Source organism: Streptomyces saintjeani, from assembly GCF_055409605.1.
The window spans coordinates 4,802,680-5,023,433 of record NZ_CP189624.1; the positions used below are offsets into that span (position 1 = coordinate 4,802,680).

Genomic DNA, 220,754 nt, shown 5'->3' on the forward strand with positions numbered 1-220,754 from the left:
GCGATCTGGCGGCGGGCGCGTCCGCGACGACGACGTACTCCGTCACGGTCGACACCCCCGACACCGGGGACAAGAAACTGGTGAACTCCGTTACCGGGCCTGCCGGTTCGGTCTGCCAGCCCTGTACGACGACCAGCTCCGTACCCCAGCTCAAGCTGACCAAGACGTCCTCGCCGTCCAACCCGGCGGCCGGGCAGACGGTCACCTACACGGTCGTCGCGGAGAACACGGGTGCCGCCGCCTACACCGACGCGACCTGGTCGGACGACCTGTCCGAGCTGATCGACGACGGGACGTACGCGGACGACGCCTCGGCCTCTTCCGGTGACGTGAAGTACGCGGCGCCGAAGCTCACTTGGACCGGCGACCTCGCGGCCGGCGCTTCCGCGACCACCACCTACTCCGTCAAGCTCGCCAACCCGCTCGCCGGCGACAAGAAGCTGGTCAACAAGGTCGTCTCGACCACGGACACCAACTGCCCCACGGGGACGGCGAATTCCGCGTGCGGTGACCAATCGCCGGTGCTGGTCCGCGAGTTGACCATGAAGAAGACCTCGTCCAACACGGCACCCAAGCCCGGTGACAAGGTGACGTACACGGTCACGGTCACGAACACGGGGACGGCCGCCTACGACGGGGCCACCTGGTCGGACGACCTGAGCGGCGTCCTCGACGACGCGGCGTACGGCGGTGACGCGGCGGCTTCGACGGGCAGCGTCAACTACTCCGCACCGAAGCTCACCTGGACCGGCGACCTCGCGGCGGGCGCCTCCGCGACCACCACCTACACCATCACCCTCGACGACCCCGACACCGGCGACCAGACCCTCAAGAACACCCTGGTCTCGACCTCGCCGGGCGCCAACTGCGGTTCCGGTTCGACGGATTCGGCGTGCACGGCGGGCCCGTACGGCATCCCGTCGCTGACCCTCACCAAGACCGTCTCGCCGGGCACCCCCCTCCCCGGCGACACGATCACCTACACGGTCACCGTCCAGAACACGGGCACGGCCGCCTACACCGGCGCGACCTTCACGGACGACCTCTCCGACGTCCTGGACAGCGCGACGTGGCTCAACACCACGACGGCGACGGCCGGTTCGGTGGCGTACGCGTCCCCGAAGCTGACCTGGACGGGCACGGTGGCGGCGGGCGCGACCGAGACCGTCACCTACGTGCTGAAGCTCAACAACCCCAGGACCGGCAACGACACGATCCTCAACTCCGTCGAGGGACCGGCCGGTTCGAACTGCAAGAAGGGTTCGACCGACAACCGCTGCTCGGCCGCCATCGACGGCCTGCCCGAGCTGCACCTCACGAAGAAGTCCTCCCCGGCCAGCCCGGTCGCGGGCGGCAGGACGACGTACACGGTGACCGTCCAGAACACCGGCAGCGCGGCCTACCAGGGCGCGGTGTGGTCGGACGACCTGAGCGGGGTGCTGGACGACGCGGTGTACGACAACGACGCGGCGGCGTCTTCCGGTGCGGTGAACTACGCGGCGCCGAAGCTCACTTGGACCGGCGATCTCGCGGCGGGCGCCTCCGCGACCATCACCTACTCCGTCACCGTCAACTACCCGGTGAGCGGCGACGGCACCCTGAAGAACGCCCTCACCGGCCCCCAGGGCTCCAACTGCGAGGCGGGCTCCACGGACGCCGACTGCTCGACCTCGAACAGCGTCGGCGCCCTGCGGATCGCCAAGACGTACAGCCCCCAAGTCGCCCTCCCCGGCGGCAAGATGACGTACACGGTCACCGTCGAGAACACCGGCACCGGCACCTACCCGGACGCCACGTTCACCGACGACCTGACGGGCGTCCTGGACGACGCGGTGTACGGCGACGCCTCGGCGACGACCGGCAGCGTGACGTACGCCGCCCCGAAGCTGACCTGGACCGGTGACCTCGCTGCGCAGGCCAAGGCGACCATCACCTACACGGTCACCCTCAAGGACCCCGACACCGGCGACCAGCACCTCACCAACTCCGTTGTGGGCCCGCCCGGTTCGAACTGCGCGGTCGGCTCCACGGACCCGGCCTGCGCACCGCCCCCCGCCGGAATCCCCTCGCTGGAGATCGCCAAGACGGCCTCCACGAACCGTCCGACGCCGGGGACGACGGTCTCGTACACGGTGACCGTCACGAACACGGGCACGGCCACCTACGCGGGCGCCTCGTGGTCCGACGACCTGACCGGGGTCCTGGACGACGCGGCGTACGGCGACGACGCGGCGGCCTCGGCCGGTTCGGTGTCGTACGCGGCGCCGGTCGTGAAGTGGTCCGGCGACCTCGCGGCGGGCGCGTCGGTGACCGTCACCTACTCCGTCACCGTCGACAACCCGCTCAAGGGTGACGGCAAGCTGACGAACGCGGTCACCGGTCCGGCTGGCTCCAACTGCCAGGCGGGCAAGCGGGATCCGGCCTGCTCCACCGGTGACGAGCCCGGGGACGGCATCCCCCAGCTGAAGCTGAAGAAGACGGTCAGCTCGGGGACCGCGACGCCGGGCTCGAAGGTGACGTACAGGATCACCGCGCAGAACACCGGAACGGCCCTGTACACCGGGGCGAGTTGGTCCGACGACCTCAGCGCGCTGCTGTCCGACGCGGTGTACGGCGACGACGCGGTGGCCGGCGAGGGGTCGGTGTCCTATGCCGCGCCCGTGTTGACCTGGACCGGTGATGTGGCCGTCGGCGAGACCGTCACCACGACCTACTCGGTGACCCTCAACAACCCGACGACGTCGACCAACCCCTTGAAGAACACGGTCACTTCGACGTCCGACACCAACTGCCCCTCCGGTACTGCCAATTCGGACTGCTCCTCGACCCTCGGCGTCCCCCAGTTCTCCCTCACCAAGACCGCCTCGACGAACCACCCCCTCCCGGGCCAGGACGTCACGTACACGGTGACCGTCCAGAACACGGGGTCGGTCGAGTACACGGGCGCGGTCTGGTCCGACGACCTGACCGGTGTCCTCGACGACGCGGTGTACGGCGACGACGCCAACGCCTCGTCCGGCAAGGTGAGTTACGACTCGCCTCGGTTGAGCTGGACCGGTGACGTCCCCGTCGGCGGGACGGTCACCGTCACCTACACCGTCAAGGTGAAGTCCGACCCCGCCCAGCTCGGCGACGGCGTCCTCACCAACGCGATCACCTCGGCCTCACCGGGCAACAACTGCTCGGCCGCCGCCAACTCCGGTTGTTCCACGACCTCCAGTCCTGTTCCGACCCTGAAGTTCACCAAGTCGCGGACCACGCCCGTCGTGTTGCCGGGGGCGAAGGTCGAGTACAAGGTGACCGTCGAGAATCCGACGGCCTCCGACTACCCGGGAGCGTCCTGGAGCGACGACCTCAGCGGGGTGCTGGACGACGCGGTGTACGGGGGTGACGCGGCGGCCTCCTCCGGTTCGGTGTCGTACGCCGAGCCGGTGCTGAAGTGGAGCGGCGACGTTCCCGGCGGATCGACGGTCACCGTCACCTACTCGGTCACCGTCGATGCCATGGACCGGGGCGACGGCAAGCTCACGAACACGGTCGTCTCCGGGGTGCCCGGCACCAACTGCCCTGCCGGGTCCACGAATGCGGCCTGCTCCTCGGGCAGCGGCACCAGCGGCGTCGTACCGCGTCTGAAGATCGTGAAGAGCGTCGACGCTTCTGATGTGCTGCCGGGTGATCTGCTGAACTTCAAGGTCGTCGTCACGAACGACAGTGCCGCCGACTATCCCGGGGCGACGTTCACGGACCGGGTCGTGCGGGGGGCCGCGCTGCTCAACAAGCGGGCGGTGAAGGCGCCGAGCGCGGATTCGGGGACCCTTACGCCGGGTTCCGGGCTTGCGTACACGTGGGTCGGGGATGTCGCCGCGGGAGCCTCGGTGACCGTGACGTACACGTACATGGCCAACGCCGTGCCGACTGCCGGTGCCCGTAAGGTCGTCAACGAAGTGACCGACGCCAGCGCCAACACCTCGTGCTACGGCAACACCGCCGACGGTACGTATCCGCCGGGGTGCGGGGCGACGGTCGACACGCCTCAGTACGAGTGGGGTGAGGCGCCGGACTCGTACCGGACCTTGGCGTCCTCCGGTGGGCCGTACCACGCGATCGTGCCCGGTCTGTACCTCGGCAAGGGGTCGTTCCCGGACATCGACGGGCATCCCGGGAGTGCGCGGCTCGACGAGGGCGGGCGTGGTCCTCGGGTACTGCCTGCCGCGTACACCGGTGGTACGGGGTACTCCACCACCGTCGATCTCACCAACACGACCGGTACGGCCACGCTGCTCGCCGCCTGGCTCGACTACGACTTCAACGGGCGGTTCGACCAGGGGGAACGGATTCTCCGGACCATTCCCGCCGGGGCGCGGTCGACCGTGCTGGACTGGGCCGACGCCTCCTTCGCCAAGGCCGGTACTACGTACCTACGCCTGCGGTTGTACGGGGCTCAGGTGCCGGCCGGGCGTAGTCCCGACGTACCTCCGGGGGAGTCCCTCGTCCGGGTCGGTGGTCACCTGCGCACCGTGCCCGCCCAACGGGCCCTGCCCGCCGACCCCCAGCCGTACGGGTACGGCGGTGCCGGGCAGGTCGAGGACTTCCGGGTGCGGGCGAGCGCCGGGAAGCTGAACGTGCGGATCACGTCCGACAACGCGCATCCCCGGCCCGGGGACAAGGTGACGTACACGGTCACCGTGTGCAGTGCCACCGGGGCGCCGTACGCCGGGGCCACCGCCTCCGCCAGCCTGGCCCAGGTCCTCAAGTACGCGACGTACAACGGGGATGCCGCCGCCTCCAACGGGACTGTCCGGTACGGGAGTTCGGCCGTCAGCTGGACCGGGACCGCGCCGGGTGACTGCTCGCATCCCGTTCGGATCACCTTCTCCGTGACGTACGGGCGGGCGCATGTGCCGCCGGGGACCGTCGTGGACGTACCCGTCGTGGGCGGGCCCGGGGCCAGCAACTGCCCCGCCGGGTCTGCCGCCGCCGAGTGCAACGCGTCCGCCGTGTTCAGGGGGCACGGTCAACTGCCCGATACCGGGGGCGGGCGTGGGGTGTCGCCCGGGTGGGGAGTGGCCGCGGTCGTGTCGGTCGGTCTCGGGTTCCTGCTGTGTCTTGCCATGTGGATGCGGCGTCGGCGTGGATGGAGGGCCGGGCGATGAGGCGGGCGGTCACGGCGGCTCTGGCCGGGGCTCTGCTGGTCGGCGGCCTGGCGGTGGACGGGGCGGGCGCGCTGCCGGTTTCCCGGGTGGCGGCGTTCGGCGCGGAGCGTTCCGCCGGCGGGCCCGGTACGACCGTCCTGCTCATGGGCATCGACGAACGGACGCTTACACGTGAGGAGTTGAGGAAGTTCCACGCGAGCGGGGAGGCGTGTCACTGCACGGACACCCTCATGCTCGTCCACATCTCCGCCCGGCAGGACCGGGTCAGCGTCCTGAGCCTGCCCCGCGACTCCCTCGCGCGGATCCCCGCGCACCGGGACGCCGGGTCCGGGGAGTGGGTGCCCGATCATGACGCGAAGATCAACGCCGCGTTCCGGGAGGGCGGGGCGGCGTTGTCCGTCCGTACCGTCGAGGAGATGACCGGGGTGCCGGTGGACCGGTATCTCCAGGTCGACTTCCGGCGGTTCGTGGACTCCGTGAACGCGGTGGGCGGGGTCGATGTCTGTACGGCTCGGGGGATGAACGACCCCGGTACGAAACTGGAGCTGACGCCGGGGACCCATCGTCTCGACGGTGGGCGTTCTCTCCAGTACGTCCGCTCCCGCAAGTTCGACGGCGCCGCCGACATCGGTCGCGTCCAGCGCCAACAGCGGTTCCTGGTCGGTGTGTTGAGGCGGCTCCAGGCCAACCCCGTGGACATGCTCCGGCTCAGCCGTACGCTGCTCGGCCCCGTCACCGTCGACCAGGGCTTCAAGGACGCCGAGTTGGTGTCCCTGGCGCGGGTGCTGGTACGGCTCGCGCCGTCCGCCACCGAGTTCGCGACGGTTCCCATCGGGGGGTTCGAGGACGTCCCGGAGGTGGGGTCGACGCTGGTGTGGGACCGGGCGCGGGCGGACGAGGTGTTCGCCCGGCTGCGGGAGGACCGGGCGTTGACACCGGCTTCTTCTCTTCAACGGCCTTCTGAGGTGCCCGAGTTCGGGGCGTACGAGCCGGTGCGTGGGGAGACGATGGTGTGTGACTGAGGAAACGGGGGTTGTTGTGTGCGGCGGGGTTGTTGCTGGGATCGGCATCCGCGCCTTCATCCCCTGCGGGGGCGGAGTTCTGGACCGACCCTGATACGGTGCCGGCCCGCCAGGTGACCGCGTTCCGCGAGGCCGGTCGACTGGCCGACGCGGCCGACTACCGGACGTACATCGACTCCTTCGCGGAGGGCCTCGGCGACCGGGGTGCTTGGGTGATCCTGGAGCCGGACGCGATGCCCCAAGCGCTGGGCGGCTGCGAGGCGGCAAGCCTGAAGGAACGCCTGGGACTCCTCTCGTACGCGGTAGCCCGCCTCAAGTCCCACCCTCACACCCGGGTCTACCTGGACGCCGGCCACCCAGGCTGGATCACCGACTTGCCCTGGCCGGCAAACGCGTTGACCCAGGCGGGCCTGCCACGGGCGGACGGCTTCTCGCCGAACGTCTCCAACTTCCACACGACGCGGACGGTCCTGACGTACGCCCGCCGCCGGATGCGGACGCGTACCTGTGGATCAAGAGACCGGGGGAGTCGGACGGGGCGTGTCGGGGCGGGCCGGGGCGGGGGGAGTACGCGGTGGGGTTGGCGGGGTGAGGGGGAACAGCCCCGCACGCGCGGGGACCACAGGGCGCTGATGTGGGCGTGCGGGGAGCCGACGGGACCACCCCCGCACGCGCGGGGACCACACCATGTCGAGGCCGGGCGCTTGCTGCTGCCCGGGACCACCCCCGAACCTTCCGCGCCCCCGCAGGCCCCACCCCCTGCGAGCACCACGAGAAGCTGCCCCCACGAACGCCCGCCGCAGGCACCAGCTGACGTCCATGTACCTCGCGATCCTCCCCACGACAGCGACCGCATTGACCTGGGCACTCGCGAAGAGCGGCCCCCCACCCCGCTGACGCGACGAACTCCCCCATATCCAGCGCCCGTTCCGCTGTTGCCAACCCCCGCGCAGGACTACCGTTGACGCCCACGACAAAGGGGAAACGGCATGCTGGACGAGGCAACCCTGGCGCTGGCCGCGTCCGTGGGAGCGGCGGTCGCGCAGGCCGCAGGGACGGACGCGTGGACGACGTTCAGGGCACGGCTCGCAAGGACGTTGGGGCGGGGGGACGCGGAGCGGGAAGCGGCACAAGGGGAACGCCTCGACCGCACGGCGGACGACGTGACGGCAGGGAGGGGTGAAGGCGCGGACGCGGTCTGGCGTACGCGAACAGGCGACCTGCTGGAGGAACTGCCCCCGCCGGAGCGAGCCACGCTGGAAGCCCAACTGAAAGCCCTCGTACGAGAGTTCACCGGCACCCACGGACACCTCTTCCTCGGCGACGCCGCCATCCAGCACGGCAACGGCAACATCCAGGTGAACAGGTTCGGTCCGCGTCGGTGAAGCGGCGCGGAAAGAGCACCTTCCACGGCCCGGGAGCCGTACAGGAGGGCTCAGGCAACCTCCAGATCAACGTGCACGACAACCGCATGACCATCCTCGCGGTCTGCGTCGTCGGCATCGTCTTCGGCACGACCCTGGCGGTCGTACTGATGAGCGGCGGCTCCAGCGAGAAGGACACGGCGGCCAACACCCCCACGGAACCGACGCGTTCGGCTGCGGAGACCCGTACGGACACCGACCTCACCGGCCGCCTGGTGAACGACGGCAGCGGCCTCTGCCTCCGCGCCCCCGGCACAGCGTCCGGCCTCGTCCCCGTCCTCGCGACCTGCACGGCCACCCCCGACCGCACCTGGACCCTCCCCACCAGCCACGACAACAGCGAGGCCCGCTCCCTGCGCACCACCCACAGCGACCGCTGCCTCACCACCACCGGCACGGAGAACTCCGCCCCGGTCCCCCAACTCCCCTGCACCACAAGCCCGGACGCCCACTGGCAAGTCCTCTGGGGAACCGGCGACCGGGCGGGCCACTTCATGCTCCGCAACATGGCCAACGCGAAATGCCTGATGGCCCAGGGAGCCGACCCGAACAGCCCCACGGCCCAGATCTCCTGCGGAGAGCAGTACGACGACCAGTGGTGGCACGTCCCCCGGTGACCCGCCTCGCTACCCCTGTCCGCCCAACGCCGCATGCACGGCCCGAGCGACCCGCTCGATAGTGGCCACCCCGTATTTCATACTCGCGTTCCCCTGCGTGAGCACGGTAATGGTGTACGTCTGCCCACCCCCGACAAACACCCCACTGCTATGCACCCGCCACCCCAGACTGGCCCGCTGAAGCCACCCGTTCTTTATGTGCACCCGCACGGATCCAGGCGCCCCTTTGCTGGTCCCCCACCTCTGCGACTTCACCACCTTCCCCATCAATTCCAGCATGTACGACCGTGAGGTCACGTCCAGTACGTCGTTCTGCTGGACCAGCAGCTCCGTCAGCCTCTGCTGATCCCGCGCGGTGATCTGCGTCAGCCCCCAGTAACCGTACGGATTCGGCTCGGTCTGCGTCATCTTCGCCGCCTCCAGGAACCCCCGTACTCTCCGCACCCCGAGCTGATTCCACAACGTATTGGTCGCCGAATTCCCCGACCGGGTGATCATCGAGGCGGCCAGCTCCTTCTCCTCCTCGGTGAGCTCCCGCTCATTCCGCTGGGCGTCCCACAACAACGTCCCCAGCACCGTCACCTTCACCACGCTGGCCGCGTCGAACGCGTACGCACTCCGCAGCGCACACCACGTCCGGCTCCCCCGATCGTGCACCGCCACGGCGACCGTCCCCCGCCGCCCCTCCAACGCCTCCGCGATCCCGCTCCGCACCTTCGCCGCGAGCCCTTTCTTCCCCGACGTACAACTCACCCCGGCCACGGCCCCCGCCTCCCCGGCCCCGGCCAGCACCACCAGACACACGCACACGGCCTGTGCCCACCACACCCGCCCCCTCATTCAGGATCAGGATTCGGCGGCGGCCCGACCTCGGTGACCGGCGCGGGATCCCCGCTGGGCACCGGCACCACATACGGCACGTTCCGCGCGGTCCCGGGCTTCACGCCGTAAACAAAAACGGCGTCCTCCAACGCCAGCACACCCCACAACCGCCGAGCATCGGCAAGCCGCAGATTCACACACCCATGAGACCCCCCGGCGAACAGATCCCCATACGTCCCATGAAAAGCCTGCCCCCCGTCAAAGAACTGTGAATACGGCATAGGGGCCCCGTCGTAAAGACTGGAGTAATGATCCCGATCCCGCCAGTAAACCCGATGCCACCCCACCCGAGTCTCATATCCATCTCTCCCCGACCGAACGGGAACAGGCTTATAAACAACCCGCTTCCCGCTCTGCACCCACATCAACTGCCGCGTCAGATCCACACAAGCCACCCGATACTTCCGCACCGGACACTTCCCCCCGACATTAGGATTCCGGGCAGCCTCCACCACCAGCATCATCCGATAAGTCCCCAACCCGGCATACCCATCGGCCGGCGTGACCCCGTTCCTCCCCTGAAACCCCCGAATAGCCCGACAGTCCCCCACGGACTCCCACCCATCCACCACCAACCCCAAATGCCGCTCAAGCTGCCGCTGATAGGGCCCAGTGCCAGCAGCACAAGCAGCAGGCGCGGCCCCTGCCGGAGCCGCCACCACCCCGACAGCACACAACACCCCCACCACCCCGGACAGCCACCGTCCGCTCTGCCTCATCCAGCACCTCCTAGAACGCGGCCCCTACCGCATCCCTCCCACCCACCCCAAACCCCCACGCCGCAAGCCCCCGCTTTACCCCCGATCGGCGGAGGCCACCCCCGACGGGGCCCCAGCCGCCGCAACGGAGCGGAAGTCAGGGCCCGACGCCCGAGCCGCCCCTCACTCCTCCCGGCCCCTCGACACCCGCCGATAAGCCGCCCCTCACTCCTCCCAGCCCCCCGACACCCGCCGATAAGCCGCCCGCGCGTCCACCACCCGAGCCAGCGCCGTCCCCGCCAGCGCAGCCCCCAGCAGACACGCCAGCCACAGCGCGTCCCGCGACACCGCCCAGGTCAGGGTCCCGGCGGGCGGGATCGCGAAGCCGTTGAGGAAGAGCCAGCACAGGGCGGCCGTCCCCGGCGCGGCGGTGAAGCGGGCGCACAGGCCGAGGACCGCGGCGAGTGCGGACAGCGCGAGGAGAGCGAGGTGCGGGCGGTCCATGCCGACGGTCGTGTTGAGGACCCCGACCAGCAGGAGCGCTCCGGCGAAGGCGCCCGCCCAGACCAGGGGCGTGGCCACCGGTTGGGGCACGGGCCGTACGCCGCCCGTACCGAAGTCGCTCCACTCGACCATGCCGACGCTCCTCCTCCGTCCCGCCCTACGCCGCGCGGGACCCCCGGAATTCTCCCACCCGGTTCTCAGCTCAGCGGCCTGGACGGCCAGTTGAGCAACCTCGCCCCGATGACGGCGGTCTGGAGGGTATAGCGGTGCGCGGGGTCGGCGGGGTCGACGCCGGTGAGGGTGTGGATGCGTTCGAGGCGGTACGTCAACGCCCGTACGCTCAGCGAGAGTTCACGCGCGGCAGCGGCGGCGACGCACCCCGTGTCGAAGTACACGGTCAGCGTGTCCAGCAGCGGCTGCGCCCCGCCGCGCGCCTGTTCCAGCGCGGCCAGCGTGTGGTGGACGAGATCCATCAGCGCCTGCCGGTCGCGCGCGAGCACGGGGAAGACGAGGAGATCGGCGGCGCGCAGCAACGGGTCGTCGAACCCCATGCGCTGGGCGACGTCGAGGGCGTTCAGCGCCTCCTCGTAGGAGTGCCCGATGCCCACCGCCCCCGTACGCGTCCGCCCCACCGCGACCTGCCCGGCGCCACCGGTCACCGCGTGCACGAGCTTCGCGAAGTGGACGAGTACGTCCTCCTGGTCGCCCGGCGCGACGCACACCATCCGTCCGTCCTTGGTGGTGAACAGGATGCGCCGGTTCTCGAAGCGGGTGAACAACTCGGCGGCCACCTGCCGGGGTACGGAGTCGGACTCGTCGTACGCCTCCGGTCCCGCCGCCGCCGCGACCGCGTGCGCGCGGGACAGCCGGAGGCCGAACCGCTCGGAGCGGGCGGCGAGTTGGCCCGGGTCGCCGTGACCGGCGAGCAGGTCGTCGATGAACTCCCGCCGGGCGGCCTCCTCTTTGCGCACCACGAGCCGCTGGGCCCGCTCGTACCCGTCGGAGAACGCGTCGACGGCCTGTTCCAGGACACCGAGCACGTCGTCCAAGTCCGCGCCGACGGGCCGGTGTTCCCGCCCCGCGCTCAAGTACGCCCGCACGAGCGGTCGCCACGCCGCCCCGGCCTCCGCCGCGCGCGCCCCCAGCGCCCGCCGCGACTCCAACTCCCCGCGCGTCAGCCGCCGTCCGGTGCTCACCGCGTCCGCGAGAATCTCCGCGAACCCCTCGACGTACCCGGCCGTCCCCCCAGCCCCGTCCACGCCGTACGCCCCCTCCCTGATCGCCTGTTGCGTACGACGCTCGGCGGGGCCGTACGGATGCAGGGGGCCGTGCCCGGCGTGGCCGAGGTGGAGGGCCCGGGAGCCGTCGGGCCGGCGAGCGGTCTCGGCGCCGAGCGCGACGGCACCCGCCCCGGACGCCGCTCCCCGGACGCCGGTTCCGTTCCCGGGGGTCGCACCGGCCCTGGCCCCCGCCCCGGCCGTCGTCCGCCGCGCCCTCCGCTGAGCGTCCGCCCCGGCCGTCGTCCGCCGCGTCCCCGCCTCCGCGTCCGTCCCGCCCATCGTCGGCCTCCCCGCCCTCGTCGCCGTCCCGGTCGTCTCAGCCGCCCGCATGCGCCGCCTCCCTCTGCCGCGTACGCCCCACCGCCGCCGTCCTCGTGAGGCGCCGTGCCAGGGGTTCCGTCCAGCGGGCGGTGAGGGGGCCGAGGAGGACCAGGATCAGGACGTATGCCGTGGCCAGGGGGCCGATGCGGGGTTCCACCCCGACCGCGAGGCCCGCGATGACGATGGAGAACTCGCCGCGTGCGACGAGGACTCCACCGGCCCGCCAGCGTCCCGGGACGGAGATGCCCGCGCGGCGGGCGGCCCAGTAGCCGGTGGCGATCTTCGTACCGGTGGTGACCAGCGCGAGCGCGAGCGCGGGTACCAGGACCGGCGGGATCGCCGAGGGGTCCGTGTGCAGGCCGAAGAAGACGAAGAACACGGCGGCGAAGAGGTCCCGCAGCGGGGTGATGAGGTTGCCCGCGCCCTCCGCGACCTCCCCCGACAGCGCGATCCCCACGAGGAACGCCCCTACGGCGGCGGACACTTGGAGCTGCTGCGCGATCCCGGCGACCAGCAGCGTCAGGCCGAGGACGACGAGCAGCAGCAACTCGGCGCTGTCGGAGGCGACCGCGCGGCTGACGAGACGCCCGTGGCGCAGCGCGACGTACAGCACCGCCCCGACCGTACCCAGCGAGATCAGCAGCGTGAGCGCGCCGCCCGCGAGGCTGACGCCGGCCAGGACGGCCGTGAGGATCGGGAGGTAGACCGCCATCGCGAGGTCCTCAAGGACCAGGATTCCGAGCACGACCGGGGTCTCCCGGTTGCCGAGGCGGCGCAGTTCGCCGAGGACCTTCGCTATGACGCCGGACGACGAGATCCAGGTGACACCGGCGAGGGCGACCGCCGCGACGGGGCCCCAGCCGAGGAGCAGCGCCAGCGCGGCGCCGGGGGTCGCGTTGAGCACGAAGTCGACGGCGCCGGACGGGTATTGGGTCTTCAACGTGGTGACCAGGTCGGACGCGCTGTACTCCAGTCCCAGCATGAGCAGCAGCAGGATCACGCCGATCTCGGCGCCGGTCGCGATGAACCCCTCGCTCGCCTCCAGCGACAGCAACCCGCCCTGCCCGAAGGCGAGTCCGCCGAGCAGGTAGAGAGGGATCGGCGAGAACCCGATCCGCCCGGCGAGGCGTCCGAGCAGGCCCAGGGCGAGAATGATCGCCCCGAGTTCGATGAGCATGGCGGTCGTGTCGTGCACGGGCGTCTGACCTCCGTCGATTCGGTTCAGGTCGCGGGCGTCTGTGCCGACGCGGCGCCGCCCCGGGGGCGGGCGCGCGCGTCGTACGTACGTGAAGGTGATGGGGTGTTGTCGGCGGGCCCGGGGTCGGTACGCGGTGATCGGTACGTCGGGCCGGGGGCGGGCAGCGCTAGAGGCTGCGGCCGGTATCAGGAACGCCGTCGCGGGCGGCGTTGTCGACACGTACGGCACGGATGCCCTGGTACATGAGTACGCCCCCTCTCCCCGACGGTCGTAAGTATTCGGTAAAGAACTTTACCGTATCTCTCCTTGCCGCGCGGCAAGTTCAGCGCGGAAGGGTCAGCTTGCGCCTGCGCGGGCGGGCGGTCAGCTTGAACACGATCACGGCGCTGAGCAGGCATGATGCGAGAGTGAGGGAATCCGCGAACGATCTGCCGAACTGGTCCCGCAGGGGTTCGAGGAGCGGGACCATGACGACCACCCCGGCGACCCCCGCCACCACCCCGGCTCCCCAGAACCTGTGCCGCGCGAAGAACCACCGCATCAGCAGCAGCGTCACGGGGTAGGCGAGCATGCCGGTCTCGTCGCCGAACAGGCTCAGGATGCCGGCGGTCGCCGCGATGACGGCGAACCCACCGAGGGTGACGAGGGCGGCCTCGCCCCAGGACACCGGTTGCTGGTGGTCGCGCATGGATTCCCCCGCTTTCCGAGACGCTGCTCGACCACCGTAGTGGGGATGAACCACCTCTGAGGCTGGCAGAGTTGGGGTGATCGGCGTGGGTGCGTGGTCGGCGTGCCCGGGAACCGAGACGGAAGGCACCCCGTGAAGCGACTCGTCGCCAGGCTGTGGCGGCTCATCCGAGGATCCTGGCAGTGGCGGATCCTGTGGCTCGCCCACGCCAAGTTCATGGTCGGGGTGACGGGGGTCGTGCGGAACGACGCGGGACAGATACTCCTGCTCAAGCACCGGCTGTGGCACCCGAAACACCCCTGGGGCCTGCCCACCGGCTGCGCGAACAAGGGGGAGGAGTTCCCGCTGACCGTCGTGCGGGAGGTGAAGGAGGAGACCGGGCTGGACGTCGTACCGGGCCGCCTGCTGAAGCTGACCAGCGGCTACCGGCTCCGGGTGGAAGTGGCGTACGAGGCCCGGCACACCGGCGGCACGCTGAAGATCGACCCGTTCGAGATCCTGGAAGCCCGCTGGTTCGACCCGGACGAACTGCCGACGGCGATGCAGGACTCCCACCGGGAGCTGATCAGGAGCACGGAGCCGTCCGCGGGGAAGGCGTGACTCTGTGGAGAGCGGTTTCACGTGAAACATGGCGGGGCGCTGGGGTGGGGGACGGGGGTCAGGCGGGGAAGTGCCCCTCTTCTTCAAACAAGCGATACGCCCTGCCTGTGCCGTTCTCGGTGCCGCCCTGCTCGTCGTCTGCGCGGTGGCCGCCGCCGGGCTGCACGATCCTGTCCGGGCGCTCCAGGCGCAGGCAGGGCGGATGGGCGGTGGTCGTCGGCTGCGGGGTCGCCGGGCTGGTGCTCGTAGCGACGGCCCTGCTGATGCCGTCCCGGCGCCGGGTGCACCGGATGGCCTGGCTGAGCGCGTTCACCGCGCTGGTGTGCCTGAGGTCGACGGTGTTCGTGCGGGTGTGCGTCGGCGCGGACGAGTCCGTGACGGGTGTCCCCGGGACCGTCGTATCGGACACGCGGCAGACCTCACGCGTCCTGGACCGGCAGAAGATGGCCGGACGGGAGCGGATCCCCACCGGGTTGCTCATCGAGACGCTCCAGTTCAACGACACGTACAACGTCCGGCTCATCGAGGGGAGCTGGGATTTCGGTTATTCCGGCCTGAGTTGGTGCGGTAAGCCGCTATAGTCATGAGCCCAGCCGCTTCGTCGCAGCGGCTGCGGCCCTGCCGAACGGCCCGTGAGCGTTCGGTGATAACGGCCCGAAGGTGCTTCGCATCAACAAAGCGACCCAAACCGAAACGCTTTTCCGATCAGGCGTGCAGGTCACGGGACAAGCGCCGGAATGCGGGAATTCGTGGTAAAGAATCGCGCTCGGAAGAATGCGGTCCGTGAGCGGCGTCGGGCAACCGGCGAAGGTCACCAGGCCGCCGTCCGAGCCGTCGCGAAGTCTGCGTCAGGGCAACCGAAGTTGTACGTCTTCGACATCCCCGCGCCGGAACTGGGCGACAGTCAGCCGTGCTCCGGATGTGAAGGGCGCGGTAGCAAACAGGGAGAGCGCGAGATGGTGCGCGCCGAACACCTTGACCGCCCTGTGCTCCTGGACATCGTGTGTGGACTTTGCAGGGGCTGCGGTCGTTCAGAACGTGACCTCTGTGTGGGTGGAGTCCACGCTGGTGAAGCCTTCTCCCGGGGCGACGACTCGGCATACTCCTGCCAGTCGTGCGGAGGGCGCCGCTTCCGATACGTCGATTCCTCCGACACAGACATCTTCGGCAACATCATCTCGGTCTACCTGCGGCAGCCATGCGGGTGTGCGCGGGAGCTGATGCGTGAGGAGACGCTGAACATCGCGTCGGCTTATCCTTCGAGCTGACTGATGGCGCTGAAGTCGTAGGCGCGGCCTTCTCAAGCGCCGCACACTAGCCCACGCCCGTCAGCAGTCGGGCGTGGGCATCGGACTACCAGAGCCGAAGTGGACGGCTGGGGTACCGGTGGATCGGTGAAGCGATCCATTCGGCCTCGGCCGGTCATGAATCACCGGGATCTCCCATCGATGGTGCGGATCATCACGGTGAGGAGCGGCGACGCCGGGGACGGCTGGCTCTGGCCTATGTCTTCGTACCCCCAGGACTCATAGAGTGCGTGGACCTTTCCGTCTCCGGCGGCGGAGTTGACCATGAGCGTCACGTACGGCTCCTGGCGGGCGGTGAGGAGGGTGTCGTGGATGCGGAGTGCGGTTCCGGTGCCGCGCCAGGCGAGACGTACGCCGATCTCCTTCAGGGCCAGGGCTGGATGTTCGGTGTACTGCGCCGGTGGGGGTGGGGTGATGCGCTGCCAGTAGCGGTTGCCGTGCTCGATGGTGTTGCCGTAGGCGTAGCCGATCGGGTGGTCGCCGGCGTAGGCGAGGACAGCTGCGAAGCCTGGATCGGCGCCGTGTCGGTCCAGACGTTCTCCGAAGGCTGTGACTGCGTAGTTCGGTAGATGAAGAAGTGGAGCGCGTACATCGGCGTAGACGTCGAGAAGGTCACTGCGGATGGGGTCGAGCGTGGTGAATGTGTGCAGTTTGATATCAGATGTCGTTGCCATTGAGCCCATACCTTTCTTGATTCGGTCTGAGGCTGAGGGAAGTCCTGCCACCTTGGCAATCGACCTCAATCCCCTTGTGGGTACCAGGTTTTGAGGTATTACGATCAAGGCTTGGCATCGGGGTTGGGAATGCTCCAAGTGGCAGTGTGCGCAGTCCAGATCTGCACGTTGCTGTTGCCGGGTGCAGTTGCGCGCAACGCAGCCCCGAACTCCTGCAACATGCGGGAGACCCGCGCGTGTTGGGTGGCGGCGTCGGCGGGGACCGTCATCGCGGTGGACGTGGCGGCGTCGGCGTCGCCTTGCGCGAGTTGAGCGTGCGCGAGCCGCGTCGTGGTGATCGCCCGCGACCGGGCCATGTGGGGTCGCAGGGTGGACAGACTGCGGTGCGCATGGAACTCGGCCATCTGGTAGTCGCCCAGCGACAGATATGCCGACAGGGCCAGCGAGTCCAACTCGGCCTGGTCGTAGAAGGCGAGCAGCCAGACCGGCCGGTAAGCGTCCTGGGCGGCCCGGAGCATGGCGTCCTGGGACTGGTCCAGTACTCGGCGAGTGGCTCTGTGGTCCTGTGCCGTGCCGTGGATGGCAGCCTCTCGGGCCAGCCCGAGGGAGGCGAACATCGGATCTCGGCGCGTGACGTGCAGGTTCCGCGCCACATCGTTCGCCGCGAGCGCGTCGGCGGGGCGCCCCATGTGCCGGTACAACGTCCCCGCATGGCTCCAGATCCGGAACTTGATCGCCTGGTCGCCGGACATCTCCGCGAGGGTCTGTGCCTCGCGCATGTGCGCCTTCGCGTCCTCGTACCGGCGGCCGTCGATCGCGGCCCACATCGCGGAGGAGCGGAACGACGCAGCGCAGGCGTAGAGGTTGCTCCGTACGCGTTGGCTCGCGCTCCCCGCGTTCTGGAGGTTCAGCGCCTCGTCCGCGAGCGCGGCGGCGCGTTGTTCGATGCCGAGTTGGCCGCCGTGGCGGTGGTCGCTGGCGATGATCTCGGTAAAGCGTTGCTGGAGGCGGTCGACGTCGCTCATGCCGATACGGCGTGGTGACGCGGCGCCGGGCGTGGCTGCTGCGACGGCAGCCGCGATGCCGCCGACAAGGGTGCGACGTTTCATGTCGGGGTCCTCCTGTTGCGGTGAGGCTGGGACAGCCTGCTTCCGGCCACGTGGCACGAACCCTAAGGCGACGGCGGAAAGCCCCGTCACACTCTCAAGTGCCTTACGGGTTGCTGACTTGGGCCACTTGACTCGCCCCGCCTTCCAGTCCCGTACCGATGATCCGTCCAAGCCGCCGGGCCGCCCGGTGAGTTGCTCGACGGCCTTGTTCACCGCGTCGGCAAGGCGGTTGGAGCTGTAACCGTGTTCAGCCATCCACGCCTCAAGAACCACGTTGCGCGTGCAGTTCATGCACGCAAGGTAGCCCTCACAGGCACCGTCCGTCAGGCGACGGGGAGGTCAAATCGCCCTAGGCGATCCGGCGGTACGAGCCCCCGATTGCCCTAACCGTCGTACTCAAAAAGGGAGTTGTCTGTTCGTCACGCACCGCGACAACCCGAAGGCTCACCGCAATGACGAGTCTCAGTACGTCAGTTCAGGCCGCCTCCACCGGCTCCCCCGCCTACAGCCAGAGCTTCCCCTGCGAGCCGGCCACCGCGCAGGCGGCCCGCAAGCTCGTCCGGCAGGTCCTGGCCGTATGGCGCCTCGACCGCATGGCCGACCGCGCCGAACTGATCGTCACGGAGCTGATCGCGAACGCGACCCGGCACACCTCCTGCGCCGAGATCCGCCTCGTCATCAGACGGTCGGCCTCGGCGGGGGTGCGGTTCGGGATCGTGGACCGCGAGCCGTCGCGCCTGCCCGCCCTCGGCCGGGCCGATGACGACGACGAGTCGGGCCGTGGCCTGCGTCTCGTCGACTCGGTCGCCGACCGCTGGGGCTACGACCTGCACGGCTCGGGCAAGCGGCTCTGGGCCAAGGAGGTGTGGGCCGAGATCCACGACAACCACGAAGGAGCCGACGGCCATGGACCGTGACCCCCAGACCCCGGTCAACCAACAGCCCGCCATGGACTCGCTGTTCGGGATGACCCCGCCCGCCCCGGTTGCCGAATGCTCCGTGTGCGCCGAGTTCGTCGAACAGCGCAAAGCGGCGCGCGCCGTGTACGACGGCAGCAAGGAGACGGACGTCAACGTCCTGATGCGCCGTCACCAGCAGCAGGCGCACCCCGGGTGAGACGGCTGCCAGAGTTGAGCCGATCACCGAGGGCGCGCGGACCGGCGTACCCGAGAACCAAAGCGAAAGGCACCCCGTGAAGCGACTCGTAGCCCGCTTGTGGCGGCTCATCCGAGGCCCGTTGCAGTGGCGGATTCTGTGGTTCGCCCACGCCAAGTTCATGGTCGGCGTCACAGGGGTCGTACGGAACGAGGCGGGCCAAGTACTCCTGCTCAAGCACCGGATGTGGCCCCCCGAGCGTCCTTGGGGTCTCCCCACCGGGTACGCGATCAAGAGCGAGGAGTTCCCCCTGACCATCGTCCGGGAGGTGAAGGAGGAGACCGGACTGGACGTCGTACCGGGCCGCCTGCTGACCGTGACGAGCGGCTACCAGCTCCGGGTGGAAGTGGCCTACGAAGCCCTCCACGTCGGCGGCGGAACGCTGAAGATCGACAAATTCGAGATCCTGGAGGCTCAGTGGTTCGACCCGGACTCGCTGCCGGAGGGGATGCAGGACTCCCACCGGCAGCTCATCAGGAGCACCACTCCATCCTGACCCTGCTGGCTCCCAACGAAGGCGTCACGGGGGCGAAGACCGTGACCGCTCTGCTCGCTCTGCGCACGGACCCGTCCACCCTGACGATCCGGCACCCGAACCTCACCTTCCGCCCGGCACCCGAACGCCTGGCCCACTGGCGGGCGTCGGGTGTCCCCACGGACGTGTTCCACAGTGGGTACGAGACCATCCGCCACCGGTATACCGAACTGGGACTCTCCCAACTCCTTCCGCTGTCCAGGGTGTTGGTGGGGGCGAAGTCGGCCTCGGCGGGGACGTTCGGCGGCTTCCACCACCCCGACCAGGGCTACCGCCACCTCCAGATGGTGTCGGTCATCACGATGTACGGCCCCCTGGGAACCGCTCTTCCGCTCCACCCGGAACTCGCCCTCCTCGACCTGCTCCGCGCATACGCCCACGACTGCCTCCACTACGGCTCCCGCCGCCAGTACGTGGACATCGGCGGCCGACCGACACGCACCCAGTACGGCATCAACTTCCGCCGCACCAACGGCCGTTCGTACTCGTCGGCAGACCCGCAGGACACCCCCTGGACGCGGAACGTCGGCGTGGTGATGGAAGGCGCCTGCGACAGGGAAGCCCGCCGCCTCACCCACGAGACCGCGCGGAGCGCCGGGCTGTACGAGCCCGACGACCCCTTGGGACGGCTCGCGTTCCGCGACAGCACGGGGACGCTGACCCCCGAGGATGCGGACACCGCTCTCGACGCCGACGACGAGGCAGCCCGGTACGCCGATGCGCTGCACCGGTACGAGTCCGGGGTGAACCTCAAGTACGCCCAGTTCCTCACGGAGTTCGGGCTCGGGGAGGAAGGGGAACTGCACGGTCACCTGCTGCGCGCGATGATCAGCGGCGACGTACAGCGCCTGAGCACCTGGCTCGACGCCCGGCATGGGCCGGGTACGTTTCCCGGCATCTTCCTGTCGGACACGTACTTCGCACCGGATCAGTCCTGAGGCGAGAGCTAAGTGCCGTCCGCAGGTTCGACCACGTAGGACCCCCGGCTCGGCACGGTGTAGATGAGCCCCTGGTCCCGCAGCACAGTGAGAGCCGACCGCGCGGTGTTCCGGGCGACCCCGTACCGCTCGGTCAGCTCCTTCTCGGACGGCAGGGGCCGCCCCGGCGCGAGCTCGCCGCTCTTGATCTCCGCAGCCAGGTAGGCGGCGATCTGCCGGTACGGGGGCTCCGGGGCCCGGGGATCGATCTCACGCGCTGCCATGCACAGAAGCGTAGACAACCCACCACCCCGCGCACACAATCTAGCCAAAATTAAACATGCCTAGACCGACCTATACCGGTTGCTCTACTGTCGGGCACATGAAAGCGCCCCGAGCGGACCGGTCCTAAGCGGTCTACCCGGGGCTCGCCAAGACAGCTTGTAAGGAGCTGACCGACGTATGCGCGATGCTATCGCCCGTGCCCTGGCCTGGGCCCTCCTCATCCTCACCCCTCGCCACCGCCCCGGCCGCCACACCGCCACGTACCTCTCCGCCCGGCCCACCGCCCCCGGCCCCGCCCCCGTCAACCCCTGGTCCCGCCCCTGGACCAGCCCCACAAAAGAGGAAGCCGCCGCTCTCCTCCGCCAGCAGGAGACGGCCACCCTCGAACTCCACCTCCAACGCGAACGCCGCCTCGCCGCAGCCCTCGCCACGATGGGCATCGACCACCCCTACACCTACGACGGCGCTCACCCGGCGGAGGCGGGCGTATGAACCGCGACGCCCTGACCAGCGACCCTCCGGCCCCCTTCGGTGCCCACTGCTGCCGCTGCGACCGCTGGACCCTCGCCCCCGTCGCATGCCGCCACATCGAACGCGCCAGCGGCCCCGGCGTCACCCTCTACGCCTGCCCCGACTGCATCCTCGTGGTCGGCGTAGGCCCCACCTCCCACGACCCGGTCGACAACCAGATCCCGGCGCCCGAAGCCACGTAGTCCCGTTTCACGTGAAACATGGCGATGGGGCGGGCGACTTGATCATGTCGCCCGCCCCACCGTTCCGCCCGGCTCGGTCAGCCGTGCTTCTTCTGCTGGGCCTGGGCCTCGTCCTGCGCGGCCTCGGCCTCCTTCGCCTCGACCTCGGGATCGAGCCCGGTGTCGTCCACCGACTTCAACCCACCCGGCGCCGGAACCTCCGTCGCGGCCGGGGGTTCGACCAGCCAGTCCGGGTTGGCCTGCCGCTCCCACCAGCGCCAGACGGCGTACGTGCCCCCGGCGAGGACGCCGAAGACCGCGAGCCCCTTGACGGCACGCCCCGCACGGGCGCGGCGGCGGTTCGCGCGGACCAGGCGGTCGATCTGGGCCGGGGTCACCTGACCGCGCAGGGCGGCGAGGGCGGCGGCACCGCGAGAGGCCGCCTCGTCACGGACGGGCCCCGCCGCGGCCACCGCCTGTTCGAGGCGCGGACGCGAGTAGTCGGCGGCCTGACGCGAGTACTCCGCGGCCTGCCGCGCGGCGACCCGCGTACGGAGCGCCGCCTCGTGCGCCGCGTGGTCGACCTTCGGCGGGACATGGGTCCGCGCCTGTTCGAGGCGCGGCGCGAGGTGCGCGTCGTACTGGACCCGGGCCTGCTCGGCGGCCTGGGACACTTTCGGCGCGAGCCGTACCCGCGCCTCCTCGGCGGCCTGGGAGACCTTGGGCGCGAGCCGTACCCGCGCCTCCTGCGCGTAGTGCGCGGCCCTTTCCCTCGCCGTGTCGGCGTAGGGCGCCACCACTTCCGCGGCGTGCAGGACGCTGTCCTTCGCCGAGCCGGTCGCGGCGCGCACGCTGTCGATGCGGGTCACGGGTTCCTCCTCCTCGGTGGCGTACGTTCCATCGCTGTTCGTCGGCTGTCCACCCAATTGGGGATCATGCCTGTTCCGGTGGGATCGGGCCTGCGGGGGCGGGCATACGGGTGCCGATCGGGCATGCCGTCGACGATGCCACGGAACCGCTCCCCGCGCAGGAGGGCGCCGCGAGACGGGGAAAGGGCGGGCGTGCGAGGATCGGGGGGTTAAGAAGGCAGTCGACGAAAGGCATTTCCGTGGCCGACACCATCGCCACCCTCAAGACCAACCACGGCGACATCGTGATCAAGCTTTTCCCGGATCACGCCCCCAAGACGGTCGCGAACTTCGTCGAACTCGCCACCGGCGCGCGGGAGTGGGTGAACCCGACGACCGGCCAGAAGACCACGGACAAGCTGTACGACGGCACGGTCTTCCACCGCGTGATCGACGGCTTCATGATCCAGGGCGGCGACCCGCTGGGCAACGGCACCGGCGGCCCCGGCTACCGCTTCGCGGACGAGTTCCACCCCGAGCTGAAGTTCTCCAAGCCGTACCTGCTGGCCATGGCCAACGCCGGCCCGGGCACCAACGGCTCGCAGTTCTTCATCACCGTCGGCCCCACCCCGCACCTGAACAACCGCCACACCATCTTCGGTGAGGTCCTCCAGGGCGCCGAGGTCGTCGACGCGATCGCCAAGGTCGACACCGGCCGCAACGACCGTCCGAAGAACGACGTCGTCATCGAGAGCGTCGTCGTCACCCAGGGCTGAGCCCGCCCCCGGACCCTTCCGGGGAACCTTTGGCCCCGCTCGTCCGTGAAACAGGAGGAGCGGGGCAAAGCATTGTGTACGACCCACCCAAGACCCACCCGCGACGAGACACGACGAGCCAGGGGGACCAGTGGACCAGGCGCAAGGCGGCGGACGTCAGGAGGCTCCCGGCCTGCCCGGGTGTTACCGCCACCCCGACCGGGAGACCGGCGTGCGCTGCACCCGCTGCGAGCGGCCGATCTGCCCGGAGTGCATGGTCAGCGCGTCGGTGGGCTTCCAGTGCCCGGAGTGCGTGCGCAACGGCTCGGGTACGGGGCACGCGCCGGACGCGAACAGGCCGCGCACGATCGCCGGCGGCAGCATCGCCGAGGACCCCCGGCTGGTGACGAAGATCCTGCTCGGCATCTGCGCCGTCCTCTTCCTCGTCCAGCAGGTCAAGGGGAACGTCTTCACCGACCGGTTCGACCTGATCGGCCGGGCCTGGGTGCCCTACATCGACCCGACCGGATTCCAGGGCGTCGCCGAGGGCCAGTGGTACCGGCTGGTGACCTCAATGTTCCTGCACGGCAGTTACATCCACATCCTCTCCAACGGGCTGAGCCTGTGGTGGATCGGCGGCCCGCTGGAGGCGGCGCTCGGCCGGGCCCGGTACCTCGCGCTGTACTTCGTCTCCGGGCTGGCGGGCTCAGCCCTTACCTACCTGATCGCGGAGCCCCAAGCCGCCTCCCTCGGCGCCTCCGGCGCGATCTTCGGCGTCTTCGGCGCCATGGCCGTCCTCATGCGCCGCCAGCGCTACGACATGCGCCCCATGATCGCCATCTTGGTGATCAACCTCATCATCACGTTCGGCTGGAGCGGCATCGCCTGGCAGGCCCACGTCGGCGGTCTGGTCGCCGGTGTGATCATCGGCGCGGGCATGGTCTACGCGCCCCGCGAGAAGCGCACGATCGTCCAGTACGGCACCTGTGCACTGGTCCTCGCCGCAGTCGTGATCGTGACCCTCCTGAGAACCTCTCAGCTCACCTGAGCCCAGAGTTGTCCACAGTCTGTAGCGCACTCTGCGCACCCTGTGGAAGAACGGGTTCGCCCCCTGTCTCCGACCGGCGTTCTAGCAGGTCAGGCAGGGGGCGTACGCGTTTTCGAGGGGTTGTGGGTTCGTCGTACCGGCGTCAACGTCCTGGGAGTTATCCACAGATCGTCGTTCTTTTTCCCCACCGTGTGGACAACGAGCCCTGGCCTGTGGATAACTCCCCGAACAGCCCTGGGGAAAACTCCGGTACTAGGCCCCGGACCCCGTCACTTCCACTGCGTCGAGACACCGAACCCGGCGGCGATGAACCCGAACCCGACCACGATGTTCCAGTTCCCCAACGCGTCGAGGGGGAGGTCCCCGTCGGTCACGTAGAAGAGGACGATCCAGGCCAGCCCGATGAGGAACAGCGCGAGCATGACCGGTGCCACCCACCCCCGGCTGGTCAGCTTGATCGCGGTCGCCTGCTTCGCCGTGGGCGGCGTGTAGTCGGCCTTCTTACGGATGCGTGACTTCGGCACGAGGGTCTCTCCTGCTGGCAAGGGGGACACGGAGCGCTCCCCCGGGCGTCGGTTAGCGTAGTGCTTCCACGCCGCCGAAGGAGATAACGGTACGTTGAGCAATTCTGCCGACTCCCCCGGGACGGGTTCAACGGGTTCCGCCCCCGGTCGTACCGTTCGGGTCCGCCCGATGCGTCTCCTGACGGCCGGCGTCTTCGCTCTCGCGGGCCTGATCTTCTTCACCAGCTTCGACACCGCCAAGGGCACCGACATCCGTACGGACGCCTCGCTCCTCAAGCTCTCCGACCTCATCCAGCAGCGCAGCCGCAAGAACGGCGAGGTCGACGAGTCCAACGCGCGCCGCCGCGAGGAGGTCGAGAGACTCGCCGCGTCGGACGCCGGACGCTCCACCACCGAGGACCGGAAACTCGCCGCGCTGGAGCACAGCGCCGGCACCCAGGAGATCAAGGGCAAGGCCCTCACCGTCACCCTCAACGACGCCCCGCCGAACGCCACCGCGAAACTCCCCGGCTACCCCGCCCCCCAGCCCGACTACCTGGTCATCCACCAGCAGGACCTCCAGGCCGTCGTCAACGCGCTCTGGCAGGGCGGCGCCCAGGGCATCAAGGTGATGGACCAGCGCCTCATCTCCACCAGCGCCGTCCGCTGCGTCGGCAACACCCTGATCCTCCAGGGCCGCGTCTACTCGCCCCCGTACAAGATCCAGGCGGTCGGCGACCCCCGGAAGCTGAGGGACGCCCTCGCCGCGTCCAAGGCGATCCAGAACTACCGGGTGTACGTCGACGTCTACGGCCTCGGCTGGAAAGTCACCGACGACGGCACGGTGACGCTGCCCGGCTACTCGGGCACAGTGGATCTGCACTACGCCGAGCCTGTGGAGTAACCGGGGGGTCCCGTGTCCTTGCGGGGGTTCGTCAGGACCGTCAGCGAGCTGTGCGTGACCGTGGGCGCGGTGATCGTCCTCTTCGTGGTCTACGTCCTGTACTGGACCGGCGTCCGCGCCGACCACGACATGGCCGCGCAGATCGACGCGCTGGAGCACAGCTGGTCGAGCCCGGCGCCGGTCGCCTCGACACCCTCGTACCCCTACAAGAGCGCCAAGCCCTTCGCCGTCATGTACATCCCCCGGCTCGGTTTCACGTGGAACAAGCCCGTCCTCGAAGGGACCGCCGTCGGGACCCTGAAGAAGGGGCTCGGGCACTACGCGGACACCGCCGTTCTCGGGGGCGTCGGCAACTTCGCCGTCGCGGGGCACCGGCGGACGTACGGAGATCCGTTCAAGGACTTTCCCGAGCTGCGCCGGGGTGACGCGGTCGTGGTCGGCGACGGGACCACCTGGTTCACGTATCGGATCGACAAAGGGCCCTACAAAACCGTACCCACCGACGTTGAGGTGATCGCCCCTGTGCCACGTAAGTCGGGGTACACGGCGCCGGGCCGGTACCTCACGCTGACCACGTGCGATCCGGAGTGGGGCCACAGCCACCGGCTCGTCGTCTGGGCGCACCTGGACTCCACGACGCCTGTGGACGAAGGCAGGCCCCCGGCGCTGCGCCGTTAGTCTGGTGCGGTACGGCGTGAGTCTGGTGCCGTGGTACGACGGAAGGGACGGCATGTACGGCTGGATCTGGCGGCATCTGCCAGGCAATGCGTGGATCAAGGCACTGGTGTCGATCGTGCTGGTCCTCGCTGTCGTCTACGTCCTCTTCCAGTACGTCTTCCCGTGGGCCGAACCGCTGCTTCCCTTCAACGATGTGACGGTGGACAACCATTGACATCCTCCCCCAGCTGAAGCGGGGGATTTCTGGCTCAGGCTGCCTGCGGGAGCGGCGCTCCCGGAGGTCTTCCGCCATCAGCACCAGCCGGGTTGAGACCAGCCCGGACGAGCATCACGTGGGCGGAGTTCTTGTCCCTGGGGGACACGGCTCCGCACGCGGTGCACGTATAGGTTCGTTCGGAGAGGGGGAGTGCGTGCTTGGTTCTCGCACCGCACTCGGAGCAGTCCATCGTGGTGTGGGCCGGGTGCACGAGGTGCACGATACGGCCGTGTTTGCGGGCCATCTCGGTCAGCGCGGTCCTGGTCGCGCCGATCGCTGCGTCAGCGGCCTTGCGGGCCATCGTCGACTTCGCGAGGAACTTCGGCCTGAAGTCCTCGACGGCGAGCTGGTCGAAGTCACGCACGACCCTCTTCGCCCACTTGCGGCCGGTGTCCTGCCGCTGCCGGGCGACCTTCTTGTGGACCTTCGCCGCCGCGCGGGACGCCTTCCGGTAACCCTTCGACGCGGCTTTCCCGCGCGCGGGCTTCCGGCGGGCCATCTGCTTCTGGTACCGGGCGAGTTTCCGTGCGGCCGTCTTCCCGTGCTGGGCGTGTGGCAGGTCGTGCGCGTCGGAGGTGGTGGTGGCGGTCTCCTTGACGCCCCAGTCGATACCGATCGCCCGGCCCGTCGCGGGCAGCGGTTCGACAGCGGTCTTCACGACGAACGAGGCGTACCAGTGGCCGAGGCTGTCCCGGTACACCCGGACCGAGGTGGGGTCGGTGGGCAGGTCGCGGGACCACACCACGGTCAGGCTGATGCCGCCCGCGAGGTGCAGGCGGCCGTCCTTCAGCCGGAACCCGCGCCGGGTGTAGTTCATCGACGGCAGAGCGTCACGCTTGCGCTTGATCCGGGGCATCCCGGCGCGCTGCCGCATCGGCAGCCCCGCCTTGATGTCCTTCAACGCCTTGGCGCGGGACCTGCCGAAGTCACGGATGATCTGCTGCTGCGGCACCGAAGCACCTTCACGCAGCCACTCCATGGAGGTGCGGGCCTCGGTCAGCAGTTTGTCGAGCTGCGCCGGACCGCACGTCGCCTTCTCCGTAGTGTCCTTGTTCATGCCGTGGATCTTGCGGGACATGGCCACGCATTCGTTCCACACCCAACGGCAGCGCGCCCACTCGGCATTGAGTCCGGCGAGCGCGGTGGACGACACACGGAGGCGGTAGGTGTACCGGGCGTGCCCGGACTCCTCACTCGCCTGCTGTCGTGTCGTCATGCCACCATTCTGCCACTAGGATTGGAGTATGAATCATGAAGAAACCCGCATCACGCTCCGCCTGCCCACCGACCTCCACGCCTGGCTCACAGCACAGGCCAAGGCGAACCGACGGTCACTCAACTCCGAGATCCTCCACCGCGTCGAGGGCGACTACCGTGCCACCGCGGCAGGCGCTGAATCGCCCTGACGGCGATTCGGTTACCCCTATCCTGCTCCGCAGGAGTCCGATTCTCCCCCGCAAGCGGGAGGTGCCCCCACCCCGGCCTGAAGGCCGGGGCATCCTCGGAGGAACCCGGTGAGCGCGCGCATTCTCGTCGTCGACAACTACGACAGCTTCGTCTTCAACCTGGTCCAGTACCTGTACCAGCTGGGCGCCGAGTGCGAGGTCCTGCGCAACGACGAGGTCTCCACGGCCCACGCGCAGGACGGCTTCGACGGCGTCCTGCTGTCGCCCGGCCCGGGTACGCCCGAGGAGGCCGGCGTCTGTATCGACATGGTCCGGCGCTGCGCCGCGACCGGCGTCCCCGTCTTCGGCGTGTGCCTCGGCATGCAGTCCATGCAGGTCGCGTACGGCGGCGTCGTCGACCGCGCGCCCGAGCTGCTGCACGGCAAGACGTCCCTCGTCGAGCACGAGGGCCGCGGCGTCTTCACCGGCCTGCCCTCGCCGTTCACCGCGACCCGGTACCACTCGCTCGCCGCGCTGCCGCAGACCGTCCCCGCCGAGCTGGAGGTCACCGCGCGCACCCAGGACGGCATCATCATGGGCCTGCGCCACCGCGAACTCCCCGTCGAGGGCGTCCAGTTCCACCCCGAGTCCGTCCTCACCGAGCACGGCCACCTGATGCTCGCCAACTGGCTCGCCGAATGCGGCTACACGGACGCCGTCGCCAGATCCACCGGCCTCGCGCCGGTCGTGGGCAGGGCCACCGCGTGACCGCGCTGCGCCCGGAGCGCGAGGAGGCGTACGGGGCCGCTCCGTACGACTCCGGGGGGCCGTACGGCGGGGAGAGCTACGAGGCTGCCGGCGTTCCCGTCGCTCCCCTCGACGAAGAGACCGTCGCCCTGCGGATACCCGAGCAGCCCCACGGCGGTGAGCCCATATCCGCGTCTGCGGGGACGGCAGCCGCACCCGGCTCTCTCGCCCCCCTCGGGGGACGCGCGGCCCGCAGAAAGGCCGCCAAGGGCCGCCGCGGGCGTGTCGTCGCCGCACCGGCGGAGGAGTCCCGGCCGCTCGGCCAGGGCGCCCGCCCGCTGTCCCGCGTCGAGGCCCGCCGCCAGGCGAAGGCGCGCAAGCCCAGCCCCGCCGTCCTCGCCAGCCGCGCGCTCGGCGAGATGTTCATCACCACCGGCGTCCTCATGCTCCTGTTCGTCGGCTACCAGCTCTGGTGGACCAACGTCCGCGCGCACGCGCAGGCCGGCAGCGAGGCCGACCAGCTCCAGAAGGACTGGGCCAGCGGCAAGGGCGCTCCCGGCACGTTCTCCGCCGGGCAGGGGTTCGCCCTCCTCCACATCCCCAAGCTCGACGTCGTCGTCCCCATCGCCGAGGGCGTCAGCAACAAGAAGGTCCTCGACAAGGGGATGGTCGGGCACTACGGCGAAGGCACCCTCGCCACTCCGATGCCGGACGCCAAGACCGGGAACTTCGGACTCGCCGGGCACCGCAACACCCACGGCGAACCGTTCCGGTACATCAACCGTTTGCAGCCCGGTGACGCGATCGTCGTAGAGACCCAGGACGAGTACTACGTCTACAAGATGGCCTCGATGCTGCCGGTCACCTCGCCCAGCAATACCAGCGTTCTCAACGCCGTTCCGCCCGGTTCCGGCTTCACCCGGCCCGGCCGCTACATCACCCTCACGACCTGTACCCCGGAGTTCACCAGTAAGTACAGATTGATCGTCTGGGGCAAGATGGTCGAGGAACGGCCGCGCAGCAAGGGAAAGCCGGATGCGCTCGTCGAGTAGGGGCAGACAGACGTGACAGCGACGACCGACGGGACGACCACCCTGGACACCGGGTCCCCCGCGCCCCGCCGCAAGGGCGGACGCCTCGCCACCGCCGTGAGCGTCCTCGGCGAACTCCTCATCACCGCCGGTCTCGTCCTCGGGCTCTTCGTCGCGTACTCCCTCTGGTGGACCAACGTCATCGCCGACCGGGAGGCCGCGAAACAGGGCGACAAGGTCCGCGAGACCTGGTCCAGGCCGGCCGGGCCCGGCGCCCTCGACACGAAGGACGGCATCGGCTTCCTCCACGTCCCCGCGATGGACAACGGCGAGGTCCTGGTCGAGAAGGGCACGTCCTCCGACGTCCTGAACGAAGGCGTCGCCGGCTACTACACCGACCCCGTCCAGGCGACCCTTCCGGGCAGCGGCAAACAGGGCAACTTCACCCTCGCCGCCCACCGTGACGGCCACGGCGCCAAGTTCCACAACATCGACAAGCTGAAGAACGGCGACCCGATCGTCTTCGAGACGCGGGACACGTGGTTCATCTACAAGGTCTACTCCACCCTCCCCGAGACCTCGAAGTACAACGTCAAGGTCCTCTCCCAGATCCCGAAGGAGTCGGGGACGGAGAAGGCGGGGCACTACATCACGCTGACTACTTGTACGCCGGTGTATACGAGCCGGTATCGGTACGTGGTGTGGGGGGAGCTGGTGCGGACGGAGAAGGTGGATGGGAAGAGGACGCCGCCGAGGGAGTTGAGGTGAGGTCCTTAAAGGACCTCACCTCCTGTGGATAACTCGGCTGACTGAAGTCCTTCAAGGACTTCAGTCGTTCACACCGCGCTCATCACCCGCCGCAGCCTCGCCTTGTGCTGCCGGAGCCTCCTCTCCACGGCCTGCACATCCGCCCGTAGCGACACCAACTCCTTGCGGTGCTCTCCCGACGTCTCGATGAGCGCGTTGAACATAGGGACGACGGTCTTGCTGAGGATGTGGACGATGCGCTCGTCGATGCGGTCATCCACAGCCTGGAGGAAGGGGTCGGAGAGCCTGTGGACAGAGTTATCCACAGGCTGGGAACGGGCCATGTACTCCATGTCGAGGAGGTACACACGCACCTGACGTGCGGTTTCGCTGTCGCGGAGCAGCATGGCGACGTTGAGGACGGCTCGGCGGGAGAAGAGGGCGAGCGAGGCTGTGCGCGACCGGATCCCACTGACTTCCTTGAAGGAAGTCAGTTCTGTACCTGTCAGAACTCGGTAGCCGTTGGTTCCGAGTTCCTGTCGGTGGTCATGAACCAGAGAGGTGATGGCGGTCACCCCCACCCCGAAGTACGCCGCCACCATCGCCGTCGTCACATGCACCCCATCCGGCAGCAACGCCAGCACCTTGACCCGGTCCAACACCTCCGTCCGCTCCGCCACGCTCTCCCGCAGTGACTTGGACTCCAGCAGCACGGTTTCGTTGATCATGTCCTGCAAACGAGTGAACCGATCCGAAGACACGATCGACATACGAACGGATGAGCAACGAAAAACCCCGGCCCCCTCAGGACGAGGGAACCGGGGTTTTCACGGTGTGACCGGACGTCAGTCCTCCGTGCGGAACGCCGCCCCGTTGAGCCCGCCGAAGAAGCCGCCGCCGCCGTTGTTGCCCCCGTTGTTGTTACCGCCGTTGTCCTGGGCGAGCACGGTGACCGTCTGCCCCGGCTGGACCGTCTGCCCGGGACCGGGGTTGGAGTTGATCACGCGGGCGTTGTCGTCCTGGGACCCGATGACGTTGACCTGGAGCCCGAGGTTCGAGAGCGCCTGCTTGGCGTCCTTCAGCGACATGCTGGTCAGGTTGGACGGGATCTGGAGCTGAGCCTGGCCGACCTGGATGTTGATCGTGGTGTCCTTGTCCACCTGCTGACCGATCGACGGGTTGGTCGAGACGACCTTGCCGTTCTGGTTCTGGTCCTGGACCTGGACGTTGTTGCAGGACCCGGCCGTCAGGTTGTTCTGCTCGATCCGGGACTTGGCGTCCTCGCAGCTGAGCCCGGTGACGTCCGGAACGGTCTCCTTGGCCGCCGCCTTCGCGACGGTCAGCGTGATGGTCGACCCCTTCTCGACCTGATCGCCGAGCTTGGGGTCCTGCGCCAGAACCGTGCCCGCCGCCTCGGTGGACTCCTGCGTCACGGTCTTGACGTTGAACTCGTACCCGTCGCCCTCAAGCTTCTCCGTGGCCTTGTCCACGTCCTCGCCGAGAACACTGGGAACAGCCACCTTCGGCGCCCCGGTGGAGATGACGAGCTTGACCGTCGTCTGCTTGTCGACGGTCGCGCCCGCCGCCGGGTCCTGGGAACAGACCTTCCCGGTCTCGGCGTTCTCGCAGGGCTTTTTCTCGGCGACCGCGACCTGGAGATCGCCGTTGATGGCTGTCTGGCGCGCCTGTTGTTCCGTCTGCCCGACGAAGGACGGCACCGGGGTGGTGTCGTTCTTGGCCCCGTCACTCCCGTTCGTGACGTACCACCCGATGAGCACCGCCCCCACCAGCACCAGCACCGCGGCCAACGCCAGCACGATCGTCGACGTGTTCGACTTCTTCTGCTGACGCCGCCGGGCCGGCCGGTCGTCGTACCCGGCGAACCCCCCGTCATCGGGGTTCATCGGCGGCAACATGGTCGTCGCCCCCGAGTCGGACCGCAGCGCGGTGGTCGCCTGGTCGTCGCCGTAGCCGCCGTATCCGACCGCGCCGAACGCGGCGGTGGCCTGGACCGGCTGGCCGTCGAGGCACGCCTCGATGTCGGCGCGCATCTGGTCGGCGGACTGGTAGCGGTAGTTGGGGTCCTTGACGAGCGCCTTGAGGACGATCGCGTCCATCTCCGGGGTGATCTCCGGATCGAAGACGGACGGCGGCTGCGGCTCCTCGCGGACGTGCTGGTAGGCGACGGCGACGGGGGAGTCACCGACGAAGGGCGGTCGTACGGTGAGCAGCTCGTACAGCAGGCAGCCGGTGGAGTACAGGTCGGAGCGCGCGTCGACCTGCTCCCCCTTCGCCTGCTCCGGCGAGAGGTACTGAGCCGTGCCGATGACCGCGGAGGTCTGCGTCATCGTCATCCCGGAGTCGCCCATCGCGCGGGCGATGCCGAAGTCCATGACCTTGACCTGGCCGGTGCGCGTCAGCATGACGTTCGCCGGCTTGATGTCGCGGTGGACGATGCCGCTGCGGTGCGCGTACTCCAGTCCCTGGAGGATGCCGACGGTCATCTCCATCGAGCGCTCGGGCAGCAGCTTGCGCCCGGAGTGCAGGAGTTCGCGGAGCGTGGAGCCGTCGACGTACTCCATGACGATGTACGGGATCGAGACCCCGTCGAGGTAGTCCTCGCCCGTGTCGTAGACCGCCACGATCGCGGGATGGTTGAGCGAGGCGGCCGACTGGGCCTCCCGGCGGAACCTGGCCTGGAAGGAAGGGTCGCGCGCGAGGTCCACGCGCAGCGTCTTCACCGCCACGGTGCGGCCAAGGCGGGTGTCATGCGCGAGGTAGACCTCCGCCATGCCACCACGGCCGAGCACCTGGCCCAGCTCGTACCGGCCGCCGAGGCGACGCGGCTCTTCCATAGCTTGTTACCAGCCCTCTCCGTCGGTCCCGACCGGCACACACGCCCGGTCGGCGGCTGCCGTCCGGGGATACGCTACCCGGCTCGTTCTGTCTCACCTGGCCAAGCCCGTTACTCGATACAGGACCGGTATCGCAACGTGCACCGATGCGCGGATTACGTGAGCGGGGTCACTTCTTGTTGCCGATGACCGCCTGCATCACGGCCTTCGCCACCGGCGCGGCGAGACCGCCGCCGGTGATGTCCTCACGGACGGCGGAACCGTCCTCGACGACCACGGCCACGGCCACCGGCGAGGAGCCGTCGCCCAGCTTGGCGTAGGAGATGAACCAGGCGTACGGCTTCTCGCTGTTGTTCAGGCCGTGCTGCGCGGTACCGGTCTTGCCGCCGACGGTGATGCCGGGGATCTGCGCGTTCTTGCCGGTACCCGTCTTCACGACCGTCTCCATCATCTGCTGCACCTTCTGCGCGGTGGCGGAGGAGACGGCCTGGGAGAGCTCCTTGGGTTCGGTGGTCTCCAGGGTGTCGAGGTTGGGGGACTTGAGGGAGTCCACCATGTACGGCTTCATCAGCTTGCCGTCGTTGGCGATGGCCGCGGCGACCATGGCCATCTGGAGCGGGGTGGCCCGGGTGGAGCCCTGGCCGATGCCGTCGAGCGCGTTCTGCGGCCGGTTGTCCTCGGGGTAGACGGACTCGGCGGCGCGCACCGGGACGTCCAGCTTGCCCTCGTTGAAGCCGAACTTCGTGGCCTGCTCGATCATCTTCTTGTTGCCGACGTTGTCGGACATCTTCGCGAAGACGGTGTTGCAGGACACTTCGAGCGCGTACTCCAGGGTCGCGTTCTCGCAGTCGCCGTGCTCGTTGGTGAGGTCGGTCTTGGTCTGCGGCAGCTGGAACGGGTCCGGGGTGTCGGTCTTGTCGTCGATCCCGGAGACGATCCCGTTCTCCAGCGCGGCGGCGGCGGTGACGACCTTGAACGTCGACCCCGGCGGGTACGTCTCGCGCAGCGCCCGGTTCAGCATCGGGTCGTCGGGGTCGCTCTTCTTCTGTACGGCGTTCCACGCCTCGCCGTCGGCCTTGGACTGCCCGGCGAACTTCGAGGGGTCGTACGAGGGGGTCGAGACCAGCGCGAGGATCTTGCCGGTGGTCGGGTCGATCGCGGCGGCGGCGCCCTTCTTGCCGGCGAGACCCTCGTACGCGGCCTTCTGCGCGGCGGCGTTGAGGGTGGTGACGACGCTGCCGCCCGCGCGCTGCTTGCCGGTGAGCATGTCGAGGGTGTTGCGGAAGAAGAGGCGGTCGTCGGTGCCCGAGAGGATGCCGTCCTCCAGGTTCTCCAGGAAGTTGGAGCCGTACGCCTGCGACGAGAACCCGGTGACCGGCGCCCACATCGGGCCGTCCTTCCAGGTCCGCTTGTACTTGTAGTCCCCGGTGGTCTCCACCGAGCCGGTGATCGCCTTGCCGTTCACGATGATGTCGCCGCGCGGGATCGAGTACCGGGTGATCGGCACCCGCCGGTTCTTGTCGTCGGTGGCCAGCTCGTTCGCCTTGACGTACTGGAGCCAGTTCCCCCGCACCAGCAGGGCGAGGATCAGCAGACCGCAGAAGATCGCGACGCGGCGCAGGGGCTTGTTCATGAGGGTCGGACCACCTGGGTCATCTCGGCGTCGGGGTTCGAGGCGGGGGCCGGGGCCGGGCGGCGGGCCGTGTCGCTGATGCGGATGAGGATGCCGATGAGCGCCCAGTTGGCGATGACGGAGGACCCGCCGTACGCGAGGAACGGCATCGTCATACCGGTCAGCGGGATGAGGCCCATGACACCGCCGGCGACGACGAACACCTGGAGGGCGAACGCGCCGGACAGGCCGATGGCGAGGAGCTTGCCGAACGGGTCGCGCGCGGCGAGCGCCGTACGGATGCCGCGCTCCACGATCAGCCCGTACAGCAGGAGCAGGGCCATCAGGCCGGCCAGGCCCAGTTCCTCGCCGAAGGTGGCGAGGATGAAGTCGGAGTTCGCGGCGAACTTGATCAGCTCGGAGTGGCCCTGGCCCCAGCCGGTGCCGAGCGTGCCGCCGGAGCCGAACGCCCACAGCGCCTGCATGGCCTGCTCGGAGTGGCCGATGATGCCCTGCTGGGAGAGCTTGTACTCGCCCATCGGGTCGAGCCACGCCTGGACGCGCTGCTGGACGTGCGACTCGAAGCTCGCGACGCCGACCGCGCCGACCGAGGACATCAGCAGACCGAAGACGATCCAGCTGGTCCGCTCGGTGGCGACGTACAGCATGATCACGAACATGCCGAAGAACAGCAGGGACGTCCCCAGGTCGGTCTCGAAGACCAGGATGAGGATCGACAGGAACCAGACCACGAGGATCGGCCCGAGGTCACGCCCGCGCGGCAGGTAGAGACCGAGGAACCGGCGGCTGGCGAGCGCGAGAGCGTCCCGCTTCACCATCAGGTACCCGGCGAAGAAGATCGCGAGCACGATCTTCGCGAACTCCCCCGGCTGGATGGAGAACCCGGCGACCGAGATCCAGATCTTCGCGCCGTAGATGTTCTGCCCGAGCCCGGGGACCAGCGGCAGCAGCAGCAGGAAGATCGCGCCGGCCATCGAGATGTACGTGTAACGCTGGAGGACGCGGTGGTCCTTCAGGAAGATCAGGACGACGATGAAGAGCGCGATGCCCATCCCCGTGTACAGGAGCTGCCGGGGCGCCGCGTTGCCCGCCTGGTCGGCGTTCTGGAGGAACTTCGACTGGTCGAGCCGCCAGATCGCGACCAGCCCGAGCCCGTTGAGCAGCGTCGCCAGCGGCAGCAGCAGCGGGTCGGCGTACGGCGCGAACTTCCGTACGACGAGGTGTGCGACGCCGGCCAGCAGACCGAGTCCCAGGCCATAGCTGAGCAGCCCCGCGGGGACCTGCTCGTTGATGGCGAGGCCCACGTTGGCGTAGGCGAACACCGGGATGAGGACGGCGAACACCAGCAGTCCCAGCTCGGTGTTGCGTCTGCTCGGCGCGCCGATGGCACCGATCGTGGACGTGTGGTGCGTCGGTGTGTTGGTAGTACTGCTCATCGTGTGACGGGGCCTCTCACGGCTTGCCTCTTGCTTGCCTCACGGCTCGCTACTGCTTGCCGCACAGCGAGACGACCTGCTCCTCCTCCTGAGAGAGAGACGGCCCGGGGCTCGGGGTGGCCGACGGGCTGGCCGCCGGGGACGGGGACGCGTTCGGTCCCGGGCTCTGCGTACCCGCCGTGGCCGACGGGCCCGGCGACGGCTTGGACGCGGACGACGAGGATCCGGTTCCCGAACTCCCCTCCTGCGCCTGCTTCTTGCACGCGGACGCCTGGATCGACAGCTCGTCGAGTTTCTTCTGGGCGCCCTTCAGGCTGGACGCCGGGATCGTCTCCTCGACCTGCTTCTGCTGGTACTGCGGGAGGTACTTGAGTTCGATCTCGGGGTGGTCCTTCTCGACCTTCGAGAGCGAGACCCAGGCGAGGTCCTGGCTGATCCCCCGGTACAGCGCGAGGTGCTCGCCCTTGGCGGCGACGTAGTACTGCGTCTGCGTCCACCGCCAGCCGCCGTACAGACCGGCGCCGACGACCGCGAGGGCGAGCGCGCTGTAGAGCGAGACCTTGAGCCACTTACGGCTCTTGCGGGGCTTGACGAAGTCGTCCTCGGAGTAGTCGCCGAAGCCGTCGGTGGAGATGAAACCGGTCACGTCCCCCGATCCGGGGGGCCCGAACTCGCCGCCGCCGGGGTTCGCGCGGTGCCGTCCGAGGCTCGCGGCGCGTCCGGCCGGGGTCTGCATGATGCCGTTGTCGTGCGGCAGCTGGAGCTGGTTCTCGGCGACCGCGCCGACGACCACGGGGGTGTCGTACAGCTGGCTCGCGAGGGTGTCGCCGGTGTCGAGGTCGAGGACGTCCGCGACGATCACGGTGATGTTGTCGGGGCCGCCGCCGCGCAGGGCGAGCTGGATGAGCTCCTGGATGGTCTCGTGGGGCCCCTGGTAGCTGGCCAGGGTCTCTTCGAGGGTCTGGTGGGAGACGACGCCGGAGAGGCCGTCGGAGCAGATCAGATACCGGTCGCCCGCCCTGACCTCGCGGATCGAGAGGTCGGGTTCGACGTGTTCGGCGGAGCCGAGGGCGCGCATCAGCAGGGAGCGCTGGGGGTGGGTCGTCGCCTCCTCCTCGGTGATCCGGCCCTCGTCGACGAGGCGCTGCACCCAGGTGTGGTCCTGCGTGATCTGCGTGAGGACGCCGTCGCGCAGCAGGTAGGCGCGCGAGTCTCCGACGTGTACGAGGCCGAGGCGCTGGCCCGTCCACAGCAGAGCCGTCAGGGTCGTCCCCATGCCTTCGAGCTGGGGGTCCTCGTCGACCAGCGAGCGCAGCTGGTCGTTGGCGCGCTGGACGGCCGTGGCGAGGGAGGTGAGGACGTCCGAGCCGGGGATGTCCTCGTCGAGCGCGACGATCGTGGAGATCGCCTCGGAGGAGGCGACCTCGCCGGCGGCGGCGCCGCCCATGCCGTCCGCGATGGCGAGCAGGCGGGGGCCGGCGTATCCGGAGTCCTCGTTGCCCTCGCGGATCATGCCCTTGTGCGATCCGGCGGCGAAGCGCAGGGAGAGACTCATGCGCACCTCACCGGTCGGTTCGGCGTAAGGCCGGTCGTGTCGAGCCACACTGCCCACCCTCCGGTCGGGAGCTCGCTCCGCTCGCGCTCATTCATGATGCAGCACTACTTCCGCAGCTCGATGACGGTCTTGCCGATGCGGATCGGGGCGCCCAGCGGGATCGGTGTGGGGGTCGTCAGCCGCGTTCGGTCGAGGTACGTGCCGTTGGTGGAGTTGAGGTCCTCGACGATCCAGTTGCCGTCGCGGTCCGGGTAGATCCTGGCATGGCGGCTGGAGGCGTAGTCGTCGTCCAGCACGATCGTCGAGTCGTGCGCCCGGCCCAGGGTGATGGTCTGGCCCTGGAGGGCGACGGTCGTGCCGGTGAGGGTGCCCTCGGAGACGACCAGCTTGGTGGGTGCGTTACGGCCCCGGCGGCCCCCGGAGGCGGGCTGCTGGCGCTGCTGCGGGGGCGCGGCGGCGGCCTGCTGCTGCCGTCGTCCCTGTTGCGCGTTCTGGTCACCGCCCCGCCGGGAGCGCTGCGAGCCGCGCTGGGTGACGCGCGTACCGAACAGGTCGCTGCGGATGACCTGTACGGCCACGATCACGAACAGCCACAGTACGGCCAGGAAACCCAGCCGCATGACCGTCAGGGTCAGCTCTGACATTGCCCCCGCTTCACCCTTCGGCTTGCCTGTAGATAACGGTGGTGCTGCCCACGACGATCCGCGAGCCGTCGCGGAGCGTAGCGCGGGTGGTGTGCTGTCCGTCCACCACGATGCCGTTCGTGGACCCGAGGTCCTGGACGGTGGAGGGCGAACCGGTACGGATCTCGCAGTGCCGGCGCGAGACGCCCGGGTCGTCGATGCGCACGTCGGCGTCGGTGGAGCGGCCGAGGACCAGGGTCGCGCCGGAGATCTGGTGGCGGGCGCCGTTGATCTCGATCCAGTGCCGGGCGCGGGAACCGGGGGCGGGCGCACCGGCGAGGCCGCCGCCCTGTCCTGCCTGGCCCGCTTGTCCCGCGGTGGGCGGGTAGCCGTATCCGGGGCGCCCGGGCGGCGGGGAGGCGGGCATGGGGGGTGCGCCGTACGGAGCCGGGGCGGCCGGTCTGCCGGCCGCGGGGGCCTGCTGGTCGGTCGAGCCGGAGAGGGTGCGGCTGCGGACCCGGTACAGGCCCGTGTCCAGGTCGTCCGCCTTCTCCAGGTTGACCTTGATCGGCCCCATGAAGGTGTAGCGCTGCTGCTTCGCGTAGTCCCGCACCATCCCGGCCAGTTCGTCACCGAGCTGTCCGGAGTAGGGGCTGAGGCGCTCGTGGTCGGGCGTGCTCAGCTCGACGATGAAGTCGTTGGGGACGACGGTCCGGTCCCGGTTCCAGATCTGGGCGTTGTTGTCGCACTCGCGCTGGAGCGCTCCGGCGATCTCCACGGGCTGGACCTCGGACTTGAAGACCTTGGCGAAGGTGCCGTTGACCAGCCCTTCCAGGCGTTGTTCGAACTTCTTCAGAACTCCCATGGGGCACCTCCTCCGTCGTGACGGCTCGGTCGTTGTCGCTGCGGGCCGTGCTGTTCGAACGTCTCGTGCTGTTGCTCGTACTGCTTACTGATCGTATCCACGCGGCGGTGAAAGAGCCGGTTCCCCTTTCGCGCCGTGCTGCCGAGGATCGTAGAGGCGCTCACGGACCAGTGTCCCGCACCTGACTGTGCACCTGCTCCGGCTTCCCGGGAGACGGGGGAACACCGGTACGAGGTTGATACGTGTCACTCACCGGGGCGGGACGGTGGGTACCCCTGTGTGACAAGTGAGGTGAAGGGGCCGGATCCCCCGTGGTAATGTTTTCCACGTCGGAAGGGGCCAGCCCGCAGGGGCCGGAGCCCGGAAGACACACCCAATGCGCGGGTGGCGGAATAGGCAGACGCGCTGGATTCAGGTTCCAGTGCCCGAAAGGGCGTGGGGGTTCAACTCCCCCCTCGCGCACAGTGAGAAACCCCTCAGGTCATCGACCTGGGGGGTTTCTTCATGCGTTGGCTCCGGCTTGTGCGGTGTGATGTCCGTCCTGGTGTGAGGTGTCTCTCACCAGGGCGCGTACGAGATGGTCAGGGGGTCTGGCCCTCGTTGCGTGGGGTGCGGATCCACTCGTTGCCGCCCAGGGGGTAGTCCCAGATGTCCCGGCCGTCGTCGGCGCTCGTGCGGAACGGGGTGCCCTCGTTGTCGATGTGGACGGTGCCGGTGCGGGTGCCGCTCGACCACTTCAGGGTGAGGTCCCAGCGGACGTCGTGCGCGGTCGTCGTCGCGTTGATGTAGAAGACCTCCGGGTCCGATTCGCTGACCTTGTACGGGAAGCCGCGCTGGCCGCCCTTCACCGTCACCGCCGGGCTGCCCTGGTCCAGGTCGACCGCGAACGACTTCGTCTCCACGTTGCCGCCGCAGCCCGAGCCCATGCCGTACACGTTCCACGCGAGCGGGGCGTGCTTGGTCAGGATGCGGACGTTCAGGGACTCCAGGACGACCGTCTCGCGGCCCGTGCCCTGGAGCGTCAGGCCGATCATCTGCTGGTTCGCGGAGACCGCGCCGTTCGCCGCCGCCCAGCGGGGGGCGTCGGGTTCCGGTGCGGGCGGGCCCATCTGGGCGGGTTCGCTGTCCACGAGGAACTCCTGACTACAGGGGGACTCGTAGACGTACGGGCGGACGCCGACCGTCAGGGGGGTGCCGGTGGGTTCGGGGGCGGCTTGCGGGGCCGACGCCGAGGGGGCTGTCGTCGAGGAGGCCGTCGTCGAGGGGGACGTGGAGGGGCTCGGTGAGGGGGCGGGGGAGCGGGGTGCCGAGGGGGCGGTGGGGGTGGGGTTGGTGAGACCGGCCGCTTTCCCGTCCGGGGAGGCTTCGTCCGGGCGGTTCGCGACCAGGGCCGCGGCGGTGAGGGCGGTGACCAGCGCCGCTGCGGCGATGAGGGTGGCTTTGCGGGGGAGCCTGCGGGAGGGGGGCGGGCCTTCGAGGGTGTCGGGGGTTTCGGCGGGGGCGGCCGGAGTGGCGGGGGCTGTGGGGGTGGCGGGCCGCTTGGCCCAGCTCGGGGTGGTCTCGGGCGGCGGTGAGGTCTCGGGGCTCGGGGGCTTCGTGGCGGCCGGTGGCGTCGGCGCTGTCTCGCCGGGCGGCTCGACAGGGACGTACGGGTCCGTCGTCTCCTTCGTACGGCGTCTGCGCGCCGTGTCCGCGAGGATCCAGTGGCGGTGGAGGTCCACCAGCTCGTCGGGGGTCGCGCGGCAGGCTCGGGCGAGGCGTTCGACGGGGGCGTACTCGGGGGGTACGGCGGTGCCGTTGCAGTAGCGGTGGAGCGTCGACGTACTCATGTGGAGGCGCTTGGCGAGGGTGCCGTAGCTGAGTCCTGAACGGTCCTTGAGGGTGCGCAGCCGCGCCGCGAACTCCTCGATGTCGTCGGCCCCCACCGTCGCTGACACCTGTCGCTCCCTCTTCCCGTGTCCCGTTCGCGCGTTCCAGGCGGACCGCGTTCCCCCTGGTGGGAGTGTGTTTTTCCGTTCCGGCGTCCCCAACTGGGCGCTGGGCGTGGCAGTTGGGACGGATCACCCCACAAGCTCGGGTCATCCAAGCACCACACCGACCCGAACGACTAAGGGGCAGCTCAGCCATGTCCGGTTTCCGTACCTCCCGTACCCGTCGTGTCCGTCTCGTGAGCGCCGCGGCGGGCGTCGTGATGGCCGCGTTGTCGATGACCGCCTGCAAGGACGGGACGGGGGTCGATGTCACCGGGGCGCCGGTGCCGGCGTCCTCCTCGGACGCGCCGCCCGCTTCCGCTCCGGCTCAGGGTTCGACCTCTGGTGGGGCTTCGACGTCCGGTGGGTCCGCTTCGACGGGGGGTTCGTCGGGCGGCTCTTCGGCCGGTAAGGAATCCTCCGTTTCCGGCGGCACCTCCGGGGGTACGTCAGGTGGCTCCACCGGCAAGCCCTCCACCGCCAAGCCCTCCGCCGGGAAGTCCGCCTCGCCCGTCACCTGCGAGGGGTCCAACACCAAGACCGTCGCCGCGCCCGTCAACCGGCCCGTCAACCACATGCTGCTGACCGTCACCAACACCGGCGGCAAGCCCTGCTTCCTGTACTACTACCCGGCCGTCAGGTTCACCGGTGCGCAGTCCGTGCCGCCGGTCATCGAGGACTCGCAGCCGCAGGCCGTCGTCACGCTGGAACCGGGGCAGTCCGGGTACGCCGGGGTCGCGCTCTCGGCGACCGACGGCAGCGCCTCGGGCGGCCGTACGGTGAAGTCGCTGGCGGTGTACTTCTACGGCCGTGACCTGGACGGCGGCAGCGTCGGCACCGGCGCCAAACCGAAGCTGCCCGCCGGGGGCGTCTACATCGACGACTCCCTCAAGGTGACGTACTGGCAGCAGGACATGGCGGACGCCCTGATGTGGTGAACGGATCGCGCGGGTCGCTAAGTTGACCCGCATGGTTCAGGGGGCGGGCAGTGTGGCGCGGCGTCGGCACGCGGCGGAGAAGAAGCAGGCGGGGGTCGGGCGCTCGTCCGTCCTGATGGCGCTGGGGACGGTCGTGTCGCGGGCGACGGGGCTGATCCGGCAGGTGCTCCAGGCGGCGGCGCTCGGCACGGGGTTGCTGGCCAGCACGTACAACACGGCCAACACCGTGCCGACCAGCCTCTACACGCTGCTGATCGGGGGTGCGCTGAACGCGGTCCTCGTTCCTCAGCTGGTACGGGCGCGGGCCACCGACGCCGATGGCGGGCGCGCCTACGAGCAGCGGCTCGTCACCCTCGTCGTGACCGTCCTCGCGGTGGGTACGGCGGTGGCGGTCTGGGCGGCGCCGGAGATCGTGTCCATCTACATGCGGGACACTCCCTCGCATCACGCCGCCTTCGAACTGACCGTCACTTTCGCCCGGTTCCTGTTGCCGCAGATCTTTTTCTACGGGGTGTTCGGGATGTACGGGCAGGTCCTCAACGCGCGGGAGAAGTTCGGCGCGATGATGTGGACTCCGGTGCTCAACAATTTCGTGCTCATCGGGATGTTCGGGTGCTATCTCGGGTTCATGACCGCTCCCGAGCGGGTGCAGGACATCACGGATACGCAGGTGCGGTTGCTCGGGATCGGGACCACCGCCGGGATCGTCGTCCAGGCTCTCGCGCTGATTCCCTTCGCCCGGGCCGCCGGATTCCGGTTCCGGCCTCGGTTCGACTGGAAGGGGACGGGGCTCGGGGGGAGTGTTCACGCGGCCAAGTGGACCCTGTTGTTCGTTCTCGCCAATCAGGTCTCCCTGACTGTCGTCACGAATTATGCCAACGCCGCCGACAATGCTCTGCCGGACGGGGGTGTCGGGTATTCGGCCTACACCTACGCCCAGACCATCTGGATGCTGCCCCAGTCCATCGTGACCGTCTCGCTGGTGACCGCTCTGCTGCCCCGGATGAGCAAGGCGGTCGCCGAAGGGCGGCTCGGGGATCTTCGGGCCGATATCTCGCGGGCGTTGCGGGTGAGTGGGGTGGTGATCGTTCCAGCGGCTTTTCTGTTCCTGGCGCTCGGGCCGCAGATCGCGACGGTGATATTCGCACATGGCGCCGCCGACGCGGATTCCGTTCGGCCGTTGGGGCAGATGTTGCAGGCGTTCGGGCTGGGGTTGATCCCGTTCTCCGCGCAGTATTTGCTGCTCCGAGGTTTTTACGCCTTCGAGGACACCCGCACGCCGTTCTTCATGACGTGCTGGGTCGTCGCCGTGAATATCGCGCTGGCCGTCGCCTGTCATGCGCTGTTGCCGGCCCGGTGGGCCGTGGTGGGGATGGCCGGAGGTTACACGCTGTCCTATTTCGCCGGATTGCTGATTACTTCGAGGGTGCTGAGGAAGCGGGTCGGGGGGCGGTTGGATTCCGGGGAGGTGCGGCGGTCGTACACGAAGGTGGTCTTCGCGGCGGGGGTCGGGGCGGGGGCCGGGTGGTTGGTGGCCCGGGTGTGTGAATCGGCTCTGGGGGGCGGGGTGTTGGGGGCTGGGGGTGCGCTGGCTGCGGGGGTTGTGGTGCTGGGGGCGGTGTTTCTCGGGGTGGCCCGGGTGGTGGGGGTGGGGGAGTTGGGGAGGGTGCCGGGGTTCAAGTGATTCACGTGAGGGATGGGGCGCGGGTGGGTGACGGAGTTGTCCGCAAGTCGGGAGTTGTCCACAGGGCATGCCGGGTTTCGGGGGATGGCTGTACGGTCGGGGCGAGTTGATGATCGTGCGGTGGTGCACGGGGGAGGCGGTCGGTCGTGAGCGGGGTTCGGATTCCTCGGGTGGCGGGGTTCGCGGAGTGGAACGGGGACTCGGGCGAGGCGCCCAAGGAGGTCGGGAAGGGGCTGCGGCGGGCGGTGCCGAGGAGTGCGCACGCCGGGTTCGAGGTGGACGAGGCCCGTCCCGAGGTCGTCGCCGTCGTGGAGGAGTCGAACCGGGGCCGCATCGCCGGGCTGACGCCGATCAGGGTGGGGCGGATGGCGGCCTCGCCGTTCGCGTTCCTGCGCGGCTCCGCCGGACTCATGGCGTACGACCTGGCGCGCACGCCCGCGACGAGAATCCCGGCCCAGATCTGTGGCGACGCGCACGCCGCGAACTTCGGTCTGTACGGCGACGCCCGTGGACATCTGGTCATCGACCTCAACGACTTCGACGAGACGGTGATCGGCCCGTGGGAGTGGGACCTCAAGCGCCTCGCCGCGTCCCTCGTGCTCGCGGGCCGCGAGGCCGGTGCCGACGAGGACACGTGCCGTGAGGCCGCGCACGGCACGGTCGGTGCCTACCGGCGCACGATGCGGCTGCTGGCCAAGCTGCCCGTCCTCGACGCGTGGAACGCCATCGCCGACGAGGAGCTGGTCTCCCACAGCGACGCCCGCGATCTGGTGGGCACGCTGGAGAGGGTCTCGGAGAAGGCCCGCGCCAACACGAGCGGACGCTTCGCGGCGAAGTCGACGGAGCCCTCCGAGACCGGCGGACGCCGCTTCGTGGACGCGCCGCCCGTCCTGCGCCGCGTCCCGGACGAGGAGGCGTCGGCCGTGGTCGCCGCCCTGGAGTCCTACCTCACGACCCTCTCCGAGGACCGGCTCCCCCTGCTGGCCCGCCACTCGATCCACGACGTCGCGTTCCGCATCGTCGGCACGGGCAGCGTGGGCGCGCGCTCGTACGTGGTCCTCCTCCTCGACCACCGGGGCGAGCCCCTCATCCTCCAGGTGAAGGAGGCCCGCCCCTCCGTCCTGGTCCCCCACCTGGTGACCGCCGGTTTCCCCGTCGACCCCGTCGACCACGAGGGGCGCCGGGTCGTCCTCGGCCAGAAGCGCATGCAGGTGGTCAGCGACATCCTGCTCGGCTGGACCACGGTCTCCGGCCGCCCCTTCCAGGTACGCCAGTTCCGCAACCGCAAGGGCAGCGTCGACCCCGCCGCCCTCGCCCCCGACCAGCTCGACGACTACGCCCGCATGACCGGTGCGCTCCTGGCCCGAGCCCACACCCACAGCACCGACCCCCGCCTGATCGCCGGCTACTGCGGCAAGAGCGAGGAACTGGACGAGGCGATCGCGCGGTTCGCGGTGTCCTACGCGGACCGCACGGAGGCGGACCACGGGGCGCTGGTGACGGCGGTACGGGAGGGGAAGGTGGAGGCGGAGACGGGGGTGTGAGGGAGGGGTGAGCGGAGGTGGGGGGCGGGGTGGGGGTGCGGGCGAGGCGGCTCGCCTAACGGCCGTATCCCTGCCAGGACCCGTACGCGCCCGGCGTCCCCAGCGGAGCGATTACGCTGGGCGGGTGACGACCCCCGAAGCTGAAGCTGAGCCGGCGCGGCCCGAGGAGCGGCTCGCGCAGGCCGTGCGGGCCGCCGAGCAGGCGCTGATCGAGTTCGAGATCGCGGTGGAGACCTTCCGGGTGGAGGTCGACAACTTCTCCCGGCTGCATCACCAGAAGCTGGGGCCGATGTACGCCCGGCTCGACGAACTGGACGCGCAGATCGCGGAGGCGAGGGCCGCGCGGACCGGCGATCCGGAGGACGTACGGATCGCGGCGGAGGCGCGGGCCCGGGTGATGCCCATGCCCGGCGTCGAGGAGCTGTTCCACGGCTGGATGGACGGCGACGGCCTGTTCCCGGAGGCGGTGGCGATGCTGACGGAGCAGCCCGTACGCCCCCCGGAGCGCGTCCGCCCCAGCGACGAGGCCCGCAAGCTCTACCGCGACCTCGCCCGCAAGGCCCACCCCGACCTCGCCCAGGAGGACGCGGAGCGCCTGCGCCGCGAGGAGTTCATCACGCGGGTGAACGCCGCGTACGCCCGTGGCGACGAGGCGCTGCTCCGTGAGCTGTCCGAGGAGTGGGCCGCGGGCCCGGTCCCCCCGGAGCGCGAACCCGCTCCCGGCGATGTCCTCTACGCCCGCCTCGAATGGCTCGCCCAGCGCAAGGAGATGCTGGCCGCGCTCGCGAAGGAGCTGGAGGACAGTGCGATCGGCTCCATGCTGAAGCTGGCGCCGGACGACCCGGACCGGTTGCTGGAGGAGATCGCCGAACAGCTGCTGACGGACGTGGCGAACAGGGAGCGGGAACTGGCGGGGTTGCTGGGGTAGTGGTTCGGGTGCGGGTCGGTGGGTGGCTGGGGCAGGGGCGTCGGTGCTCGCCCGGGCCGGTGGGGTGCCGCTGCGCCCGCCTCGCCGTGACCGCCTCGCCGTGACCGTTTGTGGGCGTCGACGTGTGGGACCGGTGGTCGTAGGCCGGCCGGGGGCGTGGTTCGGGTAGCGTCGGGGCATGAGTTTCGGAGCTGGTGTGCCCACGGTCGAGGTCGCGGACCTCAAGGACGGCGACTTCCTGCTGGACGTCCGCGAGGACGACGAGTGGCAGGCGGGCCATGCCGCCGGTGCCCTGCACATTCCCATGAGCGACTTCGTGGCCCGCTACGGCGAGTTGACCGAGGCGGCCCCGCAGGACGCCCGCGTCAACGTCGTCTGCCGCTCGGGCGGACGCTCGGCCCAGGTCACGGCGTACCTGGTCCAGCAGGGCATCGACGCGGTCAACGTCATCGGCGGTATGCAGGCGTGGGAGTCCGAGGGCAGGCCGGTGGTACGCCCGTCGGGAGACCCGGGCACGGTGGTCTGAGCACGGCCGGGACACGGGGCGCCCGCACTGGCCGAAGTCCGGCGCGGGGCGCCCCTCGGCGGGGGAGGGTCTCTTCGGTCGGCGGGGCGCATCCGCCGACCGGCATGAAGCGGCATCCTCGTAGGCATCACCCCAACGCGTACGCCCCCAACAACTCCCCCAACGCCTCCTCGTACCCCCCCGCCGCCCCCAGCGACAGCTCAACCTGCTTCGCCCAAGCGTGATACCGGTGCAGCGAATAATCCGCATCGGCCCCGAACCCCCCATGCAGATGCTGAGCCGTCTGCACGACCCTCCGCACCCCCTCCGCCGCCCACACCTTCGCCACGGCCACATCCCCGGCGACCGGCAGCGCCCCCCGCGTGCCGGAGGCGATGCGCCAAGCGGCCTGCCAGAGGGTCGCCTCCATGGCGCGGAGGTCGATGTACCGGTCCGCGGCCTGCATGGCGACCGCCTGGAACGTGGCGATGGGATACCCGAACTGCTCCCGCCCGGCCGTGTACTCCGCGGTCATCCGCAACACCCGCTCCCCGAGGCCGGAGGCCACCGCACAGGTCCCCACCGCCAGCACCCCCCACAGCCACTCCCAAGCCCCCTCCCCCTCCACGACGTACTCCCCCGCGACCCGCACGGACTCCAGCCGCACCTCCCCCACCCGCTCCCCGGCGGTCGACACCTGCTCCCCGAGCACGACGTCCCCGGCCCGCACGACGGCCAGCACACTCCGCCCGTCCCCCACGTGCGCGGGTACGACGACGAGGTCCGCGTCGAACGCCCACGGCACCACCGTCTGCACCCCGTCGAGCACCCATCCCACCCCCTCCCGCCGCGCGGAGACCGCGAGTTCGGCCCCGTCGTGCCCCGTCCGCCCGTGCGCGGCGACGGTCAGCACCGTCTCCCCCCGCCCGGCCGACGCGAGCACCGCCTCCTTCAACTCGGCAGACCCGTACGTCTGGATCGCTGCGGATGCCGCGACGCTCTCCAGCAACGGCACCCGCGCGAGCACCTTGCCCGCCTCCCGCAGCACCAGACAGAGCGCGATCACGTCGAGCCCGGCCCCGCCGTACTCCTCGTCGAGCAGCAGGCTCAGCAGGTCCGCGTCCGCGAGCTTCGCCCACAGCTCCCGGTCGAACCCCTCGGCGACCGGCCGCCCTTGGGTCTTCGCCGGGGACGGCACCCCGTCGGGCGCCACCCCCGCGAACACCCCGCGCGCCGCCTCGGCCGCCGCCTGCTGCTCCTCGCTGAACGTGAAGTCCACGGCCTGGTCCTCCCGACGGGGTCACACTCGGATCTGACGGTCCGTCAAGATAGAACAGGTTCTAGAAGAAGGGAACGGCCGCACCCCCTCAACGCGCCCCGCCCCCTCAACGCGCCCCGCCCCCGAGAGACCGGCGCTCACCTGTCGAAGTCCACCTCCACCCCCTCCGTCACCGGATGCGACTGGCACGCCAGCACGTACCCCGCCTCCGTCTCCTCCGGCTCCAGCGCGAAGTTGCGGTCCATCCGCACCTCCCCGGAGACGAGGAACGCCCGGCAGGTCCCGCAGACGCCCCCCTTGCAGGCGTACGGCGCATCGGGCCGTACCCGCAGCACCGTCTCCAGCAGCGACTCCCCGTCCTGGACGGGCCAGGTCCCGGACCGGCCGTCCAACCGGGCCGTGAGCGTGCTGTGCGCGGGCGCGTCCGGCCGTGTCGGTGCGGGCGCGTCGGCCACGTGGAAGATCTCCTGGTGGACCCGCTCGCGAGGGACCCCCAGTCCACGGAGCGCCTCCTCCGCGCCGGTCACCAGCCCGAACGGCCCGCACAGGAACCACCCCGCCACCGCCCCCACCGGCAGCAGCGCCGGAAGCAGCGCGGTCAGCCGCTCCCGGTCCAGCCGCCCGGACGGCAGCCCCGCCTGCTGCTCCTCCCGCGACAGCGCCGTCACCAGCTGGAACCGGTCCGGGTAGCGGTCCTTGAGGTCGGCCACCTCCTCCAGGAACATCGTCGACGCCGCCGTACGGTCGCCGCGCACCAGGCAGAACCGGGCGGTCCGCTCCCGCGCGAGGAGCGTCGAGACGATCGACAGCACGGGCGTGATCCCGCTGCCCCCGACGACCGCCGCGTACAGCCCCGGCGCCGGTTCCAGCGTGAACCGTCCGGCCGGGGTCATCACCTCCACCTCGTCCCCGGCGGCGATCTCCTTGAGCGCGTACGTCGAGAACGCGCCCCCCTCCACCAGCCGCACCCCCACCCGCAACGTCCGCGGCCCCTCCGCACCCGGCGCCGGTGAACAGATCGAGTACGTACGCCGGATCTCCTCGCCGTCCACCCGCCGCCGCAGCGCCAGATGCTGGCCCGCCGCGTGCCGGTACGCCTCCCGCAGCCGAGGCGGCACCGCGAACGTCAGCGCCACGGAGTCGTCCGTCAGCGGCTCCACCTCGGTCACCCGGAGCGCGTGGAAGCGGGCCATCACAACTCCTTGAAGTGGTCGAAGGGTTCGAGGCAGGACCGGCACCGCCGCAGCGCCTTGCAGGCGGTGGACGAGAACCGGCTGAGCAACTCGGTGTCGGGGGAGCCGCAGTGGGGACAGGGGATGGGGGTGTCGCCCGCGCGCAGGGCTCCCGGCCCGGTGAATCCGGCCTCCGGCGAGTCGGCTGCGGGCGCCTGCGGCAGGCGCTCTTCCGAGGCCGCGCCAGCTGTCCCCGCCGCCGCTTCCCCGCGCGGCCTCTGGGCCGACGCTTTTGTGTGCCCGCCCGCGCCCGCTCCGCGCTCGATGAGGGTGGCGTGACCGGCCGGGTCCGCCGCCTGCCCGCCCGCACCCGCCCCGCGCGTCACCCCCAGACTCACCGGCACCGGCCCCGCACCGCCCCTCACCCGAGGCGGCGCGATCCCGAACTCCCTGAGTTTCCGGCGGCCTTCCTCCGTGATGTCGTCCGTCGACCACGCCGGAGCGAGGACCCGGCGGACGGTCACCTCGCGCATGCCCTCCGCCCGCAGGGCCCGTTCGATGTCGGCGGACATCGCCTCCACCGCCGGGCAGCCCGTGTACGTCGGCGTGAGGTCCACCTCGACCGCGCCCGGCCCCTGGACGTGCACCGCGCGGACCACGCCGAGTTCGCTCAGGGTCAGGACCGGCAGCTCGGGATCGAGCACAGAGCCGGCGACCGCGAGGAGCCTCTCCTCCAGGGCCGTCACCATGACGCCCCCGGGTGACTGCGGTGCAGGTGCTGCATCTCCGCGAGCATCCGGCCGAACGACTCCGTGTGCAGCCCCTGCCGACCGGCGCCCGCCCGCCACGCTCCGGTGCGCGGACCCTCCGGGACGGGGAGCCCGGCGCGGCCGAGGACCTCCTCGACCGAGGTCCGCCACGCCGACTCCAGCGGCCCCGGGTCGACGCCGAGGCCCTCCACCGGCTCGAACAGCTCGCCGGTGAACCGCCACAGCGCCTCGCACGCCGTGCGCATCCGCGCGTGGCTCTCCGCCGTGCCGTCGCCCAGGCGCAGCGTCCACTGCTCGGCGTGGTCGCGGTGGTACGCGGTCTCCTTGACGGCCTTCGCCGCGAGGCCGGTGAACTCGCCCTCCCCGCGCGCGAGTTCCTCGTACAGCAGGTGCTGGTACGTCGAGAAGTAGAGCTGGCGGGCGATGGTGTGCGCGAAGTCGCCGTTCGGCTGCTCCACGAGCTGGACGTTGCGGAAGGCGCGCTCCTCGCGCAGGTAGGCCAGCTCGTCCTCGTCGCCGACCAGCGAGAGGAGGACGCGGGCCTGGCCGAGGAGGTCCAGGGCGATGTTCGCCAGGGCGAGTTCCTCCTCCAGGACCGGGGCGTGGCCCATCCACTCGCCGAGGCGGTGGGAGAGGATCAGCGCGTCGTCGCCGAGGGCGAGCGCCGGTGCCGTACGCGTCGGCGTCACAGGTGCTTCACCCCCTCCGGGATCTCGTAGAACGTCGGGTGGCGGTACGGCTTGTCGGCGGACGGGTCGAAGAACGAGTCCTTCTCGTCGGGGGAGGAGGCGGTGATCTCGGTGGAGGGGACGACCCAGATGGAGACGCCCTCGCCCCGGCGGGTGTACAGGTCGCGGGCGTTGCGCAGGGCCAGTTCCGCGTCCGGGGCGTGGAGGCTGCCCGCGTGCGTGTGCGCGAGGCCGCGGCGGGAGCGGACGAAGACCTCCCAGAGGGGCCAGTCGGTGGTCATGCGCGGGCTCCTGTCTCACCGGTGTGCTTCGCGGCGTGGGCCGCCGCCGCTTCCCTCACCCAGGCGCCGTCCTCGTGGGCCTGCCTGCGCTTGGTGATGCGCTGCTCGTTGCACGGGCCGTTGCCCTTCAGGACCTCCTTGAACTCCGTCCAGTCGATCGGGCCGAAGTCGTGGTGGCCCCGCTCCTCGTTCCACCTCAGGTCCGGGTCCGGGAGGGTGAGGCCCAGGGACTCGGCCTGGGGGACGCAGATGTCCACGAAGCGCTGGCGCAGGTCGTCGTTCGAGTGGCGCTTGATCTTCCACGCCATCGACTGCGCGGAGTGCGCCGACTCGTCGTCCGGGGGGCCGAACATCATCAGGGACGGCCACCACCAGCGGTCCACCGCGTCCTGCGCCATCGCGTGTTGTTCGCTCGTGCCGTTGCTCAGCGCCAGCAGCAGTTCGTATCCCTGGCGCTGGTGGAACGACTCCTCCTTGCAGACGCGGACCATCGCGCGGGCGTACGGGCCGTACGAGCAGCGGCACAGGGGGACCTGGTTCGTGATCGCCGCGCCGTCCACCAGCCAGCCGATCGCCCCTACGTCCGCCCAGGTCAGGGTGGGGTAGTTGAAGATCGACGAGTATTTCTGGCGGCCCGTGTGGAGCTTGTCGAGCAGTTCGTCGCGGCTCGCGCCCAGCGTCTCCGCCGCGCTGTACAGGTACAGGCCGTGACCCGCCTCGTCCTGCACCTTCGCCATCAGGATCGCCTTGCGGCGCAGGGAGGGCGCCCGGGTGATCCAGTTCGCCTCCGGCTGCATGCCGATGATCTCCGAGTGCGCGTGCTGGGCGATCTGCCGCACGAGCGTCGCCCGGTACGCGTCCGGCATCCAGTCGCGCGGCTCGATACGGTCGTCCGCCGCCACGGCCGCGTCGAAGAGGCCCTGTCGGTCGCCGTCGTCCCCGGACCGCTCGTCCGGCGTTCGCCGATCCGCTGCTGCCGCTGTTGATGCCGCTGCTGTTGACGCCGCTGTCGCCATCCGATCCCCCTCACCCTCTCCCGACCGATCGTTCGGTCCGCCGATTTCCAGGATGAAACCCCCGCCAAGCCATGTCAACCGCTGTGGATAACCCCTGTGGACAACTCCCGGACCAGCCTCACCCGGCCCCGAAGGCTGCGCTCACCCCACCGTCTGAGTACCGTGCCGTGGAGCCGTCCCCCCGACGGCCACCCGACACCCAGACCTGAACCACCGGAAACGGGGCGCAATGAACACGCGTGACGACGCTTCGCGCGGGCCGCAGGAGGACCCGAAGCCGCACGCGCCCCGCGAGGGGGCGGACGGCACCGAGAGCGTCGGCTCGGCAGAGCGGCGCCACGAGGCACCGGGCGAACCCGCCCCGGACGCACCGGTTCACGAAGAGACGGACGACGCCGCACCGGACCCCGACGCGCGCGACCTGACATCGCCGGGCGCCGACACCTCGACCCCCGACACCGCAGCCGCCGTACCCCCCACCCGCCTGACCGCCCTCTCCCTCCGCGCCCAGATAGCCGTCGCCGGAGTCGTGGCCCTCGTCGCCGCCGTGGCCCTCGTGCACATCGGCATGGTCTTCCTGCACATCGCGCCCTCGAACACCGTCAGCAAGCAGCACGCGCGGGCGGTCGACGACTGGGTGTACCCGGAGTTCGAGCAGAACTGGAAGCTGTTCGCGCCGAACCCGTTGCAGCAGGACATCGCGGTGCAGGTGAGGGCGGAGGTGAGGTCGGGGGACGGGGGTTACCGGACGACGGGGTGGTTCGACCTGTCGGCGGCGGACGGCAGGGCGATCGACGGGAATCTGCTGCCCAGCCATACGCAGCAGAACGAACTGCGGCGGGCCTGGGACTTCTTCACCGGGACGCACGACAACGACAACCGTGCCGTCGGGATGCGGGGCGCGCTGTCGGAGGAGTATCTGCGGCGGATCGTCGTGATGAGGCTGGAGCGGGGAGGGACGGTCGCGGAAGGCGGCACCCTCGCGCGCGTACAGGTGAGGTCGCGTACGTCGAACGTCGCGCCCCCGAAGTGGAGTGACGAGAAAGTGTCGACGCAGCCGACGTTCAGGGTGCTGCCCTGGTGGCGGGTGCCCGCCGCAGAGGCGAACGGGGGAGTCAAGTGAACACGGTCGTCGCGAAGGGCCTCGCCCGGGTGACGGAGTCCGCGCTGGGCCCGTACCAGAGCGCGGTGATACGCATCGGCTTCAGCGCCACCTGGCTGCTGTTCCTGCTGCGCGAGATCCCCAACCGTACGGAGCTGTACGGCCCGGACGGCCCGTGGAGCTGGCAGCTGGGCCGCCGTCTGATCGACGTCAACGGCGCGTTCACGGTGCTGATGTGGTCGGACGCGCGCGCGTGGTTCGAGGTCGTGTACTTCCTGGCCCTCCTCTCGGCGGCGCTGCTCCTCGTCGGCTGGCACACGCGCGCGATGTCGGTCGTCTTCATGGTCGGCGTCCTGTCGCTCCAGAACCGCAGCGTCTTCATGGGCGACGGCGGCGACAACGTCCTGCACCTGATGTCGATCTACCTGGTGTTCACCCGGTGCGCGCGCGTGTGGTCGCTGGACGCGCGCAGGCAGAGCCGTACGGCGTCGGCGCACGCGCGCGGGGAGCACGTGCCCCGCGACCGGGTGGGCCCGGCCCTGTGGGTCGTCCTGGGCGGCACGCTGGCCGTCGCGACGGGCGCGGGATGGCTGACGGACGGCGAGTGGTTCGTCCCGGCGCTCCTGTGGGCCGCGTGGGCCGCGCAGGGCGTGTGGTGGTTCGCGGCGCGCCGTACGGGCGAGCTGCGGGCCCTGTGCGACATCACGGCGAACGTGCTGCACAACGGCGCGCTGATGGTCGTCATGGCGGAGGCGTGCCTGATCTACGCGACGGCGGGCTGGTACAAGATCCAGGGCTCGCGCTGGCAGGACGGTACGGCGGTGTACTACCCGCTCCAGCTCGACTCGTTCTCGCCGTGGCCGGCGCTCGCGGACGTCCTCGCGGCGAGCGGCACGCTGGTGATGATCGCGACGTACGGGACGGTCATCGCGCAGGTCGCGTTCCCGTTCACCCTGTTCAACCGGCGCGTCAAGAACGTCCTGCTGGCGATGATGATGATGGAGCACGCGGCGATCGCGGTCGTCCTGGGCCTGCCGTTCTTCTCGCTGGCGATGATCGCGACGGACGCGGTGTTCCTGCCGACGGCGTTCCTGCTGTGGGTCGGGGCGAAGGCGGCACGCGTGCGTGGAGGCACGGTCGTGTCGGGAACGGACGCCGAAAGGGACGTCGATGCGGACAGAAAAGTGCACGTAGGCTCGACCGCATGACCGACCTGGCCGCCTGGCACCGCCTCGCCGGTACCGCCGTACTCCTCGACGGCTTCCACGCCCTCAAGCACGCCCTGCGCTTCTCCGCGCAGGTCCCCCTCGCGGTGGCCACCGACCGGGCCGCGGCACTGGCCCTCGCGGACGACCTCGCGCCGGACGTCCGCGAGCCGCTCGCGGAGCTGCTGACGGAGGTCACCCCGGAGGAGTACCGCGCGCTGGTCCCCCGCCCCCACCCGACGGGCGTGGCGGCCCTGGCCGTACGGCGGCCTCGCGCGGCCAACCTGGCGGCGCTGGCGGCCCTCCCCCGCACGGCCCCCGTCGTGGTCCTCGACAACCCGCGCAACCTCGGCAACGCGGGCGCGGTGATCCGCCTGGCCGCCGGTTTCGGCGCGACCGGCGTGGTCACGACGGGCACGCTGGACCCCTGGCACCCCACGGTCGTCCGCGGCGGCGCCGGACTGCACTTCGCGACGGCGGTCGAGCACCTGGAGGCCGCCGACCTGCCCCCGGGCCCGGTGTTCGCGTTCGACGCGGAGGGCGACGACCTCCGGGGCGTGAAGCTCCCGGACGACGCCGTCCTCGCGTTCGGCTCGGAGCGCAGCGGCCTGTCCGCCGAACTGCGCGCCCGCACGGACCACTTGCTGTCCCTCCCGATGCGCCCCCAGGTGTCCAGCTACAACCTCGCCACGAGCGTGGCGATGACGCTGTACCACTGGAGCGCCGGTTAACCCTCCCTGCGGACCTCCACAACCCTGAACCGGTTCGCCACGAAGGCTCCGTCCGTGAGCGCCGCGTTGGCCGCCGGGTTGCCCCCCGAGCCGTGGAAGTCCGAGAACGCGGCCGTCTGGTTGACGTACACGCCCCCCGTGAGGTTCAGCGACAGCTGTGCGGCCTCCTCCAGGCACGTCTCCTCGACGGCCGTCTCCACGCCCGCGTCGGTCGTGTACGCGCCGACCGTCATCGCACCCTTCTCGCGGATCGTGCGCTTCAGGAGCGCGACCGCGTCGAGGGAGGAGTCGACGGCGACGGCGAAGGAGACGGGGCCGAAGCACTCACTGAGGTAGGCGGCCTCGGCGTCCGGCTTGGTGCCGTCGAGCTTGACGATCAGGGGCGTGCGGACGACCGCGTCGGGGAACTCGGGGTTGGCGACCGCGCGGGAGGCGAGCGCGACCTCGCCGAGGGCGGAGGCGGCCTCCAGACGGGCCTTCACGTCCGGGTTGACCAGCGCGCCCAGGAGGCCGTTCGCGCGGGCGTCGTCGCCCAGCAGGCCGTCCACCGCGCGCGCGAGGTCGGCCACGACGTCGTCGTACGACTTGAGGCCCTCGTCCGTGCCGATGCCGTCGCGGGGGATCAGCAGGTTCTGCGGGGTGGTGCACATCTGGCCGCTGTAGAGCGACAGGGAGAACGCCAGGTTGGCGAGCATCCCCTTGTAGTTCGCCGTGGAGTCGACGATCACCGTGTTGACGCCGGCCTTCTCGGTGTAGACCTGCGCCTGGCGGGCGTTGGCCTCCAGCCAGTCGCCGAACGCCGTCGAGCCCGTGTAGTCGATGATCCGGATCTCGGGGCGCGTCGCGAGGGTCTTCGCGATGCCCTCGCCGGGGCGCTCGGCGGCCAGTGCGACGAGGTTCGGGTCGAAGCCCGCCTCCGCGAGGACCTCGCGCGCGATGCGCACGGTCAGCGCGAGCGGGAGGACCGCGCGCGGGTGCGGCTTCACCAGGACCGCGTTGCCGGTCGCCAGGGACGCGAACAGGCCCGGGAAGCCGTTCCACGTCGGGAACGTGTTGCAGCCGATGACCAGGCCGATCCCGCGCGGGACGGGCGTGAACGCCTTGTGCAGCTCCAGCGGGTCGCGCTTGCCCTGCGGCTTGGACCACTCGGCCGTGCCGGGCGTGCGGACCTGCTCCGCGTACGCGTACGCCACCGCCTCCAGGCCCCGGTCCTGCGCGTGCGGGCCGCCCGCCTGGAACGCCATCATGAACGCCTGGCCGGAGGTGTGCATCACCGCGTGCGCGAACTCGTGCGACCGGTCCGAGATGCGCTTGAGGATCTCCAGCGAGACCACCGCGCGCACCTCCGCGCCCGCGTCCCGCCACGCCTTCTGGCCCGCCCGCATCGCGGGCAGCAGCACGTCCGCGTCCGCGTGCGGGTACGTGATGCCCAACTCCGGGCCGTACGGGGAGACCTCGGCGCCGACCCAGTCGTCCGTACCGGGCTGGTCCAGGTCGAAGCGGGTGTTCAGCAGGGCGTCGTACGCCGCCTTGCCCGCCGCGAGGTCCAGGCTGCCGTTCTCGCCGTACGCCTTGGGGTGCTCGGGGTGGGGGGACCAGTACGCGCGCGTGCGGATCGCTTCCAGCGCCTGGTCGAGGGTGGGACGGTGCCGGGCCAAGAGGTCGGCGGCGGTGAGTTCGGCGGCCATGCGGGACCAACTCCTGGGGTGGATGCGTCTGTGTGTCTGGGCAGGAACAGCCGGTCACCGCTAGAGTAACCGAACGATCGGTCGGGACAAGGGGTCCTGCTGCATCTGTGGAAAACCCCGTGCGGGAGGATCGCGCACATGACAGCTATCGACCTCAGCAGCCCCGTGGCCGTCGTCGGCGCCGGAACCATGGGCCAGGGCATCGCACAGGTCGCTCTGGTGGCCGGGCACCCCGTCAGGCTGCACGACACGGTGCCGGGCCGCGCGCGGGAGGCCGTCGACGCGATCGGCGTCCGCCTGGACCGGCTCGTCGAGAAGGACCGCCTCACCGCCGCCGACCGGGACGCCGCACGCGCGCGCCTCACGGCCGTGGAGAGCCTCGCCGGACTCGCGGACTGCGCGCTCGTCGTCGAAGCCGTCCTGGAGCGGCTCGACGTCAAGCAGGAGCTGCTGCGCGCGCTGGAGGACGTCGTCGCGGACGACTGTCTGCTCGCCACCAACACCTCGTCCCTGTCGGTCACCGCGATCGGCGGCGCGCTGCGCAACCCCGGCCGTTTCGTCGGCCTGCACTTCTTCAACCCCGCGCCGCTGCTGCCGCTCGTCGAGGTCGTCTCCGGGTTCGCCACCGACGTGTCGTCGGCCACGCGCGCGTACGAAACGGCCCGCGCGTGGGGGAAGAACCCGGTCGCCTGCGCGGACACGCCCGGGTTCATCGTCAACCGGATCGCGCGGCCCTTCTACGGCGAGGCGTTCGCCGTGTACGAGGCGCAGGGCGCCGATCCGGCGACCATCGACGCCGTCCTGCGCGAGTGCGGGGGTTTCCGGATGGGCGCCTTCGAACTCACCGACCTGATCGGGCAGGACGTCAACGAGTCGGTGACGCACTCCGTGTGGAAGGCGTTCTTCCAGGACGTCCGGTTCGCGCCGTCCCTCGCGCAGCGCCGTCTCGTCGAGGCGGGCCGTCTCGGCCGCAAGGCCGGTCACGGCTGGTACGACTACGGTGACGACGCCGAGCGTTCCGAGCCGCACACCGCCGAACCGGCCCAGGCGCCCGCCTACGTCGTCGCGGAGGGCGACCTGGGCCCCGCCGCCGACCTCCTCCCGCTGATCCGCGAGGCGGGCATCCAGGTCCGTGAGGACGAGGAGGACCACGGCACCCGGCTCGTCCTGCCCGGCGGCGGTCAGCTCGCGCTCGCCGACGGGCAGACCTCCGTCGAGTTCCGGGACGTCGTCTACTTCGACCTCGCGCTCGACTACCGCAAGGCCACCCGCATCGCCCTCTCCGCGTCCCAGGACACCTCCCCGCAGACCCTCTCCGAGGCGATCGGCCTCTTCCAGGCGCTCGGCAAGGACGTCAGCGTCCTCGGTGACGTCCCCGGGATGATCGTCGCCCGTACGGTCGCGCGGATCGTCGACCTCGCGCACGACGCGGTCGCCAAGGGCGTCGCGACCGAGGAGGACGTCGACACGGCGATGCGGCTCGGCGTCAACTACCCGCTGGGGCCCTTCGAATGGAGCCGCCGCCTCGGCCGCAACTGGGCGTACGCGCTCCTCGACGACCTCCACCTGCGCGATCCCTCCGGGCGGTACGCGCCCTCCCTCGCGCTCTACCGGCACGCGTACGCCTCCGACAAGCGGGAGGGGAGCACGTCATGACCACCGCCAAGCGGGACACGTACACGCCGGAGACGCTGCTGTCCGTCGCCGTCCGGGTCTTCAACGAGCGCGGGTACGACGGGACGTCCATGGAGCACCTCTCCAAGGCCGCCGGGATCTCCAAGTCGTCGATCTACCACCACGTCGCCGGGAAGGAGGAGCTGCTCCAGCGGGCCGTCAGCCGCGCGCTGGACGGCCTCTTCGCGATCCTCGACGAGGAGCCCGCGCGCGCGGGACGTGCGATCGACCGGCTTGAGCATGTCGTCCGCCGTATGGTCGTCGTTCTGATCACCGAGCTTCCGTATGTGACGCTTCTTCTCCGTGTTCGCGGTAACACGGACACCGAGCGCTGGGCCCTGGAACGCCGCCGCGAGTTCGACCACAGGGTCGCCGAGCTGCTCAGATCGGCATCCCTTGAGGGCGACGTCCGCGCCGACATCGACGTCCGCCTCGCCACCCGCCTCGTCTTCGGAATGATCAACTCCATCGTGGAGTGGTACCGGCCCGACAGCAGGGGGGCGGGGGAGCGGGAAGTGGTGGACGCGGTGACGCGGTTGGTGTTCGAGGGGTTGCGCGGGGGCGGGGCTACCGTTTGAGGTCGATCATGCGCACCGGCTGCCCCGTCGTAGGTCGACGGGGCCCGCGCTGCGATGCTCACCTTTGGCCGTGAGCTGTTCCTGGACCACCCGGGCCCGTCGAAAGACGCTGTCCGGCACCGGGGACCAGGTGAACTGGTTCAGCCGTTCCCCGATGATCTCGCGATCGGCCGAGGAGCGGGCCGAGTACTGGACCTCCAGCTCGGTGATGTCGCACAGGGCCACCAGCCCGGCACCGATGCGACGCTCCCACTCCTCGGTCGTCCGGCGAAGCAGCACCCCCGGTAGTCAGCGACGCTCAACGAGCGGCCCCGCCACGGTAGTTGCGCTTGCCGAGGAGGAACTCCGCATCGAGTGCGCCTTCCTCCGCCAGGTCCTGGAGCTCGTGCAGGGCGCGCAGGCGGCGGTTGCGCGCCACGATCTCGCGCAACGCGGTGTTGACCGTGTCGCGCTTGGTCGTGGTCCCCAGCTCCTTGGCGGCTGCTTCCAGTGCTTCGTCGTCGAGGTCGATGACAGTGCGGCTCACGAGGGCCCCTCCATGTACACGGCGTCGTATATCAATATGCACGCCTCGATGTATGTATCCGAGGGCTGATCGGTACTCGGCGGCCCGCCCGCGCGGGCGGAGGCGGACTGCTGCCACTGCGGGCGCCGGACCCTCGTACGGATCCCGTGCGCCCTGTGCCTGGCGGCGGGAGGTGTGCTCGACGCCGACTTCCTTCGGCCGCGGTCCCGAGCCTGCTCGTCGAGGAACTCGACCCCTGCCACCTCTCCCCGGTCATGCGTGCCACCGGCTGCCGCCTGCGCCACCACACCGACGAGGCCGAGGGCCGCACACTCCACGCTCTGCCCTGCCCGGCCCGTCCGCCGCCTGAGCAGCCCGCCGGAACCCCCGGGGCGGGTGAACCTGGACAAAGCCCGCCCCGGGCACCAGAACCCGCCGTGATACTGGCCGCCATGACACCCCCGCCCAGCCGGCCTCCGGCCCCGTTCTCCCGGATCAAGGTCCGCACCGGCGCTCTCGTCTTCTGCGGCGCCGACGTCGCCCTCATCCGCCGCGACCGCCCCGGCTCCGTCCGCTACACCCCGCCCGGCGGGAACGTCGAGGACGGCGAGGACTTCCGCGCAGCCCTCGCCCGCGAACTCGACGAGGAACTCGCCCTGGACATCGGCCAGGCCGAAGGCGGCGACCTCCTGTGGGTCGTCGACCAGCGCGTCACCCGCCCCGGACCGACCCCGCCGCCCCGCAAACTCCACCTGATCTACCGGCTCCACATCACCCCCGAGACCCGCGCCGGTCTCGCCGAGGAGGAACTCGACGAACAGCCCGACGGCACCCACGAGGTCGGCGTCATCGAATGGGTCGACTACCGAAAGACCGCCGACCTCCCGATCTTCCCGCCCATCGGCCCCGCCCTCGCAGCCCTCCCCGACCCCCGCGCCTCCGTCGGCGACGCCGCGCTCGACGCCGTCACCGACGACAACCACACCTGGCTGTAATGCGGAAGGGCCGGGGGCCGGGAACTGGTGCAAAGGTGCCTTGCCGCAGTTCGCGCAGTCGGCGCCGAGCAGAGAACTCGACGTCGAGCGCACCTCCCGCCGCCAGGTCTTCGAGGACGTCCTCCTGATCGCCGAGGTCGTCTCCGTCTCCGACCGTCACGGCATCCCGGTCTACCTGGTCGTGGACCCGTACGCCGGTGAGGTGGTCGTCCGCGCCCGTCCCACCGGCGACGGCTGCATCGCGGCGTACACGCACAAGTACGGCACCGGCAAGCTGCCGATCGAGCTGGCCGACGGGCGGACCTTCACTCTCGACCTGGACGAGTAACCCCGCCCCGACGCGGACTGACCGCTTCCCGGTTCACGCGCTCGTCCTGAACGAGGCGGCGTCGAAAGGTGCGTCGGGGTACGTGTACGGGTGGTCGACGCCCATCGTCGCGAGGGCTGCGGCTCGCCTGCGTTCCCATTGGAGCCGCAACTCCCAGGCGCTCAGCGCCAGTTGGTCGTTCTCGATCTGGAGGCGGAAGATCTCGGCGGCTTCTTCTTTGCTGATGCTGGTCCAGGGGCGGGACCAGGGGCTCGCGGGGATGACGGGCTCGGGGGCGGGAGCCTGTACTGCGAGGCACGGCTTGCGGCGGTGGCCTCGGGCCGGGAGGAGAAGGGAGAGCAGGGTACACAGGGACGCCGAAATGGCGCGCGCGATACAGTGGCGCACGGCGGCAGGGCCTTTCGCGAGAGCTGTCGTCACGGCCTCACCAGCGGAGTGTTGGTAGCACTCCGGGCCCTGGTGGGGCCTTTTTCATGTTGTTGCGTATTACGCTAGCACCAAGATTCGCTTTGCGATGCGAAAACCTCGGAATCTGCTGTGAGTTGAGGATCAAGCCAAGTCAAGGGGCTTCGCCCGCAACGAAGTTGGCTGAAAGATCGCTCGTGTGGTTGGCTAGGACATGCTTTCGCGCGTGCGAAGAAGTGTTCGCGCGCCACGCGCTGTGCGTCCCCCGAGCCGGCGCAACTTCAGCCCTCGGTCGAAGACCCAAGGAGACGAAAAGTGCGTATCGTTCGGCAAATCGCGGCAACGGCCGCTGCTTCCGCCGTGATCCTCGGCGGTGCCTTCCTCGCGGCCCCCGCCGCCTCGGCGGCCTCCCTCCCCTCCGCGTGCAACCTGATCGTCACGCAGACGAAGGAAGCCTCCACGTCCGTCAACCTCCGCAGCGGCCCGGGCACCAGCTACACGTCCCTCGGCATCCTCGCGACGGGGGTCGACTTCACCGAGTACTGCACGAAGGACTACGCCTGGAGCTACGGCAAGGTCACGAGCGGGGCGAACAAGGGGAAGCTGGGGTGGGTGAAGTACTCCCTCCTGAACCCTGTCGAGAGCTGATCGGCTCGCTGGACCGCGTACGAACTCCGGTGTGCCGAGGGTGACTTCGGCTGAGTCCGGCACGTTCATGTCGGCCGGGCTTCTCTCGCCCCGAGGCGAGAGAAGCCCGGCCGTTCGGCTGTGTGAGCGGTCTGCGTGGCGCGGAATACGCTGCGCGAATGACCGGGCTCTCCCTCATGGACGACGACCGAGGCTGCCTCCGGCTCGTCCTCGCCGTTCCCCTCGCCGCGCTCACCCTCGTCGCCGCGTACTTCTGCTGGACGGCCCTGACCATCAGCCCGTCCGGCACCTGGGACGACGACGCGTACGCCGGGATCGTCCTGTCGTGCGTCGTCGCCGTCGGGACTGCCGGAGCCGCCGGGGCGCTGTGGCTGGTGCCTTGGGTGCGGAGGGCCGTGCCGTGGTGGTGGCTCCTGCCGGTACTGCTGTCGGGCGTGGTCGCGGGCGTGCGCCGGCTCAGTGCTTGAGGTGGTTCACGAAGGCGGACCAGGTGGGGTTTGCGAAGAGGAGTGCGGGAGTGGTGGGGGCCTTGCTGTCGCGGACCGGGACAACGGCGGGGTAACCGTCGGCGACCTCAAGGCAGTTGTTGTCTCCCCGTCGCTGTAGCTCGACTCGCGCCAGGTGGCGGTGCTGAGGCCGGGGGTGTGGTTCGGAGCCGCCTCTCCCTCCTCGCCGACGACATCGAGGACACGCACCTCACGAACGGCAAGGAGGTGCTCGCGGACGACGACGCCGGGGAGGGCGCCGTACGGTTCGCGCTGGGCCGGGCCACGGAGTGCCTCGCGGACGTGCTGCTCGTCGCCGTGAGCAGGGGCGCGCGGATTTCGCCGGAGGTGCGAGTGCGGTAGGTCATTCTGCGCTCACGCAGCGTGTCGGTAGGGTGGGGCATATGCGTATCGGCCTCATCTCCTTCGGCCCCGCCGAGTTCACCGCGCTGCACGAGACGTGCGTGGAGGCGGGGCACGAACCCCTCGTGTACGCCTACTCCCGCTCGATGCGCCCGAGTTCGCCGACGGACGAGGGCGCGGTGGACGCGGTGGGACGGATCACCGCCGCGCTGCCCGCCGGGGTGGACCTGGTGTTGCCGGGGACCCCGGAGGGGTTGGGTGCGGCGCTGGCGGGGTACGCGCTCGATCTCGTCGTCTGTTACGGCTTCTCGTGGCGCCTGCCGAGGCCGGTGCTGGACATCCCCGCGTACGGCGTACTGAACATCCACTGCTCGCTGCTCCCCAAGTACCGTGGCCCGGCACCGGTGTTGTGGGCGATCCGCAACGGTGACCCGCACCTCGGCGTGACCGTCCATCGCATGGACGAGGACTTCGACACGGGCCCGGTGCTGGCCCAGCGGGACGGCATCCCGCTCGCGGACGACGTGACCCCACAGACCCTGTGGCCCGAACTGGCCCCGGTGATCCGCGAGTTGCTGGGAACGGCTCTGGAACGGGTACGGGAACCGGGCGCCCCGCAGCCCACGGACGGCGCCGGCTACGCGGGCCTGATGGAGCCGGAGTTCTCGGTCGTCGACGTGACGAAGACCGCGCGTGAAGTGCACGACCAGGTACGGACGTTCCACTTCATGGGCCCCCACCTCGGCCCCGTCGCCACGCTCGACGGCCACCCTGTGAAGATCCTCCGCACCAGCCTCACCCCGGCGGACGGCCCCCGCCTGGACTGCGCCGACGGACCCGTATGGATCACCGCATCGGAACCGGTGACGCCGGGGGACGACTGACCGGCGCCCCTTCAGCGTCGCGGCACCTTCCCCGGTGCACTCAGTCATCGTCGCCAAGGCACTCACCCCCGCGCAGAACCCTCGCCTCCTCCCTCGCCGCCCCCGCCGGTTCCTCCTCGCCGAGTGCCGCCAGCGCGTCCGCCAGGTGATCCAGCGCCCCCGCGAGCTGCCACCCCGCGTCCAGCCCCCGGAACGCCCCCACAGCCCGCCGATGCAGCCGCACCGCCTCCTCGTACCGCCCCAGTTCCCCGCACGCCTCCCCCGCCCCGTCCAACGCGGCGGCTTCCCGCCCGATGTCCCCCACCTTCCGCTGGACGCCCGCCGACTCGCGGAACAGCCGCAACGCCTCCGCCGGATTCCCCCGCGCCCGCTCGACCCGCGCCGCCTCCGCCAGCCAGTGCCCGCGCCACACCTGGTTGTCCTCGTCCCCGGCGATGACGAGGGCTTTCCGGATCGCGCGGCCGGCGGTCTCGGGGCCGCCGGACACGCGCCGGGCCCAGCTCAGCAGGAACAGGGCGTTGCCCTCGCCGAACCGGTCCTCCAGCTCGCGGAAGTCGGCCAGCGCCCGCTCGATGATCGCGGCGGCCTCCGCGCCCCGGCCCAGTTCGCACAGCGTCTCCGCGAGGTTGCTCCGCAACAGCGCGCTCCAGCGGCGGTCGCCGAGTTCGCCGAAGATCGCGGCACTGCGGGCGAAGTACGACCGGGCCGCGTCGAGCCGGCGGCGACGCAGCTCGATCAGCCCGAGCGCGTTGACGGAGACGGCCGTCCCCCGGAGGTCCCCGGCGCGCTCACGGACGGCGAGCGCCGCGCGGTGGCGCTCCTCGGCCTCGTCGAGCCGCAGCGCCTGGAAGGCGACCCGGCCGAGGTTCTCCAGCGACTCCGCCTCCCCGGCGGGTTCCCGCGCGCGTACGGCGCTGTCGAGGCCGATCCGGGCGGTCGTCTCCCAGTCGTCGAACGCGTTGTGGTGCATGTACACCGCGCGCAGGACCACCGCGAGCCGCCAGGCGACCTCCGGGAACCCGGCCTCGGCGGCGACCCGGACGGCGGCGACGAGGTTGGCGCTCTCCGCGCGGTACCAGTCGTACGCGGACCGGTGGCCGTCGAAGCGCGGGGCCGTCGCGGGCGCGGGCACGCGGTCGTCCAGGTCGTACCGGTCGTACGGTGCCATCGCGCACTGCGCGGCGTACGCGGTGTGCAGGTACCAGGCGAGGCAGCGACCGAGGATCTCGTCCGGCGCGGTCTCCTCCTGCCGGACCCGCTCGGCCGCGTACGCGCGCAGCAGGTCGTGGAAGCCGTAGCGGCCCGCCGGGCACCGTTCCAGCAGGTGCGCGCGGACGAGGGTGTCCAACTGCTCCTGTACGCGCGCGGGTTCGTCGTCAGCGAGGGCCGCCACCGCCGGGACGCCGAACTCGCTGCCCGGATGCAGGCCGAGCAGTCGGAACAGCCGGGCCGCCGGTGCGGGCAACGCCTGGTAGGACCACTCGAACACGCTGTGCATCGCGTCGGACCCCTCTCCCGCCTCCGTCGTCAGCAGGTTCCTGTCCCGCAGGTCGGCGATCAGTTCACGCAGCGGCATCGACGGACGGCCCGCCGCGCGCTCGGCCGCGATCCGCAGGGCCAGCGGCAGTCCCGCGCACAGGCGCGCCAGCGTCGCGAGGTCGCCGCGCCGGTCGCGGGTGCGGTAACCGGCCGTGGCCGCGCGCAGGAGTTCCACCGAGTCCGTCGCCGGGAACGCCGTGACCTCCAGGCGCAGGGCGCCCTCCCGGGCGACCAGGCCGGACAGGTCGTCCCGGCTCGTCACCACCGTGAGGCAGTCGGCGGTGGCCGGGAGCAGCGGGCGTACCTGCGCGCTGTCCGCCGCGTTGTCGAGGAGCATCAGCATGCGGCGGTTCGCCAGCAGGGAGCGGAACATCGTCTCCCTGCGCTCCTGTCCGGTCGACACCTGCGCGGCGGGAACGCCGAGGTCTTCGAGGAAACGGCCGAGGATCTCACCCGGCGACGCCGGGCACCCGGCCGTGTACCCGCGCAGGTCCGCGTACAACTCGCCGTCCGGGAAGTGCGCGCGGACGCTGTGCGACCAGTACAGGGCCAGCGACGTCTTGCCGACCCCGGCGGTGCCGGTGATCGCCGCTACGCGTACGGCGTGCGGTTCGCCGTCCGCCATCAGGACGTCCAGGCGGGACTGTTCCTCCGTCCGGTTCACGAAGTGGCGGACGACACCCCGGAGTTGGTGGGGCACCAGGGTGGGGGTGGGCAGGGGCTGATGCACGTGCACCCCGCCGTGGACGTCTCCCGCCTGGACGACGGTGTGCGCCGACGCCGAGCCCCCGAAGCGGTTGTCCGTGGTGTCGTTCACCGCCGAACCTCGTGGTGCGGGGGCGGGAGGGGGGCGACATGGCTGTCGAACCAGGGGGTGAGGGGGTCCCCGGTGTCGTACAGGGACTTGATGAACTGCCGGCAGTGGTCGACGAGGTGCGGGTCGGTGAACTTCCGCGCGGACTCCAGGACGCCCCGGTCGTCGTACACCGCCTCGTACATCACCTGCGCGCCGAGTGTGTAGATCTCCGGGAGCGGGCCCGTGTCCTCGAAAAGGGTCACCCGGTCCGCCGGGACGATTCGGGTCGGGCCGCCGCACTCCTCCCGGATGCGCAGGGCGTGCAGCTCCCACTGCATGTACGCGCTGAGGGGTTCTTCCACGATCCGGACGCGGCGGGCCGTGAAGCCGTGGTGGGCGATCCTGCGGTGGTACTCCGCCATGTCCGCGCGGCCCGCCTCCAGCAGCCGCAGCGCCTGCGCCCAGTCGCCCCGCTCGAACGCCTCCCAGCTGTCGTAGCCGGGCTCCCTGAACGTCTGCTGCCGCTCCAGCTTCCAGAAACCGGTGCCCGCGCTGTGCCAGAAGTTCTCCTCGAAGTCGGCGTAGTAGGCGCCCAGTTCCATGCGCTCGCCCTCAACGCCTTCGAGCGGGCTAGGCATCCGGGATGTCCTCCTTCGCCGCGAGGATCGTCGCCCTCGGGATCACGACCAGCCGCTCCCCGGGGTCGACACTGACGCCGTCCGGCAGCCTTCCCTCGTACGCCACCGTCAGGTCCGTCCCGATCACCGCCACGTCCCCGTTCTCCAGCTCCCACATGTCCGGGCAGCTCGCGTTCCCCGACGTCTGCCCCAACTCGTGCGAAGACTTGCCCAGCCGCCGGACGAACCCCGCCCCCGGATCGGCTTCCCACCTCTGGCCCATGTCCCCTCCCCAACTCCGAACGCAACGGGAATGTCACTCAGAGTAGTCGCCTGAGCGGAGATTGTCACCAGATTTATTTCGGCCGAGGAACGGGGGCGGGGTTCGGCCGAGGACGGGGACGAGGGTGAGTACGTGACCCTTACGCCTGCGGTTCGAGGTCCTCTTCCTCGAAGACCAGCAACGTGCGGCTGCTGAGCACCTCGGGGATGCCCTGGAGGCGGGTCAGGACCAGTTCCCGTAGGGCCCTGTTGTCCGGGGTGTGGACCAGCAGGAGGACGTCGAAGTCGCCGCCCACCAGGGCGATGTGGGAGGCGCCCGGGAGTTGGCGGAGTTGTTCTCGGACCGTGCGCCAGGAGTTCTGGACGATCTTCAGGGTGATGTACGCGCTGGTGCCCTGGCCGGCGCGTTCGTGGTCCACGCGCGCGCCGAAGCCTCGGATCACGCCGTCCTCGACGAGGCGGTTGATCCGCGCGTACGCGTTCGCGCGCGAGACGTGGACCCGTTCCGCCACCGAGCGGATCGAGGCGCGGCCGTCGGACTGGAGCATCCGCAGGATGTCGTGGTCGATCGCGTCCAGCGGACGCGCGGGCGGAACGGGGATTCCGGTTTCCGGGTTTTCGGCCATTTGTTCAGATGCCATGTCCCCCCGCCTCCCTACCATGGACGTACTGCGTCCATCACAGGCTGTGGAGAACCGTTTGTCCACAGCCTGAGGGCACCCGTAGCCAAACTGTGCCGACGACCGAACAATCGGTAGGTGAGGCGCCTCACACTCGACGCGCCTCCCGTAGCCGCTCCCACGAGGAGGTGCCGTCATGACGGTCATGGAGCAGCGAGGCGCGTACCGGCCCACACCGCCGCCCGCCTGGCAGCCCCGGATGGACCCCGCGCCCCTGCTGCCGGACGCGGAGCCGTACCGCGTCCTCGGCACGGACAAGCCGGTGGACCCGGAGCTGCTGCTGAGGCTGCACGCGCAGCTGGTGCGGGGACGGCGCTACAACGCGCAGGCGACCGCCCTGACGAAACAGGGACGGCTCGCCGTATACCCGTCCAGCACCGGGCAGGAGGCATGCGAGATCGCCGCCGCGCTCGCCATCGAGGACCGCGACTGGCTGTTCCCGAGCTACCGCGACACCCTCGCCGTCGTCGCACGCGGCGTGGACCCCGTCGAGGCGCTGACCCTCCTGCGCGGCGACTGGCACACCGGCTACGACCCGTACGCACACCGCGTGGCGCCGCTCTGCACGCCGCTCGCCACCCAGCTCCCGCACGCGGTCGGCCTCGCGCACGCGGCCCGGCTCAAGGGCGACGACGTCGTCGCGCTCGCGCTGGTCGGCGACGGCGGCACCAGCGAGGGCGACTTCCACGAGGCGCTGAACTTCGCCGCCGTCTGGCAGGCGCCGGTCGTCTTCCTCGTCCAGAACAACGGCTTCGCGATCTCCGTGCCGCTCGCCAAGCAGACCGCCGCGCCCTCGCTGGCCCACAAGGCCGTCGGGTACGGCATGCCGGGCCGCCTGGTCGACGGGAACGACGTCCTGGCCGTGCACGAGGTGCTGACCGACGCCGTACGGCACGCGCGCGAGGGCGGCGGGCCGACGCTGATCGAGGCCGTGACGTACCGCGTCGAGGCGCACACGAACGCGGACGACGCGACGCGCTACCGGGGCGACGCCGAGGTCCAGGCGTGGCGCGAGCACGACCCGATCGCGCTGGTGGAACGCGAACTCACCGCGCGCGGGCTGCTCGACGACGCGCACTCGCGGAAGGTCCACGACGACGCCGAGGAGATGGCCGCCGACCTGCGCGCACGCATGAACCAGGACGCCGCGCTCGACCCCGACGACCTGTTCGCGCACGTGTACGCCGCTCCCACGCCCCAACTGCGCGAACAGCAGGCCCTGTTGCACGCGGAGATGGAGGCCGGGGCATGACCACCGTCGCCGCCAAGCCCGCCACCTTCGCGCAGGCCCTCACCCGCGCCCTGCGCGACGCGATGGCCGCCGACCCCACCGTCCACGTCATGGGCGAGGACGTCGGCACCCTCGGCGGCGTCTTCCGCGTCACCGACGGCCTCGCGAAGGAGTTCGGCGAGGACCGCTGCACCGACACGCCCCTCGCGGAGGCCGGCATCCTCGGGACGGCCGTCGGGATGGCCATGTACGGGCTGCGGCCGGTCGTCGAGATGCAGTTCGACGCGTTCGCGTACCCGTCCTTCGAGCAGCTCGCCAGCCACGTCGCGAAGATGCGCAACCGCACGCGCGGGCGGATGCCCCTGCCGATCACCATCCGCGTCCCCTACGGCGGCGGCATCGGCGGCGTCGAGCACCACAGCGACTCCTCCGAGGCGTACTACGCGGCCACCCCCGGCCTGCACGTCGTCACCCCCGCGACCGTCGCCGACGCGTACGGCCTGCTGCGCGCCGCCATCGCCTCCGACGACCCCGTGGTCTTCCTGGAGCCGAAAAGGCTGTACTGGTCCAAGGACACCTGGAACCCTGAGGAGCCGTCGCACGTTGAACCGATCGGACGCGCGACGGTGCGGCGCTCGGGCGGGAGCGCCACGCTGATCACGTACGGGCCCTCGCTCCCCGTCTGCCTCGAAGCGGCGGAGGCGGCGAAGGCGGAGGGCTGGGACCTGGAGGTGGTCGATCTGCGCTCGCTGGTGCCGTTCGACGACGACACGGTCTGCGCGTCCGTACGGCGCACCGGGCGGGCGGTCGTCGTCCACGAGTCCGGCTCCTTCGGGGGGCCGGGGGGCGAGATCGCCGCGCGCGTGACGGAACGCTGCTTCCATCATCTGGAGGCGCCCGTCCTGCGCGTGGGCGGCTTCGACATCCCCTACCCGCCGCCGATGCTGGAACGGCACCACCTGCCCGGTGTCGACCGGATCCTCGACGCGGTCGCGCGTCTCCAGTGGGAGGCCGAGAGCTGATGGCACAGGTGTTGGAGTTCAAACTCCCCGACCTCGGCGAGGGCCTGACCGAGGCCCTCATCGTCACCTGGATGGTCCAGGTCGGCGACGTCGTCACCGTCGACCAGCCCGTCGTCGAGGTCGAGACGGCCAAGGCGATGGTGGAGGTGCCCTGCCCGTACGCGGGCGTCGTCACGGCCCGCTACGGCGAGGAGGGCACGGAACTCCCCGTCGGGGCGCCCCTGTTGACGGTCGCGGTGGGTCCGGCGGACGCGGTGGGTCCGGCGAGCGGAGTGGGCCGGGACGGGATGGGTGCGGCCGGCGCGGTGAGTGCCCCCGCCGCCGAGGGCTCCGGCAACGTCCTGGTGGGCTACGGCACGGCGGAGCCACCGGCGCGCAGGCGCAGGGTCCGGCCGCCGACCGGTGGTGTCGCGGGGCGGCAGGTTCCCGGCGGGCGCGGAGGGGCGGGCGGACGGGACACGGGCGGCGGGACCGAGGCGGGGCCCTCGGGGGCCACGCGGGCCGGTGACGGGCGCGGTGTCGCCGCGATCCGGGCCTCCGCCGAGGTCGGGGCGGCGGCCGTGGGTGCGGGGTCGTGGCACGGGCTGAACGGGGACGCGGGCGACGGGCCCGTACCCGTCATCTCGCCCCTCGTACGGCGGCTCGCGCGCCAAGGCGGCCTGGATCTGCGGGAGTTGACGGGCTCCGGGCCCGAGGGGCTGATCCTGCGGGCCGATGTGGAGGACGCGCTTCGGGTCGCGGCCGTGCAGGGGCGTACGGCGGCTGGTTCGCACGCCGATGCGTACGCCGGTGAGGGCCCCGTTCCCGTTTCCGGCGGGACCCGGATTCCCCTCAAGGGGCTTCGCGGGACTGTCGCCGACAAACTCACCCGGAGTCGGCGGGAGATTCCGGACGCGACCTGTTGGGTGGACGCGGACGCGACGGAGCTGATGCGGGCGCGGGCCGCGATGAACGGCGTGAGCGGGCCGGGCGTGCCGAAGATTTCGCTGCTCGCGCTGCTCGCGCGGATCTGTACGGCCGCGCTGGCCAAGTTCCCGGAGCTGAACTCGCGCGTGGACGCGGAGGCGAGGGAAGTCGTCCTGCTGGACGCCGTGCACCTCGGGTTCGCCGCGCAGACGCCCCGGGGGCTCGTCGTACCCGTCGTCCGGGACGCGCACGCGCGTAACGCCGAGGGGCTGTCGGCGGAATTCTCCCGGCTCACCGAGGCGGCTCGTACCGGTGGGCTGAAACCGGCCGAACTCAGCGGTGGGACCTTCACGTTGAACAACTACGGCGTGTTCGGGGTCGACGGTTCCACGCCGATCATCAACCATCCCGAGGCGGCGATGCTCGGTGTCGGGCGCATCGTCCCCAAGCCGTGGGTCCACGAGGGTGAACTCGCCGCGCGGCAGGTCGTCCAGCTGTCCCTCACCTTCGACCACCGCGTGTGTGACGGTGGCACGGCGGGCGGGTTCCTCCGGTACGTGGCGGACTGCGTCGAACAACCGGCGGTGCTGCTGCGCACGCTGTGACGGCGTGTTCCACGTGATCGGGGCGGCGCGCATACTCGGGGCATGACCTCGAACGCGCCCCCCTACGACGCGATCGTCCTCGCGGGCGGCGGCGCGAGGCGCCTCGGCGGCGCGGACAAGCCGGGCGTACGGGTGGGGGGACGGGCCCTGCTGGACCGGGTCCTCGGGGCGTGCGCGGACGCGGGGGTGACGGTGGTCGTGGCGGCCCCGCGCCCGACGTCCCACGCGGTCGCCTGGACCCGCGAGGACCCCCCGGGCGGGGGCCCGGTCGCGGCCCTCGACGCCGGGTTGCTCCGCACGAGCGCCGACCGGGTGGTACTCCTCTCCGCCGACCTGCCATTTTTGGCGCCGGGGACGGTACGGGGGTTGGTGGCGGTGCTGGGTGGTGGCCCGGAGCGTGGCGGTGGGGCCGTCGACGGTGTTCTCCTTGTCGACGCCGACGGTCGTGATCAGCCGCTCGTCGCCGCGTACCGTGTGGCCTCCCTCCGCCGTGAGCTGGACGCGCTGCGTGCCGAGCACGGGAGCCTCGTCGGGCTTCCCCTGCGTCGGCTGACCGCAGGACTCGAACTTGTCCGTGTCCCGGACCCCGTCGCGTCGTTCGACTGCGACACCTGGGACGACATCGCCGCCGCCCGGGCCCGGATCAGGGAGCATGAGCACGTGTTGGATGAATGGATCTCCGCAGTCAAGAACGAGCTGGGTATCGAGCTCGACGTCGATACGACGGTCCTGCTGGACCTCGCCCGCGACGCGGCGCACGGCGTGGCCCGACCGGCCGCTCCCCTGACGACGTTCCTCGTCGGGTACGCGGCGGGCCGTACGGACGGCAGCGCGGAGGCTGTCGCGGAGGCCGCCCGCAAGGCCGCTGCGCTGGCTCTGCGGTGGGCGGAGGAGGCGGAGGGCGCTGAGAGCAAGCCGGCGGACTCGGCATCGCCGAAGAACGACAGGCCCACAGACTCCGGCCCGGCCACAGGATGACCCGGCGCGGCACAGGTCTCGGCACGGACACGGGTCCGGACGTCGACAGCGGCACTGACACCGACGGCGGGGTCACCGGCTGGGGGTCAGGGACTGGCACGGACGACGCAGTCCCCTGCCGAGGGCCGGGCACCGGCACCGGTCTCGGCCAGGACGAGGACTTCGGCGTCGAGGAGGCGCTGGCGCTCGTGCGGAACTCCGGGAGCACCGGGGGCGCCGCGAGTCCCGGGGACGTCCGGAACACCGGAAGCCCCGGGAACGCGGAGAACTCCGCAAGCCCTGAGGGCGCCGGAAGCCCTGGACGTGCCGGAAGCTCTGGAGGGGCCGGGTGTGCGCGTGGTGCTGGAGACGCCGGGGGCGCCGGAAGCCCCGGACGTGCCGGACGCGCCGCAAACCCCGGACACGCCGGAAACCCTGAAGGGGCCGCGCACACGCGCAGCGCCGGAGATCCCGGGAGCGCCGGGAACCCGGGGCACACCAGAACCCCCGCCGCCGACCCGCACCCATCCGCCCCAACCCCCCCACTCACGAACAACGACGGCGACCCCTGGGACTCCCCCTTCCTCGAACCCGCCACCTCGACCGCCCGCCCTGGGGTCACCCCCGCCACCCCAACCCCCCACCACCCCACCCCCTGGCCCCAAGCCCGAGCCCTAGCCGCCCGCGCCGGCCGCAGCACCGCCGCTCGACGCCCCCCCCTCTCCGTCCCCCTCGACCAAGCCCTCGGTCTCCCCCTCGCCGCTCCCCTCTCCGCCCTCACCGACCTCCCCTCCTTCGACACCTCGGCGATGGACGGGTGGGCGGTCTCGGGGCCGGGGCCCTGGGTGGTTCGGGGGGAAGGGGTGCTGGCCGGGCAGGGCGGGGCGGAGCGGCTCGGTGACGGGGAAGCCGTGGGGATCGCGACAGGTGCGCGGATCCCGCAGGACACGACCGCCGTACTCCGCAGCGAGCACGGCCGGACCGACGACAAGGGACGGCTGCATCCGACGAGGGACGTCCAGCACGGACAGGACATCCGGCCCAGGGGGCAGGAGTGCCGTACGGGCGATCTGCTGCTGCCGGAGGGAGCCGTCGCGACCCCGGCCGTGCTAGGGCTCGCCGCCGCCGCCGGGTACGACACCCTCGCCGTCACCCCCCGCCCCCGCGCCGAAGTCCTGGTGCTCGGCGACGAGTTGCTGACGGAGGGGCGGCCCCACGAGGGGCTGATCCGGGACGCGCTGGGCCCGATGCTCCCGCCATGGCTGCGGGCGCTCGGCACGGAGGTCGTGGCCGTACGGCGGCTGGGCGACGACGCGGAGGCGTTGTACGAGGCCGTCACGTCGTCCGGCGCCGACCTGATCGTGACGACGGGCGGGACGGCGGGGGGACCCGTGGACCACGTCCACCCCATCCTCGCCAGAACCGGCGCCGAGCTGCTGGTCGACGGGGTGAAGGTCCGGCCGGGGCACCCCATGCTGCTGGCCCGCGTCAAGGAGGGCCAGCACCTCGTAGGGCTCCCCGGCAACCCCCTGGCCGCAGTCTCCGGGCTCCTCACCCTCGCGGAACCCCTCCTGCGAGCGCTGGCCACGCGCGGGGCCGTGGAGCCGTACGCGCTGCCGTTGAAGGAGACGGTGCAGGGACACCCGTACGACACGCGGTTGATCCCGGTCGTCGTACGGGGGGACCGGGCCGTACCGCTGCACTACAACGGACCGGCGATGCTGCGGGGGATCGCGGTGGCGGACGCGCTGGCGGTCGTACCGCCCGGCGGGATGCGGGCGGGGGGCGAGGTGGAGTTGCTGGACCTGCCGTGGGAGTGATGTTTCACGTGAAACAAGCGTTCGAGTGTTTCACGTGAAACACCCCGGGCCCGCAATCGGGTGTTTCACGTGAAACATGCCGCCCGCTACGCCGGTTCGACCACCGTCGCTCTGCTGACCGTGACCACCCGGTCCCCCCGCTCCAGCGTGGTGAGGCCGGGGTCCGCGTAGTCCAGCAGCTTCTTGCCCCGCACCACCGCGACGATCAGGTCCTCGCAGGTCCGGGGCGCCGCGCCGATCTCCTCGCGTGTGACCGGGCGTTCGACGATGTCCAGGCCGCTGCCGAGGGTCATCAGGTCCTCCAGCGTGTTCGCGACGACCGGGCTGACCATGGCGACGCCGAGGAGGCGGCCGGCGGAGCTGGAGCTCGTGATCACCGTGTCGGCGCCGCTCTGCTTCAGCAGGGGGACGTTCTCGTCCTCGCGGGCCGCGACGACGATCGTGGCGCGGCGGTTCAGCTGGCGGGCCGTGAGGGTGACCAGGGCCGTCGTGTCGTCGCGCTGGGGGCAGACGATGACCTGGGCCGCCGTGGGGACCTCGGCCTTCAGCAGCGTCTCCGAGCGCGTCGCGTCGCCGGTCACCGCGACGAGGCCGTCCTCCGCCGCCGTCATGACCGCCTTCTTCTGGACGTCCACGATCACGATCCTGTCCTTCGCGATGCCCTGTCCGACCAGCGTCTCCGCCGCGTGGCGGCCCTTCGTGCCGTAGCCGACGACCACGACGTGGTCGCGCAGGCGGGAGCGCCAGCGGTGGACGCGGACCTGTTGGCGCGTGCGCTCGGTCAGCACCTCCAGGGTCGTACCGACCAGGATGATCAGGAAGACGACGCGCAGCGGGGTGATGACGACGATGTTGATGAAGCGGGCCGTGTCGCTGACCGGGGTGACGTCGCCGTAGCCCGTTGTCGAGAGCGTGACCGTCGCGTAGTACGCGGAGTCCAGCAGGTCCACCGCGCCGTCGGAGTTGTCGTTGTAGCCGTCGCGGTCGATGTAGACCAGGAACGTCGTCAGCGCCAGCACGAACAGGGCCAGCATCAGGCGCCGGAGCACCTGCTGGAGCGGGGGGACCCCGCTGCGGGTCGGCATCGTCACCGCGCGGCTCGCCTCCGCGTCGTCGCGGTTGTCGGAGCGCGAGGGGTACCACAGCGTGCGGAACAGGGAGAGCCTGCTCAGCTTCCTCGGCTGGCGTGGGTGGTCCTTCATACGCGTGCCCCCCTGGGGTGGTGATCCGGTCGGTGGGCACCATGGTTCCTGGCGGCGGTGTGGACGTCACACCCGCCACACGCGATGCGTGTCCGCGTTTCGCCGAGCCTTCGGAGGCCCTCCTTGCGTGACCACACTGTCGTCGTCGGATTCGGTACGAAGGGACGTTCCGCGATTCGGACCGCCTGCGCGTCGGGGCTGCGCCGGGAGCAGGTCGTGGTGATCGATCCGAGCGCGAAAGTGATCGAGGCGGCCACCGCCGAGGGGTACGAGGGGGTCGTGGGGGACGCGACCCGCAGCGACGTCCTGCGGCGGGCCGAGATCCACAAGGCCGGGCGGATCATCATCGCGACGCAGCGGGACGACACGGCCGTCCTCGTCGCCCTCACCGCGCGCCAGCTCAACCAGGGGGCGATGATCGTCGCCGCCGTGCGGGAGGAGGAGAACGCGCCGCTGCTGCGGCAGTCCGGGGCCGACGAGGTCATCACCAGCGCCGGGGCCGCCGGTCGCCTGCTCGGGCTGTCCGTCCTCTCGCCCGCCGCCGGGGTCGTCATGGAGGGGCTGTTGCGGCAGGGGAGCGGGCTGGACATCGTCGAGCGGCCCGTCACCCGCGCCGAGACCGGGAAGACGCCCCGGGAGACCGAGGATCTCGTGGTGAGTGTCGTGCGGGGACATCGGGTGCTGGGGTACGACGATCCGGCGGTGGGGGTGCTGGAACTGACGGACCGGGTGGTGACGATCGTGCGTGCCGGGGGGTGAGGGGAGAGCCCGGGGCGTGCCGGGTGCGCGCCGCCGGGGCTCGGGGTGTGGTGGTGGATCTTTCGTGCTCCGGATCGACGCCGCCGGGGCCGGGGCTCGGGGTGTGGGGCCGGGCCGGCGCGTGCGGATGAGGAGTGTGGGGTGGGGTCGGCGCGTGCGGGCCCGGGGTGTGGGGTGGGGGGCTGCGTGTGTGGGGAGTAGCGTCGGGGGCATGCGTGCGATCACTGTTACGGAACCTGGTGGGCCCGAGGCGTTGGTCTGGGCGGACGTCGAGGACGCGGTGGCCGGGGAGGGGGAGGTGCTCGTCGAGGTCGTCGCCGGGGCCGTCAACCGGGCCGATCTGCTCCAGCGGCAGGGGTTCTACGACCCGCCGCCCGGCGCCTCCCCCTACCCCGGGCTCGAATGCTCCGGGCGGATCGTCGAGGTGGGGCCCGGGGTGAGCGGGTGGCATGTCGGGGACGAGGTGTGCGCGCTGCTCGCGGGCGGGGGGTACGCCGAGAAGGTCGCCGTTCCCGCCGGGCAGCTGCTGCCGGTCCCCAAGGGCGTCGACCTCGTCCGCGCCGCCGCGCTTCCCGAGGTCGCCTGCACCGTCTGGTCCAACGTCTTCATGATCTCCCACCTGCGGCCCGGCGAGACGCTGCTCGTCCATGGCGGGTCCAGCGGGATCGGGACCATGGCGATCCAGCTCGGGAAGGCGGTCGGGGCGAAGGTCGCGGTCACCGCGGGTACGCCGGAGAAGCTGCGCCGGTGCGCCGAACTGGGCGCCGACGTGCTGATCAACTATCGCGAGCAGGACTTCGTGGACGAGGTGCGGGCCGCGACGGGGGGTGCCGGGGCCGACGTCATCCTCGACAACATGGGCGCGAAGTACCTCGACCGCAACGTCCAGGCCCTCGCCGTCAACGGGCGGCTCGCGATCATCGGCATGCAGGGCGGGATCAAGGCGGAGCTGAACATCGGTACGTTGCTCGCCAAGCGGGCCGCGATCAGCGCGACGTCCCTCCGGGCTCGGCCGCTGGAGGAGAAGGCGGCGATCGTCGCGGCGGTTCGTGAGCATGTGTGGCCGCTGGTGTCCGAGGGGCACATCCAGCCGGTTGTGGACCGGGAGATCCCGATGGCGGAGGCGGCCGAGGCGCATCGGGTGGTGGAGGGGAGCGGGCATGTGGGGAAGGTGCTGCTGGTGGTGGGGGAGTAGGTAGAGGGGGCTGGTGTCGCGGGGTGGGTGCGGGTCTGTCGTGGCTGGTCGCGCCCACGTGGTGGTAGCCACCTGTCGAGTACAGCCCCGCGCCCCTGAGGTCGGTTGGGCTCGCGTGGCGGTAGCGGCGGGTCGAACGCGGCCCTGCGTCCTTGAGGGACGGTGCGGGTCAGCGGCGGCGGAGGCGTAGGCCCGCCATGGTCAGGGCCAGGCCCAGGCCGATCAGGACCAGGCCGGTGCCCAGGGGGAGGATCCGCAGCGTCGAGGTGGTGGTGTCCGCCCGGCGGAGGGTCTGGCGGGTGGGTTCCAGGGGGATGGGGGTGGTGAGCGGCGGGGTGGACGGGCTGGGTTTCGGGGGAGTGTTTTCCGCCGAGGCCGAGGCCGAGGCCGAGGCCGGTGCCGGTGCGGGGGGTCGGCCCGGGCGTTCGCGGCCTTCTCCCGGGCCGCTTCCGGCGCGGTCGGGGACGGGGTGGGCCGTGGGGGCGACGGGCGGGGGCAGGGCGCTCGCCGTATCGGCGCCGTACAGGAAGAGCACCGCGCACACCGCGAGGCATGCGGCGCGCAGCCCTCTCGGGGTACGCGTCGTGGCTCTGGCGCCGGTGGACTGGGCCGAGGTGTTCCCCCATGACGTGGCCCGGCCCTGCGCCGTACTCCTGACCGTCGTCGTTGCGGACGGGTTGCCTGCGTGTGCGGCTCGCTCGCTTGCCGCGCTCCCCGCTGTCGGCCGCGCCTGCCGCGCGGCCGGCTGTTTCGGCTTCGCCGATCCTGCGGCTGGCTGATCCGGCTCCACCCACACCCCTGTCGGCCGGCCCAACTCCGCCTGCCCTGCGGCTGGCCGTTCCGCTGCCCGCCCCGTTGTTCTCGGTGAGGGTGAGGGAGGGGGCTCCCTTCGGGCGGTGGGTGTCACGGGGGTGTCGTCCTCGCTGTGCGGAGTCGGGTGGGTGCGGTGCGTGGTGGGGTCAGGGTTGCACGGTGTGGAGGGGGCGGCATTTCGGGCCGTGTGGGGGTGGGGCCTGGTCGGAGGGGGTGGGCGGGTGGTGGAGTGGGTGGGTGCGAGAGAATGGCGGTATGGAGATGCCGAGGAACGAAAGGTCGCCGGAGAACGCCCAGAAGATCCTGGTCGTGGGCCAGGACGGCATGGCGCTCGGCGGAGTCGACATGGACGACGAGGGCCGGGAAGTTCCCGTGACCGAGATGGTCGAGCAGCCCGCGAAGGTCATGCGGATCGGGAGCATGATCAAGCAGTTGCTGGAGGAGGTGCGGGCGGCTCCTCTCGACGAGGCGAGCCGGGCGCGTCTCAAGGAGATCCACGCGAGTTCCGTGAAGGAGCTGGAGGACGGGCTCGCACCTGAGCTCGTCGAGGAGCTGGAGCGGCTGTCCCTGCCGTTCAACGAGGACTCCACGCCCAGCGACGCGGAACTCAGGATCGCCCAGGCCCAGCTCGTCGGCTGGCTCGAAGGGCTCTTCCACGGGATCCAGACGACCCTGTTCGCCCAGCAGATGGCCGCGCGGGCCCAGTTGGAGCAGATGCGCCGGGCACTTCCGCCGGGCGTGGGAGGCCACGAGGGCGGGGAAGAGGGACACCCGGGCGCCCGCACGGGTGGGCCGTACCTCTAAGTCGTACCTCCAAGCCGTAGCGCCAAGCCGTACGTCACCGGCGTACACAACAAGAACGCCCCGGACGTCAACCGTCCGGGGCGTCGTCGTACCGCTGCACGGCTCAGGACGGCGGGTTCCCCGTCGACACGTTGAGCTGGATCTCCGGCATGTTCTTCGGGTCGACGTCCGTGTCCGCCGCCGGAAACTGGTTCATGACCGTGCCCTCCCCGAACGTGTTCTCGTCCACGTTGACGATCTTGGGGCGCCAGCCGGCCGCCTGGAGGCACGCCTTGACCGAGTCGATGTTCTTGAACTTGAAGTTGGGGACGCGGATCTTGTCCGGGTCGTTGTAGGACTCCTCGGGCTCGGAGCACTCCGTGTCCTCGATGGTCTTGGACGTGTCGGGCCCCCGGTGCCCGGCGGCGGCCGACGGGGACGCCGTCACCTCCAGGATGCTGTCGTCGTCCTTCTTGCCGCCGCCCGCGTTGAGGGCGATGGCGACGAGGAGGGCGCTGACCGCGACGACGGCGACGACGACGGAGCCGACGACGAGGGGCCGGGTGCTGCGACGACCGCCGACGGGGACGGGCGCCGGCGTCGCGGGCCCGCCGTTCATCGGGTACGTCTGGGCGCCGTACGCGGGTGCCGGCGTGGCGAAGCCCTGCTGCGGATAGCCGTACGAAGGCGGCGGCGTCGCCCCGTACGGACCGGGCTGGGCCGCCCCGTACGGACCGGGTGCCGGCGTGCTGGGGCCCACCGGCGGGAACACCGCCGAACCCACCCCCTGCCCGCTGCTCGCGGGCTGCCCCGGCACGATGCTCGGCGGCGCAGCCTGGAAGGACGCGGCGACGCGCAGGCACTCGTCGCGCATGGCGACGGCGCTCGGGAACCGTTCGTTGGGGTTCTTCTTCAGCGCGCGGGCGATCAGCGCGTCGACGGCCGGCGGCAGCGCGCGGTTGATGGAGGAGGCGCGCGGCGGCTCCTCCTGGACGTGCGCGTAGGCGATGGCCAGCGGCGAGTCCGCGTCGAAGGGCAGCCGCCCGGTGACGAGCTGGAACAGCATGATGCCGACGGAGTAGAGGTCGGAGCGCGCGTCCACCGCGCGCCCGAGCGCCTGCTCCGGCGAGAGGTACTGCGGCGTCCCGACGACCATCCCGGTCTGCGTCATCGACGTCACCCCGGACTGCATGGCCCGCGCGATGCCGAAGTCCATGACCTTGACGACCCCGCGCTTGGTCATCATCACGTTGCCGGGCTTGATGTCGCGGTGGACGAGCCCCATCTCGTGGCTGATGTCGAGCGCCGCGAGGACGTCGGCGGTGATCTGGAGCGCCTTGTCGGCGGGCATCGCGCCGTGCCGCGTCACGTCGGTGTCGAGGACCGAGCCGAGCGGCTGGCCCTCGACGAACTCCATGACGATGTACGGCGTCGTCTCGCCGCCGCTGACGTCCTCGCCGGTGTCGAAGACGGAGACGATGTTGGTGTGGGTGAGCTTGGCCACGGCCTGCGCCTCGCGCCTGAACCGCTCCCGGAACGCCTCCTCCCGGCCGAGCTGGGAGTGCAGCGTCTTGACCGCGACCTGCCGGTCGAGGACGGAGTCGTAGGCGAGGTGGACGGAGGCCATGCCGCCCTCGCCGAGCAGCCCGCGTACCTGGTAGCGTCCGCCCGCGAGCGACTGCCCCGTGAACCGGCCGTCTGCGCCGTCGTGGCTCATTGTCTGCGCGTCCCCCATCAGGCCGTCGCCACCGCGTTCGTAGTGACCGAGACCATTGATCCCATGCGTCAATCTCGGCCAAGTCTGCCTCAGGCCCCTCACACGTCAAGCTCGGTGCCCGTTCCGTGACCGTACGCGAAAGAAGCACCGCACGAGCGTCACAGCCTCCGCATCGCCGGTACACGGAATGTGCACGAGCACACGTCCGGGCGGGCTCCTCACAGGGGCCTTCCCGGATCGGGGGCCCGGCGGGAGGCTGTAGCGTGGCCGACGGAGACCGTGACAACACCGCGCGCACCGCGGGCAGAAACGACGGCGAGGACTGATGGCACAGCAGCAGCGCTCTCAGGGCCCGTCCGACCCCGAGGCGACTGACGGCGGTATGTCGGACGCGCCGGAACAGTGGGGCAACGGCGGCCTGGTCGGTGACGGACGTTACCGGCTCACGCGCAGACTCGGCCGGGGCGGCATGGCGGAGGTGTTCGCCGCCGAGGACGTACGCCTCGGCCGGACCGTCGCCGTCAAGCTGCTGCGCTCCGACCTCGCCGAGGACCCGACGTCCAAGGCCCGCTTCACGCGCGAGGCCCAGTCGGTGGCCGGTCTGAACCACCACTCCATCGTCGCCGTGTACGACTCCGGCGAGGACGTGATGGCGAACGGCCAGGCCGTGCCGTACATCGTCATGGAGATCGTCGAGGGCCGCACGATCCGCGATCTGCTGCTGAACGCGGAGGCGCCCGGTCCCGAACAGGCGCTGATCATCGTCTCCGGGGTCCTCGAAGCGCTCGCGTATTCGCACCAGCACGGCATCGTGCACCGCGACATCAAGCCGGCGAACGTCATCATCACGCACAACGGCGCCGTCAAGGTCATGGACTTCGGCATCGCCCGCGCGCTGCACGGCGCGTCCACGACGATGACGCAGACCGGCATGGTCATGGGGACGCCTCAGTACCTCTCCCCCGAACAGGCGCTCGGAAAGGCCGTCGACCACCGCTCCGACCTGTACGCCACCGGCTGCATGCTGTACGAACTCCTCGCGCTGCGGCCCCCGTTCGTCGGCGAGACCCCGCTGTCGGTGGTCTACCAGCACGTCCAGGACATCCCCGTACCCCCCTCGCAGGCGTCCGGCGGCGCCTCCCCGCCGGAGCTCGACGGGCTCGCGATGCGCGCGCTCGCGAAGGAGCCGGACGACCGGTTCCAGACGGCCGAGGAGATGCGCGGGCTCGTCCAGTACGGCCTCCAGATGCTGTACGACCACGGCCCGCACACCGGCACCTGGAACACCGGCCCGGTCACCGCGCCGATCGCCGCGCACCCGGTCACCGGCGGCTACTCCAGCACGACGATGATGCCGCAGGGCGGCCACGGCGGCGCGACCTCGCAGATCCCGCAGCCGATCCTGCCCCAGGGGTACGGGTCCGGCGACGACGGCGGTTTCGAGGGCCACGGCAACCACGGCGGCGGGCGCGGGAAGCTGTGGATCCTCGCGGTGCTGGCGATCATCGCCATCGCCGCGGGCGTCGCCATCGCGCTCCAGAACACCGGCGGCAAGGGCGGCGGCACGGACACCACCCCGACGCCGACCGTCTCCTCCTCGACCAGCTCGGACTCCTCGTCCCCCTCGCCGAGCGAGACCGAGTCCGACGACTCCAGCGACTCGTCGACCGAGAACAGCACGACGTCCGGCGGGAGTGGGGACTACTCCGACCCGTCCACGCCCAAGCCGTCGCCGACGCCCTCGAAGACGCAGGAACAGAGCAGCGAGCCGACGCCTTCGGGCGACGACTCGCCGGAGCCGTCGTCGGACCCGGCCACCACCGGGGACACGTCGACGGGGACGACGAACCAGGGGAGCACGGGGACGTCGACCGGCACGAACAACGGGGGCACGTCCGACGGCGGGACGTCCAACGGGGGGACGTCGGAGGGCAGCACGACGGGGCTGGGCGGGCTGACGGGCGGCTGAGGAAGGGGGCGGCGGCGGGCGGGTGCCGGAAGGAGCGGCGGGCGGGTGCCTCAGTCCTCCGTGTGCACCGTCGCGTACTGCGGCGTGACCCACAGATAGACGGGGTCCGCCGGCGCCTCCCCCGCGAACAGCGCCCGCTCCTCCACCGTCGGCTCGGCCGTCTCGCACAGCCCGACGACCTGCACCGACCAGTGATCGGCCGCGCCGGTCCCGTACGCCACGACCTGGCCCGCGCACGCGCGCTGGTGGGCGCACAGCCGCAGGAGCAGCCGGTCCGCGACGACGGCGTGACGGGCGGTCGCGAGGAACGGCAGCGCGCGGACGCTGGCCGCGACCTGGCCGTGGTCGGCGTCGGCGAGGAGGTCGAGGGCGTGCCGGGTGTCGGCGGTGTACGGCATGACGTCCACTGTGGGCGCGGTCCCACGGGCGGCGACAGGGCCTGACGCCCCTGGGAAAGGGGACGTAAGTCCCGAGTAAGAGGGGTGAGCCCGGGCCCGGGGCGGGAGCGGGCCCCGGAAATGCCCTAGCCCTGCTGACCCACCTGCATCCGCGCCACGTACGCCGCCGCCTGCGACCTCCGCTGCATCCCCAGCTTCGCCAGCAGGCTCGACACGTAGTTCTTGATCGTCTTCTCCGCGAGGTGCAGCTCCTCGCCGATCTGCCGGTTGGTGAGGCCCTCGCCGATGAGGTGGAGGATGCGGCGCTCCTGGTCGGTGAGCCGCTCCAGGCGTTCGTCGCCCTTGGGGGCGCCCTCCCGCAGCCGCTCCAGCACGCGCGCGGTGGCGACGGGGTCGAGCAGGGACCTGCCCTCGGCGACGGCCCGTACGGCCGACAGCAGCTCGTCACCGCGGATCGCCTTCAGGACGTACCCGGACGCGCCCGCCATGATCGCGTCGAACAGGGCCTCGTCGTCCGCGAAAGAGGTCAGTATCAGACACTTGAGGGACGGGTCCTGGGAGCGGATCTCGCGGCACACCTCGACGCCGCTGCCGTCGGGAAGCCGCACGTCGAGGACGGCTACGTCGGGCCGCAGGGCCGGGATACGGGCGAGCGCCTCCGCCGCCGTACCCGCCTCGCCGATCACCTCGACGCCGTCCTCGACCGCGAGCAGCTCGCGCACGCCACGCCGTACGACTTCATGGTCATCGAGGAGAAAAACCCGGATTTCCGCCTTTTCGCGCACGAGATCAGTTTCACACACAACCCTTCCCGTGGCCGGGGAGCGCGGGATAACGTGCCGTTGCTCCGGCCTCCTGCGAGGCTGTGACCAGGGCCCTTCACGGCTTTGCCGAATTTACTTGGAAATCCGAGTAAAAACGCAGGTCAGAAGGGGTTTCACAGAAATGTGGAGCACTGGGTAACGTGAGCGCCCCAGGGCGCTCGCCGGAGCTCATGTCACGCCTGTTCCGGCCGAGTGGCACCCACCCCGTGCACGGGTGTCCGGAAACAGGTAGGCCGCACTGGACCCCGGCAACCCCGGGAGCCGGACCGACGGAGGAGCTACACGTGACCGTGGAGAGCACTGCCCCGCGCACACCGCGACGCGGCGGTGGAGGCAAGGCCGCAGCGACCCGCAAGGCAGCCGCCGCGAAGAAGAGCACCGAACCCGAACTCGTGCAGCTGCTGACCCCCGAGGGCAAGCGGGTCAAGAACGCCGAGTACGACAAGTACGTCGCCGACATCACCCCCGGACAACTCCGCGGCCTGTACCGCGACATGGTCCTCACCCGGCGTTTCGACGCCGAGGCGACCTCCCTCCAGCGTCAGGGCGAACTCGGCCTGTGGGCCTCGCTGCTGGGCCAAGAAGCCGCCCAGATCGGCTCCGGCCGCGCCCTGCGCGACGACGACTACGTCTTCCCGACCTACCGCGAGCACGGCGTCGCCTGGTGCCGGGGTGTCCCGCCGGAGAACCTGCTCGGCATGTTCCGGGGCGTCAACAACGGCGGCTGGGACCCGAGCAGCAACAACTTCCAGCTCTACACGATCGTCATCGGCTCCCAGACACTGCACGCGACCGGGTACGCGATGGGGGTCGCCAAGGACGGCGCGGACAGCGCGGTCATCGCGTACTTCGGGGACGGCGCGTCCAGCCAGGGGGACGTCGCGGAATCGTTCACCTTCTCCGCCGTCTACAACGCGCCCGTCGTGTTCTTCTGCCAGAACAACCAGTGGGCGATCTCGGAGCCGACCGAGAAGCAGACGCGGGTTCCGCTGTACCAGCGGGCCCAGGGGTACGGGTTCCCCGGGGTCCGGGTCGACGGCAACGACGTGCTCGCGTGTCTCGCGGTGACCAAGTGGGCGCTGGAGCGGGCGCGGAACGGGGAGGGGCCGACGCTGGTCGAGGCGTACACGTACCGGATGGGGGCGCATACGACGTCCGACGATCCGACGCGGTACCGGCTGGACGACGAGCGGGTGGCGTGGGAGGCGAAGGACCCGATTCTGCGGCTGCGGACGTATCTGGAGTCCCTGAAGGGGTCCGGTGTTTCCGGCTCAAACCACCCTGAAGAGGGATTTTTCGCGGAACTCGAAGCCGAGTCCGAGGCGTTGGGCAAACGAGTGCGCGAAGCGGTCCGGGGGATGCCGGACCCCGACCGGTTCGCGATCTTCGAGAACGCCTACGCGGACGGGCACTCGCTCGTCGACGAGGAGCGGGCTCAGTTCGCCGCCTACCAGGCGTCGTTCACCGATGTGGAGGGGGTCTGACATGGCAGTCGAGAAATTGGCAGTGGCCAAGGCGATCAACGAGTCGCTGCGCCGAGCCCTGGAGGAGGACCCCAAGGTCGTCATCATGGGCGAGGACGTCGGCAAGCTCGGCGGCGTCTTCCGCGTGACCGACGGCCTCCAGAAGGACTTCGGCGAGAGCCGTGTCATCGACACACCGCTCGCCGAGTCGGGCATCGTCGGTACGGCCATCGGGCTGGCCCTGCGCGGCTACCGCCCGGTCGTGGAGATCCAGTTCGACGGATTCGTCTTCCCGGCGTACGACCAGATCGTCACCCAGCTCGCGAAGATGCACGCGCGCTCGCTGGGCAAGGTCAAGCTCCCCGTCGTCGTCCGGATTCCCTACGGCGGCGGCATCGGCGCGGTCGAGCACCACTCCGAGTCGCCCGAGGCGCTCTTCGCGCACGTCGCCGGGCTGAAGGTCGTCTCGCCGTCCAACTCGGCGGACGCGTACTGGATGATGCAGCAGGCCATCCACAGCGACGACCCGGTGATCTTCTTCGAGCCGAAGCGGCGGTACTGGGACCGGTCCGAGGTGGACACGGAGGCGATTCCGGGGCCGCTGCACAAGGCCGTCCGCGTGCGCGAGGGGTCCGACCTCACGCTGGTCGCGTACGGGCCGATGGTGAAGGTCTGCCTGGAGGCCGCCGACGCCGCCGCCGAGGAGGGCAAGTCCCTGGAGGTCCTCGACCTGCGCTCGGTCTCGCCGCTCGACTTCGACGCGATCCAGACGTCCGTCGAGAAGACCCGGCGACTCGTCGTCGTCCACGAGGCGCCCGTCTTCTTCGGCTCCGGCGCGGAGATCGCGGCGCGGATCACCGAACGGTGCTTCTACCACCTGGAGGCGCCTGTGCTGCGGGTCGGTGGCTATCACACCCCCTATCCGCCGGCCCGCCTCGAAGAGGAGTACCTGCCGGGCCTTGACCGGGTGCTCGACACCGTCGACCGTGCCCTGGCGTACTGAGGAGAGGGACGTGACGACGATGACCGAATCCGCGGTACGCGAATTCAAGATGCCGGACGTGGGCGAGGGGCTCACGGAGGCGGAGATCCTCAAGTGGTACGTCCAGCCGGGGGACGTGGTCTCCGACGGGCAGGTGGTGTGCGAGGTCGAGACGGCGAAGGCGGCTGTGGAGCTGCCGATTCCGTACGACGGGGTGGTGCGAGAGCTGCGGTTCGCCGAGGGGGCGACGGTGGATGTGGGGGTGGCGATCATCTCGGTGGAGGTGGGGGGTGCTGCTGAGGGGGGCGCTTCCGAGACGGTTGTTTCTGAGGCGGTTGTTTCCGAGGTGCCGGCTCAGGCGTCCGCGTCCGCCGCGGAGGAGTCGAAGCCCGAGGGGCGTCAGCCTGTGCTCGTCGGGTACGGGGTGGCGGCGTCGTCCACGAAGCGGCGGCCCCGCAAGGGGGTCGCGGAGGTGCCCACCGCTGCCGCGCCCGCTGTGCAGGCGGAGTTGAACGGGCATGGGTACGTGGCACCGGCGCCGGTTGTCGAGGAGCGTACGGAGTCTGCTGGGCGTACGGAGCCTGCTGAGCGTGCCGAGCGGCCGTTGGCCAAGCCTCCGGTGCGGAAGCTCGCGAAGGATCTCGGCGTGGATCTGGCGACGGTGACGCCGACAGGGCCCGACGGGGTCGTCACGCGGGAGGACGTGCACAAGGCGGCGGCGCCTGCCGTTCTTGAGGTGCCCGCGCCGTCGGTGACCCCCGCCGTACCGGCGTACGACACCACCCGCGAGACCCGTATCCCCGTCAAGGGCGTCCGCAAGGCGACCGCGGCGGCGATGGTCGGCTCCGCCTTCACCGCGCCGCACGTCACGGAGTTCGTGACGGTCGACGTCACCCGGACCCTGAAGCTGGTCGAGGAGCTGAAGCGGGACAAGGACCTCGCGGGCCTGCGGGTCAACCCCCTGCTCCTGATCGCCAAGGCGCTCCTGGTAGCGATCAAGCGCAACCCCGAGATCAACGCGTCCTGGGACGAGGCGGCGCAGGAGATCGTCCTCAAGCACTACGTCAACCTCGGCATCGCCGCCGCCACGCCGCGCGGCCTGATCGTCCCGAACATCAAGGACGCGCAGGAGAAGACGCTGCCGGAACTGGCGCAGGCGTTGGGTGAGTTGGTGTTGACGGCCCGCGACGGCAAAACCTCCCCGGCGGCGATGCAGGGCGGCACGGTGACCATCACCAACGTCGGCGTCTTCGGCATCGACACGGGCACGCCGATCCTCAACCCCGGCGAGTCCGCGATCCTGGCGATCGGAGCCATCAAGCTCCAGCCGTGGGTCCACAAGGGCAAGGTGAAGCCCCGCCAGGTGACGACCCTCGCGCTGTCCTTCGATCACCGGTTGGTGGACGGGGAGTTGGGGTCGAAGGTGCTGGCCGACATCGCGGCGATCCTGGAACAGCCGAAGAAGCTGATCACTTGGGCGTGAGGCGCTGCGGGTTGGGATAAGTTGAACGCCGAAGGGACGGCCGCAAGTTCGGATTGCGACCGTCCCTTCGTGTTTACCGGGTGGGTCAGTTGAGGACGTACACCGGTGCTCCGTCCTCCGTCGCGCCCCTGGAGCGGATGCAGGCGTGCGTGCGCAGGAGCCGCAGGCACTCGTTGACGCGGTGCACGGTCAACCCCGTACGCGCCGCCAGCGACTCCAGCGGCTGCCGCAGCTCACCTTCCTTCACAAGGACCGGCGCGATGACGACCGCCAGCGTCCAGACGTCCTCCGTCACGGAGAGTCGCCGACGCCAGTCCGCGAGGACGGATTCCGTGGTCGGGTGCGGGGCGCTGGGGGAGGCGAGGGCCAGGGTGTCGAAGCGGGTCGCGATGCGGCTCATGGCGTCGGCGATGCTCTGCTGAGCGCTCAGACTCTCCCGCTGCATCGCCAGCATCTGCCTTTGCAGGGACAGTGACTCCTGCTGTGCGGTCGCAAGTTCCTCGTCGATGCGGAGGTTGTGCTCTTCGAGGCGGACGATGGCGTCGGCGACCTGGTCGGGCATGGCGTAGACGACGGGGGCGCCGGAGGTGGCGGGCTGGACCTCGGCCTTCCGGAGGGAGTACGAACCCTCCTGCTGGACGGTCGCGATGACTTCCGCCGCCCACTGCTTGAAGGGGGCGCAGGCGGGTTTGGTGCAGGCGTTGACGAGGAGGACGAGACCTTGGAGAGAGATGAGATTCAGGTCTCGGCGCCACCTCCTACCTGCGGGAATGCTGAGACCATGACTTCCAGTCACGGTCTCGAGAATGTCTCGGTGTTCTTCCGGGACATGGTCCAGGAGAGCCTTCTTCGGCGTGGTGTATCCGAGTTCTGTGCACACATCCACCGCCGGAAACCAATGCGTCCCGTCCGGCATCGTGAGCCGCCGGACCCGGGCCCCTGTCGCCGCGTACACGAAGTCGCTGATGTCGATGGCGTCTTGCCGCTTGCAGGGTTCATTCACGCGAACCACCTCCGTTACGGAACGTAAGGCGGAGGGATTCGCATATGCCATCGGAACTAATGATGTTCACTCGTTCGAGTGGTTTGACCCTGAAGTGCTTGCGGTGTTGGTGAGTTCAGGGCAGAGGCGCCGGTTGCGGGGCCAGCGGCAGGGGGCGGCCCCATACCCGGTGCGCCGCGTTCAACACCGCGTCCGTCAGACGCGTGCTCGCGTGCCGGAGGCGCGGGCGGGGGTGCGCGGCGGCTTGGCCCTGGGTGCGGATGCGGGTGTCGTGGGGGATGTGGACGACCGCTGCGGCGCGGTCGGTCGCGGCCGTGAGGGTCGTGCGGAGTGGGGCGGGGAGGCGGCCGTCCGCCGTGCCGACCAGGGCGATGACCGTCCGGGCCAGCGGGAGGGCCTCCGCGTCCAGGGTTTTCGTCGCCTGGATCAGGGAGTGGATGCCGTCCGCTGTCGCCGGGGCGCACAACACCGGGATCGCGTACGGAAGTTCGTACCAGTCGCGGGTCAGCGCCCGGGTTCCCGTGTGGCGGGCCGTGAGGAGGTCGTGGGACAGGGGGTGGGGGGTGTCCGCGACCACCGCCTGCCAGCCGCCGATCGCCGCCAACTGGTACCAGGCCGTGGGGAGTTGGGGGAGGTCGAGGAGGGGTGGGGCGTGCCAGGCGCGGGTGTCGGAGAGGATGTGCGGGCCGGGTTCCTCCACGGCGCACGCCTGGCGTACCGCCGTACGCGTCAGGGGCTGGTCCGGGGGCAACACCGCGAGCCCCGTTGCCCGTTGGGGCGCGAGGTGCGGTGGCCACGACGACGCCAGCCTCGGTGCGAGGTCCAGCAGCACCGTGTCCGCGACCCCGGCCAGCCCCTTCGCGAGCAGGTGCGCCACCGTCGTACGGCCGCTGCCGCCCGTCGCGGCGAGGACCGGGACGAGCAGGCGGGAGCCGACCGGGAGGTGCGGTACCGCGACCGGTGCCGTGCCCATCGTCCCCCCTCGCCGTACGTCTTCGACGTGCGACTTTACGCCGACCCGCAGGTGGATCCGGCGGGGATCGTGTGAAAGTGCGAGCGGTACGGTTCGCGCAGCAGTACGAACCAGTGATGAACTCGCCGTACGAGGGAGCCATGTCCGAGCCGCAGTACCGCCCCTGGGGGACGGTGACCCCCGAGTTCTGGTCCGTGTCCACGCCGCCGGGGCTCTCCGCCGAGACCCTCCGCGCGCGGCTCGTCAAAGTCGCCGAGGTCGCGCAGTCGGGGCAGCCCGCCGACGCGGCCGTCCTCGCGGAGAAACTCGACCAGGACGTGACGCGGGAGTACGGGGGGTTCCACCTCTACACCGCCCAAGTCCGGGAGGTGCGGGGGTACTTGGCGACCCTCACCGGCGACCACTCGACCGGGCTCGCCTGGTATCTGCACGGCGCGCAGCTCCGGGCGACGATCCAGGGGGCCGACCATCCTGACGTCGCGGCGGCGTCCCGGCGGGCGTTCAGCCTGTGGCGGGCGATTCCGTCCGACAATCTCGAACGGCCGCATCTGGGGGCGGAGTTGCTACGGGTGACGACGGAACTTCACGGTGAGGAGGCGGCGGTGGTGCGGCGGACTCGGGAGTGTCTGTACGAGTTGGTGTTGCCGAAGTCGTAGGGGCTGGCGGTGGACGCCGGAGCGGAGCGGTCAAATACTGTTCTGTATGCCCGAGTTGATGACGGAAGACGCTGTTCGTGACCTTGCGAGGTCGGTCGCCGAGGCGCGTTCGGTGGGACACGTGGAGGTCTCCGCCGTCCATGTCCTCCTGAGCATCGCGCGCCACCGGAGTACCGCGCGCAACTTGCTGGACGCGGCTGGCGCGGACCATGAGACCGTCCGCACGGCCCTGCTCGCCCGGCGGCCCGGGCGCGCGGGTGGCCGCCGGGTTCGTGAGCTTCCGTGGTCGAGCGGGATGGAGAGGATTCTCCAGCTGTCGCAGAGCCTCACCGAGAAGTACTTCAGCTCAACTCACTTGCTCGCACTGATCCTTGACCACGACGAGGAGTGCGCCGTCCTGCTGGAAGGGTGCGGGGTGCGGACGGCTGTGCTGCGGACGGCGGTCGCGGCGGAACTCGGCTGACCGTGCCGCTCAGCGTCCTGCCGGGAGGTCCAACTCCGCCCACACCGTCTTCCCGACGGTCAGGGGCTCGACTGCCCAACGGCTGGCGAGGCGTTGGACGATGAGCAGACCCCGGCCGGTCGTCGCGTCGGGGACCGGGGTGCGGTGTTCCGGCAGGGCCTCGCCCTTGGGGTCGGTGACCGCGATGCGCAGGGACTTGGTGGTGAGGGACGTCTCTACGCGGTAGAGGCGGCCGGGGAGTCGGCCGTGCAGGATCGCGTTCGTGCACAACTCGCTGGTGATCAGGGCGGCGTTGAGGGCGAGGTGGGGGTGGCCCCAGGTGGTGAGGAGGGTGGTGATGTGGCGGCGGGCGAGGGGGATGGTGCGGGGGGTGGGGGTGTAGGTGATGGAGTCGAAGTGGCGGGGCGTGGGGATGGGGCAGGAGTCGTTCACGGCGGACCTCCTTGTACGAAGTCGCCTCCGGCGGGCTGGGACGCATGGGAGATTTGGCCCAACCTGTTGCGCCAGGTGGCTGATTGAGCACTGAAGGTAGCGTTGTTCCAGACGACCCCGCAAGCAGTCCCGGGGAAATATCTCCCGGTTCCCTCTTGTGGGGTACGCTGCGCGCGGCTGCTGACCAGGAGGAGACGAGAGTGACGACAGGGCGGGCTTCCACCGTGCTGGCACGGAAGTTGGGCGGTGAGCTGCTGCGGTTGCGGGAGGCGGCCGGCCTCACCCAGCCCCAGGCTGCGGGGGTGTTGTCGGCGACCGCCGCGAAGGTGGCGAAGATGGAGCGGGGGTGGGTCCCGATCCGGGAGCCGGACGTCCGCGCGCTGTGCAAGCTGTACGGGGTGGAGGACGAGGCCGTTGTGGGGCGGCTGCTGGCGATTGCGAAGGCGGATCGGGAGCGGCGTAAGGCGAAGGGGTGGTGGAATCAGTACCCGTTGCTACCGGCGATGGCTGAGTACGTCGCCTTGGAGGACATGGCGACCAACATCCGCACCTGGCAAGGCGCCATTGTGCCGGGGTTGTTGCAAACGCCCGACTACGCGCAGGCCATTGCCGTGGGCGCTGGAAACTGGGAGGACCCCAGCCAGATCGGTGCCTTTGTCGAGGCGCGTATCGCGCGGCAGGTTCGGCTCGGCGGTGACAGCCCGTTGGAGTTGTGGGCCGTGGTGCACGAGGCCACTCTTCGCCAACTCGTCGGTGGCCGACAGGTGATGCGGGAGCAGTTGGGGCACTTGCTCGACATGGTCGAGCGACCCAACGTGAGGTTGCAGGTGCTCCCCTACCTCGCGGGCTCGCATCCGGGCATGACCAGTGCATTCACCATCGTGTCGTTCGCCGAACCAGGTGCCCTGGACGTGGTCTACGCGGATACCACATGGTCGACTGTCTGGTTGGAGAGCGATACTGATGCTGACCAGCACAACAGGCTCTTCGACCGGATCGCACGGGTGAGCCTCGCCCAGGAGACCTCGGTCAGGCTGATCGATGGGATCATGAAGGAGATGTAGCGAGCGTGCCCGCTTTTGAGTTCGTCAAGTCCAGCTACAGCGGCGGTGAAGCTCACCAGGAGTGCGTAGAGGTCGCCCGCAACATCCCCGGCACCATCGCCGTACGCGACTCGAAGAACCCCACCGGTCCCCTCCTCCACCTCACCCCCTCCACCTGGACCTCCCTCCTCAAGGCGTTTTCAGTCAAGTAATGAGACGGCAAAGTCCCTCCAGTACGGAAAACGTGCAGGTCCGCGCCTCCTTTCCCGCCCCGATGCGCCTCCCCTGGCCAATTCCGTGATGGTCAAGTGATCGTCTTCTCGGTAATGTTCGGACCTGCCCGGCGTCCCGTCAGTCGAGACGCCGCGTGACCAATTAATCGGGGGGAAAGAAGTCCGGGGAGCCTTTCGGTTCCACGCCTGTTCAGGTTGCCCGTCGGGGCTTCCTCCCCCTTGCGACGACGCAAGGGAAGACGAATGAATCGCAACGCTTTACGGACGGCCGCCGTTTCCGCGGTCGCCGCTCTCACGCTCGGCGCCGGCGCCGGACTCGCCTCGGCGTCCACCACTTCCGTGGCCACGCCGCAGTCCGTCTCCGCACCCGCCGCCGCGGACCGGGCCGCAGCCCAGCACGCCGCCCGCACACTCCTGGGCAGCCCGCTCGCAGGCCAGTTGACGTCCGCCGAGCGCGCCGAGCTCAGCCAGATCGCCGACGGCAAGGTCGCCGCCGCGAGCAAGTGGTCGGCCATCCGCGCGGCGTTCAGCAAGGTCAGCGGCTTCGGCAGGGCCATCGCGGGCAAGTACAGCGACTTCAAGAAGTGGTACGACGACCTCCCCCTGCTGGTGCGGCTGCCGCTCGCGGCCGTCTCGCCCGGCCTGACCCTGCTTGAGATCTACAACGCCCTGCGCTGATCCACAAGGGTGGCCGGGACGGCCCGGCCACCCTTCCCGCAGAACGGAGCACCGGATGACCGGCACCACCTCCGACACCGCTCGCGGCGCGGGGGAGAGCAGTTGGGTTCTTCCTCTGCTGGCCCTCGTCCCCGCTGCGGCTCTCGGATTCTTCACAGACCTTTCCGCACCCTGGCTCGCACTTTCCTGGGTGTCCGTCGCATTGTCCGTGATATTGCTGGCGGCCGGTTGGGTGACAGCGTTCCGGCACGGGATGCGAGGCGCTTCCGCGTGGGGGATCTGCGTATTCGCGCACGCCGTGATCCTGTTGCAAGTGATAGCCGTAGTCCGGAACTGATCCGGGAATGCGGCAAGGCAATCGGGGGGAAGAAGCCCGCGAGTGGCAACCCTTCGGTTTCCACGCCTGTTCGGGCCGCCGAAGCCTGGCTTCCTCCCCCTTGCGATAACGCAGGGAGACCCTACATGAACCCCCGCTCCACGAATACGGAGCACGGTGACGTTCTCGTCGAGGCGGCGGGCCTCGGCCGGTCCTTCGGTACCAAACGCGTCGTGGACGGAGTCGACCTCACCCTCCACGCGGGCGAGGTGACCGGATTCGTGGGCGCCAACGGAGCCGGCAAGTCCACGACGATCCAGCTGATGCTGGGCCTGCTGCGAGGAGAGGGCCGTACCCGTTACCTCGGCCGCCCCCTGTACAGGTGGGGCGCGCCGGGCACGGTCGTCGGCGCCGTACTCGGCGGTGTCGCCGGACACGGCGGGCACCGGGTACGTACCCATCTGCGGACGGTCGCCGCCGGATCCGCGGCGAGCGACCGCCGTGTCGACGCGTGCCTCGCGGAGGTCGGCCTCTCCGAGGCGGCCCGGCTGCGGCTGGCCGAACTCTCCCTCGGCATGGCCCAGCGCGTGGCCATCGCACAGGCGCTGCTGGGCGATCCGCCCGTCCTCGTCCTCGACGAACCGGCCAACGGCCTCGACCCGCACTCCATCCGCTGGCTGCGGCAGTTCCTGCGCGCCGAGGCCGACCGGGGGAGGGCCGTACTGGTCTCCAGTCATCTCCTGGGCGAGATGGAGCAGTTGGCGGACCGGGTCGTCGTCCTCTCCCGTGGCCGGGTCGTTGCCACCGCGCCGATGACGGAGCTGCTAGATCGCGCCGCCGGCCGGCGCGTGGTGAGCGTGGAGTGCCCGGAGTTGGACCGGCTCGCCGAACTGGTCGACACGAGCGGGGGACAACTCACTCCCACGAACGGCCGGAACGCGACCGTCACCGGCCTGGACCGGGTCCGGATCGGCACCCTTGCCGCCGAGCACGGGCTGCCGCTGTACTGGCTGCACGAGGCCGGACCGTCGCTGGAGGAGTTCTATCTGGGCATCGCGGAAGAGGAGTTCAGGATCTCGTGAGTACCGTGCAGACGGACCCCGTCGTCGGTGTGCCCGTTCCTGAAGTCGTCTCCCCCACCGAGGCTTTGCGCCGTGCGTGCCGGTACGAGTGGCGTCACCTCGCGGGGTTGCGCTCGACATGGGTTCTGCTCGGCGTCGTCGGGGTGCTGAGCCTGCTGACCGGGTTGGCCGTCCTGGTCGACGCCGACGCGGAACGACCCCTCGGTTCCGCCTTCCTCGTGGACGCCGTCACCTGGTCCCCGCTGGCCACCCAGATCCCGCTGCTCGCCTTCTTCCTCCTCGTCCTCGGCACCGGCCCGGTCTCCACCGACCTGGTGCGCGGCGGCGCCCGCACGACCTGGCTCGCCGTGGGCGGACGGGCCACCGCCTACGCCGCGAAGTCCCTGGTCGGCTTCACCGTCGCGGCGGGCGTGGCAGCCGGGAGCGCCGTACTCGGCTCCTTGTCCACGGCGGTCGTCCTCGCCGCCGTCGACGCTCCACCGGCCGACTGGTCCGGCGTACCCGTACCGGTGCTGCGCTTCATGCTGTGGGCGGGGTGCTGGGCGCTGCTCTGCTCGGCGGCGGTGTCCCTGCTGCGCAGCCGGATCGTGCCCGTCCTGGTGCTGTGCCTGTGGCCGCTGATCCTGGAGCGGCTGGCGGGCGGGGCTCTCGGGTTCCTGCCGGGGTTCGACGGGGCCGGCGGCCGGCTGCCGTTCGCGGCGGGCCGGGCCATGCTCACCGATGCCTCGGCGTTCCCCGCCGACGACCGGTCCTTCGCGCAGACCCTGATCGGCTCCGACCTCACGACCGGGGCGGCGACGCTGGTGTTCTGCCTGTACACGGCCGTGATCGCGGGGGCGGGGTGCTGGGCGTACTGCCGTCGGGACGCGAAGAGCGGCTGAGACGCGCGGCGATCTCGATGACATGCGGGACCACCTTGACGGCCAGGTCGTACGGATGGACGCGATCGTCGATCGGATCGAGGCCGAGTGGCGTGGGCCCGCAGGGACCGCGTACCGGGACTTCCACCGCGCCGCCGCCGAGGGCACCGTACGCATTCGCGAAGTCGTGAAGCCGCGCGCCGGGCCCCGTCCACGGCGGTGGTCGTGGACAGGGCGGCTCTCGCGGCTACCGCTTCGGCGGGAGCGGGGTGTGGTGGATCGCGACGCTTCCCGTGCCGACGGTGAGCAGGCAGTGGGGGCAGGCGTACCGGACGGGGCCGGGGAAGGGGAGTTCGACGGCCGCGCGGGTCCAGCGTCCGCAGTGACAGCAGACGGCCCACAGCGAGCCGGGCGGGTCCGAGGTCAGGGCGTCGCGGTTCATGTGCGGTTCCTGAAGTCCTCGGCGGTGAAGGGGGCGCCGGGGAACGTGTACGGGTAGTCGATGCCCAACGTCGCGTACGCCGCCGCGAGTTGGCGTTCCTGCTGGAGTTCGTACTCGGCCGGGTCCTGGAGCGCGCGTGCGCGTTCGGCGAGGGTCTGCCGTACGGCGTCCGCTTCGGCCTGGAGGCGGAAGAACTCCGCGGCCTCTTCCTTCGTGGGCCCGGTCCAGGGACGCGACCACGGGCTGACGTACGGCTGCGGGGGTGTGGGGGCCGCTACTTGCTTGCGGCGCCGCCCCTTGGCGGGGAGGGCGAGGGTGAGGAGGATGCGGAAGCACGCGAAAATGGCGCGCGCGATAGCATGGCGCATGGCGACAGGTTCCTTAGAAGTGGTTGTCGTCACGGCCCCGTCAGCGGAGTGTTGATCGCACTCCGAGCGCTGATGGGGCCACTTTTTGTTGTGGTGCAGGCACGCTAGCACCAACATCGGCTCCAGTGCACGCCGTTGCAGCAAACTCCCGATACCCCGTCAGGAACTGTCGGGTATTCGGGGACCTGTTCGGCGGAGGGGCATCGGCGGCCGGGGGCCGGAACGCTACCCACGAAGTGCCATATCGAACTATGGTGAATGTATGGCTAGCAAGAAGGTGACGATCACCCTCGATGAATCCCTGGTCGAAGCCCTGGCGGGCGCGGCGGAGGAAGAGGGCATCCCCCTCTCCCGGCTCGTCGCCAGTGCCGTGGAGCGAGAGCTGAGGCTGAGGGCCGGTCGCGCGGTGATCCAGGAGTGGCAGGCGGAGAACGGCGCCTTCACCCTGGAGGAACTCGCCGCCGCGCGTGCCGAGATGGCCGCGGCGGATGCCGAGTACCTCGGCAGTGCGGGAGCCCCGGCCGCGTGAACATCCCCTATCTGTACGACGCCGGCGCGCTGATCGCCATCGACAACGGCGACCGGCGCATGTGGGCCCGCCACAGCCTGGCCCTCGAAGACGGCCGGGACATCCACGTACCCTCCGTCGTCGTCAGCCAGGCGTGGCGTGACTCCCGGCGCAAAGTGCGGCTCGGCAAGTTCCTCGCCGGGTGCCAGGTCGTCCCCGTGGGCCTCGAAACCGCCAAGGCGGCGGGGATCCTGTGCGGCAAGGCCGGTACCGCCGACATCGTCGACGCCACGGTCGTCGTCATGGCGTCCGGTCTCGGCGCCGTCGTCTGGACCTCCGACCCGGACGACATCCGCGCGCTCGTCGATGCCCAGGACACCAAGCCCGCCCTCGTCGTCCGTACGGTCTGAAACGCCGAGGGGGCCCACCGCAACCCGCGCGGTGGGCCCCCTCGTGCATGACCTACTTCAGGTTCGCGAACCCGTAGTTGAGCAGCTTCGTCGCGTCCTGCGCGCGGACCGTCGCGTTGGTCGACGCGAGGACCGTGCCGACCATGGTCTTGCCGTTACGCGTCGCCGCGAAGACGAGGCAGTACTTCGCCTCCGGACCCGACCCCGTCTTGACCCCGATCGTGCCGCTGTAGCTGGACAGCAGCGTGTTCGTGTTGGTCCACGCGGCCATCTTCCGGCTGGTGCCGGTCTTCGTGACCGTCGTGGCCGTGTACGACTTGGTCTTCACGATCGCCCGGAAGTTCGCGTCCTTGAGCGCGTTCTTCGCGAGGGTCGACAGGTCCCGCGCGGTCGACTTGTTGTTGCCGTTGCCGATGCCGTCGAACGAGTCGAACTTGGTGTTCTTCATGCCGAAGGTCTTCGCCTTGGCGTTCATCTTGGAGATGAAGTTCTTGACGCGCGCGTCACGGGTGGATCCCGTGCCGTACTTGTCGGCCAGCGCGTAGGCGGCGTCGCAGCCGGACGGCAGCATCAGCCCGTACAGCAGCTGACGGACGGTCACCTTGTCGCCCACGATCAGCTTCGCGGACGACGCGTTGTTCTTGACGATGTAGTCGCTGTAGGCCATCTGGATCGTGACCTTGTCGTTCAGGTTCAGCTTCGGCTGAGACAGGACGACGGCGGCGGTCATGACCTTCGTGGTCGAGCCGGTGGACATCTGCTTGTCCGCGAGCTTCCCGAACGCCTTGCCGGTCGCGTTGTTCATGACGAAACCGGTCTGCGCCGCGATGGTGGGCGCGGTGACGGCCTGCGCGGGAGCCGCGGCGAGGGCGCCGGTCGCGAGCATCGCGACGGCCGTCGCGGTGACGGCGGCGGCTCTGCGGACCGGCTTGCCCTTGAGTGCGGTTATCAACTGAAATACCCCGATTACGTTGAAATGCCCCTGATTGCGGCCAGGTTGGGTGGGGGGAAGAGCAGTGGCCGCACACCTGTGACACGTACCTAGCACAGAAAGTTGTGCGTCTGCTTCCGGGAATTTTGAATCTCTTGAGGAAGATGGGATTTCCGGACAAGATCACCGTCCGCATGGTGAAACGGTTCCCCTCTTGCGTACGTGTTGTATCTATCCTGTCCGCATGCCGTCAGCCCCACCCGCGCCCGCCATCAAGCAACCCGCCGCCGAACGCGTCTACGCCCACGTCAAACAGGGCGTCCTGGACCGCCGCTTCGAGGGCGGCACCCTCCTCACCGAAGGCGAACTCGCCGACGCCGTAGGGGTTTCGCGGACCCCGGTCAGGGAAGCGCTGCTGCGCCTGGAGGTCGAGGGCCTGATCAGGCTGTATCCGAAGAAGGGCGCGCTGGTCCTGCCGGTCTCCGCGCAGGAGATCGCCGACGTCGTCGAGACCCGGCTCCTGATCGAGAAGCACGCCGTACGCAAGGCGGTCCCCGCGCCCGCGGCCCTGATCGCGCGGCTCGCGGAGCTGCTGGAGCGGCAGAAGGAGGAGGCGGGGCGCGGCGATCTGGCCGCCGCGGCCGTCACCGACCGGTGCTTCCACGCCGAGATCGTCCGCAGCGGCGGCAACGAGATTCTTACCCGGCTCTACGACCAACTCCGCGACCGGCAGCTGCGGATGGGCGTCGCGATCATGCACTCCCACCCCGACCGGATCGCCAAGTCCCTCGTCGAGCACGAGCAGATCCTCGACGCGCTGCGGTCCGGCGACGCCGAGGCCGCCGTATCCATCGTCTGCCGCCACGTCGACTGGTTCGCGCACCTCGCCCGGGGCGATGTCCGGTGAGGAACTCCACTCTCCCGGGTGACCCGCCCGGCGGGCGCCGCGCTGTCGTCATGTGGTCCATCGGAGTGTCGGTCTACTTCGTCGCGGTCATCTTCCGTACGTCGCTGGGGGTCGCCGGCCTCGACGCCGCCGACCGCTTCCACGTCGGCGCCTCCGCGCTGTCGACGTTCTCGATCCTCCAGCTCCTCGTGTACGCCGGGATGCAGATACCGGTCGGCCTGCTCGTCGACCGGCTCGGTACGAAACGGGTGCTGACCATCGGCGTCGTGCTGTTCACGGCGGGACAGCTCGGGTTCGCGCTGTCGCCGACGTACGGCACCGCCCTCGCGTCGCGCGCGCTGCTCGGCTGCGGCGACGCCATGACCTTCATCTCCGTCCTGCGGCTCGGCAGCCGCTGGTTCCCCGCGCGGCGCGGCCCGATGGTCGCGCAGCTCGCCGGGCTCGCGGGGGTCGCCGGGAACCTGGTGTCCACGCTGGTCATCGCCCGGCTCCTGCACGGCGTCGGCTGGACCGCCGCGTTCGCGGGCAGCGCCGGGCTCGGGATCGTCGTCCTCGTGCCGCTGGTGCTGTTCCTGAAGGACCGTCCGGACGGGTACGAGCCCGGTCCGATGCCGCATCAGGGCGCCGCGTACGTCCGCCGCCAGATCGCCACCGCCTGGCGCGAGCCGGGGACGCGGCTGGGGATGTGGGTGCACTTCACGACCCAGTTCCCGGCGATGGTCTTCCTGCTGCTGTGGGGGATGCCGTTCCTGGTCCAGGGCCAGGGGCTGACGCGCGGTGCGGCGGGCGGGCTGCTGACCCTCGTCGTCCTGTCGAACATGGTCTTCGGCGTGGTGTACGGCCAGCTCATCGCCCGGCACCACGAGGCGCGCCTCCCGCTGGCGCTCGGGACCGTGACGGCTACGGCCGTGGCGTGGGCCCTCGCGATCGGCTACCCCGGCGACCACGCGCCGACCTGGGTGCTCGTCCTGCTCTGCGTCGTCCTCGGCGCCTGCGGACCGGCGTCCATGATCGGCTTCGACTTCGCGCGCCCCGCGAACCCGCCCGAGCGGCAGGGCACCGCCTCCGGCATCACCAACATCGGCGGCTTCACGGCGTCGATGACCACTTTGTTCGCGATCGGCGTCCTGCTCGACGCGACCGACGACAACTACGGGATCGCGTTCTCGTTCGTTTTCGTTCTCCAGGCGATCGGAATCGGTCAGGTGCTGCGGCTGCGGAAGCGGGCGGCGCGGCGGGAGCGGGAGCGGTTGGTGGCGTCCCGGGTGGAGACGGTGCACGTTCCGGCGTAGGCCGGGTACGGGGCCGGCGGTGCGAAGAGGCCGGCGTGGGCGGCGGTGTACGGGGCCGGCGCGGGCGTTCATATGACCGCCCGCCTTGGCCTCCGTACCCGCTACGGCGTGACCGTGAAGTTTCTGAGGATCGCCGCCGTCAGCTCCGGATCGCCCTCCGCCTTGACGCGGTCGGCGACGGTGTCCACGGTGACGCGTCCACAGGCCAGCCGGACGTACGTCTCCCAGTCGAGGACGAAGGAGGCGGCGGGGCCCAGCGCGGGGACCGTCTCCAGGGTGCCCCTGCCCTGCATGTCGACGCGGATCGTGCGCAGGAACTCGACCGGGCCGGTGATGTCGAAGACGATCGCCGAGCTGCGGGGGGCGTTCGACTTCTCGGCGACGATCGCGGGGAGCGCGTCGAGGAGGACGTCACGGGCGATGTGCGCACCGGGGGAGTCGAGGTTGCCGGGGCGGTTGAGGGCCGCGCGGAGGTCCTGTTCATGGACCCAGACGTTGAACGCGTGGGAGCGCATGGACGCTTCGAGGGTCAGCTCCGTGCCCAGCGGGCCGCGGACCTTCGCCGCGGGGTCGCGGTTCTCGTTCCGCAGCTGGCGGTTGCGGCGGATGATCGTGTACTCCAGCTCCGACGTCATCTCCGGGGAGGTGTGGTGACGGCGGACGTCCACCTGGACCTCCATGTACCGCTGGAGGTCGGTCGTCAGGTGGAAGAGGTCGCGGGGGAGGGAGTGGATCGGGCGCGGGTCGCCGTACATCTCGCAGTCCAGGCCGATGACGTGCGAGACGACGTCCCTCACCGACCAGCCGGGGCACGGCGTACGGAGGTTCCAGTCCGCCTCCACCAGCGGCTCCACCAGCTCGGTTATCGCTTCTATGGAGTGCGTCCAGGCGTCGGCGTAGGGCTGGAGGGTGGGATGCAGACTCACGGAACGGGACCCCTCGGCGGTCGGTACACGGGCGGCGGTCGGTGGCGGCGTTGCCAGCGGGAGGTTTGTCGGCTGCTGTCGGGTGGCGTCTTAGCACGCTAAGTTACGCTGCTGTGGTCGCCCCCGGCAGTGCTTTCGTGTGACGATCGTAGGCCGATGTGGACTGCTCGAATGCCAGGACGGTGGTAGTGTGCGCGCCTCGTTGATCCAAGTCGCCGTGGACGAGGGCGAATCGGTCGAAGACCGGCGGGTGCGGGTCGCCGCTCTCGTACGTGCGTGCAGTGACTCCGATCTCGTCGTCCTTCCTGAACTGTGGACCACCGGGGCGTTCGCGTACGAGCTGTTCGGGGCCGAGTCCGAGGAGCTGCGGGGCGCGACGTACGACGTGATGGCCAAGGCCGCCGCCGATGCGGGGGTCTGGCTGCACGCCGGGTCGATTCCCGAGCGGGGGTCCGATGGGGCTCTCTACAACACCTCCCTCTTTTTCTCACCGAGCGGTGACCTCGCCGCGACCTACCGCAAGATCCATCGGTTCGGCTTCGACCAGGGCGAGGCCGTGTTGATGGGCGCGGGGCGCGAACTCGTGACCGTCCGTCTGCCTGACACCGTCGTGGGTCTTGCCACCTGCTACGACCTCCGGTTCCCCGAGTTGTTCCGCGGTCTCGTCGACGCGGGCGCCGAGACCCTGGTGCTGTCGGCGGGCTGGCCGGAGCGCCGCCGGTCCCACTGGACGCTGCTGGCTCAGGCGCGGGCTGTCGAGAACCAGGCGTTCGTCCTTGCTTGTGGAACGGCCGGGACGCATGCCGGGGTTCCCCAGGCGGGTCACTCGATCGTGGTAGATCCGTGGGGGGTCGTGGTGGGGGAGGCGGGCCACGGTGAGGAGGTCCTCACCGTGGAGTTCGAGCCGGGGCGGGTGGGGGAGACGCGGGAGGTGTTTCCGGCGTTGAAGGACCGGATGCTGGGGCTGGCTACGCCGGAGCGGTGAGGCGTGGGCCGGCCGGCCGGGGTCTGTGGCGCCGGGTCGGCTGAGGATCAGCCGTCCTCGCGCTCCTTCTCCGCCAGGTGGATCACGCACACCGTCACCGCGATCAGCAGCGCCGGGTCCGCGTCCTCGCGGACGACGTCCACGCCGTACGTCTCGCGCACGTGCAGCCAGCGCCGGGAGATCACCGCGAGCAGCTCACCGTCGTACTCGACGGCGAACTCCCGGTCCATGATCTTGCCGCTGACGTCGAGGTCGGTGCCGTCGACGAGGGACACGCGGTAGTGGTTGCGCAGCAGGGACAGGCGCTTGCGGCGGACGGTCGCCAGCGGCTCACCCTCCCGCTCGATCACCATCGTGTCGCGCAGGGCGAACATCTTCTGGTGGATGTCGATCAGGACGCGCCCGCGCGTGTCCTTCAGCTCGAACGTGTCCCGCAGCCGCATCGCCTTGCCGTCGACCAGGAACACCTTCTGGCCTCGGTCGTCCTCGATCCAGTAGTCCTCGCCGAAGCCGAGGAGCCGGTCGCGTACCAGGAATCTCATGCCGGTACGGCTTCCCCGCCGCCGGGTCCGAAACGCCGCCTGTACGCCGACGGGCTCAGTCCGGTCGCGTGCCGTACGCGTGCGCGGAGGTTCGCCGCCGTCCCCAGGCCCGCGCGCGCGGCGACGACGTCCAGCCGTTCCTCGCCGCGCTCGATCAGCCGGCACGCGAGCGCGACACGTTCGCCGGTGAGCCAGGCGAGGGGCGTCGTGCCGAGCTGGGCGCGGAAACGGCGGTGGAGGGTCGCGGGGGAGACGGAGGCGCGGGTGGCGAGGTCGGCGACCGTCAGGGGGGTGCCGAGGCGCTCCTGGGCCCACTCCAGGAGCGGGGCGAGGGATTCGTCGGGGACGTGCGGGAGGGGACGTTCGACGAACTGGCGCTGGCCGCCGTCGCGGTTGGCGGCGAACACGAGACGCCGGGACACCGCGTTGGCGATCTCCACGCCGTGGTCCCGCCGTACGACGTGCAGGCCGAGGTCCAGCGCGGAGGCGCTGCCGGAGGCGGTGAGGATGTCGCCGTCGTCGACGAACAGGACGTCCGGTTCGAGCCGTACGCGCGGGAAGCGTGCCCGGAACGACTCCTGCCACATCCAGTGGCACGCGGCGCGTCTGCCGTCCAGGAGACCCGCCTCGGCGATCGTGAACGCGCCCGAGCAGAAGCCGACCAGCCGCGCTCCTCGCGCGTGCGCGCGCCGGATCACGTCGAGGACCGTACGCGTGCGCGGGACGAGCGCGTCGGGGCGGTTCGGGACGATCAGCGTGTCCGCGTCCTCGGCGGCCTCCAGGCCGGCCACTCCGGTGAGCGTGAAGAAGCCGTCGCGCATACGCGTGTGCGGGTCGGCCGCGCAGAGGGCGAAGTCGTACAGCTCGCGGCCGAGTTCGGGGCGGCGCAGGCCGAAGATCTCGATCGCGCAGCTCATCTCGAAGGGGTTGGAGTTGTCGTCGACGATCAGGACGACGCGGTGCGGTCGGGGCGGCTGGGTCGGCAGGGTCGGTGGCTTCGGCTGCGAGGATCCTTGCGGCATGTGCGATTCCTAGCACTCGTGAGGGGCGGCCGGCCAGGGCGAGCATGATCGGCATGAGCACTCAGCCGATCTCCCTAGCCGCCGCCCTCGCCTCCTTCGACCAGCAGTGGAGTCCTCGCATCGTCACGTCGGTCAACGACTACGACGTACGCGTCACCCACGTCGAGGGAGAGCACCTCTGGCACACGCACGACCACACCGACGAGTTCTTCCTGGTGATCGAGGGGGAGCTGCACATCTCCCTGCGGGAGCCCGCGGGTGAGCGGACCGTCGTCCTGGAGAAAGGTTCCGTCTTCACCGTCCCGCGCGGGGTGGAGCACAAGCCGTACGCGCCCGTCCCGACCGACATCCTGCTCCTCGAACCGACCGGCACGTCGACCGTCGGGGACCGGCACGAGGAGGTCCCGGACCACGTGGACGCGACGAGGGGGCACGCGCTGTCGTGACTGTCAGTGGCCGGTGGCACCCTTGAGAGCATGAGCGACACCACTCCGCGCCGCGTGCGCGTCCGGGCCCCCGAGCTGGTCGGCAAGGGCGGCTGGCTGAACACGGGCGACCGCCAGTACACCCTGTCCGACCTGCGCGGGCGCATTGTGATTCTCGACTTCTGGACGTTCTGCTGCATCAACTGCCTGCACGTCCTGGACGAGTTGCGCGAGCTGGAGGAGAAGCACGCGGACACGGTCGTCGTGATCGGCGTGCACTCCCCGAAGTTCGTGCACGAGGCGGAGCACCAGGCGGTCGTGGACGCGGTGGAGCGGTACGGCGTGGAGCACCCGGTGCTGGACGACCCGGAGCTGGCGACGTGGAAGCAGTACGCGGTGCGCGCGTGGCCGACGCTGGTGGTGATCGACCCGGAGGGGTACGTCGTCGCGCAGCACGGGGGCGAGGGGCATGTGCACGCGATCGAGCGCCTGGTGACCGAGCTGGAGGCCGAGCACGGCGCGAAGGGCACGCTGCGGCGCGGGGACGGCCCGTACGTCGCGCCCGAGCCCGAGCCGACGGCCCTGCGCTTCCCCGGCAAGGCGCTCCTCCTGCCGTCCGGGAACTTCCTGGTCAGCGACACGACCCGGCATCAGCTCGTGGAGCTGGCGGAGGACGGCGAGATCGTCGTACGCCGGATCGGCACCGGCGCGCGCGGGTTCGCGGACGGGACCGCCGAGGCGGCCTTCAGCGAGCCGCAGGGGCTCGCGCTGCTGGACGACGGGGCGGTGGTCGTCGCCGACACCGTCAACCACGCGCTGCGCCGCGTCGACCTCGCGACCGGGGCCGTCACGACGCTCGCCGGGACCGGTCGGCAGTGGTGGCAGGGGTCGCCCACCTCGGGGCCCGCGCGCGAGATCGACCTCTCCTCGCCGTGGGACGTCGCGCTCTTCGGGGGCAAGGTGTGGATCGCCATGGCGGGCGTGCACCAGCTGTGGGCGTACGACCCGGTCGCGGGGACCGTCGCCGTCGCGGCCGGAACGACCAACGAGGGGCTCGTGGACGGGCCCGGCGCGCAGGCGTGGTTCGCGCAGCCGTCGGGGCTCGCGGCGACGGGTGATCGGCTGTGGCTGGCCGATTCCGAAACGTCCGCCCTCAGGTGGGTCGATCCGGACGGAAACGTTCACACGGCGGTCGGAACCGGTCTCTTCGACTTCGGTCACCGGGACGGCGCCGCCGGTCAGGCGCTGCTCCAGCATCCGCTGGGGGTGACGGCCCTCCCCGACGGCTCGGTGGCGATCAGCGACACGTACAACCACGCGCTGCGCCGGTACGACCCGGCGACCGGTGAGGTGACGACCCTCGCGACGGATCTGCGCGAGCCGTCCGACGCGGTGCTGGTCGGGGACGACCTGGTCGTCGTCGAGTCGGCCCGGCACCGGCTCACGCGGCTGCGGCTGCCCGAGGAGGCGGTGCGGGTCGAGGCGGTCGCGCATCGCACGCAGCGCGCGGCGACGGAGGTGTCCGCCGGGAAGCTCCAGCTGGACGTCGTGTTCCAGGCACCGGCGGGGCAGAAGCTGGACACGCGGTACGGGCCTTCGACGCGACTGCTGGTGTCGGCCACTCCGCCGGAGCTGCTGCTGGCGGGGGAGGGGGCGGGGACGGATCTCTCGCGGGTGCTGGAGTTGAATCCGGCGGTCGCGGAGGGGGTGTTGCACGTCTCGGCGATGGCGGCTTCGTGCGACGACGCCCCCGAGATCGAGTACCCGGCGTGCCATGTGCACCAGCAGGACTGGGGTGTGCCGGTCCGCCTCACCGAGGGCGGGGCGGACCGGTTGCCGCTGGTGCTCGCGGGGATGGACCAGTAGCTCTGCGGGGGTAGGCCGCGAGAGGTGGCTCCCAGGTCTGACGGGGGTAGGCGGCAGGCCCGCGCCGAGACGCCCTACCCCGGCAGACGTCTGCCGTGCGCTCCGCGGCCATGTGCCCGATGGGCCCGGACGATCGTCCCGAGGCGCCCGGTCACCTCGCCGCGGTGTTCCGCTTCGCGCGCGCCGGGTCCGTGTCCTGTGCCCGCAGCGGCAGCACCAACACCCCCGCGAGCGCGGTGAGTCCGGCGCACACCCAGAAGACCTGCGTGTACCCCGTCCACGTCGCGACCGTCCCGACCGCGAGGCCGCCCAGGAACATGCCCGCCTTGAACGCGCTGGAGTACAGCGCCGACGCGGTGCCGAAGCGGCCCGGCAGACTGTCCTGGAGCATCACGACCGGGATGTTCAACGCCACTGCCGCCCAAGCCGCGTTGAGGGGCTGGAGCGCCAGCAGCGCCGCCCGGCTGGTGCCGGCGACCGGCAGCAGCGCGAAGAACGCCGTCGCGCAGACCGTCGCCGCGATCAACAGGCGCCGCTTGCCGAGGCGTTCCGCCCAGACACCGACCATCACCATCAGGGGTATCTCGATCGCCGCGCTCACACCGAGCAGCAGACCCGCGAACTGGCCGCTCATACCGAGGCCGTCGGTGATGTGGAGCGGCAGGTTGATCTGGTACATCGCGTTCGCGCCGAGCAGCAGGACGACCGAGCCCAGCACCAGCAGCGTGCGCGGGCCGACACCGGCGAACATGCCGCGCAGGCCCGGGGGCCGGTCGTCCGGCGCCGCCGTCTCCGTGGCGCGCGGGTACGGCAGACCCCAGCGGCACAGCACCGCCGCGACCAGCGAGAGGCACGCCGTCGCCGCGTACAGCACCGCGAACGACCACTGCGCGACGATCCAGAACGCGAGCGGCGGCCCGATCACCCAGGCGAGCGAGGTCACCGAGCGCAGGAAGCCATTGAAGAACGGCGCGTCCACGCCTCGGTCGTCCGCCAACTCTCGTGTGTACGCGAAGAGTTGCCCGAAGCAGGCGCCTCCGAGGCCGAACAGGACCATGCCGGTGACCAGCAGCAGCGCGTAGTCCCGCAGGAACGTGTAACAGAGCGCGCCGGACGCGTTGAGCAACGCGGTCAGCACAAGGATCGCGCGCCGGTCCTTGAGCCGATCGGAAACGGCCCCGACGACAACGTCCGTACCGATCTCCGCGATCGACCGCGCCGCGAAGAACAGCCCGACCATGAGGGGCGTGGCGGCGACCGCCTCCGTGAGGAACAGGCTGGCGGTGGGAACGAGAAACGCCCCCGCGACGCCGACCGCACCGGTGGCGGCGATCAGACTCCGTACGGCCGGATCGGCGACGAGCCACCATCGTCCCCCCTTGGCGGTACGGGCGTTCACGTGGGGTTCCCGGTGGGGGTGGCGCTCACGTGGGGCTCCCGGCGGGGGTACGGGTGTTCATGTGGGGCTCCCGGTGCGGGTGTTGGCTGGGGTGCGGGCGCTCGCAGGGGGTTCCCGGCGGGGGTACGGGGGTTCACGCAGGACTCCCGGCGGGGGTGCCGTCGGTGAGGTTGACGCCGTGTGGGCTACGGGAGTTGGCGGTCGGGGGTGTCTCGTCGGCGGGGGCGGTGTCGTCGTGAGCGCTGCGCACACTCCCCGTCGCCTCCGCGTCCCCCACCACCAACTCCCCCTGCCGGTAAGGCAACCAAGCCACCGGCGCACCCCCTTCAGCTCCCTCTCCGCCGGCAGCGACGCGAGGATCCGGTGCTGTACGGCACCCGGACCGAACCGTTCGTCGTGCGCGACCGGTGTCGAACTCGGCTTACCAGTGCGGAGGTTGGCCGGGCCGACCCGGATCGACACCAGCGTCCAGCAGTTACGGAAGCGCACCGCTCCCCGGCGCGGGGAGACCACCGTCGGGGAGCCGGGGCCACCACAACTCGCCGTCGGCGACGAGGACGGCACCGAGAAACCCGAAGTGCTCGGGCCCGGGAGCCGCCCCGGGAAGCTGCCGGGAACCCACAGGACCGGAGAGCCGAGCTGACCCGGAACTGCCAGGCTTGGCGGGGGAGTTGGAGGGGGTGGTGGGGGTGTTGCCGGAGTTGATGGGGGCGCCAGGAAAGGTGCCGGAGTCGATGGGAGTGCCGGGGGTGTTGCCGAAGCCGGCGGGAACGCCGAGAAAGCCGCCGGAGTCGCCGGAAACGCCGGAAAAGCTACCAGACCCTCGAAACCCCCAGGGAACACGCCACGTTTGCCCCGGCTCGACCGGCTCGACCGGCTCGACCGGCTCGACCGGCTCGACCGGCTCGACCGGCTCGACCGGCTCGACCGGCTCGACCGGCTCGACCGGCTCGACCGGCTCGACCGGCTCGCGCCGACGATCCCAACGCCGACCAAGACCCGCACCCCCGACAGACCCCCGGCGAGTCGGCCGAAACCCCGGTCGACCCGAGTGCCGTCGGTGACGAACCCGAGCCCGATGCCAGCCTCGTACAGCACCTCGACGACCGTCCCGACGGCCCGCTGCGGCAGCTCTTCTCCCCCACCGACGAGGATCACCACGCGGGCACCGGATCCAGCCAGTCCGCGCGCGAGCCTCGGGACGCGGCCCGACCCGACCCGGCCGCAGTACGGCACCCACGTGCTGACGCACCCGGGCCACCCGGGACCACACACGGCCGTCGGGCCGAGACCGACCACGAGAGGCGACGAAAGCCGTTGCCCCAGGGCCCGGCAGAGCCCGCCTGCCAGGACAGGATCGCGCTCCACGAAGCGAGTTCCGGGTACCGACCCGGGCAGAACGCGATTGCGGTCAGGCATACGTGCGGTCACTTTCCCGACCCCGGTGGGGAATCGAGTGATTCGAGGGCCGTCATGGGAGCGCTCCCATGACCTTCCCGGGCACGCCCCGACCCTGTCAACCGGTTGCCCCGAACCCCGCGGGCGGGCATGCGTGATTGGCCGGAAAACTACGCCGCTTGACAGGTATGAGGGATTGAGCAAGCCTGCTTGGGAGCGCTCCCACAAGGGGATGCGTACGTCGTGTGCGGTACGACCTCAGAGTGACGGACGCCTTGAGCGGAAGGCGCCGTACGCCGTACGTCGTGCCGTCGCAGGGAGGCGGAACGGATGACCGCTACGAGCACGGAGCCCGTGGGGAGCGAGGCGGTGCGAGGGCTGCCGGCCGACTTCGTCTGGGGGGCGGCCACGGCCGCGTACCAGATCGAGGGGGCCGTCGCGGAGGACGGACGCTCGCCGTCCGTCTGGGACACCTTCAGCCACACGCCGGGCAAGGTGGCCGGGGGCGACACCGGCGACGTGGCCTGCGACCACTACCACCGGATGCCCGAGGACGTCGGACTGCTGTCCCAACTCGGCCTGGACGCCTACCGGTTCTCCATGGCCTGGCCGCGCGTCCAGCCCGGTGGCACGGGCCCGGTCAACGCGCGTGGAATCGCCTTCTACGACCGTCTGGTGGACGAACTCCTGGCCAGGGACATCACCCCCTGGGCCACCCTGTACCACTGGGACCTGCCGCAGGCGCTGGAGGACGCCGGCGGCTGGCCGGAGCGCGACACCGCCCACCGGTTCGCCGAGTACGCGGGACTCGCGGCGGACGCGCTGGGCGACCGCGTGAAGCACTGGATCACTCTCAACGAGCCTTTCTGCTCAGCCATGTTGGGCTACTACTTCGGCAACCACGCGCCGGGCAGGCAGAGTTTCCCGGACTTCACGAAGGCGGCCCACCACCTGCTGCTGGGCCACGGGCTGGCGGTCCAGCGAATCCGCGAGGCCGTGCCGGACTCCCAAGTCGGCATCACCCTCAACCCGTTGGTCGCCCACCCCGCCTCCGACGCACCCGAGGACATCGAGGCGGCGCGGCGCGCGGACGCGATCGGCGCGCGGATCTACCTGGACCCGGTGCTGCTCGGCCGCTACCCGGCCGACCTGCTCACGGACCTGGCCAAGCAGGACGCACAACTCCCGGTCCAGGACGGCGACTTGAAGACCATCGCGCAGCCGCTGGACTTCCTGGGGGTGAACTACTACTTCCGGGACGTGGTCCGGGCGACCGACGAGCCGCACGGCTACGAGGGTGTTCCGCAGACCCACCGGCCCTCGACCGCGATGCCCTGGGAGATCTACCCGGAAGGCATGACGGCCCTCCTCACCCGGCTCAGCCGCGAGTACCCCGCGCTGCCGCTCTACATCACCGAGAACGGCGCCGCCTTCGACGACAGCCACTCCCCTGTCGACGCGACGGGCCGGATCCAGGACACCGACCGCACCGCGTACCTCGCCGACCACCTCGCCGCGATCGGCCTCGCGCGGGCGGCCGGGGCGGACGTACGGGGGTACTTCTGCTGGTCGCTGATGGACAACTTCGAGTGGGCCTACGGGTACGAGAAGCGGTTCGGCCTGGTGCACGTCGACTACGAGACGCAGGTGCGCACGCCGAAGGCGAGCGCGCTGTGGTTCCGTGACGCGGCGCGGACCTGCCGGGAGCAGTGAGCGGGGTACTAGTACGTGAGGGGTAGTCCCCGGGTATGTCGTACCCCGGAGCTACCCCTCAGGTAGTCCCTCTCAAGAGCTACCTCTCCAGCGGGACTCAGCCCTCCAGGAACGCCGTCAGCGAGTTCGCCAGCAGGAACGGGTCGTCCACGCCGCACATTTCCCGCGCGCTGTGCATGGAGAGGATCGCCGCCCCGATGTCGACGGTCCGGATACCGTGCCGCGCGGCGGTGATCGGCCCGATCGTCGTCCCGCACGGCATCGAGTTGTTGGACACGAACGACTGGAACGGCACGCCCGCCTTCTCGCAGGCCGCGGCGAACACCGCGCGGCCCGAACCGTCCGTCGCGTAGCGGTTGTTGACGTTCACCTTGAGGATCGGGCCGCCGTTGATCCGGGGGTGGTGCGTCGGGTCGTGCCGCTCCGCGTAGTTGGGGTGCACGGCGTGCCCCGTGTCGGAGGACAGGCACACGGTCCCGGCGAACGCCCGCGCCCGGTCCTCGTACGACCCGCCGCGCGCGAACACCGAGCGTTCCAGGACCCCGCCGAGCAGCGGCCCGTCCGCGCCGGTGTCGGACTGCGAGCCGTTCTCCTCGTGGTCGAACGCCACGAACACGGGGATGTACGGGAGTTCGTCGCCGACGTGGGTCGCGACGGCGGCCAGCGCGGCGGTCGCCGCGTGCACCGACAGGAGGTTGTCCATCCGTGGCCCGGCGAGGAACTCCTCGTCGCGGCCGAGGTAGGCCGGCGGCTCGACGGAGTGCGTCATCAGGTCCCAGCCGGTCACCTCGCCCGGCGCGAGCCCTGCCTCCTCCTCCAGGAACGCGATCAAGTCCCCTTCGTGCGCGTCCCCGAGCCCCCACACCGGCTGCAAGTGCCGCTGCTTGTCCAGCTTCAGGCCCTCGGCGCTGACCGATCGGTCGAGGTGGATGGCGAGTTGGGGGACGCGCAGCAGCGGTCTGCCGACGTTCACCAGGCGGGAGGAGCCGTCGCGCAGGGTGAGGCGGCCGGCGATGCCGAGGTCGCGGTCGAGCCAGGAGTTGAGCAGCGGGCCGCCGTAGATCTCCACGGCGACCTGGCGCCAGCCGTGCGCGCCGGTGTCCGGGAGGGGCTTGACGCGGAGGTTCGGCGAGTCGGTGTGGGCGCCGACGATCCGGAACGGCGTATGTGCCTGGGCGCCCTCGGGGACGTACCAGGCGACGATCGCGCCGCCGCGCAGCACGTACACGCCTCCCGTGGTGCCGTCCCACGCCTCCGTCTCGGTGAGCTGCCGGAAACCGGCCTTCTCCAACCGGTCCGCTGCGGTGGCCACGGCGTGGTACGGCGTCGGGCTGGCCGTGAGAAATGACTTGAGATCGTCGGTGTGGCCGCGGTCGAAGCGGGCGGGTTGGGTCATGGGGTTCACCTTAACGACGCGTGGAGGGCCGGTGGTGTCCGGTGGTCGGGAGGGCTGGGGAGGGCCGGGTACGGGGGAGGGCCCGCTTCCCGCCGTGGGGAAACGAGCCCTCCGCCCGGTACTACCCGGGGAGTACCCAGGTATTAGAACGCGGCCTCGTCCAGCTCCATGAGGTCCAGCTCCACCCCGGAGGCGACCTTGCGGGCCAGCGTGACACCGGGCAGGACGTTCGCGGCGAAGAACTTCGCGGCGGCGATCTTGCCGGTGTAGAACGGTTTGTCCTTCGCGGAGGCCGTCTCCAGCTTCTCGGCGGCGACCGCGGCGCCCTTGAGCAGCAGGTATCCGACGATCACGTCACCGGACGCGAGTAGCAGTCGGGTCGTGTTGAGGCCGACCTTGTAGATGTTCTTGACGTCCTGCTCGGTGGCCGCGAGGTCGGTCAGCATCAGGCCGACGATGGCCTCCAGTTCGACGGCCGCCTTCGCCAAGTGCTCCCGCGCGCCCGAGAGCTGCTCGCCGCCCGTGCCCAGCGCGAGGAACTTCTTGATGTCCTCGGCGACGCCGTTCAGCGCGGCGCCCTGGTTGCGGACGATCTTGCGGAAGAAGAAGTCCTGGCCCTGGATCGCGGTCGTGCCCTCGTAGAGGGTGTCGATCTTCGCGTCCCGGATGTACTGCTCGATCGGGTACTCCTGGAGGAACCCGGAGCCGCCGAAGGTCTGGAGCGACTGCGCGAGCTGCTCGTACCCCTTCTCCGAGCCGTAGCCCTTGACGATCGGCAGGAGCAGGTCGTTCAGCGCGTGCTCGGCCTTCGCGTCCTCGCCGTTCGCCTCCTTGAGCGCGATGGCGTCCTGGACGGAGGCGGTGTAGAGGACCAGGGCCCTCATACCCTCGGCGTACGCCTTCTGAGTGATGAGCGAGCGTCGTACGTCGGGGTGATGCGTGATGGTGACCTTCGGTGCGGCCTTGTCGCCGAACGCCGCGAGGTCGGTGCCCTGGACGCGCTCCTTGGCGTACTCCAGGGCGTTGAGGTAGCCGGTGGAGAGGGTGGAGATCGCCTTCGTGCCGACCATCATGCGGGCGAACTCGATGATGCGGAACATCTGGCGGATGCCGTCGTGCTTGTCGCCGATCAGCCAGCCCTTGGCGGGGTGGCGGTCGCCGAACGTCATCTCGCAGGTGTTGGACGCCTTGAGGCCCATCTTGTGCTCGACGTTCGTGGCGTACACGCCGTTGCGCTCGCCCAGCTCGCCGGTCTCGGAGTCGAAGTGATACTTGGGGACCAGGAACAGGGACAGTCCCTTGGTACCGGGTCCGGCACCCTCGGGGCGCGCGAGGACGTAGTGGAGGATGTTCTCCTCCATGTCGTGCTCACCCGAGGTGATGAACCGCTTCACACCCTCGATGTGCCAGGAGCCGTCCTCCTGCTGTACCGCCTTGGTACGACCCGCGCCGACGTCCGAACCGGCGTCCGGCTCGGTCAGCACCATGGTGGAGCCCCAGGTCTTCTCGACCGCGATCCGCGCCCAGTTCTTCTGTTCCTCGGTGCCCTCGTCGAAGAGGATGCGCGCGAACGCCGGGCCGGAGGAGTACATCCACACGGCCGGGTTCGCGCCGAGGATCAGCTCCGCGTACGCCCAGATCAGGGACGGCGGCGCGGTCGTCCCGCCGATCTCCTCCGGCAGGCCGAGCCGCCAGTACTCGGAGTCCATGAACGCCTTGTACGACTTCTTGAAGGAGGGCGTGACCGGCGCGGTGTTGGTCTCGGGGTCGAAGACCGGAGGGTTGCGGTCGGCGTCCGCGAAGGACTCGGCCAGCTCGTTCTCCGACAGCCGCGTCAGCTCCGACAGGACGCTCTTCGCGGTGTCCGTGTCCATCTCCTCGAACGGGCCCGTGCCGTACAGCTTGTCGCGGCCCAGGACTTCGAAAAGGTTGAACTCGATGTCGCGGAGGTTCGACTTGTAGTGCCCCATGGTGATGGCTCCGTCAAGAGATCGGCGAGGCACTGTGTTCCTCGCGCTTTGGTTTCACGTACCAGCTAGTAGCTACGATGATGCTACCCGTCGGTAATAAGTGGCAACCCCGATCCGGTCAACTGTGACTGGTCACACCGCGACGATCAGCGTGGCCGTGTACCCGGCCGACGGACTCCCCGCCATCGCCGCCATCTGACGGTCGTACCCGTCCCGGAAGACCATGTCGCTCTCCAGGGTGAGACGGGCCAGGTTGGGGACGCTGCCGCCGTACCCCTCCGTCGCGTACACCGTGTCGCAGACGTCCTTCGGGAAGGCCAGTTGCGAGGTGTTCGTGATCGCGGTCGCCGCGGTCGCGTCCGCGAGGGAGCCGTACACCTCGAAGTGGATGTGCGGCCAGCGCCCCGGGTAGCACCCCGGAAAGACGCTGGTGAAGGTGACCTGCCCCTTCTCGTCCGTCTCCTGCACCCCTCTCAGGTAGTTCTCGTCCGTCACACCCTCGGTGTACAGGGAGTAGTCCCCGGCCCGGTCGGCCTGCCAGAGGTAGACGGCCGCCCCCTTCTTGGGGGTACTACACCCTGAGTCCGAGTCGACGACGGTCAGAGTGACCTTGAGGGGTACGCCCTCAGCGGTACCCCCCGCCGAGTTCCCGAAGCTCTTCCTGATGTCGCTGCGCACGACACCGCTCTCCTTGAGCACGTTCACCCCGTTCGACCCGTCCCCCGGATAGGGCCCGGCGGTCTCCTCGGGGATCACGGCGCACTCGGCGGAATCGGCTGTGCCGCCTGATGCCGGGCTCCCGGGCGAGGTCGACGAACCTGCCGCCGCTGCCGGGGCATCCTCCCCCTCGGCACTGCACCCCACGAGAGGCACCAGCCCCACCCCCGCCACCAGCCGGATCATCCGCCGCCGGGCGAGCACGGGAAGGTCGTACGACAGCCCCCGGTCGTGCTCGTGAACCTCCTCGCCGGCGTGGTGGTGGCGGTCGTCGTCGCGTCGCTGCATGGCCGTCCCTCTGCTGGTGCGTTGTCTGCCCAGTCAGACGCTATGAGCGAGAGGCCATGTCAGGCCAGGCCAGGGGCTGTCGATCGGCTGTCGGTTTCCACGTGGCTCCGGAGAGGGGCGCGGCCGACCCTGGACGGGGCCCACGCAAAGGCCGCCCGAGCCCCAGCCCCTCCCCGACTCTCGATAGGCTGGAGCCATGTACGGATACGGCCAGCCCATGGGTGACGGTGCCGCCCAGCAGCAGTACGCGCCGCCGCAGCAGCCCGGTGGGTACGGTCAGCAGCCGCCCCTCTATCCGGAACCGTCGCCTCCGTCGCTGTCCGACGCGGTGCGGGCGTTCACCACGGGGCAGATGGCCGCCGAGGACTTCCAGCAGATCTTCGCTACGTCGAAGGTGTACTGCCCGCGCGGCGACACCCCCGGCTTCCTCGCCCTGCACAACACCCAGCAGCCGGTCATCCCCATGTTCAGCTCGCTCAAGGAGCTGCGCCGCTACGCCGGCAAGGAGTCCAAGTACTTCGTCATCACCGGCGCCGAGGTCATCGACCTGCTCCCCACGGGGTACGGCTTCGTCCTCGACATGGAGGGCGAGCACCGCATGGTGTTCGACGCGAAGGCGGTCGAGCAGATGGTGGAGTTCGCGATGCGCAGGATGTACGGCTGAGGATCGCTCCGCAGGGGTACGGGTCTGACATACCCGTACCCCTCAGGTAGGGGCCCTCCAAACGGGGCCCCCGTACCCGTACCCCTCAGGTGGTAGACGTCCGTCGGCCGCCCCGCCGCCCCGTACCGCCGCCGGCACCCCGGCCACCCCTGCCGCCACCGGCACCAGCACCGGCCCCCGTACCCGTAGCACCCGAGCCCGCCGCACCCCCGGCCCGCCGCCCGGCCCCGGCCCCCCGCCCACCGGACGCCGCAGCACCCGAGGACGCCGCGCTCGCCGACGACGTACCGCCCCTGCCCCGGCCCCCACGCCCCTCGCTCTTGCCCGGCGCCCCGGCCGAGGCCGAGGTCGATGCCGAGCCTCCCCCGCCCCCGCCACCCCGGCGCCGACGCCGGGACGACCCCCCGGACCCGGACCCCGTACCCGTACCCCGCGGCGCAGCCACCGGCTGCGGCACCTCGATGGTCACCGCGACCCCCGACGGCTCACGGGCCCCCGTGATCGTGGACAGCTCGGGGTCCGTCGAGACGATCCGGGACGTCCGCGGCCGGATCCCCGCGTCCGACATCAGCCGCGTGACCTCCCGCTTCTGCTCCGGCAGGACCAGCGTGACGACGGTCCCGGAACCGCCCGCGCGCGCGGTGCGGCCACCCCGGTGGACGTAGTCCTTGTGGTCGGTCGGCGGATCGACGTTGACGACGAGGTCGAGGTCGTCGACGTGTATGCCCCGCGCCGCCACGTTCGTCGCGACGAGCGCCGTGATCTGCCCGGTCTTGAACTGGTCGAGGGTGCGGTTGCGCTGCGGCTGCGAGCGCCCCCCGTGCAGCGCGGCGGCCCGCACCCCCACCGCGAGGAGCCGCTTCGCGAGCCGGTCGGCGGAGCGCTTCGTGTCGAGGAAGAGGATGACGCGCCCGTCCCGCGCGGCGATCCGCGTGGTGACGGCCTTCTTGTCGGTCTCGTCCGCGAGGTGCAGGACGTGGTGCTCCATCGTCGTCACCGCGCCCGCCGACGGGTCGACGGAGTGCGTCACCGGGTCGGTCAGGAAGCGCTGGACCAGCCGGTCGATGTTCTGGTCGAGGGTGGCCGAGAACAGCATCCGCTGCCCGTCGGGCCGTACCTTCTGGATCAGCTTGGTGATCTGCGGCAGGAACCCCATGTCGGTCATCTGGTCGGCCTCGTCGAGGACCGTGATCCGTACGTCGTCCAGGACGCAGTCCCCGCGCTCGACGAGGTCGTTGAGGCGCCCGGGGCTCGCGACGACCACCTCGACGCCGCGCCGCAGCGTGTCGGCCTGCCGGGTGATGGACAGACCCCCTACCACGGTAGCCATACGCAGGTTGACGGCCGTCGCGTACGGCGACAGCGCGTCGGTGACCTGCTGGGCCAGCTCCCTCGTAGGTACTAGTACCAGCGCGAGGGGCGACTTCGGCTGGGCGCGCAGTCCCGCCGTACGCGCGAGGACCGCGAGGCCGAACGCGAGGGTCTTGCCGGAGCCGGTGCGGCCACGGCCGAGCAGGTCGCGTCCCGCGAGGGAGTTCGGCAGCGTGGCGGCCTGGATCGGGAAGGGCGTGGTGACGCCCTGCGCGGTCAGCGTCTTCAGCAGCCCGGCCGGCATGTCCAGGTCGGCGAAGTCCGCGACGGGCGGCAGCGCCGGCGTCGTACTCTCCGGCAACCGGAACTCGCGCGGAGCGGACGGCGCGGCGGACGACCGCGAGGAGCCGGACGGCGAGGGCGACGAGGCACGCCGGTTCGGCCTCTGGGGTCTGCGGGACATACGGGGTCCACCTTCCTGGAAACAGTCATGGCTTCCCGGAAGCGGTCTTCCTGGAAACAGCGCAAACCGGGGCCCGCACCAGACGGTGCGAACCCCGGCGAGCTTGTGTTACGTCCGGCAACTAGGCGGGGACGATGTTCTCCGCCTGCGGACCCTTCTGGCCCTGCGTGACGTCGAAGGACACGCGCTGGCCCTCCTGGAGCTCACGGAAGCCCTGGGTCGCGATGTTCGAGTAGTGGGCGAAGACGTCGGGGCCGCCGCCGTCCTGCTCGATGAAGCCGAAGCCCTTTTCAGAGTTGAACCACTTGACGGTTCCCTGTGCCATGACGATCTCCTTCAGGTAGAGCAGAGGCCCCATCCGGAGATGCCCGGAAAACAAATAATGCGCCCGAAGGATGCAATCCCGTCAGGCGCACATAAGTCCATGGGTACCGCAACTGCAACACAGGAACCGTAACACAGCCTGCGCGCGATACACGATCATTTTTTGCCAACGAAGTACGGCCCCGGGGGCCTCGGGAATGCCCGTCGCGCGCCCGCTGTTCCGGGGACTGGCAGGAAGTTCACCGTTCAACTAAAATCGTCGTACGACGTCGTGTCGTACGCCGTCCGAGGAGGAACCGACATGCCCGCAGTGACCGTCGAGAACCCGTTGACGCTCCCCCGTGTCACCGCGCCGGCCGATGCCGTCGCGCGCCCCGTGCTCGCCGTCACGACCGCGCCGAGCGGTTACGAGGGTGAGGGATTCCCGGTGCGCCGGGCGTTCGCGGGGATCGACTACCGGCGTCTCGATCCGTTCATCATGATGGACCAGATGGGTGAGGTGGAGTACGCGCCGGGCGAGCCGAAGGGCACGCCCTGGCACCCGCACCGCGGCTTCGAGACCGTCACCTACATCATCGACGGGATCTTCGACCACCAGGACAGCCAGGGCGGCGGCGGGACCATCACCAACGGCGACACCCAGTGGATGACGGCCGGTTCCGGTCTCCTGCACATCGAGGCGCCGCCGGAGTCCCTCGTCCTGTCCGGCGGCCTCTTCCACGGCGTCCAGCTCTGGGTCAACCTCCCCGCGAGGGACAAGATGATGGCTCCCAGGTATCAGGACATCCGCGGCGGCAATGTGCAGCTCCTGACCACCCCCGACGGCGGCGCGCTGCTCCGCGTCATCGCGGGCGAGCTGGACGGCCACGAGGGTCCCGGCGTCACGCACACGCCGATCACGATGATCCACGCGACCGTCTCCCCCGGCGCCGAGCTGACCCTCCCCTGGCGGGAGGACTTCAACGGCCTCGCGTACGTCCTCGCGGGGCGCGGCTCCGTCGGCACGGACCGCCGTCCGATCCGGCTGGGGCAGACCGCGGTCTTCGGTACGGGGTCCTCGCTGACGGTCCGTGCGGACGAGCGGCAGGACTCCAACACCCCTGACCTGGAAGTGGTGTTGCTGGGCGGCCGTCCCATCCGTGAGCCCATGGCCCACTACGGACCGTTCGTCATGAACACCAAGGCCGAACTCCAGCAGGCGTTCGAGGACTTCCAGAAGGGGCGGCTGGGGTCGATCCCGGCGGTGCACGGGATGTCCGAGGGCGGGCTGTAGGGCTCCGGAGGCGGGGTGGACGAGGGCCGTGGCTCTCAGGTCGTACGGGTACTACAGCCGCATCCCGAGGCCGCCGGGCCGGTGCAGCAGTCGTCACCGGCGGCGCCGGGCTCCGCGCTCCCGCCCAGCGTGTCGGCGTCGGCCTTGACCACGTACACCTCCCACGGCTCCTCGCCGGGGCCGTGCACCCACACCTTGTCCTGCACGGCGTAGCAGCACGAGGTGTCGTTCTCCTCGAACGTGGCGAGACCGGCCTCCTTGAGGCGGCCGGTCGCGGCGCCGACCTGTGCGGTGGACCCGACCTCGACACCGAGGTGGTCCAGGCGGGTCGCCTCGCCGGGACCGCCTTCGATCAGTACGAGCTTGAGGGGCGGCTCGGCGATCGCGAAGTTGGCGTACCCCGCGCGCCGCTTGGCGGGTTCGGTGCCGAAGAGCTTCGTGTAGAAGGTGATCGACGCTTCGAGGTCGCTGACGCGTAGGGCGAGCTGGACGCGGGACATGGAACGGCTCCCATCTGCTTGCATTGATGTTCTTCGATGCAAGCTTGCGCCTTGTATAGAAGGACGTCAATATAGAGGGATGTCGAAGCAGGAACTTGTGGTGCTCGGGCAGGACTGCTGTACGGGGCTGACGGCCGCGCCTCTGGACGACGTGCAGGCGGCCGACCTGGCCAGGACCTTCAAGGCACTCGGCGACCCGGTCCGGCTGCGCCTGCTGTCGATGATCGCCTCCCGGTCCGGCGGCGAGGTCTGCGTGTGCGACCTGACCCCGGCCTTCGACCTGTCGCAGCCGACGATCTCCCACCACCTGAAGCTGCTGCGGCAGGCGGGGCTGATCGACTGCGAGCGGCGGGGGACGTGGGTGTACTACTGGGTCCTTCCCGGGGTGCTGGACCGGCTCGCCGCGTTCCTGACCACCGAGGCGGCCACGTGAACGTGCCGCTCGGACGCCGGGCTCTCGCCGAAGCGGTCGGGTCGGCGGCCCTCGTCGCGGTGGTGGTCGGCTCGGGCATCCAGGCGACGGAGCTGACCGACGACGCCGGGGTCCAGCTGCTGGCGAACTCGCTGGCCACGGTGTTCGGGCTGGGGGTGCTCATCATGCTGTTCGGGCCGGTCTCCGGTGCGCACTTCAACCCTGTGGTGACGCTCGCGGTCTGGTTCACCGGCCGGCGTAGTCCTGGAGGGCTACCTCTGAGGTATGCGGCTGTGTACGTCCCGGCGCAGGTGGCCGGTGCGGTCGGGGGCGCTGTGCTGGCCGACGCGATGTTCGGGGAGCCGCTGGTGCGGTGGTCCACCCATGACCGTTCCGCCGGTCATCTGCTGCTCGGCGAAGTGGTCGCGACGGCCGGGCTGGTCCTGCTGGTCCTCGGGCTTGCGCGGACCGGGCGCGCGCACTTCGGTCCCGTCGCCGTGGCGTCGTACATCGGCGCGGCGTACTGGTTCACGTCCTCGACGTCGTTCGCCAATCCGGCGGTGACCGTCGGCCGGGCCTTCACGGACACGTTCGCCGGGATCGCGCCCGCTTCGGTCGGGCCGTTCGTCGTGGCTCAGGTCGTCGGTGCGGCTGTCGGTGCCGGGCTGGTGGCTGCTGTGTTCGCGCGGCCTGTGGCGGAACGGGGCGGTGCTGTCGGCACGGACGTCGGAGGCGTTGTGGGCGTCGCGGATGTCACGGGCGCCTCGGAAGCCTCGTACGCCTCGGACGGCGAACCCGAACTCACCACACCCTGAACAGACTTGACCGGAAAGGCACCCGCCATGACCACCCCGTCCGTCCTGTTCGTCTGCGTCCACAACGCCGGGCGCTCGCAGATGGCCGCCGCCTTCCTCACTCACCTCGCGGGCGACCGCGTCCAGGTGCGCTCCGCCGGTTCCGCCCCCGCCGGCACGGTGAACCCCGCTGTGGTGGAGGCGCTGGCGGAGGTGGGCATCGACATCTCGGCCGAGGTCCCCAAAGTGCTCACGGTGGAAGCCGTCCAGGCATCGGACGTCGTCATCACGATGGGGTGCGGCGACACCTGCCCGGTCTTCCCCGGCAAGCGCTACCTCGACTGGCGACTCCCCGACCCGGCCGGACAGGGAGTGGACGCCGTACGCCCGATCCGCGACGAGATCGAGAAGCGGGTGCGCGGCTTGATCGCCGAGATCGCTTCGGGGGTCTGAGGTACGTACGCCGTCTCACTCCTACGGAGGGACAGGCGCAGTCGGTGGCGGTGGAGCCGTAGTACCGGTGGCTCCCGAGTACTACGACGCGCCGGCGCCTCGCAGCCCGCCCCGCTCATCCCGCCTCGAACAGCTCGAACCAGATGCTCTTCCCCTCCCCCCTCGGATCCACCCCCCACCCGTCCGCGAGGAGATCCATCAGCACCAACCCCCGCCCGGACGACGCCAGTTCGCCGGGACGGCGTTTGTGGGGGAGGTCGTCGCTCGTGTCGGTGACCTCTACGTGGAGGCGTCGGGTGCCCGGGGGGCCGGTGATTTCCGCCAGGAGGAGCGCGTCCGCGTCGGTGTGGACGAGGACGTTCGTGAGGAGCTCGGACAACAGGAGGACCGCGGAGTCCTGTTGGTCGGGGGAGGGCCAGTCGTGGAGGAGCGCGCGCAGCTGGTGGCGGGCCTCGGCGACCCGTTCGGGTTCGGACTGGGCGATCGTCAGGAGCGTACGGCGGGGGAGCGTGCGTACGGCGGGGCCTGCGGGGGTGCGGGAGAGGAGCAGGAGGGCGATGTCGTCCTCGCGGCGGTCGGCGAGGGGGCCGATCGTGTGGTGGGAGGAGGGGCCGAGGACCGTCTGGACCAGCGCGTCGGCCAGTCCTTCCAGTGTCCCCGGGTACGACTCCAGGGTCTCCCTGATCCGCTTCCACCCCGTGTCCAGGTCGTGCCCGCCGGTCTCCAGCAACCCGTCCGTGCACAGCATCAGCGTCTCGCCGGGGTCCAGGGTGAGCCGGGACGTGGGGTAGTCGCTGTCCGGGTCGATCCCGAGAGGGAGGCCGCCCGCCGTGGAGCGGAGCAGGACCGTGCCGTCGGACATGCGGACCGCCGGGTCGAGGTGGCCCGCCCGGGCCGTCTCCAGGACGCCGGTCTCCGGGTCGACCTCGACGTAGAAGCAGGTCGCGAAGCGCGGGGAGTCGTCCGTATGGGTGAGGCCGTAGAAGAAACGGGACGCGCGGGAGAGGACCGCGTCGGGCCGGTGCCCCTCGGAGGCGTAGGCCCTGAGAGCTATCCGCAGCTGGCCCATGAGACCCGCGGCGCGTACGTCGTGGCCCTGGACGTCCCCGATGACCAGCGCGAACCCGCCGCGCGGCAGCGGGATCATGTCGTACCAGTCACCCCCTACCTGAAGGCCACCCCCGGTCGGGATGTAGCGCGCGGCCAGGGTCATGCCGGGTATCTCGCCCAGCGTCGGCAGCATCGAGCGCTGGAGGCCGTCGGTCAGTTCGCGCTGGGTCTCGGCGGCTCCCGCCCTGCTCAGGGCCTGTGCCAGCATGCGGGCGACGGTCGTCAGGACCGAGCGCTCGTCCGGAGTGAAGGCGACGGGGTAGGTGAACGCGGCCATCCACGCGCCCATCGTCCGCCCGGCGACGGTCAGCGGCAGGAAGGCCCAGGACCGGCGGCCGAAGTGGGCCGCGAGGGGCCAGGTGAGGGGGTAGCGCTCCTGGTACTTCTCGGGGGAGGAGAGGTACACCGCGCGCCCCGTACGTACTACCTCCGCAGCGGGATAGTCCGTCCGCACCGAAAGGTGCGTGAAGGGCGCCTCCTCGCCGGGCTGCTGCCCGTGGTGCCCGATCACCGTCAGCCGGTCGCCCTCCACCCCGAAGACGGCCAGCCCGTCCGGGGTGAACCCCGGCATCGACAGCCCGGCTGCTACCCGTAGTACTTCAGAGGTAGACCGCGCCTCCGCCAGCGCGCGTCCGGCGTCCAGCAGGAACGCCTCCCGCGAGCGCCGCCAGTCCCCGGTCACCGCACGCCGCCCCGCCGGGGTGCCCGGCGCCGGTTCGGTCACCTCCTGGAGGGTGCCGATCAGCTCGTACGCGCGCTTCACCGGATCGAACGACGGCTTCGAGCGGCTGCGTACGACCCGGACGACCCGCCCCTGGTCGTCCATGATCCGGATCCGGACCTCCGCGAGCGTCCGCTCGGCGACGGCGAGCTGGATGACGCCGGTGATCTCGTTCCAGTCGACGGGGTGCAGCCGGGCCCGGGTCCGGGCCTCGGTGAGAACCGTTTCTTCGGCGGGCAGCCCGAGCAGCCGGGCCGCCTCGGCGTCGAGGGTGACGAGGCCGGACGCCGTGGACCAGTGCCAGACGCCGGTCGAGAGAGCGGCGAGGACCTGCTCCACCGCGGGCAGGGGCTCACCAGTGCGCATTGCCCTACTTTAAGAAGATTTTCGGCCGGGACGCCAGTGTTGTCGTACGACCGCCGTCCTCCCGCCGTTATCCGGAGGGGCGGTTTCAAGGCGGCCGGTACCCTTGAGGCGACCGAGGATCGCAACACGCGTGACCGAAATCCACGTAAGGACGATGAACGAAGATGCATCGGTACAGGTCCCACACCTGCGGCCAGCTCCGCGCCTCTGACGTCGGCACCGACGTCCGGCTGAGCGGCTGGCTGCACAATCGGCGCGACCTGGGCGGCATCCTCTTCATCGATCTGCGCGACCACTACGGCATCACGCAGCTCGTCGCCCGGCCCGGCACCCCCGCGTACGACGCCCTCGACAAGGTCAGCAAGGAGTCGACCGTCCGCGTCGACGGCCGCGTTGTTTCACGTGGAACAGAGAACGTGAACGCCGACCTCCCCACCGGTGAGATCGAGGTCGAGGTCGCCGAGGTCGAACTCCTCGGCGCCGCCCAGCCGCTCCCCTTCACCATCAACGCCGAGGACGGCGTCAACGAGGAGCGCCGCCTGGAGTACCGCTTCCTCGACCTGCGCCGCGAGCGCATGCACCGCAACATCATGCTGCGTACGGCCGTGATCTCGGCGATCCGGCACAAGATGGTCGCCCTCGGGTTCAACGAGATGGCCACCCCGATCCTCACCGCGACCTCCCCCGAGGGCGCGCGCGACTTCGTGGTCCCCTCCCGGCTGCACGCGGGCCGCTTCTACGCGCTCCCGCAGGCGCCGCAGCAGTTCAAGCAGCTGCTGATGATCTCCGGGTTCGACCGGTATTTCCAGATCGCGCCGTGTTTCCGCGACGAGGACGCCCGCGCCGACCGCTCGCCCGGCGAGTTCTACCAGCTCGACGTCGAGATGAGCTTCGTCGAGCAGGAGGACGTCTTCCAGCCGATCGAGAAGCTCATGACCGAGTTGTTCACCGAGTTCGGCGGCGGCCGGGAGGTCACCTCGCCGTTCCCGCGCATCCCGTTCCGCGAGTCGATGCTCAAGTACGGCTCCGACAAGCCGGACCTGCGCGCCCAGCTCGAACTCGTCGACATCACCGACATCTTCGAGGGCTCCGAGTTCAAGGCGTTCGCCGGGAAGCACGTGCGCGCGCTGCCGGTGCCGGAGGTCTCCGCCCAGCCGCGGAAGTTCTTCGACCAGCTCGGCGAGTACGCGATCGCGCAGGGCGCGAAGGGGCTCGCCTGGGTGCGCGTCGGTGAGGACGGCTCGCTGTCCGGCCCGATCGCGAAGTTCCTCACCGAGGAGAACGTCGCCGAGCTGACCAAGCGGCTCTCGCTCGCCGCCGGGCACGCCGTGTTCTTCGGCGCCGGTGAGTTCGACGAGGTCTCCAAGATCATGGGCGCGGTCCGCGTCGAGGCCGCCAAGCGTGCCGGGCACTTCGAGGAGAACGTCTTCCGGTTCTGCTGGATCGTCGACTTCCCGATGTACGAGAAGGACGAGGAGACCGGCAAGATCGACTTCTCGCACAACCCGTTCTCCATGCCGCAGGGCGGGATGGGCGCGCTGGAGAACCAGGACCCGCTGGACATCCTGGCCTGGCAGTACGACATCGTCTGCAACGGCGTCGAGCTGTCGTCGGGCGCTATCCGCAACCACGAGCCCGACATCATGCTGAAGGCGTTCAACATCGCCGGGTACGACGCCGAGACCGTCGAGCGCGAGTTCGCCGGCATGCTGCGCGCGCTGCGCTTCGGCGCCCCGCCGCACGGTGGCATCGCCCCCGGTGTCGACCGCATCGTCATGCTGCTGGCCGACGAGCCCAACATCCGCGAGACCATCGCCTTCCCGCTCAACGGCAACGCCCAGGACCTGATGATGGGCGCGCCGACGGAGCTGGAGGAGTCGCGGCTGCGGGAGCTGCACCTGAACATCAGGAAGCCGCAGCCGAAGTAGTAACCGGGTAGTACCTGAGTAGGGGGCCGGAGACCGTGATGGTCTTCGGCCCCCTACTCGTTGCCCTCTTCGGCCTCGGGGCGTTGCTTTCCGGCCGTTCCGGCTTTCTCAGGTACGCACAGCCGGAGCCCATGGTGGTGACAGGCTTCTTACCTACCTTCCTTGCCATGACGGGAAACGAGAGCACCGAGAACACCCAAGGCCCCAGGCACAAAAGGAACTTGACGCGCCGTAAGGTCGTCGTCGCGGGTGGCGCAGCCGTCGCCGCGGTCGGGGGCGCGAGCGTGCTGGCGATGAGCGCGAGCGCCGGCGAGCCGGGCAAGGGGACGGGCGCGGGCACGGGCGCGAACGGCAAGAAGGTCACCGCGTCGGCCTCCGGCTCCGCCGGGACGGTCTGCTACAAGCTCACCTCGGAGACCACCGAGGGCCCCTACTACATCGACGCCGACAAGCTCCGCCAGGACATCACCGAGGACAAGGCGGGCATCCCGCTGACCCTCCAGCTCAAGGTGATCGACTCCGAGACCTGCAAGCCGGTCCCGAACGCGGCGGTCGACGTCTGGCACTGCGACGCGCTCGGGCTGTACTCCGGGTACGAGTCGTTCTCGCAGGGCGGCGGGGGCGGTACTCCGCCGACCGACGCGCCGAGCGGGACTCCTACGGACGTCCCCAGCGGCACCCCGACGGGTGAGCCCCCGTCCGGCGGCGGCGGTGGCGGCGGGCACGAGGAGCCGACCAGCGACACCCGCTACCTGAGGGGTACGTGGCGTACGGACCGGAACGGCAACGTCACCTTCAGGACCGTCTTCCCCGGCTGGTACCAGGGCCGCTGCGTCCACATCCACACCAAGGTGCACGTCAACGGCGAGTGGACCGACGCCGGGTACGAGGGCGGCACCACCTGTCACACCGGCCAGCTCTTCTTCGACGAGGACACGGTGGTTCTGACGGAGGCCGTCGAGCCGTACTCCACGAGTACGACGACCCGGACCACCCTCACGGAGGACACCATCTACGACCAGAGCGGCACGACCGGCGGCCTGCTCAAGCTGAAGTACGACAAGAACGCCATCGCCAGGGGCGTCGTCGCCTCCCTCACGATGGGGGTCGACCCGGACACGACGAACGAGGGCACCGGCTGACCGGCGCGGCGACCTGATCGACGTACGGACCGTGAGTACGTCGGCCCCTTTCGCGCGGCGGTGCGGAAGGGGCCGTAGGGGTCGTGTTCCCGGCTTCGATGCGGAGCCGAACTCGCTTTCTGGTGAGGCTTGTTGACTGAGCGTCATGAAGCTGGACGGCCTCCCGGCCTACGATGGCGCGGTGAAGTACGTGATGGTGCCGGGTGGTTGGCAGGGCGGGTGGGCGTTCGACGCCGTGGCCGACGAGTTGCGGCGGGACGGCCACCAGGTCGAGGCCGTGACGCTGGCGGGGCTGGAGCCGGACGGCCCGCTCGACGTGGACCGGCCGCCGAACCTCGACGCCCACATCGCCCAGGTCGCCGAGACCGTCGGCCGCGGCGACGGGACGCCCGTCGCACTGTGTGGGCACAGCTACGGCGGGATGGTGATCGCCGGAGTCGCGGACCGGCTCGGCGACCGGCTCGGCCAGGTCGTCTACATCGACGCGTACGTCCCGGCCGACGGGGACTCGTGCTGGTCCCTGACCAGCGACAGTTTCCGGGAACTGTTCATCGCCGGCGTCCGTGCCGACGGCCGATGGGTCGCCGTCCCCGAAGGGCTCGACCCCCGCGCACGGCCCCACCCGCTGCCGAGCCTCGTCCAGGCGGTCAGGCTGGGGGACAGGCCGCGCGGCGGGACGTACATCAGTGGTGGCGCCTGGCCGGGCAGCCCGTTCACGGATCTGACCGAACGGCTGCGGGGCGAGCCGGGCTGGCGGGTGCACGAGATCCCTGTCGGCCACAACATCGCGCGCCGCGACCCCCGGAGCCTCGCGGCTGTGCTGCGCGCGCTGGCGGTCGGCTCTGTCTGACGTACTCGGGGAGGGAGGGGGCGGCATGTCCGCGTGGCCCGGGGCGGGGCGGGGCGGGGCGGGGCGGGGCGGGTGAGGTGAGGTGAGGTTTCTCTGGAGGTGCCGGAGGCAGCTGTGAGGGCCGTGTGGAAAAAGTTCGGTCGTGCGGCAACCTTCCTTCACCCGGCGACCACTGACGGGTCGTAAGCAGCAGCGCACCCGCTGCACAGCAGACCCGTAAGGACTTCCTTCGTGGCAACTTCCTCTCACCGCCGGTCCGTTCGCAAGCGCCGCACCCTCATGGTGTCCGCCGCAGTCGTGGCCGCCGGGGTCGGGGCCGGGGTGTTCGTGCTGAACGCGAACGCCGGGGCGGCGGACCTGTACCACCAGACGCTGGCCGCGAAGGACGGCTGGGCGTCGTACGGGAGCGGGACCACGGGCGGGGCGAAGGCCGACGCCGCGCACACGTTCACCGTCTCCACCCGCGCGCAGCTCGTGAAGGCGCTGGGGTCGGCGGCGGACAAGACGCCCCGGATCATCAAGATCAAGGGCACCATCGACGCGAACACGAACGACGCGGGCAAGAAGCTCACCTGCGCGGAGTACGCCTCAGGTACGGGGTACTCGCTGGCGTCGTACCTGAAGGCGTACGACCCCTCCACCTACGGGCGTAAGAAGCTGCCGTCCGGTACGCAGGAGAAGGCGCGGGCCGCGGCGCAGGTCAAGCAGGCCAAGAACATCGTGTTCAAGGTCCCCGCGAACACGACGATCGTGGGCGTGCCGGGGTCCAGGGCCGGGATCACCGGGGGGAGCCTCCAGATCCAGAACGTCGACAACGTCGTCGTCCGCAACCTGACGCTGTCGGCGACCGAGGACTGCTTCCCGCAGTGGGACCCCACCGACGGCAGCACCGGCAACTGGAACAGCCAGTACGACTCGGTGACCCTCCGCGGTGCCACCCACGTATGGGCGGACCACAACACGTTCACCGACGCGCCGCACTTCGACGGGGTCAACCCCAAGTACTACGGGCGGGAGTACCAGATCCACGACGGGGCGCTCGACATCACCAAGGGCTCCGACCTCGTCACCGTCTCCCGCAACGTCTTCACCTGCCACGACAAGACGATGCTCATCGGGGCCAGCGACACCGACAGCACCGGGAAGCTGCGGGTCTCCATCCACCACAACGTGTGGAAGGGGGTCGTCCAGCGGGCGCCCCTCGCGCGCCTCGGGCAGGTGCACATCTACAACAACTACTACGACATCACCACGCTGAACGGCTACACCCCGCAGTACAGCATCAACGCGCGCGCCAAGGCGCAGGTCGTCGCCGAGAACAACTACTGGAAGGTCCCGGCGGGCACCAAGCTCTCCAAGCTTCTCTCCAGCGACGGCACCGGCTCGGTCAAGAGCACCGGCAACCTCGTCAACGGCGCGTCCACGGACCTGGTGTCGCTCTACAACGCGGCGGCGTCCAAGGACGTGAAGGCGACGGTGAACTGGACCCCGACGCTGACGGCGGGCCTCGAATCCACCGCCAAGAACCTCCCCGCGGCCCTCACCTCCACGACCGGCGCGGACACCCTCAAGTAGTCCCCGTGTAGTACCTCGGAGCCACCGGCCGGAGTCTCCTCCAGCAGCGGACATCCCGTCCCGCCCCTGGAGACGCCGGCTCCGGCCGGTCGCGCGGCCACCGGGTGGAGGGACACGGAGGCCGCGCAACGAAGCCGGCCGACCGGCCCGGGTGTTCTCCCGGGCCGGTCGGCCGGCTCTCGTACGTAGCTCCGGAGTATTACGCCGGCTGCCCGCCGAACCGCTCCTTGTACGTCTCCAGGTCCTCGTCCGTCAGCTTCGCGAACAGGACCGGCGGGACGGTGAAGGGGGTACCGGCCGGGACGGCGGTGAGGGACTTCGCCGCGTCCGGGGTGATCCAGGCCGCCGTGTCGTCGGTGAGGGCGAAGGACTCGCGCATCGTCTTCGACGTCGCCGGGATGAAGGGTTCCGAGACCACCGAGTACAGGTGGATGAGGTTCATCGCCGTACGGAGGGTCAGCGCCGCGCCCTCGGGGCTGGTCTTGATCTCCAGCCAGGGCGCCTTCTCCTCCAGGTAGGAGTTGCCGGCCGACCACAGGGCGCGCAGCGCGGACGCGGCCTTGCGGAACTGGAGCGCGTCCATGTGCTCCTCGTACTCCGCGAGCAGCCGGGCGATCTCCTCGCCGAGCCGCGCCTCGGGCTCGCCCGCCTCGCCGCCCGCCGGGACCTCGTCGCCGAACCGCTTCTTCGAGAAGGACAGGACGCGGTTGACGAAGTTGCCGAGCGTGTCGGCGAGATCCTTGTTCACGGTCGCCGTGAAGTGCTCCCAGGTGAACGAGGAGTCGTCCGACTCGGGCGCGTTGGCGATGAGGAAGTACCGCCAGTAGTCGGCGGGGAGGATGCTGAGCGCCTGGTCGGTGAAGACCCCGCGCTTCTGGGAAGTCGAGAACTTCCCGCCGTAGTACGTCAGCCAGTTGAAGGACTTGACGTAGTCGACCATCTTCCACGGTTCACGGACGCCGAGTTCGGTCGCCGGGAACATCACCGTGTGGAAGGGGACGTTGTCCTTCGCCATGAACTCCGTGTAGCGGACGGTGTCCTGGGACTCGTACCACCACGACTTCCAGTCCCGGTTCGCCGGGTCCGCGTCGGACCACTCCTTCGTCGCCGCGATGTACTCGATCGGCGCGTCGAACCAGACGTAGAACACCTTGCCGTCGGCGGCGAGTTCGGGCCAGGTGTCCGCCGGGACGGGCACGCCCCAGTCGAGGTCGCGGGTGATCGCGCGGTCGTGCAGACCCTCGGTGAGCCACTTGCGGGCGATCGACGAGGAGAGGTGCGGCCACTCCTCCTCGTGCGCCGCGACCCACTCCTCGACCTCGCGCTGGAGCTTCGACTGGAGGAGGAACAGGTGCTTGGTCTCCCGGACTTCGAGGTCCGTCGAGCCGGAGATCGCGCTGCGCGGGTCGATCAGGTCGGTCGGGTCGAGGACGCGCGTGCAGTTCTCGCACTGGTCGCCGCGCGCCTTGTCGTACCCGCAGTGCGGGCAGGTGCCCTCGACGTACCGGTCCGGGAGGAAGCGGCCGTCCGCCGGGGAGTAGACCTGGCGGATCGCGCGCTCCTCGATGAAACCGTTCTCGTTCAGTTTCCGCGCGAAGTGCTGGGTGATCTCGACGTTCTGCTCGCTGGAGCTGCGGCCGAAGTAGTCGAAGGCGAGCGCGAAGCCGTCGTACACGGCCCTCTGCGCGTCGTGGGCCTGCGCGCAGAACTCGTCGACCGGCAGGCCCCGCTCCTTCGCGGCGAGTTCGGCGGGGGTGCCGTGCTCGTCCGTCGCGCAGATGTAGAGGACGTCGTGGCCGCGCTGGCGCAGGTAGCGGGAGTAGACGTCCGCCGGGAGCATGGACCCCACCATGTTGCCCAGGTGCTTGATTCCGTTGATGTACGGAAGGGCGCTGGTGATGAGGTGTCGAGCCATCGGGGGCTGCTCCCAGGTCGGTTTTGGTTCTCAGGATTCTTGAAATCGTAGCCGACGTGTGTATGCCGCCCGCGCCCCCTTTTTTCCCGGGGGAGCGCGGACGGCATACCGGAGTACTACGGGTATGACGGGGCTACGGGTATTACGGGCGCCAGTTCTTCAGGACGCCCTCGTACAGCTCGTCGTCCGTGAGTCCCTTGGGGGTAGGACCCGCGTGGAAGAAGGACGTGTTGTCCGTCTTCAGCTTGCGGAGGTAGTCGAACGCCTTGTTCTCGTGCTCGCCGAACGCGACGAACGAGAAGAAGAGGCGGGGGTGGGTCTTCGCCGCCTCCGTCAGGGACTGCGTCGCCGGGGTCTTCGCGTCCGGGGCGCCGTCCGTCTGGAAAACCACCAGCGCCGGGGCGTCCGGGTCCGCCGACGAGCCGAGGTGCTTCGTGATCGCCTCGACCGCCGCGTGGTACGTCGTACGGCCCATGCGGCCCAGGCCCGCGTGCACGTCGTCCACCCTCGTGCTCGCGTCCTCGTCGGCCAGCGCGAGGTCCGTGGTCCCGTCGACCTCGGTCGAGAAGAACACGACGTGCACGGTCGGGTCGGCCGGCGAGAGGTGCGCGGCCAGCGCGAGCGTCTGATCGGCGAGGGCCTGCGCGGAGCCGTCCTTGTAGAAGGGGCGCATCGACGCGGAGCGGTCGAGGACGAGGTAGGTGGTGGCTCGGGCGGTGGTGAGGCCCAGGTGGGCGAGGGTCAGGGCGGCGGAGATATGGGCGGTGGTGAGGTGTGGGGGGATGGTGGGGGTGGCGGCAGGGGTGGGGGTGGCGGGTTCGAGGTCGGGGGCCGGGGAGGGGGTGGGCTCGGCGTCGGTGGCCGGTTCGGCGGGGGCGTCGGCCTCGGTGGCGGGCTCTTCGGGGGTGGGTTCGGGGGCGGCTTCGGCGAGGGCTGGGGCCGGGGAGGTGGCTTCGGCTTCGGCGGCCGGTTCCTCGGTGGGCTCGGGGGCGGCTTCGGCGGAGGCGGGGGCCTCTGCTTCGGGGGCCTCGGCTGCTTCGGGGGCCTCGGTGGCGGGCTCGGGGGTGAGGGGGTCGGTCTCGGGAGTTACGCCGTCGGTGGGTTCCGGTGTCGCTTCGGGGGTGGGGGTCGGCTCGGGGGCCGGGGTTTCGGCGGCGGTCTCGGTGGGAGCGGCCTCGGGGGCTTCTGGCTCTGAGGTAGGGGAGGGCTCGGCCTTGGCGGCTTCTGGCTCCGGGGTAGGAGCGGGCTCGGCCTCGGTGGCGGCTGCCTCGGAGGTGTCAGGGGTCTGAGCCTCGGCGGGGTCTACCTCGGAGGTAGCGGGGGCCTCGGCCTCGGGGGTCTCTGCCTCGGGTGCGGTGGCCGTCTCCTCGGCGGGGGTGGCCTGGTCCGCTGCCTCGGAGGTCTCAGCCGTGGGCTCGGTCGAGGGCGCTTCGGGCTCTGCCTCGGCGACCGGGGTCTCGGGGGTGCCGTCGGACGCGGGGGTCGACGGTTCCGGCTGGGCCTCGGGGGCGGTGGGCTCGGGGGTGGAGGCGTCCGCGGCGAGGGCCGGGGAGGTGGAGGGCTCGGCGTCGGTGGCCGGTTCGGCCGGGGTGTCGGCCTCGGCTGCGGGCTCCTCGGCTGCGGGCTCCTCGGGGGCGGTCGTGGGGAGTACCGGTACTACGGGGGGTGCCGGGATCTCCGTGGGGGAGGGCTCGGCCTCCGCCGCCGGTTCCGGCGTCGACTCGGTGGCCGGCGCTTCCGTGGGTTCCGCCGATTCGGGCTCGGCCTTCTCCTGGGCCTGCGCCGCGTCCACGACCTCCGCTTCGGCGGAGGGCTCCTTGGTGGCGGGCTCCTCGGGGACCGGCGCTTCGGCGGCCTCGGCCTCGGCTTCTGCGGCGGCCGGCGTCTCGACGGACCCGGTCTCAGCTTCGGCCTCCGGCGCCTCCGTGACCTCGGCCGCAGGCACCTCGTCCGCCTCGGCCTTCTCGGGGACCTCCACGCCCCCTACGACAGAGGTAGTACCGGCGGTGGCCTCCTCCGATACCTCAGCGGTACCCGTAGTACCCGTAGCTCCCACGACCGACTCGGCCTCAGCCGGAGCCTCGACGTCAGCGTCGGTATCGGTTCCGGCCTCGGTCTCCACCTTGGCCTCGGCCGCAACGGCAGCCTCCGCACCGGCCGCAACCTCCGCCGTCTCAATCTCGCCCTCGGCCGCCCCCTCCGGGGACCGCGTCGGTGCCGGCACCTTCACGTTGTCGAAAGCCGCCGAGACCAGATCGTGCTCGGACGAGTCGGACTGGCGAGGCTCGGGGACGGGTGAAGGAGCGGCGGCCGGTGAAGGAGCGGGCGTCGGCGCGGGGGCCTCGGCCGGGCTCTGCGCCGCAGGCTCCTGCTGGGAAGGGACCTGGTCCGCACCCTCTGCTTCGGCGGCACGCTCCTTGCGTGACCTGCCGAACGCGTTTCGCAGGAGAGTGAGAATACCCATGTGCGCAACCCTTCGCGTGAGTTGAAGCCCGTCAATCCCTGGCCAGGACGGACACGTAAGGTTAGCGGCCCCACATGGCGATCATGGGCAGGGGTGAGCGGGACAAGGCGCCGGGTGTCAAACACCCGCCACCGACCGGCGACAACATAAACCGGCCAACTCCGCATCTCCACAAGGGTGTTCACCGGAGAGCCCGACAACACCCCGCGAGTCCCCCACCCGTTCATCAGTCGTTCACTCACCAGCCCCGCTCCCGCACGGAGGCCCCCCTAGCGTCACGCTGACACCAAGGGCACGCAAGGGGAGAGCAAAGTGCGCAAGCTGCTGCCGATCATCACCACGCAGACCGGTTCCCATCCGGGCGGCCGATCCGCCATGACCTGTCGTTTCCGGTGTGGTGACGCCTGCTTCCACGAGGTGCCCAACACCAGCGACAACGCGTACGTCGGCGACGTGATCGCCGGTGCGCTCAGCCGCCGCGCGATGGTGCGGGCCGCCGCCGTGGTCACCGTCGCCGCAGCGGCGGGCGCGGCCACGGTCACGAACGCGCCGTCGGCCGACGCCTCAACCCTGGCGGCTAAACCGGTAGTACCCGGGAGCTACGGCCAACCGTCCGAGCAGGCCGCCCGGGGCCTTAGGTACGGCGCCGTCGCCCCCAACCTCACCGACGCGGTCGTCATACCCGAGGGCTACGAGCAGAACGTCGTCGTCCGCTGGGGCGAGCCCATCGTGAAGGGCGCCCCCGCGTTCGACCCGGAGAACCAGACGGCCGCCGCGCAGGCGGGCCAGTTCGGGTACAACAACGACTTCCTCGCCCTCCTCCCCCTGCCGGGCGAGTGCGACCGCCAACTCCTCGTCGCCAACCACGAGTACACCGACGAGATCCTCATGTTCCGCGGCTACGACCCGGCGAACCCGACGCGTCAGCAGGTCGAGGTCGCCTGGGCCGCGCACGGCCTCGCCGCCGTCGTCGTCCAGGAGGACCGCAGGACCGGCAAGCTCACCGCCGTACCCCGTCACCACCTCAACCGGCGCGTCACCGCGACCACCGAGTTCCGGCTGACCGGGCCCGCCGCCGGGTCCGACCTGCTGAAGACCTCCGCCGACCCGACCGGCCGCAAGGTGTACGGGACGCTGAACAACTGCTCCGGAGGTACGACACCCTGGGGTACGACACTGCACGGCGAGGAGAACTTCAACCAGTACTTCGCGAACTCCTCGCGCGCGACCGACAAGCGGTACGGCATCGGCACCGGCGCCACCGAGCGCAAGTGGGAACGCTTCGACAAGCGGTTCGACGTCGCGCAGGAGCCCAACGAGGTCCACCGGTTCGGGTACGTCGTCGAGTTCGACCCGTACGACCCCTCCTCCACGCCGCGCAAGCACACCGCGCTCGGCCGCTTCAAGCACGAGGCCGCGACCGTCCGGCTCACCGCCGACGGGCGCCCGGTGATCTACTCCGGGGACGACGAACGCTTCGACTACTTCTACAAGTTCGTCGGCAGCAAGAAGATGAAGCGGGGTTCGTCGCGGGCCGTGCGCGAGCACAACCTCTCGCTGCTCGACGAAGGCACCCTGTACGTCGCGAAGTTGACCGGTGACTCGCCCGCGATCGAGATCGACGGGACCGGAAAGCTGCCCGCCGACGGGGAGTTCGACGGCAGCGGCGAGTGGATCCCGCTCGCGACGGCGACCGCGAAGGGCGCCGTCTCGCACGTCGAGGGCATGACCGCCGAGGAGGTGTTCGTCTTCACGCGGCTCGCCGGGGACAAGGCCGGCGCGACGAAGATGGACCGGCCCGAGGACATCGAACCTTCCCCGGTCACGGGCAAGGTGTACGTCGCGCTCACCAACAACTCGAACCGCGGCGTCGGTTCGAACGCGAAGGCGGACGAAGCGAACCCGCGCAACGCCAACAAGCACGGCCACGTACTGGAGTTGACCGAGCACCGGGGCCGTCCCGAGTCGCTGAAGTTCGGCTGGTCGCTGTTCCTCGTCGCGGGCGACCCGAACGACCCGAACACCTACTTCGCCGGATTCCCCAAGTCCGCCGTCAGCCCCATCTCCTGCCCGGACAACGTCGCCTTCGACCCGCACGGCAACCTGTGGATCTCCACCGACGGCAACCAACTCGGCTCCCACGACGGCCTGTTCGGCGTCGCGACCAAGGGTCCGCGCCGGGGTGAGCTGAAGCAGTTCCTCACGGTGCCGACCGGCGCGGAGACCTGTGGCCCGCTCGTCCAGGACCGCCGCGTCCTCGTCTCCGTCCAGCACCCCGGCGAGATCGACGGCGCCTCGGTCGAGAAGCCGGCCTCCACCTGGCCCGACGGCCCCGGCAAGATCGTCCGCCCCTCGGTCGTCTCGGTCTGGCGCAAGGACGGCCGCGACATCGGCGTCTAACTGTCTTGTGCGTGACCGGCCTTGTCCCATCCGGCCGCGAACGCCCAGGTGACCCCTGTCCCCGCCGAGAACCGCAGCATCCCGGCGGGGGCGCTCTGGTGCACCGGAACCTCGTTCATGAACGGCGTCACTTTTCCCTTTTCGCACGGAACGGAGAAAGTGGCGCCACCGGGTACCACATCGATGACGAGCCGCCCCACGCCTTCGCACTCGAAGGCGACGGCGAGTGTGCCGCCCGCGCGCATGCCACCGGGGAGCGGGTACTCCGCGTTGCCGGTCCGCGCGGTCGCTCTGGCCACGGCCGTAATACCCCCCAACTCGGGTATCCCCACCACAGCCGCGTGCCCGGCAGCGGCAGGCTTCACGGCCGCCGCCGGGCTCGCCGCCGGCCGTTCCGCGGGCTGCGAGGCGCCTCCCGCGCTGCAACCGGCGAGCGTCAACGCGGCCACCGAGGCGGCCGTCCCCCATACCTTCGTCCTGGTCATGATGCGAACATTCGTTCCCTACTCCTGGCCTGGTCAAGTGGGTCTGAGCAACCTCAGAGCTAGGGAAACCGCCTCGCTCACCCCGCAGGGGTACTACTACGGTCGTCACTCATGAGTACTACGACCCCCACCACCACCCTCTGGCGTCCCACCGGTCCCGAGGAACTCGCGTTGGTCGAGGCGAGCGGGTGGACGGCGTGGCCGCCTCGGCGGGTGGAGCAGCCGATCTTCTATCCCGTACTCAATGAGGACTACGCCGTGCGGATCGCGCGGGACTGGAACGTACCCGCGTGCGGGGTGGGATACGTGACCCGGTTCGAGGTGGAGAGCGCGTTCTTGGCGCGGTATCCCGTGCGGCAGGCTGGTGGGGAGACCATTCTGGAGCTGTGGGTGCCCGCGGAGGAGCTGGATGAGTTCAACGAGCACATCGTCGGACGCATCGAGGTCGTCCGGGAGTTCCGCTGACCCGGCCGTACGGCCCTGGAGGAGGACGGTCGGCGCCTGGTGCGCGGGCCTGGTGCTGGCCGGGGTGAGCGTGGTCGTCGGCTGCCGGGTCGCGGACGTCGACGCGGTCACTCCGGTGCCCCAACTCCTCGCGTTCCTCCCGTGGTTGCTCGCCCCCGCGACCGCCTCCGCCCTCCTCTCCCTCCTTGTCCGCTGGTGGCCGGGGCTGCTCTGGTCCGCCGTCGTCCTCGGCACGCTGGCCTGGTTCCTCCAGCCGTACGGCACCGCTCGCGAACCCGGCGGCCCGGTCGCCGCCCGCCTGAAGGTGCTGACCTCCAACGCCGAGTTCGGCTGGGCCACCGACGCCCTGCTGAGGGCCGTACGCCGGGAGAGCCCCGACATCGTCTTCGTCCAGGAGTGCGAGTACGGCTGCCAGGCCACCCTGCGCCGCGAACTCACCGCCCCCTACCCGTACCGCCAGGCCATCGAGGGTGATACCTCGGTAGGGTCGGTCATCCTCAGCCGCTACCCCCTCACCCCGGCCGCGGCGATCCCCGCCGAGATGGGCATGCCGGGCGCGGTGGCCGACGTCGACGGGACCGCCGTACGCCTCCAGCTCGCCCACCCGAAACCGCCACTGCCCGGTCAAGTTGGCTTGTGGAAGCGGGAGCTGGGCCGTATCCAGGCGTGGGCCGCCCGGCAGACCGGACCCGTGATACTCGCGGGGGACTTCAACGCCTCCCAGGACCACGCAGCCTTCCGCCGCATCCTCGGCACGGGCCTCCACGACGTCGCCCGCCTCACCGGAAAGAGCCACGAGCCGAGCTGGCCCTCAAGTACTACCCCCACGTTCGGCGCCCAGATCGACCACGTCCTGCTGAGCGACGACTTCTCGGCGTCCCACGCCCGTTTCCTCGACCTGCCGGGTACGGATCACCGCGCACTGCTCGTGGACATCACCCTGCACCGGCGGGGCTGAACCGCATACGGGGGTGCCGGGCTCTGTGCGGGGGAGAGGCCGAACTCTGCGAGGGGGCCGCCTGTACGGCCGAAGTTGATCCCTGTGCGGCGACGGGTCCTCTACGGATGCCGCTGATCCCGGTCCGGCGACGAGTCCCGCGCGGACGCCGCTGCTCTTCGGCGGGATGGTGGTCCCCGGTCCTGCTCCCCCAACCTCGCGCCCTCACACCCGTGCCCGCACCACCTGCGTCACCCACGTAGCTCCCGCGACCGCCAGCCCCCCGGCCAGCAGCAGCCACGACGCCGTGCGCAAGGTCTCGGTCAACGCGTCGTACACGGCTGCCGCGGCGAGCCGGTGGGCCGGGTCGGTGAGGCCGTCGAGGGTGAGGTAGCGGGCGATCACGACCGCGAGGCCGAGCAGTGCGCCGCCGAGTGCCGTACCGAGGGCGGTCGCCGTCAGGGCCCGGCGGCGGCACACGGCGACCGTGATACCGGCCCCGCCGAACAGCACGGCCGCGACGGGCAGCCAGAACCCGGCGACGTCCAGCACGTGATACCCCCGGCGTAGGGCGTCCAGATTCTGCCGGGGCAGCAGGGTCACCGGGGCCGACGTGAACGAGGCGTGTCCGAGGGGGAGTTGACGCCCGGAAGTGGTCCCCGGCCGCACACCACCGGCCTCGCGAGCCGCCGCCCCACCGACTGCCTCCTGCGCTGGAGCTACGCCGACTGCCTCACGCCCGGGCGCTACGCCGACCGCTTCCCTCGCCGGTGCTACGTCAGCCGCCTCTAGTTCGCGTGCCCCACCGACCGCCCCCCGCCCCGTCACCCCGACAACCACCCCCCGCCCTGGTTCCTCCAACGCCCGCAGCACCGCCGCGTACGCCTCCCGGTTCCCCTCGTCCCACGCCGCGCGATACGCGGACGTCGCGGTGAACCGGTGTACCTCGTCCTCGACGACCCGCCGTGGCACGCCCGGCGCGTCCCGGGCCACGCCCTCCACGATGGTGCGCCGTACCGCCGCGTCCGTGGCCAGCGGCGCGAGCGCCCGGACGTACCGCTCCTGGTCCCGCAGGTCGTACGACGCCCAGGCCGCGAGGGCCGCGAGGGGGACGAGGAGGCAGGCGAGGGCGACGAGCGCGGCGGAGACGGCCGTACGGGTACTACGGGTATGACGGGTACTACGAGGGCTACGGGTACTACGGGTCACGCTGGTAAGGGCCACGCCTCCAGGCAAGGGGGTACCTGAGGGGTACGCCAGCGGGTTGCCGCCATGTGGGTGCGAGGCCCCGGCCTCCCCACCCCCCGTACCGGTCCTCCACCCCCTCCCCCCTCCGGTGGAGGGTTCACCCGAACGGGTGTTTCCTGGTGCTGGGGGGAAACGGGGACGTTCAGGGGAGAAGGAGGCCGAATCATGCGCAGTACTCCGGTCCTGCGGACCCTGGCCGCGGCCCTGCTCACCGGTGGCACGCTGGCCGTGGCCGCGGCGGGCACCCACGCGGCGGCAGCGCCATCGACCACGCCGGCGACCACCTCACCCGCCTTCGCGGAGGGACGCGGCGGCGGTCACGGCGGAGGCGGCGGCCCGATCTGGGGCACCGTCGTCTCGGGCACAGAACTCAACGTACGGTCGTCGCCCACCACGAACTCGGGCGTCGTCACCGCGCTCTCCCCCGGCAGCCAGGACCGCGTGCAGTGCATGGTCCAGGGGCAGAGCGTCAACGGGAACCCCTACTGGTACTGGCTCGTCGGCGCCCAGGGCTGGGCCAGCGCCGCGTTCGTGAACACCGGCGGCGCCTGGGTGCCGACCTGCTCCGACCCCTGTCCCCAGTGGAAGAACGGGAACTGGAGCAACTGGGACAACCCCTACGGCTGGAACAACTCCTACGACCCCTACGCCACCTCGTGGAGCGCCGCGGGCTCCGGCTCGTGGAGCGCCTCGGGCTCATGGAGCTGGAGTTCGGCCGGGTCCTCGGGCTGGTGGTGAGCGGATGACGTGACCGTGACAGGACCGGGCCCCGGCGGGTGGACGACCACCTCGCCGGGGCCCGGCCCTGTCGGCCTCAGGTACTACCCGGTTACGACCGGGGCGCTACCTCAGCGGACGCGATGTCCCTCCCCGTCCTCGTGGGTGTAGTACCGGTAGAAGAGGACGACGAAGACGCCCGCCGCGACCCCGAGGGACATCATCACGGAGCGCCAGATCGTCGCGCCGGTCTGGCTGTAGGCGAAGCCGAAGGCGCAGCCCGCGAAGGACGCCCACAGCACGGCGTGCACCTCGCGCTCCAGGCGCGGGGCCAGGGCGCGCACCGCGACGTACGCCGCCACGAGGGCGAAGGCGCTGACGAAGCCGAGCAGCAGGTTCCAGCCGGTGATCGGGCCGCCCGAGCGGCGGACGGCCGCCACCCAGTACCCGTACACGAGTCCTAGTACCACCGGACCCGCCCAGGCCGCGATCCGGTGGGTACGGGCGCTGAAGACGTGGTTCGCATCATGTGGTGCGGGTGCCGCGTGAGCCATCTGGAGTACTCCTCTCCGGGTATCCCCCACCCCCTGACCTCCAGAGCACACCCAGGGAGTGACGCTGGCAAGTCGGTCTCCGTGGGGATGCGGACGACAACGCCGCGTGGTTCTGTCGGCCCATGCGGCTCGGGCTCTTCGGCGTACGGGGGCGCAGGGTGACCTGGCTGGTGCCGGCGCTGCTGCTGACCGGGATCACGCTGCTGGACGTGGGGACCGACGTGCGGTTCCACATCGAGTCGTTCTGCGTGTTCGTCGTCGCGATCGCGGCGGTGCTGTGCGGGGTGCGGACGACCGCGCTGTTCGCCGTGCTGTCGCTCGCCGCGTTCGTCCTCACCGAGCTGCGCGAGCCGGACCGGTACAAGGCGGGGAGCGTCGACCTGGTGCTCGTCGCCGTCGGCGGGGGCCTGTCCGTCCTGGCGTGCGCGGCGCGGCTGCGGGCCGAGCGGCGCATGGTGCGCATGACGGACGTCGCCGACACCACCCGGCGTACGGTGCTGCGCCCGCTGCCCGCCGACTGGGGCGGGCTGCGGCACGCCGAGGTGTACCTCGCCGCCGACGCGGACGCCCGGGTGGGCGGCGACTTCTACGACATCCAGCCCGGCCCGCATGGGACCCGGGTACTGGTGGGGGACGTCCAGGGCAAGGGTCTCGCCGCCGTCGAGGCAGCGGCGGCGCTGCTCGGGACGTTCCGGGAGGCCGGGTACCACGAGGCCGACCTCGGGGTGGTGGCCGCACGGCTGGAGACGCGGATGCTGCGGCACCGGGGGCACGCGGCGGCGGTCGGGCGCGACGAGGGCGACCGGTTCGCCACCGCCGTACTTCTCGGGTATCCCCCCAAAGGAGCGGTCGGGGGTGTGGCGGTCGTCGAGGTGGTGGTGTTCGGGCACGAGCCGCCCCTGGCGGTGGGTACCGGAGGGGTACGGGTACTGGTGGGGGACGAGGCCGGGAGCGAGCTGCCGCTCGGGCTGGGGGAGCTGGAGGTATCAGGGGACCAGGGGGACCTGAGAGGTACCCCTGAGGTACTACGGGTCGAGGTCGGCGCGGAGGAGACCGTCCTCCTCGTGACGGACGGAGTGACCGAGGCACGGGACGCGCAGGGGCGGTTCTATCCCCTGCTGGAAGAGCTGACCCAGGCCCTGACCAGGGACGCAGGGCTCGCGGACCCGGACCGGCTGGTGGCGTTCGTACGGGAAGGCGCGCTGCGGCACAGCGAGGGAAGACCGGGGGACGACACGACGGTCTTCGCCGTACGGATGGTCCCCGAGGGGTGAGCGGGGGCCGGTGGGGGTACGGGGGTTTGCCCTTCCGGGGCTCCCCATCGGGGTCGTAGCGGCTACGGTGCTGACGTAAGTGATCCATCAGGGGGAGGGACCCATGCCCGGAACCGTGCTGCTGCTGGCGGCTTCGCCCGTCGGCAAGGGGCGCCTGGTGGATGCCGCGTCCGTGCTGCCGGTGCTGGCCGCGGTGCCGCCCGCCGTGCTGGCCGGCACCGACACCGCCAACGTCGTCGAACTCGCCGACCCGCTGGAGCCGCAGGCCGTCCTGACCCGGCTGCGGGCCGCCGCCGCGTCACCGGGACCGCTCACCCTCTTCGTCGCCGGCCAGCTCCAGCTCGACCGCCGCCAGCGCCTGCCGCACCTCGCACTCGCCCGCACCACCCCCGCGACCGTCCGCTACACCGGGTTCCCCTGGCACTGGTTCCGCGAGGAACTGCGCCTGCGCGCCCCGGGTACCACCACGGTCCTCCTCGACCTCCACGCCGACGCCGACACCTGGGAGTGGCTCCGCGACAACCCCCTCGGCTGCGGTCCCGACGTCGCCGTCCACGGCCGGGTCGTCCCGCCCGGCGGACGGCGGGGTACGGGGACACCGGCGTACATGAAGGCCGTGGGGACGATCCTGCGCAGCGGAGGCCGACCGGGCATCGAGCAGCTGCACGGGGCCGCGCTGGCACGAGTACGGGGTGACGGTGAGAGCGCGGATCTGGTGATCGGGCCGGGTACGGGGTGGGGGGCCGGTGCGGCTGGTACGTACGGCGCGAGTACTACGGGTATGACGGGTACGGGTACGACGGGCCCCCGAGCCCACGGCGAACCTCACCCCGCTGCCCCGGTCGTAGTACCCCCACCCCCGAAGGGCGCCCCCCGCATCCCGTCGCAGTCTCCTGCGCACCCGCTCACTCCGCCTACCTCTCAGGGGGTACCCGGGGATGCGGTCGGCTCTCGGGAGGTGCCTGGGGGTGCGGCTGGTCCTCAGGGGGTACCCGGGGATGCGGTCCGCCCTCGGGAGGTACCTGGGTATGCGGCTGGCCCTCGGGAGGCACCCCGGGGCGCGGCTGGTCCTCACGAGGTACCCGGGGGCGCGGCCAGCCCCCATGACGTACCCGGCGGCACCCCCGCCGACGACCCGCACGCCGCCATCACCGCGGCCGTGCAGGGCGGGCGGCACGGCGACGCCGACGTGCTCGCGGCCCGGCAGGAGGAGACCGCCGTGGAGACGTACGGCCCCGGCTCGGACGAGGCGCTGCACTGGGCCGAGGTGCGCGCCGACCTCGCGATGCTCGCGGGGGACGCGGAGCGCAGCTGCCGTACGTGGCTGTCGGTGGCGTCGCTCAGGCTGGCCGCCGGGCAGCCGGTGGACGCGCCCGCGGTCGAGGCGGCCGTGGACCGGGCGCACCACCAGTGGGGCCGTATCGACGCGCTGATCCCGGCGCGTGAGCTGGCTCCCGCGCTCACGGCGCTGCGTACCCGGGTCCCGGGGCGCAGGGAAGGCGCGCTGGACCACATCCGGCAGCAGCTCAGCCACCTGGAGAGCGAGGCGCGGGCGACTCCGGCGGGGCGCTGAGGGAACGGTCACCGGGCTGTTCGTGGGGCGGCACCGAGGGCCGGGTCGGGTGCCCGTGGCCCAGGGGCTGGTGCGCCTGTAGTCGCCGGGGTGCGCCCCCGTAACCCCCGCCTCCGCAGCTACCGGCCCGCCGTCCCCGTACCCCCTGAGTAGTCCCCGCGTACTCCCCACCCCCAACCGTGTTCGGACCGCCCCCGCCGGAACCGCCCCGCAGGCGTACCCCGCTACCCCCTCGGTATCACCCGGACAGCCCCACCCCACGGGCCCCCGTCACCCCGTCCTGCTATCCACGGAAGGAGGGGGGCGTTGCACCGCTGGTCCGAGCTTCGGGAAATCGAACGAAGGATGTGCCGCCCATGGCCACCACCACGCTCGCCATCAACTTCACCCAGGGACTGAACGACGCCTGGTCCAAGGTCGCGCAGTTCGTGCCGAAACTCGTCGGCTTCCTGATCATCCTCGCCATCGGCTGGTTCGTGTCGAAGATGATCGCCCGGGTCCTCGACCGCGTGCTGCGCAAGGTCGGTTCGGAGCGGCTCGCGGACCGGGCGGGGGCGGACCGGTTCCTGCGCGACTCGAAGTACGACATGACCGGGATCGTCTGCAAGATCGTCTACTACGCGCTGATGCTGATCACGCTCCAGCTCGCGCTCGGCGTCTTCGGCACCAACCCGGTCAGCACGATGATCAACAACATCGTCGGCTGGCTGCCGCGCGGCATCGTCGCGGTCGTCCTCGTGGTCGTCGCGATGGCCATCGCCAACGCGGTGCGCGCGATCGTCGGCAGCGCGCTGTCCTCGATGTCGTACGGCCGTACGCTCGCGACGGTCGTGTGGGCCTGCATCCTCGCGCTCGGCGTGATCGCCGCGCTCGGCCAGGCGGGCATCGCGACGACGGTCACCCAGCCGGTGCTGTACGCGGCGCTCGCGGCCGGCGCCGGAATTCTGATCGTCGGTGTCGGCGGCGGGCTGATCGGTCCGATGCGCCAGCGGATGGAGCGGCTCCTGACGACCGCCGAGCGCGAGACGACGCGGGCCCGCGACAGCGTCACCGCGTACCAGGCCGGCCGGCAGGACGCGATGAGCAACCAGCCGGTGCGGGAGCGCACCGACCAGGACATGTAGGCCGCGGGAGGGCCGGCTCGTACCTGAGTACTACACGGGTAGTACCGGCACGGTCCGGCCCTCGGCGCTGTGCTCAGCCGGCGCCGTACGGGTCGAAGGCGATCCCGCTCGGCTTGCCCTTGTTCAGGGTGTCGTTGAACTTGCTGTCCTGGAGGGGGAAGTTGGCGTTGCCCCAGTCGGAGTTGTTCATGATGGTCTGGAGGTTCTTCGCCGGGTCCTTGCTCGCCGGGTAGTGGTCCCAGCTCACCAGCGCCGGGTGGTCCCAGCCGCCGTCGGGCCAAGCCTCCGCCGTTTCACCGGACTTGGCGAAGCGGAAGGCGTGGGTGGAGGCGCCGTCCTTGTGGTAGACGATCTTCGCGTGGACGCCGTCCATCGGCGCCTGGTCGACGGGGATCGTGTTGAACCCGCCGTGCCGCGAGGCGGAGATGTACGACGGCTGCGCCGCGCCCTGCTTCACCCAGACCACCACGCACTCCCAGTCGTGGCGGTGGCCGAGCCCCGAGATGCCGGTCGGGTCGGCCTGGTCCTTCTCGAAGTACAGGGTGTAGATGATCCCGCACCACCCGTTGTTGCACTTGGCGCGCGCGTAGGTGTTCGCGTTGCCGAGGTGGTCCGTGCGGCAGCCGCCGCCGATCGAACCGCTCGGGTTCAGGCCGCCGTTGAGGTTCCCCCACAGGTCGATCGCCGCCGCCGGGAGGCAGCCGTCCGAGTCGTAGTCGAAGTACGGCTGGAAGGTTCTCTGGAACGACGTCGAACTCTCGGGCAGATTCGACAGGTTGGGGGCGGCCGAGGCCGTTCCGGCGGTGAGGCCGACGGCGAGGGACGTGGTGGCCGCGGCGACGAACGCGGCCTTGGCGAGACGCTTGTACTCCTGGAACACGTGCGGGTCTCCATGTGCTCGGGGGTGGTTCAGCGATGCTGAAGTGACCCTGACAGCACAGAAGTTGAGAGTACAAGCGCTTTCTGTGAACTGATCCTTACATGTTTTCCACAACCAGGTCGTGCTGGTGGATCAGCCAAGTGATCGCGGTCAGCCGGCACACCGCGTAGTCGTGGCCCACCGGTTCGCGCCAGTCGAGCTCGTCGAGGGCGTCCAGGAAACCCAGGGCGTAGTCCGCGAGGTCCTCGCGGTGCGGCGGGCGGGGGATCAGGCCCGCGTGGTTCGCCGCCAGCCGGTCGCGCAGCTCCGCGACGTGCTGGTCGACCTCGGCCACGAAACCGGGCTCGAACGCGAACTCCGCGAAGCGCGGGGCGTACGAGCTGCTGATTCGGGCCAGAGAGGACATTTCTCCACGGTAAGGGTGTAGACGGCTAATACCGGAGGGTTAGACGGCGTGATTCCCGCCACCCGGCTCACGCCGTACGCCGGCCCGGCTCCGCTCGCGGCCCGCTTCTCAGCGACCGCCCAACTCATCCGCGGTCTGTGCGGCGGGGCGCTCCTGGCCGGTCCCCGTATGCCCCGTGGTCGACGCGAGGACCAGGGCGGTCACGGCGATCAGGGCGGCGGCGAGGCCGCGGGTGATGGTGGTGGTTCGGGGCACGGAGGACCTCACAGGAGGTGGTGGCCACAGCGGGGCGGAGGCGCGCTGTACAACGTGCGTGTTCGGGGTGTCACGCCGTGTTCGGGGTGTCGACCAACCTAGGGGTGTACGGGTATGAGGGCAAGGGGGTCACGAGGGAGTTGTGCAAGCGGTTTCTGTACGAGATATGAAGGGCTTACCCGTACGGGGGTGTGCGTGCGGACGCGTTGGCAGATCGGCGCCGCCACAGCTCGCCCTCCGGGGAATCCGGGGCGGCGCGCCGGCTCGGGCACAGGCGGACGAGTACGGCGATGGCGACGGCTACGTTCACGACGGCGAAGCCGACCCACACCCCGGTCAACTCCTCGGCCACGCCCCCAGGTTGGCCTGGCTGCCGGCTCGCCCAGCCCTCGCGCTCCTCCTCTGCCCGCCCCCGGCCCTGGGGAGTTGCAGCGCCGGACGGGAAGCGGCGGCCCGTGTGGCCCAGGGCGTGGGCACGTTTTCCGCGCTGCCCGCCGGAGGCCCCGTCGAGCGGACGGTCACCGGAACGTGGGTTCCCGAAGGGGAGTTGGGCTCGGACGAGGCGTGGCCACCGGTGCCGGCGGCCGACGCCGTCGTACGGATCGCCCAGCCGAAGGACCCGTGCGAGAAGCCGTAACAGCCTTTCTCCGTACCGCTGTTCGCCGGACGGGGACTCCAACCTCGCCGGAAACACCGCCGAGTTCAGGAATCCCACGCCGCCCCTACACCTGCACCCGCCCCTGCCTGCGCACGTCCGCCAGCCGCAGCGCGCCGAGCTGTACGCCGATCTGGGTCGCCTCGTTCGCGACGTCGCCCATGCCGCCGTTCGTCAGGGTGTACGCGTCGTCGCCCGCGCGGACGGCGGCGACGTCGAGGGTGAGGGTGGAGGGCTCGCCGTCCTCGTTGTGGCTCGTGAGAGTGACATGGAGACCCTGTCGTACGTCCCCCACCTCAGGTAGGGGTGCCTCGGTCACCATGACGTCCTGGACGGCCTTCTTCGGCGAGGTCGCGGTGAAGCGGGCGCACACCTGGGGGATCGTCTTCAGCCAGGCCAGCGCGCGGTCCACCTCCGCGACGGGGCGCTGGGCGGTCACCTGGAAGCGGAGCTGCGCGTCGGTGTCGGCGTCGTCGAGACCGACGGCGGCGCGGGCGGGGGCGCCGAGCAGTTCGTCGGCGTACAGGGCGTCGAGGAAGCGGGCGCACTCCGGGGCCGTACTGGTCGCCTTCAGCACCCCGTCCCGCCAGGTCGCCGCGCCCCGGGTCGTCGTCCAGGGGGCGCCCAGGTCGGCGACGGTGAGCAGGGCGGCCCGTGCCTGCTCCTCGCTCAGCACGCCCGGCGCCTTCGGACTCGCCTGCGGGGACGGGGACTTGGCGATGGTCGGCGTGGGCTGCGGGGCGACCGCCGGATGTTCGAGACCGAGCGCCGCGCACCCCGCCATCGCCCCCGCACACACCAACGCCACGCTCACACCCAGGGCTCGACGCACCGCACCCGCCTCCTGACGCAGGGACACCTGCTCCCACGCCAGCACCCCGCCCGAGGACCGGCCACCGTGGCGGTCCGTCCGGGGGACGAGGTTCCTGCGGGTGGGTGTGCGGGGGTAGTACCTAGCCCTCCAGCGCCTCCAGGTACAGCTTCACGTACCGGTCCACGTCAACCTCCAGAGCTACGTCCACCAGTACCCCTCCGCGGCCCTGGCCGTGGACCTCCGCCTCGCCGGGGCGCGGGCGTCGGTCGACGACCGTCTGGCCCCGGGTCGGTCCGGGGGCGAGGGAGACCTCGACCGGGAGGAGCGCCGTGGTGAGGCCCCCGGGGTCGGCGACCGCGCAGACCGCGCCCGCGTCGCCGAGGCAGCCGGTGGGGCTGGGGTCGCCGCTGGTGTCGGGGTCGCGGTGGGCCAGCAGGTCACCCGTCAGACGTAGTACCGGGTCCCCGCTCGCCCGCAGCCGGGCGATGTCGTCCCCGGGGACCAGGACCTGCCGGAAGACGTCCAGCCCGTACATCGTGAGAGGGACCCCGGCGCTCAGCAGGACGGCCGCCGCCTCCGGGTCGTGCCAGACGTTGAACTCCGAGACGGGGGTGGCGTTCCCGACCTCCACCGCGCCGCCCATGAAGACGATCCGCTCGATGTTCGCGGTGACCTCGGGGTACGTCCGCAGCAGCAGCGCGATGTTGGTGAACGGGGCCGTCGGGACCAGCGTCACCTTGCGCGGCGACGCGAGGATCTCGCGCCGCAGGAGGGAGACGGCGTCCAGCTCCACAGGGGTACGGGTAGGGGGTGCGAGACCGAGGTCGCCCATGCCGTCCACGCCGTGCACGTGGTGCGCCGAGCGCGCCGGTTCGATCAGCGGGCGCTCCGCTCCCCGGGCGACGGGGATGTCCGGCGCGCCCGCCAGCTCCAGCACGGTCAGGGTGTTGCGGACGACGCCGTCCACATCCGTGTTCCCGGCGACGCAGCTCACCGCCCGCAGGTCGATCGCCGGGTGCCGGACGGCGAACAGCAGGGCCAGGGCGTCGTCGACACCGGTGTCCACGTCCATGATCACGGGGGTGGGCTGGATGGTCACGGGACCTCTTCCGGGTGGCGGTCGTGTCGGGTGGCTGTGCTGCCGAGCCTAGGCGGTGTCGATCAACCTCACAGGGCGGTTTCTCGCACACCCGGAGGCGTACCCCGCAGGTACAGCCCGGAGGCGTACCCCGCAGGTACGGCCCCGAGCGCACCCCCTCACTCCCACAGCCCGGTCCCCCGCGCCGCCACCCGCCCCCCGATCCGCCGCACCAGCTCCGCCGGCTCCACCTCCCCGACCTGCCGCCCGTCCCGCAGCCGTACGGCGGCCCGCCCGGCCGACGCCTCCCGCTCGCCGATCACCGCCTGGTACGGCACCAGCCGGGCCGCCCGGATCCTGGCCCCCAGGGTCCCCTGGTCCGGCCCGGCGTACACGACCCTGATACCTGAGGACTCCGCCTCACGTACTAGCTCCAGGGAGTGAGCCTCCTGTGCCTCGGAGACCGGGAGCACCGCGAGCTGGACCGGCGCGAGCCAGACGGGGAAGGCGCCCTTGTGCTGTTCGATCAGGTGGGCCACCGCCCGCTCGACGCTGCCGACGATGCTGCGGTGGACCATCACCGGCCGGTGCTTCGCGCCGTCGGCGCCGATGTAGGTGAGCCCGAACCGCTCGGGCTGGTGGAAGTCGATCTGCACGGTCGACAGGGTCGCCTCGCGCCCCGCGGGGTCGGTGATCTGTACGTCGATCTTCGGGCCGTAGAACGCGGCCTCGCCCTCCGCCTCCTCGTACGCGATCCCGTCAAGCGCCTTCCGCAGCAACGCGGTTGCCCTGCTCCACAGCTCGGGACCGGCGACGTACTTGCCGCCCTCGCCGGGCAGCGACAGCCGGTAGCGGGACGCCTCGATGCCGAGGTCGTCGTACGCGCGGCGGATCAGGCGCAGCGCCGACGCCGCCTCGTCCACGGCCTGGTCGAGGGTGCAGAAGACATGCGCGTCGTTCAGCTGGATCGCGCGGACCCGGGTCAGGCCGCCGAGGACGCCGGACAGCTCGGAGCGGTACATGCCACCCAACTCGGCGATTCTGAGCGGGAGTTCGCGGTAGCTGCGGGCGCGGGAGCGGTAGATCAGGGCGTGGTGGGGGCACAGGCTCGGACGCAGGACGACGTCCTCGGAGCCGAGCCGCATCGGGGGGAACATGTCGTCGCTGTAGTGGTCCCAGTGGCCCGAGATCTCGTACAGCTCCCGTTTGCCGAGGACCGGCGAGTACACGTGCCGGTATCCGGCCCCGACCTCCAACTTCCGTACGTACTCCTCCAGTTCGTGGCGTACGACCGCCCCGTCCGGGAGCCAGTACGGCAGGCCGGCGCCGATCAGGGGGTCGGTGTCGAAGAGGTCGAGTTCACGGCCGAGGCGGCGGTGGTCGTCGTACGCGGCGGCGTTCTTGTGGGGGTCCATCGGAGGGTCTCCTCGCTGGTGGAGAGGTGAGCGACCCCACGCGAAAGCCCCGGGGCACTCGCCCCGGGGCTTCGTCGATCAGCTCAGCTGTCAGCGCGCCGGGACCTGGTCCGGCGTCGTCGTGGAGGACGAACAGGCGCGCTTCATACGGTGACGCTAGCGCGCGAACGCGCCGCGTCGCCAGTGGTTTTACGGGTACTACGGGTATGACGCGGGTCACGGCACCCGAGCGCCGTAGCCCCCAGGTACTACACGGGTACTACCCCCCTCACGACTGCGCGCCCCGCCGACGCCGCGTCGCCACCACGACCGCCGCGCCGCCCGCGACGAGCGCCGCCGCACCGCCGATGAGCACGCCCGTGTTGCCGTTCGCACCGGTCTCGGCGAGGTTCCCGCCGCCGCCGTTGGGCGTGGGGGCGGCCGGGGGAGTGCTCTGGGAGGCGGAGGCGGAGGCGGAGGCGGACGGGGTGGGCGACTCGGAGGACCCGCCGTCGCCCGGCGGCGTGGACGACGGCTCCGAGGCGGACGGGGACGGCGAGGTCGAGGACGGCGGAGTCTCCGTGCCGCCGGATGGCGGGGTGGAGGCCGGGGGCTGCTCGGCGGGCGGGGTGGCCGGCGGCGTCGAGGCCGGCGGCTGCTCGGCGACGGTGCAGTCCTTCGTACCGCCGTTCCAGGCCGCGATCAGCTTGTCCTTGATGACCAGGCGGTCCGGGCCCTTCGGCAACTCACCATGTTCGAAGCCGTCGTTGGCGTCTTTCCTGCCGTCGAACTTGACCGCGCCCCGGTAGAGGTCGACCTGCGCGAAGCAGCCCGCGTTCGGGACGGCGAGGTCGAGCGTGTCCTTCTGGCCCTTCTTCACCGTGACGGTGTCGAAGTCGACGAAGACCTGCTCGCCGGAGGTGTTGAAGGTCGCGCCGTGCGCGAGGTACGAGGAGAGGGAGACCGTGCAGGTGCCGCCCGCGCCGAGCACGGTGACGTGGACCTTCCCGTCGCCGGAGGGCTTGAGGTTCTGGTCGTCGACCTTCACGGAGTCGAAGAAGGTGTTTCCGTCGAGCGAGAACTGGCAGCGGTCGGCCTCGGTCTTCTCGCCCGCGCCGGTGCCGGGCCGGTACTGGCCGCCGTTGTTCCACCCGTGCCCGCCGCCGGTGGTCGCCCACGCGCCGGACGCGGCGGCGACGGAGGCGGCGCACAGGGCGAGCGACGCGACGCCCGTCCCCAGCAGGCGGCGCGCGGTGACACTTCTCGCTATGGACATGCGTATCCCATCTCGGCGCATCGATCTGACGGCACATCAAGTCAGTCGGAGCCAGGGGTGGTCGGTCGGATCACGTGGCTGGTCCCGCACAACCGCCGGGCTGTGGCGGCCGTATGGACCAGGAGGAACACCCGGCGCACGGATCGGTGCGCCAGGGGTGTGGGAGACATCGTGATCTTCGCGTGGGAACGCTGTCAACTTGCGTATGGCCAGAGCGAGTTGACTAGCCGTCAGCCGCCGTTGTTGTTACCGCCGTTGTTGTTCCCGTTGTTCCCGCCCGCGTTCGGCGCCGACGTGACGCCCGCGCTGGCACCGGCGATCTTGTCGATGTCGACCGGCGTCGAGGTCGAGGTCGGCGGCGGGGTGAGGACGAGCACCTGCCCGCCGGGGACGCCGGGCGGCGGCGTCAGGTCGGACTTGGGCAGCTTGGGCGGTGTGGTCTGCTGGAACAGGGACTGGTCGATGTCGACGAGACCCGTCTGCTCCATCACCGTGATGTGGTCGAGGACCGTGTCGTTGGCCTGGTCGGCCAGCGCGCGCACCAGCGTGTTCTTGGTGGTCGAGCGGATCTTCGCGACGGTGTTGAAGATCGAACCGTGCGTGATGCGCAGGATGTTGGCGAAGTCCCGGTCGAACTGGTCGCCCTTGGTGTCGGACGTCAACTGGCTGACGAAGCCAACCTGTTGGGGACTGGCCACGTTCGGCAGGGTGACGTTGAGCATCGGCGCGATCTTGCGGCACGTCTCGTCGAGGGCGGCGTGGCCGTCGATGAGGTGCTGACTCGCCACGATGACACCCTGGCTGGTGCCCTTCTGTACGCCGAGCTGGCCCACCGGGTACTCCCACAGGCCGGCCGCGCGCACCTTCACCACGAAGTCGCGGTCGCCCTCGGTGAGGGGGCCCCACTGGGTGTTGGCGATGATCCTGTCGTTGGAGGCGGATGCTGTCTCGACACCCAGCATCGATGGGTAGACGAGTGCGGCGAGGGTCATGCTCAGGGCGCCGCCCACGAAGAGAGTGCCCATCGCGTTGCGTGAAAAGCGCACCGTGTCTCCTGCCCGGTCGGGGAGCCCGCCGCGCGAGGGCGGCGGGATCGGACGTACAGGAGTACGGACGGAATCGGCTGATGACTCACCCGGGTGGCAAAAAGTTTCTTGGGCGGGGTTTGGGCAAAGTGCGGGCGAGCGCTTGCTTACCCCGGTCTTACATTCGCCGCATGCCCCCACAACCACGCGCGCCGCAGCTGCCCGTACTGCCCTACCGGAAGCCGACCAAGGGCCGGGACTACTGGGTGATCGACGACGTCATACCTGAGGTGGACGCCGTACGGGAACGGTGTCTCGCCCACGACGACTGGGTCAGGGGGTACCCGTACACCTCCGAGACCTGGCCGGGGCTGCGGGCCATGCCGGGGCTCCAGCCCGGTGAACTCGCCCGTGTGGAACGGCTGGTGATGCGGGCGACCGGGGCGAAGAAGCTGTGGGTGCAGGAGGCGCCCGGCGGGGGCACCCTCAACCACAACTGCGTGCAGGTCGTCGGGGAGGGCGAGAGCGAGCCCCGGCCGCACACCGACTCGCGGTCGCTGTGCCGGTACGCCGCCGTCCTGTACCTCAACCCCGTAGCTCCCAAGGACTGCGGCACCGCCTTCTACCGGCAGTCCCTGTCCGGTGGCCGGCTCGGCGGCAACGTCGTCCAGTCCCCCCACAACAACCTCGTCGATGCCCTCGGCACCCGCTTCGTCGCCCCCGACGCCTTCGAGGAGGACGTACGCGTCCCCCACAAGTACAACCGCCTCCTCCTCTACAACGCCAACCTCGTGCACAGCGCGACGGGTTACTGCGGGACGACCCTGGAGGACAAGCGCATGACGGCGGTCTTCTTCTGGATGGCCTGAGCGGCCCGCAGGAAAGACCGCCCCCGTACCCGGCCGCCCCTCCACCCCCCAACACCCCACCTCTCCCTCCCCTTTCACCCCTCGCGCACGTTTTCGATCCCCGTCCCCAGGCCGAGTGATACCTACGCCTCCGCGCGCCATTCACGCTCGGCAGCAGTGTGCTTACGCTGTGATGGTGACAGGGTGGCGACCGGCGCGAACACGGGGGACAGATGGGATTCGGCTTCGGACAGCGGCGTGGCGGTCAACTGCCGGTCGAACTCACGAGCTTCGTCGGCAGGTCGGAGGAACTCGCGCTGCTGCGCGACGCGTTGGGCCGCGCCAGGCTGGTGACACTGGTCGGCCCCGGCGGCGTCGGCAAGAGCCGTACGGCGCTGCGCGCGGCCGGCGTCTCGGCGGCGCGGTTCGCCGACGGCGTCCGCCTGGTCGAGCTGTCGGCCCTGCACGACCCGGAGTTGGTGCCCGCCACCCTGGCCGGCGTCCTCGAACTGCCGGAGCAGCCCGGCATGAGCCCGCTGGACGCGGTCGTCGAACACCTCCGCGACCGCCGCATCCTGCTCGTCCTCGACACCTGCGAACACCTCGTCGACGCCTGCGCGATGCTCTGCGACATCCTCCTGCGCGAGGCCCCGAGCCTCAGCGTGCTGGCGACCAGCCGTCAGCCGCTGGACGTACCCGGTGAGTACTGCGTCCCCATCACCCCGCTGGGCAGGCAGGACGCGGTCGACCTGTTCGTGCAGCGCGCGGCGGCGGTGAATGGCGGCGTGCTCCTCGACGAGGGCGACCGCGAGCGCACCCTCGCCCTCGTCGACCGCCTCGACGGCATGCCGCTCGCCCTCGAACTCGCCGCCGTACGCCTGCGCGCGGTCCCCCTCGCGGAGCTGGTCGCACGGCTCGACCAGCGCTTCGAGGTGCTGACCGGAGGCCGCCGTACGTCCCTGACGCGCCACCAGACGCTCCGTACGGCCATCGACTGGTCGTACGACCTGTGCACCCCGCACGAACGCCTGCTGTGGGCCCGACTCTCCGTGTTCGCCGGGTCGTTCGAGCTGACGTCGGCCGAACAGGTCTGCGGCGACGGCGAGTTGCCGCCCGGCGAGGTCGTGGAGGCCCTGATCGGCCTCGTGGACAAGTCCGTCGTGCAGCGCATCGGCGAGGACGGCGGACGCTACCGCCTCCTCGACACGATCCGCGAGTACGGCGCCGGACGCCTCACCGCCGCCGACCAACAGGCCGTGAAACAACGGCACTTCGCGTACTACGAACGTCTCGTGGGCCGGTTCTGGGACGAGTTCCTCAGCCCCGCGCAGGTCGCCCTGCACCGCGCCGTCCGCGAGAACATCGCCGACGTCCGGGCCGCCCTGGAGTACGGCTGCGCGGTGCAGGGCCGGGGCGTGGAGGCGCTGTGGCTGGCGGCGCGGCTCGGGCCGTACTGGCGGGCGGCCGGCACCCTCTCCGAGGGCCACCACTGGATCGACAAGGGCCTCGGACTCACCCCGCAGGACTGCCCCGAGCGCGCCTGGGGCCTGCTGATGACCGGCATCTTCGGGGTGTGGGCGGGTGACCTGGAGACCTCCCTCGACCGCTTCCCCCAGGCGTACGACGTGGCCCGCAGGTGCGGAGCGGAGCGGGTGGTCCTCTCGGCCGAGGGATACCTGGGAGCCATGACCGCGTTCGGCGGCTCCGTCGAGCAGGGGCTCGCCGAGGTGGAGGTCGCGCGGCGGCGCATCCTCGACTCCGGGGACGGCCTCGCGATCGGCGTCATCCACTACGAAGCCGCCCTGCTGCGGGCCGTGTTCGGGGACACCAAGGGCGCGCTGGAGCTGTGCGAGACAGGTATGACATACCTCGACGGGCGCGGGGAGCGGCAGCTGTACGCCTCGACCGTCGTGACGAAGGGGCTCATCCTCCACCTCGCGGGGGAGCACACCGAGGCCGTCGCGTGCTTCCGGCTCGGCCTGGACGCCGCCGCCGAGATAGGGGAGATCCTGGTCGCCGCGCTCACCTGCCTCGGCCTGTCCTGGCACGCCGAGCAGCACCAACGTTACGTCCGCGCCTGCTGGTTGATGGGGTACGCCGAACACGCCCGGCGCCTCGGCGGCGACCCCGTCACGCTCCTGCCGCGCCTGCTGGAGGAGCGGGAGGCCGTCCAGAAGTCGGTGCGGGCCGCCCTCGGGAGCGAGGCGTTCGAGCGCTGGCGGGAGATCGGGGCGCGGATGTCGGGGCGCGAGGTGCTGGAGGCGGTCCGCGCGGACGCCGACGTACCCGTCCCCGACGGTCCCCCCGCCGACCGTCGTACCCCCCCTACCCGTCATACCCCCGACGGCCACCGCTCCCTGGACACCCTCACCCGCCGCGAGCGAGAGGTCGCCGCCCTGGTCGCCCAGGGGCTGTCCAACCGGGAGATCGCCGAACGCCTCGTCATCTCCAAACGGACCGTCGACGCGCACGTCGAGCACATCCTGGCGAAACTCGGCATCACGTCCAGGACGGAGATCCCGACGACCGTCGGACCCTGAGAGCTGAGGGCTACGGGTATGACGCCGCCCGCCCGGTAGGGGTACGTACGCATACGGCAATCCGCCCGGACCGGCGGCTAGGTGTACGGATCTTCCCGCGCCGGACTGCGCCCGCCCCCTCCGGTACGGGAGCCTGGTCGTGCCGCCCAGGGGAACGGGAGGCGCCGGGGCCGACAGGCTGGACCCCCACGGCCACTGTCATGGCATGGCATCCGGCACCCACCTCCCCTCGGCGGCGACAAGCGGGGCTGCCCCTGGTCGGCGGGGCAGCCCCACCCCGGCGCCGCCCGGCGGGAGCACACCGGCCTCCCGCTCGGCGGCGCCGGGGCAACTCGGCTACTTCTTGCGGAACTTGGCCGTCAGGGTGTGGTTGCGGCCGTCCGTGAAGCTGACGATCGCCTCGCCGCCGGGGCTGCCCGCGTACGGCTTCCCGTCGAGCAACCACCCTGCGAGGACATGGTCCTTGGCGGGTTTCGCCGTGACGATCGCGGTGTCTCCGGCGGCGTACCCGCCGGCGCGGGACGCCGTGAGCGTGCCGTGGCCGTGCGGGCAGAGTTCCAGGACGTACTTCTGCCGGGCGAAGACCGCCTCCAGACCCTGGTCCGTCTCGCCGACCTGGACGCCGACGCGCGACATGTCACCCGCGTACGAGCCGCTGCTCAGCTTCCACCCGGCGAAGCTCCAGCCGGCCTCGGGGACGGCCTCGTACAGCAACTCGGTGCCCACGGTGGGGTCTTCGGCGGCGAGGGACTTCTTCGTCGGCTTCGCCTTGACCGTCCCGCTGCCGGTCGACTTCGTCGTCACCTTCGCCGTGGGCGTCGTGCCCTTCTTGAACACCGCTTGCAGCGTACGGTCGTTGGCGGTCGTGATCGCGAACCGGGTTGCCTTGGACGTCTGTTGCTTTCCGTCGAGCGTCCAGTGGTCGAACACGTACCCCTTGGCGGGGGTCGCGGTGAAGTAGACGGTCGCGTTGTGCGCGTACGGGCCCGGCGTCTCGGGGGTGACCGTGCCGGAGGCGGCGGGGGAGACGGACGTCGTGACGCCGCACAACGAGTCGTCCGTGACGGCCTTGCGGTACGCCGCGACCGCCTTGCCGTTGGTGCCGAGGACGGCCGCCGAGTCCGCCGAGTCGGTCTGCGTAATCGGCTTGCCGAGCGCCAACCCCCGGTAGTTCTGGCGAGAGTTGGAGAACCGGTTGACCCGCCCGCAGGCGCCCTTCGTCGCCGTGCGGCAGCTCGATTCGTACGCCATCAGCGTCGAGAACTCGCCCTTCGCGGGGAAGTAGCCGCTCGCCCCGTTGTCCGGCTGCGCCGGGTCGGTCGTCCAGTCGTGGTTGGAGCCGAGGTTGTGGCCGACCTCGTGGCCGAAGGAGTAACTCGCGATCGCGGACTGGGCGACGACCGTGTACGTCCACTCCGACCAGGACGGCCCCGGCGGCGCGGGGATGTACCCGATGCCGCCCGCCGCCTTGCCTCCGGCGATGACGCTGACCTGGTCCGCGCCGTACTTGTCGCGCAGCGCGGGCAGCGTGTCGGCGACCCCGTCGCCCTTCTTCGCGAATGCGGCCAGCGAGGCGCTGGAGACCGTGTCGTACGCCGCCGGCACGTCGACCGGCGTCGTGAACACCAGCCGCAGCCGGACCTTGATGCCGCTCGCCGCGAACGCCTCGTTGGCCAGCGAGACCCCCTTCACGACCTGCGCGCGGATCTGGGCCTCGCCGCCCGCCTCGGCCTTGGCCTTCGGGGTGTAGGCGACCAGCGTGTCCACGGTCGCGATGCCCGCGCCGCCCTTGCAGTTCGCCTTGGGCGCCTTGCGGGCCCGAACTCCCCTTCCTGGCGCGGGGTTTGCGACGCGGGGCGGGACGGCGTGGGTCTCGTGCTCGTCGACCAGGGGCGTTGTCTCGGAGATCAGGACCTTCCCGGGGCCGGTCGTGCTGATGTCGAACAGAGCGCCGCCCAGGGCGAATTGGGCGCCGAGGTACTCGTTGCCCGGCTTGGCGTCGCAGCCGCCGGCCAGGGTGACGAGTACCGTCTGGTCGGTGGTGCCGGGGACCTCGCCGTGCCAGACGAGGTTCCCGTCGACCGTCTCGCGGCCGGTCTCCACGGCCTTCACGAGGACGTCGTCGAAGAGCGGGAAGCGGACCTCGCGGTCCGGCTGCGGCGGCTCGCAGATCGGCGCGAGGCCGCTGTCGCGGACGGTGCCGGTGCGCTGGCGCACGGCGGTGCCGGGGGTGGATGTGGCGCCGGAGGTACGACGGGTACGGGGCTCGCCGGAGGTACTACGGGTACTACGGGTCTCGGGAGTGAAGACGTCCGCCGGGTCGGGGACCGGCCCAGCCGCCGTATCCGCCGCAGCCGCCGTAGCTCCGAAGACGGAGGAGACCTGAGAGGTACGTCCCTGGGCGGAGGCCGGCGTGAGGCCCGCCCCGCCGAGGGCCACGGCGCCCAGAGCCGCGCAGGCCGCCCAGCGGCGGGCCCGTACCCCGGAGGTATCAGGTCGTACCCCGGAGGTACCGGGTCTGAGTCGGATCTGGCGGATGGTCATGCGCTGCCTTCCTGATCGTCCCCCGGACGCTGTCCCGCTCCCTCCCCCGGAGGTGTGACCGGTCCTGCGGGCGCCCTGCGCGCACGGTTCCCCGGAATCACCCGTGAGTGATCGTCGCGTTCACCCGTCAGGCCGGGGGAAATCGCGCACCCGTGCGGCTCAGCCTCCGGAGTGGCGGAGCGGGTGCGCGGGGAACGGACTCGAACATCGCCGTATGCGTACAAAACGACGGCTCGCCGTCCTCGGGTCGCTCTCCTGTTCGGCCCTGATGATGACGGGCCCCGCCTTCGCCGAGGCCGCCGCCTGCACCGCGCCCCAGGGCAACTGGACCGGCTTCCAGCTGGACGGCGCCCACACCAGCGTCAGCGCGCAGTGGAAGGTCCCGACCGCCGACTGCACGACCGCGACCGGCAACCCCGACGGACTCACCGACGAGTGGATCGGCTTCGGCAGCGGCGACAGCTGGCAGGACCCGCTCAACCAGATCGGCACCAGCGTGGAGTGCACCGCCGGCAAGGCGTCGTACTACGCCTGGTGGGAGCAGTTCCCGGCGAGCTACGTCTACGCCAAGCGCGCGGTCGGCCCCGGAGACGTCGTCCAGGCGAGCATCAAGACGGTCAAGAACTCGCAGGACTACGAGATGACGATCAAGAACGTCACCCGCGACTGGTGGCAGACGGTCCACGTCACCGGGCCGCCCACCGGCACGCAGGTCGAGGTCGTCACCGAGATCCACGACTGGGGCGCGGCCGTCACCAACGGCGTCCGCTACGACAACGTCCTCGTCGACGGGAAGCCGTTCACGAACTTCTCCAAGGCGTACTACCTGTACTCCGCCCAGTTCGGCGGCGTCTGCGTCGACACGACGACCAGCGGTACGAGCACGCTGCTGACGCCGACGAAGAAGACCCAGCTGCGAGCGGTGGCCCGGGACGCGGTGATCCACCCGGGCTGACCCCCTACCGGAGAGGTACCCGGGTAGACCCCGGGGAGTACGCCCCGCGCCGTCCTCGCGCGGGGCGTACTCCTGGAGAGCTACCGCACTACCCGTACCGACTTCCGCTTCAGCCACGGCAGCGGCGGCACCGCCGACCCCAGGTACGGGGTGATCCGCACCTCGAAGTGCAGATGCGGCCCGGTCACGTTGCCGGACGCCCCCGACAGCCCGATGCGCTGCCCGGCGGCCACCCACTGCCCCTTGCGGACGTCGATGCGCGAGAGGTGGGCGTACTGCGTGAAGTAGCCGTCCCGGTGGCGGACCAGGATCTGGTTGCCGAAGCCGTCACCGCAGGTGGTGACGCGGACCTCGCCCGCGCCGACCGCGTACACGGGCGTACCGGTGCCCACCGCGAAGTCCTGCCCGGTGTGCCGGTTCTGCCAGCGGCTGCCCTGCGCGGCGTACCCGGCGGAGAGCCAGTAGCCACGGGCCGGTGCCGTCCACCCGGAGACCGCGCGCGGCGCGGCCGTCGTCCGTCCCCGGGGGCAACTCGCGCCCTTCCCCGAGGGGTTGACCGCGACCGGGTCGCCGAGGGCGCGCTCGTGCGCCCGCAGCATGTCCCACAACCGGTTGCGGAGCGTCGTACGACGGCGCTCGGCGGCCCGGATCCGCTTCGGTGCCGCGTCCGCCCGGCGCAGCGAACCGACCTGGGCGCGCGCCCGTTCGTGCTCCTGGACGAGGCGTGCGGCGCGGTCGCGGAAGGGCTCGCCGGCTCCGGCGGGCGCGGCGGTGAGGGCGACCAGCAGGACCGCTCCGATCGCGGCGCCGAGGCGGTGGGTACGCGTGCGCTGTTTTCGTAGCATTGTCGGATCATCTAGGCCGGATGGAGTCCCTGAGAGGTACGACAGACGGGTTGCCCGGCCGTTCCCCCGGATGGCGTCATACCCGTGACCCAAGCGGGCGTGATCATCGGAATGTCGGGCCCGGGCGGCGTACGGCCCGTGCTGGCATGACCCCGTGCCCGTACGGAAAGGACCCCTCACCGTGACCTCTGGTCTGCGCCTGTCCCGGATCGCCCTCGTCCCGGCCGCCGTCTGCCTCGCCCTGCTCCAGCCGGTCACCGCGGCGGTCGCCGACGGCCCTGCCGAAGAGGGCGCGGCCGAGAAGAAGGCGGCGCCCCCGATGTCCATCGAGATCTCGGACGGCGTGGACAAGGCGGCGAGCGGCGACAAGCTCGCCTACCGGATCATCGTCCACAACCAGGGCGGCGAGGCCCTCGGCAACCTCCGTATCGAGCAGCGCGCCCCCGAGACCGCGGGCCGCCCCGAGGCGTCCGAGGGCGGCCAGGTCGGCAAGAACGGCGTCATCACCTGGACCGCCGACGTCAAGGCCGGGACGAAGGCCGAGTTCACCTCCCGCATCGAACTCGGCAGGACGGACCAGAAGGCCCTGCGCGCGGCCAGCACCGCCTGCGCCTTCCTCGACGGCGCCAAGGCCCCCACGGTCTGCGCCAGCGACCTCGACACCCTCCCCGGCGGCGCGGCCGGCCCCGAGGGCACCACCGCCGGGAAGAAGACCGGCGGCATCGGTACGACGCAACTCGCCCTCGGCGGCGCGGCGGTGGCGGGCATCGCGGCGCTGTCCTTCGTGGCGGTACGGCGGCGGCGCGCCAACGCGAGCTGACACCGGGCGAGGTGACGAACCGTCATTTCGTGCGGCCCCTCCCTAATACGCGCTCTCCCGAATGCGGCCCTCTCCCGAATGCACCCCCCTCCCGAGTCGCCCGAACAGGCGTACTCCGGAGGGGGTTCACTTCTTGCTCATCAACGCCCGGTACGCAGCAGACGACTTGGGATTCGACCGGCACCGCCACACCCCGTGCGGACAGTAGTCGCTGATCGTCTGGTACAGCGGCTTCTGCCGGGCCATCCACGTCAACATGCCCCGCACGTAAGCCGAGTTGTCGCCGTTCTTGTAGAGCCCCCACTCCGGGAACGCGATCGGCTTGCGGTGCGCGCGGGCGAAGCGGGCGTGTTCCCTGAGCCCGTACGGCTCGTCGAGCTGTGCCGTGAACGACATGCCGCGCGGCGAGTCGTAGGCGTCCATGCCGATGACGTCCACGTGCCGGTCGCCGGGGTAGCAGCGGGTCCAAGGGATCGCGTCCCGGCCCCTGTTGGGGGTGAACTCGAACCGGAACCGCTGCCCGGGCACCGACCGCATCGCGTTCACGATCCGCACCCAGTACTTCTTCCACGCCGCCGGGTCCGGGCCGCAACGGTGCGTGTACGTAATGCCGTTCATCTCCCAGCCGAGCACGAGCACCGTGTCGCGCAGGCCGAGGGAGACGAGCCGGCGGGCCAGCGCGCGGAAGTGCGCGTCGTACAACCCCCGTGCCCCCCTGCGGAGTTCGGCACGGACCGTCGCGTCGGGGAGGTGGGCCTCGTTGCGTTCCAGGAGCGGCACGTTGAGGACGAACAGGCGGTCCTTGCGGGCCGCCCGCCACTGCGCCCAGTGCGCCAAGTACTCGGGCGCGCCTTCGATGTTGCTCCAGCGGTCGCCCGGCAGGTAGGCGTGGCCGACGGTCGGGGTCGAGCGGCCCAGCCATGTGCCGAGCCCGGCGATGCGGGCGATGCCGTCGCTGCCGTAGCCGACGTACGCGCCGAACTTCACCGAGCGCGGGGACGGCGGACCCGACAGCGCCGGGCGCGCGTCCGCGCCGTACGGCAGCGGCACGCAGGACGAGCCCGCGAACAGCAGCAGGGCCAGCAGCGGGAGGAAGAGGACACGCACACGAGACGACACAGCGTGCCATCATCGCCGCGCACACCCCCGCGCGCCCCCCAACTCGCCCTCGGACCACTCGTACCGGGGATTTTCTGTCGTACGTCTCTCCGTATCCCTACGGCGTTCCGCGGCCCCCCGCAGCCGCTTACGACGCCGGCGCGCGCGTCAGGTACACGTCCACGGCGTCCTCGTGGTCCAAGACGAAGCCGTGCCGTTCGTAGAGGCGGCGGGCGGGGCTGCCCTGGAGGACGTTGAGGCGGACCGTGCGCGTCGTGCGGGCCAGGGTCTCGCGCAGGACGCCGCCGCCGATGCCCCTGCCGTGCAGGTCGGGGGCCAGGTAGAAGTGCTCCAGCCAGTCGCCCTCGGGCGCCCGGCGCAGGGCCACGCAGCCGACCGTGACGCCGTCCACCTCGATGATCCGGGTGTGACCCGGGTCGTACGCGTCCCGCAGGCGCTGGCGTACCCGGTGCTTGTCGTACCGGCCCAGGCGCTCCAGGTCCGGGCGCATCGCCGTCGCCCTGATGTCGAGCAGGGGTTCGAGGTCGGCGGGGGTGGCCGGGCGGGTGGTCCACTTTTCGGTCATGGCGAAAATCGTACGAGAGTGGCTCTTGTGGGGGAGGGTATTACTGGGGCGCTGACGTGGGCATCTCCGGGACGTCCGGGGTCTCCGGAGGGGGGACCGGGGCGCCCGGGAGGGTCAGCCTCGCCATCGTGCCGCCGCCGTGGGCCCGGGTCAGGGTGACCTCGCCGCCCGCCTGCTGGACCGTGCGGGCCACGATCGACAGGCCCAGTCCCGAGCCCGGGAGTGCGCGGGCCGACGGGGAGCGCCAGAAGCGGTCGAAGACGTGCGGGAGTTCGTCCTCCGCGATGCCGGGGCCGTGGTCCCGTACGGTCAACGTGCCGTTCGTCAGGGCGACTTCGACCGTCCCGCCCTCGGGGCTGAACTTCACCGCGTTGTCGAGGATGTTGACCACCGCGCGCTCCAGCGCCGCCGGTTCCGCTCGCGTGTACCAGGGTTCCAGGGTCGCCGTGATCGTCAGCTCCGGGCCCCTCAGGCGGGCTCGGCGCAGGGCGTGTTCCACGGTGTCCTCCAGCGCGACCACCTGGACACGCTCACCCCGCTGCCCCTCCGACCTCGACAGCTCCTGCAAGTCCCCGATCAGCGACGCCAGTTCGGTCATCTGCGCCTTCACGGACGCGAGCAGCGCCTTGCGGTCCGCCTCCGGGATGGGGCGGCCCGTCTCCTCGCTGCGGGTGAGGAGTTCGATGTTCGTGCGGAGGGAGGTGAGGGGGGTACGCAGCTCGTGACCGGCGTCGGCGATCAACTGCTGCTGCAACTCACGGGAGTTGGCGAGGGAGGCGGTCATCGAGTTGAACGACCGTGACAGCCGGGCGACTTCGTCCTCGGCGTCCTCCTCGACGGGGATGCGGATGTTCAAGTCCTCGGTGCGGGCCACGTGTTCGACGGCTTCGGTGAGTCTGTCGATGGGGCGCAGACCGGCACGGGCGACAGCGAGGCCGGCGGCCCCGGCGCCGAGCACTCCGATGCCGGACACCAGAAGGAGGATGAGCATCAGCTCGTTGAGGGTCTTCTGGGTGTTCTTCAGAGGGAGGGCCACGAGGAGGGCGGCACTGAAAGTCGTGTCGGTGGAAGGGTCGGTGACCGTGAAACCGGGGAGCGCGAGGACTCGTACGTCGTTGCCTCCGCCGTCGGTGCTGTTGTGGATGACGCCGTCGCCGCCCTTCGCGATGACGTTCCGGTCGGTCTGGGTGACCTTGACCGCGCCGAGGGAGTACGGCAGTACACAGGTCTTGCCGTTCGCCACGACCACTTGGAAGTAGGTGTTCGGAAGGCCCAGACGGAAGTCCTGCGAGACCTTGGTCGTGCAGTTGTTGACCGCGCTCTCGGCCTGGTCCTGGAGCCGAGGGCTGGTCAGCGCCTTGCGCAAGTCGTTGTCGACCTGCTCGTACAACTTCCCCTGCACAAGGAACCAGCACGTCACCGAAACCGCCGCCACCGCGAACGCCACCGCCGCCGCGACCAGCATCGACAGCCTGGCCCGGATCGGCAGCGTCCGGAACCAGTGGGCGACCTTGCTCATTCCGCCCCGCCCTGGCGCAGGACGTACCCCACACCCCGGACCGTGTGGACGAGGCGAGGCTCGCCCCCCGCCTCGGTCTTCCGGCGCAAGTACATGACGTACACATCAAGGGAGTTGGACGACGGCTCGAAGTCGAACCCCCACACGGCCTTGAGGATCTGCTCGCGCGTGAGGACCTGGCGCGGATGCGCCATGAACATCTCCAGCAGCGTGAACTCGGTCCGGGTCAGCTCGACTTGGCGCCCCGCACGGGTGACCTCCCGGGTCGCGAGGTCCATCCGGAGGTCCGCGAACGTGAGCGCCTCGTCCTCCTCGACCGGGCCGGAGGCCGGCGCGTAGGAGCTGCGGCGCAGCAACGCCCGTACCCGCGCGAAGAGTTCGTCGAGTTCGAACGGCTTGACGAGGTAGTCGTCCGCGCCCGCGTCGAGTCCGGTGACGCGGTCACCGACGGTGTCGCGGGCGGTCAGCATGAGGATCGGTGTCGTGTCGCCCGCGCCACGGATGCGGCGCGCCGCGGTGAGCCCGTCCATGCGGGGCATCTGGATGTCGAGGACGACGAGGTCGGGACGGTAGGCCGACGCCTTCTCCAGCGCGTCGGCGCCGTCCACGGCGACCTCGGTGTCGTACCCCTCGAAGGCCAGGCTGCGCTGGAGCGCTTCACGCACGGCCGGCTCGTCGTCGACGATCAGGATGCGCTGGATGTCACGGTCGCCTTCGGCGGGGCTCATGGGCTCGGTTTCCTCGGGTGCGGTGGGGGTGCGGCAAGGGCTATCAGCCTCGCATGTTTCCCCGGGAGCGCGGGTCTGTGACGGACTCAGGCCGCGGCGCGACGGCGGTTGCGCAGGGCCCGGCGTGCGGCGGTCGTGCGGAGCGGGGCGACCTCGGGAGCGCGGCCCGTGCGGGCCGGTTCGTGGAGGGCGGCGGCGATCGAGAGGGCGAGGGCCGTGTCGGCGGCGCCGGCGTCGGTGGTGGTGTGGGTGACCTGCTGAATCATGTCGTAACCCCTTACTGAGAGTTTCTAGCTGTCCGATCCGCCCGCCCGCAGCGTCGCCAGGTCCGCCTTCACCGTGTTGACCGGGATCGCGAACCCGAGGCCGACGCTGCCCGCGTCCGAGGAGCTGGACGAACTGGCCGAGTACATCGCGGAGTTGATGCCGATGATGTTGCCGTTCATGTCGATGAGCGCGCCGCCGGAGTTGCCGGGGTTGAGGGAGGCGTCCGTCTGGAGGGCCTTGTACGTGGTCGTCGAGTTCCCGGTGTCGCCGTTGAACTGCTGCCCGCCGAACTCGAACGGCCAGCCCCCGCCCTGCTGTTGCTGCTGCTGGCCCTGGCTCTCGTCGGTGGAGACGGTGACGTCACGGTTGAGCGCGGAGACGATCCCGCTGGTGACCGTGCCGGTGAGCCCCTCGGGGGAGCCGATCGCGATGACCGAGTCGCCGACGTCGACGGCGGAGGAGTCGCCGAGGGACGCGGTCTTGAGGCCGGACGCACCCTCCAGCTTGATCAGCGCGAGGTCCTTCTTGCTGTCGGTGCCGACGACCTTCGCGGTGTACGTCTTGCCGTCGCTCGTGGAGACCTTGATCTGGGTGGCGCCGGCGATGACGTGGTTGTTGGTGACGATCTCGCCGTCGCTCGTGATGATGACGCCGGAACCGGTCGAACTCCCGTTGTTCAGCGCCGCCTTGATCTCGACGATGCTCGGGCTGACGGCCGCCGCGATCGCCGCGACGTCCCCCTTCTTGCTGGACGGCACGACGCTGGTCGTGGTGGCCGCGACCGTGTCGTCCTTGTGGGTGAGCTCCTGTATGCCGTAGGCGGTACCGCCGCCGATCGCCGCCGCGACGATCGCGACCGCCGCGAGGAGGGCGAGCGGGCCACGGGTACGGCGCTTCTGCTGCGCGTGGACGGCGGTCGTCTGACCGGGAGCCTCCGCCTGCGCGGCGTACCCCGGCTGGTGCGGCGGCGGGGGCGGCCACTCCGGGTTCACCGGCGAGGAGTTCACCGGCGAGGAGTGCACCGGCGTGGGTTCGGCAGGCGTGGAGCCGTACTGCTGCGCGCCCTGGTACGGGTTCTGCTGGTTCTCGTACTCGCCGTCGCGGCGGAAGCTCTCGGTCATGGGAAGAAGCTTCGTCCCCGACCATGAGAGCTGCCTGAGCGCTCGCTGAGAACGCCCCGAGAAGGTCGTTCGCCCTGCGTAAAGGCGTACGAGGGCGAATTGCCCGGCCTCTCAGGGAGCTCTCAGAAACCGCCCCGGGCCTGAAGGAGCGCCCGTCATACCTGAGAGGTAGGTACCTACTACGGGCACCCGCACGACCGCCGGACCACCAGCCGCGACTCGAACACCTTCACCCGCTCCCGCCGCGACCCCGCCACCCGCAGCCCGTCGTCCAGCACGAGGTCCACGGCCATCCGCGCCATCCCCGGCCGGTCGGAGGCGACCGTCGTCATCGGCGGGTCCGCCAGCGCCGCCTCCTTGATGTCGTCGAAGCCGATGACCGCCAGCTCACCGGGTACGTCGATCCGCAGCTCGCGCGCGGCGCGCAGGACGCCGATCGCCTGGTCGTCGGTGGAGCAGAAGACGGCCGGGGGACGCTGGGGCCCGGCGAGGATGCCGAGGGCGACGCGATACGCGTCGTACCGGTTGTAGGGGGCCTCGAAGAGCCGTCCCTCGGTGGAGAGGCCGGCCTCGGCCATGGCCTGGCGCCAGCCCTCCACGTGGTCGGAGACGGGGTCGCCTACCGCCGGGGTATCAGCCGTACCCCCGATACATGCGACGTACGGGTATCCGTGGCCCAGGAGGTGGGCCACGGCGGACCGCGCGCCCGTGAGGTCGTCGAGTACTACGGCGACGTCGTCGATGGCCTCGGGCCGCTCGTGCAGGAGTACGACGCGGGCGTCCCACGCCTCGATCTCGGCGGCGGCGAGGTCGTTGAGGGCGTGCGAGACGAGGATGAGACCGGAGACCCGCATCCCGAGGAAGGCCCGCAGGTAGTGGACCTCGCGCTCGGCGACGTAGTCCGAATTGCCTACGAGGACCATCTTCCCGCGCTCGGACGCGGCCTGTTCCACCGCGTGCGCCATCTCCGCGAAGAACGGCTGGCGCGCGTCGGGGACGATCAGACCTATGAGGTCGGTGCGGCGGGACGCCATCGCCTGCGCGACGCGGTCGGGCCGGTACCCCAGCTCCTTGATCGCCGCGAGGACACGCTCGCGCGTGGCCGGGGCGACCGGCCGTGGTCCGTTGTTGATGACGTAGCTCACCACGGCGGTGGAGGTCCCCGCCAAACGTGCTACGTCATCCCTCGTCACCTTGGCCACGGCGCGGAGTCTACGCGGATCAACCCCTCCCGGGCAGGGCGTGGCAGAGGTGACCGCACGGTAACCGCGCCCCGTCCGAGCAGGGCCTATACCTCGGCGGACGCCGGGATGGCCGACTCGTCCGTCTCCTCCGCCTTTGCCGGGGCGGACTCGGCCTTCGGGGCCTCGGCGACGCGCTCCGCCTTCTCGGGCGTAACGAATCGATAACCCACGTTCCGGACGGTCCCGATCAGCGACTCGTGCTCCGGGCCGAGCTTCGCGCGCAGGCGTCGTACGTGGACGTCAACCGTGCGCGTACCCCCGAAGTAGTCGTACCCCCATACCTCCTGGAGCAGCTGCGCGCGCGTGAAGACGCGGCCCGGGTGCTGGGCGAGGTACTTGAGGAGCTCGAACTCCTTGAAGGTGAGGTCGAGGACGCGGCCCTTGAGCTTCGCGCTGTACGTCGCCTCGTCGACCGACAGATCGCCGTTGCGGATCTCCATCGGGGAGTCGTCGTTGACGATCTGCTGGCGGCCCATCGCGAGCCGCAGGCGCGCCTCGACCTCCGCCGGGCCGGCCGTGTCGAGCAGGACGTCGTCGATGCCCCAGTCGGCGGTGACGGCGGCGAGGCCGCCCTCGGTGACGACCAGGACGAGCGGACAGCCGGGGCCGGTCGAGCGCAGCAGCTGGCAGAGGCTGCGGACCTGGGGGAGGTCGCGGCGGCCGTCGACGAGGATGACGTCGGCGCCCGGGGTGTCGACGAGCGCGGGGCCCTCCGCCGGCGCCACCCGCACGTTGTGCAGGAGCAGGCCGAGAGCGGGGAGCACCTCCGTCGACGGCTGGAGGGCATTGGTCAGGAGCAGCAGAGAACTCATACGTCCGGTTCCTCCTCGGTCCCTGCGAGGACATGTGCGGCGCGGTGGATGCGCTGTACACCCGCGGTTTCCCGCTTCGTATACAACCCTTCCGAAAGCACAAAAGGACCCGGGGGCTTCGCTGCCCGAGTCCTCTGCCCAGCAGAATAGCCGACATGAGCGACAGTCCGGCAGGTCATGTGGCACGTTCCACCGTACGTCCGAATGGCGAGACGGCCAGACGCGTACCTATGCGGACGTTTCTGCCTACCGCCGATGGAGTGGTGATCGATTCCGTATACGATCCTCCGCTCGCTGTATACGAAACGAGCGCCCCCGGGGACGAAGAAAACGACACTTTCGATCAACCTCGTGATCACTTCGTGTTCGTGATCGCCCACGGATTCACGGGGGCGGCGGACCGTCCGCACGTGCGGCGGGTGGTGGCGGCGTTGCGACGATACGGTGCCGTCGTCACGTTCTCCTTCCGGGGCCACGGCGCCTCCGGCGGGCGGTCCACCGTCGGGGACCGCGAGGTGCTCGATCTGGCCGCCGCCGTCGACTGGGCGCGTGGCCTCGGGCACGCGCGCGTGGTGACCGTCGGGTTCTCCATGGGCGGCTCCGTCGTCATACGGCACGCCGCGCTGTACCCCGGGGACGCGGACGCCGTCGTCTCCGTCAGCGCGCCCGCGCGGTGGTACTACCGGGGCACCGCGCCCATGCGGCGGCTGCACTGGCTCGTGACGCGCCCCTCAGGACGCCTCGTCGGCCGCTACGGCTTCGGCACGCGCATCCACCACCAGGAGTGGAACCCCGTCCCGCTGTCGCCCGTCGAGGCCGCCGCGAAGCTCGCGCCGACGCCGCTGCTCGTCGTCCACGGCGACGCGGACGGGTACTTCCCCCTCGACCACCCCCGCAGCCTCGCCGAGGCCGCCCCGGGGCACGCGGAACTCTGGCTGGAACCCGGCATGGGGCACGCCGAGCACGCCGCGAGCGAGGACCTGCTCGCGCGCATCGCGCACTGGGGTGTCAGTCGGGCGGGCTAGCCTTTGACGTCCGGATACCGATCGCCCACCGCTGTTTCGAGGAACGGATGCCAAAGGTCACCGTGCGCTACTGGGCCGCCGCGAAGGCTGCCGCCGGCGTCGCCGAGGAGGCGTACGACGCGGCGGCCCTCGCCGACGCCCTCGCGGGCGTGCGCGAGCGACACCCCGGGGAACTCGTACGTGTCCTGGCGCGATGCTCCTTCCTCGTCGACGGTGACCCCGTCGGCACGCGCGCGCATGAGACGGTACGGCTGGCCGAGGGCGCCACGGTCGAGGTGCTCCCGCCGTTCGCAGGAGGATGAGTCACCGATGACCGACCAGCAGGGTCCCTACGACCCGTACGCGACGCAGTGGCCGCAGCAGGGCGCTCCGAACCACGACCCCATGGACAACACCCAGCAGTGGCAGGGCGAGACCTGGGAGACCACGGTCCAGCCGTCCGTGCCCCCGCAGACGGGTTCCCAGCCGTCGTACGGCGGCTACGCGCCCGAGGCCGCGCCGTCCCCGTACGGCTGGCAGCAACCGGCACAGGGCGCGCCCGCGCAGGGAGGCGAGGGGTTCCCGTCTCCCGGCACGCAGGGCCCGTACGCGGGTGCGGACGCGTCCGCGCGGGTCGGTGGGGCGTACGGGGCCGCCGACGCGCCCGCGCGGGGCGCCGGTCCGTACGCCGCCGACGCATCCGCCGGTCCGTACGCGCCCGCAGGGCGCCCCGACGCGTCCTCCGGAGGGTTCGCGGCGCAGGGGCCGTACGCGCAGGCCGGGCCGTACGCGCCTGCCGGACAGGGCGTCGCGCCGGCCGACCGGTTCACGCCCGCCGAGCAGGGTGCGCCCTCCTTCGGTGCGCCGGTGGGGCAGTTCGCGGGTGACGGGCAGGCCGTCGCACCGTCCGCGCCCGCCGGTCCCGAGCAGTCCGCCCCCGGCTACGGCCCCGCCACCCTCGCCGGCAACGCGCGCATCACCGACGCGCAGCGGGCCCGCCTGGAGGGGCGTTCGCCGGTCATCGAGCCCGGCATGCAGCCGGCCGCGCTGACGGCCCTGCTGGGGCTCCTGCTGGCCGGTACGGCGCCTCTCGGGGTGTACGGGCTCCTGGTCCCCCTCGTCGCGCTCCAGGGCGTCACAGCGGCGGGCTGGTTCCGTCTGAACGGCATGTGGCCCGCCCGGCAGGGCATCGCGCTGGCGTTCCTGGGCGCGCTGGTCGCCGACGTGGTCCTGCTGGCCGCCGGCAAGGAGCACGCCCCCGCCGCGATCCTCGGCACCCTCGGCGTCTGGGTCCTCCTCTGCCTGATCCTCCAGCTCCGCTCCCACGCGGACCCCGACGAGCGCATGTACGGCCTGATGGCCACGGTCGCGAGCAGCGCACTGGCGATCGTCGCGACGGGCTACCTGGGCGCGGACTCGGACGCGACGTCGGTGGGCGCCGCAGCGGTCGCCGTCGCGATCCTCGCGCGCGCGTTGCCGCTCCCGACCCCGGCGTCGGTGGTGGTCTCCCTCCTGGCGGCGGCCGGCGCGGGCATCGCGGTGGGCGGCATGACGGACGTGGGCACAGCGGGCGCCCTGGTGGGCGCGGGCGCGGCGGCCTGCGCCCTGATCGGCCACCGGGTGGCGAGCTACGACTACCCGTCGCGGTTCGTGCACTTCACGGCGGGCGTGGCCCTCCCGCTCGCGCTGGCGGCTCCGGCGGTGTACGTCCTGGGCCGGGCGCTGGGATAGCCGTACGCGCGCGGGGGCGCCCACTGTCACAACCCCTCGACAGTCTCCGGGCCACCCTTGCCCAGAGGGTTACCTTGGGTGGCCGTAAGGACCAGGGGTCTCATAAGGCCCCGGTCGGCACTCACTGGGGGATCCACAGCAATGCGCGGCCTTCGCATACTTCTGATCGTTGTCGTCGTCCTGGGCGGGCTGTTCGTGCTCGCCGACCGGCTGGCGGTGAACTTCGCCGAGGGCGAGGCCGCCGACAAGCTGAAGACGACCGAGGGGCTCGCGGCGACGCCGGACGTGTCCATCAAGGGGTTCCCGTTCCTCACGCAGGCGCTCGGCGGACAGCTCGACGACGTCGAGGTCGGCATCAAGCAGTACGACGCGGCGACGGGCACCAGCAGCGGCAGCATCCGCATCGACGACCTCAAGGCCAGCATGAAGGGCGTCGACTTCGACTCCAGCTTCAGTTCGGCGACGGCGACGTCCGCGACGGGCACCGCGAGCATCTCGTACGCGGAACTGCTGAAGGCCGCGAAGTCGGAGCCGACGCGGGTCATGGAGGGCGTGCAGGCCGAGGTCGTGGGCCTGTCGGACGGCGGCAACGGCAAGATCAAGGTCGCCGTCGAGGCGACGGTGCTCGGCACGAAGCTGCCCCAGCCGGTGTACGTCCTCAGCTCGGTGACCGTCGACGGCGACACCGTCCGCGTGCACGCCGACGACCTGCCCAGCTTCGGCGGTGTGGACGCCCCCGAGAACGAGGCCCGCAAGATCACCGACTTCGAGCAGAAGATCGAGAACCTGCCGGGCGGCATCAAGCTCGACAAGGTGACCCCGGCGCAGAGCGGCGTGGAGATCACGGTGAAGGGTTCGAACGTACGACTCGCGGGGTAGGGGACTACGCGGTCCCGTCCGAGGGGCGAGACGGGGGTGTCCGTACCGTAGATGCGGGACCCCTCGGGGGTTAGACGGGTAGTACCCAGGTACCCCCTGGAGTGTGATCGGTCTCGGAATCCGGACGATCGCGTCTCGCCATGCGACACACCGGTGACAGCATGCCCGATCCGTCCCTACGATCGAGTCCATGAAGCGTCAGGCGGATCTCACGAAGCGGCGGGCAGTCGACCTGTGCCGCGTCGCCGCCATGCTCTGTAACGCTTCCTGAAACTCGCCGGCCCTTTTTCTGGGCATCGCGCGCCCCTCCCGTTCACGTGAACGACAACTGGCGCGCCCGCAACCGCACTTCGCACACCCCCGCCGCAACTGCCCCGGAGGAGAACGAGCATGAGCCGCAGCGACGTCCTGGTCGACGCAGACTGGGTCGAGGCCAATCTCGACAACGCCGACATCGCGATCGTCGAGGTCGACGAGGACACGGCCGCGTACGAGAAGAACCACATCCGTAACGCGATCCGGATCGACTGGACGAAGGACCTCCAGGACCCGGTCCGCCGCGACTTCGTCGACCAGGAGGGCTTCGAGAAGCTCCTGTCCGCGAAGGGCATCGCCAACGACACGCTGGTGATCCTGTACGGCGGCAACAACAACTGGTTCGCGTCGTACGCCTACTGGTACTTCAAGCTGTACGGCCACGAGAACGTGAAGCTGCTCGACGGTGGCCGCAAGAAGTGGGAGCTGGACGCGCGCGAGCTGGTCGAGGAGGTCCCCGTCCGGACCGCCACCGACTACAAGGCGAAGCCGCAGAACACGGCGATCCGCGCCTACCGTGACGACGTCGTCGCCGCGATCGGCTCGCAGAACCTGGTCGACGTGCGCTCGCCCGACGAGTTCTCCGGCAAGCTGCTCGCCCCCGCGCACCTGCCGCAGGAGCAGTCGCAGCGTCCGGGCCACGTCCCGTCCGCGCGCAACATCCCGTGGTCGAAGAACGCGAACGACGACGGCACCTTCAAGTCGGACGACGAGCTGAAGGAGCTGTACGCCGAGGAGCAGGTCGACCTCGCTAAGGACACGATCGCGTACTGCCGGATCGGTGAGCGCTCCGCGCTGACCTGGTTCGTCCTGCACGAGCTGCTCGGTGTCGAGAACGTCAAGAACTACGACGGTTCCTGGACCGAGTACGGCAGCCTCGTCGGCGTCCCGATCGAGCTCGGCGCCAACAAGTAGCTCTCAGGTAGTCCCGACCTAGTACTGGAGAAGCAGCATGTGTGGAGCGAAGGCCGGCGGCCCCGACGCCTCGACGATCAAGCCCGGTGAGACCACGATCCAGGGCCAGGTGACGCGTGACGGTGAGCCGGTGACCGGTTACGTCCGTCTCCTGGACTCGACCGGCGAGTTCACGGCGGAGGTCCCCACCTCGGCCACGGGCCAGTTCCGCTTCTACGCGGCCGAAGGCACCTGGACCGTCCGCGCCCTCGTCCCCGGCGCCACGGCCGACCGCACGGTCGTCGCCCAGCAGGGCGGCCTGGCGGAGGTCGCGATCGCGGTCTGAGCAGGATCGTACGCCGAGCGGAGGGCCGTAACCCTTGGGGGGTACGGCCCTTCACTCATTCCTCGGTACCTGTGGGCGGGCTGCCGGGAACGGTGTTGTGATCACTTTCATGAACGTGACACTCGCAGCCGTTACGGCGGTGGCTGCCGTGTTGATGCCGAGTACCGCCACTGCCGCTCCGATGTCTGCACCACTTCCATGGGACAAGCGGATCAAATGCCAGACGGACGATCCGGAGGGCAGACATGTCGTGACCCGGTACGGGAACTCCTTGCTGGGCTGGCACCACTTCACCGGCCGTCACAACACCAAGAAGTGCTCCACCCTGTACGCGGCCTTGAACGGACGTGTGGACCGGGACGATCACCATGGCCATCTGGAGTACGACGCTGTCGCGTTCGAGACGGGAGTCGCGAGACCGCGGCAGGTGAAGGTCACTGTCGTCGTGCAGTAGACACGCAAGACCACGAACGACGACTACGATGCCGGCAGGGGCCAGAAGATCGGCGTCATCACGGCGTACTGTCACAACCAGCAGGGAAACAAGTGTCCAGCGTGGGCCAAGCTGTGAACCCACCTGAGCCGGACGTCGAGCAAGCGGCTGCCGAATGGCTGCTCGATCTTGTTCGGCAGTTCGTCGCCACGCATGTTTCCTGGAAACCGCTGCTCATCGGCGGGGTGATCACCGGTGACGACCGTGTGCGCCTTTACCTCCGTTCGCCTGAACGGGACCGTACGTACGGGGTGGACCTGTTGGCCGGGAGTGCGGGGCCGGGGCTGCTCGGGGCCTTGGTCTCGCCCGGGTTTCTGGCGAACGAGCAGGCGCAGCGGCCGTCCGACGATCCGCACTGCGATGTGATCGTGGACTGCACGGACTACTGATGCCCGGGGGGTGCCCCGCACCTCGACCAGCACAGGTGGGTCGGTCCTGAGTACTCCTACAGGGCTACGCTGGAGGTATGTACGCACGGCGGCGGCACGTGTACTTCGCCATGATGGGGAGCTGTATCGGGCTCTTCGTGCTGGCGTGGGGAGTCGTGCGGATCTGGTCGATGCCCGTCGCTGTGGGGATGTGCGTGGTGGCCATGGTCATCCCGCCGCTCGCGGCGATCGTGGCGAACCGGCGGGGTCCCGAGGACCGGTGGTGGGACGACCCGTCGGGCGACCCCAAGTCCGACGAGTGGTGGGACGAACTGGACGGCAAGAAGCGACCCCGGTAGCTCTCAGGTAGTACGGCTGACCGTGACCAGGAGAGGCGCGTCGGCGCCGAGGCGCGCGGCGAGGTCGGCGAGGGTCTCACCGAGCCAGCCGACGGCGTCGTACGACCAGGCGGCGAGGTCGCCGTGGAGGGTCAGGGTGTGACGGGGTGGACCGCCCCAGAAGGTGTCGTCGAAGGGTGGCTCCGGAGAGGTACCTCCCGAGGAGTACGACCGGAGAGTGAAGACGTCCTGCTCCAGCCCGGCGAGGTGACGCGGCAGCTCCTCGATCACCTCGTCCCGCCCGCTGCCGACGACCACCTCCACCGGCGTCCGCGCTGCCGGATCACCCGCCCGGAACCACTCCCGCGTCAGCATCGAGGGCACCGCCGCGTACGCGGGCCGCGAGGCGACGTCGATCGACCCGAGCGGAAGCAGAAGCTGGACGACGGAGACGTCCGCCGTCCCGATCCGCTCCGCCACACTCCCGGCACACCCCAGAAACGGCCGCACCGGCAACGGCCGCTCCCCGCTCACCACAGCCGCCCCGACCTGGAACCAGGCGATCAACTCCGGGTCTCCGGCGGCACGATGCGGATGCCCGGAACCGGCGTCGTTCATCCCCCACAGCGTGTCCAGCCACCCCATGGAGAGCGAGCGTTGGTGGAAGAGCTGGTAGGGGTCGTTCTCGGGGTCGTGCCAAGGGTGTTGGGCCTGTTCGCCGTAGAGCGCGGCGAACAGGGTTCCCGTGGTCGGCGCCATGGCCTCGGGCAACGCGGCCGGACACGGCTCAGCGCTTCTCTCCGTCACGCGGTACCTCCGTCTTCACCTCGAACGACCAGGCTAGAGGGAGGGTCTGCGAACGGCTGTACCTCTGGAGGGTGGGTCGCTCCGGTAGGCGTTACTTCCAGGTCGGCATCATGAACTCCGGGTAGCGGGAGCCTGCCGATCCGTGCGGGAGGATTTCGTCGATGCGGGTCAAGTCGGCGGTGGTGAGGGTGAGTTCGGCCGAGGCGACGTTTTCCGCCAGGCGGGTGGGGGTGCGGGTGCCCGGGATGGGGACGATGTCCTCGCCCTGTGACAGGAGCCAGGTCAGGGCGAGTTGGGGTGCTGTGGCTCCCTTCGAGGCGGCCAGGGTCGTCAACTCCCTTATCGCGTGCAGGTTCTGTTCGTAGTTGCCCGGCTGCCAGCGTTCGTCCCAGCGGCGCATGTCGTCCTCGGCGTACTCGGCGGCCGGCTTGACCGCACCGGTGAGGAAGCCGCGCCCCAAGGGGGAGTACGGGACGAAGCCGATCCCCAACTCGCGCAGGAGCGGCAGGATTTCGGCCTCCACCGCGCGCTCGAAGACGGAGTACTCGGTCTGGAGCACCGAGACCGGGTGTACGGCGTGGGCGCGGCGGATCGTGTCCGGGCCCGCCTCGCTGAGGCCGAAGAAGCGGACCTTGCCCTCGGTGATCAGCTCGCCGACCGTGCCGGCGACGTCCTCGATCGGGACGTCGGGGTCGACGCGGTGCTGGTAGAGGACGTCGATGTGGTCGGTGCCGAGGTGGCGGAGGCTCTCCTCGGTGACCTTGCGGATGTGCTCGGGGCGGCTGTCGAGGCGGCTCAGGTCGGAGAGGTCGGAGAGGTCGAAGCCGAACTTCGTCGCGAGGAGGACCTCGTCGCGGAAGGAGGCGACCGCGCGGCCGAGGAGCTGCTCGTTGCTCCCCGTACCCAAGCCGTACAGCTCGGCGGTGTCGAAGAGCGTAACTCCGAGGTCGTATGCCCGATGGATGGTGGCGATGCCGCTCTGCTCGTCCCCGGTGCCGTAGGCCATGGTCATACCCATCGTCCCGAGACCGATCGCGCCGGCCGTCAGACCCTGGGTGCCGAGGGTGCGCAGGGGAAGTTTCGAGGTGTTCTCTGCCATGCCCTCGACGCTACGGAGCGGGGAGCCCGGCGGCATGGGGCAGCAGTCTCATAAACTTGCCTGATCCTCTCAGCCCTCTCAGCCAAGGGATCGCGTCGTGCTCGACCGTCTCGCCGCCGCTATCGGACGTCACCTCGTAGTACCCGGGGGTGACACCGCAGTCCCCCACCTCATGCTCGCCGGGGTCGATGAGGCGTGGAAGTCCTATGACCTCCTCTACGAACCCATGATCTGCTTCGTCGTCGAGGGCGCGAAGAGAGTCACGTCCGGGGACGTCAGCGCGGTCGTGGGCCCCGGCGAGCTGCTGCTCACGCCGCTGCACCTCCCGGCCGTCGTCGACCTGGTGAAGGTGCCGTACCGGTCCGCCGTCCTGCGGCTCGACGCGGGCACGGTCACCGAGCTGCTCATGGAACTTGAGAGCTACGGGGACTACGAGGACTACGCGGAGTACGCCCGCTCCGCCCCGCAGGGGATCGTCAGTACGGCGCTCACCCCCGCCCTCGCGGACGCCGTGACCCGCTGGGTGGAGTTGCTCGATACCCCCGAGGACATCGGCCCCCTCGCCGCGCGCACGGAGAGCGAGATCCTGTACCGGCTGCTGCGCACCGACCTCGGTCCCCTGCTGCGGGAGGCGTTCCTCACGGACTCGGCGACCTCCCGGGTCCGGGTCGCCGCGCGGTGGATCATGGAGCGGTACGACCAGCCGCTGAGCGTCGAGGAGATCTCGGCGGTCGCGCACATGAGCGCCGCCGGGCTGCACCGGCACTTCAAGGCGGTCACGGGTCTGACGCCCCTGAAGTACCAGAAGCGGCTGCGGATGCAGGAGGCGCGGCGACGGCTGGTGAGCGAGGGGGAGTCGGCCGCGCAGGTCGCGCACGCGGTGGGGTACTCCAGCGCTACCCAGTTCAACCGGGAGTACCGGGCCGAGTACGGCTTGCCCCCGGGACAGGACGCGGCACGGCTGAGGGCGGAGCCGGGGGTGTACCCCGCCCCCGGCCGCGTCACCCCCTGAGTCACCCCAGGGGAGTCACCGGGTACATCTCAGGTACTAGCGCCCTGTCGATTCAGCTGCCCTGCCCCGCGCTGCCGATCGGGCCGATCTCGACCGGGGTGCCGCCGCCCTCGGTGACGGGGAGGGAGGCGGCGCCCGGCCAGGCGAGGGAGACGGTGCGGGTGTCGTTCGGCGGGGTGACGAGGAGGCCGGTGATGCGGACACCGGAGCCGCCGGAGTCGTTGGCCGGGTAGAAGACCGGGAAGAAGACCTCCGCGCCGCTCTTGAGGGTCGCGGCGGCGGTCGGCTGGCCGCTGCGCTTCGCGGAGATCGTGCCGGAGCTGGTCTTCAGGTCGACGCCCGCGTAACCCGAGATCGTGCAGGACTTGCCGCTCTTGTTCTTCAGCGTGACGACGACCGTGCGCGTGCTGTCGCCTTCGATCGTGTTGTCGGATGCCGTGATCGTCAGCGAGTCGGTGCCACAACGGCCGCTCTTGGAAGCGGAGTTGGAGCCGGTACCGCCGGTGGTGGAGCCGCTCGAACCCGAACCGCCGTTTGTCGCCGACGCGTCGGAGCCCGAGCCGGTACCGCCGGTGGCAGACCCGGCCGTACCCGAACCTCCGGTCGTCGAACCGGCCGTACCCGAACCACCCGTCGTGGCAGCGGAGTTGGAAGCAGACGGCGACGGGTCGCTCTTGGCCGTGCTGTCACTGGAGCCGCACGCGGTCAGAGACAGACCGGCGGCGACGGCAATGGCGGCGATGGTGAGCTTCTGAACGCGCATCGTGTTTCTTCCCCAACTTCGGTACGGGCGTGCCGCTTACGACTGTGATGAGTGGTCCCGGCGGCTCCGTGTTCCGCTCAACTCACCCTTAAGACACGCCCGTTACACGCTCAATACACGAGCGCCTGCACCCCGTCCCCGAGCGCCTCCTGCACGAACACCTGTGCCCCGGCGATCCGGACCCCCTCGATCACGTCCTTCTCCGTGATGTCCCGGCGCGCCGCGCACTGCGTGCACAGCGTGACCTGGCCGGCGGACAGGATCGTGTCGAGGAGGTCCGGGAGGGGGGCCGCGTGGGGGAGTTCGAACTCCGCCGCCCTGCCCGGCAGCGCGAACCACGCGGACTCGCCGGTGAGCCACAGCGACACCTCCACCCCGCTCGCCACCGCCACCGAGGCCACGGTGAAGGCCTGCGAGCAGCGTTCGGGGGCATCAGTGCCCGCGGTCACCTTGATAACCAGCTTCTTGGACATGCCGTGCAGCGTAGTGCGGCCTACGTCGCCGTCGCCGCGATCACCGCGACCAGCGTGGCGACGCTCAGCGCCGTGAGAACGCCGCTCCAGAAGGCGTCCTCGCTCATCAGCCGCCTGAGTCTGCGCCGCACCCGGCGCCCACGGGGCACCGTTCTCTGCGGCAACACACTCTCTACGGTGGTGAGTTGGCCCGGCGGCGTCCACGGCAACGCGGGCGGGGGAACCGCGTACGCCGGGTACACCTCCTCGATCTGACCGGGGTGAGGGCGGGGGATCACGCGGGGTGCGCCTGCTCGTGATGACGCCTCATCAGGACCCGCGCGTCCACCTCCGCGCTCAGGTCCTTCTCGTCGCTGGCGGTGTGCGCGAGCTGCACCAACTCCGCGCAGCTCGCGCAGTTCGGGTGCGGCTGCGGGACCTTCGTGATGTCCACCGTCGGCTCCAACAGCGGGTACCTGCGGGCCGCTTGAACGTTCACCGCCTTCACGCCGGCGCCGATGCGCTCGCTGTCGGTGGGGGGCCGGAGGGTGTCGGGGTCGGCCTGCCACTCGATGCCGCCGCCGACGGGGCGGAGCATCGCGTACTTGCCGTCGCGGGCCTGGAACTCCCCCACCTTGTCGGTCGTGGGGTCGTAGAGGAGGGTTCCGGGTTCCATGGGTTTACATCCTTTCGCCCAACATCTATACGGAATGCGGCTGTTGTACTACTCTGCGCATTCGTGGGTAGTACGAGGATGACCCCAGTGGGGACGCCTCCGCACCCCGGACAGGCGCAAAGGCAACGCGGAATATTTCATGGGCAGTGGGAGGGTGAGCGGGCGATGCCAGCCAGGAGGGCGATCACGGGGCGGAGCGGAGGGCCGAGGGAGCGGTTCGCGCAGGAGCTGAAGAAGGCGCGGCTCCAAAAGGGTGTCCCGTTAAGGAAGTTGGCGGAGGATCTGGGCTGGAGCGAGTCGCTGCTAAGCAGGATGGAGAACGGCATCCTGCTCGGCGGGCCGGACGTGGTCGAGGCGCTCGACGTCTACTACGGGACTGGGGACAAGCTGCTGATCCTGTGGGAGTTGGCGGTTGCCGACAAGAAGCAGTTCAAGCTGAAGTACCGGCCGTACATGGAGTTGGAGGAGAAGGCGGTAGCTCTGTGGCAGTACTCCCCGACCACGATCCCCGGACTGCTTCAGAGCGCCGAGTATGCGAGGGCGGCGCTCATGGCCGGTGGTTACGAGGGAGAGGAGTTGGAGCGGCAGATCGAAGCGCGACTCGGCCGCCAGCGAGCGCTGTTCGACCCGGAGAACCCCATGCCGTTCCGGTCGATCATGTCGGAGGCCGCGCTGCGTAATCCGCTGCGTGATCCACGGGAGTGGCGCAAGCAGTTGGAGTTCCTGCTGGAGGTGTCGGAGCTGCCCAACGCCAACATTCAAGTGTTGCCGTTCGGCACGGGACTGCATCGTCTGGTCAACACCGACATGATGTTCCTGGAGCTGCCGGACGGGAAGATCGTCGCCTACGGTGAGAGCGACGTACAGAGTGAACTGTTCGAGGAAACCAGCAGGGTTGCGGACCTTAACCGCACTTATGATGCCCTACGTGACTTGGCGTACAGCCCCGCCGAGACACGACAGTTCATCATGCGTCTGCTGGAGGAATTGCCGTGCGATCCATCGACTTGAGCAGCGTCTCGTGGCGCAAGAGCAGCTACAGCAACACCGATGGCGGCAACTGCCTCGAAGTCTCCGACGACTTGCTCAGTACAGCCGCGTGGCGCAAGAGCAGCTACAGCAACAACGACGGCGGCCAGTGCCTCGAAGTCTCCGACAGCATCCCCTCCCTCGTCCCCGTCCGCGACAGCAAGGACCCCTCCGCCGGCTCCCTCCTCTTCGCCGCCGACTCCTGGGCCGCCTTCCTCGTCGGTATCAAGTCTTGACTGCTCCCTTTCCTCACGGAAGGGGATTCCTGGCTCAGGCCGCCTCCGGGAGCGGCGCTCCCGGAGGTCTCACACCCTCGGCACCAGCCGGGGCCAGACCAGCCCGGACGAGCATCACGCGGGCGGAGTTCTTGTCCCTGGGAGAGGAAACTCCGCACGCGGTGCAGGTGTAGGTACGTTCCGACAGCGGAAGTGCGTGCTTGGTTCTCGCTCCGCACGACGCGCAGTCCATCGTGGTGTGCGCGGGGTTGACGAGATGGATGTCCCTCCCGTGCTTGCGTCCCATCTCCAGCAGCGCCGACTTGGTGGCACCGATGGCTGCGTCAGCGGCCTTCCTGGCCATGGTCGTCTTCGCGAGGAACTTCGGGCGGAAGTCCTCGACAGCGACGGCGTCATGATCGCGTACGACGCGCTTGGCCCACTTGCGGGCCGTATCCTGCCGCTGCCTGGCGATCTTCCGGTACGTCTTCGCTCGTAGCCTCTTGGCCTCGCGGTACCCCTTGGAGGCCGGCTGTCCTTCGGCGGGTTTGCGGCGGGCCATCATCCGGTCGTACCTCGCCAGTTTCACCCGCGCTTTTCCTCCGTGCTGTGGATGAGGAAGGTCGTAGGCGTCCGAGGTGGTGGTCGCGGTCTCCTCCACACCCCAGTCCACCCCGATCACGGCACCCGTTTCGGGGAAGGGCCGGACCTCGGCGGGTACGACGAACGAGCAGTACCAGTGACCCAAGGCGTCCTGGTACACACGCACGCTGGACGGGACGGCGGGAAGGTCCCTGGACCACACCACGGTCAGTGCGATGTTCCCGGCGAGGTGAAGGCGTCCGTCCTTCAGACGGAACCCACGCCGGGTGTAGTTCAAGGTAGGTAGGGCGTCGCGCTTCTTCCTGTGCCGGGGCATCCCGGCCCGGCGATGTGGGGGTAGCCGGTCCTTGATGTCCTTCATCGCCTTCGCGCGGGACTTGCCGAAGTCCCTGATGGTCTGCTGCTGAGCGATGGCCGAACCTTCGGCCAGCCACGGGGTACGGGCGCGGGCCTCGGTCAGCATCCTGTCCAGCTTCGAGGGACCACATGTCTCGCTCTCGGCATAGGCCTTCTTCGACCGTGCCACGCACTCGTTCCAGACCCAACGGCACCGACCCCATTCCGCCGTGAGCGCGCTACTGGCGGTCGACGACACACGCAGCCGGTAGGTGTACCGGGCGTACCTGGCGTCCTTCGGATGCCTGTTAGGCGTCGTCATGACGTCAAATCTATGTCGTTCACCCATACTTCAGCAACTACATTGGCGTTATGGATGAAGAGAAACGCATCACCGTTCGGCTCCCCGTCGAACTTCACGACCGCCTTGCCGCACAGGCGAAGCGAGACCACAGGTCGGTCAACGGCGAGATCGTCCATCTTCTGGAAGCCGCGCTCGCCGATCTGCCGCCGGGTGCCGGGGGGCTCCGGTGAACGGTCGAAGGGTGTGGCCCCCAGAGCCTTCCGCTGGCCCGATGAGTGGCCCGGACCCCGGCGGCGTAAGCTGGGGTCCGGCCTTGTGTACCTGAATCGCGCCTCTAGGAGCACCCCGTGCTTGAAGTCTTCTTCGAAGCTCTCCTCGTCCTGGTCTGCGTCGGCGTGCTCGCGTTCGCCGGGCTGACCGTGAAGAAGCTGTACCAGGGCCAGCGCTGACCCCGTCCGACCAGGAAGCCTGATGATCGAGATTCCGTCCGACCTGCACAAGGACCTCCTCCCGCTGACGTTCCTCCTCGGCCAGTGGGCCGGCGCGGGCGTGCACGAATTCCCCGGCTCGGAGAAGTGCAACTTCGGCCAGGAGGTGTCCTTCACCCAGGACGGCCGTGACTTCCTGGAGTACACCTCTCATACCTGGGTACTGGACAACGACGGCAACAAGGTCCGCCCCCTGGAGTCCGAGCACGGCTTCTGGCGCATCGACGCGGACCGCAAGGTCGAGGTCACGATGGTCCGTGACGACGGCGTCGTGGAGATCTGGTACGGCGAGCTGGCGGCCAAGCAGCCCCAGATCGACCTGGTCACGGACGCCGTAGCCCGTACGGGTGCCTCCCAGCCGTACACCGGTGGTAAGAGGCTGTACGGCTACGTCAAGAGCGACCTCATGTGGGTCGGCGAGAAGCAGACTCCCGACGTAGAACTCCGGCCGTACATGTCCGCGCACCTCAAGAAGGTCGTCACCCCGGAGGACGTGGCCCGCTGGGCCAGGGCCCTCCCGGAGGACATGCCGGATGACGGGATCGCTTTCTTCAAGTAGTCCTAGACTCTCCAGTGTGGTGAGCACCGACTGGAAGAGCGACCTCAGGCAGCGTGGGTATCGGCTGACGCCGCAGCGGCAGCTTGTGTTGGAAGCCGTGGACACGCTGGAGCATGCGACCCCCGACGACATCCTCGTGGAAGTGAGGAAGACGGCGTCGGGGGTCAACATTTCCACGGTCTACCGGACGCTGGAGCTGTTGGAAGAGTTGGGGCTGGTCAGCCATGCGCATCTCGGGCACGGCGCGCCGACCTACCACCTCGCCGACCGGCACCATCATCTGCATCTCGTGTGCCGGGACTGCGACCGCGTGATCGAGGCGGACGTCGAGGTCGCGGCGGTCTTCACGGACGCGCTGCGGGAGCGGTTCGGGTTCGAGACCGACATGAAGCACTTCGCGATCTTCGGGCGGTGCGAGGAGTGTTCGGCGAAGGAGAGGGAGTAGCGGGCCGCGCGGCGAAGGGGCGGGAGCCCCGCCGGGTTCCGGGAGCCGCGTCGTAGGGTTGGGACCATGAAGAGTCCCTTGCTGTCCTTGCCGGGTGCGGTGTCCGCGGAGGGTGTGGACGACGGTGTCGCCGCCCACTACGGAGAGCTGTTCCGGGAGCAACGGGCGCTCGCCGACGGGCGGGGGTTCGTCGACCTGTCGCACCGGGGCGTCGTCGCCGTCACCGGGGACGACCGGCTGGCCTGGCTGCACCTGCTGCTCACCCAGCATGTGAGCGACCTCGCCGCGGGCGTCGCCACCGAGTCGCTGATCCTCTCCGCGAACGGGCACATCGAGCACGCGCTGTACCTCGTCGACGACGGGGCGACCGTGTGGGCGCACGTCGAGCCCGGGTCGCAGGAGGCGCTGATCGAGTACCTGGAGTCCATGAAGTTCTTCTACCGGGTCGAGGTCGAGGACCGGACCGGTGACTTCGCCGTCGTCCATCTGCCGGCCGGGTCCGTGGCCGAGGTGCCCGGGTCCGTCGTGGTGCGGGAGACGCCGTACGGGCGTGATCTTTTCCTGCCTCGCGCGGAGCTGGAAGAGTTCGCTGGTCGGGTGGGGGACGCCGCCGGGCTCCTCGCGTACGAGGCGCTGCGTGTCGAGCAGCACCGGCCCCGGGTCGGGTTCGAGACCGATCACCGGACCATCCCGCACGAGCTGGGGTGGATCGGGACCGCCGTCCACCTCCAGAAGGGGTGCTACCGGGGGCAGGAGACGGTGGCCCGCGTCCAGAACCTCGGCAAGCCGCCCCGGCGGCTCGTCTTCCTCCATCTCGACGGCAGCGAGGTGCAGTTGCCGGGGCACGGGGCGGAGGTCCGGGTCGCCGCCGAGGGGGCTGACGGGCGGAAGATCGGGTTCGTGACGACCGCCGCCCGGCATCATGAACTCGGGCCCATCGCACTGGCGTTGGTGAAGCGGAACGTGCCGGTGGATGCGGAGTTGGTGGTGGGGGAGAAGACGGCTGCGGCTCAAGAGGTCGTCGTAGAGCCTTAGTTGTCCTCGCGGGGGGATTCCACCGTGATCTTTGCCGAGGTGGTGCCGAAGAAGGTGCTGCCGCGGAAGTCGATGTGGTCGCCGCTGTCCGCGACGCTCGTGGAGCGTGACGGCGGTGGGGTCAGCTTGCGGAGTACGGCCGCTGCCGCCCCCGCCGCCCGGTCCGCGGCGTGCGACTGGGCGGCCCTGGGGTCCTCGGGCTTCTTGGCGGTGTCCGCCGCGTCGCTGATGCCGCGCATCGTGAGCGTCTCGACCCCGGTGGTCAGATGAGCCGTGTGCGCCATGCCCGCGCCCTCCATCTCGACGGCGAGCGCGTCGTTGTAGTGGCGCCTCAACTGGGCCGGCAGAGAGGTGTGTTCGTCGTTCAGGGTGATCTCGCCGGCCGCCACCGCGCCGAAGTGGACACCTGGCTCGCCGCGCAGGGCGAACCGCGCGGCCTGCTCCAGCCGGTACGAGGAGTCCCACGACTGAGGGCGCGCGTAGAAGCCCTCGGGCGTCTGGGCGCCGCCCTGGAAGGCGTAGATCCGGGTGGCGACCACGAGATCGCCGACCTCCACCGTGTCCTTGAGGCCGCCCGCGATACCGACGAACAGGAGTGCGTCGGGGCGGAGTTGGCGCACGACATCCTCGACGACGATCGCGGCAGGGGTGTGCCAGGAACTGACGTCCGCCAGCGCCACCTGCCAGACGCTGTCCGGCAGGTCACCCACTTCGACGGGGAGCGCGGTGCCGATCATCCGCTCCCCCAGGCCGGTGAGGAGTGACCGTACGGCCTGATACTCCAGGGGTAGTCCGGTGATGATCGCCACCAGGGGTTGCCTGTCCGGCACTTGACCACCTCGCCCGTATGCCGTCGTCCGCGTCCGTGCGACGGGGTCCGACCTCCAACACTCTAGTGTCGCCACACCGTGCAGATACTCGTATCGAACTGCGGAATCCGGCGGACCGGGTGCAGCGCCGGGAGGCGTGGTACTACCGTGGGCGGCATCCGCGGTACGGGGGACAGCATGGAGTCGGCCCTTCAGGCGCTGCTGAGCGCGCTGACCGACGGGGCGGCGGGCCCGGTCGGCCAGGACCTGGCGCGGAAGCTGGCCGAGTTCCTCGCCCCGGGCGAGCGCGGAGCCGTACCGCAGCCCCTGCGCGACCGGTTGGGGCAGTTGCTGACCAACAGCCCCGACACCGCACGCGCGTTGGGTGCGGCCATGGAGAAACTCCGGCCCGGGAGCGCCGCGTTGGTGGGCGGGGACCACATCGACTTCGACGGGCTCTTCCTCGGCGACGTGACCGGCGCCGTACTGAACATCCACCTCCCGCCGATGCCCGCCGAGCCCGATCCGCTCGCCGTCGGTTCCCTGCCGCCCGCGACGCCGAGCTTCACCGGGCGCAAGAGGCTGCTCAGACAACTGGACGACTTCCTGCGCCCTGCCCCCGGGCCGCCGCAGCCCGGCACGGTCACGGCGGCGGTGCTGGCCGGTATGGCGGGCGTCGGGAAGACCGCGCTCGCCACCGAGGCGGCGCACGCGGCCAAGGACAAGGGGTGGTTCCCCGGCGGCTTCCTCTTCATCGACCTGCACGGCCACGACCACGCGACCGTCGCCGCCGAACAAGCGCTCGGCACCCTGCTCGAAGACCTCGGCACACCGGCCGAGCACCTCACCACCCAGGAACAGCGGGTCAAGCACTACCGCAGCCAACTGGACCACTGGCCCGACCGGGTGCTGATCTTCGCGGACAACGCCGCCTCCCCCGGACAGGTCCGGCCGCTGCTCCCCGCCGACTCCCGCCACCGCATCCTGATCACCTCGCGCACCGCGATCCCCCAACTCGGCGCCCATCACCTGTCGTTGGGACAGCTCTCGCCGAAGGTGGCGGTCGCCCTGCTGGACCAGGCGCTGCGGCTCGCCAACGGGACGGACCTCCGGATCACCGACGAGGCGGACGCTGCGCTCGAACTCGCCGCCCTCTGCGGGTACTTGCCGCTGGCCCTCCAGATCGCCGCCGCGCAACTCGTCTGGGACCCGCACAAGCCCGTGGCCGAGGCGGTGGACGAACTGCGCGACCAGAGCACGCTGTTGGACTTCCTCGACGACGGTGAGCGCAGCGTACGGGCCGCCTTCGAGCTGTCGTACCAGCGGCTTGACGCCGAACAGGCCCGGCTTTTGCGGCTGCTGGCCGAGGCGCCGGGACCGGAGGCGGGTGTCGGCATACTCGCGGCGCTGCTCGGGGGCGCGCCGCGGGCGGGCGTGCTCGCCGCGCTGGAGCGGGCGTATCTGGTCGACCGCAGCAGCAGTCGTACGGAGTGGCGACTGCACGATCTGGTACGGGTGTTCGCCACGCAGGTGTCGGACGACGACCCTTCCTGTGCCGTGGAGCGGGGGGATGCGCGGGAGCGGGTCCTCCAGCACTATCTGGGCCGGGCCGACGAGGCCGACGACCATCTTCGGGGAATCACCCGGGAGTTGGGCTGTTTCGCGGATCTCGACGAGGCTCTCGGCTGGCTCGACAAGGAGCGGCTCGGGCTGCTGGCCGCCGTCGAGTGGGGTGAGGCGGACCGGTACACCGCTCGCGCGCTCGACCTCGCCCTCTGCCTCACCGAATACCTGCGCCGACGTGGGCTGTTGGAAGAGGTCCTGGCCGTCAGCCGGCTGGCGCGGGAGTTCGCCTCGCGTCTCGGAGACCAGCTGCGGGAGGCGACCGCCTGGCAGAACGTCGGTGACGCGCTGGCGAGTTCACGGCCGGACGAGGCCGTCGAGGCGTTCGCGCGGGCCTGTGAGCTCCACCGGGACCGGGGGGACCGGGCGGGCGAGGCCGAGCAGTGGAACAACAGGGCGATCACCGAGGCGTTGCGGGGTGAACTCGACGCGGCCAACGATGCGTTCAGGCGGGCGCTCACTCTGCGCAGGGAGGTGAGGGACCTGCACGGCGAGGCGATGGTGTGGAACAACCTGGCCGTCGTGCTGCGGGAGTCGGAGCGCGAGGCGGAGGCGTTCGACGCGTTCGCCGAAGCGGGGAGGCTGCTGGAGGAGCTTGGGGACCGGGATCGGGCCTCGGAGACGTACCAGAACCTCGGCAGGGCTCTGGCGGCGGCGGGGCGGGACGGGGAGGCGGCGGAGGCGTTCGCTCGGGGGCGGGAGGTCGCGCGGTCGTAGCGGGGTGCGGGCGGGGCTTGAGAACGGCGGGGGTGGGCCTTGGAACGCCGTCTCGGAACGGCCGTTCGCCAGGTCGCTCGGCGGGCCTTCCGGCAGGAGTAGGTACCTACATCTCCAGTAGCACCGTGAACGGGCCGTCGTTCGTGAGGGATACCCGCATCTGGGCTCCGAAGCGGCCCGTCGTCACCGTCGCACCCAGCGCACGCAGTTCCGATACGACGGCCTCGACGAGGGGTTCGGCGATATCGCCCGGGGCCGCCGCGTTCCACGTGGGGCGGCGCCCCTTGCGCGCGTCGCCGTACAGCGTGAACTGGCTGATCACCAGCAGCGGGGCGTTGATGTCACTGCACGACCTCTCGTCCGCCAGCATGCGGATCGACCAGAGTTTCCTGGCCAGTTGGGCCGCCTTCTCCTTCGTGTCCTCGTGGGTCACGCCCACCAGGACACACAGGCCCTCGCCCTCGAACCCGCCGACCGTCTCGCCCTCGACGACCACGCTCGCGCCGTCCGCTCTCTGCACCACTGCTCGCATGGACCCATGATGCCGGGTGGCTCCCGGGGCTACGCCGGGTGGTGGCTCCACGGTCGTACGGGTGGTGGCTCCACGGTCGTAACCGGGTAGCTCCAGGGTCGTACAGGGTGGCTAAAGCCCCCCATCTGGGGCCGTTCGGGGGCACTCGGTCACATAGCGGCCACTTGGGGTGGCACCATGCTTCCCACACGCCCGGTCGTGGGGACGGTCGAGGGGACGGTAAGAGGCGGATGAGCACACTCAGTACATCGGGTACGCGGTACGAGGAGCACGACCTGTCCCGGCTCAGCCTGGTCGAGCTGCGCGACCTGCGCCGGGACGCGCTGCGCGACGAGGCCGATCTCAGTTACGTACGGCGGCTGTTGCAGGGCCGGATCGACATCCTGCGGGCCGAGCTGGCCTGCCGGGGTACCGCCGTGGTGGGGGGTGTGGTGGAGCGGCTCTCGGAGATCCTCGCGGACGGGCCCGCGCGGTACCGCTCCTCCGCGCGGCACGTCACCCTGGGCACCCCTCAGGGGGAGGAGTACCGGAAGCTGGCCGCGGAGATGCTGGGCGAGGTGGAGCTGTCGGACCTGTCCGCCCGTACGGACGGGGAGCTGAGCGAGGCGATGGGGAGACTGGAGACGTACGAGCAGGAGGTCTCGCGGCGGCGGCAGGGCTTGCAGCGGGCGGCGGACGACTGCGGGGGCGAGATCACCCGGAGGTATCGGGAGGGTGAGGCGCAGGTGGAGGACCTGCTGGGGTGAGGGAGGTCGTACCTGAGGGGTAGGCCGTACCTGAGGGTGAGGCCGGTCGGGCAAATGGTTGGAGGCGTAGTCCTCAGGGTGCATAGCGTGGGCGTATGACCAACGAACCCGTGACACCTGCGCGCCCGACCCCCGACCCCATCGACATCCGGTTGATCGCCGAGAGCGAGCGGCACGAGTGGCTGCGCGCGATGAACGTGGGGTTCCTGCGGTCCTCCGCGATCTCGGAGCCGCATGTCGGGGCGCGGCGCGTCGCGGACGCGGGGGCGCGGGCGTACGGGGCGTTCGACGGGGACCGGGTCGTCGCGACGTACCGCTCGTTCGCGCAGGAGCTGACCGTGCCGGGCGGGGCGGTCGTACCCGCCGACGCGATCTCCAACGTCGCGGTGCTGCCCACGCACCGGCGGCGCGGACTGCTGTCGCGGATCATGCGGGAGGACCTCGGTGCCGCGAAGGAGCGGGGCGACGTGGTGGCCACGCTGATCGCCGCCGAGTACCCGATCTACGGGCGGTACGGGTTCGGGCCGGCCACGTCGGTCGCCGAGTGGAGCATCGACGTACCGCGTACGGGGCTCGACCCGCGGTGGGCCGCGCCCGAGTGCGGGGGCCGGATCGAGGTGCTGGAGCCGGAGGAGGTGCGCAAGGCCGGGCCCGAGCTGCACGAGCGGGTACGGCGCGGGCGGGCCGGCGCGGTCAGCCGCGACCAGCACTGGTGGGACCGTGATACCGGGGTACTACGGACGTACGAGGGTGAGCGGCCGGTGCCGACGTACGTGGCGTACCGCTCGCCCGCAGGCGAGGGCGAGGGCGACGGCGCGGGCCGGATCGACGGGCTGGTCGCGTACGAGGTCGACGACGAGTGGACCGGCGGCGGCCAGGCCGCCAACACGCTGACCGTGAAGTGGCTGATCGGCGTAACTCCTGAGGCGGAGCGCGCGCTGTGGCACTTCCTGTGCTCGATCGACTGGGTGACCACCGTGAAGTCGGGCTGGCGCGGCCCCGACGACCTGCTGCCCCGCCTCCTGCCGGACCCCCGCGCCGCACGGATCACCCAGCTCTCGGACTGGCTGTGGGTACGGCTCCTGGACGTCGCACGGGCCCTGGAGGCACGGACGTACGACGCTACCGGAGAGGTAGTACTCGAGGTGTACGACCCTGAGGGGCTCACCGGCGGACGGTTCCTGCTCTCGGTGTCACCCGGGGGTGCGTCCTGCACCCGGAGCACCCGGGGCGCCGACCTCGCGCTGGACGTGACCGACCTCGCGTCGCTGTGGCTCGGCGACGAGTCGGTGGCGCGGCTGGCGGCGCTGGACCGGGTGCGGGAGGTACGAGCGGGCGCCGTGCGCGAGGCCGACGCCCTGCTGCGTACGTCCGGGCGGCCATGGTGCCCGGACATGTTCTGAGTCGAGACCCCCGCAGGGGGATGGTGCTGAACCTCCTCTTCGGTCACTGGTCGTACTCGGGTCGTACTTCTGACGGCGTAACTCGTCCGTAGCTGTGGCTCATGAAGTTGTGGCTGTGCTCGCGATGTTCGGTTGTGGCTGTGCGGTGGTGCCTCGTATGCGGTTGTGGCTGTGCCTGTGCGGCCAGGGCCGCCGTCTGTGCGGGCTCCCGGCTCCCCTCCGGAAGGGAGCCCGACCAACCATCTGAAAGTCTGACCACGTTGACCATGTAAGGTGAAGTTGGCTGCCAACTTCACTGTACTTATGTCCGCTTGGAAGCGTCTCATAACCATCTCTCGGGGAACTGCCCAAAGATGGCGGGAAGTTGTACTGTTTCGACGTGGAGCCGGAACACGCCTCCGTCAGTGGACGGAAAAGGCCACAGCGGCCACAGAAGTCGCACCACCAGGTGGCCGACGAACTGCGCACCCGGATCAGGACCGGAGTGCTGCGGCCCGGTGAACGCATGCCCACACAGGCCCGGTTGGCCGACGAGTTCGGGGTCGAGCGCGGGGCCGTACGGCAGGCCCTGCGCATCCTCCAGGCGGAGCACCTGCTCACCAACATGACCAAGGGCGCACCCGCAACTGTCGCCCTTGACCTGGGAGTTGGGCTCCAGGTGCGCGGCCCGGCGGCCCCGCCGCAGCCGACGACGGTCGGGCTCGCGCCGCGCATCGCCGAGGCGTTCGAGGCCGAGCACGTCAAGATCGACGCGCTCTGCCTGACCGCCGTGTCCCTCACACTTGCCATGGGCGAACCCCTCCGGCACATCCATTCGGGGCGAATGAAACCGGCCAAGGTCGACGTGCGGGTGCTGCTGCCGTCGCGCAGCATTCCGCTCGCCTTCCCCGCGCCGCTGGACAGTTCGGCGTCCGGGCGGCTGCGCGAACACTGGCTGCTGCACCGCAACGCGCAGGGGCAGGTCCTCAAGCACAACCTCCTCGCGCTGCGCCAGACGCACGACATCGACGTCCAAGTCGACTTCCGCGCCCTGCCGTTCACGCCGCCGGTCAAGCTGTATCTGCTCAACGGGGACGAAGCGCTGTTCGCCTACTACACGTTGCGGCGGCGCGAGCAACTCATCAACGACGAGCGGGTGGAGACGTACGACGCGGAGGGCACGCAGTCGATGCTCTTCGCGTTCGGGCGGGGGGCCGGGGCGCGCGACACCGCGTTCGTCGAGCAGTCCCGGCTGTGGTTCGACGCGCTGTGGGGGACGATCAGCTCGGACCTTCAGCTCACGAGCTGACCGCCGGGGTCGTCATCAGCGCGGCCAGCATCACGGCTCCTATCGAGGTCAGGGTGGGCATCCTGGCCTTGATCCCGACGCTGATCAGCAGCATGGCGACGGCGCCGGACGTGCCGTACCTCCACTGGACGGCCTGTTCGAGGGCGGCGGTGACGAGGGCGGCGGGCATGGGGCTCACCCCTTCCTTCTGTGCGGTGCCTTGAGATGGACCGGCTTGGATATGCCGGAGGTCTACCAACTTGACCAAGTTGGCAACCAACTACACTGATGTTGTCCCCATTTGGCACCAACCTTCAAACAAGTTGTCGGCAACTGCCTTAAGATGGATCAGAGTTGTACCGTTCGACCGTGACGACCCAGGGGAAGGTGGCAGTGGACACCGGCAGAAGGCTCTCGCCTCAGGAGATCGCCGACACACTTCGGGAGCGGATCCGGGTCGGGGACCTCAAAGCCGGTGATCGGCTGCCTACCCAGGCGGAGTTGGCGGACGAGTTCGGGGTCGAGCGGGGAGCCGTCCGGCAGGCGCTGCGGGCCTTGCAGGAGGACGGGCTCCTGACGAACGTCAGCAAGGGAAGCCCGCCGCGGATCGCGGAGGCACCGGAGGAGGAGGGGGACGAGCCCCGCCCGACGATGGTGGCGCTCGCGCCGCGGTTGGTGGAGGCGTTCCGGGAGCCGAGGGTGCGGATCGACGCGGTGTGTCTGACGGCGGAGAGTCTGATTCCGGCGTTGGGGGAGCCGTTGCGGTTGATCCATGCGGGGATCGCCCGGCCGGAGAAGCTCGACGTACGGATCATGCTGCCGTCGCGGAAGATCAACCTCGCGTTCCCGGTCCAGGTGGGCGAGGTCGAGGGTGAAGACACCGTGCACAAGCGGTGGTTGGGGATGCGTAACGCGCAGGGACAGGTGCTGCGGTACAACCTCAACGCGTTGCGCTCGCATGGTGTGGACGTCCAAGTCTCCTTCCGCGCCCTGCCGTTCACGCCGCCGGTCAAGCTGTATCTGCTCAACGAGGCGGAAGCGCTGATGGGTTACTACACCGTCGCGCGCTACGAGGAGCCCTCCGACGAGGGTGTGCTTCTCGACATGTACGACGTCCGGGGCACCGAGTCCCTGCTCTTCTCCTTCGAGAAGCGCACCGGGCAACGCGACGCCGCGTTCGTCGAGGAGTCGCAGCGGTGGTTCGACGCCCTCTGGGAAACCATCACGACAGACCTGACACTCTCCTAGTGACTTCTGATACGAAACAGACGGATCGGATGGCTCGTGACGGTGACAAGGCGACCGGAAAAGTACAGGAGTTGATCGGTCGCGCCCGGGTCGTGCTGTGGGACTTCGACGGGCCCGTGTGCGGGCTCTTCGCCGGGCACCCCGCGGAGCGGGTCGCGGCGGGGCTGGTGGAGCGGCTCGAACTGCGGGGTCTGCGGGGGCTGTTGAGCGAGGAGGAGCGTGCCAGCCTCGACCCTCATGTCGTCCTGCGCGCCGTGGACAGCCGGCGTTCCGGCAGCGACCTCGTCGTCGAGCTCGAAGAGTGGCTCACCGAGGAGGAGTTGACGGCCGCGACCTCGGCGCAGCCCACCCCGTACGCCGACCCGCTGATCCGTACGTGGGTGGCGGTCGGCGCGCGGATGGCGGTCACCACCAACAACTCCCCCCGGGTGGTGGGGAAATACCTGGCGAGCCGCGGTCTGAGCGCTTGTTTCGCACCGCACGTCTACGGCCGTACCGCCGACATCCAGCTTCTCAAACCCGACCCGCACTGCCTCAACAGGGCGCTGCGGGCGATGGGTTCGGCGCCCGGGGACGCCCTGATGATCGGTGACACGCCGTCCGACCTGGAGGCCGCGCGGCGGGCGGGGGTGCCGTTCCTCGGGTACGCGCGCAACGGCCGCAAGGAGGGGTTGTTGCGCGAGGAGGGTGCGGAGGCGGTCGTCTCTTCGCTGGAGTCTGTGCTGGCGGTGGTCAGGAAACAGGCGTAAGCGGCGGGGGAAGCCTCTCTCATGCCTGGATCATGAGGACCGTCAGCAATGTGGCGGCACCGACTGCGAGTCCGCTGTGGCGGGCTCGCAGTCCGACTCCCAGGCAGAACAACAGGAAGACGCCGAAGGGGCCGAGCCGTGCCTGGGCCAGGAGGCCCAGGGTCAGACTGAGGGATTCCGTCAGGGTGGACAACAGGAGCATGCTCTTTCACCTCCCGACAACTCTCGGTGAAGCCTGCAACTAGCAGTCCAATTGGACTGGTTGACGTGAGGTGGTCTTTCCCTGGCCGGTAGATCCCTTAACTGCCAGTCCAGTTGGCCGGTTGATTTGACTGAAAGTGGTTTGTCGCCGGGGTGGTGGCGGTACGGTCGAAGAGTGGGCGAGCAACAGATCGGCGACGGCGGCAGGGAGTTCCAACGTGTCGCCGGGGAACTGCGCGCCCGGATCACCGACGGGGTCTACTTCGTAGGGGGTTTCCTGCCGTCGCAGCGGGATCTGGCAGACGAGTTCGGCGTCTCCCGGGACACCGTCCAACGGGTGCTGAAGGAGCTGGCCAGCGAGGGGTGGATCCAGTCCCGGCAGGGCAGCGGATCGCGGGTGGTGCTGAAGACCCGGCGCATATCCTCCGGGGATCCGCAGCGCAAGGGCCGGGCACTGTCCCTGGGGCCGCTGCTTGCCGAGGCGTTCCAGGAGCCCGAAGTCACCCTGGATGTCTATACGCTGACGTCCGAGACGCTGAGCGCACACATGCTGTCCCAGATGGAACGCATCTACACCGGGCAGATCAGCCCCAGGCGGATCGCGCTGCGGATGCTGCTGCCCAGTGGTGAACTGCCGTATCCGCACGTCAAAGGCGCCACGAAAGACCGGCGGTTACAGGAGCGGACGCAGGGCATCACACGGCAGCACCTCGCCATCCTCACCCGCGCGTTCACGGCCCTCCGGGCGCAGAACGCGGTGGAGGACATCTCTCTGGAGGTCAGGTACGTACCCCTGACACCGACGTTCAAGCTCTACCTGCTGAACCACCGCAGTGCGCTGTTCGGTCCGTACGAGGTGGTCGAGCGTCCCATCGTCCTGGACACGGGGGAGGAGGTCGAAGCACTCGACGTCCTTGGGTACGGCGCCATCCTCACCCACCAGGTCCAGGACTCCGATCCGGACTCGGCCGCCTCCGTCTTCGTGGAGAGCATGCGGACATGGTTCGAGTCGGTGTGGAGAACTCTCGCCAAGTGACCTTGGCGTAACGGGCGTTGACTACCATGACCGAACGACTCCCCCGCCCGCGCTGTCGAACAGGCAGACACCCAGGAGTGGTGACTACACCCACGTCGCCACTGTGTCGTTACACACGTCGCGTGCCTGTCATACCAGCGTGAGTCCCATCGGAGCGGTCAGTGATCAAGCCCAGCGCCGCCTTGTCGTCGTTCGTCGAGGACGCCAGGAACAAGGCACCGGTCGCCAGCGGCCATCACAACGACAACTACGTGTGCGAGCTGCCGGAGTTCCTGGCCGACAGGCTGGGCGAGCAGGCCGGTACGACCGTGCTGGTGCGGGTCAGGCGGCGCGAGGCGGTGCCGGTGGTGATCCGGACCTGGCAGGACGAGGGCGCGATCCTGAAAGCCGTGCGCCCGTATCTGCCGCACGCGCCGACCTGCCTGCTGCGTGCCCGGGACTTCAGCATCCACAGCTATGTGCAGGGGGTGCCGCTGTCGACGGTCTGCGGCGACGGCAAACCCGTGGACGCCCGGCTCATGTCGGCGCTGACCGAACTGCTGGCTCAGATGACGCGGGTACGGCGTACGGTGCTGCCGCCGCTGCCTTCGGGCTGGCCCGCCCACGGTGCCGACAGCCAGGCGTTCCTCAAGACCCTTGCCATGGAGGCGGACCGGCAGATCAGGCTGCCCAACTGGCGTGGTTTCGGCGGCCTGTTCAGCTCGCTCGGCGTCCCGGAGAACGCGCTGACGCGCTTCGCCGAGCGGGTGCCGACGATGGCGCAGCGGCCGTACAGCCTGCTGCACACCGACCTGCACCGCGACAACCTGATCCTGCCGTACGCCCCGGTGGAGGCGGAGGTGGTCACCGTGGACTGGGAACTCGCCACGTTCGGCGACCCGTTGCAGGATCTCGCCACCCACCTGGTGCGCATGCGCTACCCGGAGCGCCAGTGGAGCGAAGTGCTCGGGGCCTGGGAGTCGGCGATGCGCAGGGTGCGGCCCGCGGCCGTCACCGGCTTCGACTCCGACCTGCGGCACTACCTCGACTTCGAGCGGGCCCAGTCCCTCTACCCCGACGTCATGCGTGCCGCGCGGTCCCTCGACTCCTCTTTCACACAACGGGACTTGGACCGCGCGACCCGCGAGGTCGAGCGGGCGATGCGGGTCGCCGAACGGCCGCTCCGGCTGCGTTCCGTACCGGGCCGGGCGGAGATCGAGTCGGCGCTGTTCCGCTGGCTCGCCGCCCGGCGCGGTGGTGAGGTCAGCGGCCGGGACTGGCTCGGCAAGGCGTTCGACTGCCGGCTCGACACCGAACGGGTGCCGCTCAGCGAGGAGTTCGGGGTCGAGCAGGTGAAGGCCGTGCTCCTTGCGGAGGGCGCGGCCGGCGCCGACCAGGTGTTCAAGGGCGCCTCGCACCTCAACACCGTCGTCGAGGTCCCGGGCATCGGCTTCCCGGTCGTCGTACGGCGTGAACTCCCCGACGTACGGAGGCGGGAGCGGCGTCCGCTGTACGAACACGCGGTGCTGCGTGCCATCCACGCCTCCGACGTACCGGTGTTGGCCCCCAAGACCCTTGCGCTTGGGGAGAGTTATCACGACGACCCGTTCGCGATCCACACGTACGCCGGTCCGGACCCCGAGCGGGCCCCCCGGCACCCGGTGGACGGACTGCGGCCGTTCGAGGCGGACGCGCTGGTGGACCAGTTGTGCGCGTTGACGCGGGTGGACTGGAAGTCGCTGGACCCGGAGGCCGAAAGTCACGATTTCTACGGGCAGTTGACCTCCTTTCTGGTTGACCTGGTCTGGGAACTTCCCGAAGGTACAGTTGAGTTGGCGAGAGAGGTCGGGCTCCCCGATGCCAACTTGTTGGACAAGCTGCTGAGTCGGCACCACATCACCCGCCGAGCCCCCTCCCTCCTCCACGGCGACCTCAACCCCTGGAACCTCGTCCGCTGCCATGACTCCGCCGAATTCACCATCATCGACTGGGAGTTGGCGATTGTCGGGGACCCGTTGTACGACCTGGTCCGGCACATGCACCTGACGCCGACCAAACAGGCCATCAGGGAGCGGATGTTCGCGCGGTGGGTGAAGAAGCTCGGGGCGGAGCGGGTCGCCGGGTGGGAGAACGACTGGCTGGTGTACCGGTGGCTGGAGATCGTCCGCTCCGCGTACATCGACCTCGACCGCCTGGTCAGCAGGGAAGCGCTGGAAGCTCCCAACGTCCGCCGCGCCGTCGACTCGTACGGCCAGACCCTGAAAGCCGCCCTCGACGTCCTCGGCCTCCCCGTCCCCCGCGCCGCCAACCCCTACCTGGGGCTCGCGCTCACCGGGTGAGACCCCGTGAGGGCTACGCTGCGTACGCTCGTCGCATGAGTGAGAGCGGTTTGCGGGAGCGCAAGAAACAGCGGATGTACCGGGACGTGTCGGACATCGCGGTCCGGATGTTCATCGAACGGGGCTTCGACGAGGTGTCCGTCGCCGAGGTGGCCGCCGCCGCGGAGATCTCCAAGCCCACGCTGTTCAGGTACTTCCCGGCGAAGGAGGACCTCGTCCTGCACCGCCTCGCGGACCACGAGCGGGAGGCCGCGGAGGTGGTGACCGCCGGGCGGGCGCGGGGGCTCGCGCCGGTGGAGGCGCTGCGGCGGCACTTCCTGGCGGGACTGGAGGCGCGCGACCCGGTCACCGGGCTCAACGATCACCCTCAGGTACGGGCGTATTACGCCTTGCTGTACGGTACGCCGTCGCTGGTCGCGCGGCTGTACGGCTTCCTGGAGCGGTCCGAGGAGGCCCTCGGCGAGGCCCTCGGCGGCACCCTCCCGGCACGGCTCGCGGCCGGGCAGATCATCGCCGTACGCCGCATCCTGGCGCTGGACAACTGGCGGCGGATCGCGGAGGGGGAGCCGCTGGAGGAGGTCGGCCGGGACGCGGTGGCGGAGGCGGAGCGGGCGTTCGGGGTACTGGCGGCTGCGGTGGGGGAGTTGGTGGAGGGGGGTTCGTGAGGTGGGGGTCGGGCGAGTGCTTCGTACGGTCGACAGGCGGCGCACGACCGGCAGTTGCCGGGGTGCGCCGCCTGTGAGTGAACGGCCTTGCCATGACGCCTACTTGGGGTCCTGGTCGAACTTCGCGGTCGACCAGAAGTAGCCGAGGACGATGAGGCCGACGCACCAACCCACCGCGATCCAGCCGTTGTTGCCGATCTCCGAGCCGAGGAGGAGACCGCGCAGGGTCTCGATCGCCGGGGTGAAGGGCTGGTACTCGGCGATCGGCTGGAACCAGCCCGGCATCGTGTCGACCGGCACGAACGCGCTGGACAGCAGCGGCAGCAGGATCAGCGGCATCGCGTTGTTGCTCGCGGCCTCGGCGTTCGGACTGACCAGCCCCATGCCGACGGCGATCCAGGTGAGCGCCGTGGCGAAGAGGACGAGCAGGCCGAACGCGGCGAGCCACTCCAGGACGCTCGCGTCCGTCGACCGGAACCCGATGGCCACGCCGACCGCGCCGACGAGGACGACACTCGCGACCGATTGCAGCACACTGCCGATGACGTGCCCGACGATCACCGAGCCCCGGTGGATCGCCATCGTGCGGAAGCGGGCGATGATGCCCTCGGTCATGTCGTTCGACACGGAGACGGCCGTGCCGATCGTGGTGGAACCGATGGTCATCAGGAGCAGACCGGGGACGATGTACGCGATGTAGTCGGAGCGGTCGCCGCCGCCGATGCCGGCGCTCATCGTGTCGCCGAAGATGTAGACGAACAGCAGCAACAGCATGATCGGGGTGAGGAGGAGGTTGAGGGTGAGGGAGGGGTAGCGGCGGGCGTGGAGGAGGTTGCGGCGGAGCATGGTGGAGCAGTCGCGGGCGGCGAGGGAGAGGGTGCTCATCGGGCGTTCTCCTGAGGGGAGTTGGGGGTTCTGGTGAGGGGCGGGTAGGGGGGTAGGGGGTGGGTGGCAGTGCCGATCGCGCTCAGCGGCCGGCAGTCAATGCCTCGGTCGTCGAGGCGCTGGTTGCCGAGGTCCCGGTTGCCGAGGCGCCGGTCGAGCTCTCGGTCAGCGCGAAGAACACGTCGTCCAAGTCCGGCGTGTGCACGGTGAGTTCGTCGGCCTCGACCCCGGCCGCGTCCAACCGGTCCAGTACGGCCCGCAGTTCGCGCTGACTCCCGTCGCTCGGGATCTGGAGCGTGAGCGAGTCGTCCTGCCGGGACGCCTCGCCGAACGCGGCCACCGCGTCCTGGTACGGCGCCGGGTGCGCGAACCGGAGTCTGACATGGCCCCCCGGCGCGAGCCGCTTCAACTCCTCGGCCGTACCCTCCGCGACGATCCGCCCGCCGTTCAACACCGCGATCCTGTCGGCGAGTTCGTCGGCCTCCTCCAGGTACTGGGTCGTGAGGAAGACGGTCACCCCGCCGGTCACCAACTCCCGGATGATCTGCCACATGTTGTGCCGGGAACGCGGGTCGAGCCCGGTCGTCGGCTCGTCGAGGAAGATGACGCGAGGACTCCCGACGAGGGTCATCGCGATGTCGAGGCGCCGCTTCATCCCGCCGGAGTACGTGGACGCCGGCTTCTTCGCGGCCTCGGTGAGGTCGAACCGTGCGAGCAACTCGGCGGTGACGCGCCGCCCTTCGCTCCTGGAGAGGTGGTGGAGGTCCGCCATGAGGAGCATGTTCTCCTCGCCGGTGATCAGCCCGTCGACCGCCGAGAACTGGCCGGTGACGCCGATCGCCGACCTCACCGCCTGGGCCTGGGTGGAGAGTTGGTGCCCGGCGATGCGGGCTTCGCCGCCGTCCGGGGTGATCAGCGTGGAGAGGATCTTCACGGCGGTCGTCTTGCCCGCGCCGTTCGGGCCGAGCAGCGAGAAGACGGTGCCTTCGGGGACGGCGATGTCGATGCCGTCGAGGACGGTCTTGTCGCCGTAGGACTTGCGCAATCCGCTGGCGGAGATGGCGAGTTCGGTCATGTCAGGGGTTCCTTTCCGGGATCAGAGGCTGCGGGCGGTGATGTTGCCCTGGGAGGTGGTGGCGGTGATGACGAGGTCGGAAGTTCCGTCGTTCTTCAGGGAGTTGGAGACCCGTCCGGACGAAGTCCCCGCGTCCAGCGAGGCGGAGACGCCCTGCGCGGCGCCGATCTCGATGTCGCCCTGCTGGGTCTTGAGGCCGACGGCACCGCGCACCGCCTCGGTGACGCGGATCGTGCCGCGCTGGGTGCTGATCCCGGCGGGCCCGGTGAGGTGGCCGATCGTGATGTCGCCGTCGTGGACGGTGAGTTGGGCGCCGGCCGCCTCGTCGAGCTTGACCTCGCGGTAGCCGCCGTCGAAGGTGACGTCGCCGAGCCGGCCGACGCCGCGCAGTTCGGCGGCGCCCGCCTTGGCCACCACCCGCGAACCGGCGGGGAGCTGGATGGTGACCTCCACCGAGCCCTGGCCACCGAGGAGTTGGGACTTCGGCGCGGGGGTCTCGATGCGCAGGACGCCCGCGTCGTACGAGACCGTCGTCTGCTCGGCCGTCTTCACGTCGCGGGACTTGCCGGCGTCGGCGGGGCGGATCTCGACGGTGGTGTCGGTGCGGTCGGCGGCGATGAGCTGGATACGGCCGGCGGGGATGGAGAGGGTGGCGGTGATGACGGCGGGGGTGTCGAACTTCTGCATGGTCCCTGTCCTTCGCTTCGTTGTTTCTGACTTTGGAAAAGCTACGTTGCGTTGATGGATCTGGCAATGAACTCGTTGCGATGGGGTGTTATTTATGCAGGTCAAAGCCTAAAAATCGTTGCAACGGGTCTATGTTTAACGCAACAAGCGAAGATGTGTGCGTTGCAATGAATCAGGATTGAAAGCTATGCTGGCGAGGTTCTCGAAGGTCGGTGGAGGAGGGTGCGATGCCTGGAGGCAGGCTCAGTCAGCAGGAGCGTCAGCAGATCGCGGTGGGGCTGGGGGATGGGCTCGCCTACGCGGAGATCGCGCGGCGGCTCGACCGGCCGACGTCCACGGTGACGCGTGAAGTCATGCGCAACGGCGGGCCGGTCGGGTATCGCGCCGACCTCGCGCACCGGGCTACCGAGACCCGCGCGCACCGGCGCAAGAAGGCCGCGCCCCGTGCGGCCGGTGCGGTGGTGGCGGTCGAGGGGCGTGACGCGGAGGCGGTGCGGGAGTACGAGGAGGCGTTCGCGACGCTGTTCACCCAGCAGGGGCTGCCGAACATGACATCCCGGGTGCTGGCCGCGCTCTACGTCACGGACGGCGGGAGCCTGGCCGCCGGGGAGCTGTCGGGGCGGCTCGGCGTCAGTGCGGGGTCCGTATCGAAGGCGATCGCGTTCCTGGAGGCCCAGGGGCTGGTGCGGCGGGAGCGCGAGGCGGAGGGGCGGCGGCGGGAGAGGTATGTCGTCGACGACGACGTGATGTACCAGTCGACCATCGCCAGCGCGAAGGCGACCGCCTACCTGGGGGAGGTGGCTCGTAGGGGGGTGGGGGTACTGGGTGCCGGGACGCCTGCGGCCGTGCGGCTGGAGAACATGGCCCGGTTCATGGACTTCGTGGCCGAGAGCATCGCGCGGGCGGCCGATCAGGCGCGTGAGGTCCTGTACGGGGAGCCGGCGGGCGGGAGGCCGGAAGGCGGGAAGCCCGAAGGTGGTCTGAGTTAAAAATGTGACTCGGTTAAGTTTCGGGTTTAGGCTTGTGCCATGACCGGCGAGCTTGAACTGGAAGCGTCCCTACGGCACGAACGAGCCCATCACGACCGCTGCCGGGCCGCCTTCGAGGCGATGGTGAACGGCGCCGACAAGCAGGTCGTCGCAGGTGAGGACGTTTCTGCGTCGGGCGCCGACGCGGAGGTCCTCGGGTACCGGCTGCGCAGCCACGCGAAGGCGCTGCACGAGCTGCCGGAGGGGCCGCTCTTCTTCGGACGGCTTGATTTCGGGGACGGCCGTGCCCATCACGTGGGCCGGGTCCGGGTGAGCGAGCGGCCCGCCGATCCGCCGCTGGTCGTGGACTGGCGGGCACCGATCTCCCGGGCGTTCTACCAGGCGTCGGCCCGCGATCCACAGGGTGTGGATGTCCGGCGACGCTTCGGGTGGGCGGCCGGGAGCCGGGGGGACTCGGGGGATCTGACAGGGCTGGAGGACGAGTGGCTGGGGGGTACTACCTCCGCAGAGGGACCCGGTGCCGTAGCTCCGGAGGGGGACGACATCGAGGCCGGGGCCGATGCCGCCGTCGCCGGTCTCCTCGCCCGCGAGCTGGAGCGTCCCCGGGTAGGACCCATGAGGGACATCGCCGCGACGATCCAGCCCGAACAGGACGACCTCGTACGCGCCGAACTCGGTGACTCGATCTGCGTCCAGGGCGCGCCCGGCACCGGCAAGACCGCCGTCGGCCTCCACCGCGCGGCGTACCTCCTCTACACGCACCCGCGCCGCATCCAGCGCGCCGGCCTGCTGATCCTCGGCCCGAACCGCACCTTCCTCTCCTACATCTCCGAGGTGCTCCCCTCCCTCGGCGAGACCGGCGTCCGCCAGTCGACCCTCCTCGAAGAGATCGCCCTCCACCCGGTCACCGGCACGGACCCCCGCGCCGCCGCCGTCCTCAAGCACGACCCCCGCATGGCGGAGGTACTACGCCGGGCGCTGTACGGCCGGGTCCGCGCTGACGATGCGCAGGGCGCCGTGGTCCAGGAGGGGTCGTACCGCTGGCGGGTACCGGCGAGCGAGGTCGCCGAGATCGTCCGGTCCGTCCTCGCCGAGGAGCCGCCGTACGAGATCGGCCGCGAGCGCGTGCGGACGCGGATCGTCGTCCGGATGCGCGCGGAGGCGGAGCGCCGCAGCGGGACCCGGAATGCCGCCTGGGTACGACGGGTGGAGCGCGCGGTCGGCGGCTGCGTCGACGCGGTGTGGCCGAAGGTCCGCCCGGAGGAGGTGGTGTACGAACTTCTGTGCGGCGGCGAGGAGTTGGACCGGTACGCCGACGGCGTCCTGTCGGCCGAGGAGCGCGTGGCGCTGGCCTGGACGCGGCCGGCCCGTTCCTGGAAGTCGGTCCGCTGGTCCGCCGCCGACCTGGTCCTTCTGGACGAACTCTCAGGTCTCGTCACCCACCCCGCCGGGTACGGCCACGTCGTCGTCGACGAGGCCCAGGACCTCTCCCCGATGGAGTGCCGCGCGATCGCCCGCCGCGTCGAGTTCGGCTCGCTGACCGTCCTCGGCGACCTGGCTCAGGGGACCACGGCCTGGGCGGCCCGCTCGTGGCCCGAGCAGATGCGCCACCTCGGGAAACCCGACGCCGTTGTGGTACCGCTTACTGTCGGTTTCCGCGTCCCCGGGGTCGTGCTGGAACTGGCGAACCGGGTCCTGGGGAGGCTGGAGGTCCGGGTCCCCGCCGCTCGATCCCTGCGCGGAGGCGGGGAGTTGAGGATCACCCGGGTCGCATCCGCCGGGGAGCTGTACGACGGGGTGGCGGAGGCCGTCCGGCGGGCGCTGAAGTCGGAAGGATCGGTGGGGGTGGTCGTCGCCGACGGCCAAGTGGACCGGTTCCAGGGGGTGTCGGGCGACCGGGTCGAGATCGTCGAGGCCGGAGCGGTGAAGGGGCTGGAGTACGACCATGTCGTGGTCGTCGAGCCGGTGGCGATCGTTGAGGGGGAGGAGCGGGGGTGGCACCGGCTGTACGTGGTGCTGACCAGGGCGGTTTCGCGGATGGAGGTGGTGCACGGAAGGGAGTTGCCGTGGTGAGGCGATTATTTGATGGGGATCGGAATAAGGGGTGAGGGCGAAGTGGTTGGCCCGGGTATGACGACGATCAGCGACCCCGAGCCCCTCGACCTCGGTACATACGGTGTCTGGCGGATCTCCGAGACACCGTCCGAGCTTGCCGTGGAACTGGAGGCGCTCGGCTTCGGTGCCCTGTGGCTCGGGAACCTCCCGGTCTCCGAATTCTCTACGGTCGAACGGCTGTTGGACGCGACGGAGACGCTGGTGATCGCGACGGGGATCGTGAACATCTGGGCCAGCCCGGCGCCGGAGGTGGCCCGCGCGTACCACCGGGTGGTCGAACGGCACCCCGACCGCTTCCTGTTGGGGATCGGCGCCGGGCACCGGGAGGTCACGCAGGAGTACGTACGGCCGTACCAGGCGCTGAACGACTACCTCGACGTCCTGGACGAGGTCCAAGTCCCGGTCAGCCGTCGGGTTTTGGCGGCGCTCGGCCCCAAGGTGACGCGGCTCGCCGGGGACCGGACGGCCGGTGCGCACCCCTACCTCGTCACCCCGGAGCACACGCGTCGTGCCCGTGAAATCCTCGGCAAGGGACCGGTGTTGGCGACCGAGCAGAAGGTCGTCCTGGACGAGAACTCAGTACGGGCAATGGAGTTGGCCGTCGAGCGGGTGGCTCCCTACCTCGCGCTCACCAACTACACCGCGAATCTGCGGACGTTGGGCTACACCGACGAGGACCTGACCCCGCCCGGCAGTGACCGGCTCCTCGCCGACCTGGTGGTGCAGGGCGGGCCGGAGGCGGTCGAGGCGGGGCTGCGGGCGCATGTCGAGGCGGGGGCCGACCATGTGGTGGTGCAGTTGCTGGAGTCCGGGGAAGGCAACTCGGCTGCCGGGTACCGGGAGTTGGCGCAGGCGCTCGGGCTGAGCTGAGCGGCCTCTCGGTCTGGGTCGACTCCCGGGCCGAACTGCTTCCGAAGTCGCCGCGAGCGGGCCCGCCCAGGCAACAGGCGGGCCCGCGTGCCGTATCGCCGTCAGTGGATCACAGCGTCACGGCCACTCCGCCCAGCGTCACCACCAGCTTGCCGTCCGACGCGAACGACCACTTCAGCGCACCGGACCAACCCGACGCGCAGCGCGAGCCGTTGGTGCCGGTCCAGAACTGGTTCGTGCTGTCGGCGTCCCCGATCGTCTTGTCGTTGGAGCCGCTGACGGCGTACCGGCAGGACGTGTTGGAGCGGAACACCGAAGTCCCCGCGTCCCACGAGTAGTTGCGGGTCGCGTTGTCGATGCTCAGGTTGTTGGAGACGGCCATCGACCCCGGGTTGCTGTTGTACGTGAACCCGTGCTTGCCGTTGCGGTAGGCGATGCTGCGCCGTACGACGTGGTTGACGGCGATGTCGTCGCCGCCGAGCTTGTACCCGTTGCGGTCGCCGTTGGAGTTGACGGTGCCGTCGGACAGCGTGCCGTTGCTGTAGGAGAGCGAGTCCTCGATGGTGACCGGACCGATCGGACCCGTGTCGGTCTTGGTGTAGAGGTCCCAGCCGTCGTCGATGTTGTTGTGCGAGACGGAGTACCGGAAGACGTTCCCGGTCCCGGTCGTCAGCTTCGCCGCGAACCCGTCCGCGTCCTCTCCGTCGGAGTCGGCGTTGTCGTGCGACTCGGCGCTGAGGATCAGGTTGTCCGAGGGCCAGTCGCTGCTCGGCGTGGAGGAGGCGATCCGCCCCAACTGGAGCCCGGTGTCACGGTTGTAGCGGGTGATGGTCCGCTCGACGACGTTGTGACTGCCGCCGACGTAGATCCCGTTGTCCCCGGCCCGCTCGACGACGACCCCGTACACCTTCCAGTACGACCCGAAGAGCTGGAGCCCACGGTTCGACGAACTCTCGCTCTGTGCCGAGAAGTTGAGCACCGGGGTCTCGCCCGGGTACGCCGTGAGGGTGGTCCGCGCGGCTGAAGTCCCGTTGCTGGTCTGGGGGATGGTCACTGTGGCGGACTGGTTGTACGTCCCTCCCCGGAGGTAGATCGTGCCGCCCGCGGTGACCCGGCTGATCGCCGAGGTGAGCGTCGTGGGCGCGGACTGCGTGCCGGCGGCGCTGTCGGTGCCGGTCGGGGAGACATAGAGCGCGCCGGTCGCGGGAGGCGTCGTCGAGTCGGTGGTCGTCGACTCGACGTAGTCGACGTTGGGCAGCCCCTCCGACGTCGTAGGCGTCAGGCGGATCGTGTTGCTGCCCGCGTTGAGCGTGACGGTCAGCGTCTTGGTGACCCAGGTCGACCACGCGCCGGTCGCCTCGAAGGACGGCGTCTGCACGGTCGTCCCGTTGACGGCGAGGGAGGCCGGGCGTGCGGTCGAAGTCCCGTTCGCGAAGCGGATGTTGAGCGTCGCGGTTCCGGCGACGGCCGCGTTCACCGTGAACTGGGCGTACCCACTCGTGGAGTTGGTCCCGTTGCAGAAACCGCTTCCTGAGAAGCCGGTCCAGTCGGAGTCGATGGTTCCCGTGCAGACCGCTGGGGAGGTTTCTGCCTCCTGGCGGACGGTCGCGGCGGTCGCCGGGGAGGTTCCGGTGAAGGCGACGAGGGTGCCGGCCAGGAGGGCGGAGGAGGCGAGGGCGGCTGTTCTCGCTGATCGCTGGTGCATCGTGCGGCTCCGTTCGAGTACATGGCTGAGGGGTGTGTACGTGAACAGGTAGAGCTCCCGGATCTGGGGTGTCCGGGCGATAGCAAGCGCTTTCTCTGGAAAGTAGGCTCACGGTGTGGACACGTCAAGGGTCACGTGCTTGATCGTTGTCTATGAATGTGAACCTTGAGATGCGGCCTGCGCCGGACTGTGCTGTGAACGGACAGGCATCCCGAAGGCAAAGAGCGGAAGTGCTTAGGAATACTCGGTCCCGTAGTAGTCCCGCAGTACCTCTGAAGGACCAACCGGAAAGAGACCGGACGGCACCGTGAAGAAAGTCCCGTTCCCCCACACCGGGGCAGGAATCGCTTCCCTCGCCCTGCTCGCGGCCCTCGCGTGCGGCTTGGCCACGGCAACCCCCGCCCTCGCGGCTCCCTCGACACCGACGGTCACCACCGTCACCGCGGCCTCGGCCGCCGAACCGGCCCCCGTACCGGTCGAGTTCGTCGACCAGGCGACCAGCGCTCTGCCCACCGACGGCAAGAGCCATGAATTCACGGTCACTTACGCGAACACCACCGCGTCCGACCTGATAGTCGCGCCCCAACTCCTGCTCGTCTCACCGGACTCGGGCCCCTTCCTGAAGCCCGCCGACGTCAAGCTGGAGCTGCGCAAGGCCGACGGCTGCTGGACCGCCGTCACGCCGGGCACCCAGACCGGCACGCTCTACACGGACCTCACGACCGCGCAGCACACTCTCGCGCTCGGCGAGACGCTGACCCAGGTGTACCGCCTGACCGTCACGTCCCCCGGTGCGGTCGGGACGGTTCAGCCTCGGGTGGTTCTGTACGGCTGAGACGCCGAGTACGCCTGGACCCCGTGCGCGCCTGAGCACTGAGCACGCCTGAGCCGTCGAGGCCGAACGAGCCGGAGCCGCCATGAGAGGGCTCCGGCTCGCGGCGTACGAGGTCGGCTCGGCGGAGTGCGCACCGGTCACGTCAACTCCCGGCGGTGCGGCCCGAATATGGCGACCCTCTGCCGCGCGCCGTGATCGTGCCGGTTCCTTCAGGTGGCTTGGTCACGCAGGCTTCTCGCGGTGCGGTGCGGTCTGGTCGCGGTGGTCTACTGCGGTGAGGCCCGAGGGAAGGCGACTCTCTGTCCTGTGGCCCGATCATGCGGGCTTCCTGCGGTGCGGCTCCAACGGGGCGACTTCCTACCGCGCGGCCTGATTGCGCGAACTTCCTGCGGTGCGATCGTGGCGGCTTCCTGGCGTGCGGCTCCCGATCGCGCGGGCTCGCCTGACTCGATCAGGTCAACTAGACGCCCTGCGCGGCGATTACGTCAACCAGTCGCGGTGCGCCCCGAGTTGTCCCCCGAGCCCGACAGGTACGGCACCAACCCGCGTTCCAGCAAAGCCCGTTTCCACTCCAGCCGAGCCTGCTCGATGTCGGCGGGCGAGGCGTGACCCCGGCGGGTCTGGATCGCCGTGCGGAAGACGGCCGCGACGGCGAGGAGGGTGCTGAGGACGGCGATGATGCCGAGGATCCAGCCCGCGGTGATGAGGGACGCGGGCAACGGGGCGGACGCGTCGGCGAGTTGGAGGATGTAGCCGGCGAGGAGGAGGAAGACGGCCGACGTCGCGGAGATGATCGGCGTGAGGACGGCGAGGGCCGCGAGCGCGGTGCTCTGCGCGGCGGGTTGGCGGCTCGCGTCCTGCCGTACGGCGACGTACTCGGCGTACTCGGCTCCCGCTGCCGCCGAGATGACGTCGGCGTCGGCCAACGCCTTCTCCTTCAGGGCGCGTTGCCCCGTCCTGACGAGTGCGAGGCGCAGGGTCTCCTCGAAGTCCGCTCGGTCCTCCGGGCGGAGGTGGTGCGGGACGGCCATCTGGTCTCCCGGTGGTGAAGGGGGCGGAGGGGGATCACCCTAGGGATCGCTCCGAGGTTCGCCCAGGGGTCGGCCGGGGATCGCTCCCAGGACCTACCCGGGTACGACTCGGGTACGACTCCGGAGCCGGCCCCAGGGGGCACTCTCAGGACCTACCCGGGTACGCCCGTGGAGCCATCCCCAGGGCTACCCCGAGAACTGGCCGGGTACGACCCCGGAGCGGACCCAGCGGCTACCCCGAGAGGCGGCCGGGGAGTGCCCGAGAGCTACCCGGGGACCACTCCAGGACTGCCCCGGGAATCCCCAGGACTCCCGGGGAGTACCCCAGGGCTACCCGGGGACTACCTCAGGACTATCCGGGGCGACCCGGGCTCACCCGAGGTCCACCCCAGAACTTCCCCGGGGAGTACCCGAGAACTCACCCGAAGGTGACTCCTCAAGGTGATCCCCCAGGGGCGATCCCCGTACGTCCGGCGGTGGATCAGACGTTGACGCCGAAGTCGGCCGCGATGCCGCGCAGCCCGGAGGCGTACCCCTGGCCCACCGCGCGGAACTTCCACTCGGCGCCGTGGCGGTACAGCTCGCCGAAGACCATGGCGGTCTCGGTGGACGCGTCCTCGGAGAGGTCGTAGCGCGCGATCTCCTGCCCGCCCGCCTGGTTCACGACGCGGATGTACGCGTTGCGGACCTGGCCGAAGCTCTGGCCGCGGTTGTCGGCGTCGTGGATGGAGACCGGAAAGACGATCTTGTCGATCGAGGCCGGTACACCGGTGAGGTTGATCTTGATGGTCTCGTCGTCGCCGTCGCCCTCACCGGTCAGGTTGTCGCCGGTGTGCTCGACGGAGCCGTCCGGGCTGGTGAGGTTGTTGTAGAAGATGAAGTGCGCGTCGGAGGCGACCTTCCCGTTCGCGTCCAGGAGCAGCGCGGAGGCGTCGAGGTCGTAGTCGGTGCCGGTGGTGGTGCGGACGTCCCAGCCGAGCCCGATGACGACGGCGGTGAGGCCGGGAGCCTCCTTGCTGAGCGAGACGTTTCCGCCCTTGGACAGGGTTACTCCCACTGCGAACTCCTCCTCGGGGGTGGGGTACTACGACCGTAGGTCGCGAGGGTGACCCGTGGGGATCGGCCCTGGCCATTAAATCTACATCACTGTAGAAGTAATCGGAGGGGGAGGGTATGACATACCCCGATACCATGGAGTTACATCCGGCAACGGAGAGGAGAGCAGGGCGTGACGGACCACGAACAACGTCCCCGGCGGCGGGGGCAGGGTGAGCTGGAGGCCCTCGTCCTGGAGGCCCTGCGCGCGGCCGACGGCCCCGCGACGGCGGGCTGGGTCCAGGAACGCCTCGGCGGCGACCTGGCGTACACGACCGTCATCACGATCCTCACCCGCCTCCTGGAGAAGGGCGCCGTCACCCGCGAACGCGCCGGCCGCTCCTTCGCCTGGACCCCCGCGTCCGACCAAGCCGGCCTGGCCGCACGGAAGATGCGCAAGGTGCTCGACGGCGAACGCGACCGCGAGGCGGTGCTCGCCAGCTTCGTCACCGGCCTCGGCGCGGACGACGAGCGGCTGCTGAGGGAGCTGCTGGGCGAGACCGGGAGCGAAGGGGAAGGCTGACGCCGTATGGGGTTCTTCATCTTCCTCCCCCTGGTCCTGCCCCTGACGGCCTGGCCGATAGCGCGCCTCGCCGAACAGCACCTCCATCCGCGCGCCGCTTCCCGCCTGCTCACCGCGATGGCCGCGGTCATGGCCCTGTGCAGCACGGTCTGCCTGGCTCTTCTGATGGTCGTCGGAACGGCGCAACTCCCAGGTAACCCCCTGCCCGACGGGTGGTCCGACCCCGAGGTCCGCGCGGCCGTCCCGTACGACGAGGTCGCGGGCAAGGCCGCCATCCCCGCCCTCTTCGCCGTCGCCGGGGTGTGCATCCGTACGGCCTGGCGCCACTTCCGCCTCCGCCGCCGCGCGCACCGAGCGCTCGCCGGGCTTCCCCCCACAGAGGTAGCGGTACTACGGGACGACACGCCGTACGCGTACGCCCTCCCCGGCGCCCGCCGGGACCGCATCGTCGTCACCACGGCGCTGCTCGGGAGCCTCGACCCGAGTGAGCGCCGGGCCCTCTTCGCCCACGAACGCGCGCATCTCACCGCGCGGCATCACCGGTACCTGCTCACCGTTCAACTCGCCGCCCGTGCCAACCCGTTCCTGCATCCGCTCTCAACTGCCGTCTCCTATACGGCGGAACGCTGGGCGGACGAGGATGCGGCGGCGGTGATCGGCAGCCGCCGTACGGTCGCGCGGGCGATCGGCAAGGCGGCGCTGTTGTCCCGTGGCGCACCGGTCCCTGCGCTCGCCGGGTTCGCCGCGCCGGGGCCAATTCCCCGCCGGGTGGCGGCACTTCTGGGTCCCGCGCCGTCCGTTCGGCACTGGCCGTCCGTGTTCACGGGAGTGGGGCTCGCGGCGTGGGGGGCGGCTGCGGGGACGGCCGTGTCGGCGATGTCGTCCGCGAACTCGGCGGTGACGATGTTCGTCATCCTGCATGCGGCTACGCCGTTGTGAGGTTGGGCGTCCGTCGGTGAGGGACTACTCCAACTCCCGGTGTGTGTAGGGATGTTCGGCGTCGTGCGCGGGTTTCGGGCGGTCGGGTAGACGCCACACGTACGGGTCCGGGGCGCGAACTTCGGCGCCGGGGTCGCTTTCGGCTGCGCGGCCTCTTCGTGCCAGTGCCTCAGAAATCCGTCGGAGCACAGGTCCCCGCCGGGTGCAGGGTGAACGTCGCCCATACGTGTTTGGTGTACGGGCCCGTCGCGTGGCCCCAGTCGCTGGCGAGGCGGTCGACCAGGACCAGGCCACGGCCGCCCTCGTCCTCCAGGGTGACGGGGGTGAGGCGGGGGAGGTGGACGCGGTCGGGGTCGGCGACGGTGAGGTGGAGGTGGTCGGGGGTGAGGCGGAGGGTGATCTCGATACGGGCGAGGGGGATCTTGCAGTGGGCGACGGAGTTGGTGACGAGTTCGTTGGCGGCGAGGGTGATGGCGTCGGAGAGGTCAGGGTCAACTCCCCAGTCGGCGAGGGTCTTTTGGATGCGGTGCCTGGCGGTGGGGACGTGGCGGCGGTTCTTGGGGATCTGGAAGGTGACGGTGTCGGGCATGGGGGATTGCCTCCTGACGGCTCGCCAGTCAAGGGCCGTGGAACAACGGCCTGTTGCTCATGAGGCTAGGGGCGGATCGCAGACCGTCGCAATCAAAACTCATGAATGCATGCAGAGGTGTCACTCGATCGTGTGATGCTGGCCTTGGGTTGACGGAGCGTGTGGCATGGTGGCGGCGAGAGGGGAGGCAGACATGCCCGCAGGTGGACGGCCGACGGTGCGCAGCAGGCGACTTGGTGCGGCGCTGAAGAGGTTCCGGCAGGCGGCGAAGCTGGACCAGCCGCAAGCCGCCGAGGTCATCGTCACAAGTCAGGCACGGATAAGCCGATTTGAGACCGGGCATGCGACGCCACGTGTCATCGAGGTGCGGCTGCTGCTGGACGCGTACGGGATCAAGGATCAGGAAGTCCGGGACAAGCTGGAGGAGTTGGCGAGGAATCCGAAGCCGAAGGGGTGGTGGACGGAGTATGCCGACGACCTGCGGCCGGATTACTACGACTTCATCGGGCTGGAGGACGACGCGACGTACATCCGGGAGTGGCAACCGGTGTTGATTCCCGGCCTGTTGCAGACGCCGGCCTATGCGCGGGCGATCATCGACACGGTCCCCGGCTGTGTCGATCCAGTACGTGCCCTTCGCTTGGCGGAGGTGCGGGCGAAACGGCAGGCCACCATCGGCGACGGTGGTACTCGCTATTCGGCCATCCTCTGGGAGGCGGTCGTCACGTATCCGGTGGTCGACCCCGAGGTTCACCGCGAACAACTCTCCGCGATCCTGGCGATCAGCAAGCGGAAGAACGTCACCGTGCAGGTGCTGCCGTTCGGCGCGGGCGCTGTTGCGGCTACGCCCTCCTTCTCCGCCTTCACCTTCGATGTCGAACCGGTTGTGGAGGCTGTGCACGTGGAGAACCTGTGGAGCAGCTCGATCCTTGAGAACCCCGAAGGGCTCGCCACTTACAGCAACGCATACGATCTACTACGATCGACGGCGCTATCACCGGATGCAACTGCGCGACTCATCCGGGGCGTGTTGCGGAGCACCTAGGAAGACACATCGTGATCGAGGTTGTGACCCCTTTCCGGAAATCGTCGTACAGCGTGCCGGAAGGCAACTGCGTCGAGGTCGCCCTAACCGCCCCTTCCGGCCTCGCCGTCCGTGACACCAAGCTCACCAGCAGCCCCCTCCTCATCACCTCTCGCGAGACCTGGGCCTCCTTTCTCGGACAGTTCGGTGACGACCTCCAGAACTGACTGACCTACGGCGATATCCAGCCCCTCTCCGTCTCCGACCGAGAGGGGCTTCGTCGTTCCCGCGTCGCTCAAGTGCCCTTTCTCTACGCCCCGTTGAGCCTGAGTCCATATCCAGCCTTCCGACCCTGTTAGACCCATTGACAGGACTTGCCCAGTCTCTAGAGGCTTGCGTGGACATGCCACTGGATGGGGAGGGTGTCACGTGTTACGCAATCGCTGTAGATATCTGCTCGCCGCCTGCGTCGCCTTCGGGCTCGCCTTCGCGCCGTCGACGGTCATCGCCGCCGAGGGCCAGGCGACGGCAGCCGCTTCGGGCGCCGTCGAACACCGCGTCTCGCCCAGCGCACAAGCGCTGACCGCGCAGTACTGGACGCCGGAACGCATGGCAGCGGCCGTACCGCCCAAGGCAGTGGGGAGGTCCGTGCCGGACAGTGTCATTGAGGAGGCGATCGGTGGGGCGACGATCGGGTCGCAACCCGTCGCCGGTAAGGGGGCTCAGGTCACTCCGGGGGCGCCGAAGCTGAAGGTCACGGCAACTCAGGTCGTGGGCAAGGTCTTCTACCGAGGCTCCGACGGCATCGACTACGTCTGCTCCGGCTCCGCGGTCAACAGCACCAACAAGAACATGGTGTTCACGGCAGGGCACTGCGTCCACGGCGGTCCCGGTCAAGGCTGGGCCTCCAACTGGCAGTTCGTGCCGTACTACAACTACGGCAACCGGCCGTACGGGACCTGGTGGGCCGAGACGCTCGTCGCGTTCAACGGGTGGGTCAACAGCGGGAACTTCGGCTACGACGTCGGCATCGTCATCACCTCGCCGAACTCCTCGGGTGAACTCGTCAACGCCGTAGGCGGGTTGGGGATCCAGTGGAACTACCCCAAGGCCCGCTTCATGGTCGCGATGGGGTACCCGGCGGCCGGTGCGTTCGACGGGCAGTGGCAGTACTTCTGCTCGGCGACCACCTCGCAGCGCAGCTCCTCGATCACCGACCAGATCAAGATGCCGTGCAACATGACCGGCGGCTCCAGCGGCGGGCCGTGGATCTTCGGCAAGGACGACAACGTCTACTACAGCGGGTACGTCAACGGCGTGAACAGCAACACCGAACGCCGCGACAACCCGACCGAGATGCGCTCGCCGTACTTCGCGACATGGGTCGGCGACGCGTTCAACACGTACTCTTCCTACTGACGTTGATGCGCCAACCGGCGTCCGCCGACTGACGGACGTACGACGTGGAGGGGCCAACTCATGCCCGGATCCTTACGAGTTCGGCTCGCCGTCACCATCGGCGCGCTGGCCTGCACACTGGTCGCCTGCGGCGCGGAGCAGAACAATCCCGGCTCCCCGCCAACGGGCGTCTCGGGCACGGGATCAGAGGCGGGGTCGGGCGCGGGATCGGGGGCGAGCCCGGCACCCAGCACGGGCAGTGGCTCCGGCCAGAGCACCGGCTCCAGCGCTTCGTGCGACCCCTCCACGTCCACCACCCCGGAGGACGCGAGCACTGCCTCCGGCACAGCCCCCGGCGACAGCCGGACCCACACGCAGAATCCCGCCGACAACTGCATCATCGACAGCGGGATTCCCAACATGCCGGTGGATCCGTGAGCGCTTCGAGCTTCTGTTCGTCAGGGCAGCCAGTAGTACCCGTGTAACACCCCGGGAAGTCCCGGACCCCTGAGCGCCAGGCCCCGTAGTACCTGAGGCCCGGCGCTCGATCGGCGTAGCTCAGAGGTCGAACTCGTGCGGCGGCAGGTCGAGGGCGTAGCACGCCTCGCGGACCACCGCCTGCTCGTCCTTGTCGAAGTCGCCGTCCGCGCCGCCGATGACGATGCCGATCTGGATGACCGCGCGGGCCTCGGCCGGCTTCTTCTTCGCCTTGGCGATCTCCTGGAGCACGCTGACCTTGCCGAAGTCGAAGTCCGTGGTCAGCTTGTTGAGGTTGTCCTCGAAGCGTCGGCGCAGGTCGTCCGCCGGGAAGTTCTGCAACACCTCGTTGTTCGCGATGAGTTGGGCGACACGCTGCCGCTCCGACGGGTCGATGTGACCGTCCGCCGCCGCCACCAGCGCGCACATGGCCATGCTCGCGTCACGGAACGCGCCGCTCTTGAGGTCGTTCTTCTTCGAGACCAACTGCGTCTGCATCTGCGACGCGGAGTCCTTGATGCGGTCCCACAGGGCCATGAACACTCCAAAAACCAGGGGCGCCCACTCCGGCCGCCCTACCGTTGCCTGCCTATATCTTCTACAGGAACGTAGAAGTTAATGCGCCGGTTCCCGGCCAGGTCCTGTTTCTCAACCGGTTTCTACGGCCGTTTCTTTCCTCCCCGCCTGGGCCCACGGCCTCGGTGACACCGTCGAGAAGATCGACGGCGAATGGGTCGCCCAGTCCGACCTCCTCGGCCGCGTCACCGTGACGTTCACCCCGGAGAACGACCTCGGCGTCCTCGACCACTACGTGACCCTCCCCACGGGGCAGACCGTCCACAACAGCAGCCGAACACCCGCTGAGTACCCGCACTCACGACAGGGCCGGGGTAGCCCTCTAGGGTGAGTCCGGCCTGTAACGGGGGAGATGGATGTGCCGGAGGTCCACATGAGGAAAGGCGCTGCGACAGCGGCCCTGATCGTCGTCACCGCACTGACGCTGAGCGCGTGCGGCAAGGAGCACACGTCGGCGGACACCGGCGGCGGTACGACGGGATCGAGCGCGGGTACGGCGGCTGAGGGAGGTACGGCCGGAGCTGGAGGAGTTACGCCGGAAGGGGCAACCCCCGGCACCCCGAGCCCCGGTACCCGTAGTACCCCCGAAAGCCGTAATACCTCCGGCGGTCCCAGTACTTCCGCCCCACCAGCCCCCGCCTACGTGGAACCCGGCGCCGGCGACGGAGCCCCCCACTACCGCGAGAACAACGGCTTCCGCATCCCCGCCGACATGTCCCCCGTGAGCGCCGCCGACGCCCAACGCGAAGCCGCCCGCATCGAACCCGTCCTCAAGCGCCTCTGGCAGCAGAAGAAGTGGGACCCGGCGACGGTCCGCACCGCGATGCTCCAACTCGGCTACAAGGAACAGCACTTCGACGCGAAGGGCCGCTCCCTGGGCGGCACGCTCCAGGTCAAGCCGATGGACTCGCGGTACGAGAACGACGGTTACGTCACCCCCGAGGGCGCACGGGTCGGCCTGCACGTCCACGACGACGCCTGCGTGACCGCGTTCATCCAGAAGACGAACTACCAGGTGTCCACCAACGGCCCCTACCCGGAGGGCGGCTGCTTCGAGCCGCGCGGCGGCCACTGAGCGGCTAGCCGGCCTTCACCTCCGTGTTCTTCGTGTCCATGCGGCCCACCCTCGGACCTCAAGCAAAGCCGAGGTCAAGGGCAGGTTGTCGGCTCCCCGCCCGCCTGCGTCATACCTGAGAGGTAGTACTACCGTTTTGCCCCGAAGCAATACCTGAGAGGTACGACCCTGATGAGCGCCCTGCCCGCCGCGACCCCCGGCCACTTCCTCACCGCCTGGCAGCTCGACGTTCCGGCGCTGCTGCTGATCGCCGCGCTGGGCGGGGCGTACGGCTGGGGTGTGATGCGGCTGCGGGGACGCTGGCCGGTCGTACGGACGCTCGCCTTCGCCGTCCTCGGCCTCGGCACGCTGCTCGTCGCGACGATGTCGGGACTAGCCGTGTACGACCACGTCCTGTTCTGGCCCGCCGCCGTCCAGAACATCCTGCTGGACCTGGTCGCCCCGCTCGGCCTCGCGCTCGGGGACCCGCTGCGGCTGGCGGTCGAGGCGCTGCCGGAACGGGCCGCTGACAGGGTACGGCGGGCGATGACCGGACGGGTCGTCTGCGCGCTGACGTTCCCGCTGGTCAGCACCGCCCTCGTCCTGCTCACCGAGCTGACCGTCTACTTCACGCCGTACTTCTCGACAGCCCTGCGCGACGGCTGGCTCCACGAACTGATGTACCTCAACCTCCTCGCCGCCGGGTGCCTCTTCGTCGTACCCGTCCTCACGAAGGAGGAGACGCTCCCGGCCTGGTGCACCCACCCCGTACGCGCCGCCCTCGTCTTCCTCGACGGCATCATCGACGCCGTGCCCGGCCTCGTCGTCATGACACACGGCTCGCTCATCGCGGGCGCCTGGTACCTGAACCACCACCCCGCCTGGGCACCGAGCGTCCACTACGACCAGCAGCTCGGCGGCGGCGTCATGCTGAGCATCGCCGAACTCGTCGCGCTGCCCTTCCTGTTGGCGATCCTCGTGCAGTGGGCGCGCACGGAACGCGTCCAGGCGGCGGCACTCGACCGCCGCCTCGACGAGGAACAGGCGGCCCGCGCCGCCCGCTCCCGCACCACCGAGCGCGCCGCCGACGCCGGTGACACCGGCCGCGCCGGTCAGCCCGGGCAAGCGGATCACTCCGGTCAGACCCGTCACTCCGAAGAGCCAGACCGCGTACGCCCCTGGTGGGAGACCGAGCAGAACGAGGTCGCCTCCAGGATCCGCCGCCACCACGGGGACGACTGACCCAGCAGGGGACCTGAGTACTACACGGGTACTACCTCAGGACGCCGCCCGCTGATCCGGCGGCACCTCTCCCCGCTTCACGGTCTCCCCCTGTACGACCCGAGGCGTACCCTCGCCCTCCTGGGTCACCTGGTTCCCCTCCTCCTTCGCCGCCCGCGCCTCCGCCTTGAGGATCCGCGCCGACTTCCCCGCCGACCGCGCCAGGTCCGGCAGCTTCTTCGCGGCCAGCACGGCTATGACGACGATCAGGATGACCGCCAGCTCACTGAGCCCGAACACGTCAGTCCTCGCCCTCTTCGTCGTCGCCCTCGAAGAAGTCGCCGATCTCGTCGACGACCTCCGCCGCGACCATCCCACCGACGACACCGACCGCGAGCCCGGCAGCTCCGGCCGCGATGGCCGTCCCCACGCCGGGCCCGGAACGCCGGTGCTCCTCGTGGCCGCCGCCATGGCCGTACGCGTCGTGCTTGCCGGGCTCGCCGTAGGACCCGTAGCTCCCGGGTACCCCCTGACCGGCGTACCCCGCACCCCCGTACCCGTACGACCCCCGGTGCTCCGCGAGCTGCCGTACCCACCCCTCGACCTCGGCGTTCCAGTCGCGGACGTCCTGGTGCCCGATGACGTGGCGGCTGAGGGTGTCCGAGGAGGAGTACCCCGCACGTTTGTCGGCCTCAAGTACTACCTCTACCCCGGAGGGACCAGCCAGGAAGGTCACCTCGATCTCGTTGAAGACGCCCGCGTACTGCGGCGACGGGGTGATCTCGATCTCCTGGTAGAAGGGGAGCTGCTGCCCGGTCCCGGCAATGCGGCCGTACTCCAGGTCGGCGGAGCGGAAACCGAAGCCGAGCTGGCCGAACGCCTCAAGGACCGCCTCCTGCGCGGGCAGCGGCGTGACGGTGAGCTGGTCGAGGTCGCCCTTGTCCTTGGCGCCGGCGACCGCCAGCTCCGTACGCACCCCGAGTACTACGCCCAGAGGCTGACCGTAGAGCTCGGTGACCGGGGTCTCCCAGGGGAGCGTCAGGGTGAAGGGGACGCTGCGGGTCTCCCCCTCGGCGAGCCGGAAGCCACCGCCGACGACGGTCCGGTCGAAGACGGTGACGCCGTCGCTCTCGCCCTCCTCGTGCTCCACCTCCACCCGGGCGACGAGTTCGAGCGTGAGGTGCTCGATGTCGAAGTCGGCGCTGCCGCCCTTGAGATGGACCTGACCGGACAGGGCGCCGCCGGGGCGGACGGGAGCCGGGTCGAGGACCGTGTCGACCGTGGGGCCGCCCACGCCGAGCGAGCCGAGCAGTCGCTTGAACACCATCGTGGCGTCCACTCCTTCTTCACGGGCCGGTACGCGCGAGGTTCTTCACACGTGAGCCTTCTACATTCAAGTAGAAGCAGCATAGGGTCGGTGGTGCGGGACGCGGCAGAGGCTTCGCGCCCGTGGGCCGGGAACGGCTGAAAACGGTTGCTGCGCGTTTCTGTGCGCGCAGGTGGGGCCAATCCTCCGCCGGGCGCGGGAACCCGGTCTCGGCCACAATCGTTGCCAAGGTGAACGTTCGGAGTGAACGTTTCTTTGATCAAGGAGTGAACGCGTGTCCGCCAGATCGACGGACTCCCCGGGACACAGTCCCGGACCATCCCGCTCATACCTGAGTACTACGGGTCTCACAGACCGCGGCGCCCGGCGGGGTGGTGTCCGATGAGCGCCGCGGAAGCCTGGCTCGGCCTGCTGGCCGTCCTGGTTCTCACGCTGGGGACCGGGTACTTCGTCGCCCAGGAGTTCGCGTACGTCTCCGTCGACCGGCTGGCTCTCGCGAGGGAGGCCGAGAAGGGGGACCGGAGAGCCACCCGCGCCCTGAAGGTGCTGGAACGCCTCTCCTTCATGCTCTCCGGCGCCCAGCTCGGCATCACGGTCACCGGTCTGGTGGTCGGGTTCATCGCGGAACCCTCCGTCTCCGCGCTGCTGAAACCGCTGCTCACCGACATCGGCGTCCCCGAGGGTGCCGTCGGCGGGATCTCGGTCGTCCTCGCCTTCGTGCTCGCGACCGTCGTCCAGATGGTCATCGGCGAGCTGGCGCCGAAGAACCTCGCCATCGCCGTACCCGAGCGGCTCGCGAAGGCGCTGGCCGGCTCGACCCTGTCGTACCTGAAGGTCGTCGGACCGCTCGTGCACGTCTTCGACGGCGCCGCGAACAGGTTGCTGCGCAAGGTCGGCATCGAGCCGGTCGAGGAGCTGCACCACGGCGCGACGCTGGAGGAGCTGGGCCATCTCATCGGAGAGTCCAGGGAGCAGGGCGAGTTGCCCAGCGCGACCGCCCAACTCCTGGACCACGCCCTGGAGTTCTCCGAGCGCACGCTCGACGAGGTGATGGTGCCGCGCGCCGACGCCGTCTTCATCCGCAAGGACGCGACGCTGGCCGAGGCGGTCGAACTCATCGCGAAACACGGCCACTCGAACTATCCGGTCCTCGGTGACCACCCCGACGACGTCGCGGGGGTGCTGGGGGTACGGGAGTTGATGGCGCTGCCCGCTGATCGATTTGCGGCCACGGCGGCCGGAGTCGCGGCCCGCCGCCCTCTACTCCTGCCCGACACACTCCCGTTGCCCGACGCCGTGGAGCAGATGCGTACCGGGGACGACGAGTTCGCGGTCGTCCTCGACGAACACGGCGGCGTCGCCGGGATCGTCACCTACGAGGACATCGCCGAGGAACTGGTCGGTGACATCGCCGACGAGAGCGACCGCATCACCGAGATCGCCGTCGCGGACGGCGAAGGGTGGCTCGTCGACGCGGGCCGCCGTCTCGACGAGGTCGCCGAGGCCACCGGCGTGGTCCTCCCCGAGGAGGAGGACTACGACACCGTGGCGGGCCTGATCGTCGACCGGCTGGGCCGCTTCCCGACGGTCGGGGACAGCATCGATATCCCTCTCCCGGACGGGAGTTCGGCCACGATCGACGTCCGTACGCTCGACCGGCACGTACCGGAGCGGGTCCGCCTGGAGGTGCGGTCGTCATGAGCTTCCCGATGGCACTCTTCGTGACCCTGTTGCTGCTGGTCGGCAGTGGATTCTTCGTCGCCGCCGAGTTCGCGCTCGTGGCGGCCAAACGGCACCGCATGGAGAAGGCGGCGGCCGAAGGACAGCGCGGCGCCGGTGCGGCCCTCGCGGGCATGCGGGAACTGTCGTTGATGCTGGCCGGTGCCCAACTCGGCATCACCGTCTGCACCTTGGGGCTCGGCTCGGTGTCGAAACCGGCGATCTCCCACGAACTCGACCCTCTCCTACACGACTTGGGGCTGCCGAGTGCGCTCAGCTACGGCATCGCCTTCGCCGTCGCGATGATCGTGGTCGTCTTCCTGCACATGGTCGTCGGTGAAATGGCCCCGAAATCCTGGGCGATCGCCCACCCCGAGCGCTCGGCGATGCTGCTGTCCCCGATGTTCCGGGGCGTCGTGAAGGCCGTCCGCCCGATCATCCGCGTCCTCAACGCGCTGAGCAACGCGCTGGTCCGGCTCTGCCGGGTCACCCCGCGCGACGAGCTGACGTCCGTCCACAACCGGGAGCAACTCGCCCACCTCGTCGAGGAGTCGGAGCGGCTCGGATTGATCAGCAAGGACGACTCCGAGCTGATCACCAACTCCCTGACAGAGCCGCAGGTGCCGGTCGCCGAACTCCAGGTGCCCGCCGCCGGGATCACGTCGATTCCGGCCGACGCGGACGTCGAGGCGATCCTCGCGCTCACCACCGCCCACGACCGCAGCCGCCTGCTGGTCCGCGACGGTGACACGGTGGTCGGCTCGGTGCACGCGCGTGACGCGCTCGTCGCCCGCTCCCGGCAACGCACCACCACCGCACGGGAGTTGTCCCGACCGGTCCCCGAACTGGCCCCGGAGAACACCGTCGCCGAGGCGATCGAGCAACTCCGGCGCCGCCGGGCCACGTTGGCGGTCGTACGGGACGAACAGGGCCGCCTCACGGGGCTGGTCACACTGGACGACCTGCTGGCGAGGCTCCTGCATCCCCAAACCGGCTGATCCTGAGGGAAGTTACGCCGCACCCGTGGACGGCCACCCCGCGAAGGCGCCGTCCCCGGCTGCGGCAGACCTCAGGTGTTCACCGCCCGCACCTCGGGCAGCACGTCCGTGAGGACGCGGGCGTACTCGGCGAGGCGATGCGTCAACTCGTCCGCGAGGGCGTCGAGTCGGTCGAACTCGGTCAGCTCGGCCTTGCTCCAAGGGCCATCTTCGTTGTTCAGCTCGTCGACCCGCGTCTTGGCCATGGTGGCTTCGACGACGGACTTGAGTGCGGCCCTCAGGCGCTGAGCCGACGGGTCGGGAGTGCGGGCGAGGAGATGGTCCAACTCCTCGGCGTCGGGCAGCAACGGCATCTGGTGGTCGATCCACGAGTCACCCCACATCCGGCGCCGCCGCTCCTCCGGATCGCCGCCGTCCACCAGCTTGATCTCGCCCTCGGCGTCCCGTCTGACGCGCAGTCCGGAGCGTTTGGCCATGTTCAGGGCCAATACCGCTGGATCGGGGCCGAGTTCATCGGTATCGGACCTCAGACGGCCCAGGGTAAGCGCCAACTCCAGGAGTTGACGTGCGTGTTCGTCCGCTCGGGGCAGAAGAGTCAACTCCTCCTCGAACATCACCGTTTCCGGCGCGACAGCTCCCCAGCGAGTGGGCGACAAGGGAGTCCCCAGGGTGCTGGACCGCCAGGCGGACATCGCCGCGTCCACCCACCAGCAGACGAATGCGTGCGCTGCGTCGCGGTGTCCCTTCGCGCTGTCCACGGCGAGCCGCAGCCGCACTGAAG

The 220,754-nt window shown here is 70.2% G+C and carries 227 protein-coding genes, 1 tRNA gene and 4 pseudogenes (2 of these 232 only partly in view); 129 read left to right on the forward strand and 103 right to left on the reverse strand.

Annotated elements, in window-relative coordinates; genetic code table 11:
* From ACQCO7_RS21815 to ACQCO7_RS21835, 5 genes are all read left to right on the forward strand, one after another.
* Nucleotides 1-5,153 carry the 3' portion of a DUF7927 domain-containing protein gene (locus ACQCO7_RS21815; protein WP_464073423.1) on the forward strand. Its footprint begins 9,052 nt before the window's first position, so only the last 5,153 of its 14,205 coding nucleotides appear in the window; its start codon lies beyond the left edge, outside the window; the stop codon is at nt 5,151-5,153.
* Nucleotides 5,150-6,175 carry an LCP family protein gene (locus tag ACQCO7_RS21820; RefSeq protein ID WP_464073424.1) on the forward strand — a complete coding sequence of 342 codons (1,026 nt, stop codon included), beginning with the start codon at nt 5,150-5,152 and terminating at the stop codon, nt 6,173-6,175. Before ACQCO7_RS21815 ends, ACQCO7_RS21820 begins: the two co-directional genes overlap by 4 nt.
* Before the next feature lie 113 nt (nt 6,176-6,288).
* Nucleotides 6,289-7,140 carry a glycoside hydrolase family 6 protein gene (locus tag ACQCO7_RS21825; protein ID WP_464077262.1) on the forward strand — a complete coding sequence of 284 codons (852 nt, stop codon included), beginning with the start codon at nt 6,289-6,291 and terminating at the stop codon, nt 7,138-7,140.
* A gap of 24 nt (nt 7,141-7,164) precedes the next feature.
* Entirely contained in the window at nt 7,165-7,560 is a 396-nt protein-coding gene (locus ACQCO7_RS21830) for a hypothetical protein (RefSeq protein WP_464073425.1), read from the forward strand.
* Nucleotides 7,557-8,216, forward strand: coding sequence for an RICIN domain-containing protein (locus ACQCO7_RS21835; protein WP_464073426.1), 660 nt, complete (start codon nt 7,557-7,559; stop codon nt 8,214-8,216). The genes ACQCO7_RS21830 and ACQCO7_RS21835 overlap by 4 nt, the downstream gene beginning before the upstream one ends.
* A gap of 9 nt (nt 8,217-8,225) precedes the next feature.
* On the opposite strand, the gene ACQCO7_RS21840 is transcribed toward ACQCO7_RS21835, so the two are convergent.
* The 6 genes and pseudogenes from ACQCO7_RS21840 to ACQCO7_RS21865 form a co-directional block, all read right to left on the reverse strand.
* Nucleotides 8,226-9,056 (reverse strand): serine hydrolase, encoded by an 831-nt coding sequence (locus tag ACQCO7_RS21840; protein WP_464073427.1) that lies wholly within the window; start codon nt 9,054-9,056, stop codon nt 8,226-8,228.
* A gap of 86 nt (nt 9,057-9,142) precedes the next feature.
* Nucleotides 9,143-9,817 (reverse strand): annotated as a pseudogene (locus ACQCO7_RS21845) (L,D-transpeptidase); the annotation flags it as partial.
* A gap of 204 nt (nt 9,818-10,021) precedes the next feature.
* Nucleotides 10,022-10,432 carry a hypothetical protein gene (locus ACQCO7_RS21850; RefSeq protein ID WP_464073428.1) on the reverse strand — a complete coding sequence of 137 codons (411 nt, stop codon included), beginning with the start codon at nt 10,430-10,432 and terminating at the stop codon, nt 10,022-10,024.
* 65 nt (nt 10,433-10,497) lie between these two features.
* A complete protein-coding gene (locus ACQCO7_RS21855) occupies nt 10,498-11,559 on the reverse strand; it encodes a PucR family transcriptional regulator (protein ID WP_464077263.1) in 1,062 nt (353 codons plus the stop codon).
* Between the two features lie 337 nt (nt 11,560-11,896).
* On the reverse strand, nt 11,897-13,096 hold the full coding sequence (locus ACQCO7_RS21860; protein WP_464073429.1) for a cation:proton antiporter: 1,200 nt from the start codon (nt 13,094-13,096) through the stop codon (nt 11,897-11,899).
* A gap of 325 nt (nt 13,097-13,421) precedes the next feature.
* Complete coding sequence (locus ACQCO7_RS21865; RefSeq protein ID WP_464073430.1) at nt 13,422-13,787, reverse strand: hypothetical protein; 366 nt, start codon at nt 13,785-13,787, stop codon at nt 13,422-13,424.
* A gap of 132 nt (nt 13,788-13,919) precedes the next feature.
* On the opposite strand from ACQCO7_RS21865, the gene ACQCO7_RS21870 reads away from it, so the two are divergent.
* Together ACQCO7_RS21870 and ACQCO7_RS21875 are read left to right on the forward strand one after the other, a co-directional pair.
* Nucleotides 13,920-14,387, forward strand: coding sequence for an NUDIX domain-containing protein (locus ACQCO7_RS21870; protein WP_464073431.1), 468 nt, complete (start codon nt 13,920-13,922; stop codon nt 14,385-14,387).
* Nucleotides 14,388-14,494: 107 nt separating this feature from the next.
* The gene (locus tag ACQCO7_RS21875; protein WP_464073432.1) at nt 14,495-14,968 is read left to right on the forward strand and encodes a hypothetical protein; all 474 of its coding nucleotides are present in this window, start codon (nt 14,495-14,497) and stop codon (nt 14,966-14,968) included.
* An 848-nt stretch (nt 14,969-15,816) separates the two neighbouring features.
* Here the strand turns inward: ACQCO7_RS21875 and ACQCO7_RS21880 are convergent.
* Nucleotides 15,817-16,368, reverse strand: a complete 552-nt coding sequence (locus tag ACQCO7_RS21880; RefSeq protein ID WP_464073433.1) for a GNAT family N-acetyltransferase — start codon at nt 16,366-16,368, stop codon at nt 15,817-15,819.
* A gap of 104 nt (nt 16,369-16,472) precedes the next feature.
* Nucleotides 16,473-17,768: an XRE family transcriptional regulator gene (locus ACQCO7_RS21885; protein ID WP_464073434.1), complete on the reverse strand. Its 1,296-nt coding sequence runs from the start codon at nt 17,766-17,768 to the stop codon at nt 16,473-16,475.
* A 161-nt stretch (nt 17,769-17,929) separates the two neighbouring features.
* On the opposite strand from ACQCO7_RS21885, the gene ACQCO7_RS21890 reads away from it, so the two are divergent.
* The 4 genes from ACQCO7_RS21890 (at nt 17,930) to ACQCO7_RS21905 (ending at nt 20,105) form a co-directional block, all read left to right on the forward strand.
* Nucleotides 17,930-18,394, forward strand: coding sequence for an ATP-binding protein (locus ACQCO7_RS21890; RefSeq protein ID WP_464073435.1), 465 nt, complete (start codon nt 17,930-17,932; stop codon nt 18,392-18,394).
* Nucleotides 18,384-18,593: a hypothetical protein gene (locus tag ACQCO7_RS21895; protein WP_464073436.1), complete on the forward strand. Its 210-nt coding sequence runs from the start codon at nt 18,384-18,386 to the stop codon at nt 18,591-18,593. Before ACQCO7_RS21890 ends, ACQCO7_RS21895 begins: the two co-directional genes overlap by 11 nt.
* Before the next feature lie 76 nt (nt 18,594-18,669).
* Nucleotides 18,670-19,128: an NUDIX domain-containing protein gene (locus ACQCO7_RS21900; protein WP_464073437.1), complete on the forward strand. Its 459-nt coding sequence runs from the start codon at nt 18,670-18,672 to the stop codon at nt 19,126-19,128.
* Between the two features lie 41 nt (nt 19,129-19,169).
* Entirely contained in the window at nt 19,170-20,105 is a 936-nt protein-coding gene (locus tag ACQCO7_RS21905; RefSeq protein ID WP_464073438.1) for a hypothetical protein, read from the forward strand.
* Nucleotides 20,106-20,113: 8 nt separating this feature from the next.
* On the opposite strand, the gene ACQCO7_RS21910 is transcribed toward ACQCO7_RS21905, so the two are convergent.
* Nucleotides 20,114-20,368: a GntR family transcriptional regulator gene (locus tag ACQCO7_RS21910; protein WP_464073439.1), complete on the reverse strand. Its 255-nt coding sequence runs from the start codon at nt 20,366-20,368 to the stop codon at nt 20,114-20,116.
* 178 nt (nt 20,369-20,546) lie between these two features.
* Between ACQCO7_RS21910 and ACQCO7_RS21915 the strand changes: the two genes are divergently transcribed.
* On the forward strand, nt 20,547-20,861 hold the full coding sequence (locus tag ACQCO7_RS21915) for a hypothetical protein (protein WP_464073440.1): 315 nt from the start codon (nt 20,547-20,549) through the stop codon (nt 20,859-20,861).
* Nucleotides 20,858-21,082 carry a hypothetical protein gene (locus ACQCO7_RS21920; RefSeq protein WP_464073441.1) on the forward strand — a complete coding sequence of 75 codons (225 nt, stop codon included), beginning with the start codon at nt 20,858-20,860 and terminating at the stop codon, nt 21,080-21,082. The genes ACQCO7_RS21915 and ACQCO7_RS21920 overlap by 4 nt, the downstream gene beginning before the upstream one ends.
* Nucleotides 21,083-21,159: 77 nt before the next feature.
* On the opposite strand, the gene ACQCO7_RS21925 is transcribed toward ACQCO7_RS21920, so the two are convergent.
* Nucleotides 21,160-21,930, reverse strand: a complete 771-nt coding sequence (locus ACQCO7_RS21925; protein ID WP_464073442.1) for a DUF5324 family protein — start codon at nt 21,928-21,930, stop codon at nt 21,160-21,162.
* 239 nt (nt 21,931-22,169) lie between these two features.
* On the opposite strand from ACQCO7_RS21925, the gene ACQCO7_RS21930 reads away from it, so the two are divergent.
* Together ACQCO7_RS21930 and ACQCO7_RS21935 are read left to right on the forward strand one after the other, a co-directional pair.
* Nucleotides 22,170-22,685, forward strand: a complete 516-nt coding sequence (locus ACQCO7_RS21930) for a peptidylprolyl isomerase (protein WP_464073443.1) — start codon at nt 22,170-22,172, stop codon at nt 22,683-22,685.
* Nucleotides 22,686-22,815: 130 nt separating this feature from the next.
* Nucleotides 22,816-23,712, forward strand: a complete 897-nt coding sequence (locus ACQCO7_RS21935) for a rhomboid family intramembrane serine protease (RefSeq protein ID WP_464073444.1) — start codon at nt 22,816-22,818, stop codon at nt 23,710-23,712.
* Nucleotides 23,713-23,981: 269 nt separating this feature from the next.
* Here the strand turns inward: ACQCO7_RS21935 and crgA are convergent, their stop codons facing one another.
* Complete coding sequence (gene crgA, locus ACQCO7_RS21940; RefSeq protein WP_010350707.1) at nt 23,982-24,236, reverse strand: cell division protein CrgA; 255 nt, start codon at nt 24,234-24,236, stop codon at nt 23,982-23,984.
* A 94-nt stretch (nt 24,237-24,330) separates the two neighbouring features.
* Between crgA and ACQCO7_RS21945 the strand changes: the two genes are divergently transcribed.
* From ACQCO7_RS21945 to ACQCO7_RS21955, 3 genes are read left to right on the forward strand one after another with little or no spacing between them, the layout of a single operon-like run.
* A complete protein-coding gene (locus ACQCO7_RS21945; protein ID WP_464073445.1) occupies nt 24,331-25,119 on the forward strand; it encodes a DUF881 domain-containing protein in 789 nt (262 codons plus the stop codon).
* 18 nt (nt 25,120-25,137) lie between these two features.
* Complete coding sequence (locus ACQCO7_RS21950; protein ID WP_464077264.1) at nt 25,138-25,797, forward strand: class E sortase; 660 nt, start codon at nt 25,138-25,140, stop codon at nt 25,795-25,797.
* Nucleotides 25,798-25,813: 16 nt separating this feature from the next.
* Nucleotides 25,814-26,011 (forward strand): hypothetical protein, encoded by a 198-nt coding sequence (locus tag ACQCO7_RS21955; RefSeq protein ID WP_464077446.1) that lies wholly within the window; start codon nt 25,814-25,816, stop codon nt 26,009-26,011.
* Between the two features lie 34 nt (nt 26,012-26,045).
* Here ACQCO7_RS21955 and ACQCO7_RS21960 read toward each other — a convergent pair whose 3' ends face one another.
* Nucleotides 26,046-27,269, reverse strand: coding sequence for an RNA-guided endonuclease InsQ/TnpB family protein (locus tag ACQCO7_RS21960; RefSeq protein WP_464073446.1), 1,224 nt, complete (start codon nt 27,267-27,269; stop codon nt 26,046-26,048).
* A 28-nt stretch (nt 27,270-27,297) separates the two neighbouring features.
* Here ACQCO7_RS21960 and ACQCO7_RS21965 point away from each other — a divergent pair, with 28 nt between their 5' ends.
* From ACQCO7_RS21965 to ACQCO7_RS21980, 4 genes are all read left to right on the forward strand, one after another.
* Nucleotides 27,298-27,459, forward strand: coding sequence for an Arc family DNA-binding protein (locus tag ACQCO7_RS21965; protein WP_464073447.1), 162 nt, complete (start codon nt 27,298-27,300; stop codon nt 27,457-27,459).
* 108 nt (nt 27,460-27,567) lie between these two features.
* A complete protein-coding gene (locus ACQCO7_RS21970; protein ID WP_464073448.1) occupies nt 27,568-28,206 on the forward strand; it encodes an aminodeoxychorismate/anthranilate synthase component II in 639 nt (212 codons plus the stop codon).
* Entirely contained in the window at nt 28,203-29,237 is a 1,035-nt protein-coding gene (locus tag ACQCO7_RS21975; protein ID WP_464073449.1) for a class E sortase, read from the forward strand. The genes ACQCO7_RS21970 and ACQCO7_RS21975 overlap by 4 nt, the downstream gene beginning before the upstream one ends.
* Before the next feature lie 12 nt (nt 29,238-29,249).
* Nucleotides 29,250-29,984 carry a class E sortase gene (locus tag ACQCO7_RS21980; protein ID WP_464073450.1) on the forward strand — a complete coding sequence of 245 codons (735 nt, stop codon included), beginning with the start codon at nt 29,250-29,252 and terminating at the stop codon, nt 29,982-29,984.
* 68 nt (nt 29,985-30,052) lie between these two features.
* On the opposite strand, the gene ACQCO7_RS21985 is transcribed toward ACQCO7_RS21980, so the two are convergent.
* From ACQCO7_RS21985 to ACQCO7_RS22015, 7 genes are all read right to left on the reverse strand, one after another.
* Entirely contained in the window at nt 30,053-30,691 is a 639-nt protein-coding gene (locus tag ACQCO7_RS21985; RefSeq protein ID WP_464073451.1) for a restriction endonuclease, read from the reverse strand.
* A gap of 117 nt (nt 30,692-30,808) precedes the next feature.
* Nucleotides 30,809-32,818, reverse strand: coding sequence for a Stk1 family PASTA domain-containing Ser/Thr kinase (gene pknB / locus ACQCO7_RS21990; protein WP_464073452.1), 2,010 nt, complete (start codon nt 32,816-32,818; stop codon nt 30,809-30,811).
* A gap of 169 nt (nt 32,819-32,987) precedes the next feature.
* On the reverse strand, nt 32,988-34,451 hold the full coding sequence (locus ACQCO7_RS21995) for a peptidoglycan D,D-transpeptidase FtsI family protein (RefSeq protein WP_464073453.1): 1,464 nt from the start codon (nt 34,449-34,451) through the stop codon (nt 32,988-32,990).
* The gene (locus ACQCO7_RS22000) at nt 34,448-35,887 is read right to left on the reverse strand and encodes an FtsW/RodA/SpoVE family cell cycle protein (RefSeq protein WP_464073454.1); all 1,440 of its coding nucleotides are present in this window, start codon (nt 35,885-35,887) and stop codon (nt 34,448-34,450) included. The genes ACQCO7_RS21995 and ACQCO7_RS22000 overlap by 4 nt, the downstream gene beginning before the upstream one ends.
* 49 nt (nt 35,888-35,936) lie before the next feature.
* Entirely contained in the window at nt 35,937-37,442 is a 1,506-nt protein-coding gene (locus ACQCO7_RS22005; RefSeq protein ID WP_464073455.1) for a Stp1/IreP family PP2C-type Ser/Thr phosphatase, read from the reverse strand.
* A gap of 104 nt (nt 37,443-37,546) precedes the next feature.
* Entirely contained in the window at nt 37,547-38,086 is a 540-nt protein-coding gene (locus ACQCO7_RS22010; RefSeq protein ID WP_010350695.1) for an FHA domain-containing protein FhaB/FipA, read from the reverse strand.
* 10 nt (nt 38,087-38,096) lie between these two features.
* Nucleotides 38,097-38,930: an FhaA domain-containing protein gene (locus ACQCO7_RS22015; RefSeq protein WP_464073456.1), complete on the reverse strand. Its 834-nt coding sequence runs from the start codon at nt 38,928-38,930 to the stop codon at nt 38,097-38,099.
* Between the two features lie 378 nt (nt 38,931-39,308).
* Between ACQCO7_RS22015 and ACQCO7_RS22020 the strand changes: the two genes are divergently transcribed.
* Nucleotides 39,309-39,392, forward strand: a tRNA-Leu gene (locus ACQCO7_RS22020).
* 119 nt (nt 39,393-39,511) lie between these two features.
* Here the strand turns inward: ACQCO7_RS22020 and ACQCO7_RS22025 are convergent.
* Nucleotides 39,512-40,867, reverse strand: a complete 1,356-nt coding sequence (locus tag ACQCO7_RS22025; protein WP_464073457.1) for a helix-turn-helix domain-containing protein — start codon at nt 40,865-40,867, stop codon at nt 39,512-39,514.
* 188 nt (nt 40,868-41,055) lie between these two features.
* Here ACQCO7_RS22025 and ACQCO7_RS22030 point away from each other — a divergent pair, with 188 nt between their 5' ends.
* The 5 genes from ACQCO7_RS22030 (at nt 41,056) to ACQCO7_RS22050 (ending at nt 46,520) form a co-directional block, all read left to right on the forward strand.
* A complete protein-coding gene (locus ACQCO7_RS22030; protein ID WP_464073458.1) occupies nt 41,056-41,838 on the forward strand; it encodes a DUF4232 domain-containing protein in 783 nt (260 codons plus the stop codon).
* 31 nt (nt 41,839-41,869) lie between these two features.
* Entirely contained in the window at nt 41,870-43,522 is a 1,653-nt protein-coding gene (gene murJ, locus ACQCO7_RS22035; RefSeq protein WP_464073459.1) for a murein biosynthesis integral membrane protein MurJ, read from the forward strand.
* A 146-nt stretch (nt 43,523-43,668) separates the two neighbouring features.
* A complete protein-coding gene (locus tag ACQCO7_RS22040) occupies nt 43,669-45,066 on the forward strand; it encodes a DUF2252 domain-containing protein (protein ID WP_464073460.1) in 1,398 nt (465 codons plus the stop codon).
* Between the two features lie 124 nt (nt 45,067-45,190).
* Nucleotides 45,191-45,994, forward strand: coding sequence for a J domain-containing protein (locus ACQCO7_RS22045; protein ID WP_010350687.1), 804 nt, complete (start codon nt 45,191-45,193; stop codon nt 45,992-45,994).
* A 196-nt stretch (nt 45,995-46,190) separates the two neighbouring features.
* Nucleotides 46,191-46,520, forward strand: a complete 330-nt coding sequence (locus ACQCO7_RS22050) for a rhodanese-like domain-containing protein (protein WP_464077265.1) — start codon at nt 46,191-46,193, stop codon at nt 46,518-46,520.
* 127 nt (nt 46,521-46,647) lie between these two features.
* Here the strand turns inward: ACQCO7_RS22050 and ACQCO7_RS22055 are convergent, their stop codons facing one another.
* The 6 genes from ACQCO7_RS22055 to paaA form a co-directional block, all read right to left on the reverse strand.
* Nucleotides 46,648-47,778 carry an acyl-CoA dehydrogenase family protein gene (locus ACQCO7_RS22055; protein ID WP_464073461.1) on the reverse strand — a complete coding sequence of 377 codons (1,131 nt, stop codon included), beginning with the start codon at nt 47,776-47,778 and terminating at the stop codon, nt 46,648-46,650.
* Between the two features lie 137 nt (nt 47,779-47,915).
* Nucleotides 47,916-48,971 (reverse strand): 2Fe-2S iron-sulfur cluster-binding protein, encoded by a 1,056-nt coding sequence (locus ACQCO7_RS22060; protein WP_464073462.1) that lies wholly within the window; start codon nt 48,969-48,971, stop codon nt 47,916-47,918.
* Entirely contained in the window at nt 48,971-49,699 is a 729-nt protein-coding gene (gene paaD / locus ACQCO7_RS22065) for a 1,2-phenylacetyl-CoA epoxidase subunit PaaD (RefSeq protein WP_464073463.1), read from the reverse strand. Before paaD ends, ACQCO7_RS22060 begins: the two co-directional genes overlap by 1 nt.
* Nucleotides 49,693-50,409, reverse strand: a complete 717-nt coding sequence (gene paaC, locus ACQCO7_RS22070; protein WP_464073464.1) for a 1,2-phenylacetyl-CoA epoxidase subunit PaaC — start codon at nt 50,407-50,409, stop codon at nt 49,693-49,695. The genes paaD and paaC overlap by 7 nt, the downstream gene beginning before the upstream one ends.
* Nucleotides 50,406-50,690 (reverse strand): 1,2-phenylacetyl-CoA epoxidase subunit PaaB, encoded by a 285-nt coding sequence (gene paaB, locus ACQCO7_RS22075; RefSeq protein WP_464073465.1) that lies wholly within the window; start codon nt 50,688-50,690, stop codon nt 50,406-50,408. Before paaB ends, paaC begins: the two co-directional genes overlap by 4 nt.
* A complete protein-coding gene (paaA, locus tag ACQCO7_RS22080) occupies nt 50,687-51,706 on the reverse strand; it encodes a 1,2-phenylacetyl-CoA epoxidase subunit PaaA (protein ID WP_464073466.1) in 1,020 nt (339 codons plus the stop codon). The genes paaB and paaA overlap by 4 nt, the downstream gene beginning before the upstream one ends.
* A 229-nt stretch (nt 51,707-51,935) precedes the next feature.
* Here paaA and ACQCO7_RS22085 point away from each other — a divergent pair, with 229 nt between their 5' ends.
* The 3 genes from ACQCO7_RS22085 to ACQCO7_RS22095 are packed head-to-tail and all read left to right on the forward strand — an operon-like array spanning nt 51,936 to nt 54,744.
* Nucleotides 51,936-52,829 carry a DUF5819 family protein gene (locus tag ACQCO7_RS22085; RefSeq protein WP_464073467.1) on the forward strand — a complete coding sequence of 298 codons (894 nt, stop codon included), beginning with the start codon at nt 51,936-51,938 and terminating at the stop codon, nt 52,827-52,829.
* On the forward strand, nt 52,826-54,016 hold the full coding sequence (locus ACQCO7_RS22090) for an HTTM domain-containing protein (RefSeq protein ID WP_464073468.1): 1,191 nt from the start codon (nt 52,826-52,828) through the stop codon (nt 54,014-54,016). The genes ACQCO7_RS22085 and ACQCO7_RS22090 overlap by 4 nt, the downstream gene beginning before the upstream one ends.
* Complete coding sequence (locus ACQCO7_RS22095) at nt 54,013-54,744, forward strand: TrmH family RNA methyltransferase (protein WP_464073469.1); 732 nt, start codon at nt 54,013-54,015, stop codon at nt 54,742-54,744. The genes ACQCO7_RS22090 and ACQCO7_RS22095 overlap by 4 nt, the downstream gene beginning before the upstream one ends.
* On the opposite strand, the gene paaN is transcribed toward ACQCO7_RS22095, so the two are convergent.
* Nucleotides 54,741-56,432 (reverse strand): phenylacetic acid degradation protein PaaN, encoded by a 1,692-nt coding sequence (gene paaN, locus ACQCO7_RS22100; protein ID WP_464073470.1) that lies wholly within the window; start codon nt 56,430-56,432, stop codon nt 54,741-54,743. The genes ACQCO7_RS22095 and paaN overlap by 4 nt on opposite strands.
* Before the next feature lie 138 nt (nt 56,433-56,570).
* On the opposite strand from paaN, the gene ACQCO7_RS22105 reads away from it, so the two are divergent.
* Entirely contained in the window at nt 56,571-58,088 is a 1,518-nt protein-coding gene (locus ACQCO7_RS22105; protein ID WP_464073471.1) for a 3-hydroxyacyl-CoA dehydrogenase, read from the forward strand.
* Nucleotides 58,085-58,684, forward strand: coding sequence for a TetR/AcrR family transcriptional regulator (locus ACQCO7_RS22110; protein ID WP_464073472.1), 600 nt, complete (start codon nt 58,085-58,087; stop codon nt 58,682-58,684). Before ACQCO7_RS22105 ends, ACQCO7_RS22110 begins: the two co-directional genes overlap by 4 nt.
* A gap of 30 nt (nt 58,685-58,714) precedes the next feature.
* On the opposite strand, the pseudogene ACQCO7_RS22115 reads toward ACQCO7_RS22110, so the two are convergent.
* Together ACQCO7_RS22115 and ACQCO7_RS22120 are read right to left on the reverse strand one after the other, a co-directional pair.
* A pseudogene (locus ACQCO7_RS22115) lies at nt 58,715-58,963 on the reverse strand (PIN domain-containing protein); the annotation flags it as partial.
* Nucleotides 58,964-58,982: 19 nt separating this feature from the next.
* On the reverse strand, nt 58,983-59,210 hold the full coding sequence (locus tag ACQCO7_RS22120) for a type II toxin-antitoxin system VapB family antitoxin (protein WP_464073473.1): 228 nt from the start codon (nt 59,208-59,210) through the stop codon (nt 58,983-58,985).
* Between the two features lie 431 nt (nt 59,211-59,641).
* On the opposite strand from ACQCO7_RS22120, the gene ACQCO7_RS22125 reads away from it, so the two are divergent.
* Both ACQCO7_RS22125 and ACQCO7_RS22130 read left to right on the forward strand, forming a co-directional pair.
* Nucleotides 59,642-60,184: an NUDIX domain-containing protein gene (locus ACQCO7_RS22125; RefSeq protein ID WP_464073474.1), complete on the forward strand. Its 543-nt coding sequence runs from the start codon at nt 59,642-59,644 to the stop codon at nt 60,182-60,184.
* A 40-nt stretch (nt 60,185-60,224) separates the two neighbouring features.
* A complete protein-coding gene (locus tag ACQCO7_RS22130; RefSeq protein ID WP_464073475.1) occupies nt 60,225-60,512 on the forward strand; it encodes a PDDEXK family nuclease in 288 nt (95 codons plus the stop codon).
* A 33-nt stretch (nt 60,513-60,545) separates the two neighbouring features.
* Here the strand turns inward: ACQCO7_RS22130 and ACQCO7_RS22135 are convergent, their stop codons facing one another.
* Entirely contained in the window at nt 60,546-60,932 is a 387-nt protein-coding gene (locus ACQCO7_RS22135; RefSeq protein WP_464073476.1) for a hypothetical protein, read from the reverse strand.
* Between the two features lie 300 nt (nt 60,933-61,232).
* On the opposite strand from ACQCO7_RS22135, the gene ACQCO7_RS22140 reads away from it, so the two are divergent.
* Complete coding sequence (locus ACQCO7_RS22140) at nt 61,233-61,565, forward strand: SH3 domain-containing protein (protein ID WP_464073477.1); 333 nt, start codon at nt 61,233-61,235, stop codon at nt 61,563-61,565.
* Between the two features lie 158 nt (nt 61,566-61,723).
* On the forward strand, nt 61,724-62,032 hold the full coding sequence (locus tag ACQCO7_RS22145; RefSeq protein ID WP_464073478.1) for a hypothetical protein: 309 nt from the start codon (nt 61,724-61,726) through the stop codon (nt 62,030-62,032).
* Here ACQCO7_RS22145 and ACQCO7_RS22150 read toward each other — a convergent pair.
* A pseudogene (locus ACQCO7_RS22150) lies at nt 62,022-62,260 on the reverse strand (DUF397 domain-containing protein). The gene ACQCO7_RS22145 and the pseudogene ACQCO7_RS22150 sit on opposite strands and share 11 nt — an antisense overlap.
* Here ACQCO7_RS22150 and ACQCO7_RS22155 point away from each other — a divergent pair.
* Complete coding sequence (locus tag ACQCO7_RS22155) at nt 62,210-62,413, forward strand: hypothetical protein (RefSeq protein WP_464077447.1); 204 nt, start codon at nt 62,210-62,212, stop codon at nt 62,411-62,413. The pseudogene ACQCO7_RS22150 and the gene ACQCO7_RS22155 sit on opposite strands and share 51 nt — an antisense overlap.
* A 41-nt stretch (nt 62,414-62,454) precedes the next feature.
* Nucleotides 62,455-63,297, forward strand: a complete 843-nt coding sequence (locus ACQCO7_RS22160) for a methionyl-tRNA formyltransferase (RefSeq protein ID WP_464073479.1) — start codon at nt 62,455-62,457, stop codon at nt 63,295-63,297.
* Between the two features lie 40 nt (nt 63,298-63,337).
* Here the strand turns inward: ACQCO7_RS22160 and ACQCO7_RS22165 are convergent, their stop codons facing one another.
* From ACQCO7_RS22165 to ACQCO7_RS22180, 4 genes are all read right to left on the reverse strand, one after another.
* Nucleotides 63,338-65,653 carry an ATP-binding protein gene (locus ACQCO7_RS22165; protein WP_464073480.1) on the reverse strand — a complete coding sequence of 772 codons (2,316 nt, stop codon included), beginning with the start codon at nt 65,651-65,653 and terminating at the stop codon, nt 63,338-63,340.
* Nucleotides 65,650-66,270, reverse strand: coding sequence for a DUF6879 family protein (locus tag ACQCO7_RS22170; protein WP_464073481.1), 621 nt, complete (start codon nt 66,268-66,270; stop codon nt 65,650-65,652). The genes ACQCO7_RS22165 and ACQCO7_RS22170 overlap by 4 nt, the downstream gene beginning before the upstream one ends.
* The gene (locus tag ACQCO7_RS22175; protein WP_464073482.1) at nt 66,263-66,532 is read right to left on the reverse strand and encodes a hypothetical protein; all 270 of its coding nucleotides are present in this window, start codon (nt 66,530-66,532) and stop codon (nt 66,263-66,265) included. Before ACQCO7_RS22175 ends, ACQCO7_RS22170 begins: the two co-directional genes overlap by 8 nt.
* 139 nt (nt 66,533-66,671) lie before the next feature.
* Nucleotides 66,672-67,172, reverse strand: coding sequence for an Lrp/AsnC family transcriptional regulator (locus tag ACQCO7_RS22180; protein ID WP_464073483.1), 501 nt, complete (start codon nt 67,170-67,172; stop codon nt 66,672-66,674).
* A gap of 175 nt (nt 67,173-67,347) precedes the next feature.
* On the opposite strand from ACQCO7_RS22180, the gene pdhA (ACQCO7_RS22185) reads away from it, so the two are divergent.
* From pdhA (ACQCO7_RS22185) to ACQCO7_RS22205, 5 genes are all read left to right on the forward strand, one after another.
* Nucleotides 67,348-68,463, forward strand: a complete 1,116-nt coding sequence (gene pdhA, locus ACQCO7_RS22185) for a pyruvate dehydrogenase (acetyl-transferring) E1 component subunit alpha (RefSeq protein WP_464073484.1) — start codon at nt 67,348-67,350, stop codon at nt 68,461-68,463.
* Nucleotides 68,460-69,464, forward strand: a complete 1,005-nt coding sequence (locus ACQCO7_RS22190; RefSeq protein ID WP_010350663.1) for an alpha-ketoacid dehydrogenase subunit beta — start codon at nt 68,460-68,462, stop codon at nt 69,462-69,464. The genes pdhA (ACQCO7_RS22185) and ACQCO7_RS22190 overlap by 4 nt, the downstream gene beginning before the upstream one ends.
* Nucleotides 69,464-70,975 (forward strand): dihydrolipoamide acetyltransferase family protein, encoded by a 1,512-nt coding sequence (locus tag ACQCO7_RS22195; RefSeq protein ID WP_464073485.1) that lies wholly within the window; start codon nt 69,464-69,466, stop codon nt 70,973-70,975. The genes ACQCO7_RS22190 and ACQCO7_RS22195 overlap by 1 nt, the downstream gene beginning before the upstream one ends.
* A 42-nt stretch (nt 70,976-71,017) precedes the next feature.
* Nucleotides 71,018-71,953 carry a DUF6457 domain-containing protein gene (locus tag ACQCO7_RS22200; protein WP_464073486.1) on the forward strand — a complete coding sequence of 312 codons (936 nt, stop codon included), beginning with the start codon at nt 71,018-71,020 and terminating at the stop codon, nt 71,951-71,953.
* A 188-nt stretch (nt 71,954-72,141) separates the two neighbouring features.
* Nucleotides 72,142-73,752, forward strand: a complete 1,611-nt coding sequence (locus ACQCO7_RS22205; RefSeq protein ID WP_464077266.1) for a molybdopterin molybdotransferase MoeA — start codon at nt 72,142-72,144, stop codon at nt 73,750-73,752.
* 86 nt (nt 73,753-73,838) lie between these two features.
* Here ACQCO7_RS22205 and ACQCO7_RS22210 read toward each other — a convergent pair whose 3' ends face one another.
* The gene (locus ACQCO7_RS22210) at nt 73,839-74,954 is read right to left on the reverse strand and encodes a potassium channel family protein (protein ID WP_464073487.1); all 1,116 of its coding nucleotides are present in this window, start codon (nt 74,952-74,954) and stop codon (nt 73,839-73,841) included.
* Between the two features lie 114 nt (nt 74,955-75,068).
* Between ACQCO7_RS22210 and ACQCO7_RS22215 the strand changes: the two are divergent.
* Both ACQCO7_RS22215 and ACQCO7_RS22220 read left to right on the forward strand, forming a co-directional pair.
* Nucleotides 75,069-75,713: pseudogene (locus ACQCO7_RS22215) on the forward strand (potassium channel family protein); the annotation flags it as partial.
* Between the two features lie 211 nt (nt 75,714-75,924).
* Nucleotides 75,925-76,908: an NAD(P)H-quinone oxidoreductase gene (locus tag ACQCO7_RS22220; protein ID WP_464073488.1), complete on the forward strand. Its 984-nt coding sequence runs from the start codon at nt 75,925-75,927 to the stop codon at nt 76,906-76,908.
* Between the two features lie 169 nt (nt 76,909-77,077).
* On the opposite strand, the gene ACQCO7_RS22225 is transcribed toward ACQCO7_RS22220, so the two are convergent.
* Nucleotides 77,078-77,443, reverse strand: coding sequence for a hypothetical protein (locus ACQCO7_RS22225; RefSeq protein ID WP_464073489.1), 366 nt, complete (start codon nt 77,441-77,443; stop codon nt 77,078-77,080).
* 533 nt (nt 77,444-77,976) lie between these two features.
* Here ACQCO7_RS22225 and ACQCO7_RS22230 point away from each other — a divergent pair.
* Nucleotides 77,977-78,525, forward strand: coding sequence for a bacterial proteasome activator family protein (locus tag ACQCO7_RS22230; RefSeq protein WP_464073490.1), 549 nt, complete (start codon nt 77,977-77,979; stop codon nt 78,523-78,525).
* A 103-nt stretch (nt 78,526-78,628) separates the two neighbouring features.
* Here ACQCO7_RS22230 and ACQCO7_RS22235 read toward each other — a convergent pair whose 3' ends face one another.
* Nucleotides 78,629-80,221, reverse strand: coding sequence for a protein kinase domain-containing protein (locus ACQCO7_RS22235; protein WP_464073491.1), 1,593 nt, complete (start codon nt 80,219-80,221; stop codon nt 78,629-78,631).
* Nucleotides 80,222-80,546: 325 nt separating this feature from the next.
* On the opposite strand from ACQCO7_RS22235, the gene ACQCO7_RS22240 reads away from it, so the two are divergent.
* Nucleotides 80,547-82,190 carry a protein kinase domain-containing protein gene (locus ACQCO7_RS22240; protein WP_464073492.1) on the forward strand — a complete coding sequence of 548 codons (1,644 nt, stop codon included), beginning with the start codon at nt 80,547-80,549 and terminating at the stop codon, nt 82,188-82,190.
* A gap of 50 nt (nt 82,191-82,240) precedes the next feature.
* Here ACQCO7_RS22240 and ACQCO7_RS22245 read toward each other — a convergent pair whose 3' ends face one another.
* Both ACQCO7_RS22245 and ACQCO7_RS22250 read right to left on the reverse strand, forming a co-directional pair.
* The gene (locus tag ACQCO7_RS22245) at nt 82,241-82,588 is read right to left on the reverse strand and encodes a pyridoxamine 5'-phosphate oxidase family protein (RefSeq protein WP_464073493.1); all 348 of its coding nucleotides are present in this window, start codon (nt 82,586-82,588) and stop codon (nt 82,241-82,243) included.
* 125 nt (nt 82,589-82,713) lie between these two features.
* Nucleotides 82,714-83,373 (reverse strand): response regulator, encoded by a 660-nt coding sequence (locus ACQCO7_RS22250; protein WP_464073494.1) that lies wholly within the window; start codon nt 83,371-83,373, stop codon nt 82,714-82,716.
* A 323-nt stretch (nt 83,374-83,696) separates the two neighbouring features.
* On the opposite strand from ACQCO7_RS22250, the gene pdhA (ACQCO7_RS22255) reads away from it, so the two are divergent.
* From pdhA (ACQCO7_RS22255) to ACQCO7_RS22265, 3 genes are read left to right on the forward strand one after another with little or no spacing between them, the layout of a single operon-like run.
* Nucleotides 83,697-84,896 carry a pyruvate dehydrogenase (acetyl-transferring) E1 component subunit alpha gene (gene pdhA, locus ACQCO7_RS22255; protein ID WP_464073495.1) on the forward strand — a complete coding sequence of 400 codons (1,200 nt, stop codon included), beginning with the start codon at nt 83,697-83,699 and terminating at the stop codon, nt 84,894-84,896.
* A 1-nt stretch (nt 84,897) separates the two neighbouring features.
* Nucleotides 84,898-85,878 carry an alpha-ketoacid dehydrogenase subunit beta gene (locus ACQCO7_RS22260; protein ID WP_464073496.1) on the forward strand — a complete coding sequence of 327 codons (981 nt, stop codon included), beginning with the start codon at nt 84,898-84,900 and terminating at the stop codon, nt 85,876-85,878.
* Between the two features lie 10 nt (nt 85,879-85,888).
* On the forward strand, nt 85,889-87,340 hold the full coding sequence (locus ACQCO7_RS22265; RefSeq protein ID WP_464073497.1) for a dihydrolipoamide acetyltransferase family protein: 1,452 nt from the start codon (nt 85,889-85,891) through the stop codon (nt 87,338-87,340).
* A gap of 85 nt (nt 87,341-87,425) precedes the next feature.
* Here the strand turns inward: ACQCO7_RS22265 and ACQCO7_RS22270 are convergent, their stop codons facing one another.
* Both ACQCO7_RS22270 and ACQCO7_RS22275 read right to left on the reverse strand, forming a co-directional pair.
* A complete protein-coding gene (locus tag ACQCO7_RS22270; protein ID WP_464073498.1) occupies nt 87,426-88,343 on the reverse strand; it encodes a BRO-N domain-containing protein in 918 nt (305 codons plus the stop codon).
* A 115-nt stretch (nt 88,344-88,458) separates the two neighbouring features.
* Nucleotides 88,459-89,316, reverse strand: a complete 858-nt coding sequence (locus ACQCO7_RS22275; protein ID WP_464073499.1) for a hypothetical protein — start codon at nt 89,314-89,316, stop codon at nt 88,459-88,461.
* 140 nt (nt 89,317-89,456) lie between these two features.
* Between ACQCO7_RS22275 and ACQCO7_RS22280 the strand changes: the two genes are divergently transcribed.
* Nucleotides 89,457-89,972: a hypothetical protein gene (locus tag ACQCO7_RS22280; RefSeq protein ID WP_464073500.1), complete on the forward strand. Its 516-nt coding sequence runs from the start codon at nt 89,457-89,459 to the stop codon at nt 89,970-89,972.
* 58 nt (nt 89,973-90,030) lie between these two features.
* A complete protein-coding gene (locus tag ACQCO7_RS22285) occupies nt 90,031-90,435 on the forward strand; it encodes a Clp protease N-terminal domain-containing protein (protein WP_464073501.1) in 405 nt (134 codons plus the stop codon).
* A 9-nt stretch (nt 90,436-90,444) separates the two neighbouring features.
* Here ACQCO7_RS22285 and ACQCO7_RS22290 read toward each other — a convergent pair whose 3' ends face one another.
* Nucleotides 90,445-90,867: an ATP-binding protein gene (locus ACQCO7_RS22290; RefSeq protein ID WP_464073502.1), complete on the reverse strand. Its 423-nt coding sequence runs from the start codon at nt 90,865-90,867 to the stop codon at nt 90,445-90,447.
* Between the two features lie 200 nt (nt 90,868-91,067).
* On the opposite strand from ACQCO7_RS22290, the gene ACQCO7_RS22295 reads away from it, so the two are divergent.
* The 5 genes from ACQCO7_RS22295 (at nt 91,068) to ACQCO7_RS22315 (ending at nt 95,100) form a co-directional block, all read left to right on the forward strand.
* On the forward strand, nt 91,068-91,931 hold the full coding sequence (locus ACQCO7_RS22295; protein ID WP_464073503.1) for a helix-turn-helix domain-containing protein: 864 nt from the start codon (nt 91,068-91,070) through the stop codon (nt 91,929-91,931).
* A gap of 5 nt (nt 91,932-91,936) precedes the next feature.
* Nucleotides 91,937-92,122: a DUF397 domain-containing protein gene (locus tag ACQCO7_RS22300; protein WP_464073504.1), complete on the forward strand. Its 186-nt coding sequence runs from the start codon at nt 91,937-91,939 to the stop codon at nt 92,120-92,122.
* A gap of 264 nt (nt 92,123-92,386) precedes the next feature.
* Nucleotides 92,387-92,821 carry a hypothetical protein gene (locus tag ACQCO7_RS22305; RefSeq protein WP_464073505.1) on the forward strand — a complete coding sequence of 145 codons (435 nt, stop codon included), beginning with the start codon at nt 92,387-92,389 and terminating at the stop codon, nt 92,819-92,821.
* A gap of 462 nt (nt 92,822-93,283) precedes the next feature.
* Complete coding sequence (locus ACQCO7_RS22310) at nt 93,284-94,219, forward strand: ABC transporter ATP-binding protein (RefSeq protein ID WP_464073506.1); 936 nt, start codon at nt 93,284-93,286, stop codon at nt 94,217-94,219.
* On the forward strand, nt 94,216-95,100 hold the full coding sequence (locus ACQCO7_RS22315) for a hypothetical protein (RefSeq protein ID WP_464073507.1): 885 nt from the start codon (nt 94,216-94,218) through the stop codon (nt 95,098-95,100). The genes ACQCO7_RS22310 and ACQCO7_RS22315 overlap by 4 nt, the downstream gene beginning before the upstream one ends.
* 226 nt (nt 95,101-95,326) lie before the next feature.
* Here the strand turns inward: ACQCO7_RS22315 and ACQCO7_RS22320 are convergent, their stop codons facing one another.
* Together ACQCO7_RS22320 and ACQCO7_RS22325 are read right to left on the reverse strand one after the other, a co-directional pair.
* Entirely contained in the window at nt 95,327-95,521 is a 195-nt protein-coding gene (locus tag ACQCO7_RS22320) for a hypothetical protein (RefSeq protein WP_464073508.1), read from the reverse strand.
* Nucleotides 95,518-95,889 carry a hypothetical protein gene (locus ACQCO7_RS22325; RefSeq protein WP_464073509.1) on the reverse strand — a complete coding sequence of 124 codons (372 nt, stop codon included), beginning with the start codon at nt 95,887-95,889 and terminating at the stop codon, nt 95,518-95,520. Before ACQCO7_RS22325 ends, ACQCO7_RS22320 begins: the two co-directional genes overlap by 4 nt.
* 262 nt (nt 95,890-96,151) lie before the next feature.
* Here ACQCO7_RS22325 and ACQCO7_RS22330 point away from each other — a divergent pair, with 262 nt between their 5' ends.
* Together ACQCO7_RS22330 and ACQCO7_RS22335 are read left to right on the forward strand one after the other, a co-directional pair.
* A complete protein-coding gene (locus tag ACQCO7_RS22330; RefSeq protein ID WP_464073510.1) occupies nt 96,152-96,418 on the forward strand; it encodes a hypothetical protein in 267 nt (88 codons plus the stop codon).
* Complete coding sequence (locus tag ACQCO7_RS22335; RefSeq protein WP_464073511.1) at nt 96,415-96,807, forward strand: PIN domain-containing protein; 393 nt, start codon at nt 96,415-96,417, stop codon at nt 96,805-96,807. Before ACQCO7_RS22330 ends, ACQCO7_RS22335 begins: the two co-directional genes overlap by 4 nt.
* Nucleotides 96,808-96,859: 52 nt before the next feature.
* On the opposite strand, the gene ACQCO7_RS22340 is transcribed toward ACQCO7_RS22335, so the two are convergent.
* Nucleotides 96,860-97,759, reverse strand: a complete 900-nt coding sequence (locus tag ACQCO7_RS22340; RefSeq protein WP_464073512.1) for a D-alanyl-D-alanine carboxypeptidase family protein — start codon at nt 97,757-97,759, stop codon at nt 96,860-96,862.
* A 223-nt stretch (nt 97,760-97,982) separates the two neighbouring features.
* Here ACQCO7_RS22340 and ACQCO7_RS22345 point away from each other — a divergent pair, with 223 nt between their 5' ends.
* Nucleotides 97,983-98,645, forward strand: coding sequence for a GntR family transcriptional regulator (locus ACQCO7_RS22345; RefSeq protein ID WP_464073513.1), 663 nt, complete (start codon nt 97,983-97,985; stop codon nt 98,643-98,645).
* A gap of 50 nt (nt 98,646-98,695) precedes the next feature.
* Complete coding sequence (locus ACQCO7_RS22350; protein WP_464073514.1) at nt 98,696-99,937, forward strand: MFS transporter; 1,242 nt, start codon at nt 98,696-98,698, stop codon at nt 99,935-99,937.
* Nucleotides 99,938-100,038: 101 nt separating this feature from the next.
* Here the strand turns inward: ACQCO7_RS22350 and ACQCO7_RS22355 are convergent, their stop codons facing one another.
* Nucleotides 100,039-100,863, reverse strand: a complete 825-nt coding sequence (locus tag ACQCO7_RS22355; RefSeq protein ID WP_464073515.1) for a maleylpyruvate isomerase family mycothiol-dependent enzyme — start codon at nt 100,861-100,863, stop codon at nt 100,039-100,041.
* A gap of 190 nt (nt 100,864-101,053) precedes the next feature.
* On the opposite strand from ACQCO7_RS22355, the gene ACQCO7_RS22360 reads away from it, so the two are divergent.
* On the forward strand, nt 101,054-101,848 hold the full coding sequence (locus ACQCO7_RS22360; RefSeq protein ID WP_464073516.1) for a carbon-nitrogen family hydrolase: 795 nt from the start codon (nt 101,054-101,056) through the stop codon (nt 101,846-101,848).
* A 47-nt stretch (nt 101,849-101,895) separates the two neighbouring features.
* On the opposite strand, the gene ACQCO7_RS22365 is transcribed toward ACQCO7_RS22360, so the two are convergent.
* Nucleotides 101,896-102,390, reverse strand: coding sequence for an LURP-one-related/scramblase family protein (locus ACQCO7_RS22365; RefSeq protein WP_409115575.1), 495 nt, complete (start codon nt 102,388-102,390; stop codon nt 101,896-101,898).
* Nucleotides 102,387-103,412, reverse strand: coding sequence for a helix-turn-helix domain-containing protein (locus ACQCO7_RS22370; protein ID WP_464073517.1), 1,026 nt, complete (start codon nt 103,410-103,412; stop codon nt 102,387-102,389). Before ACQCO7_RS22370 ends, ACQCO7_RS22365 begins: the two co-directional genes overlap by 4 nt.
* 53 nt (nt 103,413-103,465) lie before the next feature.
* Between ACQCO7_RS22370 and ACQCO7_RS22375 the strand changes: the two genes are divergently transcribed.
* The gene (locus ACQCO7_RS22375) at nt 103,466-103,858 is read left to right on the forward strand and encodes a cupin domain-containing protein (protein WP_464073518.1); all 393 of its coding nucleotides are present in this window, start codon (nt 103,466-103,468) and stop codon (nt 103,856-103,858) included.
* A 30-nt stretch (nt 103,859-103,888) separates the two neighbouring features.
* On the forward strand, nt 103,889-105,703 hold the full coding sequence (locus ACQCO7_RS22380) for an NHL domain-containing thioredoxin family protein (RefSeq protein ID WP_464073519.1): 1,815 nt from the start codon (nt 103,889-103,891) through the stop codon (nt 105,701-105,703).
* 151 nt (nt 105,704-105,854) lie between these two features.
* On the opposite strand, the gene ACQCO7_RS22385 is transcribed toward ACQCO7_RS22380, so the two are convergent.
* Together ACQCO7_RS22385 and ACQCO7_RS22390 are read right to left on the reverse strand one after the other, a co-directional pair.
* Nucleotides 105,855-107,102, reverse strand: a complete 1,248-nt coding sequence (locus ACQCO7_RS22385) for a sugar efflux transporter (protein ID WP_464073520.1) — start codon at nt 107,100-107,102, stop codon at nt 105,855-105,857.
* Between the two features lie 133 nt (nt 107,103-107,235).
* Entirely contained in the window at nt 107,236-107,415 is a 180-nt protein-coding gene (locus ACQCO7_RS22390) for a hypothetical protein (protein WP_464073521.1), read from the reverse strand.
* A 123-nt stretch (nt 107,416-107,538) separates the two neighbouring features.
* On the opposite strand from ACQCO7_RS22390, the gene ACQCO7_RS22395 reads away from it, so the two are divergent.
* On the forward strand, nt 107,539-107,745 hold the full coding sequence (locus ACQCO7_RS22395) for a hypothetical protein (protein ID WP_464073522.1): 207 nt from the start codon (nt 107,539-107,541) through the stop codon (nt 107,743-107,745).
* A gap of 1,085 nt (nt 107,746-108,830) precedes the next feature.
* Entirely contained in the window at nt 108,831-110,213 is a 1,383-nt protein-coding gene (locus ACQCO7_RS22400; protein ID WP_464073523.1) for a GH1 family beta-glucosidase, read from the forward strand.
* A 97-nt stretch (nt 110,214-110,310) separates the two neighbouring features.
* On the opposite strand, the gene ACQCO7_RS22405 is transcribed toward ACQCO7_RS22400, so the two are convergent.
* The 3 genes from ACQCO7_RS22405 to ACQCO7_RS22415 all read right to left on the reverse strand — a co-directional run bounded on the left by ACQCO7_RS22405 (nt 110,311) and on the right by ACQCO7_RS22415 (nt 114,584).
* Nucleotides 110,311-111,609: a M18 family aminopeptidase gene (locus tag ACQCO7_RS22405; protein ID WP_464073524.1), complete on the reverse strand. Its 1,299-nt coding sequence runs from the start codon at nt 111,607-111,609 to the stop codon at nt 110,311-110,313.
* Nucleotides 111,610-111,752: 143 nt separating this feature from the next.
* Nucleotides 111,753-113,579 carry an acyl-CoA dehydrogenase gene (locus ACQCO7_RS22410; RefSeq protein ID WP_464073525.1) on the reverse strand — a complete coding sequence of 609 codons (1,827 nt, stop codon included), beginning with the start codon at nt 113,577-113,579 and terminating at the stop codon, nt 111,753-111,755.
* Between the two features lie 132 nt (nt 113,580-113,711).
* Nucleotides 113,712-114,584 (reverse strand): dioxygenase family protein, encoded by an 873-nt coding sequence (locus ACQCO7_RS22415; protein ID WP_464073526.1) that lies wholly within the window; start codon nt 114,582-114,584, stop codon nt 113,712-113,714.
* A gap of 196 nt (nt 114,585-114,780) precedes the next feature.
* Between ACQCO7_RS22415 and ACQCO7_RS22420 the strand changes: the two genes are divergently transcribed.
* Nucleotides 114,781-115,248 (forward strand): SseB family protein, encoded by a 468-nt coding sequence (locus ACQCO7_RS22420; protein WP_409115549.1) that lies wholly within the window; start codon nt 114,781-114,783, stop codon nt 115,246-115,248.
* Nucleotides 115,249-115,333: 85 nt separating this feature from the next.
* On the opposite strand, the gene ACQCO7_RS22425 is transcribed toward ACQCO7_RS22420, so the two are convergent.
* Entirely contained in the window at nt 115,334-117,022 is a 1,689-nt protein-coding gene (locus tag ACQCO7_RS22425; RefSeq protein ID WP_464073527.1) for a DEAD/DEAH box helicase, read from the reverse strand.
* A 121-nt stretch (nt 117,023-117,143) separates the two neighbouring features.
* On the reverse strand, nt 117,144-117,347 hold the full coding sequence (locus ACQCO7_RS22430; RefSeq protein WP_007502648.1) for a cold-shock protein: 204 nt from the start codon (nt 117,345-117,347) through the stop codon (nt 117,144-117,146).
* A 300-nt stretch (nt 117,348-117,647) separates the two neighbouring features.
* On the opposite strand from ACQCO7_RS22430, the gene ACQCO7_RS22435 reads away from it, so the two are divergent.
* Nucleotides 117,648-118,619 (forward strand): pirin family protein, encoded by a 972-nt coding sequence (locus ACQCO7_RS22435; protein ID WP_464073528.1) that lies wholly within the window; start codon nt 117,648-117,650, stop codon nt 118,617-118,619.
* 35 nt (nt 118,620-118,654) lie between these two features.
* On the opposite strand, the gene ACQCO7_RS22440 is transcribed toward ACQCO7_RS22435, so the two are convergent.
* Nucleotides 118,655-119,119, reverse strand: a complete 465-nt coding sequence (locus ACQCO7_RS22440) for an ArsI/CadI family heavy metal resistance metalloenzyme (RefSeq protein WP_464073529.1) — start codon at nt 119,117-119,119, stop codon at nt 118,655-118,657.
* A 79-nt stretch (nt 119,120-119,198) separates the two neighbouring features.
* Between ACQCO7_RS22440 and ACQCO7_RS22445 the strand changes: the two genes are divergently transcribed.
* From ACQCO7_RS22445 to ACQCO7_RS22455, 3 genes are read left to right on the forward strand one after another with little or no spacing between them, the layout of a single operon-like run.
* Nucleotides 119,199-119,552 (forward strand): ArsR/SmtB family transcription factor, encoded by a 354-nt coding sequence (locus ACQCO7_RS22445; RefSeq protein ID WP_464073530.1) that lies wholly within the window; start codon nt 119,199-119,201, stop codon nt 119,550-119,552.
* The gene (locus tag ACQCO7_RS22450; protein ID WP_464073531.1) at nt 119,549-120,346 is read left to right on the forward strand and encodes an aquaporin; all 798 of its coding nucleotides are present in this window, start codon (nt 119,549-119,551) and stop codon (nt 120,344-120,346) included. Before ACQCO7_RS22445 ends, ACQCO7_RS22450 begins: the two co-directional genes overlap by 4 nt.
* Before the next feature lie 27 nt (nt 120,347-120,373).
* Entirely contained in the window at nt 120,374-120,778 is a 405-nt protein-coding gene (locus ACQCO7_RS22455) for an arsenate reductase ArsC (protein ID WP_464073532.1), read from the forward strand.
* Nucleotides 120,779-120,893: 115 nt separating this feature from the next.
* On the opposite strand, the gene ACQCO7_RS22460 is transcribed toward ACQCO7_RS22455, so the two are convergent.
* Nucleotides 120,894-122,975, reverse strand: a complete 2,082-nt coding sequence (locus ACQCO7_RS22460; protein WP_464073533.1) for an ATP-binding SpoIIE family protein phosphatase — start codon at nt 122,973-122,975, stop codon at nt 120,894-120,896.
* A gap of 164 nt (nt 122,976-123,139) precedes the next feature.
* Here ACQCO7_RS22460 and aspS point away from each other — a divergent pair, with 164 nt between their 5' ends.
* The 4 genes from aspS (at nt 123,140) to ACQCO7_RS22480 (ending at nt 128,470) form a co-directional block, all read left to right on the forward strand.
* Complete coding sequence (gene aspS, locus ACQCO7_RS22465) at nt 123,140-124,903, forward strand: aspartate--tRNA ligase (protein ID WP_464073534.1); 1,764 nt, start codon at nt 123,140-123,142, stop codon at nt 124,901-124,903.
* 167 nt (nt 124,904-125,070) lie between these two features.
* The gene (locus ACQCO7_RS22470) at nt 125,071-126,045 is read left to right on the forward strand and encodes an intradiol ring-cleavage dioxygenase (RefSeq protein ID WP_464073535.1); all 975 of its coding nucleotides are present in this window, start codon (nt 125,071-125,073) and stop codon (nt 126,043-126,045) included.
* Between the two features lie 145 nt (nt 126,046-126,190).
* Nucleotides 126,191-126,895 carry an alpha/beta fold hydrolase gene (locus tag ACQCO7_RS22475; RefSeq protein ID WP_464073536.1) on the forward strand — a complete coding sequence of 235 codons (705 nt, stop codon included), beginning with the start codon at nt 126,191-126,193 and terminating at the stop codon, nt 126,893-126,895.
* A 231-nt stretch (nt 126,896-127,126) separates the two neighbouring features.
* Nucleotides 127,127-128,470 (forward strand): pectate lyase family protein, encoded by a 1,344-nt coding sequence (locus tag ACQCO7_RS22480; protein ID WP_464073537.1) that lies wholly within the window; start codon nt 127,127-127,129, stop codon nt 128,468-128,470.
* Nucleotides 128,471-128,669: 199 nt separating this feature from the next.
* On the opposite strand, the gene metG is transcribed toward ACQCO7_RS22480, so the two are convergent.
* Together metG and ACQCO7_RS22490 are read right to left on the reverse strand one after the other, a co-directional pair.
* On the reverse strand, nt 128,670-130,385 hold the full coding sequence (gene metG, locus ACQCO7_RS22485; protein WP_464073538.1) for a methionine--tRNA ligase: 1,716 nt from the start codon (nt 130,383-130,385) through the stop codon (nt 128,670-128,672).
* 142 nt (nt 130,386-130,527) lie between these two features.
* Complete coding sequence (locus ACQCO7_RS22490) at nt 130,528-132,849, reverse strand: VWA domain-containing protein (protein WP_464073539.1); 2,322 nt, start codon at nt 132,847-132,849, stop codon at nt 130,528-130,530.
* 312 nt (nt 132,850-133,161) lie between these two features.
* Here ACQCO7_RS22490 and ACQCO7_RS22495 point away from each other — a divergent pair, with 312 nt between their 5' ends.
* Nucleotides 133,162-135,249, forward strand: coding sequence for a PhoX family protein (locus ACQCO7_RS22495; RefSeq protein ID WP_464073540.1), 2,088 nt, complete (start codon nt 133,162-133,164; stop codon nt 135,247-135,249).
* Here the strand turns inward: ACQCO7_RS22495 and ACQCO7_RS22500 are convergent.
* Complete coding sequence (locus tag ACQCO7_RS22500) at nt 135,246-135,734, reverse strand: hypothetical protein (RefSeq protein WP_464073541.1); 489 nt, start codon at nt 135,732-135,734, stop codon at nt 135,246-135,248. The genes ACQCO7_RS22495 and ACQCO7_RS22500 overlap by 4 nt on opposite strands.
* A 111-nt stretch (nt 135,735-135,845) precedes the next feature.
* Between ACQCO7_RS22500 and ACQCO7_RS22505 the strand changes: the two genes are divergently transcribed.
* Nucleotides 135,846-136,199, forward strand: a complete 354-nt coding sequence (locus ACQCO7_RS22505) for a hypothetical protein (protein WP_464073542.1) — start codon at nt 135,846-135,848, stop codon at nt 136,197-136,199.
* Nucleotides 136,144-137,157 (forward strand): endonuclease/exonuclease/phosphatase family protein, encoded by a 1,014-nt coding sequence (locus ACQCO7_RS22510; protein ID WP_464073543.1) that lies wholly within the window; start codon nt 136,144-136,146, stop codon nt 137,155-137,157. Before ACQCO7_RS22505 ends, ACQCO7_RS22510 begins: the two co-directional genes overlap by 56 nt.
* Nucleotides 137,158-137,361: 204 nt before the next feature.
* Here the strand turns inward: ACQCO7_RS22510 and ACQCO7_RS22515 are convergent, their stop codons facing one another.
* Nucleotides 137,362-138,360, reverse strand: coding sequence for a hypothetical protein (locus ACQCO7_RS22515; protein ID WP_464073544.1), 999 nt, complete (start codon nt 138,358-138,360; stop codon nt 137,362-137,364).
* Nucleotides 138,361-138,549: 189 nt separating this feature from the next.
* Here ACQCO7_RS22515 and ACQCO7_RS22520 point away from each other — a divergent pair, with 189 nt between their 5' ends.
* Entirely contained in the window at nt 138,550-139,122 is a 573-nt protein-coding gene (locus ACQCO7_RS22520) for an SH3 domain-containing protein (protein ID WP_464073545.1), read from the forward strand.
* Between the two features lie 110 nt (nt 139,123-139,232).
* On the opposite strand, the gene ACQCO7_RS22525 is transcribed toward ACQCO7_RS22520, so the two are convergent.
* Complete coding sequence (locus ACQCO7_RS22525; protein ID WP_464073546.1) at nt 139,233-139,655, reverse strand: hypothetical protein; 423 nt, start codon at nt 139,653-139,655, stop codon at nt 139,233-139,235.
* 122 nt (nt 139,656-139,777) lie between these two features.
* On the opposite strand from ACQCO7_RS22525, the gene ACQCO7_RS22530 reads away from it, so the two are divergent.
* From ACQCO7_RS22530 to ACQCO7_RS22540, 3 genes are all read left to right on the forward strand, one after another.
* A complete protein-coding gene (locus ACQCO7_RS22530) occupies nt 139,778-140,929 on the forward strand; it encodes a PP2C family protein-serine/threonine phosphatase (RefSeq protein WP_464073547.1) in 1,152 nt (383 codons plus the stop codon).
* A gap of 103 nt (nt 140,930-141,032) precedes the next feature.
* Complete coding sequence (locus tag ACQCO7_RS22535; protein WP_464073548.1) at nt 141,033-142,502, forward strand: hypothetical protein; 1,470 nt, start codon at nt 141,033-141,035, stop codon at nt 142,500-142,502.
* A gap of 356 nt (nt 142,503-142,858) precedes the next feature.
* Nucleotides 142,859-143,626, forward strand: a complete 768-nt coding sequence (locus ACQCO7_RS22540; RefSeq protein ID WP_464073549.1) for a mechanosensitive ion channel family protein — start codon at nt 142,859-142,861, stop codon at nt 143,624-143,626.
* A 73-nt stretch (nt 143,627-143,699) separates the two neighbouring features.
* On the opposite strand, the gene ACQCO7_RS22545 is transcribed toward ACQCO7_RS22540, so the two are convergent.
* The 4 genes from ACQCO7_RS22545 to ACQCO7_RS22560 all read right to left on the reverse strand — a co-directional run bounded on the left by ACQCO7_RS22545 (nt 143,700) and on the right by ACQCO7_RS22560 (nt 145,519).
* On the reverse strand, nt 143,700-144,506 hold the full coding sequence (locus ACQCO7_RS22545) for an NPP1 family protein (protein WP_464073550.1): 807 nt from the start codon (nt 144,504-144,506) through the stop codon (nt 143,700-143,702).
* A gap of 97 nt (nt 144,507-144,603) precedes the next feature.
* Entirely contained in the window at nt 144,604-144,912 is a 309-nt protein-coding gene (locus tag ACQCO7_RS22550) for a DUF6401 family natural product biosynthesis protein (RefSeq protein WP_464073551.1), read from the reverse strand.
* A gap of 108 nt (nt 144,913-145,020) precedes the next feature.
* On the reverse strand, nt 145,021-145,167 hold the full coding sequence (locus ACQCO7_RS22555; RefSeq protein ID WP_464073552.1) for a hypothetical protein: 147 nt from the start codon (nt 145,165-145,167) through the stop codon (nt 145,021-145,023).
* 175 nt (nt 145,168-145,342) lie between these two features.
* Entirely contained in the window at nt 145,343-145,519 is a 177-nt protein-coding gene (locus tag ACQCO7_RS22560) for a hypothetical protein (protein ID WP_464073553.1), read from the reverse strand.
* Between the two features lie 117 nt (nt 145,520-145,636).
* On the opposite strand from ACQCO7_RS22560, the gene ACQCO7_RS22565 reads away from it, so the two are divergent.
* Complete coding sequence (locus ACQCO7_RS22565) at nt 145,637-145,804, forward strand: hypothetical protein (protein WP_464073554.1); 168 nt, start codon at nt 145,637-145,639, stop codon at nt 145,802-145,804.
* A gap of 85 nt (nt 145,805-145,889) precedes the next feature.
* Here ACQCO7_RS22565 and ACQCO7_RS22570 read toward each other — a convergent pair whose 3' ends face one another.
* From ACQCO7_RS22570 to ACQCO7_RS22590, 5 genes are all read right to left on the reverse strand, one after another.
* Entirely contained in the window at nt 145,890-146,606 is a 717-nt protein-coding gene (locus ACQCO7_RS22570) for a hypothetical protein (RefSeq protein ID WP_464077267.1), read from the reverse strand.
* Nucleotides 146,607-146,775: 169 nt separating this feature from the next.
* Complete coding sequence (locus tag ACQCO7_RS22575) at nt 146,776-147,735, reverse strand: nucleoside hydrolase (protein WP_464073555.1); 960 nt, start codon at nt 147,733-147,735, stop codon at nt 146,776-146,778.
* A gap of 158 nt (nt 147,736-147,893) precedes the next feature.
* On the reverse strand, nt 147,894-149,129 hold the full coding sequence (gene thrS / locus ACQCO7_RS22580; RefSeq protein WP_464073556.1) for a threonine--tRNA ligase: 1,236 nt from the start codon (nt 149,127-149,129) through the stop codon (nt 147,894-147,896).
* A gap of 268 nt (nt 149,130-149,397) precedes the next feature.
* Nucleotides 149,398-150,384, reverse strand: a complete 987-nt coding sequence (locus tag ACQCO7_RS22585; RefSeq protein WP_464073557.1) for an LAETG motif-containing sortase-dependent surface protein — start codon at nt 150,382-150,384, stop codon at nt 149,398-149,400.
* A gap of 230 nt (nt 150,385-150,614) precedes the next feature.
* On the reverse strand, nt 150,615-151,409 hold the full coding sequence (locus ACQCO7_RS22590; protein WP_464077268.1) for a DUF4142 domain-containing protein: 795 nt from the start codon (nt 151,407-151,409) through the stop codon (nt 150,615-150,617).
* A gap of 191 nt (nt 151,410-151,600) precedes the next feature.
* Between ACQCO7_RS22590 and ACQCO7_RS22595 the strand changes: the two genes are divergently transcribed.
* A complete protein-coding gene (locus ACQCO7_RS22595; protein WP_029183562.1) occupies nt 151,601-152,278 on the forward strand; it encodes a DUF6445 family protein in 678 nt (225 codons plus the stop codon).
* A gap of 212 nt (nt 152,279-152,490) precedes the next feature.
* Nucleotides 152,491-154,797 carry a LuxR C-terminal-related transcriptional regulator gene (locus ACQCO7_RS22600; protein WP_464073558.1) on the forward strand — a complete coding sequence of 769 codons (2,307 nt, stop codon included), beginning with the start codon at nt 152,491-152,493 and terminating at the stop codon, nt 154,795-154,797.
* 336 nt (nt 154,798-155,133) lie between these two features.
* On the opposite strand, the gene ACQCO7_RS22605 is transcribed toward ACQCO7_RS22600, so the two are convergent.
* Nucleotides 155,134-157,341: an InlB B-repeat-containing protein gene (locus tag ACQCO7_RS22605; protein WP_464073559.1), complete on the reverse strand. Its 2,208-nt coding sequence runs from the start codon at nt 157,339-157,341 to the stop codon at nt 155,134-155,136.
* A gap of 214 nt (nt 157,342-157,555) precedes the next feature.
* On the opposite strand from ACQCO7_RS22605, the gene ACQCO7_RS22610 reads away from it, so the two are divergent.
* On the forward strand, nt 157,556-158,296 hold the full coding sequence (locus ACQCO7_RS22610; RefSeq protein WP_464073560.1) for a G1 family glutamic endopeptidase: 741 nt from the start codon (nt 157,556-157,558) through the stop codon (nt 158,294-158,296).
* A gap of 80 nt (nt 158,297-158,376) precedes the next feature.
* On the opposite strand, the gene ACQCO7_RS22615 is transcribed toward ACQCO7_RS22610, so the two are convergent.
* Nucleotides 158,377-159,141 (reverse strand): M23 family metallopeptidase, encoded by a 765-nt coding sequence (locus ACQCO7_RS22615; protein WP_464073561.1) that lies wholly within the window; start codon nt 159,139-159,141, stop codon nt 158,377-158,379.
* 181 nt (nt 159,142-159,322) lie between these two features.
* Here ACQCO7_RS22615 and ACQCO7_RS22620 point away from each other — a divergent pair, with 181 nt between their 5' ends.
* The gene (locus ACQCO7_RS22620) at nt 159,323-159,961 is read left to right on the forward strand and encodes an LPXTG cell wall anchor domain-containing protein (RefSeq protein WP_464073562.1); all 639 of its coding nucleotides are present in this window, start codon (nt 159,323-159,325) and stop codon (nt 159,959-159,961) included.
* Between the two features lie 126 nt (nt 159,962-160,087).
* On the opposite strand, the gene ACQCO7_RS22625 is transcribed toward ACQCO7_RS22620, so the two are convergent.
* From ACQCO7_RS22625 to ACQCO7_RS22660, 8 genes are all read right to left on the reverse strand, one after another.
* Nucleotides 160,088-161,080 (reverse strand): glycoside hydrolase family 26 protein, encoded by a 993-nt coding sequence (locus ACQCO7_RS22625; protein ID WP_464073563.1) that lies wholly within the window; start codon nt 161,078-161,080, stop codon nt 160,088-160,090.
* A gap of 127 nt (nt 161,081-161,207) precedes the next feature.
* Nucleotides 161,208-161,645, reverse strand: a complete 438-nt coding sequence (locus ACQCO7_RS22630; RefSeq protein ID WP_464073564.1) for an N-acetyltransferase family protein — start codon at nt 161,643-161,645, stop codon at nt 161,208-161,210.
* Between the two features lie 40 nt (nt 161,646-161,685).
* Nucleotides 161,686-163,164: a sensor histidine kinase gene (locus ACQCO7_RS22635; RefSeq protein ID WP_464073565.1), complete on the reverse strand. Its 1,479-nt coding sequence runs from the start codon at nt 163,162-163,164 to the stop codon at nt 161,686-161,688.
* A complete protein-coding gene (locus ACQCO7_RS22640) occupies nt 163,161-163,892 on the reverse strand; it encodes a response regulator transcription factor (RefSeq protein WP_409115501.1) in 732 nt (243 codons plus the stop codon). The genes ACQCO7_RS22635 and ACQCO7_RS22640 overlap by 4 nt, the downstream gene beginning before the upstream one ends.
* Nucleotides 163,893-163,978: 86 nt before the next feature.
* On the reverse strand, nt 163,979-164,158 hold the full coding sequence (locus ACQCO7_RS22645; RefSeq protein ID WP_464073566.1) for a hypothetical protein: 180 nt from the start codon (nt 164,156-164,158) through the stop codon (nt 163,979-163,981).
* A gap of 24 nt (nt 164,159-164,182) precedes the next feature.
* A complete protein-coding gene (locus ACQCO7_RS22650; RefSeq protein WP_464073567.1) occupies nt 164,183-165,280 on the reverse strand; it encodes a S1C family serine protease in 1,098 nt (365 codons plus the stop codon).
* A 179-nt stretch (nt 165,281-165,459) separates the two neighbouring features.
* Complete coding sequence (locus tag ACQCO7_RS22655) at nt 165,460-166,482, reverse strand: LacI family DNA-binding transcriptional regulator (protein ID WP_464073568.1); 1,023 nt, start codon at nt 166,480-166,482, stop codon at nt 165,460-165,462.
* A gap of 86 nt (nt 166,483-166,568) precedes the next feature.
* On the reverse strand, nt 166,569-167,336 hold the full coding sequence (locus ACQCO7_RS22660; protein ID WP_464073569.1) for a winged helix-turn-helix transcriptional regulator: 768 nt from the start codon (nt 167,334-167,336) through the stop codon (nt 166,569-166,571).
* A 155-nt stretch (nt 167,337-167,491) separates the two neighbouring features.
* Here ACQCO7_RS22660 and ACQCO7_RS22665 point away from each other — a divergent pair, with 155 nt between their 5' ends.
* From ACQCO7_RS22665 to ACQCO7_RS22710, 10 genes are all read left to right on the forward strand, one after another.
* The gene (locus ACQCO7_RS22665; RefSeq protein WP_464073570.1) at nt 167,492-168,361 is read left to right on the forward strand and encodes an alpha/beta hydrolase; all 870 of its coding nucleotides are present in this window, start codon (nt 167,492-167,494) and stop codon (nt 168,359-168,361) included.
* Nucleotides 168,362-168,408: 47 nt separating this feature from the next.
* Entirely contained in the window at nt 168,409-168,663 is a 255-nt protein-coding gene (locus ACQCO7_RS22670) for a MoaD/ThiS family protein (RefSeq protein WP_464073571.1), read from the forward strand.
* A 7-nt stretch (nt 168,664-168,670) separates the two neighbouring features.
* Nucleotides 168,671-170,071, forward strand: coding sequence for a hypothetical protein (locus ACQCO7_RS22675; RefSeq protein WP_464073572.1), 1,401 nt, complete (start codon nt 168,671-168,673; stop codon nt 170,069-170,071).
* A 141-nt stretch (nt 170,072-170,212) separates the two neighbouring features.
* A complete protein-coding gene (locus ACQCO7_RS22680) occupies nt 170,213-170,950 on the forward strand; it encodes an LmeA family phospholipid-binding protein (protein WP_464073573.1) in 738 nt (245 codons plus the stop codon).
* Nucleotides 170,951-171,140: 190 nt separating this feature from the next.
* Complete coding sequence (locus ACQCO7_RS22685; protein WP_425508529.1) at nt 171,141-171,221, forward strand: putative leader peptide; 81 nt, start codon at nt 171,141-171,143, stop codon at nt 171,219-171,221.
* A 119-nt stretch (nt 171,222-171,340) separates the two neighbouring features.
* Nucleotides 171,341-172,180 (forward strand): sulfurtransferase, encoded by an 840-nt coding sequence (locus ACQCO7_RS22690; protein WP_010351647.1) that lies wholly within the window; start codon nt 171,341-171,343, stop codon nt 172,178-172,180.
* 37 nt (nt 172,181-172,217) lie between these two features.
* Nucleotides 172,218-172,505, forward strand: a complete 288-nt coding sequence (locus ACQCO7_RS22695) for a DUF1416 domain-containing protein (RefSeq protein ID WP_010351646.1) — start codon at nt 172,218-172,220, stop codon at nt 172,503-172,505.
* A gap of 181 nt (nt 172,506-172,686) precedes the next feature.
* On the forward strand, nt 172,687-172,959 hold the full coding sequence (locus tag ACQCO7_RS22700; RefSeq protein ID WP_464073574.1) for a hypothetical protein: 273 nt from the start codon (nt 172,687-172,689) through the stop codon (nt 172,957-172,959).
* A gap of 92 nt (nt 172,960-173,051) precedes the next feature.
* Entirely contained in the window at nt 173,052-173,387 is a 336-nt protein-coding gene (locus ACQCO7_RS22705) for a hypothetical protein (RefSeq protein WP_464073575.1), read from the forward strand.
* A 77-nt stretch (nt 173,388-173,464) separates the two neighbouring features.
* Nucleotides 173,465-173,725, forward strand: coding sequence for a DUF3099 domain-containing protein (locus ACQCO7_RS22710; protein ID WP_464073576.1), 261 nt, complete (start codon nt 173,465-173,467; stop codon nt 173,723-173,725).
* A 3-nt stretch (nt 173,726-173,728) separates the two neighbouring features.
* On the opposite strand, the gene ACQCO7_RS22715 is transcribed toward ACQCO7_RS22710, so the two are convergent.
* Both ACQCO7_RS22715 and ACQCO7_RS22720 read right to left on the reverse strand, forming a co-directional pair.
* Entirely contained in the window at nt 173,729-174,511 is a 783-nt protein-coding gene (locus ACQCO7_RS22715) for a hypothetical protein (protein WP_464073577.1), read from the reverse strand.
* 91 nt (nt 174,512-174,602) lie between these two features.
* Nucleotides 174,603-175,610, reverse strand: coding sequence for an aldo/keto reductase (locus ACQCO7_RS22720; RefSeq protein ID WP_464073578.1), 1,008 nt, complete (start codon nt 175,608-175,610; stop codon nt 174,603-174,605).
* A gap of 97 nt (nt 175,611-175,707) precedes the next feature.
* Here ACQCO7_RS22720 and ACQCO7_RS22725 point away from each other — a divergent pair, with 97 nt between their 5' ends.
* Nucleotides 175,708-176,622 carry an AraC family transcriptional regulator gene (locus tag ACQCO7_RS22725; RefSeq protein WP_464073579.1) on the forward strand — a complete coding sequence of 305 codons (915 nt, stop codon included), beginning with the start codon at nt 175,708-175,710 and terminating at the stop codon, nt 176,620-176,622.
* 52 nt (nt 176,623-176,674) lie between these two features.
* Here the strand turns inward: ACQCO7_RS22725 and ACQCO7_RS22730 are convergent, their stop codons facing one another.
* Nucleotides 176,675-177,385: a DUF4232 domain-containing protein gene (locus ACQCO7_RS22730; RefSeq protein WP_464073580.1), complete on the reverse strand. Its 711-nt coding sequence runs from the start codon at nt 177,383-177,385 to the stop codon at nt 176,675-176,677.
* A gap of 110 nt (nt 177,386-177,495) precedes the next feature.
* The gene (locus tag ACQCO7_RS22735) at nt 177,496-177,858 is read right to left on the reverse strand and encodes a DsrE family protein (protein WP_464073581.1); all 363 of its coding nucleotides are present in this window, start codon (nt 177,856-177,858) and stop codon (nt 177,496-177,498) included.
* A gap of 3 nt (nt 177,859-177,861) precedes the next feature.
* Here ACQCO7_RS22735 and ACQCO7_RS22740 point away from each other — a divergent pair, with 3 nt between their 5' ends.
* Complete coding sequence (locus ACQCO7_RS22740) at nt 177,862-178,113, forward strand: hypothetical protein (RefSeq protein WP_464073582.1); 252 nt, start codon at nt 177,862-177,864, stop codon at nt 178,111-178,113.
* 19 nt (nt 178,114-178,132) lie between these two features.
* On the opposite strand, the gene ACQCO7_RS22745 is transcribed toward ACQCO7_RS22740, so the two are convergent.
* Entirely contained in the window at nt 178,133-178,513 is a 381-nt protein-coding gene (locus ACQCO7_RS22745; protein WP_464073583.1) for a hypothetical protein, read from the reverse strand.
* Nucleotides 178,514-178,678: 165 nt separating this feature from the next.
* Here ACQCO7_RS22745 and ACQCO7_RS22750 point away from each other — a divergent pair, with 165 nt between their 5' ends.
* Together ACQCO7_RS22750 and ACQCO7_RS22755 are read left to right on the forward strand one after the other, a co-directional pair.
* On the forward strand, nt 178,679-179,524 hold the full coding sequence (locus ACQCO7_RS22750) for a helix-turn-helix domain-containing protein (RefSeq protein ID WP_464073584.1): 846 nt from the start codon (nt 178,679-178,681) through the stop codon (nt 179,522-179,524).
* On the forward strand, nt 179,506-179,778 hold the full coding sequence (locus tag ACQCO7_RS22755) for a DUF397 domain-containing protein (protein ID WP_464073585.1): 273 nt from the start codon (nt 179,506-179,508) through the stop codon (nt 179,776-179,778). Before ACQCO7_RS22750 ends, ACQCO7_RS22755 begins: the two co-directional genes overlap by 19 nt.
* A 34-nt stretch (nt 179,779-179,812) precedes the next feature.
* Here the strand turns inward: ACQCO7_RS22755 and ACQCO7_RS22760 are convergent, their stop codons facing one another.
* Nucleotides 179,813-181,018 carry an RNA-guided endonuclease InsQ/TnpB family protein gene (locus ACQCO7_RS22760; RefSeq protein ID WP_464073586.1) on the reverse strand — a complete coding sequence of 402 codons (1,206 nt, stop codon included), beginning with the start codon at nt 181,016-181,018 and terminating at the stop codon, nt 179,813-179,815.
* Nucleotides 181,019-181,068: 50 nt separating this feature from the next.
* Here ACQCO7_RS22760 and ACQCO7_RS22765 point away from each other — a divergent pair, with 50 nt between their 5' ends.
* The 4 genes from ACQCO7_RS22765 to ygfZ all read left to right on the forward strand — a co-directional run bounded on the left by ACQCO7_RS22765 (nt 181,069) and on the right by ygfZ (nt 183,527).
* Nucleotides 181,069-181,230, forward strand: coding sequence for an Arc family DNA-binding protein (locus ACQCO7_RS22765; RefSeq protein ID WP_464073587.1), 162 nt, complete (start codon nt 181,069-181,071; stop codon nt 181,228-181,230).
* A gap of 241 nt (nt 181,231-181,471) precedes the next feature.
* The gene (locus ACQCO7_RS22770) at nt 181,472-182,047 is read left to right on the forward strand and encodes a heme-binding beta-barrel domain-containing protein (protein WP_464073588.1); all 576 of its coding nucleotides are present in this window, start codon (nt 181,472-181,474) and stop codon (nt 182,045-182,047) included.
* A 16-nt stretch (nt 182,048-182,063) separates the two neighbouring features.
* A complete protein-coding gene (locus ACQCO7_RS22775; RefSeq protein WP_464073589.1) occupies nt 182,064-182,492 on the forward strand; it encodes a Fur family transcriptional regulator in 429 nt (142 codons plus the stop codon).
* Between the two features lie 66 nt (nt 182,493-182,558).
* Nucleotides 182,559-183,527 carry a CAF17-like 4Fe-4S cluster assembly/insertion protein YgfZ gene (gene ygfZ, locus ACQCO7_RS22780; protein WP_464073590.1) on the forward strand — a complete coding sequence of 323 codons (969 nt, stop codon included), beginning with the start codon at nt 182,559-182,561 and terminating at the stop codon, nt 183,525-183,527.
* Here the strand turns inward: ygfZ and ACQCO7_RS22785 are convergent.
* Nucleotides 183,524-184,357 carry a 5'-methylthioadenosine/S-adenosylhomocysteine nucleosidase gene (locus ACQCO7_RS22785; RefSeq protein ID WP_464073591.1) on the reverse strand — a complete coding sequence of 278 codons (834 nt, stop codon included), beginning with the start codon at nt 184,355-184,357 and terminating at the stop codon, nt 183,524-183,526. The genes ygfZ and ACQCO7_RS22785 overlap by 4 nt on opposite strands.
* A gap of 177 nt (nt 184,358-184,534) precedes the next feature.
* Between ACQCO7_RS22785 and ACQCO7_RS22790 the strand changes: the two genes are divergently transcribed.
* A complete protein-coding gene (locus ACQCO7_RS22790; protein WP_464073592.1) occupies nt 184,535-186,676 on the forward strand; it encodes a tetratricopeptide repeat protein in 2,142 nt (713 codons plus the stop codon).
* A 106-nt stretch (nt 186,677-186,782) separates the two neighbouring features.
* Here ACQCO7_RS22790 and dtd read toward each other — a convergent pair whose 3' ends face one another.
* Entirely contained in the window at nt 186,783-187,208 is a 426-nt protein-coding gene (dtd, locus tag ACQCO7_RS22795) for a D-aminoacyl-tRNA deacylase (protein WP_029183557.1), read from the reverse strand.
* Between the two features lie 230 nt (nt 187,209-187,438).
* On the opposite strand from dtd, the gene ACQCO7_RS22800 reads away from it, so the two are divergent.
* From ACQCO7_RS22800 to ACQCO7_RS22810, 3 genes are all read left to right on the forward strand, one after another.
* Nucleotides 187,439-187,954: an RsiG family protein gene (locus ACQCO7_RS22800; protein WP_010351620.1), complete on the forward strand. Its 516-nt coding sequence runs from the start codon at nt 187,439-187,441 to the stop codon at nt 187,952-187,954.
* Nucleotides 187,955-188,049: 95 nt separating this feature from the next.
* Nucleotides 188,050-189,357, forward strand: a complete 1,308-nt coding sequence (locus tag ACQCO7_RS22805; RefSeq protein WP_464073593.1) for a GNAT family N-acetyltransferase — start codon at nt 188,050-188,052, stop codon at nt 189,355-189,357.
* A gap of 364 nt (nt 189,358-189,721) precedes the next feature.
* On the forward strand, nt 189,722-190,645 hold the full coding sequence (locus ACQCO7_RS22810; protein ID WP_464073594.1) for a winged helix-turn-helix domain-containing protein: 924 nt from the start codon (nt 189,722-189,724) through the stop codon (nt 190,643-190,645).
* Here ACQCO7_RS22810 and ACQCO7_RS22815 read toward each other — a convergent pair.
* Nucleotides 190,635-190,814, reverse strand: a complete 180-nt coding sequence (locus tag ACQCO7_RS22815; RefSeq protein WP_464073595.1) for a hypothetical protein — start codon at nt 190,812-190,814, stop codon at nt 190,635-190,637. The genes ACQCO7_RS22810 and ACQCO7_RS22815 overlap by 11 nt on opposite strands.
* 203 nt (nt 190,815-191,017) lie before the next feature.
* Here ACQCO7_RS22815 and ACQCO7_RS22820 point away from each other — a divergent pair, with 203 nt between their 5' ends.
* Together ACQCO7_RS22820 and ACQCO7_RS22825 are read left to right on the forward strand one after the other, a co-directional pair.
* A complete protein-coding gene (locus ACQCO7_RS22820) occupies nt 191,018-191,872 on the forward strand; it encodes a FadR/GntR family transcriptional regulator (protein ID WP_464077269.1) in 855 nt (284 codons plus the stop codon).
* Between the two features lie 29 nt (nt 191,873-191,901).
* Complete coding sequence (locus tag ACQCO7_RS22825) at nt 191,902-192,621, forward strand: HAD family hydrolase (RefSeq protein ID WP_464073596.1); 720 nt, start codon at nt 191,902-191,904, stop codon at nt 192,619-192,621.
* 19 nt (nt 192,622-192,640) lie between these two features.
* On the opposite strand, the gene ACQCO7_RS22830 is transcribed toward ACQCO7_RS22825, so the two are convergent.
* Nucleotides 192,641-192,823 (reverse strand): hypothetical protein, encoded by a 183-nt coding sequence (locus ACQCO7_RS22830; protein ID WP_409115469.1) that lies wholly within the window; start codon nt 192,821-192,823, stop codon nt 192,641-192,643.
* 174 nt (nt 192,824-192,997) lie between these two features.
* Here ACQCO7_RS22830 and ACQCO7_RS22835 point away from each other — a divergent pair, with 174 nt between their 5' ends.
* From ACQCO7_RS22835 to ACQCO7_RS22845, 3 genes are all read left to right on the forward strand, one after another.
* On the forward strand, nt 192,998-193,858 hold the full coding sequence (locus ACQCO7_RS22835; protein WP_464073597.1) for a winged helix-turn-helix domain-containing protein: 861 nt from the start codon (nt 192,998-193,000) through the stop codon (nt 193,856-193,858).
* Nucleotides 193,859-194,019: 161 nt separating this feature from the next.
* Nucleotides 194,020-196,176: a phosphotransferase family protein gene (locus tag ACQCO7_RS22840; protein WP_464073598.1), complete on the forward strand. Its 2,157-nt coding sequence runs from the start codon at nt 194,020-194,022 to the stop codon at nt 196,174-196,176.
* Between the two features lie 35 nt (nt 196,177-196,211).
* The gene (locus tag ACQCO7_RS22845; protein WP_050371362.1) at nt 196,212-196,841 is read left to right on the forward strand and encodes a TetR family transcriptional regulator; all 630 of its coding nucleotides are present in this window, start codon (nt 196,212-196,214) and stop codon (nt 196,839-196,841) included.
* Between the two features lie 99 nt (nt 196,842-196,940).
* Here ACQCO7_RS22845 and ACQCO7_RS22850 read toward each other — a convergent pair whose 3' ends face one another.
* The 3 genes from ACQCO7_RS22850 to ACQCO7_RS22860 all read right to left on the reverse strand — a co-directional run bounded on the left by ACQCO7_RS22850 (nt 196,941) and on the right by ACQCO7_RS22860 (nt 199,488).
* A complete protein-coding gene (locus ACQCO7_RS22850; RefSeq protein WP_464073599.1) occupies nt 196,941-197,726 on the reverse strand; it encodes an ABC transporter permease in 786 nt (261 codons plus the stop codon).
* A gap of 82 nt (nt 197,727-197,808) precedes the next feature.
* On the reverse strand, nt 197,809-198,801 hold the full coding sequence (locus tag ACQCO7_RS22855; RefSeq protein ID WP_464073600.1) for an ATP-binding cassette domain-containing protein: 993 nt from the start codon (nt 198,799-198,801) through the stop codon (nt 197,809-197,811).
* A gap of 21 nt (nt 198,802-198,822) precedes the next feature.
* Complete coding sequence (locus ACQCO7_RS22860) at nt 198,823-199,488, reverse strand: DUF4097 family beta strand repeat-containing protein (protein WP_464073601.1); 666 nt, start codon at nt 199,486-199,488, stop codon at nt 198,823-198,825.
* 227 nt (nt 199,489-199,715) lie between these two features.
* On the opposite strand from ACQCO7_RS22860, the gene ACQCO7_RS22865 reads away from it, so the two are divergent.
* The 3 genes from ACQCO7_RS22865 to ACQCO7_RS22875 are packed head-to-tail and all read left to right on the forward strand — an operon-like array spanning nt 199,716 to nt 203,462.
* Nucleotides 199,716-200,477 carry a GbsR/MarR family transcriptional regulator gene (locus tag ACQCO7_RS22865; RefSeq protein WP_464073602.1) on the forward strand — a complete coding sequence of 254 codons (762 nt, stop codon included), beginning with the start codon at nt 199,716-199,718 and terminating at the stop codon, nt 200,475-200,477.
* A gap of 39 nt (nt 200,478-200,516) precedes the next feature.
* The gene (locus tag ACQCO7_RS22870; protein ID WP_464073603.1) at nt 200,517-202,550 is read left to right on the forward strand and encodes a HelD family protein; all 2,034 of its coding nucleotides are present in this window, start codon (nt 200,517-200,519) and stop codon (nt 202,548-202,550) included.
* 57 nt (nt 202,551-202,607) lie between these two features.
* Complete coding sequence (locus ACQCO7_RS22875) at nt 202,608-203,462, forward strand: LLM class F420-dependent oxidoreductase (RefSeq protein WP_464073604.1); 855 nt, start codon at nt 202,608-202,610, stop codon at nt 203,460-203,462.
* Between the two features lie 109 nt (nt 203,463-203,571).
* On the opposite strand, the gene ACQCO7_RS22880 is transcribed toward ACQCO7_RS22875, so the two are convergent.
* Nucleotides 203,572-205,167 carry a carbohydrate-binding protein gene (locus tag ACQCO7_RS22880; RefSeq protein WP_464073605.1) on the reverse strand — a complete coding sequence of 532 codons (1,596 nt, stop codon included), beginning with the start codon at nt 205,165-205,167 and terminating at the stop codon, nt 203,572-203,574.
* Between the two features lie 307 nt (nt 205,168-205,474).
* On the opposite strand from ACQCO7_RS22880, the gene ACQCO7_RS22885 reads away from it, so the two are divergent.
* On the forward strand, nt 205,475-206,002 hold the full coding sequence (locus ACQCO7_RS22885) for a signal peptide protein (protein WP_464073606.1): 528 nt from the start codon (nt 205,475-205,477) through the stop codon (nt 206,000-206,002).
* Nucleotides 206,003-206,487: 485 nt separating this feature from the next.
* Here the strand turns inward: ACQCO7_RS22885 and ACQCO7_RS22890 are convergent, their stop codons facing one another.
* Both ACQCO7_RS22890 and ACQCO7_RS22895 read right to left on the reverse strand, forming a co-directional pair.
* Complete coding sequence (locus ACQCO7_RS22890; RefSeq protein WP_464073607.1) at nt 206,488-207,033, reverse strand: hypothetical protein; 546 nt, start codon at nt 207,031-207,033, stop codon at nt 206,488-206,490.
* Between the two features lie 481 nt (nt 207,034-207,514).
* Nucleotides 207,515-208,090, reverse strand: a complete 576-nt coding sequence (locus ACQCO7_RS22895) for a TerD family protein (protein WP_010351595.1) — start codon at nt 208,088-208,090, stop codon at nt 207,515-207,517.
* A gap of 171 nt (nt 208,091-208,261) precedes the next feature.
* Here ACQCO7_RS22895 and ACQCO7_RS22900 point away from each other — a divergent pair, with 171 nt between their 5' ends.
* Nucleotides 208,262-208,651 carry a BlaI/MecI/CopY family transcriptional regulator gene (locus ACQCO7_RS22900; protein ID WP_010351594.1) on the forward strand — a complete coding sequence of 130 codons (390 nt, stop codon included), beginning with the start codon at nt 208,262-208,264 and terminating at the stop codon, nt 208,649-208,651.
* A gap of 6 nt (nt 208,652-208,657) precedes the next feature.
* Nucleotides 208,658-209,590 (forward strand): M56 family metallopeptidase, encoded by a 933-nt coding sequence (locus ACQCO7_RS22905; protein WP_464073608.1) that lies wholly within the window; start codon nt 208,658-208,660, stop codon nt 209,588-209,590.
* Nucleotides 209,591-209,759: 169 nt separating this feature from the next.
* Here ACQCO7_RS22905 and ACQCO7_RS22910 read toward each other — a convergent pair whose 3' ends face one another.
* Nucleotides 209,760-210,179 carry an ATP-binding protein gene (locus tag ACQCO7_RS22910; protein ID WP_464073609.1) on the reverse strand — a complete coding sequence of 140 codons (420 nt, stop codon included), beginning with the start codon at nt 210,177-210,179 and terminating at the stop codon, nt 209,760-209,762.
* 193 nt (nt 210,180-210,372) lie between these two features.
* Here ACQCO7_RS22910 and ACQCO7_RS22915 point away from each other — a divergent pair, with 193 nt between their 5' ends.
* From ACQCO7_RS22915 to ACQCO7_RS22930, 4 genes are all read left to right on the forward strand, one after another.
* Nucleotides 210,373-211,224 carry a helix-turn-helix domain-containing protein gene (locus tag ACQCO7_RS22915; protein ID WP_464073610.1) on the forward strand — a complete coding sequence of 284 codons (852 nt, stop codon included), beginning with the start codon at nt 210,373-210,375 and terminating at the stop codon, nt 211,222-211,224.
* A gap of 11 nt (nt 211,225-211,235) precedes the next feature.
* On the forward strand, nt 211,236-211,430 hold the full coding sequence (locus ACQCO7_RS22920) for a DUF397 domain-containing protein (protein WP_464073611.1): 195 nt from the start codon (nt 211,236-211,238) through the stop codon (nt 211,428-211,430).
* Between the two features lie 202 nt (nt 211,431-211,632).
* Nucleotides 211,633-212,622, forward strand: coding sequence for a trypsin-like serine peptidase (locus tag ACQCO7_RS22925; protein WP_464073612.1), 990 nt, complete (start codon nt 211,633-211,635; stop codon nt 212,620-212,622).
* Between the two features lie 60 nt (nt 212,623-212,682).
* Nucleotides 212,683-213,039 (forward strand): hypothetical protein, encoded by a 357-nt coding sequence (locus ACQCO7_RS22930; RefSeq protein WP_464073613.1) that lies wholly within the window; start codon nt 212,683-212,685, stop codon nt 213,037-213,039.
* Nucleotides 213,040-213,159: 120 nt separating this feature from the next.
* Here the strand turns inward: ACQCO7_RS22930 and ACQCO7_RS22935 are convergent, their stop codons facing one another.
* Nucleotides 213,160-213,615, reverse strand: coding sequence for a tellurite resistance TerB family protein (locus ACQCO7_RS22935; RefSeq protein ID WP_409115445.1), 456 nt, complete (start codon nt 213,613-213,615; stop codon nt 213,160-213,162).
* Nucleotides 213,616-214,027: 412 nt separating this feature from the next.
* Between ACQCO7_RS22935 and ACQCO7_RS22940 the strand changes: the two genes are divergently transcribed.
* Nucleotides 214,028-214,729 carry a hypothetical protein gene (locus ACQCO7_RS22940; protein WP_464073614.1) on the forward strand — a complete coding sequence of 234 codons (702 nt, stop codon included), beginning with the start codon at nt 214,028-214,030 and terminating at the stop codon, nt 214,727-214,729.
* Nucleotides 214,730-214,900: 171 nt separating this feature from the next.
* On the forward strand, nt 214,901-215,950 hold the full coding sequence (locus ACQCO7_RS22945; RefSeq protein WP_464073615.1) for a cytochrome c oxidase assembly protein: 1,050 nt from the start codon (nt 214,901-214,903) through the stop codon (nt 215,948-215,950).
* A gap of 36 nt (nt 215,951-215,986) precedes the next feature.
* Here the strand turns inward: ACQCO7_RS22945 and ACQCO7_RS22950 are convergent, their stop codons facing one another.
* Both ACQCO7_RS22950 and ACQCO7_RS22955 read right to left on the reverse strand, forming a co-directional pair.
* The gene (locus tag ACQCO7_RS22950) at nt 215,987-216,229 is read right to left on the reverse strand and encodes a twin-arginine translocase TatA/TatE family subunit (protein WP_010351583.1); all 243 of its coding nucleotides are present in this window, start codon (nt 216,227-216,229) and stop codon (nt 215,987-215,989) included.
* A gap of 1 nt (nt 216,230) precedes the next feature.
* Nucleotides 216,231-217,256, reverse strand: coding sequence for a sporulation protein (locus ACQCO7_RS22955; protein ID WP_464073616.1), 1,026 nt, complete (start codon nt 217,254-217,256; stop codon nt 216,231-216,233).
* 381 nt (nt 217,257-217,637) lie between these two features.
* Here ACQCO7_RS22955 and ACQCO7_RS22960 point away from each other — a divergent pair, with 381 nt between their 5' ends.
* Both ACQCO7_RS22960 and ACQCO7_RS22965 read left to right on the forward strand, forming a co-directional pair.
* Complete coding sequence (locus ACQCO7_RS22960; RefSeq protein ID WP_464073617.1) at nt 217,638-218,957, forward strand: hemolysin family protein; 1,320 nt, start codon at nt 217,638-217,640, stop codon at nt 218,955-218,957.
* Nucleotides 218,954-219,973, forward strand: a complete 1,020-nt coding sequence (locus ACQCO7_RS22965) for a hemolysin family protein (RefSeq protein ID WP_464073618.1) — start codon at nt 218,954-218,956, stop codon at nt 219,971-219,973. Before ACQCO7_RS22960 ends, ACQCO7_RS22965 begins: the two co-directional genes overlap by 4 nt.
* Nucleotides 219,974-220,044: 71 nt before the next feature.
* Here the strand turns inward: ACQCO7_RS22965 and ACQCO7_RS22970 are convergent, their stop codons facing one another.
* Nucleotides 220,045-220,754: the 3' portion of a hypothetical protein gene (locus ACQCO7_RS22970; protein ID WP_464073619.1), read on the reverse strand. Its footprint extends 214 nt past the window's final position; only the last 710 of its 924 coding nucleotides appear in the window; its start codon lies off the right edge, out of view; the stop codon is at nt 220,045-220,047.

What these genes read in the sequence shown, in the direction of transcription:
- ACQCO7_RS21820 (WP_464073424.1), top strand. Translation starts at nt 5,150, where the DNA reads ATGAGGCGGGCGGTCACGGCGGCTCTGGCCGGGGCTCTGCTGGTCGGC.
- ACQCO7_RS21830 (WP_464073425.1), top strand. Translation starts at nt 7,165, where the DNA reads ATGCTGGACGAGGCAACCCTGGCGCTGGCCGCGTCCGTGGGAGCGGCG.
- ACQCO7_RS21840 (WP_464073427.1), bottom strand. Translation starts at nt 9,056, where the DNA reads ATGAGGGGGCGGGTGTGGTGGGCACAGGCCGTGTGCGTGTGTCTGGTG.
- ACQCO7_RS21850 (WP_464073428.1), bottom strand. Translation starts at nt 10,432, where the DNA reads ATGGTCGAGTGGAGCGACTTCGGTACGGGCGGCGTACGGCCCGTGCCC.
- ACQCO7_RS21865 (WP_464073430.1), bottom strand. Translation starts at nt 13,787, where the DNA reads ATGCGCGACCACCAGCAACCGGTGTCCTGGGGCGAGGCCGCCCTCGTC.
- ACQCO7_RS21880 (WP_464073433.1), bottom strand. Translation starts at nt 16,368, where the DNA reads ATGGCAACGACATCTGATATCAAACTGCACACATTCACCACGCTCGAC.
- ACQCO7_RS21885 (WP_464073434.1), bottom strand. Translation starts at nt 17,768, where the DNA reads ATGAACTGCACGCGCAACGTGGTTCTTGAGGCGTGGATGGCTGAACAC.
- ACQCO7_RS21890 (WP_464073435.1), top strand. Translation starts at nt 17,930, where the DNA reads ATGACGAGTCTCAGTACGTCAGTTCAGGCCGCCTCCACCGGCTCCCCC.
- ACQCO7_RS21895 (WP_464073436.1), top strand. Translation starts at nt 18,384, where the DNA reads ATGGACCGTGACCCCCAGACCCCGGTCAACCAACAGCCCGCCATGGAC.
- ACQCO7_RS21910 (WP_464073439.1), bottom strand. Translation starts at nt 20,368, where the DNA reads ATGGCAGCGCGTGAGATCGATCCCCGGGCCCCGGAGCCCCCGTACCGG.
- ACQCO7_RS21915 (WP_464073440.1), top strand. Translation starts at nt 20,547, where the DNA reads ATGCGCGATGCTATCGCCCGTGCCCTGGCCTGGGCCCTCCTCATCCTC.
- ACQCO7_RS21920 (WP_464073441.1), top strand. Translation starts at nt 20,858, where the DNA reads ATGAACCGCGACGCCCTGACCAGCGACCCTCCGGCCCCCTTCGGTGCC.
- ACQCO7_RS21960 (WP_464073446.1), bottom strand. Translation starts at nt 27,269, where the DNA reads ATGACGACACGACAGCAGGCGAGTGAGGAGTCCGGGCACGCCCGGTAC.
- ACQCO7_RS21965 (WP_464073447.1), top strand. Translation starts at nt 27,298, where the DNA reads ATGAATCATGAAGAAACCCGCATCACGCTCCGCCTGCCCACCGACCTC.
- ACQCO7_RS21985 (WP_464073451.1), bottom strand. Translation starts at nt 30,691, where the DNA reads ATGATCAACGAAACCGTGCTGCTGGAGTCCAAGTCACTGCGGGAGAGC.
- pknB (WP_464073452.1), bottom strand. Translation starts at nt 32,818, where the DNA reads ATGGAAGAGCCGCGTCGCCTCGGCGGCCGGTACGAGCTGGGCCAGGTG.
- ACQCO7_RS21995 (WP_464073453.1), bottom strand. Translation starts at nt 34,451, where the DNA reads ATGAACAAGCCCCTGCGCCGCGTCGCGATCTTCTGCGGTCTGCTGATC.
- ACQCO7_RS22000 (WP_464073454.1), bottom strand. Translation starts at nt 35,887, where the DNA reads ATGAGCAGTACTACCAACACACCGACGCACCACACGTCCACGATCGGT.
- ACQCO7_RS22005 (WP_464073455.1), bottom strand. Translation starts at nt 37,442, where the DNA reads ATGAGTCTCTCCCTGCGCTTCGCCGCCGGATCGCACAAGGGCATGATC.
- ACQCO7_RS22010 (WP_010350695.1), bottom strand. Translation starts at nt 38,086, where the DNA reads ATGTCAGAGCTGACCCTGACGGTCATGCGGCTGGGTTTCCTGGCCGTA.
- ACQCO7_RS22015 (WP_464073456.1), bottom strand. Translation starts at nt 38,930, where the DNA reads ATGGGAGTTCTGAAGAAGTTCGAACAACGCCTGGAAGGGCTGGTCAAC.
- ACQCO7_RS22030 (WP_464073458.1), top strand. Translation starts at nt 41,056, where the DNA reads ATGTCCGGTTTCCGTACCTCCCGTACCCGTCGTGTCCGTCTCGTGAGC.
- murJ (WP_464073459.1), top strand. Translation starts at nt 41,870, where the DNA reads ATGGTTCAGGGGGCGGGCAGTGTGGCGCGGCGTCGGCACGCGGCGGAG.
- ACQCO7_RS22060 (WP_464073462.1), bottom strand. Translation starts at nt 48,971, where the DNA reads ATGGCCCGCTTCCACGCGCTCCGGGTGACCGAGGTGGAGCCGCTGACG.
- paaD (WP_464073463.1), bottom strand. Translation starts at nt 49,699, where the DNA reads ATGGTGACGGCCCTGGAGGAGAGGCTCCTCGCGGTCGCCGGCTCTGTG.
- paaB (WP_464073465.1), bottom strand. Translation starts at nt 50,690, where the DNA reads ATGACCACCGACTGGCCCCTCTGGGAGGTCTTCGTCCGCTCCCGCCGC.
- paaA (WP_464073466.1), bottom strand. Translation starts at nt 51,706, where the DNA reads ATGGCGACAGCGGCGTCAACAGCAGCGGCATCAACAGCGGCAGCAGCG.
- ACQCO7_RS22085 (WP_464073467.1), top strand. Translation starts at nt 51,936, where the DNA reads ATGAACACGCGTGACGACGCTTCGCGCGGGCCGCAGGAGGACCCGAAG.
- ACQCO7_RS22095 (WP_464073469.1), top strand. Translation starts at nt 54,013, where the DNA reads ATGACCGACCTGGCCGCCTGGCACCGCCTCGCCGGTACCGCCGTACTC.
- paaN (WP_464073470.1), bottom strand. Translation starts at nt 56,432, where the DNA reads ATGGCCGCCGAACTCACCGCCGCCGACCTCTTGGCCCGGCACCGTCCC.
- ACQCO7_RS22105 (WP_464073471.1), top strand. Translation starts at nt 56,571, where the DNA reads ATGACAGCTATCGACCTCAGCAGCCCCGTGGCCGTCGTCGGCGCCGGA.
- ACQCO7_RS22110 (WP_464073472.1), top strand. Translation starts at nt 58,085, where the DNA reads ATGACCACCGCCAAGCGGGACACGTACACGCCGGAGACGCTGCTGTCC.
- ACQCO7_RS22125 (WP_464073474.1), top strand. Translation starts at nt 59,642, where the DNA reads ATGACACCCCCGCCCAGCCGGCCTCCGGCCCCGTTCTCCCGGATCAAG.
- ACQCO7_RS22145 (WP_464073478.1), top strand. Translation starts at nt 61,724, where the DNA reads ATGACCGGGCTCTCCCTCATGGACGACGACCGAGGCTGCCTCCGGCTC.
- ACQCO7_RS22160 (WP_464073479.1), top strand. Translation starts at nt 62,455, where the DNA reads ATGCGTATCGGCCTCATCTCCTTCGGCCCCGCCGAGTTCACCGCGCTG.
- ACQCO7_RS22170 (WP_464073481.1), bottom strand. Translation starts at nt 66,270, where the DNA reads ATGCCTAGCCCGCTCGAAGGCGTTGAGGGCGAGCGCATGGAACTGGGC.
- ACQCO7_RS22175 (WP_464073482.1), bottom strand. Translation starts at nt 66,532, where the DNA reads ATGGGCCAGAGGTGGGAAGCCGATCCGGGGGCGGGGTTCGTCCGGCGG.
- ACQCO7_RS22180 (WP_464073483.1), bottom strand. Translation starts at nt 67,172, where the DNA reads ATGGCATCTGAACAAATGGCCGAAAACCCGGAAACCGGAATCCCCGTT.
- pdhA (WP_464073484.1), top strand. Translation starts at nt 67,348, where the DNA reads ATGACGGTCATGGAGCAGCGAGGCGCGTACCGGCCCACACCGCCGCCC.
- ACQCO7_RS22190 (WP_010350663.1), top strand. Translation starts at nt 68,460, where the DNA reads ATGACCACCGTCGCCGCCAAGCCCGCCACCTTCGCGCAGGCCCTCACC.
- ACQCO7_RS22195 (WP_464073485.1), top strand. Translation starts at nt 69,464, where the DNA reads ATGGCACAGGTGTTGGAGTTCAAACTCCCCGACCTCGGCGAGGGCCTG.
- ACQCO7_RS22200 (WP_464073486.1), top strand. Translation starts at nt 71,018, where the DNA reads ATGACCTCGAACGCGCCCCCCTACGACGCGATCGTCCTCGCGGGCGGC.
- ACQCO7_RS22210 (WP_464073487.1), bottom strand. Translation starts at nt 74,954, where the DNA reads ATGAAGGACCACCCACGCCAGCCGAGGAAGCTGAGCAGGCTCTCCCTG.
- ACQCO7_RS22220 (WP_464073488.1), top strand. Translation starts at nt 75,925, where the DNA reads ATGCGTGCGATCACTGTTACGGAACCTGGTGGGCCCGAGGCGTTGGTC.
- ACQCO7_RS22230 (WP_464073490.1), top strand. Translation starts at nt 77,977, where the DNA reads ATGGAGATGCCGAGGAACGAAAGGTCGCCGGAGAACGCCCAGAAGATC.
- ACQCO7_RS22235 (WP_464073491.1), bottom strand. Translation starts at nt 80,221, where the DNA reads ATGAGCCACGACGGCGCAGACGGCCGGTTCACGGGGCAGTCGCTCGCG.
- ACQCO7_RS22240 (WP_464073492.1), top strand. Translation starts at nt 80,547, where the DNA reads ATGGCACAGCAGCAGCGCTCTCAGGGCCCGTCCGACCCCGAGGCGACT.
- ACQCO7_RS22245 (WP_464073493.1), bottom strand. Translation starts at nt 82,588, where the DNA reads ATGCCGTACACCGCCGACACCCGGCACGCCCTCGACCTCCTCGCCGAC.
- ACQCO7_RS22260 (WP_464073496.1), top strand. Translation starts at nt 84,898, where the DNA reads ATGGCAGTCGAGAAATTGGCAGTGGCCAAGGCGATCAACGAGTCGCTG.
- ACQCO7_RS22275 (WP_464073499.1), bottom strand. Translation starts at nt 89,316, where the DNA reads ATGGGCACGGCACCGGTCGCGGTACCGCACCTCCCGGTCGGCTCCCGC.
- ACQCO7_RS22280 (WP_464073500.1), top strand. Translation starts at nt 89,457, where the DNA reads ATGTCCGAGCCGCAGTACCGCCCCTGGGGGACGGTGACCCCCGAGTTC.
- ACQCO7_RS22285 (WP_464073501.1), top strand. Translation starts at nt 90,031, where the DNA reads ATGACGGAAGACGCTGTTCGTGACCTTGCGAGGTCGGTCGCCGAGGCG.
- ACQCO7_RS22305 (WP_464073505.1), top strand. Translation starts at nt 92,387, where the DNA reads ATGAATCGCAACGCTTTACGGACGGCCGCCGTTTCCGCGGTCGCCGCT.
- ACQCO7_RS22310 (WP_464073506.1), top strand. Translation starts at nt 93,284, where the DNA reads ATGAACCCCCGCTCCACGAATACGGAGCACGGTGACGTTCTCGTCGAG.
- ACQCO7_RS22320 (WP_464073508.1), bottom strand. Translation starts at nt 95,521, where the DNA reads ATGAACCGCGACGCCCTGACCTCGGACCCGCCCGGCTCGCTGTGGGCC.
- ACQCO7_RS22325 (WP_464073509.1), bottom strand. Translation starts at nt 95,889, where the DNA reads ATGCGCCATGCTATCGCGCGCGCCATTTTCGCGTGCTTCCGCATCCTC.
- ACQCO7_RS22330 (WP_464073510.1), top strand. Translation starts at nt 96,152, where the DNA reads ATGGCTAGCAAGAAGGTGACGATCACCCTCGATGAATCCCTGGTCGAA.
- ACQCO7_RS22345 (WP_464073513.1), top strand. Translation starts at nt 97,983, where the DNA reads ATGCCGTCAGCCCCACCCGCGCCCGCCATCAAGCAACCCGCCGCCGAA.
- ACQCO7_RS22350 (WP_464073514.1), top strand. Translation starts at nt 98,696, where the DNA reads ATGTGGTCCATCGGAGTGTCGGTCTACTTCGTCGCGGTCATCTTCCGT.
- ACQCO7_RS22365 (WP_409115575.1), bottom strand. Translation starts at nt 102,390, where the DNA reads ATGAGATTCCTGGTACGCGACCGGCTCCTCGGCTTCGGCGAGGACTAC.
- ACQCO7_RS22370 (WP_464073517.1), bottom strand. Translation starts at nt 103,412, where the DNA reads ATGCCGCAAGGATCCTCGCAGCCGAAGCCACCGACCCTGCCGACCCAG.
- ACQCO7_RS22375 (WP_464073518.1), top strand. Translation starts at nt 103,466, where the DNA reads ATGAGCACTCAGCCGATCTCCCTAGCCGCCGCCCTCGCCTCCTTCGAC.
- ACQCO7_RS22380 (WP_464073519.1), top strand. Translation starts at nt 103,889, where the DNA reads ATGAGCGACACCACTCCGCGCCGCGTGCGCGTCCGGGCCCCCGAGCTG.
- ACQCO7_RS22400 (WP_464073523.1), top strand. Translation starts at nt 108,831, where the DNA reads ATGACCGCTACGAGCACGGAGCCCGTGGGGAGCGAGGCGGTGCGAGGG.
- ACQCO7_RS22405 (WP_464073524.1), bottom strand. Translation starts at nt 111,609, where the DNA reads ATGACCCAACCCGCCCGCTTCGACCGCGGCCACACCGACGATCTCAAG.
- ACQCO7_RS22410 (WP_464073525.1), bottom strand. Translation starts at nt 113,579, where the DNA reads ATGGGGCACTACAAGTCGAACCTCCGCGACATCGAGTTCAACCTTTTC.
- ACQCO7_RS22415 (WP_464073526.1), bottom strand. Translation starts at nt 114,584, where the DNA reads ATGCAGCGACGCGACGACGACCGCCACCACCACGCCGGCGAGGAGGTT.
- ACQCO7_RS22420 (WP_409115549.1), top strand. Translation starts at nt 114,781, where the DNA reads ATGTACGGATACGGCCAGCCCATGGGTGACGGTGCCGCCCAGCAGCAG.
- ACQCO7_RS22425 (WP_464073527.1), bottom strand. Translation starts at nt 117,022, where the DNA reads ATGTCCCGCAGACCCCAGAGGCCGAACCGGCGTGCCTCGTCGCCCTCG.
- ACQCO7_RS22430 (WP_007502648.1), bottom strand. Translation starts at nt 117,347, where the DNA reads ATGGCACAGGGAACCGTCAAGTGGTTCAACTCTGAAAAGGGCTTCGGC.
- ACQCO7_RS22435 (WP_464073528.1), top strand. Translation starts at nt 117,648, where the DNA reads ATGCCCGCAGTGACCGTCGAGAACCCGTTGACGCTCCCCCGTGTCACC.
- ACQCO7_RS22440 (WP_464073529.1), bottom strand. Translation starts at nt 119,119, where the DNA reads ATGTCCCGCGTCCAGCTCGCCCTACGCGTCAGCGACCTCGAAGCGTCG.
- ACQCO7_RS22445 (WP_464073530.1), top strand. Translation starts at nt 119,199, where the DNA reads ATGTCGAAGCAGGAACTTGTGGTGCTCGGGCAGGACTGCTGTACGGGG.
- ACQCO7_RS22455 (WP_464073532.1), top strand. Translation starts at nt 120,374, where the DNA reads ATGACCACCCCGTCCGTCCTGTTCGTCTGCGTCCACAACGCCGGGCGC.
- ACQCO7_RS22460 (WP_464073533.1), bottom strand. Translation starts at nt 122,975, where the DNA reads ATGCGCACTGGTGAGCCCCTGCCCGCGGTGGAGCAGGTCCTCGCCGCT.
- aspS (WP_464073534.1), top strand. Translation starts at nt 123,140, where the DNA reads ATGCATCGGTACAGGTCCCACACCTGCGGCCAGCTCCGCGCCTCTGAC.
- ACQCO7_RS22470 (WP_464073535.1), top strand. Translation starts at nt 125,071, where the DNA reads ATGACGGGAAACGAGAGCACCGAGAACACCCAAGGCCCCAGGCACAAA.
- ACQCO7_RS22475 (WP_464073536.1), top strand. Translation starts at nt 126,191, where the DNA reads ATGAAGCTGGACGGCCTCCCGGCCTACGATGGCGCGGTGAAGTACGTG.
- metG (WP_464073538.1), bottom strand. Translation starts at nt 130,385, where the DNA reads ATGGCTCGACACCTCATCACCAGCGCCCTTCCGTACATCAACGGAATC.
- ACQCO7_RS22490 (WP_464073539.1), bottom strand. Translation starts at nt 132,849, where the DNA reads ATGGGTATTCTCACTCTCCTGCGAAACGCGTTCGGCAGGTCACGCAAG.
- ACQCO7_RS22500 (WP_464073541.1), bottom strand. Translation starts at nt 135,734, where the DNA reads ATGACCAGGACGAAGGTATGGGGGACGGCCGCCTCGGTGGCCGCGTTG.
- ACQCO7_RS22505 (WP_464073542.1), top strand. Translation starts at nt 135,846, where the DNA reads ATGAGTACTACGACCCCCACCACCACCCTCTGGCGTCCCACCGGTCCC.
- ACQCO7_RS22510 (WP_464073543.1), top strand. Translation starts at nt 136,144, where the DNA reads ATGAGTTCAACGAGCACATCGTCGGACGCATCGAGGTCGTCCGGGAGT.
- ACQCO7_RS22520 (WP_464073545.1), top strand. Translation starts at nt 138,550, where the DNA reads ATGCGCAGTACTCCGGTCCTGCGGACCCTGGCCGCGGCCCTGCTCACC.
- ACQCO7_RS22525 (WP_464073546.1), bottom strand. Translation starts at nt 139,655, where the DNA reads ATGGCTCACGCGGCACCCGCACCACATGATGCGAACCACGTCTTCAGC.
- ACQCO7_RS22530 (WP_464073547.1), top strand. Translation starts at nt 139,778, where the DNA reads ATGCGGCTCGGGCTCTTCGGCGTACGGGGGCGCAGGGTGACCTGGCTG.
- ACQCO7_RS22535 (WP_464073548.1), top strand. Translation starts at nt 141,033, where the DNA reads ATGCCCGGAACCGTGCTGCTGCTGGCGGCTTCGCCCGTCGGCAAGGGG.
- ACQCO7_RS22540 (WP_464073549.1), top strand. Translation starts at nt 142,859, where the DNA reads ATGGCCACCACCACGCTCGCCATCAACTTCACCCAGGGACTGAACGAC.
- ACQCO7_RS22550 (WP_464073551.1), bottom strand. Translation starts at nt 144,912, where the DNA reads ATGTCCTCTCTGGCCCGAATCAGCAGCTCGTACGCCCCGCGCTTCGCG.
- ACQCO7_RS22570 (WP_464077267.1), bottom strand. Translation starts at nt 146,606, where the DNA reads ATGGCGGGGTGCGCGGCGCTCGGTCTCGAACATCCGGCGGTCGCCCCG.
- thrS (WP_464073556.1), bottom strand. Translation starts at nt 149,129, where the DNA reads ATGGACCCCCACAAGAACGCCGCCGCGTACGACGACCACCGCCGCCTC.
- ACQCO7_RS22585 (WP_464073557.1), bottom strand. Translation starts at nt 150,384, where the DNA reads ATGTCCATAGCGAGAAGTGTCACCGCGCGCCGCCTGCTGGGGACGGGC.
- ACQCO7_RS22590 (WP_464077268.1), bottom strand. Translation starts at nt 151,409, where the DNA reads ATGGGCACTCTCTTCGTGGGCGGCGCCCTGAGCATGACCCTCGCCGCA.
- ACQCO7_RS22595 (WP_029183562.1), top strand. Translation starts at nt 151,601, where the DNA reads ATGCCCCCACAACCACGCGCGCCGCAGCTGCCCGTACTGCCCTACCGG.
- ACQCO7_RS22600 (WP_464073558.1), top strand. Translation starts at nt 152,491, where the DNA reads ATGGGATTCGGCTTCGGACAGCGGCGTGGCGGTCAACTGCCGGTCGAA.
- ACQCO7_RS22605 (WP_464073559.1), bottom strand. Translation starts at nt 157,341, where the DNA reads ATGACCATCCGCCAGATCCGACTCAGACCCGGTACCTCCGGGGTACGA.
- ACQCO7_RS22610 (WP_464073560.1), top strand. Translation starts at nt 157,556, where the DNA reads ATGCGTACAAAACGACGGCTCGCCGTCCTCGGGTCGCTCTCCTGTTCG.
- ACQCO7_RS22615 (WP_464073561.1), bottom strand. Translation starts at nt 159,141, where the DNA reads ATGCTACGAAAACAGCGCACGCGTACCCACCGCCTCGGCGCCGCGATC.
- ACQCO7_RS22630 (WP_464073564.1), bottom strand. Translation starts at nt 161,645, where the DNA reads ATGACCGAAAAGTGGACCACCCGCCCGGCCACCCCCGCCGACCTCGAA.
- ACQCO7_RS22635 (WP_464073565.1), bottom strand. Translation starts at nt 163,164, where the DNA reads ATGAGCAAGGTCGCCCACTGGTTCCGGACGCTGCCGATCCGGGCCAGG.
- ACQCO7_RS22640 (WP_409115501.1), bottom strand. Translation starts at nt 163,892, where the DNA reads ATGAGCCCCGCCGAAGGCGACCGTGACATCCAGCGCATCCTGATCGTC.
- ACQCO7_RS22645 (WP_464073566.1), bottom strand. Translation starts at nt 164,158, where the DNA reads ATGATTCAGCAGGTCACCCACACCACCACCGACGCCGGCGCCGCCGAC.
- ACQCO7_RS22650 (WP_464073567.1), bottom strand. Translation starts at nt 165,280, where the DNA reads ATGACCGAGAGCTTCCGCCGCGACGGCGAGTACGAGAACCAGCAGAAC.
- ACQCO7_RS22660 (WP_464073569.1), bottom strand. Translation starts at nt 167,336, where the DNA reads ATGAGTTCTCTGCTGCTCCTGACCAATGCCCTCCAGCCGTCGACGGAG.
- ACQCO7_RS22665 (WP_464073570.1), top strand. Translation starts at nt 167,492, where the DNA reads ATGAGCGACAGTCCGGCAGGTCATGTGGCACGTTCCACCGTACGTCCG.
- ACQCO7_RS22670 (WP_464073571.1), top strand. Translation starts at nt 168,409, where the DNA reads ATGCCAAAGGTCACCGTGCGCTACTGGGCCGCCGCGAAGGCTGCCGCC.
- ACQCO7_RS22675 (WP_464073572.1), top strand. Translation starts at nt 168,671, where the DNA reads ATGACCGACCAGCAGGGTCCCTACGACCCGTACGCGACGCAGTGGCCG.
- ACQCO7_RS22680 (WP_464073573.1), top strand. Translation starts at nt 170,213, where the DNA reads ATGCGCGGCCTTCGCATACTTCTGATCGTTGTCGTCGTCCTGGGCGGG.
- ACQCO7_RS22685 (WP_425508529.1), top strand. Translation starts at nt 171,141, where the DNA reads ATGAAGCGTCAGGCGGATCTCACGAAGCGGCGGGCAGTCGACCTGTGC.
- ACQCO7_RS22690 (WP_010351647.1), top strand. Translation starts at nt 171,341, where the DNA reads ATGAGCCGCAGCGACGTCCTGGTCGACGCAGACTGGGTCGAGGCCAAT.
- ACQCO7_RS22695 (WP_010351646.1), top strand. Translation starts at nt 172,218, where the DNA reads ATGTGTGGAGCGAAGGCCGGCGGCCCCGACGCCTCGACGATCAAGCCC.
- ACQCO7_RS22700 (WP_464073574.1), top strand. Translation starts at nt 172,687, where the DNA reads ATGTCTGCACCACTTCCATGGGACAAGCGGATCAAATGCCAGACGGAC.
- ACQCO7_RS22710 (WP_464073576.1), top strand. Translation starts at nt 173,465, where the DNA reads ATGTACGCACGGCGGCGGCACGTGTACTTCGCCATGATGGGGAGCTGT.
- ACQCO7_RS22720 (WP_464073578.1), bottom strand. Translation starts at nt 175,610, where the DNA reads ATGGCAGAGAACACCTCGAAACTTCCCCTGCGCACCCTCGGCACCCAG.
- ACQCO7_RS22730 (WP_464073580.1), bottom strand. Translation starts at nt 177,385, where the DNA reads ATGCGCGTTCAGAAGCTCACCATCGCCGCCATTGCCGTCGCCGCCGGT.
- ACQCO7_RS22735 (WP_464073581.1), bottom strand. Translation starts at nt 177,858, where the DNA reads ATGTCCAAGAAGCTGGTTATCAAGGTGACCGCGGGCACTGATGCCCCC.
- ACQCO7_RS22745 (WP_464073583.1), bottom strand. Translation starts at nt 178,513, where the DNA reads ATGGAACCCGGAACCCTCCTCTACGACCCCACGACCGACAAGGTGGGG.
- ACQCO7_RS22750 (WP_464073584.1), top strand. Translation starts at nt 178,679, where the DNA reads ATGCCAGCCAGGAGGGCGATCACGGGGCGGAGCGGAGGGCCGAGGGAG.
- ACQCO7_RS22760 (WP_464073586.1), bottom strand. Translation starts at nt 181,018, where the DNA reads ATGACGACGCCTAACAGGCATCCGAAGGACGCCAGGTACGCCCGGTAC.
- ACQCO7_RS22765 (WP_464073587.1), top strand. Translation starts at nt 181,069, where the DNA reads ATGGATGAAGAGAAACGCATCACCGTTCGGCTCCCCGTCGAACTTCAC.
- ACQCO7_RS22770 (WP_464073588.1), top strand. Translation starts at nt 181,472, where the DNA reads ATGATCGAGATTCCGTCCGACCTGCACAAGGACCTCCTCCCGCTGACG.
- ygfZ (WP_464073590.1), top strand. Translation starts at nt 182,559, where the DNA reads ATGAAGAGTCCCTTGCTGTCCTTGCCGGGTGCGGTGTCCGCGGAGGGT.
- ACQCO7_RS22790 (WP_464073592.1), top strand. Translation starts at nt 184,535, where the DNA reads ATGGAGTCGGCCCTTCAGGCGCTGCTGAGCGCGCTGACCGACGGGGCG.
- dtd (WP_029183557.1), bottom strand. Translation starts at nt 187,208, where the DNA reads ATGCGAGCAGTGGTGCAGAGAGCGGACGGCGCGAGCGTGGTCGTCGAG.
- ACQCO7_RS22800 (WP_010351620.1), top strand. Translation starts at nt 187,439, where the DNA reads ATGAGCACACTCAGTACATCGGGTACGCGGTACGAGGAGCACGACCTG.
- ACQCO7_RS22805 (WP_464073593.1), top strand. Translation starts at nt 188,050, where the DNA reads ATGACCAACGAACCCGTGACACCTGCGCGCCCGACCCCCGACCCCATC.
- ACQCO7_RS22815 (WP_464073595.1), bottom strand. Translation starts at nt 190,814, where the DNA reads ATGCCCGCCGCCCTCGTCACCGCCGCCCTCGAACAGGCCGTCCAGTGG.
- ACQCO7_RS22825 (WP_464073596.1), top strand. Translation starts at nt 191,902, where the DNA reads ATGGCTCGTGACGGTGACAAGGCGACCGGAAAAGTACAGGAGTTGATC.
- ACQCO7_RS22830 (WP_409115469.1), bottom strand. Translation starts at nt 192,823, where the DNA reads ATGCTCCTGTTGTCCACCCTGACGGAATCCCTCAGTCTGACCCTGGGC.
- ACQCO7_RS22845 (WP_050371362.1), top strand. Translation starts at nt 196,212, where the DNA reads ATGAGTGAGAGCGGTTTGCGGGAGCGCAAGAAACAGCGGATGTACCGG.
- ACQCO7_RS22850 (WP_464073599.1), bottom strand. Translation starts at nt 197,726, where the DNA reads ATGAGCACCCTCTCCCTCGCCGCCCGCGACTGCTCCACCATGCTCCGC.
- ACQCO7_RS22855 (WP_464073600.1), bottom strand. Translation starts at nt 198,801, where the DNA reads ATGACCGAACTCGCCATCTCCGCCAGCGGATTGCGCAAGTCCTACGGC.
- ACQCO7_RS22860 (WP_464073601.1), bottom strand. Translation starts at nt 199,488, where the DNA reads ATGCAGAAGTTCGACACCCCCGCCGTCATCACCGCCACCCTCTCCATC.
- ACQCO7_RS22865 (WP_464073602.1), top strand. Translation starts at nt 199,716, where the DNA reads ATGCCTGGAGGCAGGCTCAGTCAGCAGGAGCGTCAGCAGATCGCGGTG.
- ACQCO7_RS22870 (WP_464073603.1), top strand. Translation starts at nt 200,517, where the DNA reads ATGACCGGCGAGCTTGAACTGGAAGCGTCCCTACGGCACGAACGAGCC.
- ACQCO7_RS22875 (WP_464073604.1), top strand. Translation starts at nt 202,608, where the DNA reads ATGACGACGATCAGCGACCCCGAGCCCCTCGACCTCGGTACATACGGT.
- ACQCO7_RS22880 (WP_464073605.1), bottom strand. Translation starts at nt 205,167, where the DNA reads ATGCACCAGCGATCAGCGAGAACAGCCGCCCTCGCCTCCTCCGCCCTC.
- ACQCO7_RS22890 (WP_464073607.1), bottom strand. Translation starts at nt 207,033, where the DNA reads ATGGCCGTCCCGCACCACCTCCGCCCGGAGGACCGAGCGGACTTCGAG.
- ACQCO7_RS22905 (WP_464073608.1), top strand. Translation starts at nt 208,658, where the DNA reads ATGGGGTTCTTCATCTTCCTCCCCCTGGTCCTGCCCCTGACGGCCTGG.
- ACQCO7_RS22910 (WP_464073609.1), bottom strand. Translation starts at nt 210,179, where the DNA reads ATGCCCGACACCGTCACCTTCCAGATCCCCAAGAACCGCCGCCACGTC.
- ACQCO7_RS22915 (WP_464073610.1), top strand. Translation starts at nt 210,373, where the DNA reads ATGCCCGCAGGTGGACGGCCGACGGTGCGCAGCAGGCGACTTGGTGCG.
- ACQCO7_RS22930 (WP_464073613.1), top strand. Translation starts at nt 212,683, where the DNA reads ATGCCCGGATCCTTACGAGTTCGGCTCGCCGTCACCATCGGCGCGCTG.
- ACQCO7_RS22935 (WP_409115445.1), bottom strand. Translation starts at nt 213,615, where the DNA reads ATGGCCCTGTGGGACCGCATCAAGGACTCCGCGTCGCAGATGCAGACG.
- ACQCO7_RS22940 (WP_464073614.1), top strand. Translation starts at nt 214,028, where the DNA reads ATGAGGAAAGGCGCTGCGACAGCGGCCCTGATCGTCGTCACCGCACTG.
- ACQCO7_RS22945 (WP_464073615.1), top strand. Translation starts at nt 214,901, where the DNA reads ATGAGCGCCCTGCCCGCCGCGACCCCCGGCCACTTCCTCACCGCCTGG.
- ACQCO7_RS22955 (WP_464073616.1), bottom strand. Translation starts at nt 217,256, where the DNA reads ATGGTGTTCAAGCGACTGCTCGGCTCGCTCGGCGTGGGCGGCCCCACG.
- ACQCO7_RS22960 (WP_464073617.1), top strand. Translation starts at nt 217,638, where the DNA reads ATGAGCGCCGCGGAAGCCTGGCTCGGCCTGCTGGCCGTCCTGGTTCTC.
- ACQCO7_RS22965 (WP_464073618.1), top strand. Translation starts at nt 218,954, where the DNA reads ATGAGCTTCCCGATGGCACTCTTCGTGACCCTGTTGCTGCTGGTCGGC.